General features: G+C 64.4%; 222 protein-coding genes and 2 tRNA genes (2 of these 224 running past the window's edge). 95 read left to right on the forward strand and 129 right to left on the reverse strand.

The window, feature by feature from the left end; genetic code table 11:
* A protein-coding gene (locus ASD80_RS07190) for a transglycosylase domain-containing protein (protein ID WP_056230789.1) crosses the window boundary here: on the reverse strand, positions 1–168 show its start. It extends 2511 nt beyond the left edge of the window; only the first 168 of its 2679 coding nucleotides appear in the window; it begins with the start codon at positions 166–168; the stop codon falls past the left edge of the window.
* Between the two features lie 293 nt (positions 169–461).
* On the opposite strand from ASD80_RS07190, the gene ASD80_RS07195 reads away from it, so the two are divergent.
* The 3 genes from ASD80_RS07195 to ASD80_RS07205 are packed head-to-tail and all read left to right on the forward strand — an operon-like array spanning position 462 to position 1854.
* Positions 462–998 carry a DUF6036 family nucleotidyltransferase gene (locus ASD80_RS07195; RefSeq protein ID WP_056230791.1) on the forward strand — a complete coding sequence of 179 codons (537 nt, stop codon included), beginning with the start codon at positions 462–464 and terminating at the stop codon, positions 996–998.
* On the forward strand, positions 995–1297 hold the full coding sequence (locus ASD80_RS07200; RefSeq protein WP_056230792.1) for a hypothetical protein: 303 nt from the start codon (positions 995–997) through the stop codon (positions 1295–1297). Before ASD80_RS07195 ends, ASD80_RS07200 begins: the two co-directional genes overlap by 4 nt.
* A 5-nt stretch (positions 1298–1302) precedes the next feature.
* Entirely contained in the window at positions 1303–1854 is a 552-nt protein-coding gene (locus ASD80_RS07205; RefSeq protein WP_056230794.1) for a hypothetical protein, read from the forward strand.
* Between the two features lie 138 nt (positions 1855–1992).
* Here ASD80_RS07205 and ASD80_RS07210 read toward each other — a convergent pair whose 3' ends face one another.
* Positions 1993–3015: an LLM class flavin-dependent oxidoreductase gene (locus tag ASD80_RS07210; RefSeq protein ID WP_056230796.1), complete on the reverse strand. Its 1023-nt coding sequence runs from the start codon at positions 3013–3015 to the stop codon at positions 1993–1995.
* A 180-nt stretch (positions 3016–3195) separates the two neighbouring features.
* On the opposite strand from ASD80_RS07210, the gene ASD80_RS07215 reads away from it, so the two are divergent.
* A complete protein-coding gene (locus ASD80_RS07215) occupies positions 3196–3750 on the forward strand; it encodes an AAA family ATPase (RefSeq protein ID WP_056230798.1) in 555 nt (184 codons plus the stop codon).
* Here ASD80_RS07215 and gyrB read toward each other — a convergent pair.
* The 6 genes from gyrB to mutM all read right to left on the reverse strand — a co-directional run bounded on the left by gyrB (position 3747) and on the right by mutM (position 12691).
* Positions 3747–6200: a DNA topoisomerase (ATP-hydrolyzing) subunit B gene (gene gyrB / locus ASD80_RS07220; RefSeq protein ID WP_056230800.1), complete on the reverse strand. Its 2454-nt coding sequence runs from the start codon at positions 6198–6200 to the stop codon at positions 3747–3749. The two genes, ASD80_RS07215 and gyrB, sit on opposite strands and share 4 nt — an antisense overlap.
* A 103-nt stretch (positions 6201–6303) precedes the next feature.
* The gene (gene recF / locus ASD80_RS07225; RefSeq protein ID WP_056230801.1) at positions 6304–7416 is read right to left on the reverse strand and encodes a DNA replication/repair protein RecF; all 1113 of its coding nucleotides are present in this window, start codon (positions 7414–7416) and stop codon (positions 6304–6306) included.
* Between the two features lie 172 nt (positions 7417–7588).
* Entirely contained in the window at positions 7589–8710 is a 1122-nt protein-coding gene (gene dnaN / locus ASD80_RS07230) for a DNA polymerase III subunit beta (protein WP_056230802.1), read from the reverse strand.
* A 260-nt stretch (positions 8711–8970) separates the two neighbouring features.
* On the reverse strand, positions 8971–10425 hold the full coding sequence (gene dnaA / locus ASD80_RS07235; protein WP_056230804.1) for a chromosomal replication initiator protein DnaA: 1455 nt from the start codon (positions 10423–10425) through the stop codon (positions 8971–8973).
* A 916-nt stretch (positions 10426–11341) separates the two neighbouring features.
* Positions 11342–11608: a 30S ribosomal protein S20 gene (gene rpsT, locus ASD80_RS07240; protein ID WP_056230805.1), complete on the reverse strand. Its 267-nt coding sequence runs from the start codon at positions 11606–11608 to the stop codon at positions 11342–11344.
* A gap of 195 nt (positions 11609–11803) precedes the next feature.
* Complete coding sequence (gene mutM, locus ASD80_RS07245) at positions 11804–12691, reverse strand: bifunctional DNA-formamidopyrimidine glycosylase/DNA-(apurinic or apyrimidinic site) lyase (protein ID WP_056230807.1); 888 nt, start codon at positions 12689–12691, stop codon at positions 11804–11806.
* A gap of 75 nt (positions 12692–12766) precedes the next feature.
* On the opposite strand from mutM, the gene ubiE reads away from it, so the two are divergent.
* The 6 genes from ubiE to ASD80_RS07275 all read left to right on the forward strand — a co-directional run bounded on the left by ubiE (position 12767) and on the right by ASD80_RS07275 (position 17536).
* Positions 12767–13549, forward strand: a complete 783-nt coding sequence (gene ubiE, locus ASD80_RS07250) for a bifunctional demethylmenaquinone methyltransferase/2-methoxy-6-polyprenyl-1,4-benzoquinol methylase UbiE (protein WP_413813366.1) — start codon at positions 12767–12769, stop codon at positions 13547–13549.
* 71 nt (positions 13550–13620) lie between these two features.
* The gene (locus ASD80_RS07255; protein ID WP_056230809.1) at positions 13621–14037 is read left to right on the forward strand and encodes an endonuclease domain-containing protein; all 417 of its coding nucleotides are present in this window, start codon (positions 13621–13623) and stop codon (positions 14035–14037) included.
* Entirely contained in the window at positions 14034–15590 is a 1557-nt protein-coding gene (gene ubiB / locus ASD80_RS07260; RefSeq protein WP_056230811.1) for a 2-polyprenylphenol 6-hydroxylase, read from the forward strand. Before ASD80_RS07255 ends, ubiB begins: the two co-directional genes overlap by 4 nt.
* An 81-nt stretch (positions 15591–15671) precedes the next feature.
* A complete protein-coding gene (gene dut / locus ASD80_RS07265; protein ID WP_056230813.1) occupies positions 15672–16130 on the forward strand; it encodes a dUTP diphosphatase in 459 nt (152 codons plus the stop codon).
* Positions 16111–16830 (forward strand): DUF2259 domain-containing protein, encoded by a 720-nt coding sequence (locus ASD80_RS07270; RefSeq protein WP_162247332.1) that lies wholly within the window; start codon positions 16111–16113, stop codon positions 16828–16830. Before dut ends, ASD80_RS07270 begins: the two co-directional genes overlap by 20 nt.
* Positions 16820–17536: a HesA/MoeB/ThiF family protein gene (locus tag ASD80_RS07275; protein ID WP_056230816.1), complete on the forward strand. Its 717-nt coding sequence runs from the start codon at positions 16820–16822 to the stop codon at positions 17534–17536. The genes ASD80_RS07270 and ASD80_RS07275 overlap by 11 nt, the downstream gene beginning before the upstream one ends.
* A gap of 134 nt (positions 17537–17670) precedes the next feature.
* Here ASD80_RS07275 and fabB read toward each other — a convergent pair whose 3' ends face one another.
* Positions 17671–18897, reverse strand: a complete 1227-nt coding sequence (gene fabB, locus ASD80_RS07280; protein ID WP_056230818.1) for a beta-ketoacyl-ACP synthase I — start codon at positions 18895–18897, stop codon at positions 17671–17673.
* 87 nt (positions 18898–18984) lie between these two features.
* Positions 18985–19515 carry a 3-hydroxyacyl-[acyl-carrier-protein] dehydratase FabA gene (gene fabA, locus ASD80_RS07285; RefSeq protein ID WP_056230819.1) on the reverse strand — a complete coding sequence of 177 codons (531 nt, stop codon included), beginning with the start codon at positions 19513–19515 and terminating at the stop codon, positions 18985–18987.
* A gap of 214 nt (positions 19516–19729) precedes the next feature.
* Between fabA and irrA the strand changes: the two genes are divergently transcribed.
* The 5 genes from irrA (at position 19730) to ASD80_RS07310 (ending at position 23129) form a co-directional block, all read left to right on the forward strand.
* Positions 19730–20146, forward strand: a complete 417-nt coding sequence (gene irrA, locus ASD80_RS07290) for an iron response transcriptional regulator IrrA (RefSeq protein ID WP_056231338.1) — start codon at positions 19730–19732, stop codon at positions 20144–20146.
* A gap of 118 nt (positions 20147–20264) precedes the next feature.
* The gene (locus tag ASD80_RS07295) at positions 20265–21101 is read left to right on the forward strand and encodes an arylamine N-acetyltransferase family protein (protein ID WP_056230821.1); all 837 of its coding nucleotides are present in this window, start codon (positions 20265–20267) and stop codon (positions 21099–21101) included.
* A 2-nt stretch (positions 21102–21103) separates the two neighbouring features.
* Complete coding sequence (locus ASD80_RS07300; RefSeq protein WP_056230822.1) at positions 21104–21703, forward strand: YdeI/OmpD-associated family protein; 600 nt, start codon at positions 21104–21106, stop codon at positions 21701–21703.
* Positions 21700–22239: a DUF1697 domain-containing protein gene (locus ASD80_RS07305; RefSeq protein WP_056230824.1), complete on the forward strand. Its 540-nt coding sequence runs from the start codon at positions 21700–21702 to the stop codon at positions 22237–22239. Before ASD80_RS07300 ends, ASD80_RS07305 begins: the two co-directional genes overlap by 4 nt.
* Entirely contained in the window at positions 22236–23129 is an 894-nt protein-coding gene (locus ASD80_RS07310) for a ribokinase (RefSeq protein ID WP_056230826.1), read from the forward strand. Before ASD80_RS07305 ends, ASD80_RS07310 begins: the two co-directional genes overlap by 4 nt.
* A 189-nt stretch (positions 23130–23318) precedes the next feature.
* On the opposite strand, the gene ASD80_RS07315 is transcribed toward ASD80_RS07310, so the two are convergent.
* The 5 genes from ASD80_RS07315 to ASD80_RS07335 form a co-directional block, all read right to left on the reverse strand.
* Positions 23319–24206 (reverse strand): GntR family transcriptional regulator, encoded by an 888-nt coding sequence (locus tag ASD80_RS07315; RefSeq protein WP_056230828.1) that lies wholly within the window; start codon positions 24204–24206, stop codon positions 23319–23321.
* Positions 24207–24257: 51 nt separating this feature from the next.
* Positions 24258–25268, reverse strand: a complete 1011-nt coding sequence (locus ASD80_RS07320; RefSeq protein WP_056231341.1) for a zinc-binding alcohol dehydrogenase family protein — start codon at positions 25266–25268, stop codon at positions 24258–24260.
* Positions 25269–25336: 68 nt separating this feature from the next.
* Positions 25337–26260: a sugar ABC transporter substrate-binding protein gene (locus ASD80_RS07325; protein ID WP_056230830.1), complete on the reverse strand. Its 924-nt coding sequence runs from the start codon at positions 26258–26260 to the stop codon at positions 25337–25339.
* 78 nt (positions 26261–26338) lie between these two features.
* Positions 26339–27088, reverse strand: a complete 750-nt coding sequence (locus ASD80_RS07330) for an ATP-binding cassette domain-containing protein (RefSeq protein ID WP_056230832.1) — start codon at positions 27086–27088, stop codon at positions 26339–26341.
* Positions 27085–28119 carry an ABC transporter permease gene (locus tag ASD80_RS07335; RefSeq protein WP_244488957.1) on the reverse strand — a complete coding sequence of 345 codons (1035 nt, stop codon included), beginning with the start codon at positions 28117–28119 and terminating at the stop codon, positions 27085–27087. Before ASD80_RS07335 ends, ASD80_RS07330 begins: the two co-directional genes overlap by 4 nt.
* A gap of 341 nt (positions 28120–28460) precedes the next feature.
* Between ASD80_RS07335 and ASD80_RS07340 the strand changes: the two genes are divergently transcribed.
* Positions 28461–29447: a LacI family DNA-binding transcriptional regulator gene (locus ASD80_RS07340; RefSeq protein WP_056230834.1), complete on the forward strand. Its 987-nt coding sequence runs from the start codon at positions 28461–28463 to the stop codon at positions 29445–29447.
* A gap of 45 nt (positions 29448–29492) precedes the next feature.
* On the opposite strand, the gene ASD80_RS07345 is transcribed toward ASD80_RS07340, so the two are convergent.
* Entirely contained in the window at positions 29493–30515 is a 1023-nt protein-coding gene (locus tag ASD80_RS07345) for an ABC transporter permease (protein ID WP_244488958.1), read from the reverse strand.
* Positions 30512–31252: an ATP-binding cassette domain-containing protein gene (locus tag ASD80_RS07350; RefSeq protein ID WP_056230835.1), complete on the reverse strand. Its 741-nt coding sequence runs from the start codon at positions 31250–31252 to the stop codon at positions 30512–30514. The genes ASD80_RS07345 and ASD80_RS07350 overlap by 4 nt, the downstream gene beginning before the upstream one ends.
* Before the next feature lie 311 nt (positions 31253–31563).
* Here ASD80_RS07350 and ASD80_RS07355 point away from each other — a divergent pair, with 311 nt between their 5' ends.
* From ASD80_RS07355 to ASD80_RS07400, 10 genes are all read left to right on the forward strand, one after another.
* Entirely contained in the window at positions 31564–32553 is a 990-nt protein-coding gene (locus ASD80_RS07355) for a sugar-binding protein (RefSeq protein ID WP_056230837.1), read from the forward strand.
* 102 nt (positions 32554–32655) lie between these two features.
* Positions 32656–33630, forward strand: a complete 975-nt coding sequence (locus ASD80_RS07360) for an NAD-dependent epimerase/dehydratase family protein (protein ID WP_056230839.1) — start codon at positions 32656–32658, stop codon at positions 33628–33630.
* A 160-nt stretch (positions 33631–33790) separates the two neighbouring features.
* Complete coding sequence (locus tag ASD80_RS07365; RefSeq protein ID WP_056230841.1) at positions 33791–34738, forward strand: sugar-binding protein; 948 nt, start codon at positions 33791–33793, stop codon at positions 34736–34738.
* A gap of 113 nt (positions 34739–34851) precedes the next feature.
* On the forward strand, positions 34852–36363 hold the full coding sequence (locus tag ASD80_RS07370) for a sugar ABC transporter ATP-binding protein (RefSeq protein WP_056230843.1): 1512 nt from the start codon (positions 34852–34854) through the stop codon (positions 36361–36363).
* Positions 36364–36371: 8 nt separating this feature from the next.
* A complete protein-coding gene (locus ASD80_RS07375) occupies positions 36372–37370 on the forward strand; it encodes an ABC transporter permease (RefSeq protein WP_056230845.1) in 999 nt (332 codons plus the stop codon).
* A 271-nt stretch (positions 37371–37641) separates the two neighbouring features.
* Positions 37642–38274: a tyrosine-type recombinase/integrase gene (locus tag ASD80_RS07380; protein WP_056230847.1), complete on the forward strand. Its 633-nt coding sequence runs from the start codon at positions 37642–37644 to the stop codon at positions 38272–38274.
* Positions 38275–38612: 338 nt separating this feature from the next.
* Positions 38613–38891, forward strand: coding sequence for a YtcA family lipoprotein (locus ASD80_RS07385; RefSeq protein ID WP_082555128.1), 279 nt, complete (start codon positions 38613–38615; stop codon positions 38889–38891).
* The gene (gene mdtN / locus ASD80_RS07390) at positions 38891–39937 is read left to right on the forward strand and encodes a multidrug transporter subunit MdtN (RefSeq protein ID WP_056230850.1); all 1047 of its coding nucleotides are present in this window, start codon (positions 38891–38893) and stop codon (positions 39935–39937) included. The genes ASD80_RS07385 and mdtN overlap by 1 nt, the downstream gene beginning before the upstream one ends.
* On the forward strand, positions 39918–41906 hold the full coding sequence (locus ASD80_RS07395; RefSeq protein ID WP_056230852.1) for an FUSC family protein: 1989 nt from the start codon (positions 39918–39920) through the stop codon (positions 41904–41906). Before mdtN ends, ASD80_RS07395 begins: the two co-directional genes overlap by 20 nt.
* On the forward strand, positions 41906–43426 hold the full coding sequence (locus ASD80_RS07400) for a TolC family protein (RefSeq protein WP_082555129.1): 1521 nt from the start codon (positions 41906–41908) through the stop codon (positions 43424–43426). The genes ASD80_RS07395 and ASD80_RS07400 overlap by 1 nt, the downstream gene beginning before the upstream one ends.
* 185 nt (positions 43427–43611) lie before the next feature.
* Here ASD80_RS07400 and infC read toward each other — a convergent pair whose 3' ends face one another.
* Positions 43612–44148, reverse strand: a complete 537-nt coding sequence (gene infC, locus ASD80_RS07405) for a translation initiation factor IF-3 (protein WP_200950262.1) — start codon at positions 44146–44148, stop codon at positions 43612–43614.
* Positions 44149–44330: 182 nt separating this feature from the next.
* Here infC and ASD80_RS07410 point away from each other — a divergent pair, with 182 nt between their 5' ends.
* Complete coding sequence (locus ASD80_RS07410) at positions 44331–45107, forward strand: alpha/beta hydrolase (RefSeq protein WP_056230855.1); 777 nt, start codon at positions 44331–44333, stop codon at positions 45105–45107.
* A gap of 161 nt (positions 45108–45268) precedes the next feature.
* Here ASD80_RS07410 and ASD80_RS07415 read toward each other — a convergent pair whose 3' ends face one another.
* The 4 genes from ASD80_RS07415 to ASD80_RS07430 all read right to left on the reverse strand — a co-directional run bounded on the left by ASD80_RS07415 (position 45269) and on the right by ASD80_RS07430 (position 48733).
* Positions 45269–45913, reverse strand: a complete 645-nt coding sequence (locus ASD80_RS07415; protein ID WP_056230857.1) for a GNAT family N-acetyltransferase — start codon at positions 45911–45913, stop codon at positions 45269–45271.
* Positions 45906–46781, reverse strand: coding sequence for an NAD-dependent epimerase/dehydratase family protein (locus tag ASD80_RS07420; RefSeq protein ID WP_056230858.1), 876 nt, complete (start codon positions 46779–46781; stop codon positions 45906–45908). Before ASD80_RS07420 ends, ASD80_RS07415 begins: the two co-directional genes overlap by 8 nt.
* Positions 46781–47917 carry a tRNA epoxyqueuosine(34) reductase QueG gene (queG, locus tag ASD80_RS07425; protein WP_056230859.1) on the reverse strand — a complete coding sequence of 379 codons (1137 nt, stop codon included), beginning with the start codon at positions 47915–47917 and terminating at the stop codon, positions 46781–46783. Before queG ends, ASD80_RS07420 begins: the two co-directional genes overlap by 1 nt.
* 138 nt (positions 47918–48055) lie before the next feature.
* Positions 48056–48733 carry a glutathione S-transferase family protein gene (locus tag ASD80_RS07430; RefSeq protein WP_056230860.1) on the reverse strand — a complete coding sequence of 226 codons (678 nt, stop codon included), beginning with the start codon at positions 48731–48733 and terminating at the stop codon, positions 48056–48058.
* Positions 48734–48835: 102 nt separating this feature from the next.
* On the opposite strand from ASD80_RS07430, the gene ASD80_RS07435 reads away from it, so the two are divergent.
* Complete coding sequence (locus ASD80_RS07435) at positions 48836–49648, forward strand: undecaprenyl-diphosphate phosphatase (protein ID WP_056230862.1); 813 nt, start codon at positions 48836–48838, stop codon at positions 49646–49648.
* A gap of 143 nt (positions 49649–49791) precedes the next feature.
* On the opposite strand, the gene ASD80_RS07440 is transcribed toward ASD80_RS07435, so the two are convergent.
* From ASD80_RS07440 to ASD80_RS07465, 6 genes are all read right to left on the reverse strand, one after another.
* Entirely contained in the window at positions 49792–50415 is a 624-nt protein-coding gene (locus ASD80_RS07440) for a LolA family protein (protein ID WP_056230864.1), read from the reverse strand.
* Positions 50416–50496: 81 nt separating this feature from the next.
* Positions 50497–50829 carry an ArsR/SmtB family transcription factor gene (locus ASD80_RS07445; protein WP_056230866.1) on the reverse strand — a complete coding sequence of 111 codons (333 nt, stop codon included), beginning with the start codon at positions 50827–50829 and terminating at the stop codon, positions 50497–50499.
* Entirely contained in the window at positions 50829–51473 is a 645-nt protein-coding gene (locus ASD80_RS07450) for an SRPBCC family protein (protein ID WP_056230869.1), read from the reverse strand. Before ASD80_RS07450 ends, ASD80_RS07445 begins: the two co-directional genes overlap by 1 nt.
* Before the next feature lie 104 nt (positions 51474–51577).
* Complete coding sequence (locus tag ASD80_RS07455; protein ID WP_082555130.1) at positions 51578–54286, reverse strand: FtsK/SpoIIIE family DNA translocase; 2709 nt, start codon at positions 54284–54286, stop codon at positions 51578–51580.
* Positions 54287–54649: 363 nt separating this feature from the next.
* The gene (locus tag ASD80_RS07460; protein WP_056230871.1) at positions 54650–56011 is read right to left on the reverse strand and encodes an ammonium transporter; all 1362 of its coding nucleotides are present in this window, start codon (positions 56009–56011) and stop codon (positions 54650–54652) included.
* A gap of 18 nt (positions 56012–56029) precedes the next feature.
* The gene (locus ASD80_RS07465) at positions 56030–56368 is read right to left on the reverse strand and encodes a P-II family nitrogen regulator (RefSeq protein WP_056230873.1); all 339 of its coding nucleotides are present in this window, start codon (positions 56366–56368) and stop codon (positions 56030–56032) included.
* Positions 56369–56626: 258 nt separating this feature from the next.
* Between ASD80_RS07465 and ASD80_RS07470 the strand changes: the two genes are divergently transcribed.
* Complete coding sequence (locus tag ASD80_RS07470; protein ID WP_056230875.1) at positions 56627–57844, forward strand: FAD-dependent monooxygenase; 1218 nt, start codon at positions 56627–56629, stop codon at positions 57842–57844.
* 1 nt (position 57845) lies between these two features.
* Entirely contained in the window at positions 57846–58055 is a 210-nt protein-coding gene (locus tag ASD80_RS07475; protein WP_056230877.1) for a KTSC domain-containing protein, read from the forward strand.
* Here the strand turns inward: ASD80_RS07475 and ASD80_RS07480 are convergent.
* From ASD80_RS07480 to ASD80_RS07490, 3 genes are read right to left on the reverse strand one after another with little or no spacing between them, the layout of a single operon-like run.
* Complete coding sequence (locus ASD80_RS07480) at positions 58052–58294, reverse strand: Trm112 family protein (protein WP_056230879.1); 243 nt, start codon at positions 58292–58294, stop codon at positions 58052–58054. The genes ASD80_RS07475 and ASD80_RS07480 overlap by 4 nt on opposite strands.
* A 2-nt stretch (positions 58295–58296) precedes the next feature.
* A complete protein-coding gene (locus tag ASD80_RS07485) occupies positions 58297–58965 on the reverse strand; it encodes an LON peptidase substrate-binding domain-containing protein (RefSeq protein ID WP_056230881.1) in 669 nt (222 codons plus the stop codon).
* Positions 58966–58976: 11 nt separating this feature from the next.
* Positions 58977–59927 (reverse strand): thioredoxin family protein, encoded by a 951-nt coding sequence (locus ASD80_RS07490; protein ID WP_056230882.1) that lies wholly within the window; start codon positions 59925–59927, stop codon positions 58977–58979.
* A gap of 205 nt (positions 59928–60132) precedes the next feature.
* On the opposite strand from ASD80_RS07490, the gene ASD80_RS07495 reads away from it, so the two are divergent.
* Positions 60133–60207 (forward strand) — tRNA-Gly (locus tag ASD80_RS07495).
* A 205-nt stretch (positions 60208–60412) separates the two neighbouring features.
* Here the strand turns inward: ASD80_RS07495 and ASD80_RS07500 are convergent.
* From ASD80_RS07500 to ASD80_RS07525, 6 genes are all read right to left on the reverse strand, one after another.
* Complete coding sequence (locus ASD80_RS07500; RefSeq protein WP_056230885.1) at positions 60413–61864, reverse strand: aldehyde dehydrogenase; 1452 nt, start codon at positions 61862–61864, stop codon at positions 60413–60415.
* 190 nt (positions 61865–62054) lie between these two features.
* Positions 62055–62768 (reverse strand): ABC transporter ATP-binding protein, encoded by a 714-nt coding sequence (locus ASD80_RS07505; protein ID WP_056230886.1) that lies wholly within the window; start codon positions 62766–62768, stop codon positions 62055–62057.
* Positions 62761–63486: an ABC transporter ATP-binding protein gene (locus ASD80_RS07510; RefSeq protein ID WP_056230888.1), complete on the reverse strand. Its 726-nt coding sequence runs from the start codon at positions 63484–63486 to the stop codon at positions 62761–62763. Before ASD80_RS07510 ends, ASD80_RS07505 begins: the two co-directional genes overlap by 8 nt.
* On the reverse strand, positions 63483–64400 hold the full coding sequence (locus ASD80_RS07515) for a branched-chain amino acid ABC transporter permease (RefSeq protein WP_413813367.1): 918 nt from the start codon (positions 64398–64400) through the stop codon (positions 63483–63485). Before ASD80_RS07515 ends, ASD80_RS07510 begins: the two co-directional genes overlap by 4 nt.
* A complete protein-coding gene (locus ASD80_RS07520) occupies positions 64400–65272 on the reverse strand; it encodes a branched-chain amino acid ABC transporter permease (protein WP_056230891.1) in 873 nt (290 codons plus the stop codon). Before ASD80_RS07520 ends, ASD80_RS07515 begins: the two co-directional genes overlap by 1 nt.
* Positions 65273–65502: 230 nt before the next feature.
* Positions 65503–66735 carry an amino acid ABC transporter substrate-binding protein gene (locus tag ASD80_RS07525; protein ID WP_056230893.1) on the reverse strand — a complete coding sequence of 411 codons (1233 nt, stop codon included), beginning with the start codon at positions 66733–66735 and terminating at the stop codon, positions 65503–65505.
* Positions 66736–66905: 170 nt separating this feature from the next.
* Between ASD80_RS07525 and ASD80_RS07530 the strand changes: the two genes are divergently transcribed.
* Complete coding sequence (locus ASD80_RS07530; RefSeq protein WP_056230894.1) at positions 66906–67799, forward strand: AraC family transcriptional regulator; 894 nt, start codon at positions 66906–66908, stop codon at positions 67797–67799.
* 201 nt (positions 67800–68000) lie between these two features.
* Here ASD80_RS07530 and ASD80_RS07535 read toward each other — a convergent pair whose 3' ends face one another.
* The 9 genes from ASD80_RS07535 to ASD80_RS07575 all read right to left on the reverse strand — a co-directional run bounded on the left by ASD80_RS07535 (position 68001) and on the right by ASD80_RS07575 (position 76713).
* Positions 68001–68930: an aldo/keto reductase gene (locus ASD80_RS07535; protein WP_056230896.1), complete on the reverse strand. Its 930-nt coding sequence runs from the start codon at positions 68928–68930 to the stop codon at positions 68001–68003.
* 185 nt (positions 68931–69115) lie between these two features.
* Entirely contained in the window at positions 69116–70222 is a 1107-nt protein-coding gene (locus tag ASD80_RS07540) for an NAD(P)-binding domain-containing protein (protein ID WP_056230898.1), read from the reverse strand.
* A gap of 182 nt (positions 70223–70404) precedes the next feature.
* Positions 70405–72651: an ATP-binding cassette domain-containing protein gene (locus tag ASD80_RS07545; protein ID WP_056230900.1), complete on the reverse strand. Its 2247-nt coding sequence runs from the start codon at positions 72649–72651 to the stop codon at positions 70405–70407.
* Positions 72652–72864: 213 nt separating this feature from the next.
* The gene (locus ASD80_RS07550; protein WP_056230903.1) at positions 72865–73323 is read right to left on the reverse strand and encodes a hypothetical protein; all 459 of its coding nucleotides are present in this window, start codon (positions 73321–73323) and stop codon (positions 72865–72867) included.
* A 10-nt stretch (positions 73324–73333) separates the two neighbouring features.
* Positions 73334–73723, reverse strand: a complete 390-nt coding sequence (locus ASD80_RS07555; protein WP_056230905.1) for a VOC family protein — start codon at positions 73721–73723, stop codon at positions 73334–73336.
* 35 nt (positions 73724–73758) lie between these two features.
* Complete coding sequence (locus tag ASD80_RS07560) at positions 73759–74181, reverse strand: SRPBCC family protein (RefSeq protein WP_056230907.1); 423 nt, start codon at positions 74179–74181, stop codon at positions 73759–73761.
* Positions 74178–74501 carry an ArsR/SmtB family transcription factor gene (locus tag ASD80_RS07565; RefSeq protein ID WP_056230909.1) on the reverse strand — a complete coding sequence of 108 codons (324 nt, stop codon included), beginning with the start codon at positions 74499–74501 and terminating at the stop codon, positions 74178–74180. Before ASD80_RS07565 ends, ASD80_RS07560 begins: the two co-directional genes overlap by 4 nt.
* Positions 74502–74832: 331 nt before the next feature.
* Complete coding sequence (locus ASD80_RS07570) at positions 74833–75588, reverse strand: ABC transporter permease (protein ID WP_056230911.1); 756 nt, start codon at positions 75586–75588, stop codon at positions 74833–74835.
* Positions 75589–75756: 168 nt separating this feature from the next.
* On the reverse strand, positions 75757–76713 hold the full coding sequence (locus tag ASD80_RS07575) for an ATP-binding cassette domain-containing protein (protein WP_056230912.1): 957 nt from the start codon (positions 76711–76713) through the stop codon (positions 75757–75759).
* Between the two features lie 172 nt (positions 76714–76885).
* Here ASD80_RS07575 and ASD80_RS07580 point away from each other — a divergent pair, with 172 nt between their 5' ends.
* The gene (locus ASD80_RS07580; protein WP_056230914.1) at positions 76886–77662 is read left to right on the forward strand and encodes a TetR/AcrR family transcriptional regulator; all 777 of its coding nucleotides are present in this window, start codon (positions 76886–76888) and stop codon (positions 77660–77662) included.
* Between the two features lie 150 nt (positions 77663–77812).
* Here the strand turns inward: ASD80_RS07580 and ASD80_RS07585 are convergent, their stop codons facing one another.
* The 6 genes from ASD80_RS07585 to ASD80_RS07610 form a co-directional block, all read right to left on the reverse strand.
* Positions 77813–78874 (reverse strand): ABC transporter ATP-binding protein, encoded by a 1062-nt coding sequence (locus ASD80_RS07585; protein ID WP_056230915.1) that lies wholly within the window; start codon positions 78872–78874, stop codon positions 77813–77815.
* Positions 78875–78883: 9 nt separating this feature from the next.
* Positions 78884–79969, reverse strand: coding sequence for a Gfo/Idh/MocA family protein (locus ASD80_RS07590; RefSeq protein WP_056230917.1), 1086 nt, complete (start codon positions 79967–79969; stop codon positions 78884–78886).
* Entirely contained in the window at positions 79966–80985 is a 1020-nt protein-coding gene (locus ASD80_RS07595; RefSeq protein ID WP_056230919.1) for a Gfo/Idh/MocA family protein, read from the reverse strand. Before ASD80_RS07595 ends, ASD80_RS07590 begins: the two co-directional genes overlap by 4 nt.
* 84 nt (positions 80986–81069) lie before the next feature.
* Entirely contained in the window at positions 81070–81843 is a 774-nt protein-coding gene (locus ASD80_RS07600; protein WP_244488967.1) for a carbohydrate ABC transporter permease, read from the reverse strand.
* Positions 81844–81946: 103 nt separating this feature from the next.
* Positions 81947–82894, reverse strand: coding sequence for a carbohydrate ABC transporter permease (locus ASD80_RS07605; RefSeq protein WP_082555131.1), 948 nt, complete (start codon positions 82892–82894; stop codon positions 81947–81949).
* Between the two features lie 3 nt (positions 82895–82897).
* A complete protein-coding gene (locus ASD80_RS07610; protein WP_056230922.1) occupies positions 82898–84187 on the reverse strand; it encodes an ABC transporter substrate-binding protein in 1290 nt (429 codons plus the stop codon).
* 467 nt (positions 84188–84654) lie between these two features.
* On the opposite strand from ASD80_RS07610, the gene ASD80_RS07615 reads away from it, so the two are divergent.
* Positions 84655–85578 carry a LysR family transcriptional regulator gene (locus tag ASD80_RS07615; protein WP_056230924.1) on the forward strand — a complete coding sequence of 308 codons (924 nt, stop codon included), beginning with the start codon at positions 84655–84657 and terminating at the stop codon, positions 85576–85578.
* A gap of 139 nt (positions 85579–85717) precedes the next feature.
* Here ASD80_RS07615 and ASD80_RS07620 read toward each other — a convergent pair whose 3' ends face one another.
* From ASD80_RS07620 to ASD80_RS07635, 4 genes are read right to left on the reverse strand one after another with little or no spacing between them, the layout of a single operon-like run.
* Positions 85718–86407, reverse strand: coding sequence for a TetR/AcrR family transcriptional regulator (locus ASD80_RS07620; protein WP_056230925.1), 690 nt, complete (start codon positions 86405–86407; stop codon positions 85718–85720).
* Positions 86358–87881, reverse strand: a complete 1524-nt coding sequence (locus tag ASD80_RS07625; RefSeq protein ID WP_056230927.1) for a tripartite tricarboxylate transporter permease — start codon at positions 87879–87881, stop codon at positions 86358–86360. The genes ASD80_RS07620 and ASD80_RS07625 overlap by 50 nt, the downstream gene beginning before the upstream one ends.
* A gap of 14 nt (positions 87882–87895) precedes the next feature.
* Positions 87896–88438, reverse strand: coding sequence for a tripartite tricarboxylate transporter TctB family protein (locus ASD80_RS07630; RefSeq protein WP_056230929.1), 543 nt, complete (start codon positions 88436–88438; stop codon positions 87896–87898).
* Positions 88439–88498: 60 nt separating this feature from the next.
* Positions 88499–89536, reverse strand: coding sequence for a Bug family tripartite tricarboxylate transporter substrate binding protein (locus ASD80_RS07635; RefSeq protein ID WP_056230931.1), 1038 nt, complete (start codon positions 89534–89536; stop codon positions 88499–88501).
* 217 nt (positions 89537–89753) lie between these two features.
* Here ASD80_RS07635 and ASD80_RS07640 point away from each other — a divergent pair, with 217 nt between their 5' ends.
* The 4 genes from ASD80_RS07640 to ASD80_RS07655 all read left to right on the forward strand — a co-directional run bounded on the left by ASD80_RS07640 (position 89754) and on the right by ASD80_RS07655 (position 94079).
* Positions 89754–90494, forward strand: a complete 741-nt coding sequence (locus ASD80_RS07640; protein ID WP_056230934.1) for a sulfite exporter TauE/SafE family protein — start codon at positions 89754–89756, stop codon at positions 90492–90494.
* Between the two features lie 255 nt (positions 90495–90749).
* Entirely contained in the window at positions 90750–91901 is a 1152-nt protein-coding gene (locus ASD80_RS07645) for a Gfo/Idh/MocA family protein (RefSeq protein ID WP_056230935.1), read from the forward strand.
* Positions 91902–92085: 184 nt separating this feature from the next.
* Positions 92086–93258 (forward strand): dihydrodipicolinate synthase family protein, encoded by a 1173-nt coding sequence (locus ASD80_RS07650; protein WP_056230937.1) that lies wholly within the window; start codon positions 92086–92088, stop codon positions 93256–93258.
* Entirely contained in the window at positions 93255–94079 is an 825-nt protein-coding gene (locus tag ASD80_RS07655) for a sugar phosphate isomerase/epimerase family protein (protein ID WP_056230938.1), read from the forward strand. Before ASD80_RS07650 ends, ASD80_RS07655 begins: the two co-directional genes overlap by 4 nt.
* On the opposite strand, the gene ASD80_RS07660 is transcribed toward ASD80_RS07655, so the two are convergent.
* The 5 genes from ASD80_RS07660 to ASD80_RS07680 all read right to left on the reverse strand — a co-directional run bounded on the left by ASD80_RS07660 (position 94076) and on the right by ASD80_RS07680 (position 100750).
* Positions 94076–94459 (reverse strand): hypothetical protein, encoded by a 384-nt coding sequence (locus ASD80_RS07660; RefSeq protein WP_056230940.1) that lies wholly within the window; start codon positions 94457–94459, stop codon positions 94076–94078. The genes ASD80_RS07655 and ASD80_RS07660 overlap by 4 nt on opposite strands.
* 108 nt (positions 94460–94567) lie before the next feature.
* Positions 94568–95761, reverse strand: a complete 1194-nt coding sequence (locus tag ASD80_RS07665) for a class I SAM-dependent RNA methyltransferase (RefSeq protein ID WP_056230942.1) — start codon at positions 95759–95761, stop codon at positions 94568–94570.
* A 141-nt stretch (positions 95762–95902) separates the two neighbouring features.
* Positions 95903–98776 (reverse strand): FAD-binding and (Fe-S)-binding domain-containing protein, encoded by a 2874-nt coding sequence (locus tag ASD80_RS07670; protein ID WP_082555133.1) that lies wholly within the window; start codon positions 98774–98776, stop codon positions 95903–95905.
* Between the two features lie 90 nt (positions 98777–98866).
* The gene (locus ASD80_RS07675) at positions 98867–99601 is read right to left on the reverse strand and encodes a PadR family transcriptional regulator (RefSeq protein ID WP_082555134.1); all 735 of its coding nucleotides are present in this window, start codon (positions 99599–99601) and stop codon (positions 98867–98869) included.
* Between the two features lie 162 nt (positions 99602–99763).
* Positions 99764–100750 (reverse strand): complex I NDUFA9 subunit family protein, encoded by a 987-nt coding sequence (locus ASD80_RS07680; protein WP_156460369.1) that lies wholly within the window; start codon positions 100748–100750, stop codon positions 99764–99766.
* Positions 100751–100894: 144 nt separating this feature from the next.
* Here ASD80_RS07680 and ASD80_RS07685 point away from each other — a divergent pair, with 144 nt between their 5' ends.
* The 5 genes from ASD80_RS07685 to ASD80_RS07705 all read left to right on the forward strand — a co-directional run bounded on the left by ASD80_RS07685 (position 100895) and on the right by ASD80_RS07705 (position 104423).
* Positions 100895–101257, forward strand: a complete 363-nt coding sequence (locus ASD80_RS07685) for a GFA family protein (protein ID WP_056230944.1) — start codon at positions 100895–100897, stop codon at positions 101255–101257.
* Positions 101258–101314: 57 nt separating this feature from the next.
* Positions 101315–101399: transfer RNA gene (locus ASD80_RS07690), tRNA-Leu, on the forward strand.
* A 396-nt stretch (positions 101400–101795) separates the two neighbouring features.
* On the forward strand, positions 101796–103052 hold the full coding sequence (gene metK, locus ASD80_RS07695; protein ID WP_056230948.1) for a methionine adenosyltransferase: 1257 nt from the start codon (positions 101796–101798) through the stop codon (positions 103050–103052).
* 166 nt (positions 103053–103218) lie between these two features.
* Positions 103219–103929, forward strand: coding sequence for a tRNA (guanosine(46)-N7)-methyltransferase TrmB (gene trmB, locus ASD80_RS07700; protein ID WP_056230951.1), 711 nt, complete (start codon positions 103219–103221; stop codon positions 103927–103929).
* 110 nt (positions 103930–104039) lie between these two features.
* Positions 104040–104423, forward strand: a complete 384-nt coding sequence (locus ASD80_RS07705) for a winged helix-turn-helix transcriptional regulator (protein WP_156460370.1) — start codon at positions 104040–104042, stop codon at positions 104421–104423.
* Between the two features lie 45 nt (positions 104424–104468).
* On the opposite strand, the gene ASD80_RS07710 is transcribed toward ASD80_RS07705, so the two are convergent.
* Positions 104469–104768, reverse strand: a complete 300-nt coding sequence (locus ASD80_RS07710; RefSeq protein WP_056230954.1) for a hypothetical protein — start codon at positions 104766–104768, stop codon at positions 104469–104471.
* Between the two features lie 258 nt (positions 104769–105026).
* Here ASD80_RS07710 and ASD80_RS07715 point away from each other — a divergent pair, with 258 nt between their 5' ends.
* The 5 genes from ASD80_RS07715 (at position 105027) to infB (ending at position 111714) form a co-directional block, all read left to right on the forward strand.
* A complete protein-coding gene (locus ASD80_RS07715) occupies positions 105027–105692 on the forward strand; it encodes an FAD-binding oxidoreductase (protein ID WP_056230956.1) in 666 nt (221 codons plus the stop codon).
* 248 nt (positions 105693–105940) lie between these two features.
* On the forward strand, positions 105941–106555 hold the full coding sequence (gene rimP, locus ASD80_RS07720; protein WP_056230958.1) for a ribosome maturation factor RimP: 615 nt from the start codon (positions 105941–105943) through the stop codon (positions 106553–106555).
* Positions 106556–108154, forward strand: a complete 1599-nt coding sequence (gene nusA / locus ASD80_RS07725) for a transcription termination factor NusA (protein WP_056230959.1) — start codon at positions 106556–106558, stop codon at positions 108152–108154.
* 28 nt (positions 108155–108182) lie between these two features.
* The gene (locus ASD80_RS07730) at positions 108183–108884 is read left to right on the forward strand and encodes an RNA-binding protein (protein ID WP_056230961.1); all 702 of its coding nucleotides are present in this window, start codon (positions 108183–108185) and stop codon (positions 108882–108884) included.
* Entirely contained in the window at positions 108877–111714 is a 2838-nt protein-coding gene (gene infB, locus ASD80_RS07735) for a translation initiation factor IF-2 (protein ID WP_056230963.1), read from the forward strand. Before ASD80_RS07730 ends, infB begins: the two co-directional genes overlap by 8 nt.
* A 337-nt stretch (positions 111715–112051) precedes the next feature.
* Here infB and ASD80_RS07740 read toward each other — a convergent pair whose 3' ends face one another.
* The 5 genes from ASD80_RS07740 to ASD80_RS07760 all read right to left on the reverse strand — a co-directional run bounded on the left by ASD80_RS07740 (position 112052) and on the right by ASD80_RS07760 (position 118026).
* Positions 112052–112681 (reverse strand): L,D-transpeptidase, encoded by a 630-nt coding sequence (locus tag ASD80_RS07740; protein WP_056231365.1) that lies wholly within the window; start codon positions 112679–112681, stop codon positions 112052–112054.
* Between the two features lie 244 nt (positions 112682–112925).
* Positions 112926–115070, reverse strand: a complete 2145-nt coding sequence (pnp, locus tag ASD80_RS07745) for a polyribonucleotide nucleotidyltransferase (protein WP_056230964.1) — start codon at positions 115068–115070, stop codon at positions 112926–112928.
* A gap of 478 nt (positions 115071–115548) precedes the next feature.
* Positions 115549–115818 carry a 30S ribosomal protein S15 gene (gene rpsO, locus ASD80_RS07750; protein WP_056230966.1) on the reverse strand — a complete coding sequence of 90 codons (270 nt, stop codon included), beginning with the start codon at positions 115816–115818 and terminating at the stop codon, positions 115549–115551.
* 133 nt (positions 115819–115951) lie between these two features.
* A complete protein-coding gene (locus ASD80_RS07755) occupies positions 115952–117664 on the reverse strand; it encodes a sensor histidine kinase (protein WP_082555135.1) in 1713 nt (570 codons plus the stop codon).
* A gap of 170 nt (positions 117665–117834) precedes the next feature.
* Positions 117835–118026, reverse strand: a complete 192-nt coding sequence (locus tag ASD80_RS07760) for a hypothetical protein (RefSeq protein ID WP_056230970.1) — start codon at positions 118024–118026, stop codon at positions 117835–117837.
* Positions 118027–118219: 193 nt separating this feature from the next.
* Between ASD80_RS07760 and miaB the strand changes: the two genes are divergently transcribed.
* Entirely contained in the window at positions 118220–119608 is a 1389-nt protein-coding gene (gene miaB / locus ASD80_RS07765) for a tRNA (N6-isopentenyl adenosine(37)-C2)-methylthiotransferase MiaB (RefSeq protein ID WP_056230972.1), read from the forward strand.
* On the opposite strand, the gene ASD80_RS07770 is transcribed toward miaB, so the two are convergent.
* Together ASD80_RS07770 and ASD80_RS07775 are read right to left on the reverse strand one after the other, a co-directional pair.
* Positions 119605–120012, reverse strand: a complete 408-nt coding sequence (locus ASD80_RS07770; RefSeq protein WP_056230974.1) for a type II toxin-antitoxin system VapC family toxin — start codon at positions 120010–120012, stop codon at positions 119605–119607. The two genes, miaB and ASD80_RS07770, sit on opposite strands and share 4 nt — an antisense overlap.
* Positions 120009–120245 carry an AbrB/MazE/SpoVT family DNA-binding domain-containing protein gene (locus ASD80_RS07775; protein WP_056230975.1) on the reverse strand — a complete coding sequence of 79 codons (237 nt, stop codon included), beginning with the start codon at positions 120243–120245 and terminating at the stop codon, positions 120009–120011. Before ASD80_RS07775 ends, ASD80_RS07770 begins: the two co-directional genes overlap by 4 nt.
* A gap of 201 nt (positions 120246–120446) precedes the next feature.
* Here ASD80_RS07775 and ASD80_RS07780 point away from each other — a divergent pair, with 201 nt between their 5' ends.
* The 3 genes from ASD80_RS07780 to ASD80_RS07790 all read left to right on the forward strand — a co-directional run bounded on the left by ASD80_RS07780 (position 120447) and on the right by ASD80_RS07790 (position 123238).
* A complete protein-coding gene (locus ASD80_RS07780; RefSeq protein ID WP_244488960.1) occupies positions 120447–121505 on the forward strand; it encodes a PhoH family protein in 1059 nt (352 codons plus the stop codon).
* A 155-nt stretch (positions 121506–121660) separates the two neighbouring features.
* Entirely contained in the window at positions 121661–122137 is a 477-nt protein-coding gene (ybeY, locus tag ASD80_RS07785) for an rRNA maturation RNase YbeY (RefSeq protein ID WP_056230979.1), read from the forward strand.
* Between the two features lie 75 nt (positions 122138–122212).
* A complete protein-coding gene (locus ASD80_RS07790; protein ID WP_244488961.1) occupies positions 122213–123238 on the forward strand; it encodes a hemolysin family protein in 1026 nt (341 codons plus the stop codon).
* Positions 123239–123472: 234 nt separating this feature from the next.
* Here the strand turns inward: ASD80_RS07790 and ASD80_RS07795 are convergent, their stop codons facing one another.
* The 13 genes from ASD80_RS07795 to ASD80_RS07855 form a co-directional block, all read right to left on the reverse strand.
* Complete coding sequence (locus ASD80_RS07795; protein ID WP_056230982.1) at positions 123473–124039, reverse strand: NifU family protein; 567 nt, start codon at positions 124037–124039, stop codon at positions 123473–123475.
* Between the two features lie 153 nt (positions 124040–124192).
* Positions 124193–124525: a hypothetical protein gene (locus ASD80_RS07800; RefSeq protein WP_056230984.1), complete on the reverse strand. Its 333-nt coding sequence runs from the start codon at positions 124523–124525 to the stop codon at positions 124193–124195.
* Between the two features lie 16 nt (positions 124526–124541).
* On the reverse strand, positions 124542–125015 hold the full coding sequence (locus ASD80_RS07805) for a universal stress protein (protein WP_056230985.1): 474 nt from the start codon (positions 125013–125015) through the stop codon (positions 124542–124544).
* Between the two features lie 19 nt (positions 125016–125034).
* Complete coding sequence (gene trpS, locus ASD80_RS07810) at positions 125035–126066, reverse strand: tryptophan--tRNA ligase (protein ID WP_056231368.1); 1032 nt, start codon at positions 126064–126066, stop codon at positions 125035–125037.
* Between the two features lie 68 nt (positions 126067–126134).
* Positions 126135–127697, reverse strand: a complete 1563-nt coding sequence (gene murJ, locus ASD80_RS07815) for a murein biosynthesis integral membrane protein MurJ (protein ID WP_056230987.1) — start codon at positions 127695–127697, stop codon at positions 126135–126137.
* 192 nt (positions 127698–127889) lie between these two features.
* Positions 127890–130682 (reverse strand): [protein-PII] uridylyltransferase, encoded by a 2793-nt coding sequence (locus tag ASD80_RS07820; protein WP_056230990.1) that lies wholly within the window; start codon positions 130680–130682, stop codon positions 127890–127892.
* The gene (mutS, locus tag ASD80_RS07825) at positions 130663–133368 is read right to left on the reverse strand and encodes a DNA mismatch repair protein MutS (RefSeq protein ID WP_056230992.1); all 2706 of its coding nucleotides are present in this window, start codon (positions 133366–133368) and stop codon (positions 130663–130665) included. The genes ASD80_RS07820 and mutS overlap by 20 nt, the downstream gene beginning before the upstream one ends.
* Positions 133369–133498: 130 nt before the next feature.
* Positions 133499–134314 carry a DUF2189 domain-containing protein gene (locus tag ASD80_RS07830; protein WP_056230994.1) on the reverse strand — a complete coding sequence of 272 codons (816 nt, stop codon included), beginning with the start codon at positions 134312–134314 and terminating at the stop codon, positions 133499–133501.
* Between the two features lie 142 nt (positions 134315–134456).
* Entirely contained in the window at positions 134457–135728 is a 1272-nt protein-coding gene (locus tag ASD80_RS07835) for an O-acetylhomoserine aminocarboxypropyltransferase/cysteine synthase family protein (RefSeq protein WP_056230997.1), read from the reverse strand.
* A gap of 117 nt (positions 135729–135845) precedes the next feature.
* Positions 135846–137468: a glycoside hydrolase family 43 protein gene (locus ASD80_RS07840; protein WP_056231000.1), complete on the reverse strand. Its 1623-nt coding sequence runs from the start codon at positions 137466–137468 to the stop codon at positions 135846–135848.
* 165 nt (positions 137469–137633) lie between these two features.
* Positions 137634–138941: a xylose isomerase gene (gene xylA, locus ASD80_RS07845; protein ID WP_056231003.1), complete on the reverse strand. Its 1308-nt coding sequence runs from the start codon at positions 138939–138941 to the stop codon at positions 137634–137636.
* The gene (xylB, locus tag ASD80_RS07850) at positions 138938–140401 is read right to left on the reverse strand and encodes a xylulokinase (protein WP_056231005.1); all 1464 of its coding nucleotides are present in this window, start codon (positions 140399–140401) and stop codon (positions 138938–138940) included. Before xylB ends, xylA begins: the two co-directional genes overlap by 4 nt.
* 91 nt (positions 140402–140492) lie before the next feature.
* Complete coding sequence (locus tag ASD80_RS07855) at positions 140493–141536, reverse strand: LacI family DNA-binding transcriptional regulator (RefSeq protein ID WP_244488962.1); 1044 nt, start codon at positions 141534–141536, stop codon at positions 140493–140495.
* A 118-nt stretch (positions 141537–141654) separates the two neighbouring features.
* On the opposite strand from ASD80_RS07855, the gene ASD80_RS07860 reads away from it, so the two are divergent.
* From ASD80_RS07860 to ASD80_RS07870, 3 genes are all read left to right on the forward strand, one after another.
* Positions 141655–142665, forward strand: coding sequence for an aldose epimerase family protein (locus ASD80_RS07860; protein ID WP_056231008.1), 1011 nt, complete (start codon positions 141655–141657; stop codon positions 142663–142665).
* A gap of 78 nt (positions 142666–142743) precedes the next feature.
* The gene (locus ASD80_RS07865; RefSeq protein ID WP_056231012.1) at positions 142744–143859 is read left to right on the forward strand and encodes an epoxide hydrolase family protein; all 1116 of its coding nucleotides are present in this window, start codon (positions 142744–142746) and stop codon (positions 143857–143859) included.
* Positions 143860–143922: 63 nt separating this feature from the next.
* The gene (locus ASD80_RS07870) at positions 143923–144642 is read left to right on the forward strand and encodes a helix-turn-helix transcriptional regulator (RefSeq protein WP_056231015.1); all 720 of its coding nucleotides are present in this window, start codon (positions 143923–143925) and stop codon (positions 144640–144642) included.
* Here ASD80_RS07870 and ASD80_RS07875 read toward each other — a convergent pair.
* Positions 144639–146048 carry a helix-turn-helix domain-containing protein gene (locus ASD80_RS07875; RefSeq protein WP_056231018.1) on the reverse strand — a complete coding sequence of 470 codons (1410 nt, stop codon included), beginning with the start codon at positions 146046–146048 and terminating at the stop codon, positions 144639–144641. The two genes, ASD80_RS07870 and ASD80_RS07875, sit on opposite strands and share 4 nt — an antisense overlap.
* Positions 146049–146201: 153 nt before the next feature.
* Between ASD80_RS07875 and ASD80_RS07880 the strand changes: the two genes are divergently transcribed.
* Entirely contained in the window at positions 146202–146429 is a 228-nt protein-coding gene (locus ASD80_RS07880) for a hypothetical protein (RefSeq protein ID WP_056231020.1), read from the forward strand.
* A gap of 251 nt (positions 146430–146680) precedes the next feature.
* Complete coding sequence (gene aceA, locus ASD80_RS07885) at positions 146681–147964, forward strand: isocitrate lyase (RefSeq protein WP_056231023.1); 1284 nt, start codon at positions 146681–146683, stop codon at positions 147962–147964.
* A 25-nt stretch (positions 147965–147989) separates the two neighbouring features.
* Here aceA and ASD80_RS07890 read toward each other — a convergent pair whose 3' ends face one another.
* Positions 147990–148622, reverse strand: a complete 633-nt coding sequence (locus tag ASD80_RS07890) for a DUF1294 domain-containing protein (protein ID WP_056231027.1) — start codon at positions 148620–148622, stop codon at positions 147990–147992.
* 136 nt (positions 148623–148758) lie between these two features.
* On the opposite strand from ASD80_RS07890, the gene cfa reads away from it, so the two are divergent.
* Entirely contained in the window at positions 148759–149877 is a 1119-nt protein-coding gene (gene cfa, locus ASD80_RS07895) for a cyclopropane fatty acyl phospholipid synthase (protein ID WP_056231028.1), read from the forward strand.
* Positions 149878–149928: 51 nt separating this feature from the next.
* Here cfa and ASD80_RS07900 read toward each other — a convergent pair whose 3' ends face one another.
* Entirely contained in the window at positions 149929–151452 is a 1524-nt protein-coding gene (locus ASD80_RS07900; protein ID WP_056231031.1) for a YifB family Mg chelatase-like AAA ATPase, read from the reverse strand.
* 181 nt (positions 151453–151633) lie between these two features.
* On the opposite strand from ASD80_RS07900, the gene ASD80_RS07905 reads away from it, so the two are divergent.
* Positions 151634–152473 (forward strand): GH25 family lysozyme, encoded by an 840-nt coding sequence (locus ASD80_RS07905; protein WP_056231033.1) that lies wholly within the window; start codon positions 151634–151636, stop codon positions 152471–152473.
* An 87-nt stretch (positions 152474–152560) separates the two neighbouring features.
* Positions 152561–152692 (forward strand): hypothetical protein, encoded by a 132-nt coding sequence (locus ASD80_RS19175; RefSeq protein WP_274532315.1) that lies wholly within the window; start codon positions 152561–152563, stop codon positions 152690–152692.
* 97 nt (positions 152693–152789) lie between these two features.
* Here ASD80_RS19175 and ASD80_RS07910 read toward each other — a convergent pair whose 3' ends face one another.
* From ASD80_RS07910 to rsmI, 5 genes are all read right to left on the reverse strand, one after another.
* Positions 152790–153425, reverse strand: coding sequence for a MarC family protein (locus ASD80_RS07910; RefSeq protein ID WP_056231036.1), 636 nt, complete (start codon positions 153423–153425; stop codon positions 152790–152792).
* Positions 153426–153514: 89 nt separating this feature from the next.
* Positions 153515–153895 (reverse strand): hypothetical protein, encoded by a 381-nt coding sequence (locus ASD80_RS07915; RefSeq protein ID WP_056231039.1) that lies wholly within the window; start codon positions 153893–153895, stop codon positions 153515–153517.
* On the reverse strand, positions 153895–154845 hold the full coding sequence (gene gshB / locus ASD80_RS07920) for a glutathione synthase (RefSeq protein WP_056231041.1): 951 nt from the start codon (positions 154843–154845) through the stop codon (positions 153895–153897). Before gshB ends, ASD80_RS07915 begins: the two co-directional genes overlap by 1 nt.
* A 7-nt stretch (positions 154846–154852) precedes the next feature.
* Complete coding sequence (locus tag ASD80_RS07925; protein WP_056231374.1) at positions 154853–155242, reverse strand: YraN family protein; 390 nt, start codon at positions 155240–155242, stop codon at positions 154853–154855.
* Entirely contained in the window at positions 155211–156098 is an 888-nt protein-coding gene (gene rsmI, locus ASD80_RS07930; protein WP_056231044.1) for a 16S rRNA (cytidine(1402)-2'-O)-methyltransferase, read from the reverse strand. The genes ASD80_RS07925 and rsmI overlap by 32 nt, the downstream gene beginning before the upstream one ends.
* 75 nt (positions 156099–156173) lie before the next feature.
* Between rsmI and ASD80_RS07935 the strand changes: the two genes are divergently transcribed.
* Both ASD80_RS07935 and ASD80_RS07940 read left to right on the forward strand, forming a co-directional pair.
* Complete coding sequence (locus tag ASD80_RS07935) at positions 156174–157388, forward strand: penicillin-binding protein activator (RefSeq protein WP_056231047.1); 1215 nt, start codon at positions 156174–156176, stop codon at positions 157386–157388.
* A gap of 46 nt (positions 157389–157434) precedes the next feature.
* A complete protein-coding gene (locus tag ASD80_RS07940) occupies positions 157435–158241 on the forward strand; it encodes an MBL fold metallo-hydrolase (protein ID WP_056231051.1) in 807 nt (268 codons plus the stop codon).
* 192 nt (positions 158242–158433) lie between these two features.
* Here the strand turns inward: ASD80_RS07940 and hemW are convergent, their stop codons facing one another.
* The 3 genes from hemW to rph all read right to left on the reverse strand — a co-directional run bounded on the left by hemW (position 158434) and on the right by rph (position 161332).
* Entirely contained in the window at positions 158434–159588 is a 1155-nt protein-coding gene (gene hemW, locus ASD80_RS07945) for a radical SAM family heme chaperone HemW (RefSeq protein ID WP_056231052.1), read from the reverse strand.
* Positions 159589–159741: 153 nt separating this feature from the next.
* Positions 159742–160386: a non-canonical purine NTP pyrophosphatase gene (locus ASD80_RS07950; RefSeq protein ID WP_056231055.1), complete on the reverse strand. Its 645-nt coding sequence runs from the start codon at positions 160384–160386 to the stop codon at positions 159742–159744.
* Between the two features lie 229 nt (positions 160387–160615).
* On the reverse strand, positions 160616–161332 hold the full coding sequence (gene rph / locus ASD80_RS07955; RefSeq protein ID WP_056231058.1) for a ribonuclease PH: 717 nt from the start codon (positions 161330–161332) through the stop codon (positions 160616–160618).
* 141 nt (positions 161333–161473) lie between these two features.
* Here rph and hrcA point away from each other — a divergent pair, with 141 nt between their 5' ends.
* Positions 161474–162550, forward strand: coding sequence for a heat-inducible transcriptional repressor HrcA (gene hrcA, locus ASD80_RS07960; RefSeq protein WP_056231061.1), 1077 nt, complete (start codon positions 161474–161476; stop codon positions 162548–162550).
* 75 nt (positions 162551–162625) lie between these two features.
* Positions 162626–163201: a nucleotide exchange factor GrpE gene (grpE, locus tag ASD80_RS07965; protein ID WP_056231376.1), complete on the forward strand. Its 576-nt coding sequence runs from the start codon at positions 162626–162628 to the stop codon at positions 163199–163201.
* 268 nt (positions 163202–163469) lie between these two features.
* Here the strand turns inward: grpE and pncA are convergent, their stop codons facing one another.
* Together pncA and pabB are read right to left on the reverse strand one after the other, a co-directional pair.
* A complete protein-coding gene (gene pncA / locus ASD80_RS07970; protein WP_082555140.1) occupies positions 163470–164126 on the reverse strand; it encodes a bifunctional nicotinamidase/pyrazinamidase in 657 nt (218 codons plus the stop codon).
* Positions 164099–165877, reverse strand: a complete 1779-nt coding sequence (gene pabB, locus ASD80_RS07975; protein WP_056231068.1) for an aminodeoxychorismate synthase component I — start codon at positions 165875–165877, stop codon at positions 164099–164101. Before pabB ends, pncA begins: the two co-directional genes overlap by 28 nt.
* A 279-nt stretch (positions 165878–166156) precedes the next feature.
* On the opposite strand from pabB, the gene ASD80_RS07980 reads away from it, so the two are divergent.
* The 8 genes from ASD80_RS07980 to ASD80_RS08015 all read left to right on the forward strand — a co-directional run bounded on the left by ASD80_RS07980 (position 166157) and on the right by ASD80_RS08015 (position 174158).
* Positions 166157–166489 (forward strand): hypothetical protein, encoded by a 333-nt coding sequence (locus ASD80_RS07980; RefSeq protein ID WP_056231071.1) that lies wholly within the window; start codon positions 166157–166159, stop codon positions 166487–166489.
* 86 nt (positions 166490–166575) lie between these two features.
* A complete protein-coding gene (locus ASD80_RS07985; protein ID WP_056231074.1) occupies positions 166576–166908 on the forward strand; it encodes a hypothetical protein in 333 nt (110 codons plus the stop codon).
* A gap of 216 nt (positions 166909–167124) precedes the next feature.
* The gene (dnaK, locus tag ASD80_RS07990) at positions 167125–169038 is read left to right on the forward strand and encodes a molecular chaperone DnaK (protein WP_056231077.1); all 1914 of its coding nucleotides are present in this window, start codon (positions 167125–167127) and stop codon (positions 169036–169038) included.
* Between the two features lie 360 nt (positions 169039–169398).
* Positions 169399–170484, forward strand: coding sequence for an alpha/beta hydrolase (locus ASD80_RS07995; protein WP_056231080.1), 1086 nt, complete (start codon positions 169399–169401; stop codon positions 170482–170484).
* A 162-nt stretch (positions 170485–170646) separates the two neighbouring features.
* Positions 170647–171780, forward strand: a complete 1134-nt coding sequence (dnaJ, locus tag ASD80_RS08000; protein WP_056231083.1) for a molecular chaperone DnaJ — start codon at positions 170647–170649, stop codon at positions 171778–171780.
* Positions 171781–171935: 155 nt separating this feature from the next.
* Positions 171936–172481 (forward strand): NADPH-dependent FMN reductase, encoded by a 546-nt coding sequence (locus ASD80_RS08005; RefSeq protein WP_162247333.1) that lies wholly within the window; start codon positions 171936–171938, stop codon positions 172479–172481.
* 208 nt (positions 172482–172689) lie between these two features.
* Positions 172690–173388, forward strand: coding sequence for an orotidine-5'-phosphate decarboxylase (gene pyrF / locus ASD80_RS08010; protein ID WP_056231088.1), 699 nt, complete (start codon positions 172690–172692; stop codon positions 173386–173388).
* The gene (locus ASD80_RS08015) at positions 173385–174158 is read left to right on the forward strand and encodes a TIM barrel protein (RefSeq protein ID WP_056231092.1); all 774 of its coding nucleotides are present in this window, start codon (positions 173385–173387) and stop codon (positions 174156–174158) included. The genes pyrF and ASD80_RS08015 overlap by 4 nt, the downstream gene beginning before the upstream one ends.
* 90 nt (positions 174159–174248) lie before the next feature.
* On the opposite strand, the gene ASD80_RS08020 is transcribed toward ASD80_RS08015, so the two are convergent.
* Positions 174249–175253 (reverse strand): adenosine kinase, encoded by a 1005-nt coding sequence (locus ASD80_RS08020; protein WP_056231095.1) that lies wholly within the window; start codon positions 175251–175253, stop codon positions 174249–174251.
* Positions 175254–175331: 78 nt separating this feature from the next.
* A complete protein-coding gene (locus tag ASD80_RS08025; RefSeq protein ID WP_056231097.1) occupies positions 175332–175895 on the reverse strand; it encodes a TetR/AcrR family transcriptional regulator in 564 nt (187 codons plus the stop codon).
* Positions 175896–175955: 60 nt separating this feature from the next.
* On the opposite strand from ASD80_RS08025, the gene ASD80_RS08030 reads away from it, so the two are divergent.
* Positions 175956–176402, forward strand: coding sequence for a DUF2214 family protein (locus ASD80_RS08030; protein ID WP_056231100.1), 447 nt, complete (start codon positions 175956–175958; stop codon positions 176400–176402).
* A 131-nt stretch (positions 176403–176533) separates the two neighbouring features.
* On the opposite strand, the gene nth is transcribed toward ASD80_RS08030, so the two are convergent.
* The gene (gene nth, locus ASD80_RS08035; RefSeq protein ID WP_056231102.1) at positions 176534–177208 is read right to left on the reverse strand and encodes an endonuclease III; all 675 of its coding nucleotides are present in this window, start codon (positions 177206–177208) and stop codon (positions 176534–176536) included.
* Positions 177209–177262: 54 nt separating this feature from the next.
* Here nth and ASD80_RS08040 point away from each other — a divergent pair, with 54 nt between their 5' ends.
* Positions 177263–177742, forward strand: a complete 480-nt coding sequence (locus ASD80_RS08040; RefSeq protein ID WP_056231105.1) for a DUF2244 domain-containing protein — start codon at positions 177263–177265, stop codon at positions 177740–177742.
* Positions 177743–177819: 77 nt separating this feature from the next.
* Complete coding sequence (locus tag ASD80_RS08045; protein ID WP_244488963.1) at positions 177820–178689, forward strand: bifunctional helix-turn-helix domain-containing protein/methylated-DNA--[protein]-cysteine S-methyltransferase; 870 nt, start codon at positions 177820–177822, stop codon at positions 178687–178689.
* A gap of 182 nt (positions 178690–178871) precedes the next feature.
* Here ASD80_RS08045 and ASD80_RS08050 read toward each other — a convergent pair whose 3' ends face one another.
* Genes ASD80_RS08050 through dapB form a run of 3 tightly spaced genes read right to left on the reverse strand, consistent with a single transcriptional unit; the run spans position 178872 to position 180766 of the window.
* Positions 178872–179486: a 2,3-bisphosphoglycerate-dependent phosphoglycerate mutase gene (locus ASD80_RS08050; RefSeq protein WP_056231110.1), complete on the reverse strand. Its 615-nt coding sequence runs from the start codon at positions 179484–179486 to the stop codon at positions 178872–178874.
* A 3-nt stretch (positions 179487–179489) separates the two neighbouring features.
* Positions 179490–179936, reverse strand: a complete 447-nt coding sequence (locus ASD80_RS08055; RefSeq protein ID WP_056231113.1) for an EVE domain-containing protein — start codon at positions 179934–179936, stop codon at positions 179490–179492.
* 2 nt (positions 179937–179938) lie between these two features.
* Positions 179939–180766: a 4-hydroxy-tetrahydrodipicolinate reductase gene (gene dapB / locus ASD80_RS08060; RefSeq protein WP_056231116.1), complete on the reverse strand. Its 828-nt coding sequence runs from the start codon at positions 180764–180766 to the stop codon at positions 179939–179941.
* 118 nt (positions 180767–180884) lie between these two features.
* Between dapB and ASD80_RS08065 the strand changes: the two genes are divergently transcribed.
* Positions 180885–181235, forward strand: a complete 351-nt coding sequence (locus ASD80_RS08065; protein WP_056231119.1) for a VOC family protein — start codon at positions 180885–180887, stop codon at positions 181233–181235.
* A 184-nt stretch (positions 181236–181419) separates the two neighbouring features.
* Here the strand turns inward: ASD80_RS08065 and coaA are convergent, their stop codons facing one another.
* The 7 genes from coaA to hisB form a co-directional block, all read right to left on the reverse strand.
* Positions 181420–182370 (reverse strand): type I pantothenate kinase, encoded by a 951-nt coding sequence (gene coaA, locus ASD80_RS08070; RefSeq protein WP_056231122.1) that lies wholly within the window; start codon positions 182368–182370, stop codon positions 181420–181422.
* On the reverse strand, positions 182370–182687 hold the full coding sequence (locus ASD80_RS08075) for a phosphoribosyl-ATP diphosphatase (protein ID WP_056231125.1): 318 nt from the start codon (positions 182685–182687) through the stop codon (positions 182370–182372). Before ASD80_RS08075 ends, coaA begins: the two co-directional genes overlap by 1 nt.
* 149 nt (positions 182688–182836) lie before the next feature.
* Complete coding sequence (hisF, locus tag ASD80_RS08080) at positions 182837–183640, reverse strand: imidazole glycerol phosphate synthase subunit HisF (RefSeq protein ID WP_056231128.1); 804 nt, start codon at positions 183638–183640, stop codon at positions 182837–182839.
* Positions 183637–184368 (reverse strand): 1-(5-phosphoribosyl)-5-[(5-phosphoribosylamino)methylideneamino]imidazole-4-carboxamide isomerase, encoded by a 732-nt coding sequence (gene hisA / locus ASD80_RS08085; RefSeq protein ID WP_056231379.1) that lies wholly within the window; start codon positions 184366–184368, stop codon positions 183637–183639. Before hisA ends, hisF begins: the two co-directional genes overlap by 4 nt.
* A complete protein-coding gene (gene hisH / locus ASD80_RS08090; protein WP_056231131.1) occupies positions 184365–185012 on the reverse strand; it encodes an imidazole glycerol phosphate synthase subunit HisH in 648 nt (215 codons plus the stop codon). The genes hisA and hisH overlap by 4 nt, the downstream gene beginning before the upstream one ends.
* Positions 185009–185356, reverse strand: a complete 348-nt coding sequence (locus tag ASD80_RS08095) for a DUF2628 domain-containing protein (protein WP_056231135.1) — start codon at positions 185354–185356, stop codon at positions 185009–185011. The genes hisH and ASD80_RS08095 overlap by 4 nt, the downstream gene beginning before the upstream one ends.
* A 136-nt stretch (positions 185357–185492) precedes the next feature.
* Entirely contained in the window at positions 185493–186080 is a 588-nt protein-coding gene (gene hisB / locus ASD80_RS08100; RefSeq protein ID WP_056231139.1) for an imidazoleglycerol-phosphate dehydratase HisB, read from the reverse strand.
* A gap of 134 nt (positions 186081–186214) precedes the next feature.
* Here hisB and hslV point away from each other — a divergent pair, with 134 nt between their 5' ends.
* The 3 genes from hslV to hslU are packed head-to-tail and all read left to right on the forward strand — an operon-like array spanning position 186215 to position 188599.
* Complete coding sequence (gene hslV / locus ASD80_RS08105) at positions 186215–186775, forward strand: ATP-dependent protease subunit HslV (protein WP_056231142.1); 561 nt, start codon at positions 186215–186217, stop codon at positions 186773–186775.
* Complete coding sequence (locus ASD80_RS08110) at positions 186772–187284, forward strand: GNAT family N-acetyltransferase (RefSeq protein ID WP_056231144.1); 513 nt, start codon at positions 186772–186774, stop codon at positions 187282–187284. Before hslV ends, ASD80_RS08110 begins: the two co-directional genes overlap by 4 nt.
* 4 nt (positions 187285–187288) lie before the next feature.
* Positions 187289–188599 (forward strand): ATP-dependent protease ATPase subunit HslU, encoded by a 1311-nt coding sequence (gene hslU / locus ASD80_RS08115; protein ID WP_056231147.1) that lies wholly within the window; start codon positions 187289–187291, stop codon positions 188597–188599.
* A gap of 142 nt (positions 188600–188741) precedes the next feature.
* Here the strand turns inward: hslU and ASD80_RS08120 are convergent, their stop codons facing one another.
* From ASD80_RS08120 to ASD80_RS08130, 3 genes are read right to left on the reverse strand one after another with little or no spacing between them, the layout of a single operon-like run.
* Positions 188742–189110 (reverse strand): helix-turn-helix domain-containing protein, encoded by a 369-nt coding sequence (locus ASD80_RS08120; RefSeq protein ID WP_056231149.1) that lies wholly within the window; start codon positions 189108–189110, stop codon positions 188742–188744.
* Positions 189111–189120: 10 nt separating this feature from the next.
* Positions 189121–189705: a Smr/MutS family protein gene (locus ASD80_RS08125; RefSeq protein ID WP_056231151.1), complete on the reverse strand. Its 585-nt coding sequence runs from the start codon at positions 189703–189705 to the stop codon at positions 189121–189123.
* Positions 189706–189735: 30 nt separating this feature from the next.
* Complete coding sequence (locus tag ASD80_RS08130; protein ID WP_056231157.1) at positions 189736–190449, reverse strand: Tim44/TimA family putative adaptor protein; 714 nt, start codon at positions 190447–190449, stop codon at positions 189736–189738.
* Positions 190450–190613: 164 nt separating this feature from the next.
* Between ASD80_RS08130 and ASD80_RS08135 the strand changes: the two genes are divergently transcribed.
* Positions 190614–191063, forward strand: coding sequence for an FxsA family protein (locus tag ASD80_RS08135; RefSeq protein WP_056231160.1), 450 nt, complete (start codon positions 190614–190616; stop codon positions 191061–191063).
* Between the two features lie 88 nt (positions 191064–191151).
* Entirely contained in the window at positions 191152–191679 is a 528-nt protein-coding gene (gene secB, locus ASD80_RS08140) for a protein-export chaperone SecB (RefSeq protein ID WP_056231163.1), read from the forward strand.
* 136 nt (positions 191680–191815) lie between these two features.
* Here the strand turns inward: secB and dnaQ are convergent, their stop codons facing one another.
* The 4 genes from dnaQ to ASD80_RS08160 are packed head-to-tail and all read right to left on the reverse strand — an operon-like array spanning position 191816 to position 194557.
* A complete protein-coding gene (gene dnaQ / locus ASD80_RS08145; RefSeq protein ID WP_056231165.1) occupies positions 191816–192532 on the reverse strand; it encodes a DNA polymerase III subunit epsilon in 717 nt (238 codons plus the stop codon).
* On the reverse strand, positions 192529–193125 hold the full coding sequence (coaE, locus tag ASD80_RS08150; RefSeq protein WP_056231169.1) for a dephospho-CoA kinase: 597 nt from the start codon (positions 193123–193125) through the stop codon (positions 192529–192531). Before coaE ends, dnaQ begins: the two co-directional genes overlap by 4 nt.
* A gap of 2 nt (positions 193126–193127) precedes the next feature.
* Positions 193128–193958, reverse strand: coding sequence for a shikimate dehydrogenase (locus ASD80_RS08155; RefSeq protein WP_056231172.1), 831 nt, complete (start codon positions 193956–193958; stop codon positions 193128–193130).
* Positions 193955–194557 (reverse strand): Maf family protein, encoded by a 603-nt coding sequence (locus ASD80_RS08160; protein WP_156460379.1) that lies wholly within the window; start codon positions 194555–194557, stop codon positions 193955–193957. The genes ASD80_RS08155 and ASD80_RS08160 overlap by 4 nt, the downstream gene beginning before the upstream one ends.
* A 432-nt stretch (positions 194558–194989) precedes the next feature.
* Here ASD80_RS08160 and hemE point away from each other — a divergent pair, with 432 nt between their 5' ends.
* The 8 genes from hemE to ASD80_RS08200 all read left to right on the forward strand — a co-directional run bounded on the left by hemE (position 194990) and on the right by ASD80_RS08200 (position 203646).
* Entirely contained in the window at positions 194990–196018 is a 1029-nt protein-coding gene (gene hemE, locus ASD80_RS08165) for a uroporphyrinogen decarboxylase (RefSeq protein WP_056231174.1), read from the forward strand.
* 29 nt (positions 196019–196047) lie between these two features.
* On the forward strand, positions 196048–196476 hold the full coding sequence (gene hemJ, locus ASD80_RS08170) for a protoporphyrinogen oxidase HemJ (RefSeq protein ID WP_056231177.1): 429 nt from the start codon (positions 196048–196050) through the stop codon (positions 196474–196476).
* Positions 196477–196769: 293 nt separating this feature from the next.
* A complete protein-coding gene (gene rho, locus ASD80_RS08175) occupies positions 196770–198035 on the forward strand; it encodes a transcription termination factor Rho (protein ID WP_056231179.1) in 1266 nt (421 codons plus the stop codon).
* Positions 198036–198047: 12 nt separating this feature from the next.
* Positions 198048–199340, forward strand: a complete 1293-nt coding sequence (gene mnmE, locus ASD80_RS08180; protein ID WP_413813368.1) for a tRNA uridine-5-carboxymethylaminomethyl(34) synthesis GTPase MnmE — start codon at positions 198048–198050, stop codon at positions 199338–199340.
* A gap of 83 nt (positions 199341–199423) precedes the next feature.
* Positions 199424–201286 carry a tRNA uridine-5-carboxymethylaminomethyl(34) synthesis enzyme MnmG gene (mnmG, locus tag ASD80_RS08185; RefSeq protein WP_056231184.1) on the forward strand — a complete coding sequence of 621 codons (1863 nt, stop codon included), beginning with the start codon at positions 199424–199426 and terminating at the stop codon, positions 201284–201286.
* The gene (rsmG, locus tag ASD80_RS08190; protein ID WP_056231186.1) at positions 201286–201933 is read left to right on the forward strand and encodes a 16S rRNA (guanine(527)-N(7))-methyltransferase RsmG; all 648 of its coding nucleotides are present in this window, start codon (positions 201286–201288) and stop codon (positions 201931–201933) included. Before mnmG ends, rsmG begins: the two co-directional genes overlap by 1 nt.
* A 27-nt stretch (positions 201934–201960) precedes the next feature.
* Positions 201961–202761, forward strand: coding sequence for a ParA family protein (locus ASD80_RS08195; protein WP_056231189.1), 801 nt, complete (start codon positions 201961–201963; stop codon positions 202759–202761).
* A gap of 9 nt (positions 202762–202770) precedes the next feature.
* Positions 202771–203646, forward strand: a complete 876-nt coding sequence (locus ASD80_RS08200) for a ParB/RepB/Spo0J family partition protein (RefSeq protein ID WP_056231191.1) — start codon at positions 202771–202773, stop codon at positions 203644–203646.
* 144 nt (positions 203647–203790) lie between these two features.
* Here the strand turns inward: ASD80_RS08200 and holA are convergent, their stop codons facing one another.
* The 3 genes from holA to leuS are packed head-to-tail and all read right to left on the reverse strand — an operon-like array spanning position 203791 to position 207924.
* A complete protein-coding gene (holA, locus tag ASD80_RS08205) occupies positions 203791–204813 on the reverse strand; it encodes a DNA polymerase III subunit delta (protein WP_056231194.1) in 1023 nt (340 codons plus the stop codon).
* Positions 204813–205319 carry an LPS assembly lipoprotein LptE gene (gene lptE, locus ASD80_RS08210; RefSeq protein ID WP_082555143.1) on the reverse strand — a complete coding sequence of 169 codons (507 nt, stop codon included), beginning with the start codon at positions 205317–205319 and terminating at the stop codon, positions 204813–204815. Before lptE ends, holA begins: the two co-directional genes overlap by 1 nt.
* Positions 205306–207924: a leucine--tRNA ligase gene (gene leuS, locus ASD80_RS08215; protein ID WP_056231199.1), complete on the reverse strand. Its 2619-nt coding sequence runs from the start codon at positions 207922–207924 to the stop codon at positions 205306–205308. Before leuS ends, lptE begins: the two co-directional genes overlap by 14 nt.
* Positions 207925–208054: 130 nt before the next feature.
* On the opposite strand from leuS, the gene ASD80_RS08220 reads away from it, so the two are divergent.
* From ASD80_RS08220 to ASD80_RS08240, 5 genes are all read left to right on the forward strand, one after another.
* Positions 208055–208753 (forward strand): YggS family pyridoxal phosphate-dependent enzyme, encoded by a 699-nt coding sequence (locus ASD80_RS08220; protein WP_056231202.1) that lies wholly within the window; start codon positions 208055–208057, stop codon positions 208751–208753.
* Between the two features lie 66 nt (positions 208754–208819).
* Positions 208820–210319, forward strand: coding sequence for a caspase family protein (locus tag ASD80_RS08225; RefSeq protein ID WP_162247334.1), 1500 nt, complete (start codon positions 208820–208822; stop codon positions 210317–210319).
* A gap of 231 nt (positions 210320–210550) precedes the next feature.
* Entirely contained in the window at positions 210551–211234 is a 684-nt protein-coding gene (locus ASD80_RS08230; protein WP_056231207.1) for a response regulator transcription factor, read from the forward strand.
* A 279-nt stretch (positions 211235–211513) separates the two neighbouring features.
* Positions 211514–211981 (forward strand): Crp/Fnr family transcriptional regulator, encoded by a 468-nt coding sequence (locus ASD80_RS08235; protein WP_056231210.1) that lies wholly within the window; start codon positions 211514–211516, stop codon positions 211979–211981.
* An 85-nt stretch (positions 211982–212066) separates the two neighbouring features.
* Positions 212067–212696, forward strand: coding sequence for a DUF930 domain-containing protein (locus tag ASD80_RS08240; protein ID WP_056231213.1), 630 nt, complete (start codon positions 212067–212069; stop codon positions 212694–212696).
* Here the strand turns inward: ASD80_RS08240 and ASD80_RS08245 are convergent.
* From ASD80_RS08245 to rimM, 4 genes are all read right to left on the reverse strand, one after another.
* Positions 212693–213505, reverse strand: a complete 813-nt coding sequence (locus ASD80_RS08245; RefSeq protein WP_056231216.1) for an exodeoxyribonuclease III — start codon at positions 213503–213505, stop codon at positions 212693–212695. The genes ASD80_RS08240 and ASD80_RS08245 overlap by 4 nt on opposite strands.
* Positions 213506–214157: 652 nt before the next feature.
* Complete coding sequence (rplS, locus tag ASD80_RS08250; RefSeq protein ID WP_056231219.1) at positions 214158–214709, reverse strand: 50S ribosomal protein L19; 552 nt, start codon at positions 214707–214709, stop codon at positions 214158–214160.
* Between the two features lie 170 nt (positions 214710–214879).
* Positions 214880–215569 (reverse strand): tRNA (guanosine(37)-N1)-methyltransferase TrmD, encoded by a 690-nt coding sequence (gene trmD / locus ASD80_RS08255; RefSeq protein ID WP_056231221.1) that lies wholly within the window; start codon positions 215567–215569, stop codon positions 214880–214882.
* Positions 215566–216099, reverse strand: coding sequence for a ribosome maturation factor RimM (gene rimM / locus ASD80_RS08260; protein ID WP_056231224.1), 534 nt, complete (start codon positions 216097–216099; stop codon positions 215566–215568). The genes trmD and rimM overlap by 4 nt, the downstream gene beginning before the upstream one ends.
* A gap of 115 nt (positions 216100–216214) precedes the next feature.
* Between rimM and ASD80_RS08265 the strand changes: the two genes are divergently transcribed.
* On the forward strand, positions 216215–216514 hold the full coding sequence (locus ASD80_RS08265; RefSeq protein WP_056231227.1) for a hypothetical protein: 300 nt from the start codon (positions 216215–216217) through the stop codon (positions 216512–216514).
* Positions 216515–216532: 18 nt separating this feature from the next.
* On the opposite strand, the gene ASD80_RS08270 is transcribed toward ASD80_RS08265, so the two are convergent.
* The 7 genes from ASD80_RS08270 to htpX form a co-directional block, all read right to left on the reverse strand.
* Positions 216533–216961, reverse strand: coding sequence for a metallopeptidase family protein (locus tag ASD80_RS08270; protein ID WP_056231230.1), 429 nt, complete (start codon positions 216959–216961; stop codon positions 216533–216535).
* On the reverse strand, positions 216952–218358 hold the full coding sequence (leuC, locus tag ASD80_RS08275; RefSeq protein ID WP_056231234.1) for a 3-isopropylmalate dehydratase large subunit: 1407 nt from the start codon (positions 218356–218358) through the stop codon (positions 216952–216954). The genes ASD80_RS08270 and leuC overlap by 10 nt, the downstream gene beginning before the upstream one ends.
* Before the next feature lie 92 nt (positions 218359–218450).
* Positions 218451–219791, reverse strand: a complete 1341-nt coding sequence (locus ASD80_RS08280; protein ID WP_056231237.1) for a lipopolysaccharide biosynthesis protein — start codon at positions 219789–219791, stop codon at positions 218451–218453.
* A 313-nt stretch (positions 219792–220104) separates the two neighbouring features.
* Positions 220105–221691 (reverse strand): bifunctional phosphoribosylaminoimidazolecarboxamide formyltransferase/IMP cyclohydrolase, encoded by a 1587-nt coding sequence (gene purH, locus ASD80_RS08285; protein ID WP_056231239.1) that lies wholly within the window; start codon positions 221689–221691, stop codon positions 220105–220107.
* Positions 221692–221918: 227 nt separating this feature from the next.
* Positions 221919–223514 carry a heparinase II/III family protein gene (locus ASD80_RS08290; RefSeq protein WP_056231242.1) on the reverse strand — a complete coding sequence of 532 codons (1596 nt, stop codon included), beginning with the start codon at positions 223512–223514 and terminating at the stop codon, positions 221919–221921.
* 112 nt (positions 223515–223626) lie between these two features.
* The gene (locus ASD80_RS08295; RefSeq protein ID WP_056231244.1) at positions 223627–224928 is read right to left on the reverse strand and encodes an RsmB/NOP family class I SAM-dependent RNA methyltransferase; all 1302 of its coding nucleotides are present in this window, start codon (positions 224926–224928) and stop codon (positions 223627–223629) included.
* Between the two features lie 8 nt (positions 224929–224936).
* Positions 224937–225518: the 3' portion of a zinc metalloprotease HtpX gene (htpX, locus tag ASD80_RS08300; protein WP_056231247.1), read on the reverse strand. Its footprint extends 402 nt past the window's final position; 582 of the gene's 984 nt are visible here — the last part of the coding sequence; its start codon lies beyond the right edge, outside the window; it ends in the stop codon at positions 224937–224939.

A 225518-nucleotide genomic window follows, 5' to 3' on the forward strand; every position in this document is an offset into this window, starting at 1 on the left:
GCCGCCATTGCCGCCGGCCGGACGCTCGTCGGCCACCGAAAAACCCATGGACTGGCCCAGCGTGGGTTCCACGCGCCCTGCCTTGCCACCGCCGGACGCGGCCTGGGGCTTGCCGCCCCTGGCCTTGTGATTGCCAACGCGGTCATCGGCGGAAATGCGAAAATCCATCAAGCGGACCCTGAAACTGGTGCCTTTGCCCGCTTCTACCCTGTTCGCGCCGGATGGGAAACAAGAGGTTAGCGATAGGTTAAGGCCGATCTGACCGGCTCATGGGCTGGCTATTGGGCGCGGCATCCCGGCCGCGGCGCTTCCCACGCGATCACATCCCGGTTTTCCGGGGCAATTGTGGCCGGTTTATGTGGGGTTTTGCGGGTTAGCCCCACGGTGTTGCGGGGCTGTCACAGCATTTCAAACCGGCGGTCACGTGGTTATGATAGCGTCTGCCGCATGGATTTCGCCCGATGAACATTGATCAGCTCAAGCATGTGCTGCGCGCCGCCGCCGGCATTACCGGCCAGGACATCTTCGTCGTCGTCGGCAGCCAGGCCGTGCTGTTACAATATCCGCGACTGCCGGACGTTATGGTCATGTCGGCGGAGATCGACATGTTTCCCCTGAACCAGCCGGAACTCGCGGACCTTATTGACGGCACGATAGGCAGCGACTCGGTCTTTCACGAGACCTTCGGCTATCATGCCGATGGCGTCGGCCCGACCACCGCGCGCCTGCCGCAGTCCTGGCGCGAACGCGCTATAGTGCTGCCCGCCTCGGCGGCGACGGGAGGGGCGAGTGCAGTGGCCCCCGACATCCATGACCTGGCCGTCGCCAAGCTCCTGGCCGGTCGCCCGAAAGACCTCGACTGGATAGCCGCCGGATTGGCGGCAGGTCTGATGACGCGCAATGGCGTGGCCGGGCTCCTGCCGCAAGCCGACGCCACGCAAGCGGAAGTAGACCTGGCGCTGGCCCGCCTGCAGCGATTGGGCGGAGCCTCCCCATGAACGCGCACTATCGGCGGCTATTGCTCGAACAGGTTTTCGACCTGCTCGACGGTCCACGCCGGAGCGAGATCATAGGCCGCGCGCACAATCTTATCGCACTCTGGCGCAGCACCCCGCACATGGCCCCCTATTACGCGGATCGCTGGCAGTACCTGCTGACCCTGCCGGTGGAGCAAGCCCGCGCCATCGTGCTGGGCGACACGGACGAAGGCGACATGCTGCGTCATTGCATGCCGTTCGCCGGTGTCGTCGACAACAAACAAAGGCAGGCGGTCCGCCGCATGGCCCGGAGCATTTAACGGTATTGCGCGCTCGGAGACTTGTCCTGGCAGCCGCTGCGTGGCTGGTCTGCCTCGTTGCCCCACCCGCCCTGGCGCAGGAGCAGGCGCTGCTCGACCGCGCGCTCGATCGTGCCATCGCCACGTTCGAGGCGGCGCTGCCCCGTCTCGGCGCTACCGAAATGGGTGTCGATGTGGCCGCCTATCGCGACGCGCTGACCTTGCAGCGTTTCGCCTCGACCCATTGGGGCGGCACGGTCACGGTCGATCTCAGCATCAGAGAAACGCCCACCGGCTCCTGCGCCCGCTTTGCTGCCTTCGTGCGCATTCCGCCTGAAAATGGCGCCGTGCGCCTCGTGCTCTGCCCGCAATTCTTCTCGCCCGGCGCCGATGCGCTGCGCGAGCTTACCCTGCTGCATGAAATGGTGCATGTCGTCGCCGGACCCGACGAATGCCAGGCCATGGCCTTCGCCGCACGGGTGGAGCAGACTGCAAGAGGTCGCTTCACCCCGGTCGACGCCTATTGGCAGACCAGCGGATGTGACGGGTCGCGATACCGGCTGCCGGATTTAAAATAGCCGGCATCCATATCCCCCCGCCGGCGCTTCCCACGGACTTGATCCGCGGGTCGCTCTCAACATGGCACAAGCGGCGAAAGACCCCCGGATCAAGTCCGGGGGAAGCGTTGTGGGTGGGAGAGTTCCGGGGCCCGACGCCTACCGCCAGCCCAGTTCGGGCGCCACCAGCTTGAGAATGCTCTCGATGACATGGGCGTTGTAGTCCACGCCTAGCTGATTGGGCACGGTCAGCAGCAGCGTATCGGCTTCGGCGATGGCCTCGTCGGCCGCCAGCTCCTTGATCAGCTGCTCGGGTTCGGCGGCATAGCCGCGACCGAACACGGCGCGCTTTTCCGGCTCGATATAGCCGAAACTGTCCTCTTCGCGCCCGCCGCCGCCGAAATAGGCGCGGTCCATGTCATTGACCAGCGCGAAGATCGAACGGCTGACCGAGACGCGCGGGGTATGGGCATGGCCGGCCTCCTTCCAGGCCGCCCTATATGCCCGGATCTGCTCGGCCTGCTGGATATGGAAGGGCTTGCCGCTTTCGTCGAATTTGAGCGTCGAGCTCTGCAGGTGCATGCCCAGCTTTGCCGCCCAGACGGCGGTCGCGTCGGTGGCCGCGCCCCACCAGATGCGCTCGCGCAGGCCTTCGGAATGCGGTTCAAGCCGCAGCATCCCGGGCGGATTGGGGAACATGGGCCGGGGATTGGGCTGGGCGAAGCCATGGCCCTTGAGCACTTCGAGCAGCACTTCGGTCTGGCTGCGCGCCATGTCGGCATCGGTCTGGCCGTCCTGCGGGGCATAGCCGAAATAGCGATAGCCATCGATCACCTGCTCGGGCGAACCGCGGCTGATGCCCAGTTGCAGCCTGCCGCCGGCGATCAGGTCGGCGGCGCCGGCATCCTCGGCCATGTAGAGCGGGTTTTCGTAGCGCATGTCGATGACGGCAGTGCCGATCTCGATCTTGCTGGTTTTCGCGCCGATGGCCGCCAGCAGCGGAAAGGGCGAAGCCAGTTGCCGGGCAAAGTGATGCACGCGGAAATAGGCGCCATCGGCCCCCAGTTCCTCGGCCGCCACGGCCAGGTCGATCGATTGCAGCAGCGCATCGCTGGCCGACCGCGTCTGCGACTGCGGCGAGGGCGACCAATGCCCGAAGGAGAGAAATCCGATCTTTTTCATGGGATGGCCCGGGTATGAGTGCCGACGCGGCGCGTCGTTGTAACTCATTAGCTAGGTCGCCATTGGCTCGCAACCAAGCCGTTTCGCAGAACGCATTGTTCAGCCGGACGAACCGATCCAGACCCTCGTCCCGTCTTGCATCGGCAATCGCGGCCACGTAGGAGGTCCGGGGGGGGGGACATGCGACTGGCAATCACGGGGAGCCATGGGACGGGCAAGACGACCCTGCTCGACGACTTCGCCGCGGCGCGTCCGAGCTATGAGCCGGTGCCCGAGCCCTATTGGCTGCTCGCCCAGCAGGGCACGCCATTCGCCGACGGGCCGACGAGTGCCGATCTCGAAGATCAGTTGGCGCAGAGCTGCGCGCTGATCCTGTCCACCACAGCGCAGCGGCAGGTGATCTTCGATCGTTGCCCGCTCGACTTCATCGCCTATCTGGACGTGGTCAGTGCGCGCGAGGGCTTCGAATGGACGCCGCATGGCAAGCTGCTGGGCCGGATCGAAACGGCACTCGCCACCATCGATCTGCTGGTTTTCCTGCCGCTCTCGCAGCCCGACGAAATCACCGTGCCGATCGAGTTTCCCAAATTGCGGGCCCGCACCGACAGGCGGCTCAAGGCCATCCTGCGTGATGACGATCTGGGCCTGCTGGAAGCAGGCCCCCGCATATTGGAGCTGTCCGGCACACGCGACCAGCGCCTCGATCGTCTCCTGGCCGAGGTCGGCGCGCCCTAGACGTCCAGGTTGCTCACGCTCAGGGCATTGTCCTGGATGAAGTCGCGGCGGGGCTCCACCAGATCGCCCATCAGTGCGGTGAAGATCTGGTCGGCCTCGTCGGTTTGGTCGATCTCGACCTTGAGCAGGGTGCGCGCATTGGGGTCGAGCGTGGTTTCCCAGAGCTGGGAGGCGTTCATTTCGCCCAGGCCCTTGTAGCGCTGCAGCGACACGCCCTTGCGGCCGGCATCGGTCACCGCCTTGAACAGGCTCGACGGCCCGAAGATATTGATCGTCTCGCCCTTGCGGGTCAGCGTCGGCACGCCGCCATAAATCTCGTCCAGCCGCTCGGCCAGTTGGCGCAGCTTGCGCGCATCGGCGCTTTGCAGCAGCGGCTTGTCGAGCTGGTGGGTCTCGGCAACGCCGCGCACAGTACGCGAAAAGGCCAGGCCCTCCTCATCGGTGATGACGCCGGACCAGCCGCGTTCCAGCTCGTCGGAAATGCGGTCGAGCCGGTTGGCGATGCGCTCCATGGTGCCGCCGATACGGCTTGGATCGGCCAGGCCATCGGGATCGAGGCCGCCGACGATCGCCGCCTGTTCGACCAGGCTCCGGTTGTAGCGCGTGTTGAGATTGTTGATGGCCTGCACGATGCTGCGCGCCTGCTGTACGATGCCGAGCAGGTCGGAACCGGCATGCTCGATGCCGTCGCGCGTCTTGAGCACGGCTTCGTCCAGCCCCGCCTCGATCAGGTAGTCATCCAGCGCGTCCTCGTCCTTGAGATACTGCTCGGAACGGCCGCGCATGGCTTTGTAGAGCGGCGGCTGGGCGATGTAGATGTGGCCGCGCTCGATCAGCTCGGGCGTCTGGCGATAGAAGAAGGTCAGCAGCAACGTGCGGATATGGGCGCCGTCCACGTCGGCGTCGGTCATGATGATGATCTTGTGGTAGCGCAGCTTGTCGGCGTTGAATTCCTCGCGACCGATGCCGGTGCCCAAAGCCGTGATCAGCGTGCCGACCTGTTCGGAGCTGATCATGCGGTCGAAGCGCGCGCGCTCGACATTGAGGATTTTGCCGCGCAAAGGCAGCACCGCCTGGTTGGAACGGTCGCGCCCCTGCTTGGCCGAGCCACCGGCCGAGTCGCCCTCGACGATGAAGATTTCGGACTTGGCCGGGTCGCGTTCCTGGCAATCGGCGAGCTTGCCGGGCAGCGAGGAGATTTCGAGCGCCCCCTTGCGGCGGGTCAGCTCGCGCGCCTTGCGGGCGGCTTCGCGGGCGGCGGCGGCCTCGGCCACCTTGCCGACGATGATCCTCGCCTCGGCCGGGTGTTCCTCGAACCACTGGCCGAGCTTGTCGTTGACGATATTCTCGACCACCGGCCGCACTTCGGAGGAGACCAGCTTGTCCTTGGTCTGCGAGCTGAATTTGGGGTCCGGCACCTTGACCGAGAGCACGCAGGTCAGCCCTTCGCGCGTGTCGTCGCCGGTCAGGCTCACCTTTTCCTTCTTGGAAATGCCCGAGCTTTCGGCATAGCCGACCACCTGGCGCGTCAGCGCGCCGCGCAACCCGGCCAGATGGGTGCCGCCGTCGCGCTGCGGGATGTTATTGGTGAAGCACAAGACGTTCTCGTGGTAGCTGTCATTCCACTGCAAGGCCACTTCGACGGTGATGCCGTCCTTCTCGCTGATCATGGTGATCGGCTTGTCGACCACCGCGGCCTTGGACTTGTCGAGATAGCGCACAAAGGCTTCAAGACCGCCTTCGTAATGCAGTTCGGCCTCGACCGGCTCGGGATGGCGCAGGTCGCGCAGGATGATGCGGACGCCCGAATTGAGGAAAGCCAGCTCGCGCAGGCGATGCTCCAGCGTCTTGAAATCGAACTCGACCATGGTGAAGGTGTCGGTCGATGGCAGGAAGCTCACCGCCGTACCCGAACGGCCCTCATAAGTGCCGGGCTGCTTGTCCTGCACATATTCGCCGACCTGCTTGAGCGGATAGACGGCATCGCCATGCGAGAACTCCATCTCGTGGATTTCGCCGTCGCGGTTGATGCGCAGCTTGAGCCAGACCGAGAGCGCGTTGACCACCGAGACGCCAACGCCATGCAGCCCGCCCGAGACCTTGTAGGAATTCTGATCGAACTTGCCGCCGGCATGGAGCTGGGTCATGATGACCTCGGCTGCCGAAACGCCTTCCTCGGCATGGATGCCGGTCGGAATGCCGCGACCATTGTCCAGTACCGTTACCGAGCCATCGGCATTGAGCGTCACCGTCACCAGGTCGGCATGGCCCGCCAGCGCCTCGTCGATGGCATTGTCCACCACCTCGTAGACCATGTGATGCAGGCCCGAGCCGTCATCCGTATCGCCGATATACATGCCGGGGCGCTTGCGCACCGCGTCGAGCCCTTTCAGCACCTTGATGCTGTCGGCGCCATATTCGTTCGGGACGGGATTTTCGCTATCGGTCATGGGGTCCGAATCAGTCTTTTTCGTGTGGGTCTCGTTCTAGCGGAACGGGGGTATATCCCCAAGCAAAATGGGCTTTTGCGGGGCGTTTGCGGGGGATTGCGGGTTACCCCTTCGACACCCGCCCATCGCGCACTGTCACCATCTGCGCGCGGCCACCCAGAGCCTCGAACAGCAGCCGGTCGGTGCCGGTCAAAAAGCATTGCGTCCCCAGCCCGTCGAGCGCCGAAAACAGCGCCCGGCGACGGTCGGGATCGAGATGGGCGGCGATTTCGTCGAGCAGCAGGAAGGGCGTGATGGCGGTCCTGAGCTTCACCAGCCGCGCATGCGCCAGGATCAGCCCGATGAGCAGCGCCTTCTGTTCCCCGGTCGAGCCCAGGGCGGCCGGCATGGCCTTCTGGGCATAGGTCACTTCGAGGTCCACTCTGTGTGGTCCTGATATGGTGCGTCCGGCCGCCCGATCAACCCCGCGCGCGGCCCGCCACAGGGCGATCAGCGCGGCTTCGAGCGCCGCTGACGAGGCCGGCTCGGCGCCGTCCCCCAAGAGCGGCGTCAGCGCCAGATGGGCGGCTGGAAAACTCTCGTCATCAAGACTCTGCTCGATCAGCGCCTGCAGATGCGCCAGGCTGTCCTTGCGCGCCAGATGGATCGAGGCGCCCAGCTCGGCCATCTGGCTTTCAATGGCGTCGAGCCAGGCCGGATCGCCATTGTCCTCCAGAAGCCGATTCCGCTGCCGCATGGCCTTGTCGTAGTCGCCGACCGATGCCGAATGGGATGGGATCAGCGTCGTTACCAGCCGGTCGAGGAAGCGCCGCCGGTCGCCGGCCGGGCCCGAGAACAGCCCATCCATGGAAGGGGTCAGCCACAGCACGCGCAGATAGTCGCTCATCGCCTCGATGGAGCGCGCATTGGCGCCATTGATCCGCACCCGCCGCCCGCCATCCGGTGTTGCCCCGGTGCCGATATCGGCAGGCCCGTCATCGGTTTCCACCGTCGCCGCCACCGCCCAGCCGATATCGCTGCCATGGGCCTGCAGGGTCTCGAAGCTCGCCCCGCGCAGGCCGCGACCGGGCGACAGCACGGAGATGGCTTCAAGCAGGTTGGTCTTGCCGGCGCCGTTGGGCCCGGTGAGCACGACATGGCGGGAATCGAGGTCAAGCGCCGCCGCGGCATAATTGCGGAAAGCGGTGAGGCGGATGCGGGAGAGGTGGCGGGTCATGCAAGCACAGCGCCTTTGAAAGGCCCCCTCACCCGCCGCTTCGCGGCGACCTCTCCCCCCAGGGAGAGGTGAAGGCGGGCTCCCGTCGCGCAGCGACGCCTCTCCCTCTGGGGGAGAGGTCGGCCCGCAGGGCCGGGTGAGGGGGCCTTCACTTGGAAAAAGAAGCCGCCGATCAAACCCGCATCGGCATCAGCACATAGAGCGCCCGCGTTTCGCCATCGTCGCGCACCAGCGTCGGCGAGCCGGCATCGTTGAACATGAAGACGGCGTTATCGCTGCGGATCTGGCCGATAATGTCGAGCAGGTAGCGGGCGTTGAAGCCGATCTCGAAGCCGTCCGTATCGAAATCCACCGCCAGTTCCTCGCTGGCCGTGCCATGATCCGGATTGGTCACCGACAGTTCGAGCAGGCCGTTGCTGGCCTGGAGCTTCACCGCCTTGCCGCCGCGATCCGAAGCGATGGTCGAGACGCGGTCGACCGCGGTGGCGAAGCTCGCCCGGTCGACATTCATCTGCTTGTCGTTGTTCTTGGGCGTCACCCGGTCGTAATCGGGGAAGGTGCCCTCGATGAGCTTGCTGAGCAAAACCACCGAGCCCACGGTAAAGCGGATCTTGGTGTCGCTGACTTCCACCGCAACGTCGCCTTCGGCGCCATCGAGCAGCTTCTGGACTTCGCCCACGGTCTTCTTGGGTACGATGATGCCGGGCATGCCCTTGGCGCCGGCGGGCGCCTCGATCTCGGCGCGGGCCATGCGGTGGCCGTCGGTGGCCACGGCGCGCAGAACCGTGCCGGCATTGCTCACGTCGACAGTGTGGAAATAGATGCCGTTGAGATAGTAGCGCGTTTCTTCATTGGAGATGGCGAACTGGGTCCGCTCGATCAATTCGCGCAGGGCCGAGGCCGGCAGGGTGAAGTCATGGCCGAAGCTGCCGGATTTGAGATCGGGGAAGCTGTCGGGGCTCAAACAGGCCAGGTTGAAGCGCGAGCGGCCGGAGGTGAGCACCATGTTCTCACCGCCATCGGTTTCCAGCCGCACTTCGGCGCCATCGCTGAGCTTGCGCACGATTTCGTAGAGCGTATGGGCCGGAACCGTGGTGGTGCCCGCCGTGGACACCATGGCCGGCACGCTTTCGGTCACCTCGATATCGAGGTCGGTGGCCCGGAGTTCGACCTTGTCGTCGCTGGCCTTGAACAGCACGTTGGCCAGGATGGGGTAGGTATTGCGCCGCTCCACCACCCGATGCACATGGCCCAGCGACTTGAGCAGATGATTGCGTTCGAGCGTGACTTTCATTCGGCTATATCCCTGGCACTGCGCGGCTGCGTCTGGGGCAACGAAAAAACCCCGGCTGACCGGGGTTGGACATTTGCAATTTGTGAATGGATTAGCAAGGGCAGGTGGCGGGGATTTCCCATGTTCTGCTTCCCCGACCTCGTGGTTCGAGGCTCGTGAAGAACTCGCACCTCACCATGAGGTCTCCGAGGGCGCAGCGCTCCCAGTAGCCTCATGGTGAGGCGGGAGCGCAGCGACCCTCGAACCACGAGGCGTGACGCCTACTCCTCCAGCATGCGCTTGAGCAGTTCGATTTCCTGGGCCAGTTCCACGTCGTCCTTGATCATCTGCTCGACCTTGCGGACCGAGTGGAGGACCGTCGTGTGGTCACGGCCGCCGAAGCGCCGGCCGATTTCGGGCAGCGAGCGGCTGGTCAGCGCCTTGGCGAGGAACATGGCGATCTGGCGCGGGCGCACCACGTCGCGCGAGCGGCGGGCCGACAGCAATTCGTTGCGCGGCACCTTGTAGTGGCGCGAGACGATCTTGAGGATGTCCTCGATGCGGACGCGGCGGGCTTCGCGCGAGCGGATCAGGTCGCCCAGGGTCTTTTCGGCCAGCGGCACGGTGATGAGTTCGCCGGTGAGCTGATTGGCGGCCACCAGCCGGTTGACGGCGCCATCGAGGTCGCGGCCATGGCTCACCACGGCGCGGGCGACATAGTCGATCACCGGCGCCGGGAAATGCATGCCATAGCGGGCGGCCGACTGCTCGGCGCGGCGCTGCACGATGGCCTTGCGCAGGTCGAGGTCGAAGCCGGAAATCGGCACGACGAGACCGCCGGAGAGGCGCGACCGAATCCGCTCGTCCAGCATTTCGAGATCGCGCGGCGGCGCGTCACCGGCCACCACGACCTGCTTGGCGCCGGTCAGCAGCGTGCCCAGCGTATGGCCGAATTCGGTGGCCGACTTGCCCTGCAGGAACTGCATGTCGTCGATCAGCAGCAGGTCGACCCGGCGCAGCCAGTCCTTGAAGCCGAGCGCCGACTGGCGCTGCACGGCGGCAATGAAATGGTACATGAAGTGGTCGGCCGTCAGGTAGACGATGTTCTTGGCCGGATCGGCCTGCTGCACCTGGTGGGCGATGGCGTTGAGCAAATGCGATTTGCCCAGGCCGACGGTGGAATGGATATAGACCGGGTTGAAGCTCACCGTATTGTTGGTGACGGCCTGGGCGATCTGCTTGGCGACGCCAAGGGCCATTTCGTTGGCCGAGCCGGGTACGAAGCTGTCGAAGGTCATGCGCGGGTCGATGGCGCTGCCGGCCAGGGCGTCGCCCTTGGCGGCGGAATTGTCGCGCACCAGGCGCGGCTGGTGTACCGGAGCCGGGGCGGCGGTCACCGAGGGGGCGGCGGCTTGGCTGGGCGAGGCAGGTTCGGCCTGGGGCTGGGCCAGGCGGGGGCGGGCCTGGCCGTTGACGCGCAGGGTGACCTGAATGCGGGCCACCTCTTCGGCATCCTGCCGGAAGGCTTCCAGGATACGGTCGGCATAGTTGGACTGGACCCAGGAGCAAAGGAACCGCGTCGGCGCCGACAGATGCACCACGTCCTCGACCATTTCCTCGAGCTCGAGGCGGGCGAACCAGGAGGTAAACACATCCTCGCCGACGCCGGCCTTGAGACGGGCGCGCACCCGGTTCCAGAGTTCGCGCTGACCTTCGGAAGTGTCGGAGGTGGTCATGACAGGTTTTTCGCCTTGTGTGGTCGGAAGGGAGGAGGAGGGATTGGCCTGGACCCAATCATCTCTTCCCGCGGTTACCTGTCGCATCATCGTGAAGTGCCCCATTTCTGTTCGATCCGTCCGGCCCGCAAAGCGCGTACGGCTGTCTGCCCTGTTCGCCATGCCCCCCGGACTCTGCGGTCCATCGGCCACGGCTTCGCCACCACGCCCGATTGAGACGGGCGCATTTTTCTGTCCGGTGGAAAGCCACCGGCTTCAAACTCGTTCCTTGTCGTGAACCCGGCCTATCGGCCGAAGGCTTTACTGAAATCCGCCGATCCTGATCGGACCGGAAGCCAAACTCGCCGCCAACACAACCCTTACCGGAATGAAACGCCTACCGCATCGCTGCCGAGAAGCTGAAAACCAACGCCCCGAAAAATGACCCCACCAGTCGCTGCCGGACACTCGTTTCTGGTGTCCATTTTCGCGCTGGCCAGATTACTGTAGAGGGACGATTTTGGAGCTGCAACCGTGGAATCTGCAAAATGAGGGCTTGACTCCGAGGATGTCATTTTCGGTTGCCCGGCCCCGCCAAAGTCCCTCAAACCAAGGGCCTGTGACTCAACGCAGATTCCAAACCTTAGCCCTCATCACGCAGTAAAAATATTATTTCGGCGCTGGCCGGACTTTACCGTAAAACGCCGTCCGGCAATGGCCGAAAGAACCAGCGACAAGCCGCTAAGCGACTGAAAATCCTGATAAAACGTCCATTTCCCTCATTGGGGCCCCCTTGTCACCCGGCTGTCACGCCGATGACACAGAGCGGTCAATTCGGAAAATCCTTGCCCGTCTACCATACAAAGAAAAGGGCTCCCTGGGGAGCCCGAAATCCTTGGCCGGGGCCGCGCTGGAAAGATACCGCGGCAGAACCAGATCAGACGCTGAGCGCCTTGACCCGGTGGTTGAGGCGGCTGACCTTGCGGGCGGCCAGGTTGGCATGGACGATGCCCTTGGTCGCGGCGCGGTTGATCTCGGGTTCGGCAGCCTTGAGGGCTTCCATGGCGACCTTGTGATCGCCGGCCACGATGGCTTCCTCGACCTTGCGGATGAAGGTGCGCACGCGCGAACGACGCGACTTGTTGACCGCGGTGCGGGCTTCGATCTTGCGGGTAGCCTTCTTGGCTGACGGCGTATTGGCCATAACGGTCCTCTTGGCGTCCAACCGGCCGTTTGCACGCTTATCGCGCAGCAGTCGTCCGGCATGAAATGAAATCGGCGGCTTTCGACTGCCGCCAAGTTGGCCGGTCTATAGGGGAAAGGCGGGGGAGCGTCAACTGGATTCAGGGCTCCTTGCCTCGCCCCTCAGAGGAGAAGTCGGCGGCGAAGCCGACGGGTGCTAGACCGCCTGCTGGCACACCGGGCAGAAAAACGTCGAGCGACCCGATTGCACGATCCTTTGCACCACCCCGGTACAGAGCGGCGTCGGGCAGGGTTCGCCTTCGCGGTCATAGACGGCAAAGCGGTGCTGGAAATAGCCCGAGCCACCCTCGGCATTGCGGAAGTCCCGCAGCGTCGAGCCGCCCACCTCGATGGCTTCCACCAGCACCTGCCGCACCGCATGGGCCAGGTCGTCCAGCGCCGGCTTGGGCGCACCCTTGGCCGTCACCAGGGTCCCCGCCAATATTGTGGGCAGGATATGGGCGCGGTGCAGGGCCTCGGCCACATAGATATTGCCCAGCCCCGCCACCACGCGCTGGTCGAGCAGAGCGGCCTTGATCGGCGCCTTCTTGCCCTTGAAGGCCACGGCCATTTCGCCGGCATTGAAATCATTGCCCAGCGGCTCGGGCCCCAGATCCCTGAGATAAGGGCTGTCTGCCACATCATCGTAGAGATCGATGAAGCCGAAGCGGCGCGGATCGGCATAGATCAAATGGCTCCTGCCGTGTTCGGGATGGGAAATGTCCCACACCATATGGTCGTGTTTCGGCTCCGTCCCCGGCTCGTAATAGCGCGGCGGCTTGTCGATGCCGTGTTCGGCAAAACGCCACGAGCCGGTCATGCCCAGATGGCTCAGCACGGTCCTGCCGTTGGAGAGCTGGATCAGCAGATATTTGGCCCGCCGCCCCACCGAGACCACGGCTTGCCCTTCCAGCGCCTGGGCCAGCCCCGCGGGAAAAGCAAAGCGCAAATCCTTGCGGTTGAGCGTCACCTTGTCGATGGTCGCGCCCACCAGCCAGGGTTCGAGGCCACGGCGGACGGTTTCGACCTCGGGCAGTTCGGGCATTTCTTATCCTTTTACCTGTGCGGCTTTGTGCCATGGGCAATCTGGAAGGTCTTATATATGGTGCGCGCCATTCAAATTGTATCGAGCAACGCCATGACTGACGCGACAGAAACCACCCATTTCGGCGAACAGACCGTGGCCATGGACGACAAGCAGGGCCTGGTCAACAAGGTCTTCCACGACGTGGCGGATCGCTACGACCTGATGAACGACCTGATGAGCGCCGGCATCCACCGCATCTGGAAGGATGGCCTGGTCAACGAGCTGGCCCCGCCCAGGACCGGCGCGCGGCCATACCGGGTGCTCGACATGGCCGGCGGCACCGGCGATATCGCCGAGCGCATCATCAATGCTTCGGTCGGCTATGCCGAAGTGGTGGTTTCCGACATCAATGCCGACATGCTGCGCGTCGGCGCCGAGCGGGCAAAGACCTGGCGCTACCCGGCGCAGGCCGGTTTCGTCGAGGCCAATGCCGAGGAACTGCCCTTCGAGGACAACAGTTTCGACGCCTATACGATCGCCTTCGGCATTCGCAACGTGCCGCGCATCCAGAAAGCGCTGAACGAGGCCCATCGCGTGCTGAAACGCGGCGGCCGCATCCTCGTGCTCGAATTTTCCCAGGTCGACGTGCCCGGCTTCGACGCGGTCTACAAGCTCTATTCCGACCGCGTCATCCCGCCCATGGGCAGGCTGGTGACCGGCGATGCCCAGCCCTACCAGTATTTCGTGGAATCGATCCGCAAATTCCCCAACCCGCAGGCCTTTTCGGCCATGCTGACCACGGCGGGCTTCAAGCGGGTGAAGCACACTTCCTTCACCGGCAACATCGCCACGCTGTTTTCGGGGTGGAAGATTTGATGGGGCGGAGCCCGTCCTTACCTCTCCCTTTGGGGGAGAGGTCGCCGCGCAGCGGCGGGTGAGGGGGCCTTATGAGCGTCCTCAAGACGAAATTTGCGGCCAGAAGCGCCAGGACTTTGCGCCAGAACTCCACCGACGCCGAGCGCAAGCTGTGGTCGGTGCAGCGGGATCGCCAATTGCTCGGATTCAAGTTCGTCCGCCAGCAGGCGGTGGGGCCCTATATCGCGGACTTCGCCTGCCGCGAGGCAGACCTGATCGTCGAGCTCGATGGCGGCCAGCATGCCGGGTCCAACAGGGACGAGCAACGGACCGGGGCCCTCGCCCAACACGGCCATCAGGTCATCCGCTTCTGGAACAACGATGTCCTGACCAATGTCGAAGGCGCGCTCCTGCTGATTGCCGAACACTTGAACAAGGCCCCCTCACCCGGCCTTCGCTTTGCGAAGTCCGACCTCTCCCCCAAAGGGAGAGGTAAGGAAGAAAAATGATCCTCTCCGCCTATTTCCGCCTGTTCCGGGCCGGCTATGTCCTGGCCCGTGAAGGTGCTCTTTCCATTCCCGGCGAATTGCCCCCCGCTTTGGCGCCCCTGCGCGTCGGCATCTGGCTGGGTCGGCTGGTGGAACGACCCAGCGTGCGCAGGACCGGCCATGTGGAACGCCTCAACAAGGCGCTCAACCGCCTCGGCCCGACCTATGTCAAGTTCGGCCAGACGCTGGCGACCCGCCCCGATGTGGTCGGCCCGCAGATCGCCAATGATCTCAGTGGCCTGCAGGACAAGATGGAGCCGTTCGACCCGGCTTTGGTCCCCGCCATCCTGACCGCCGCGCTCGGCGACAAGGCCGGTGAACTCACCGAGCTGTCCCCACCTGTCGCCGCCGCCTCCATCGCCCAGGTCCACAAGGCCCGGCTGAAACCTGCCGATGGCCTGCCGAAAACCGTTGCCGTGAAAATCCTCCGCCCCGGTGTCGAAGCCCGGTTCATGGCCGATATCGAGAGCTTCTATGCCGCGGCGCGCCTCGCCGAAGGCTGGGTGAAATCCACCCGCCGGCTGCGCCCCACCGAGGTCGTCGAAACCCTCGACCGCTCGGCCCGGCTCGAACTCGACCTGCGGCTCGAAGCCGCCGCCATTTCCGAAATGGTCGAGAATATCAAGGACGATACCGGCTTCGTCATCCCCACCGTGAGCTGGGACCATGTCGCCCAGAACGTGCTGACCACGAGTTGGGTCGAGGGCATCCCCATTCGCGAGCATGCGGCGCTCGATGCGGCCGGGATCGACCGCAAGGCGCTGGCCGCCAAGCTGCTGCAGGGCTTCCTGCGCCATGCCATCCGCGACGGCTTCTTCCATGCCGACATGCACCCGGGCAATCTCTTCGCCGATCCGAAGACCGGCGACGTCATCGCCGTCGATTTCGGCATTATGGGCCGCATCAACCGCAAGGAACGGCGCTTCCTCGCCGATATCCTCTACGGCTTCATCACCCGCAATTATCGCCTGGTGGCCGAGCGGCATTTCGATATCGGCTATGTGCCCAAGGACCAGTCGGTCGATGACTTTGCCCTGGCCATCCGCTCCATCGGCGAGCCGCTGCATGGCCGCACGGCTTCCGACATTTCCATGGCCAAGGTGCTGGGCCAGCTCTTTGCCATCACCGATCTCTTTTCCATGCAGACCCGTCCCGAGCTGGTGCTGCTGCAAAAGTCCATGGTGCTGGTGGAAGGCGTCGCCCGCGCGCTCGATCCCGATCTCGATATCTGGACCGTGGCCGAGCCGGTGGTCGGCGACTGGCTGCGCAAGGAAGCCGGGCCCCTGGGCCGCATCGAAGACCTCAAGGAGCATTTCAAGGTCATCGCAGAAGCCGCCGGCCGCCTGCCGGTCATTGCCGCGCAGGCCGAACTGGCTTTGGCCGACTACCATGCCGGCAAGCTGACGCCGCGCCGCGACGGCCTGCTGCGCTGGGCCCTGCTGGGGCTGATCGGGGTGACCGGGCTGGCCATGCTGGCTTTGCTCTATCGGCTGGTTACCATGCCGTCGTGGTAAGCCGCTTGCCGATTCAAGGACTTAACCCTAGATTGCCCGCCGCAATATTTAAATCCGTGCAGCGGTGGAGCGTCGCTACCGATGAACGATCCTGTTTCGATCGACCTGGTCTGGCTCGCCCATGGCCAAGGCCTGCCGTTGCCGCGCCAGCAGACGCCGGGTGCTGCCGGGCTCGACCTTGCCGCGGCGCTGGCGCCCGACCTGGTGGTGGAAATCGCCCCCGGCGCCGTGGCGATGATCCCCACCGGTCTCACAATCGCCCTGCCGCCCGGTTATGAAGCCCAGATTCGCCCCCGCTCGGGCCTCGCCGCCAGGCACGGCATCACCGTGCTCAATTCCCCCGGTACGGTCGATGCGGACTATCGCGGCGAGATCAAGGTGCTGCTGATCAACCACGGCACAGCGCCCTTTGCGGTGCGCCGGGGCGAGCGCATCGCGCAGATGGTGGTGGCGCCGGTCAGCCGGGTCATATTCGAGGAACGGGAGGCGCTCGATGCAACCGAACGCGGCGAGGGTGGGCATGGCTCGACGGGGCGCTAGTGTTTTCGCCATGCTGGCGCTGCTGGCCACCCCCGCTTTGGCCGGCGACCGGGCGCTGGTCGATATCATCGGCTATTCCGAGAGCGGGCAATATTTCGCCTTCGAGGAATTCGGCATCCAGGACGGCTCGGGCTTTGCCTATTCGAGCATCTATGTCGTCGATCTCAGCACCGATTCCTGGGTGGTCGGCACCCCGATCCGCGAGCAGGCCGATGACGAGGGCGTCACACTTGCCCAGATTCGGGCCGAGGCGCAGGTGCAGGCGGCTGCCGATATCGCGGGCTTCGGCATCGACGTGCCGGCCGAGTTCGCCGCCCTGATCGGCGACGGCGCGCCCGGCGCCGACGGACAGAGCCTGCGTTTCGGCGCGCCCGGCTACAATCCCGGCGACGTCACCGGCGACTATGAGTTGCGCCTGCGCAGCTTTCCCACCACGGCGGCCGCGCCCTGCGCCGATTGGTTCTCGGTCGAGCCGCTGGGCTACGAACTTATGATCGCCAATATGGGCAGCGCGCGGCTGATCCACCGCGATGGCGCCCTGCCCCGGTCGCGCGGCTGCCCGGTGACCTATCGTCTCTATGGCGTGGTATTGCCCTTCAGTGCCGGCTCGATCAGCGATGCGGTGGCGCTGGTCTCGGTCTATCCGGGGGGCTTCGAAGGCCCCGACCGGCGCTTCATCGCGGTGCCGCTTGGCCTCTGACCCGCTCTCACCCGAGGAAACCCGCCGCTACGCCCGGCACCTGGTGCTCAAGGGCATGGGCGGGGCGGGCCAGCAGGCGCTGAAGCAGGCTCGCGTGCTGGTCGTGGGTGCCGGCGGGCTCGGCAGCCCGGTCATCGCCTATCTCGCCGGCGCCGGCATCGGTACGCTGGGCATCGTGGACCACGACATGGTCTCGCTCAGCAATCTGCACCGCCAGGTGATCCACACCACCATCGGCGACAGCAAGGCCGAAAGCGCCGGGCGCTTCGCCCACGCGCTCAACCCGCATGTGGCCGTAGCGATCCACACCGACCGCCTCGACATCACCAATGCCACGGCCGTCCTCACCGGCTACCACCTGGTCATCGATGGCACCGACAATCTCGGCACCCGCCGCATCGTCGCCGCCACGTGCGAAGCCCTCGGTCTGCCGCTGGTCTCGGGCGCCGTCTCCATGTTCGACGGCCAGGTCACCGTCTTCGCCCCCAGCGGCCCGCGTTTTGCCGACCTCTACCCCGCCGAGGCCGACGACACTGACCTGCCCTCCTGCGAAGCCACAGGCATATTGGGCCCGCTCACCGGCGTCATCGGCACGCTGATGGCCATGGAAGCCATCAAGCTCATCGCCGGCATCGGCGAGCCGCTGGTGGGGAGAGTGCTGACTTATGACGGCAAGGGCGGGCGGTTTTCGGAGTTTTCGTATTGAAGTGCCACGCCCTCGTGGTTCGAGGGTCGCTGCGCTCCCGCCTCACCATGAGGGCTACTCCTGGCTCGGTGCTCCAGTAGCCCTCATGGTGAGGTGCGAGCTCTTCGCGAGCCTCGAACCACGAGGGCGTGCCCCTACGCATCCGGATGCTTGAACACCAGCGCCGCATTGGTCCCGCCGAAGCCGAACGAATTGCTCAGCACCACGCCCAAATCCACGTCATCCCGGCGCTGCCGCAGGATCGGCATGTCCTCGAAAGCCGGGTCCAGCACCTCGATATTGGCGCTTTCGGCGATGAAGCGGTGCTTCATCATCAGGATGGAATAGATCGATTCATGCACGCCCGTCGCGCCCTGGCTATGGCCGGTCAGCGACTTGGTGGCCGAGATGGGCGGGCATTTGTCCTCGTTGCCGAACAGGGCGCGGATGGCCTCGATCTCGCGCAGGTCGCCCACCGGGGTCGAGGTGGCATGCGGGTTGATGTAGTCGACCTTCTGTTTGACATTCTTCAGCGCCATGCGCATGCAGCGCTCGGCGCCCTCGCCCGAGGGCGCAACCATGTCGAGCCCGTCGGAGGTCGCGCCATAGCCGACCAGCTCGGCCCAGATTTTCGCACCGCGCGCCTTGGCATGCTCGTATTCTTCCAGCACCAGCACGCCGGCGCCGCCCGAAATGACGAAGCCGTCGCGCGCCGCGTCATAGCAGCGGCTGGCCTTTGCCGGGGTGGCGTTGAAGTCTGAACTCATGGCGCCCATGGCGTCGAACAGGTCGGACAGCGTCCAGTCCAGGTCCTCGTGGCCGCCGGCGAAGACGATGTCCTGCTTGCCCAGCATGATCTGTTCCATGGCATTGCCGATGCAATGCTTGGACGTCGCACAGGCGGCGGTGATGGTATAGTTGATGCCCTTGATGCCGAAGGGCGTCGCCAGCGTCGCCGAAGCCGTGGATCCCATGGCCTTGGGCACGGCCAGCGGCCCGATGCGCTTGGGGCTCATGTTCTTGCGGGTGATGTCGGCGGCCTCGACGATGGTGCGCGTGGAAGCGCCGCCCGAACCCATGACGATGCCCGTCATCGGGTTGGAAATGTCGCTCTCTTCCAGCCCGGCATCGGCAATGGCCTGCTGCATGGCCAGGTAGTTCCACGCGGCGCCCTTGCCCATGAAGCGGGTGACGCGGCGGTCGAGAATCTCGAACGGATCGAGGCCCGGATCGCCCTTGACCTGGCTGCGGAAACCCAGCTCGGCATAATCGGGGGCGGCGACAATACCCGGCTTGGCGGCGCGCAGGCTTGCGGTCACCTCGTCCAGCGAATTGCCGATCGAGGAAATGATACCCATGCCGGTTACGACAACTCGTCTCATCGTGTCCTCGCTCTGTCGTCTTGCTCGGGCGCCCTTGGGGCCGGCGCCTCATTATAGGGTTCGGATCGGCGCAGCTTTAAGGCCGTTTCAGGCGACCTGTTCGGCCTTCATCTGGGCATCGGTAAACAGGCCAACGCGCAGGTTGGCTGCTTCATAGATGACCTTTCCGTCGGCCTTGACCCAGCCATCGGCGATGCCCAGGGTCAAGCGACCCTTCATCACGCGCTTGAGGTCGATGCCATATTCGACCAGTTTGACGTCATTGGTCACCTGGCCGGTGAACTTGATCTCGCCGCCCAAGGCGCGGCCCTTGCCTGGCTGGCCGATCCAGCCGAGGAAAAAGCCGGTCATCTGCCAGACGGCGTCGAGCCCCAGGCAGCCGGGCATGACCGGGTCGCCGATGAAATGGCATTTGAAGAACCACAGGTCCGGATTGACATCGAGCTCGGCCCGCACCTGGCCTTTGCCATAGGCGCCGCCGGTCTCGTCGATCTGCGTGATGCGATCGAACATCAGCATCGGCGGCGCGGGCAGGCGCGCGTCGCCCTGTCCGGGCAATTCGCCGCGCCCATGGGCCAGCAGTTCTTCTTTCCCAAATGCGTGCTGCCGTTCGGCCATGCCTGAAACCCCGGTTAACCTTCAGTTTTGTCTCGTATAGACGCGCGGGAAGGGGGTCAAGTCGGCGGGTCTTGGCCATTGTGGGCAATGGCCGGGCCTGCGGTGCCCCAGCCGCTTGTGTGAATTTCCTGCCATAGTTATAAGGAAGCCAGCAATTCCGGCCCTTCCGACGTTCAAGGACCCAATGACCGATCGTACCCAGACCGCCCGTTCCATGCCTTCGCGCAAGCCCTGCCTGACCGCGGTCCTGCGCATGGCCGGTCTTCGCCCGACCCGTCAGCGCGTGGCGCTTGCCGAGCTGCTGTTCGGCGGTCCGCACCGCCATGTCAGCGCCGAGCAGCTGCATGGCGAGGCCGCCGATGCCCGCGTCAACGTCTCGCTGGCCACTATCTACAACACGCTGCACCAGTTCCACGAAGCCGGGCTCCTGCGCGAAGTGGCCGTCGACGCATCGCGCTCCTATTTCGATACCGATACGTCCGACCATCATCACTTCTACGTGGAAGACGAGCAGCGGATGATCGACATCCCCGCGTCCTCGGTCGAATTCGCCAGCCTGCCCGAAGCGCCCAAGGGCATGAAGGTCAGTCATGTCGACGTGGTCATCCGCGTGCGCCGGGCCCAGGCGTAGGGCGCCATCCCCGCCTGTCCAGCCCCTCTTGCGGGCTAAATCGCCATCCGTGCCGGTGACAGGGGCGGCCGCATCGACCATATTGCGGGCCGGACGTAACCAGCGGCAAGGGTGGCCAATGAGCCAAAAGGTCAATCTCAACGCCTATTTCGAGCGAATCGGCTTTGCCGGATCGATTGCCCCGACCTTGGCGACTCTCGAACTCATTCATGCCTTGCACCCGGCGGCGATCCCCTTTGAAAATCTCAATCCGCTGCTGGGCCTGCCGGTCAATCTCGACCTGCCGAGCCTTGAGAAAAAGCTGCTCGCCGACCGGCGTGGCGGCTATTGCTACGAGCATAACCTGCTGCTGATGGCGATGCTGGCCGATCTCGACTTCACCGTGCGGGGCCTGGCCGCGCGCGTGCTGTGGACCGATCCCACGGCCATCGACCGGCCGCCGACGCATATGCTGCTGGCCGTCGAAATCGGGGGCGCCACCTATATTGCCGATACCGGCTTTGGCGGGCTGACGCTGACCGCCCCGCTGCGGCTGAGGGCCGATAGCGAACAGGCCACGCCGCACGAGACCTTCCGCCTCACCGGCGGCGAGCCGGCCTGGACGCTCGAGGCCCGGATCGGGGCGGACTGGCGGCCGCTCTACAGTTTCGACACCACCGAACAAAGCCTCGATGACTACGCCGCGAGCAACCTCACGCTCTCGACCGACCCGGCTTCCCCGTTCACCCGCGAGCTGCGCGTGGCGCTGTCGCCCAGTGGCAGGCGGCTCGCCCTGCGCAACAACCGCTTCACCACCCATAGTGCCGGCGAGCCCTCCGAAAGCCGGCTGCTGACCAGCGTTGCCGAAATGCGCGAGGTGCTTTCTGGCCCCTTCGGCATCCAGTTGCCGCCAGCCGACCTGCTCGATCCCCGGCTCGAAGCCATCCTGGCCGAAGCCGGCGCGGCCGAGGTCTAGCCATGGCCCCGGTCTTCGTCGATCCGGCCAAGGTCCGGGAGTTTGCCAGCAAGGACGCCTTCTACGACTGGCTGGCGGAAAACCACGACAAGGAAGACGAGGTCTGGATTCGCATCTTCAAGAAGGCCAGCGGCAGGCCGACCATCACCCCGGTCGAAGCGATCGATGTCGTGTTGTGCTGGGGCTGGATCGACGCGATCAAGAAGGGCTGGGACGATGAGAGCTTCGTGCAGCGCTATACCCATCGCAAGCCCAAAAGCGCCTGGAGCGACGTCAACAAGGCCAATGTCGCCCGCCTGATCGAAGAAGGCAAAATGACCGGGCACGGTCTCAGCCATGTCGATCTCGCCAAGGCCGACGGCCGCTGGGACGCCTCCTACCGGACCACGATGGACCCGCCCCCGGACCTGCTGGCGGCGATCGAAGCCAGCCCGGCCGCCCTCGAATTCTACCGCACCCTGACCGCCCAGAACCGCTTCTCCCTGATCTTCCGCGTCATCAACCTCAAGACCCCGGCCGCTCGCGCCCGGAAAATCGCCGGCTTCGTCGACATGCTGGAAAAGGGCGAGACCATCTATCCGCAGAAGACCAAGGCGCCATGACCACCTGGTTCGCCTTCCTGCGCGGCATCAATCTGGGCAAGCGACAGGTCAGGATGGCCGAGCTCAAGGCCTGCCTCGAAGCGGCCGGCTTTTCCGACATCAAGACCGTGGTGGCCAGCGGCAATGTCCGCCTTGCCGCCGAAGGCGATGCCGGGGCGATCAAGGCGAAGCTGGAAAAGGCCATCGCGGCGCAGTTCGGCTTCACGGTCGGGGTGGTGCTGCGCTCGGAGACCGAGCTGCGCGCCATGCTCGAAAAGCACCCTTTCGGCAACCTCGACCCCAAGGCCGACTGCCATCGCCATGTGCTGATGTTCGACCAGGAGCTGCCCACCGGCATCACCATTGCCGACCAGCCCGGCCATACCGAAATTCTGCGCATCGACAGGCGCGACATCTACATTGCCGGTTACCGCCAGCCCAACGGGCGCTATACCGAAGGTGTCGAGGCGGTGCTGAAGCCCCTCTATGCCAGGCTCGGCAAAGGTGTGCTCGATACGGCGCGCAACTGGAACACGATAGAAAAGATGCTCGCATGATCACCGTCTTCGGCTCTACCAATCTCGACCAGATCGGCACCGTCAGCCGCCTGCCCAAGCCGGGCGAAACGGTGGCCGGCGGCACCTTCTCGATGGCGGCCGGCGGCAAGGGCGCCAATCAGGCGCTGGCGGCGCGGCGCGCCGGGGCGCCGGTGCGCCACGTCTCTGGCGTCGGCAAAGACAGCTTCGCCGATCTCGCCCTCGCCCTGCTCAAGGCCGATGGCGTCGATCTCTCGGCCGTGAAAGTGGTCGACGGCGCCACCGGCATCGCCATGATCTTCGTCGACAGCCATGGCGAGAACGTCATCGCCATCCTGCCCGGCGCCAATGGCGCCATGACCGAAGCCGATGCCGATGCCGCGCTCAAGGGCGTCAACGGCGGCGTCATGCTGGTGCAGCAGGAAATCCCCCAGGCGGCGACCGAGCGGGCGCTGGACCTCGCGCGGGCCCAGGGCATCACCGCCATCCTCAATACCGCGCCCTTCCTCGACAGCACCGCTGCCATCGCCCCCAAGGCCGCCATCCTGATCGCCAACGAAACCGAATTCGCCCTGCTATCCGGCCGTGGCATCGACCAGCTCGACGCCGCCATGGGCGACTGGGCACAACAGCACCGCCAGACCGTCATCGTGACGCTGGGCGGCGACGGCGCCCGCGCCGTCACCGCGGAGGGCCAGCGCATCGCCGTACCCGCCCTGCCGGTCAAGCCCATCGACACGGTCGGCGCCGGCGACACCTTCTGCGGCTACCTCGCCGCCGGCCTCGACGCGGGCCTCGATCTCGAAGCCGCCATGGCCCGCGCGGCCGTCGCCGCAAGCCTGGCATGTCTCAAGCCGGGAGCGCAGCCGGCGATACCGATGGCGGATGAGGTTGCGGCGCATCTGGGATAGGGCAACCGGCGCTTGGTCAGATACGGTGCAGCGACCAGTTTGGGGTGGGAAACAGACAGTCCGCTTTCGTTCAGCCTTTTGACAAAACGGACGCGGAGAGTGGGGTGCCGCGGGACAGAAGCAACCTGGTCTTCCGGCCCAAGCGCCTGAATACGCAGCCCTTACGGACTTCTGGCGCTCAGACCTAGCCTAGCGCCCGAACGATCGCAGCATGGTTGCTCTGGCTGAAGTCAGATGGCGGTTGCAGACAGCCTTAACCTGATCTCGGTCGCGGCTGAATAGCGCGGCGATGTAGGCCAAATGCTCGCTGATGGCGATCTCGTTGCGACGTCGTTCGTCGCGCTTGTTCCACTGGTAGTGGTAGTGGAATATGAAGGTGATGACGTCGTAGAAATCGTCAATGAACCGGTTGGGAACCGCCGAGTTCACCATGCGGTGGAAACGGTTATCCAGATCCGAGAAATCGTGGAACCGATCGTCGATCGCGCCGAGCAGGTCATGATGCTCGCGCTCGATGGCCCGAAGGCGTGCCCAGACTGGCGCGGATGGGGACAGTTCGGCCAGGGCGAGCGCCGACCGGGTCTCGAACATCTCGCGGATTTCGAACAGTTCGATGGCGAAGTCTTCGGTGAAGCCCTTGAATAGCCATCCGGCATTGGGGCGCTTCTCGATCAGGCCAAAGCGCTGGAAGCGATTGAGGAACTCGCGGATCCCCGTGGTGGCGACGCCAAAAACGCGCGCCAGTTCGAGCTCGTTGATGAGCGTGCCGGGCTTCGCGTCACCGCGCAGCATCCACTCCATGAACTGGCGCTCGACCTGGTCGGACGTGGAGGTGGTTTCGGCATCGGAAAAGCGAGCCGAGCCCGGCGGCATGCTGGCGATGATACGGCTGCGACCTTCGCCAGCAAGGAAGCCGCGTGCCGCCATCTCGACCACCACTTTGCGGACAGTCGTCCGGCTGACATTCAGGACGCGGCTTAGATCGTTCTCGGGGGGTAGCGCCATGCCGATGCTGGATGCAGCCAGCAGGTCCAGCATCGCATTGAATGCCGCCTTATAGACTGTATCGCTTTTCATGTACCACCTATGTAGCCTGGCTTACCTCTGTCGACCGTCGCCGAAGCACTCTCAAAGCTCGATGATTGCCTTGATAAGGCCATGCTTCTGCACCGCCCAGCGCGGTAAGTCTTCGACGGCATCTGCAAGCGCCGTGCGATGCGTGATCAGGGCATCGATGGGAATGGCGCCCTCCCTGATCGCGCTGATCACAGCGGAGAAGTCCTCCGTCATGGCGTTCCGGCTACCCAGCAGAGACATCTCCCGGCGATGGAATTCTGCGTCGGTGAAGCTGATGTCGCCCTTGACCACGCTGACCAGCACATAGGTACCGCCATGCGCGACGGCGCCGAAGCCGGCCTGGATGGATTCCGCGTTGCCCGTCGCGTCGAATACAATGTCGAAGCCGTCGCCGCCCGTGAGTTCGGCGATCCGGGCTGCACTGCCGCTGTCTGCGACGACGGTGGCGACATGGCCAAGAATGGTTGTAGCTGCCGTTAGGCGCTCGGGGTCGCGATCCATCACGGTCAGCGAGGCTCCGGCGCGCGCCGCGAACAGGGCCGCGCCCAGCCCGATCGGTCCGGCGCCAACCACGAGCACGCGGTCACCCGTCCTGGCTCGCGAACGGCGCACGGCGTGTGCGCCAATGGCGAGGAATTCAACGGTCGCACAGGCATCCAGACTCAGGCCCTCGGCGCGGATCAGGTTGCCCTCAGGCAGGGAAAGCAGCTCTGTCATGCCGCCATCGCGGTGAACGCCCAGCACTTCAATGCGCGTGCAGCAATTGGGTTTGCCGCGCCGGCAGGCAATGCAGTGGCCGCAGGACAGGTATGGATTGACCACGGCAACATCGCCGACGGCGAAGTTCGAGCCCTCCTCGGTCTCGATGACTTCCACGGCCAGCTCATGGCCCATGACGCGGGGGTAGTTCAGAAAGGGGTGTTTGCCTTCAAAGATATGATAGTCGGTGCCGCAGATGCCGACACGGCGCGGGCGGACCAGGATTTCGCCCGGCAGGCGCACCGGCGACGGCCGGCCGACGAGGCGCAAGCTACCGGGCTCGCTGCATTCGAGTGCATCGATGACGTTCATAGTGCATGTCCTGAATTGGGGAACAGGGGGCGGAGACAGGCCGCGCCCCCTGCAATTGGCTACTGGAAGTCGGCGACGTTCTCGGCGGTGACGAGGCCGGCGCCGGTATCGACCAGCAGTTCAACCGTTTCACCGCGGATGGCGCGGACCAGCGTATCGACGCCGAGTTCACCCATCTTGGCCGGGTACTGGGCGACGGTGGCGTCTTCCTGGCCCGAGACGATCTTGTCGATCTCGCCGCAGCAGGCGTCAAAGCCCACCAGCACAATGGCATCATTGGCGATACCGGCATTTTCGATTGCCTGGCTGGCGCCGACGGCCGGCGGGCCACAGGCCGCATAGATGGCCTTGAGGTCCGGATTGGCAGTCAACAGGTCTTCCGCAGCGGAGACGCCAAGTTCCTGTGTGCAGTTGGTGCTGTTCTTGCCGACAATCTGCACATCAGGGCCGCCGGCCAGTCCCTTGAGCATCCCCGTGACACGGTCATCGAGCGCGGGTACGCCAGGCACGCCTTCGAGAATGCCGAGCGTATCGCCATCTTTCAGGACGGTCTTGAGGTATTCGCCAGCCAGCTTGCCCGCATTGTAGTTGTCGGTAGTGGCGAGCGCTGCCTTTCCCATCCAGTCAGGAATGTCATTGTCCATCAGGACAATCTTGATGCCGGCCTCGATGGCGCGGTCGAGCGCCGGCGCCACGGTCGGATCGACCGGCGTGATGGCAATGCCCTGCACGCCCTGGGTGACCATGGACTCGATCAGGGCGATCTGCCCTTCGATATCGGTGCCTGAGGCCCCCTGGCCGTAGATGATCTCGACGTCGGGATGGGCGGTGGCATAGGCTTTGGCGGCTTCTTCCATGGTGGAGTAGAATTCCACGGGGAACTTAGTGATGAAGCCGATCTTGACGGGGTCTGCCGATAGGGCGGGACCGGCGGACGCCAAGGCAAGCGCCATCGCTCCCACGATGATTGGTCGTAGTTTCATGTCTTCCTCCGATGAATGGGACCGGCTCCGGCGGAGCCTCCCGCTATCGGCGCCCCTCCCGGAACGCCGAATTTCGTGTCACGCCCCGACGATCATCGAGACGAGCTCCTGTTGATTGGTTTTGCTGGGGATGATCTCGCCCACCTTGCGGCCCTGTCGCAGCACGATGGCGCGGCTGGCCAGCTCGGTTACATGTTCCATGTTGTGGGTGATCAGGATCACCGCGTTGCCCTCGGCCCGGAGCTGGGCGACCAGATCGAGCACCTTGCGCGCTTCGCGCAGCCCCAGCGCTGCGGTGGGTTCGTCGAGGATCACCACCTTGCGGGCAAACACGCTGGCGCGCGCGACCGCGACAGCCTGCCGCTGGCCGCCCGACATCAGCGCCACCGTGGCCTCCTTGCTGGGCAGGATGACTTTGAGCCTATCGAGCACGCGGGCAGTTTCCGCCTCCATGCGCCGGGAGTTGAGGAAGCGCAGCCCCAGCGGCAGCCAGGACGGCCCGGCAATCTCGCGCCCGGCATAGAAATTCTGGGCCGGCGTCAAATTGTCGAACAGCGCCAGGTCCTGGTACACCGTCTCGATGCCTGCGGCGCGGGCGTCCACAGGCGAGCGGATGGACGTGGCGATACCATCGATGGTGATCTGGCCTTCGTCGATCTGGTGGACGCCGCTGATGCACTTGATCAGCGTCGATTTTCCGGCGCCATTGTCGCCGAGCAGCGCCAGCACTTCGCCGCGCCGGGCCTGCAGGCTGATGTCGTTGAGCGCCAGCACCGGGCCGAAGCGCTTGGTGGCATTGGTGATGCTGAGGACGATGTCGCTATTCATTGCAGCCTCGCAGCGCGAAGGGTCCGCACGCGTCCCTCGAGATAGGTCCGAAGCACATCGGCCTCGACGGCCAGCACGATGACGATGCCGATTGCAATGAGCTGGAAGAAGATGTCGACGTTGAGCAGGTTGAGCGCATTGCGGATGACACCAATCATCACTGCGCCGATCAGCGCGTGCCCGATATGGCCGCGGCCGCCGAGGAAGCTGGCGCCGCCGATGATCACCGCCGCGATGGTGTCGAGTTCGAGCAGGTTGCCGAATAGCGGCGAGCCGGCATCGGTGCGACCCGCCAGCAGCACGGCGCCAATACCCGCGCACAGCCCGGCAATGACATAGGTTGAGATCAGGACGGCACGGGTGGGAATGCCCATGCGGACGGCCGCCTCGGGCCTGCCGCCAACGGCGTAAATCCAGCGCCCCCAGACCATGGTCCTGGCCATCACGATGAGGAGCAAGGCAACGCCTGCGACCACGAAGAACGAAGCGGGGATGCCCAGGACAGCGCCGCCGCCAAGGAACCGGATCGCGTCGGGCATCCCGGGAATGGCGCGGCCGTCGGCCAGTTCCAGCGCCGTGCCCTTGGCGATGCTGAGTGTCGCCAGCGTAATCACGAAGGGGTGCGGCAGGCGCCCGAAGACGTAGACCATGCCGTTGATGGCGCCCACTGCCGCGCCGCTTGCCAGCATGGTCAGGATGGTCAGGATGGTTGAGCCGGTCGCCTGGTAGACCAACGCTCCGGTGACCGTGGCCAGCGCCAGGTTGGAACCGACCGAGAGATCGATGCCGCGGGTCAGGATCACCAGGTGCTGCCCCATGGCTACGATCGCGATCACGGCCGTCTGGGCCAGGATGTTGGACAGGTTGCGCGGCGTCAGGAAGTGGGGGGAGGCCAGGCTGAGCAGCACGAAAAGCACGACCAGAATGGCAATGGGCCCGACGCTCAGCAGGTTCAGCCAAAGCGAAAGCGCGCCCGTGGATTCGCGATTTCTCGCCGCCTTGGCCGGCTTGATCTCCTCGGTACTCGTCACAAAACAGACCCTCAGTTCATTCGGTCTTTTATGGGTAAAGCGCAAATGCGTTTGCTGGCAATCTGTTTTTTATGAATAATAAAACCTGATGATATTATTAAATAGGGCTTCCCCCGCGGCCGGGCAGGTGTATCCTGTGTGCGAAAAGCTTTGGAAAACCGGCTCTTGTGTGCTTCTAGGCAAGGTCTCCCTGTGCGGGCTGTGGTGACGCCCATCCATACGCAAGCTATGGTCATATCAATGATTTCGCGGCCTGACCGGGTGACTCGCGATCTGACGGATTTGAAGAGGCCTCCAGCGTGACGACTTCCAAGCGACGCTCTCCGACCGGGCGACCCACCATGATGGACGTCGCGGCGGCCGCTGGCGTGTCCCAGGCGACGGTGTCGCTGGTCCTCAGCGGTGGCAAAAGCGGCCGGCTGGCCGATGAGACGCGCAGGCGGGTCGTCGAGGCGGCGCAGACCCTGGGTTATAAATTCGTTCGCCGTAACCAGCGGGCTGCGCCAGGCGGGCAGTCCACCATCATCTTTATCGCCGACGAAACCATTACCGATCCCTGGATGTCGCTGGCCTTCGAGGGCGCGCGCGACAAGGCGCTCGAGGTCGGCATCAACATGCTGATGGGGGTGAGTCATGCCGATGCCGATGTCGAAACCAACATTCTGGCCGGACTGGGCAATGTGTCCATTCTTGGCCTGATCTACGGGACCATCCTGACGCGTGCCGTGCAGCTTCCGCAGGCTTTGACCAAGCATCGGCTGGTAACGGTCAACTGCTACAACGAGGATAACGCGTTCCATTCGGTGCTGCCTGGCGATGTGCTGGGCGGCCGCACCGCCACCCAGCATCTGCTGTCCAGGGGCCGCAAGCGCATCGGTTTCATCAACGGACAGCAGGGCCTCGACAATACGCGCGACCGGCTCAAGGGCTACAAGCAGGCCCTGTCCAGCAATGACGTGCCCTTTGACCCGGCGCTGGTGCGCCCCGGCAACTGGGAGCCCTCATCCGGCTACCACATGACGCACGAACTCATGCGGCTCGATAACCCGCCTGACGGCATATTCTGCGCCAACGACATGATGGCCGTCGGCTGCTATGACGCATTGCGCGAACTGGGGCACAAGGTGCCCGACGATGTTGCCGTGATCGGTTTCGACGATCGTGACATTGCCCAATACATGCATCCGCCACTGAGCACGTTCGTGCTGCCGCTCTATGAAATGGGCCAGATCGCCGTGGAGCTGCTGCTCGACGATGCGGGTGGCCTGCATTCCTCGCCGAGCCGGATCAAGGTGGAGTGCGAGCTGGTCGAACGGCAGTCGACATAGGCCGGGCCGTTCGGTCGCCCCGCCGCAATGCGACGGGGCGATGGCTCAGTCTGATGACCGGGCGCTGCGGAACCGGTCGAATGCGACGGCAATGACGATGAACGACCCCACGAAGGCCCCCTGCCAGAACGTGCTGATGCCCAGCAGGATCAGGCTGTTGCGGATGACTTCGATCAGCAGCGCGCCGACGATGGCGCCGAAGGCGGTGCCGACGCCACCGGCGAGGTTTGCGCCGCCGATAACCGCCGCGGCGATGACTGACAGCTCCATGGCCTGGCCCAGATTGGTGGTGACGCCGCCGAGCCAGCCGACTTCCAGTACGCCCGTGATCCCGGCCATCAGCGCCGAGAACATATAGACCGAGACCTTGAGACGCATCACCGGGATACCCGTCAGCTTGGCCGCCTGTTCATTGCCCCCCATGGCGAACAGATGCTGGCCCCAGCGCGTCCATTTGAACAGGAAGCCGGTGATGCCGGCGAGCACACCAAGCACGATCAGCGGATTGGGCAGGCCCAGCGTCGCGCCCCCGCCAAGCGCCAGCAGCATGGCCGTATCCGGCCCGAACTCGTAGATCATCTTGTTGTCGGACAGCACCATGCCCAACGAGCGCACCACAGACAGCCCGCCAAGTGTTACCACGAAGGGCGGCATGCCCGCATAGGCGATGAGAATGCCATTGGCGAGGCCGACCAGCATGGCCGCAAGCAGGGCGGCGGGCACGCCGATCCAGATCGGCATGCCCGACGACATCAGCACTGCCACCACCATGGCCGACAGCACCACGGTCGAGCCGACCGAAAGGTCGATGCCGCCAGAGGCGATGACTGCGGTCATGCCCAGAGCGATGATGCCCACAAAGGCGAAGTTGCGCGACACGTTAAAGAGGTTCCGATCCGTCGCGAATGTATCGGTGAGCAGCGATAGCGCGATGCAGGCGAGCAGGGCCGCCACGAAGACCCAGAATGTCTGGTGGCTGGTGATGCGCGACAGCAGGCTGCGATACTCGGACCGGTCGATGACCTCGGAAAGCGTATTGGACGACATGGTCTTGTTCTCCGGGCTCATGCCAGTTCGATGGCGCCAGTGATGAGGCCAGTGACCTCCTCGGGCGAGGAATCGGCGGCGCGCTTGCTGGCGACCAGCCTGCCGCGCCGCAGCACGGCGATCCTGTCGGCCACCTGGAAAACGTCGGGCATGCGGTGGCTGATCAACACGACGGCAATGCCATGGTCGCTGAGTTGGCGGATGAGATTGAGCACCTCGGCCACCTGCCGTACGGAAATGGCCGCGGTCGGTTCATCCATCAGCACGATCCGCGCGTCGCTGAGCAGGGTGCGGGCGATGGCAACGGCCTGGCGCTGCCCCCCGGACATGCGCTTGACCAGATCGCGTGGCCGCGTCTCGGATTTGAGGCGCTTGAACAGCTCCCCGGCACGCACGCGCATGCCGGCATAATCGAGCACGCGGAACGGGCCGAACTGGCGCGTCAGCTCTCGACCCAGGAAGACGTTGGAGGCTGCCGATAGATTGTTGCAGATCGCCAGGTCCTGGTAGACCACCTCGATGCCAGCCCGCTGCGCATCGATCGGCCTATGGAAGTTCGCCCGCGTTCCCCCGATGTGAATTTCGCCCGATGTCGGGGCGAAATTTCCCGCGATGACTTTGACCAGGGTGGATTTGCCGGCGCCGTTGTCTCCCATCAGGCCGACGACCTCGCCTGGCTCGATAGATAGAGAGACGTCGGTCAGCGCGTGAATCGCCCCGAAATGTTTACTAATATTATCCAGTCGCAATGCGCTCATGCGCCTCCCCTTCGTTTGCGCTACGGCTGTTTTCGGGGAGTATCCCCAGAAAACGCCAACTCTGGTTGAATTTCAGCAATTGCCGGTGCCGAGACCATTCTCGGCTTCACGTTGAAGATTCAATCTTGACCTTCTTGCCATTTCAATGATGATATTATCACATAATATCAGCTTCGCTACTGGGAATGACGCCCTGTGCGGTCCGGTCACCGGAAAGCTGAAGTCATGCTGCTGGAAAATTTCCGGAGCGACAGGAGGGGAATGTCGGGCCGCAAGGGTCCGCCGTCACTCGCAACAAGGGAGGACTAAGTATGAAGTACGTAAGTCAGACAGCTGCGGCTGTCGCTATCGTGGCCGTCGCGGCTGCGGGCGCGCACGGGCAGGACAAGAAGACGCTCGCCATCGTGGTAAAGGGCCTGGACAACCCTTTCTTCGAGCAGATCAACCTGGGCTGCCAGGATTGGGCTGCCAACAATCCCGATTCCGAATATGAGTGCCTCTATACCGGGCCTGCCTCGAGCGCCGATGAAGCCGGTCAGGTTCAGCTCGTCGATGACCTGATCACGCGCGGCGTCGCGGCAATCGCCATCTCGCCATCCAATGCCCCTGCCATGGCCAACAGGCTCAAGGAAATTGCGCCTGAAATTCCGGTGATGACCGTCGATGCCGATCTGTCCGAGGCAGACCGCGCCCTGCGCGCCACCTTCCTAGGCACCGACAACTACCTCATGGGCGTCATGATGGCCGAACAGGCCCAGCGCCTGAAGCCCGAAGGCGGTAGCGTCTGCCTGCAGCTCGGCAATGTGGCGGCCGACAATATCAACGCCCGTGCTGCCGGCTTCCGCGACACCATCGCCGGCGCCAAGGGCACCGATCGCCTGGCCGATACCAATGGCTGGAGCGAAATCGAGGGTTGCCCGGTCTTTACCAATGACCAGATCGACCTGGCCAACCAGCAGATGGCCGACGTGTTCACGTCCAATCCGGATCTCGACGCTTTCATCCTGATTGGCGGCTGGGCCCAGTTCGCGCCGCAGGCCTATGCCCAGGTGACGGACCAGGTCATGGACCGGCTTAACAGCAATGAACTCATCATCATTGCCGGCGACACCCTGCCGCCGCAGGTGCAGGCCTTCAACGAGGGCCGCAGCCACGCCCAGATCGGCCAGCGCCCGTTCGAAATGGGCCAGAAGGCCCCGGACGTGATGATCCAGCTGATCAACGGCGAGGCGGTCGAAGACCCGCTCTATACCGGTCTCGACGTCTGCACCCGCGAAGAACCCGGCTTCTGCGCTCCATAAGTTCTGTCCTCCAAAGCAACGGCATGGCGCTCAGGTGCCATGCCGACCTTGGGGCGCGCCTCCCGCCTGGGCATCGGCCCGGCATGCAAAGGGTCTGTTGAGTTGAAGCTTCTCGTTACCGGCATAACCGGCAAGGTCGGGTCCAATTTCCTGCCTGCATTCCTGGCCGAGGGGCGCTTTACCGGTTGGTCCATTCGGGCCATCTGCAATGTCAGAACTCTCGATCATCCCGCGGTCGAAGTGGTGCGCGCCTCACTTTCCGATGCAGCGGCGGTGCGGGCGGCGATGGAGGGCGTGACCCATGTCCTGCACATGGCCGGCGTCAAGGAATCGCCTGACCTGGCGATCGATGTCGGCGTGAAGGGCATGTTCAACCTGCTCGAAGCGTTCCGGACATCGCCGACGGCCCAGCAATTCATGCTCATTGGCGGCGACTGCTCGGTCGGCCACATCTTCCACGACTATGGCGCGCCGATCACCGAAGTCTCGCCGCGTCGCGCCTATCCCGGCTGCTATGCGCTGACCAAGGTGATCGAGGAGGTCATGCTGGAGCAGTATCGCATCCAGTACGGCATTAATGGTTGCTGCCTGCGCGCACCGTGGATCATGGAGAAGGACGACTTCCGCCATGTGCTGAGCTTTCGCAGCCAGTTCGGCGGTCCATCCTGGCACGAATTCTTCAGCACCGCCGAGGTTGAGCGTCTGGCCCAACTCGATGCGGTGCCCCTGCTCTGGGACGCCACCGGCCTGCCGCTCAGGCGCAACTTCATCCATGTCAGCGACCTGGTCCGGGCGATCCTGGCGGCGCTCGACAATCCGGCGGCGGCAGGCGAGCTCTTCAATATCGCCATGACCGAGCCGGTCGACTACGCGCGGGCGGCAGCGCATCTGCAAGCCTCGCGTGGCGTGCAGGTGGTCGAAGTCGCCACCCCCTATTTCAGCAACTGGCTGGACAACGCCAAGGCCGGGCACCTGCTCGGCTGGCGGCCGCTGGTCGATCTCGAACAGCTCATCGAGCGCGCCTGGACCTATGTCCGCGCTGCCGATGATCCACGCATCGTCTGGTACCCGGGATAGGGGGCAGGCGTGACCCATACAATCGCAACGGAGTGCATCAAAGGCTCCGGAGTCCGAAGGGCGGCGAGGGGTATGGACTGACCGGTGGCAATGGGTGCCGCCGGATATGAGGAAAACGTCGCCCGGCACGGTCAGACCTGTCGGCGATTGGAGGAACAAAATGAACTGGAAACTTGCCGTATCGACGGCCGCACTGGCCACCTTGATTGCAGGTCCCGCTTTCGCGCAGGACAAGCCGCAGCTCGCCTTCGTCGTCAATGCCGCTTCCGATTTCTGGAAGCTGGCCGAAGCCGGCGTCGCCAAGGCGCAGTCAGAACTGCCGGGCTATGACCTGCAGTTCCGCTACCCCGCCCAGGGCACGGCGGCGCTGCAGAACTCGCTGATGGACGACCTTGTCGCCGCCGGCACCGATGCCATCATGATCTCATCGGCCGATCCCAAGAACTCCATCGACGCCTTCAACCGCATCGCTGCACAGGTCCCGCTGTTCACCACCGACAGTGATGCCCCGGCCAGCAACCGCATTGCCTATCTGGGCTCGTCCAACACCCTCGCCGGCGTGCAGGCGGGCGAGATCGCCGTGAAGGCGCTGCCCGATGGGGCCAAGTGCATGGGCTTTGTCGGTTTCCTCGGGGCCGACAATGCCATCGAGCGCATCGCCGGCTTCCGCCAGGCCGTCGAAGGCTCGGGCATCGAACTGGTCGATGTGCGCGGTGACGATGTGGATTTCGCGCGCGCCCGCTCCAATGTCGATGACGTGCTGGCCGCCAATCCGGAAATCAACTGCATGGTCGGGTTCTATTCCTACAACCCGCCCAAGATCTACGAAGCACTTCAGGCAGCCGGAAAGCTCGGCCAGGTCACGGTCATCGGCTTCGACGAGGATCCGGTCACCCTGGGCGCCGTGCGCGAGCGCAGCTTTGCCGGTACCGTCGTGCAGGACCCCTACCAGTGGGGTTATCAGGGCATGCACCTGATGGCCAAGTATCTGGAGGGCGACAAGTCGGATGTGCCTGATGACGGCCTGATCATCGTGCCGACCAAGATCATCGACGCGTCCAATGTCGATGCCTTCGAGGCTGAACTCAAGGGGCGCATCGGCGGGTGATCCTCCCAGCCGACGCAGCCGCACCGGGTCCTCTTCCTGGGTCCGGTGCGGACCGCCACTGTTGCCCCCGAGGCGGCGCCAAGGTGCCGTCCTCGTCGTTGTTAGGTGCCTGCATGACGTCGCCATCCCCCTCGGCCCCGCTGCTGGTGCTCGAGAACATCTCCAAGGCCTATCCCGGCGTCGTGGCGCTCTCGGACGTCACCCTGACTGTGCGGGCCAGTGAAGTGCTGGGCCTGATCGGGGAGAATGGCGCCGGCAAGTCGACGCTGATGAAAATCCTGGGCGGCGTCATCGAACCGAGCTCGGGCCGCATTGTCATCGACAATGTCGAATATGGCCGGCTCGATGTCACAGGGTCCCAGGCGGCAGGCATTGCCTTCGTGCATCAGGAACTCAACGTCTTCGACAATCTCGACGTCGCCGCAAACATGTTCCTGGGCCGCGAGAAACGCCGCGGGCCGCTTCGGCTGCTCGATCTTGAGGGTATGCGCGACGCGGCGCGACCGCTGCTGGCGCGTGTCGGTGCGACGTTCGGGCCCGATGCCCGGGTGATCGACCTGTCGCTGGCAGAACGGCAACTGCTCGAAATCGCCAAGGCGCTCTCCATCGACGCCCGGGTCGTCATCATGGATGAGCCGACATCGTCGCTGACCCTGTCTGAGACGCGGACGTTGATGAAGGTCATCGCCGATCTCAAGGATCAGGGCATCGCCGTCATCTACATTTCCCACCGACTGAGCGAGATCGAAACCTGCGCAGACCGCGTCTTCGCCCTGCGCGATGGCCGGGTGGCGGGGGAGCTGGCCCGTCACGAAATCGGCCACGACGCCATGATCCGCCTGATGATCGGGCGGGACCTCAAGGCGCTCTACACCGCGCCCGCTGTCCCGCCGGGCGATGTCATCCTGTCCCTCAAGGGGGTCAGGACACAGGCGCGGCCGCTGGCGCTGGCCGATCTCGAGATCCGCGCCGGCGAGCTTGTCGGTGTCGCCGGACTGGTCGGGGCCGGTCGCACCGAGCTGGCCGAGGCCATCTTCGGCATCAGCCCCGTCATTGAGGGCGACATACGGCTGGATGGTCAAGCCTTTCGCGCCCGCACGCCCCGCGAGGCTATCGACGCCGGCCTTTACCTTGTGCCCGAGGACCGCAAGCGAACCGGCCTGCTGCTGGAAAGCGCCATCAGTGAAAACATCGTCCTGGCCGACCTGCAGTCGGTGGCGTGGCGCGGTCTGGTCTCGCTGCCGCGCATCCTGAGGCGCGCGACCGAGCAACGCGACAGGCTTGGCATCAAGGCCGCCGACCTGTCGAGGGTCGCCGCAGAACTGTCCGGCGGCAACCAGCAGAAGGTGGTGCTGGGCAAGTGGCTGTCCATGCGCCCCCGGCTGATCATTTTCGACGAGCCGACACGCGGCGTCGATGTCGGCGCCAAGTCGGAAATCTACCAGCTCCTGCGGGCCCTCGCCGAGGCCGGCGTCGGCGTCATGATGATTTCCAGCGATATGGAGGAGGTGATCGGCGTCTCCGACCGCATCGTGGTTTTGCGCGAGGGCCGGATTGCCGGGTCACTTCCGCGGGCAGAATTTACAGAACAGAGCGTGCTCAGGCTCGCCGTGGGGGCGAATTAGGAAAGCTTATGCAGAAAAAAGACATGGGGCTGGCCGTCCTGATCATTATCGTGGGTGCCATCGTCTATCTCAGGAACCCGCTGTTCCTGTCGCCCATCAACCTGGGAAACACCGCCAATCTCATCGGGCTGTTCGGCCTGTTCGCCATCGGGCAGGGCTTCGTCATCATGACTGGTGGCATCGATCTGTCCGTGGGCTCGATGATCGCGCTGCTCGGGGTGATCTTCGTCGACTTGGTGGGCAAGTTCGGTGTGCCATGGCCGCTCGCCATCCTCATCACCATCGGCGTCGGCACCCTGCTGGGCCTGGCGCATGGGTTGCTGATCACCAGGCTGAAGATGCAGCCCTTCGTGGTAACCCTGTGTGGCCTGTTGATCTATCGTGGGGTCGCGCGCGGCTACACCGGGGAGGCCACGGCAGGGTTTCCGTTCGGCGCCAGCTACCCGGAACTCGAATGGCTGACCATCGGCCGATCATTCGGCATTCCGCACTCCTTCCTCGCCATGCTCATCATCGGGGCGGTCTGCTGGGTGGTGCTGCACCGTTCGGTGTTCGGGCGGCATCTCTATGCCGTGGGCAAGAACGAGGACGCGGCCCGCTATTCCGGCATCCGCACGGGCCTCGTCATCACCGCCGCCTATGTGATCTGCGCGATCCTCACGTCCATCGCAGCCATCTACTTCGCCATGTTCACCAAGTCGGTGCAGCCATCCTCGCATGGCAATTTCTACGAGCTCTACGCCATCGCTGCCGCCGTGCTGGGCGGCTTTTCCCTGCGCGGTGGCGAAGGATCGATCATCGGCGTGGTGCTCGGGGCGGTGCTCCTGCAGGAGTTGCAGAACCTGGTCAACCTGCTGGGCATTCCCTCGTCGCTGAACTTCGCCGTCATGGGCGGGGTCATTCTGGCCGGTGTGCTGGCGGACCAGCAGTTCAACCGCTACCGCGCCCGGCGACGGGCCAAGCGGGCGATGGAGGCGCTCCCTTCGGGAACTCCTAGTGCCGGCTAGGATTGCGGCCAGAACGGTTAGCCGACCAAGATCTACGACAGCACGACCCAGCTGTCCGGCAGCCGCCGAAAACGAAGCGCGTATTGACGAATTCGCGCACCAGTTCGAACATTGGCATGTGCCAGATGTAGATGCCAATGATGACCCGCGCGGTGGCAGGTTTTTGGGATTTCAAGATCAGAACTGAACGACCGCAATGGGGTCGATCTGCCGCTGATAAGCCTGCCATATTCGTTCTCTTCATGGCCGCTTCGGCCAGAGGAGAAATGTGATGGGTATCTCACAGTACGACCCTGCTGCTGCAGGAAGACCTGCTTGGAATGCCGGTAGGCAGGTTGGCGCCAAACGTGCATTGAAGGTCAGACAAATCTGGTCAATTCGCTTCTTCCTTGACCGAGAGGGAAGGATGAGGGACCGAGCACTTTTTGACTTGGCTATCGACAGCAAGCTTCGAGGCTGCGATCTGGTGAAGATCAAGATCGGCACGCTCGTGGCGGGACCTGCCATTCGAACTCGGTCGATGGTAATCCAGCAGAAGACAGGCAGACCCGTCCAATTCGAGATCACCGCTGACACAAGGGCCAGCCTGCTTGCTTGGCTTGAGCGACGCGGAGGGACGGTCGATGACTACGCCTTTCCAAGCCGTGTAGTGCACGATGGTCATCTGAGCACCCGTCAATACGCCAGGCTGGTGGACGAGTGGGTCACTGCAATCGGGCTGACGCCTGAGGAGTATGGCACCCATTCGCTGCGCCGTACAAAGGCGTCGCTCATTTACAAAGCCACAGGCAACCTTCGGGCCATCCAGATACTTCTTGGCCATAGCAAGATCGAGAACACAGTTCGTTACCTTGGCGTGGATGTCGACGACGCTTTGTCGTTGTCAGAGGCAACCGAAATCTGAGCAAGCGACTTCGCCGGCAGCCGGTTGTGCTTCGTCGGCGAAGCGCCCCCATTCCGGCCGTTCAGTACCCGTCTAAGCTTTCCTAAAAGCTGCCATCCCTTACACTCGTGCCCCACGGCTGAAACGGGGTGGCTAGCAGAAGGGCCGGTTTTGGGGCGACCTGGTTAGAAGGCGGACAGTTCTCCTTCTAGAAAGGTCAAGTCCAAAAATTTGAGGCGTTTTCAGTTGGCGCACGGTGGCGGCGTGGTCTGGGCACATTGTCGCTGACTTGATACCTGCGGCCCTTTGGTAGTAGACGAAACCTTTGCCCCCTTGGGCATTGCGATCTTGGTGGCGTCATGAAACTGCGGCTCGCTGGCTTGAAAATAGCAGCTTTTCTCCCGTTTCTTGCGGCGTGTTCACCGGCGGGCGGCGCACCTTCCGTGCCTCTCTTTGGCTCGTTCTTCCCGGCATGGATCATTTGTGCCGTCGGCGGTCTGCTCATCGCTGTCGTTCTGCGCACTATTCTCATCGCCGTGCGGCTCGATGAGCATCTGCCGGCCCCGCCATTAGTCTATCTGTGTCTGGCGGTGAGCTGTGGCATTCTTTTCTGGCTGATCTGGGCGGGAGCGCTGTGATGCGGGCGATAGTGGGCAAAGCCATCGGCTACGCGGTTTTCGCTCTGACGGCCGTTCTGATCTATTTCGCATGGAGCGCCGGAGCCTCCAGCCCCCGTTCTGATGTCGCCGAGATCGAGGCACCCGTCGTTCAGATTTCTCCAACTGTGCCGGGCCGCGTGATTTCCATTTGGGTCGAGAATAATCAGGCCGTCAACGCAGGCGATGTCCTGTTTCAGGTTGACCCTGAACCCTACCAACTTCGTCTCGACCAGGCCCAGGCCGAATTACGCGCTGCCGAGTCGGAACTGGCACAGGGCGGGCGCAATATCGCCACAGCCCAATCCAATGCAGATGTCGCACAAAAGCAGATCGAGCGCGCCCAGTTCAACTCCGACCTCGCCAAGCAGACGCTGGATCGGCTCGAACCGCTGCTGGAGCGCGGTTTCGTGACGGCGCAGCAGGTGGATCAGGCGCGTACGGCCTATAATGACGCCTTGGTCAGCCTCGATCAGGCATTGCAGTCGTCACAGGGGGCGACCCAGGTTATCGGCACGCTCGACACGCGGCAGGCGCAAGTCGATACGGCCAAAGCAACGGTTGCCCTGATGCAGCGCGATCTCGACAACACGATTGTGCGCGCGCCATTCGACGGTCTGGTCACGGGCCTGCTCATGCCGCCGGGTGAATATGTGGTCACCGGGCAGACCCTTTTCTCCCTGATCGACACATCTGGCTGGGAAGCGGTGGCGTTTTTCCGTGAAACCGAATTGCTCAATATCGCCGTCGGGGACACAGCCGAGGTGTTCGTCATGACCGATTCCCGTCAACCGGTGTCCGGAACGGTGGCGGCCATTGGTTGGGGTGTGCGTTCGGCCGATGCCGCCAATCTCCTGGGCCTGCCGATTGTCTCCAATTCGCTCAACTGGGTGAAGGTGGCCAAGCGCTTCCCGGTCTATGTGCATCTGCATGAGCCGCCGGCCGACCTGATGCGTGTCGGCGCATCTGCAATGGTAGTAATCATGGGCGGGGTGGCCGAAGCGAACCATGCCGGCGACACGCACTAATCCAGGTTTCTTCGGCATCGTGCTGGAAGAACTGCGTCCATTCGACGGGCGGCTGGGAGCCGCCCTGCGCATGGCGCTCTGCTGCATTCTGGTCGTGGCTTTCGCAATGAGCCAGCATGTGCCGGAAGCGGCTGTGTCCTGTTATCTCATTTTCTTTGCCAGCCGGGACAATGCCGCCAGCGGCATCCTGATTGCCATCGCGCTGATCATAGGTGTGTCCATTGGCGTCCTGCTCGGATTGGTATTCCTGCAACTGGCAGCCGATGAACCTGCGCTCCGCCTTGCCCTTATGGGGCTCTTCACCTTTGGCGGCATGTATTTTTCAGTCGCGACCAGGGCCGGACCGATCGCTGCCACAGTGGGGTTTGTCTTCGCCTTCGTGATGACGCTGAATGATTTCGTGCCCATCCCCGAGCTCTTGTCGCGTGGCATCAGCTGGATGTGGGTCGTGGTATTCGTTCCCATGGCGGTTCTCATCCTGGTCAATGCTTTGATAGGGCCCAATCCGGCCCGGCTGGTCCGCAATCGGCTGGCGCTGCGATTGCGCACCGCTGCTGCTCTTTTTCGAGGGGAGGCAGATGCTCGAGCAGAAGCGCAACACCTGCTTGGAGAGGACGCCAAGGCGCTCGCGGCCCCAGCAGGTCTTGCGGCTATCTTTGGCTATCACTCGAAGGATGATGCCAAACGGCTGACCACACTAATGCCCATGGCGCAGGACCTGCTCGTGCAAGCGCTTGTGGCGCCACAGGACCAGCTGTTGTCACAGGCTCTTGGCGATTTGGCTGATCGTGTGGAATCCGGCAGACACGATGGACCTCGCCAGCGTGTTGCAGCACTTTCAAATATGACAAGGCCGATGGCGGAGCAGGCCGAGCGCATGGCGGACATATGGGCTGGACGAAAGCCCGTGCCGGAGCCCGAAAAGGCCGAACAGCCGCCCCGCGACACCTTTTCCAATCCCGCTTATGGCCAGTTCGCTCTCAAATCGCTGCTGGCCGTGCTGATTACATATACGATCTACACCGCTGGCGGCTGGTTCGAAATCCATACGGCAATGATCACCTGCTTCTATGTGGCGCTGGGCACGACCGGGGAGACGTTGCACAAGGCGGGCCTGCGCATTCTCGGCTGCCTGATCGGCGCGGCTATGGGAATTGGCAGCATTGCGTTTCTCATGCCGCATATGACCGATATCGGCCAGTTGCTGGTTCTGGTGGGCATCGGCAGTTTCATCGCCGCCTGGGTGGCGCAAGGGTCGAGCTTCATTCAATATATGGGCTGGCAGATGGCGCTGGCCTTCTTCCTGTGTGTGCTGCAAGGCTTCGGACCATCATTCGACATCGATGTCGCCACCAATCGCATCGTAGGCATTCTTATCGGCAATGTGGTGGTGACGATCGTCTTCCTCTGGCTTTGGCCAAACAGCGTGGCAGTGCTCACTGCGGGTCATCTGGCAAAAGCGGTTGAAGGGCTAGGCAATGCTATACGCTCCAGGGCAAACGGCCTTGCGCCCGTTGGGGCCGAACTGAAGGAAGCCCGCAGGCTTTCGCGCGTTTCCGCCTTCGAGCCGGGCCGGCTGCGGGCAACATCCCCGCTCTTGCCGCATGCCGAAGCGATCATGACCACCATTGGCGCGGTGGAACACAGCATTGCGCGGCTTCGCCTGTTGCAACAGAGGCCGCGTTATCTTTTCGGAGCGCCCATCTGTGTGAAAGCAGCAACGCTTGCCCAGCAAGCGTCGGCGGGCAGGTTTCTAGATGTAGCAGGCTGGTCTATTCTGGCGCCTGACAAAGAGGCGAAAGCCATGCTTCTAGACGCTTTCACACAATCGAAGGAAACGCTGGTACGGCTTCAGACCGTCCTGGCGAAAAGTCCAAAACGAGCTGCCTGGCGGCGTGATCTTGAACAGACTGCGGACGCTCACCGCGAATTGATCGACGAATTTTCCCGGGCGCTGGAGACATTGTGATGGCCCAGAAGTGTATTTTCAGCGCCTTAGGTATGACGGTGCTGGCTCTGGCGCTGGCCGCATGTTCCACCTCTGCCATGAAGCTGGCTCCAGCGAACGCAAACACGCCCTATCGCGGCGAGGCAGGTGGAGCCGCCGCAACGCCCGGCAATGCCGACTTCGGCGTGACGCCAGACCCAAGCATGCCGATCACCATCGCCGCGCCACGGCTGGATGCCAACCGCACCTATGACCTGCCGGAACTTATCAACATCGCCCAGCTTTCCAATCCGGCCACGCAGGCCGCCTGGCAGAGGGCGCGGGAAGCGGCAGCGGCCGCAGGCATTGCCGAGGCCGCCTATCTTCCCATTATCAGCGCCGATGTGCTGGCCGGGTATGCTGTCACCTCAAACACGGTTCCCGGGATCAACACAGCGCTCGTCTCGGTGCCTGATGGCACAATGACGGCCTCGGGGATGCAGGCCGTGCCAGCGGTAGCCGTCAAATGGCTGCTCTTTGATTTCGGCGCGCGAGATGCCGCGCTGGCGACGGCACAGCAATTGTCGTTTGCCGCCAATGTGGGCTTCAACGGCACCCATCAGAAGCTGATCTACGACGTCAGTAACGCCTATTTTCAGTACAGCGCGGCACGGGCTCAGTCGCGCATCGATCGCGCGGCGCTCGACAACGCTCGCGTCGTTTTGGAGGCTGCCGAGGCTAGGCTGACACAGGGTATCGCCACCACGATGGAGGTGGCGCAGGCCAAGCAGCAGGTAGCACAGGCCGAGTTCGACCTGACCGGGGCCACCGGCCGCGAGCGCAGCAATTATTCCGTATTGCTCGGCACCATGGGCATTGCCCCCACAATCACCATCAAGGTGCAGGACATTGCTGGCAAACCCTTACCCCGTCAGGTTCCTGCCAATCTGGACCAGATGATCGTTACTTCGCTGCAGCGACGCCCTGACGTCCAGGCCGCCTTTGCGCAAGTCAAAGCTGCCGAGCAGGGGATCGTGGCAGCGCGCGCCGAATTCCTGCCGAAAATTGCCTTGACCGGCACTGCCAACGGCACGTTCGGATCCTATTCGCTCAGCGATACACGCTTCGGCACAACCACGACGCTGGATGTGAGCCAGCCCAATGCGGCTGTGCTCGTTGGCGTCACAATGCCGATTTTCGACGGCGGCATGCGCGATGCAAGGATGGAGGCTGCAACCGCTGTCGCCAACGCCTCCCAACAGGATTTTGCACGGCTGCAAAGCACCGCAGCTCAGGAAATCGTGGTGGCCTACGATGTGCTGCGCACCAGTCTCTCCGCGAACCAGGCTGCGTCGGAACTCGTCAACGCGGCGCGCACCAATTACGAAGCGGCACTCGACTATTACAAGAATGGCCTTGGCACGCTTTCCGATATCAGCGTGACCCAGAACGGGCTTCTCAAGGCGCAGTACGCCCAGGCTCAAGCGCGAAGCGATGCTTTCGTCGCCGCTGCGACCTTGGCCTTTGCCACGGGCACACTCACGAACGCCCGAGGCCAGTAATAATCAATGGACTGTCGGGGCCGCAAAAGCCAACGTGTGCTAGCAAGGTCCTATTTTCTCGATGTCTGCTTATGAGAGAACTTGCGCCGCCTCCATATGTCCTAGTTGGGGTCGAGAGCCGTCGCTTCGCCTCAAACAAAAAGCGGGCCTCCGGGCCCGCTTTTCTCATTCCAGTCCGGCCACCCTTACTTGGGCGCCAGCACCATGACCATCTGGCGGCCTTCCGAGCGCGGCTGGCTTTCCACCTTGGCGACGGCGTCGAACTGGTCCTTCACCTTGACGAGCAGCATCATGCCCAGTTCCTGGTGCGCCATTTCGCGGCCACGGAAGCGCATGGTGACCTTGACGCGGTCGCCATCGTCGAGGAAGCGTTCCACCGCCTTCATCTTGGTCTCGTAGTCATGCGTGTCGATATTCGGACGCAGCTGGACTTCCTTGACCTCGATCACCTTCTGCTTCTTGCGGGCCTCGGCGGCTTTCTTCTGCGCGGCATACTTGAAGCGCCCGAGGTCCAGCATCTTGGCGACCGGCGGGACGGCGTTGGGAGAGATCAGAACGAGGTCCAGCCCCTGTTCCTGGGCTTCCGCGAGGGCGGCGCGGGTATTGACGATCCCGCGATTCTCGCCTTCAGCATCGATGAGCTGAACATCGGCGCTGGTGATATCTTCATTGGAGAGCGGCCCATCTTTCTGGGGCGCGACGGGTCTCATGGGACGACGAATGGCAAAGGATCCTTGCGTTGTTAAGCCTTGTGGTGAAATCGCGCATAAAATCGTGTTACGCGGACCATAAGTCAACTGGCAAAGCGCCAGAAAATCCGGCCTGTTGCGCCATTGAAACGCCGGAAACGCCGCGTCGATGCCCGCTTGGCTAACGCTTCGTATCCACCTTACCGGAAAGTGCCATGACCATATCACCTCTCGAGAGCTTCCGCATCCCCGTGGGCAGCGGTGCCGCGGCGCGCGACATTGCCGTCGAGCGGCGCGGCGGCAAGGCCCCCGGCATTTTCTGGCTGGGCGGCTTTCGCTCGGACATGATGGGCGGCAAGGCCATGGCGCTCGACGCGCTGGGGGCCGAGCGGGGCCTCGCGGTCACCCGCTTCGATTATTCCGGCCATGGCATTTCGGGCGGCGACTTCAATGACGGCACCATCAGCCGCTGGCTGGAGGAAGCCGAGGCGGTGCTGGCCACCACCAGCGGGGCCCAGATCATCGTCGGCTCGTCGATGGGCGGCTGGCTGGCTCTGCTGCTGGCCCGCGCCCTGCTGGCCCGCGGCAGCCAGGCCCACGCCATCGTGCTCATCGCCCCGGCTCCCGACATGACCCATGACCTGATGCTGCCCGACTTCACCCCGGAAGAGCACGAATCGCTGCAGAATAACGGCTATGTCGACCAGCCCAGCCAATATTCCGACACGCCCTACCGCATCACCCGCGCCCTGATCGAGGATGGCGCCAAGCACCTGCTGTTCGGCGGCGTCATCGAAACCGGCTGCCCTGTCACCATCCTGCAGGGCGGCGCCGACCCCGACGTGCCGCCGGCCCACGCCATCAGGCTGGTCACCCACATCCTGCACGACCCGGTAACCCTGACCCTGATCCCCGATGGCGACCACCGCCTGAGCCGGGGCGAGGATCTGGCACGGCTCAAGGATGCGGTAATGCGGCTGGTGGAGTGGTAGTTAGCGCCTCCACCACCGGCCCCACCTCCCCCTTGCGGGGAGGGATCAAGGGTGGGGGTGGTTTAGCCCCGATATCCGGGCCAACCGACACCCCCTCCCAACCTCCCCCGTCAAGGGGGAGGCCCATATGCGAGAACCCTCCCCTCAATGGGGCGAAGAAATTACCCCCGCGCCATCAGCTTCGTCCGTTGCACCCCATCCGCATCGAAGTTCTCCGGGCTCAACCAACGCTCATATTCCGCCCTTAGCGCCGGCCATTCCCCGTCGATGATCGAGAACCACGCCGTATCGCGGTTCTCGCCCTTGACGATGCGATCCTGCCGGAACAGCCCCTCATACTGGAAACCGAAGCGCCGAGCGGCGGCCTTGGAGCCCTCGTTGCGATCATTGCATTTCCATTCGAAACGCCGGTAACCCAGGTCGTCGAAGGCGTGGCGCGCGAACAGGAACAGCGCTTCGGTAGCGATTCGTGTGCGCGCCAGTTCCGGGCCCCAATAAACCCCGCCGATCTCGATGGAGGCATGTTCGGGGAAAATGCGCATCCAGCCCTGCTGGCCCAGCGCGCGGCCCGTCGCCTTGTCGATCACCGCCACATAGCGATCCGGTCCGGCATTGGCCTCGTCGATGCGCCGTTCCACCTCGGCCACGCTTTGCGGGGCATGGCTGAACAGCCAGCGATAGCGCTCGGGCACCGAGGCGGCAAAGATGTCGGCGGCGTGCCGGCGCGCCAGCGGCTCGAGTTGCGCATAGCGCCCTTCGAGCACGATGCGCTCAGGCGCGGATTTGGCAGGCCGTGGTTCAGTCATGGCTTTCGATCTCGTGAATGGCGGCCAGCCCTTCCCGATAGGTGGGATAGAGCAGTTCGATCCCCAGAGCCCGCTTGATGGCGGCGTTGGAGACCCGCTTGTTGTCGGCATAGAAACTGCGCTGCATCGGCGTGAATTCGGCCTGCTCGTAGGGCACTTCCGGCGGCGGTTGCACCCCCATGAGGCCGGCGGCATGGCTCACCAGATCCTGCGGCGGCGCCGGTTCGTCATCGGCGAGGTTGAAGGTGCCCTCCAGCCGCGCCGCGGCCGCCAGGGCCGTCACCCTTCCGATATCCTCGACATGGATGCGATTGAACACCTGCCCCGGCTTGACCACCCGCCGCGCCGTGCCGTCACGGAGCTTGTCGAAGGTCGAGCGGCCCGGTCCATAGATGCCGGCCAGCCGCAATATGGCCAGCTTCACGCCGCGCGCCCGCGCATAATCGCGCCAGGCCTGCTCGGCCAGCACGCGGCGGTCGCTGCGCGCGTTGCGCGGCACCAGCAGAGCCGACTCGTCGATCCAGGCGCCGCCGAAATCCCCATAGACGCCAACCGTGGAATAATAGCAGAGCCATTGCAGGTTCTGTGCCGCATCGAGATCGGCGCGATGATGCAGCAGTGCCGGATCGCCATCGGCGCCGGGGGCAATGGAGAATACGACATGGCTGGCCTGGCGCAGGCTCGGGCCCAAAGTGGCGCCCGGCGCGGTGCCATCGAAAACTTGCGCATCGACCCCCTCATCGGCTAACCGATCCGCCTTGCTTTTTGTCGTAACGCTACCCGAAACGTTGACAGTACGTGAACCAATTCGCAGCTGCGTCAACGCGGCCAGGGACGAAAAACCCAGCCCGAAAAAGAAGGCGTTCATCAGATATCCCCGCTCCACTCGGCTGCCACCGAGCTATCGCTTTCCCGCGCCAGATAGGCAAGGCTGAGTGCTTCGGCCCGCTCCGGTGCCAGCCGCCGCAGCGCCCAGATGGCCGCGCCGCGGATGACGGATTCCTCGGCATCCAGCCGCGCCTCGACCAATGAAACAAGGCTTGCATCGTCCGAATTGCCGATGGCAATCAGCACGTTACGCAGGAACCGCGCCAGCCCGATCCGCTTGATGGGCGAGCCGGCAAACAGCGTGCGAAACCCGGCATCGTCAAGCTGAACGAGGTCCGCCAAAGCCGGCCGTTCCAGCTCCACCCGCGCCCGCAGCTTCGCCTCGCGGCTGACCGAGGCGAACTTGTTCCAGGGGCAGACCGCCAGGCAATCATCGCACCCATAGATGCGATTGCCCATCGGCGCCCGAAACTCCAATGGAATCTGATCCTTATGCTCGACCGTCAGGTAAGCGAGGCATTTGCGCGCATCGAGCTGGAAGGGCGCCGGGAAGGCATTGGTGGGGCAGATATCGAGGCACCGCGTGCAGGAGCCGCAGCTTTCCTCATGCGGTCTATCCCCCGGCAGCTCGGCCGAGGTTAGAATAGCGCCCAGGAACAGCCAGGAGCCGAAGTCGCGGCTCACCAGCACGGTATGTTTGCCCTGCCAGCCGAGCCCCGCCGCCTCGGCCAGCGGTTTTTCCATCAGCGGCGCGGTATCGACGAACACTTTCACCTCGGCGCCCGAGCGGCGCGCGAGCAGCCCCGCAATGTCCTTGAGCTTGCCCTTGATGATCTCGTGATAATCCCGGTTGCGCGCATAGACCGAGATGGTGCCGAGCGATCTCTCGCCGAGAATGGCCAGCGGATCGCTCTCCGGCCCATAATTGATCCCGAGCACAATCACCGACTTCGCCTCGGGCCACATGCCCCGCGGAGAGCCCCGGCGCGCAGCGGTTTCCGCCATCCAGTCCATATCGCCATGCCAGCCCGCCGCCAGCGCGGCATTGAGCTTGTCCGGCAGGTCCGGCCGCGCATCGGCCGGCGCAATGCCGAAGCTGTCAAAGCCCAGCGCAGCGGCGCGCTCGCGCAGTTCGGCGACGAGCTTTTCGGTATTGGAAATCCCAGATTTGGCCACGGGGCTGGTCCCACCACTGCGCGTCACCCTCGGGCTTGACCCGAGGGCACTGTACTTACCAGACGCGCAGCAAAGTGCAGAGCCCTCGGGTCAAGCCCGAGGGTGACGGCTGATGGATGAGACAACATCAGGTGCCACTCAAAAGTCGAGGTCTGCATAGCCCTTTTGCGGGGGCATGGCCACCACACGGTCGTTGAGCAGCGTCCGAAACGCCGGTCGCGACTTGATGCGGGAATACCAGTCGCGGGTTTCGCCGGCCTTGCCCCAGTCGATATCGCCGAGATAGTCGAGGGTCGACAGGTGCGCCGCCAGCGCGAAATCGGCGAGGGTCAGCGTATCGCCGGCCAGCCAGGAGCGGTTGGCGAAGAGCCAGTTGAAATAGAGCATATGCTCGTTGAGATTGGCCTTGGCCACCCGCAGCACGGCGGGGTCCGGCGTCGCGCCCTTGTGGTCGCGCTTGACGATCTTTTCTTCCAGCACATAGCGGGTGACTTCGTCGCTGAGCTTGACGATGACCCATTCGATCATCCGCCACATCTCGGCGCGCGGCCCCGGTTCGGCCGGAATCAGGCCCTCGACCGAGGTCGGGGTATAGAGGTCTTCCACCGTGTGGATGGTCGCCAGCACGCCGACAATGGGTTGGTCGCCATCGCCGATCAGGATGGGCAGGGTGGCGGCGGGGTTGATCTCCAGCAGTTCCGGCTCGCGCAGCCAGGGCTTGATCTCCTCCATGTCCAGCGGCACGCCATATTCGGCGCACATCAGGCGGATGAGCCGCGAGGACGGATCGAGAGGGTGATGGATGAGGCTCGGCATCTGGACGCTCGTCTCTTTTTGAGGCCGCTGCTTGGCTGACATCGCGAACAGCGCTAGAGCTTGCCAGCTTTGCAGGCCCGCTGGACTGAATTAGGGGATCAAATGAACGCCGATCAAGGTCTTTTTGTGCCGCTGATCCTCGGAATTCTCGAAGGGCTTACCGAATTCCTTCCGGTCAGTTCCACCGGCCACCTGCTGCTGGCCGGCCATTTCTTCGGGCTGACGCAACCGGCCACCTTCATCGTGCTCATCCAACTCGGGGCGATCCTGGCCGTGATCACGGTCTATTTCGCCAGGCTGGGCATGCTGATCCGCGATGCGCTGACCGGCAAGGCCTATGCCTGGCAGTTCGCGCTGGCGGTCGTCCTGGCCTGCCTGCCGGCAGTGGCGGCTGGCGTGCTGCTGCGCGATTTCATCCAGGGTGACCTGTGGGAATCGGCGGCGCTGATTTGCTGGACGCTGCTGGTCGGCGGGGTGATCCTGCTGATCGTCGACCGCCTGAAGCTCACGCCCAAATATGACGATATCTACCAGTTTCCCTGGCATCTGGCGCTGATCGTGGGCCTGTTCCAGATGCTGAGCCTGGTGCCCGGCGTGTCGCGCTCGGGCTCGACCGTGGTCGGTGCCATGCTGTTCGGCGCCTCCAAGCGGGCGGCGGCGGAATTCACCTTCTTCATCGCCCTGCCGATCATGATCGGCGCCTTCGGCTACGATCTCTACAAGAGCCGCGACATGATCGACACCAGCCTCGCGCTCAGCGTCGGCGTGGGCTTTGCCGCGGCCTTCATCATCGGCGCGCTGGTGGTGCGGTACCTGCTCGGCTTCGTCAGCAAATACGGTTTTGCCCCCTTCGCCTGGTGGCGCATCCTGGTGGGCGGGGCGGGGCTGATCGCGATCTATTTCTTCGGGCAGTAGCCCTCTCACCTCTCCCTTGGGGGGAGAGGTCGGCGGCGAAGCCGACGGGTGAGGGGGCCTTCCCAAGCTCCACGCCCAGTAAAGGCCCCCTCACCCGACCCGAAGACGGGTCGACCTCTCCCCCGAAGGGAGAGGTAAGAAGTCTACTGTTCCATCGGCTTGTAGGTCGCCGGGATGGAGAAGAACGCCCGCGGGATTTCGACGTTCTTTTCCACGTCATAGAGCGAGAAGGTCAGTTCGGCCCCACTGGGCTCGACCAGGCTCCACTGGGCCAGTTCCAGCGTATCGGTATCGAAGATCAGCGACACCTGCACCGTGCCGGCCACGGTCTCGTCGATGACGGTGATGGACATATAGCCATCCGACGAGGTCACATCGACCACATTGGCATTGAGCAGGTTGATCTGGTCGCCCAGGAACTGCCGCAGCGGAATGGAGTCCTGGGGATAGGCGTAGTAGGTCTCGTCGCGCCGGTTGAGCACATAGAAGCCGCGGCCGACCGAGACGATTTCCTCGCGGCTGGGCGGGGCATAGCGGAAGGCGATCTTGTCGGGGCGTTCGAGGAAGAACGTGCCCTCGGTGCGGCCGCCATTGGTGTCGATCTGCAGGAACCGGCCGACCATGGTGCGGATGGCCGAATTGTGGGTGCCGATATCGACGATGAGCTGCTGCTCTTCGGGCGTCAGAGCCCGGTCAAGCGCCCAGGCGGGAACGCTCAGCGCAAAGGCGGCGGAAAGGCCGAGCAGCAAGGCATCGCGGCGAATCATGGAGGAGGTCCCTGGCTGACAATTGGTTCTAGGCTAGCCTAGAAAGCAATTACGGCAACAGGTGGTTCCGTCCCGGCATGGTTAGAGCTCGCCGCGCGCCTTCTTGCCGCGGGCGATTTCGGTGGCCAGCGCGTCGAGCCTGACCGGCCAGAACACCCGGAACCGCTCCAGCCAGTCGTCGAGGTCGCGCAGGGGCGTGGCGTCGAGAGCATAGACCCGGCGCGTGCCTTCGGGCCGCACCTGGGCGAAGCCTGCATCGCGCAAGACCTTCAGATGCTGGCTGACGCCGGCCTGGGAAATACCGAATTCGGCCGATATGACCGCGACCACCTCGCCGGAGCTATGCTCACGCTCGGCGAGGAGTTCGAGAATGCGGCGGCGGACGGGATCGCCCAGGACGTCGAAAGCGTGCATCAGTTTTCCGGGGCGGCCTCGCCCATATAGAATTTTATCGTGGTTTCGGCCGCTTCCAGCGCGTGCGCGCGGTCGGCGCCGGCAGCGATATCCGCCTTGCCCCAATCATCGCCGGTCGAGCGCACGAGATTTTTGTATTCGTCGGTCCCATACCATTCGGCCGCGGCTTCGGGCGGCATTTCGAAGCTGGGATCGGCCAGGTAGCGCGCCAGCCCCATGAAGCTCAAATCCCAGCCGATGCCAACCGCACCGGGGCCAAACCGGTCCCAATGCGGGCTGATATGGGCGATGTGTTCGAGCTCGAGCCGCGTACCACCTGCCTCTTGCGTCAGCCTGAGATTGACCCACGAGGTCGCGCCGGCAAATTCCCAGGTCAGCGCCACCTTCTTTTCCGGCTCGCATTCGAGCACGGTGCCGCCGGCATTGCCTTCCACCTGATAGCGCCCGCCGAGTTTCAGCTCGCCGCTGACCGGGGCAAACCAGCGCTTGATTCGCTCGGGCCGGGTCAAAGCATCCCACAGGTCGGCCGGCGTGGTATCATAGACGCGGGAGGCATAAACGGCCTTGGCCGGCTGGCCGTCTTTTTCCAGGTTATGCACTTCGCGGGTCATGGCGCCGAGATGGGCGGCGAGGTCAAAGGCCATGGGGGAGCTCCTTATTTCAGTTATTACTTATATAAGCTCAAACTGAAATAGAGTCGAGTCCGACGTCTTCCACAAGGTGGGTGGGGCGTCTCCAGCGCCCCTCCTCAATACCCGTCCGCGTTATTGCCCACCAGAATCTCGCGCTTGCCGGCATGGTTGGCCTGGCTGATCACCCCTTCGCGCTCCATGCGCTCGATCAGGGTCGCCGCCTTGTTATAACCGACGCCGAGGCGCCGCTGCACATAGGAGGTGGAGGCCTTTTTGTCGCTGAGCACGATATGGACGGCCTTGTCATAGAGCTCGTCGCCCGAGCCGCCATTGGAGGTTTCCCCGAAGGCTTCCTCGCCAAAGCTGCCGCCTTCCTCGTCTTCCTCGGTGATGGAATCGAGGTAGTCCGGCGCGCCCTGGCTCTTGAGGTGGTTGACCACGGCCTCGACTTCGCTATCGGCAACGAAGGGACCATGCAGGCGCTTGGTGCGGCCGCCCGAGGCCATGTAGAGCATGTCGCCATTGCCCAGCAGCTGCTCGGCACCCTGTTCGCCCAGAATGGTGCGCGAGTCGATCTTACTCGTCACCATGAAGGAGATGCGCGTCGGGAAGTTGGCCTTGATCGTGCCGGTGATGACGTCGACCGAGGGGCGCTGGGTGGCGGTGATGATGTGGATGCCGGCGGCACGCGCCATCTGCGCCAGGCGCTGGATGGCGCCTTCGATATCCTTGCCGGCCACCATCATCAGGTCGGCCATTTCATCGACGATGACCACGATATAGGGCAACGGCTCGAGATCGAATTCTTCCGACTCGAAGATGGCTTCGCCGGTTTCGCGGTCGAAGCCGGTCTGCACCGTGCGGGTGATGACCTCGCCCTTGGCGCGCGATTCGGAGACGCGCTGGTTGAAGCCGTCGATATTGCGGACGCCGATCTTGCTCATCTTGCGATAGCGGTCTTCCATCTCGCGCACCGCCCATTTGAGCGCCACCACCGCCTTTTGCGGGTCGGTGACGACGGGGGTCAGCAGGTGCGGGATGCCGTCATAGATGCTCAGCTCCAGCATCTTGGGATCGATCATGATCATGCGGCACTGCTCGGGCGTCATCTGATAGAGCAGGCTGAGAATGAAGGTATTGATGCCCACCGACTTGCCCGAGCCGGTGGTGCCGGCGATGAGCAGGTGGGGCATGCGCGCCAGGTCGGCGATGACGGGCTCGCCGCCGATGGTCTTGCCCAGGCAGATGGGCAGCTTGCCCTTCATCTTCTCGAAATCGGACGAAGCCAGCATTTCGCGGAAATAGACGGTTTCGCGGTTCTGGTTGGGCAATTCGATGCCGATGGCATTGCGGCCGGGCACCACGGCGACGCGGGCGGAGATGGCGCTCATCGAGCGGGCGATATCGTCGGCCAGCGAGATGACGCGAGAAGACTTGATGCCGGGCGCGGGCTCAAGTTCGAACAGGGTGACGACCGGACCGGGACGGACATTGATGATGTCGCCCTTGACGCCGAAATCCTCCAGCACGCCTTCGAGCTGGCGGGCCATTTCCTCCAGCCGCTCCGGTGCATGCTCGGGCGACGGGCCCAGATGCCTGGGCTCGGACAGCAGGCTCAGCGGCGGCAGCTCGAAGCCACCGGGCTCGTCGAGGAACGATGCCTGGGCTTCGCGCATCATGCGCTGGCCCGGTGCCGGACGCGGCGCCGGCGCCGCAACGCGCGGCTTGGCCGGGTCGACCGGATGGAAGCGCGAATCGCCGCGCTGCTGGTGGCTCGCGGCCGGGACCGATGGGACATCGGGCACGAAGGCAATGTCGTCCCCGGCCTCGTCGGGATAGTCGAGTTCGGTATCGTCATAGCTCGGACGCGCATTGATGCGCGGCGAGATTTCGGGCTCGAAGCCGGGTTCGGCGGGCGCATGAATACGGCGCGGGGCGACCGACGGCTCGCGGCGTTCGCCTGATGGCGCTGGGCCGTCGAGGCTCGGCTCGACATCCTCGTCACGCCAGCTTGCGGCGTCGGCGGCCCGGCGCTCGGCATGACTGGCGCGAGCGCGGCGGAAGGCGGTGCGCAGGGAATAGCCGGTATGGACCAGGGCGCCGAGCACGATATCGACCACCGGATTGGTTTCGGGCTCTTCATCCTCGACCGGGGCGGCGGCGCCCTTGCGGCCGGGGGCTGTTGGCGCGACCTTGCGCGGGCCTGATGGCATGGAGGTGCCCAGCCCCATGGCGATCCAGAAGGCTGCCAGGGCCGGGATGGCGATGATGATGGCAAAGAGCACCGACGTCACCGCCTGGGGGGCTTCGCCGGTCACGAGGGCCGCCAGGGTGGCGAAGCCATTGCCGAGCAGGCCGCCAAGGCCGGTGGGCAATGGCCAGGTAGCGGGCATGGCGACGAAGGACAACACGCCCGCGCCCAGCACGGTCGCAGCGATCCAGGCGAGGCTGCGCAGGCCCATATGGGTGGGCATGCGGCGGCGGGCAAAGGCCCAGCCCCACAGCGCCGGCGGCACCAGCAGCGCCAGCGCGGCCAGCCCGAGCACCTGGAAGAGGGCGTCGGCTATGACGGCGCCGGGAAAGCCCAGCCAGTTGGCCGCCGGCTTTGCCGTGGCGTAGGAGAAGCTCGGATCGTCCACCGACCAGGAGGCCAGTGCCACGAGGCACACCGCCACCAGGGCAAGCAGCACCAGGCCGACCAACCGCACGGGAATGCGAATCGCCAAGGCCGGAGGCGGCACCGGCGCTGCCCTCGAGGCACCGCTGCGCGAACGCTGCGGCACGGAGCGGATTTCATCGAGCACTGGCGAGGGAGAACTGGGCATGGGCGAACTCAATACTTGCCCGGCTGAGACCGGGGCCACTATGCCGCCAGATTAACGAGATCGGGTTAACCCAAGGCTAACCATGGGAATTTGGGGCTCCCACTCACCGAACCCACCCTCCCCCTTGAGGGGAGGGAGACGACTGAAATTCAGCCACACAAAGAAACGGCCCGCCTCCGGGGAGACGGGCCAGGCAGGTCGCGGGTCGCGAGGGAGAGCGGCCGGCGAGACATTGATCGTGGGGTGCGGCCCATGCAGTTTTGCGAGTGGGAAGCCTCTGTGGCGGGCCAAGAGGGCACGAGCCGCACGCCACGATCAATCGGGAGAACCGGACGGCGGCAGACCGCCGCCCGGAGATCGGCGCTAGTTGTAGGCGCGCTCGCCGTGGCTCGACAGGTCGAGGCCATCGCTTTCGGAGGATTCGGAGACACGGGCGCCGCCGAAGATCGCCTTGACGATGAGCATGGCAACCAGGGCCACGACACCCGACCAGACGATGGCGATGCCGACGGCGGTGAGCTGGATCATGAACTGGCCGCCGATGGAGTAGGCAGCAGCGTCGCCCAGCGGGTAGCCGCCGAGGCCGGGCGCGGCAACGATGGCGGTGCCCAGGGCGCCGACAATACCGCCGACGCCATGGATGCCGAACACGTCGAGGCTATCGTCATACTTCAGCCATGGCTTGAGGTTCACCACCGCCCACAGGCAGACGATACCGGCAATGGCGCCCAGCACGATGGCGCCGCCCACGCCGGCAAAGCCGGCAGCGGGAGTGATGGCGACGAGGCCGGCAACGGCACCCGAGACAGCACCGAGGGCCGAAGCATGGCCGCGGGTGATCTTTTCACCGATGACCCAGGCCAGCGCCGCGGCGGCCGGAGCCAGCACGGTGTTGATGAGGGCGACGGCGGTCAGCGCGTTGGCTTCGAGATTGGAGCCGGCATTGAAGCCGAACCAGCCGAACCACAGCAGGCCCGCACCGACATAGGTCCAGACCAGGTTATGGGGCGCGATCGGCTCCTTCATGTAGCCCAGGCGCGGGCCAAGCACGATGGCGGCGACGAGTGCAGCCACACCGGAATTGATGTGAACCACGGTACCGCCGGCAAAATCGTAGGCGCCGAGGCCGAACAGCAGGCCCGGGCCCGACCAGACCATGTGGGCGATCGGCAGGTAGGAGAAGGTGAACCAGATGGCCAGGAAGGTCAGCAGCGCGCCGAACTTCATGCGCTCTGCGATGCCGCCGACGATGAGGGTCGAGGTGATGCAGGCGAAGGTGAGCTGGAAGGTCACGAAGACCAGTTCGGGCAATTCGAACCCGGCCGAGAAAGTGGCGGCGCGGCTATCGAGCGTCACGCCCGAGAGGAAGAATTTGGAGAAGTCACCGATGAAGGCGGACAGGCCGCCTTCGGTCGGGCCGGCAAAGGCCAGCGAATAGCCATAGGCCACCCAGAGGATCGAGATCATCGAGAAGCCGAGGAACACCTGGGTCAGCACGCTGAGAATGTTCTTGGCGCGGACGAGGCCGCCGTAGAACAGGGCGAGGCCCGGAATGGTCATGACGATGACGACCATGGTCGATACCAGCATCCAGGCCACGTCGCCCTTGTCGACGATGGCGGCGGCTTCTTCAACGACGGGCGCGGCAGCGTCCTGGGCGAATGCCGGCAGGGCCAGCAGCAGGGAGGCCAGTGCGGCGCTTCCCAGTATCTTTGACGTCTTCATTGTTATCTCCCGATGACGCTAGAGGGCAGCCGCGCCGGTTTCCCCGGTGCGGATACGGGTGACGGCGAGCAGATCGAGCACGAAAATCTTGCCATCGCCGATCCGGCCCGTCTGGGCGCTGTCACGGATGGCGGAGCTGACGGCATCGGCGAGCGCGTCGTCGACGGCGATTTCGACCTTGAGCTTGGGCAGGAAGTGGACGGCGTATTCCGTGCCGCGATAAATCTCGGAATGCCCCTTCTGGCGGCCATAACCCTTCACCTCGGTCACGGTCATGCCGTGAACATCGAGCGAGTTGAGAGCCTGGCGAACCTCTTCGAGGCGTGATGGCTTGATAATTGCGATCACCAGTTTCATGTGAGCCCCTTTGCGCTTGGCGCTGTCTGGAATGGCCACCTAGACTCAAAAGCCGTGCCAACTTGCCTGCGGCCAAAAATTATCCGCAAATTCAAAGCATTAGAGATTCGGCAAATCGCCACTGACAGACGCCATCGCAAAGACGCACAAGATTTGTGCAAACCGAAAGTCGTCTGAACGAAATTTGGGCAGCGCCGCGGCGATCAGCGCGCTTGCGCGAAACGGCGGCAGGGCCACAATGGGGCCAAGGAGACTCCGATGAGCGAACAGAGCTTTGACGTGCTGATCGTGGGCGGCGGGCCGGTGGGGCTGACGCTGGCCTTGGCGCTGGTGCAGTCGGCGCGCGGCATCCGTGTCGGGCTGGTGGACCGGCGGCCGCTCTCGGTGCCGCGCGACGCCCGCGCCTCGGCCATTGCCGCCGGCGTGCGCCGGGTCTTCGAGGCCCTGGGCGTGTGGTCCGCCATGCAGGCCGCCTCGCAGCCGATCACGGCGATGCGGATCACCGATTCGGGAGATGGCGACATTTCCCGCCCGCTGTTCCTCACCTTCGATGGCGATATCGCGTCGGGCGAGGCCTTCGCCCATATGGTGCCCAACAGCGTCAGCGGACAGGTGCTGCTCGACGCCGTCAATGACAGGATTTCGGTCATCGCCCCCGCTATTGTCACCGGCTACAGCGCCGACGCTGGCGCCGCCCGGCTGGCGCTGGAGGATGGACGGACCCTCACCGCGCCGCTGCTGGTGGCGGCCGATGGCGGACAATCGACCTTACGCGGCATGGCTGGCATCGGTGTCATCGCGCATGACTATCGGCAGACCGGGCTGGTCACCACGATTGGCCATGAATTGCCGCATGACGGCGTGGCGTATGAGCATTTTCGCCCGGCTGGTCCGTTTGCCAGCCTGCCTTTGCCCGGCAATCGCTCGTCCCTGGTCTGGACCGAGAGCAGCGAGACGGCGCCGCGATTCCTCGCCATGGAGCCGGCGGCGCTGGCCGGCGAAATCGAGGCGGTGATGGGCTCCACCCTGGGCACGGTCACGGTCGAGGAAAAGCTGATGGGCTTTCCGCTGCGCCTGCAGATCGCGCGCGATTTCGTCGCGCCGCGGCTGGCGCTGGTGGGCGACGCCGCCCATGTGGTCCACCCCATTGCCGGGCAGGGCCTCAATCTGGGCCTCAAAGACGTGGCGGCCCTGGCCGAAGTGGTCATCGAGGCGATCCGCCTCGGGCTCGACCATGGCGGCGACGACGTGCTCGGCCGCTACCAGGCCTGGCGCCGGCTCGACACGGCGAGCATGGCCGCCATGACCGACGGGCTCAATCGCCTGTTCTCCAACGATGTCGCCCCGGTGCGGGCCCTGCGCGATTTCGGGCTGGGCCTGGTCGATCGGGCCGGCCCGATCAAATCGGCGCTGATCCGCACCGCCTCGGGCGTCGCGCCCAGCGGTCCACGCCTGCTCAGCGGGTTGCCAATCTGAAATGGTCCGCTTCGACTCCAGCGCGATCGGGCGGGCGGAGTACGACGCGGAGGAGCGTCTGCTGCACTTGTGGTTCACCGGCGACGACAAGCCCTATGGCTATCGCGATGTGCCCGAAGAGGTGTTCGACGAATTATGCGCGGCAGACTCGCAGGGCCGCTATTTCGCAGCCCATATCCGCGACCGCTATGAGGTGGTGCCGCCGCCCTAGGCGTCGCCCTTGAGCTCGGGCAATTGCCTGATGGCCTCCGGCTCGACGCTGCGGGCCTCGTCGAGACTCAGTAGCGGCACGCCATTAACGATGGGGAAAGCCAGCCGCGCGGCGATGGAGATCAGCTCGGTCCTGTCGGCAGAAAGCGTCAGGCGGGTCTTGGTCAGCGGGCAGACCAGCATTTCGAGCGTCTTTACATCGAAGACATGGCGCGGATTGATGGCAGGGGGCTCCACCATGACTAGTTCAGCGGCGCCGCGCCGCCGCTGCCGCCGCGGGCGATTTCGTATTCGGTCATGGCGATCAGGGTTTCGGCGCGCTGCTCCAGCGTCGGCGCCTCCAGCAATACTTGCTTTTCGGCCGGGCCATAAGGGCCGACCATGCAACAGAAATTGACCAGGTCCGCCGTGCCGGTACGCTCGATCTCGTCCCAGTTGAGCTCGATGCTGGCGAATTCGGCATAGTCGCGCATCATCTTGACGAAGCGCTCGCGGTTCACCGCGTCTTCGCCGAAATCGCGGGTAAAGTCGGTCGAAAAATCCTCGGCCGCGATGACGCCCTGCCGATAGGGCGTCATGACCGTGAGTTCATGGGCAAGGCGGAAGCGGGTGACGCCTTCAAGAATGATGAAGTAACGCCCTTCGCCGCTTTCCTCGAAGTGGGTCAGCCGGCCCAGGCACCCGATGGCCTGCAGCGGGCTCCTGCCCTTGGGACTTTCCTCGCTGGTATCCTCGGGCTGGATCAGCCCGACCAGCCGGTCGCCGCGCAGGGCCGCATCCACCAGCTCGATATAGCGCGGCTCGAAAATATTGAGCGGTCGATGCGAGAAGGGCAGCAGCAGCGCCCCGCTCAGCGGAAAGAGCGGGACGGATTTGGGCAGGTCGGCCGGCGAAGCGGGGCGCTTGGGCATGATCGTGCCTCTTACGAGAACAGGGCCGCCGAGAGCAGACGGCGGCCTTTGGTGGTCGCGGCATCCTTCGGCCCCCAGGCGTCGAAGAATTCCAGCAGTTTCTTGCGCGCGCCATCCTCGTTCCAGCTGCGGTCGCGCTTGAAGATGGCGACCAAGGCTTCGGCGGCCTCGATATGCTTGCCCTCGGCATTGAGCGCCAAGGCGAGATCGAACCGGGCCTGGTGGTCATCGGGATTGGCGGCCACAGCGGCTTCGAGCGAAGCGGTTTCGCTGAGATTGGCGGCTTCACCTAGCAGGCGGATGGAATTGGCGAGGCTGGTATAGGCGTCGCCCTTGCGCTCGGCCTCGGGCACCATGTCGAGCGTGGCCTGGGCCTGCTCGGTCTCGTTGGCGGCCAGATAGACCTTGGTGAGTCCGATGAGCGAGGCGGCATGATCGGGCTGGTGCTGCAGCACCATGCCGAAGATTTGCGCGGCACGGCCGAGATCGCCGGTCGTGAAGGCCTCCTCGGCAGCAGCGACCGCTTCGGTGATCTGGGCTTCCATCGAGCCCTCGGCGGGCTGGGGCGCCGGCGCACCGGCGATCACCTTTTCGGCAAAGCGCCGCACTTCACCCTCGGGCATGGCGCCCATGAAACCATCGACCGGGCGGCCGCCGGAAAAGGCGAAGACCGCCGGGATCGACTGCACGCCGAGCTGGCCGGCAATCTGGGGATGCTCGTCGATATTGATCTTGATCAGCCGGATCGCGCCGGCCTTCTCGTTGACCACCTTTTCAAGCGTCGGCGTAAGTTGCCGGCAGGGGCCGCACCAGGGCGCCCAGAAATCGACCAGCACCGGCTGCTCGAGCGAGGCATCGATCACGTCGGCCTTGAAGGCAGAATCGGAGGATTCGCGGATCAGCGCGCCGGCCGGAGGAGTGGACTGGGGGGCAGCGGCGACGCCGTTGAACGGAGTGGACATGGGGTAAACAAGGCCCTTCAGACAAGGCGGAACAGGATATTCGCGGCCCTTCTTGCGCCCGCGAACGGTGATGTGACAAGCCCCTCGATCCACAAGGCGACGACAAGATGACGGTCGCGCCAAATTGTGGGTTGCAATAGGCGTTTCGATTGGGCATATAGGCGCGCGTCGCCGGACTGCCAAGGCAGCACGAAGACAACGGAGCGCGGGTGTAGCTCAGGGGTAGAGCATAACCTTGCCAAGGTTAGGGTCGTGGGTTCGAATCCCATCGCCCGCTCCAAATCTCCCTCACCGGAGAAACGATCAAAGGGCCAGACGCAAGTCTGGCCCTTCGTTTTTGGTTTCCCCGCTGGACCAAGTGGCCTGCCGGAATGTCCCGCTTAAACTTCCATACCCGCCGAACGCCCCCCAATCGTCATCATCCGGCTTGTCCGGGCAATGGATCACCCGGACAAGCCGGGTGATGACGAAGAGTGGGATTCCCCTCAGATCGGGTAGTGGATCGGGCCGTCCTGCACGGTGATCCAGCGCAGTTCGGTGAATTCGGCAATGCCCGCCTTGCCGCCGAAGCGGCCATAGCCCGACGCCTTGACGCCGCCGAAGGGCATTTGCGCTTCGTCGTGCACGGTGGGGCCGTTGACGTGGCAGATGCCCGATTCGATGCGCGCGGCGACGCCCATGGCGCGGGTGACGTCGCGGCCGAACACGGCGGCGGAGAGGCCGTATTCGGTGTCGTTGGCGACGCGCACGGCTTCGTCCACGCTGCCGGTGCGGATCACCGCCACGACGGGGCCAAAGGATTCGTCGCGATAGAGCTTCATGCCCGACGTGACGCCATCGACCACCGTCGCCTGCATGATCGTGCCGTCGATACCGCCACCGGCCACGACCCTGGCGCCCTTGGCCACGGCGTCCTTGATCAGCGCATCGATGCGCTGGGCGGCGGAAAGGTCGACGAGGCAGCCAAGCGGCGTGTTGCCCTGGCGCGGATCGCCGGCCTTGAGCGAGGCGGCCTTGGCAGCGAGGGCGGCGACGAACTGGTCGGCGATCTTTTCGTCGACCACGATGCGCTCGGTCGACATGCAGATCTGGCCCTGGTTCATATAGGCGCCGAAGGCGGCCGCGGCGACGGCCTGGTCCAGATCGGCATCGTCGAGCACGACGAAGGGGGCCTTGCCGCCCAGTTCCAGCAGAGCCGGCTTGAGGTTGCGGGCCGCGACTTCGGCAATGTGGCGGCCGACGCGGGTCGAGCCGGTGAAATTGACCCGGCGCACCGCCTTGTGGCCGATCAGTGCCTCGACCAGCTCGGGCGCGTCCTCGGGGGCATTGGACACCACGTTGAGCACGCCGGGCGGCAGGCCGGCCTCGAACAGCGCATCGGCGATGAGGCGATGGGTGCGCGGGCAAATCTCGCTGGACTTGAAGACCACAGTATTGCCGCAGGCCAGCGGCGTGGCGAGCGAGCGCACGCCGAGGATGACCGGCGCATTCCACGGCGCGATGGAGAGCACCACGCCGGCCGCCTGGCGCACACCATAGGCCGTCGAGCCGGGGCGATTGCTCGGGATGATCTCGCCGGTGATCTGGGTGGTCAGCGAGGCCGCCTCGCGCAGCATTTCGGCGGCCAGCATGACATTGAAGCCGGCCCAGCCGGCAGTGGCGCCGGTTTCGGCGCCCATGGCGGCGATGAAATCGGGCGTGCGCGCGTCGAGCCGGTCGGCCGCCGCGAGCAGGATTTTGCGGCGGGCGGCGGGGGCGGTCCTGCTCCAGCCGGGGAAGGCGGCGGCGGCGGCATCGGCAGCGCGCAAAGCGTCGTCGATGGTGGCCGCGGCGGCGCGGGTGGCGAGTTCCCCGGTCATGGGATTGTTGCGCTCGAAGGTGCCGCCGCCGGTGGCTTCAGATTCCTCGTTATTGATGAGCAGGCCGAGATCGGTCATGGGGACACTCCGTTGATAGATAGCGTGGCTGGGCACATATCCGCCACGCCCACCGCGCGGCTCCTCCCCCTTGACGGGGGAGGCTGGGAGGGGGTGTGGGGAGCCACGATATCGGGGCCAAACATCCCCCCGCCCTTGATCCCTCCCCGCAAGGGGGAGGGAGAGGGCTGGGACAATTGTGGTCGGATAGTCATGCCACCTCTCCCAAAAAAGCCCGCTGCACCGCGGCGTCGCCGCGCAGGGCATCTGATGTGCCTGATCCGGTGATGCGGCCGGCTTCCATGAGATAGCCGCGATGGGCGATGGCAAGGCTGGCCTTGACGTTCTGCTCCACCACCAAAAGGGCAATGCCGGTCTGGCCGATGCGGCCGAGGGCGGCGAAAAGCTCTGTGGTGACGATAGGCGCGAGGCCGAGGCTCGGTTCGTCCAGCATCAGCAGGCGCGGGCAGCTCATCAGAGCGCGGCCGATGGCCAGCATCTGCTGCTCGCCGCCCGACATGGTGCGGGCAACCTGCTGCTGCCGTTCAGCCAAGCGTGGAAAGAGGTCGAGCACGAGGGCACGTTGGCGGGCTTCGTGCGGGCGGGCATGGCTGACATAGGCGCCGAGTTCGAGATTTTCCGCGACGGTGAGGTCGCCGAAAATGCCGCGGCCTTCGGGCACCAGGGCAATGCCTGATGCGAGATATTTGTGAGCCGGCAGGCCGGTGAGGTCGGCGCCATCGAGGGTGATGGCGGCGCCTTGGGCGGGGCGGACGAGGCCGGCCATGGCCTTGAGCAGGCTGGACTTGCCGGCGCCATTGGCCCCGAGCACGACCACGGTTTCGCCTTCGGCCACATCGAGCGAGACCCCGTCGAGCGCCAGATGCTTGCCGTAATGCAGGGAAAGGGGGCCGGCGCTAAGCATGCTCGTCTCCCAGATAGGCGCGGATCACTTCGCGGTCGGCCAGCACTTCGGATGTGGGGCCATCGGCGATTTTCGTGCCGGCATTCATCACCACGCAGCGGGAGCAGAGGGCTCTGATAGCGTCCATGACGTGCTCGACCAGGAGGATGGTAATGCCGCGCTGGCGCAGGCTGGTGATGAGGTCGATGCCGGCCCGCAATTCGGTGGGATTGAGGCCGGCCAGCCATTCGTCGAGCAGCAGGAGCTGCGGATCGGATGCCAAAGCGCGGGCCAGCTCCATGCGCTTGAGGTCGATATAGGTGAGGCTGTCGGCCGGCTGGGATGCGCGACCGGAAAGGCCCACATCGGCCAGCAGGGCTTCGATCTGCGCTTCGGCCTGCTGGCCCCAGAGCGGGGATTTGCGGAAGGCGAGGGCGGCGAGGACGTTTTCACCAACGCTCAGCGAGGGCAGAGCGCGGACGAGCTGGAAGGTGCGGGCGACACCGCGATGGGCGATACGCTCTGGCGGAAGCGTGCCGATGGCGTCGCCGGAGAGCGTGATGGAGCCATCGGACAAGGGCAGATAGCCCGAAATCAGGTTGAGCGCGGTGGTCTTGCCCGAGCCGTTGGGGCCGAGCAGGCCCACGGTTTCGCCCATGGCCAGATCGAAGGTGAGGCCATTGACGGCAGTGAGGCCGCCGAAGCGCTTGGTGACGTTGTGGAGGGACAGCAGCGTCATGGCCGTGCCTCGCGGCGGGTGAGGCGGGACCAGAGGGAGTCCCCGGCCGCCAGCACGCCATTGGGCAGCACGAAGACGATGGCGATGAACAAGAGGCCCAGGATGATGGAATAGTGGTTGGGGAAATTCGCGCTCAGCCATTCGAACAGCAGGAACAGCGGCACGGCGCCGAGCAACGGGCCGAACAGGCGATTTGGACCGCCCAGCAGGGCCATGATGACGACGAGGAAGCTGGTGGTCGGATTGAACACGATGGACGGCTCGATATAGGTCCAGCGTGGCGCCTGGATGGCGCCGGCCAAGGTCATGATGACGCAGGAAATGGAGAACAGCGTCAGCTTGGTGCGGGTGATGCGGATGCCCAGATGACTGGCCACCACCGGATCGTCGCCGATGACGCGCAGCGCCAGGCCGATGCGCGCGCGGCTGACCCAGAAGGCGATGGCCAGCGTCGCGGCCAGCAAAGCCAGCAATTGCCAGTAGATGTGCTCTGGCCCCAGCGGCAGGAAGACATAGCGACCCAGGGTCCGGGTGACGTTGACCTCGTAATAGGTCACGAGCTGGCGCACCAGTTCGGTCAGCCCGAACGTGAAGATGACGAAATAGATGCCGGCGAGGCGGAGCGTAGCCAGGCCGACGATAAGGGCGACGACGAGGCCGACAAACGCTGCGACGAGCAGCACCAGCGGATAGGGCAGCATATCGGCCAGTACGGCGACGGTGTAGGCGCCGAGGCCGAAAAAGGCGACGGTGGCCAGCGAGATGTAGCGGGTGGGACCGGAAAACATGGCCCAGGCGGTGGCGAGCACGCCATAGCCGAGAATGCCGATGCCAAGGCCGAGCGGATAGGGGCCGGCAAAGGCGGGCACCAAGGCCAGCGCGGCCAGTGCGGCGAGAGCGAAGACCAGTTTCATCATCGCGCGGCCCTTCCGAACAGACCCTGCGGCCGCACCACGAGCACGGTGAGGAAGATGAGGTAGGTGGCGGCCAGCGTCAGGCCGGGATCGATGAAGCTGGCGACCAGCGTTTCGACCAGGCCGAGGATGAGCCCGGCGGCCAGCGCGCCCATGAGATTGCCGACGCCGCCCATGATGACCACGATCAGCGCCTTCATGGTGAAGATGACGCCCATGGTGGCCGAGAAGGTGAGATACATCGAGACCACGACGCCCCCCGCCGCCGCCAGCGCGCCGCCAATGGCAAAGGCGAAGCGGGCGACGCTGTCGACATTGATGCCGACCAAAGGCGCCGAGGCGGGATTGGCGGCGACGGCGCGGATGACGGTGCCGAAGCGGGTGCGGGTCAGCACCAGCCACAGGCCGAGCCCGAAGACCACGGCCAGCACGAAGGCGAGCAACCTGTTGGCAGCGACGGTGGTGCCCAGTATGTCGACCGGCACGGCGAGGAAACTGTAGCTCATGAAACCCGAGCCGAAGAGCACCAGCGCCACGCCCTGGATGACGAAGAGCAGCCCGAACGTGGCAAGGATGGAATCGCCTTCCAGCCGCCCGCGGTCCCGCGACCGTCGCGCCAGCGGCTGCAGCATGACGGCGTAGATCAGCCAGCTCAGCGCAAAGCCGGCGGGAATGACGATGAGCATGCCGAGCAGCGGATTTATGCCGAGCGCGGTGAACAGCACATAGGCGCCGAAGCTGGCAGCGATGATGATGTCGCCATAGGCCAGGTTCATGATGCGTGCGACGCCATATTGCAGGGTCAGGCCCATGGCCACGAGGGCATAGGTGCCCCCGAGGACGAGGCCGGTCAGAATGGCGCTGAAGAGCATAAGGGCGCTCCGGTGGGTTGGATGGTCTTGGGGGGCTCCCCTCCCAACCTCCCCCTGACAGGGGGAGGAGCTTTATCGAATGCGACTGCCGGCCCCTCTTCACCTCTCCCTTGGGGGAGAGGTCGACCGTCAGGTCGGGTGAGGGGGCCTTTACTGGTCGTCGAGCGAGGGGAAGGCCCCCTCACCCGCCGGCTTCGCCGCCGACCTCTCCCCCAAAGGGAGAGGTAAGACTATGCAGCGACCCACACCGGCTTCGGCACGACCGGATCGCGTGATCCGTCCCGTTCCGTGTGGGCCAGGCCGACGAATTTGCCGCCCTGCCACTGGCCGACCGTCCACAGGCTCCGCAACTGGTTGTCGACCAGCTTCACCTTGCCGATGACCGTATCGAATTCGCCACTCGACAGCTCCGCCGTGATGGCCTCGCGGTCGATATCGCCGACCCGCTCGATGGCCTGTTGCAGCATTTCCAGGCTCGCATAGGTGATGGCACTGGCCCAGCTATCGGGCGCCTGGCCGTTGAGCGCGGTGTGGCGCTCGAAATAGGCGGCGAGCTTTTCGCTGTCGGGGTCGATGCCGCCCACGCCCATGACACCGTCATGGTTGGGCCCGGCAATGCCGGGATAGATCGGGAAGGCGGTGCCGACGCCGAGATAAAAGACCTTGGGGCTGAAATTGGCCACCACCGACTGCTGGGTCAGCGCGAAGGTATCGGGCGGATAGGAGAAGGCGACGAACGTATCGACGCCGAGCCCCGAAACCTCGTTGATGATGGGTGCGAAGTCCGACGTACCGAGCGGATAGGTCTTGTCATAGACCAGCTCGAACCCGGCTTCGGTGAAGGAGGGCGTGGCCGCCTTGGAGAGGTCGATGCCGAAGCCGTCGGCCACCGAGGCGATGGCGACCTTGTTGTTGATGGTGCCGGCTTCACGCTGCTTGACCAGCAACTGCACCAGCGCATTGGCATAGTCATGCCCACCGCCCAGCAGCCAGAAGCTGTGCTTCCAGCGCTTGACCAGGTCGGGCGCCATGTCGGTGACGGCGGTGGCGCCAAGCTGGGGGTAGCCGAAGCGGTCGAACGTGGGGCCGGAGGCCAGGTTGGGGCCGGTGCCCCAGCTCGGCAGGATGAAATCAGCATTGTCCTGGGTGGCGAGGCGCTCGACGGCGCGCACCAGTTCCTCGGAGCTGGAACGGTCGTCATATTCGACCACTTCGAGCGGCAGGGGGACGCCGAGCTTGCTGAGTTCAAGGCCGCCGGCCTTGTTCACGTCATCCACCCAGAGCAGGTAATTCGGAATGGTCGAAATGCCGGCGCCGGCGGCGTTGGCGCCGGTCTTGGGCACGGCGTAGCCGATGCGGATGGCGGTGCGGTCCTGTGCGAGGACCGGCAGGCCGGAAAGGGCCGTGGCCAGGGCGCTGACGCCCATGCCCTGCAAGACGGTTCTGCGGCTAATCGTGGTCATAGCTTGCTCTCCTCCATGCCCGTCGCTGCGGGCGCTCCCAGATGCGGTCCGGCTTTGCTCCGGTCCCGTCCTTGCCGAGCATGGTAGGGCGGAGCCTGAGTGGATAAAATGGACATTACGGAAAGATAAATGTACTTTTGCGGTGACTTTACCCCCATGACAGGACCGTCATGACCGAACAGAACCTGCGCCCCCTGCCCGGCCCCGGCCTGCTGCAGGATGTGGAAGTGGCCGACATTGGCGGCGCGCTATCGGCGAGCGAATGGGATTTTTCGGCACCGCGGGCGCGGCTGGGGGCGCATGGTTTCGTGCTGGCCTCGGGCAGCGGTTTGGTGCGGCTGGAGAGCGGCGCGACCAGCATCGAGGCGCCCAGCGTGATCTGGCTGCCCAGCGGCATGGGCGCCAGCGTGCGGCTGGAAGCGGGCGCGCGCGGCGTGACCATGACCGTGTCGGATGCGGCCTTGGGCCGGGTGGTGCCGGCCAGCTCCATCGCCGGCCCCTTGCGCCAGGCCATCGACCGGCCGCTGGTCGGCATGCGCCTCGAAGCCGGAGCGGCGCGGGCGACGATCCGCGACCTCGAGGAGATCAGGCGCGAGACGCTGGAGGACTTGCCGGGCATGCGCGAGGCGATCATGAGCCGGCTGTGCCTGGTGCTCATCGCCTTCTGGCGGCTGGGCGAGGTGGCGGCTCAGCCCCAGGCGGCGCCGCGTGTGCTGGTGCAGAATTTCATGCAATTGGTGGAGCTCAATGCCCGCGCGCAATGGCGCGTGGCCGACTATGCGCGGACCATGGGCATTTCCACCGACCGGCTGACCTCGGCCATCCGCCGCGCCACCGGCCAATCGCCGCTGGAGCTGGTGCATGGACGGCTGCTTGAGGATGCCGAGAGCCTGCTGGAACGCTCGGCCTTGCAGGTGCGCGAAATCGCCGATGCGCTGGGCTTTCGTGACGCCGGCTATTTCAACCGGTTCTTCACCCGGCTCAAGGGGATTTCGCCGGGGCGCTATCGGCAGCGGGTGCAGCGGCGGGCCAGCCCGGACGGGTCCTATGCGGCCTGGCCGTGAGGCGTCGAGCTCATAAGCCGGTCGCCCCTCTCCCCTTGTGGGAGAGGGTGCAATTTCCTCGTTCAGAGGAAATTGCGGGTGAGGGGGTCTGCGTCATCCCATGCTTTCAATTCCGAAGGACAACTCGGTGCCCCCTCATCCGCCCTTCGGGCACCTTCTCCCACGAGGGGAGAAGGGAAGGGCCGATGGTGCGGCGTCCGCTTACGGCAGAGTATGCCCAGCCGCGCGGAACAGGCGGTACCATTCCTCGCGGGTCAGGGTCACGTCGGAGCCGGCGGCGGAATCCTTCACTCGCCCCGGATTGGTGGTGCCGAGCACGACCTGGATATGGGCCGGATGCCTCACGATCCAGGCCACGGCAATGCCTGTTGGCGTGACGCCATACTGAGCCGCCAGCGCATCGATGGCGTCGTTCAGTTCCGCATAATTCTCGCGATCGCCGAGGAAGACGCCGTCGAAGAAGACCTTCTGGAAGGGCGACCAGGCCTGCAGCATCATGTTGTTCAGCCGCGAATAGTCGAGCAGGCCATTGTCGCGCGATACCGACTGTTCGAGCCCGGCCATATTGGCGGCGACACCCTGGGCGAAGAGCGGCGCATGGGTGATGGAGAGCTGCACCTGATTGGCGGCCAGCGGCTGTTTCACCGCCGTTTTCAGCAGTTCGATCTGCCCCGGCGTGTGGTTGGAAACGCCGAAATGGCGCACCTTGCCGGCGGCCACCAGCTGCTCGAAGGCCTCGGCCACCTCCTCCGGCTCGACCAAAGTGTCGGGGCGGTGGAGCAGCAGCAGGTCGAGATAATCGGTGCGCAGGGCGGCCAGCGATTCATCGACACTGGTGAGGATGTGCTCTTTCGAGAAATCGAACCAGCCCTTGCGAATGCCGACCTTGGACTGGATGACGATGGCCTCGCGTTCGGCCGGGGTGAGGCGCACCGCCTCGCCGAAGCGCTGCTCGCAGCGATGGCGCTCGCCGCCATAGATATCGGCATGGTCGAAGACATTGATGCCGGCATCGCGCGCCGTGCCGAACAGCGTGGCGATCTCGGCATCGCTCATCTTGGCAATGCGCATCAGGCCGAGAACGACGCTGGAGACGGCAGTTTCGGTGTCGGGGAGCGTGTAGGTTTTCATGGGCTTGGCCTTTCTGCGATTCTTGGCGGGAGGATACGCCCACTAGCGGGGCCAACCCACCCCCACCCTTGATCCCCCCAAGGAGAGAAACGATGGGTTCGGTCCGTGTTCCAATCGATCCGCAAAGGCCGGCCAGGCTTCCCTCCCCCTTGTGGGGAGGGAGTGAGGGTGGGGGTATGCTTCCACTAACGCGACGCCTTCACCCCCAGAAACTCCACCAATTCCCGCGTCGCCGCAGCCCCCGCCCGGTTCGCCCCGATGGTGGAGGCCGATGGGCCATAGCCCACCAGGTGCACGCGCGGATCGCGCGCCACCTGCGTCGCCAGCCGGCCGGTCATGGTGATGCCGCCGCTTGCTTCCCGCAACTGCAGCGGGGCGAGATGATCGAGCGCCGAGCGGAAGCCGGTGCACCAGAGGATCACGTCGACATCCAGACTATGGCCATCGGCCCAGCGCACGCCGGATGGCGTGATTTCGGAAAACATCTCCTGGCGCTCCAGCACGCCGCGCTCGCGCATGGCCTCGATGGCCGGCGTCATGGGCAGGCCGGTGACCGAAACCACCGAATTGGGCGGCAGGCCGGCCCGGACGCGGTCTTCCACCAGCTTGACGGCGGCACGGCCCGCCTCCTGGTCGAAGGGCCCCTCGCGGAAGCGCGGCGGCGTGCGGGTGACCCAGGTGGTTGATGTCACCCGCGAAATCTGGTCGAGCAGCTGGATGGCGGAAATGCCGCCGCCCACTACCAGCACATGCTGGCCAGCAAAGTCCTCCGCGGCCCGGAATTGCTGCGTATGGAGCTGACGGCCACGAAAACTGTCGCGGCCGGGATAGTCGGGAATATAGGGCTTTTCCCAGGTGCCGGTGGCGTTGATGATCCCCCGCGCCGAGAACAGGCCGCGATCGCTCTCGACGCGCAGGCGCTCGCCCCGATCGCAGACGACGTTCACCGTGGCGGGGCGCAGCACATCGAGGCCGAAGCGTTCCTCATAGGCGGCGAAATAGTGCGGCACCGCCACCGAGGCCATGACGCTGTCATCACCCCCGGCGCTGTCGGCAAAGCTCAGGCCCGGCAGGTCATGCACGCGATTGACGGTGGAAAGCGTCAGCGAAGGCCAGCGATATTGCCACGCCCCACCCGGCTGCGGCGCCCGGTCGAGCACGAGGAAATCGCGGCCCGGCACAAGGCCGAGCTGTTTCAGGTGATAAGCCGAGGACAGCCCCGCCTGCCCGGCGCCGATAACGACGATATCGAGCTTGAGCGCGGTGCGGGCGGTGGGGGATGGGTCCGGCATGGTGCGGAAGATGTAGGGGGTGGCGATGGTCGGGGCAAGCGCTTGGCGGGCCGCAAGTACGGAGCGGCACCTCCCCCTTGACGGGGGAGGCTGGGAGGGGGTGTGGGTTGGCCCGAATATCCGGGCTAAACATCCCCCACCCTTGATCCCTCCCCGCAAGGGGGAGGGAGACGACTGAAAATTCAGCGTCCTGCCAGATGCTGCCCCGTCAGCGAATGCTTCGCCTTGGCCAAATCCCCCGGCACGCCCTCGAACTGGATCTTGCCGCCATCCTGTCCCGCGCCCGGTCCCAGGTCGATGACCCAATCCGCCCGCGAGATTACATCCAGATTGTGCTCGATGACGATCACGCTCGATCCCGCATCGACCAACCGGTCGAAGAGGCCGATCAGGGTGTCGACGTCGTTCATGTGGAGACCCGTTGTGGGTTCGTCGAGCACATAGATATTGCCCTTCTTGCCCAGTTCGGCCGCCAACTTGAGCCGCTGGCGCTCCCCGCCCGACAGGGTCGACAGCGGCTGGCCCAGCGTCAGGTAGCCCAGCCCGACATCGTCGAGACTTCCGAGAATCTTGGCGATGGCCGGCTCGGTGAAGAAGTCCACCGCCTCGGCAATGCTCATCAGGTAGACGTCGCTGATCGACCTGCCGCGCAGGTGATGCTCCAGCACTTCGGGCAGGAAGCGCTTGCCCTCGCAGGTCTCGCAAGTGGTGATCATGGGATCGAGATGCGCCAGGTCGGTATAGATCACGCCCAGCCCGTTACAATCGGGGCAGGCGCCCTTGGAATTGGCCGAGAACAGGGCGGCGTCGACGCCATTCGCCTTGGCGAAGGCCTTGCGCACATTGTCGAGGATGCCGGTATAGGTGGCGGTATTGGAGCGGCGCGAGCCGCGCGCCAGGTTCTGGTCGATGATGATCGTATCGGGGTAGGCCTGGGGCAGGCAGCCCTGGATGAGGCTGGATTTGCCCGAGCCGGCAACGCCGGAAACCGCTGTCAGCACGCCGCGGGGAATGGAGACCGAAACGTCCTTGAGATTGTTGAGCCGGGCGTGCTCGATCCTCAATGCGCCATCGGCTTTCCGAACCTTGTCCTTGATCGACTGGTGCTTGCTTATGTGGTTGCCGGTCAGCGTGCCCGAGGTCAACAGGCCCGCATAGTCGCCCTCATAGACCACCTCGCCGCCCTTGCTGCCGGCGAAGGGCCCCATATCCACCACATGGTCGGCAATGGCGATCATGTCGGGCTTGTGCTCGACGATGAGTACCGTATTGCCCTTGTCGCGCAATTGCTGCATCAGGCCGGCCAGCCGCCCCACATCATGGGGGTGCAGACCCACCGAGGGCTCGTCGAAGACATAGGTGATGTCGGTCAGCGAGCTGCCGAGATGGCGTACCATCTTGACGCGCTGGCTTTCACCTCCTGACAGCGTCGAGCTTTCACGGTCGAGGCTGAGATAGCCGAGGCCAATGGTGACGAGGTTTTCCAGCCGCAGTGCCAAAGCCTCCAGCATGGGGCCGACCTGTGGCGCTTCGATGCCGCGCACGAAGACCGCCAGTTCGCTGACCTGCATGGCCGAAAGCTCGGCAATGTTGCGGCCATTGACCTTGCTGTTCAGCGCCTGCTGGTTGAGGCGGGTGCCGTGGCAGGCGGGGCAAGTGGCGCGGGTGAAAATCTTCTCGTATTCGCGCAAGACATGTGGCTGCAGGCTTTCGGGATCCTTGGAGCCCAGCCCCTTCTTGAGCTTGGCGACCACGCCCTCATAGGTCAGCCCGATCTTGCCGACCTTGATCTTGCGGCCGTCATCGAGATTGAGCAGGTTTTCCCGCTCTTCGGCGCTGTATTTGCTGATCGGCTTGTCCATGTCGAACAGGCCGGAATTCTTGTAGATTTCCCAATACCAGGTATCGACCGCAAAATCCTTGGGCAGCAGGGCACCCTGATTGAGCGACTTGGACTCGTCGATCACCGCCGCCATGTCCATGGCCGCGACCTGGCCGATGCCCTCACAATCGGGGCACATGCCGCGCGGGTCGTTGTAGGAATAGAGGCTGGGCGGGCCCAGCTTCGGCTCGCCCAGGCGCGAAAACAGCACGCGCAGCATCTGCGCTGCATCGGTCACCGTCGCCACGGTCGAGCGCGAATTGCCGCCCAGCCTCTGCTGGTCGACGATGATCGCCGCCGAGATGTTTTCCAGCTGGTCGGCATCGGGCTGGCCATAGCGCGGCATGAATTGCTGCACGAAGCTGGGATAGGTCTCGTTGATCAGCCGCTGGCTTTCCGCCGCGATGGTGCCGAAGACCAGCGACGACTTGCCCGAGCCGGAAACCCCGGTGAAGACGCTGATCTTGCGCTTGGGAATGTCGAGTGAGACATTCTTGAGATTGTTCTCGCGGGCGCCGCGAATGATGATCGAGCCGTAATCGGGCATGTGTTTCTGTTCCTGTCGTTTCGCGGATGAATGGACCACGATTTCTCAGTCGACTCCCTCCCCCTTGAGGGGAGGGATCAAGGGTGGGGGTGCCGAGGCCGCCGCAAACGCGATAGGTGCAGAACTCCGACACCCGCTGACATCCGATAGCCAAGCCCACTGACATGACGCGTCAGCAGGCCCGATTTCGACAGTATGGATGTTTTCCGGAGCCTAGCCGACTGCCTTTTCCAGCAGCGCGCCGATGGCCTTCTTCTCGGCCGGGCCCAGCTTGAGCAGGGCAAAGGAGGTCGGCCACATATTGCCGTCGTCGAGCTTCGCCCCGGTGTTGAAGCCCAATGAAGCGTAGCGCTCCTTGAATTTTACACCGGGGGTGAAAAAGCACACCGCCTTGCCGTCCGCCCCCGCCCAGGCCGGCATGCCATACCAGGTCTTGGGCATCAGGCTCGGCGCATACTGCTTGACCAGGGCATGCAATCCCTCGGCCAGCTCCTTGTCCAACCCCTCCATCTCGGCGACCTTGGCCAGCAGGTCGGCTTCGCCATCCACCTGCTTGCCGCCCTTGCGGCGGGCGGCCTTTTCCGCCTTTTCCTCGGCGACCTTGTCCTTCATCGCCTCGACTTCGTCGTCGGAGAAGGACTGGCTGGATTTTGTGGTCTTGCGCGTGGCCATGGCCGGCTCCCTACCAGTTCAGTTGGGTGAGCTGGATGATATTGCCGCAGCCATCGTCGAGCTGGGCGATGGTCGAGGCGGTGACGTCGGTAGGCTCCATGCGCAGCGTCACGCCCTTGGCCTTGATGGCATCGCAATCGGCCTTCACGTCGTCGGTGAAGAACTGGATAGCCGGCTGGCCCTGCTGGAAAGTGGCTTGCTGATAGGCCTTGCCCGCCGGATTGGCGTTGGAGGCCAGTTGCAGCTCGACACCCTCGGGGTCCTCGGCCGGAACGACGGTCAGCCAGCGATAGCCGCCATTGCCGAAATCGTTTTTCTTGGTGAAGCCCAGCACGTCGGTATAGAAGGCCAGCGCCTTGTCCTGGTCGTCGACATAGATGGTCGTTACCTTGATCTTCATCGTCATACTCCTTGTTACAATTGCAGCGCGGCCCCTCAATCGAGGTCGGCCACGACTTTCTCCAATGCGGCCATGAACTGCTTCCACGATGCCCTCGCGCCCCTGAAGGCCAGGTCCTGATCCGGGCGGAAACCGGTCTGTTCCATGCGGATAACGGTTCCCGCCGGCGTCGGCTCCAGGGTGAAGGTCACGACGCTTTCCAGCCCGAAGGCCTCCCAGCTGTAGGACAACGTCCTGTTGGGCTCGACATGAAGCACTTCGCAATCGACCACCACGCTCACATCGGGCCTGGGCTGGTTGCGGAAGGTGAATTTCCGGCCCTTGACCGGCGTGAAATCGGATTTCATCAGCCACTCCTCGATCAGGTGCTGTTGCGTCAGGGCGCGCCAGATCTTCTCGGGCGGCGCGGCAACCTCGCGTTCGATGACGACGGTGCGGATGGGCGGCGTTTCGGTCATTGGTCCATCCTGTCGAGCAGGTTTTCGAGGTCATTGAACCGGCCCTCCCAGAAGCCGGTCATTTCGCTGGTCCAGTCGACCAGCGGCGCCAGCGCCCCCGGCAGGGCGCTGTAATGGGTCTGCCGGCCGGCATGGCGATCGCGCACCAATCCGGCCTGTTTCAGCACCCCCAGATGGCGCGACACCACCGGCTGGGATACCCCGGCCCCGGCCGTCAGCGCCCCCACCGTGACCTCGCCTTCCCGGCACAGCCGCTCGAAAATGGCGCGGCGCGTCGGGTCGGCAAGCGTGCGGAAGATGACGTCGGGAGCGGTCGACATTGGGAAGAACCCATACCTTTCTGGCTATGGGTTAACGTATAGCTGGAGGGGTATGAGTGAGTCAAGGGGGTGTTCGGAGACAAAGAACATCATGCCAGGAGCCGGGCCCACCCTCCCCCTTGAGGGCAAGCTATCGCATATGAATTGCCACAACCACCGGGCGGCACCTCCCCCTTGACGGGGGAGGCTGGGAGGGGGTGTCGGGAGCCACGATATATATCGGGGCCAAACGCCCCCCACCCTTGATCCCTCCCCGCAAGGGGGAGGGTGTCGACTGAGATAGCCGTGGTCTCTCAAATTCCAAATGCGATGGCCCTCAGGGGAGAGGTGATTAAAGCGAAGCCTTGCGCACCTGGCTGACGCCCACGGCGAGCCCGACCAGCGCCACGACCACCGCCACCAGCGCCCCATAGAGCACCGGCATGGCGACAATCTCGCCGATGAACAGAACCCGTTCGGCCTCCACCAGATAGGTCAGCGGATTGAAACGGCTGGCGGCATAGAGCCAGTCGGGCGCATTGGTCATCGGCAGCAGCACGCCGCCCAGCAGCATCATCGGCAAGGCCACCGAATGGCTGACGAGGTAGAACAGGCTCCCGTCATGCTTGCTGGCAATGGCCAGAGCATAGGAGAGCGAGGCCACGCCCACGCCGAAAACCATCAGCATGGCCAGCCCCAGCAGCATATGCAGGGGATGCAGCACCAGCCCGAAGGGCGTGGCGACGACGATGAGGATCAGCGCCTGCACCAGCAGCGGCGCCAGCTCCTTGAGGGCGCGGCCGACCAGAACCGCGGGCCGGCTCATCGGCGTGGCGAGGAAGCGTTCGAAGCTGCCGCTCATCAGTTCCTCGGTCAGCGCCCAGCCGCAGGAGACGGTGGTGAACAGCACCAGCATCACCACCATGCCGGGCACGAACCATTGCAGCGGCGAAGCGCCATCGGGCCCGCCGACATTACCCAGCAGCGGCACGAACAGCGCCAGATAGAGCAACGGCTGCACCAGCCCGAAGATGATGTAGTACCAGGAGCGGAGCGTGGGGCCGATTTCGCGACGGAAAGAAATGGCAGTGTCTGAGATGAAGGACATTTTCTTGATCCTTGTTGATTGGGAGCCGCTTCTCATCTCTCCCTTGGGGGGAGAGGTCGGCGGCGAAGCCGACGGGTGAGGGGGCCTTTTCTCGGCTCGGTGCTTGAGAAAGGCCCCCTCACCCGACCCAAGAGGGTCGACCTCTCCCCCGAAGGGAGAGGTGAAGCATCACGCCGCCGCCTCCCTGAGCGAACGTCCCGTCAGCCCCAGAAACACATCATCCAGCGTCGGCCGCACCACGCGGGCGCTGATCGCCTCGATGCCGGACTGATGCAGCCGGCGGATGAATTCGGGCAATACGGCCTCGCCATCGCGCAGCGTTACCGCCACGTCGCGGCCCTCGACCTTGGTTTCGCGCGCCTCGGGCAGGTTCCGGGCGATTTCGGCGGCGTTCGCGGTCTGGTCCTCGCAGAGCACGCTGACATGGATGGTGTCGCCGGCCAGGTCGGCCTTGAGCCGGGCCGGCGTATCGTCGGCAATCATCACGCCATTGTCCATCACCATGACCCGCTCGGCCATGGTGTCGGCCTCGTCGAGATAGTGGGTGGTGAGGAAAATGGTCATGCCGCTGGCCTGCCTGAGGCGGGTGATGTGATCCCACAGATTGGCCCGGCTATGCGGGTCGAGCCCGGTAGACGGCTCGTCGAGAAACAGGATGGGCGGGGTATGCATCAGCCCCAAGGCCACATCGAGCCGCCGCTTCTGCCCGCCCGAGAGCGAGGCACAGGCACGGTCGGCCAGGCCATCGAGTTCCAGCATGCCGAGCAATTCGTCGGCGCGCTTTCTTGCCGCCGTCGTGCTCATGCGCTGGGCCTGGCCCTGCGTCACCAGCTCGTCACGCACCCGGTGATAGGGGCCCGAGCCGGTCCCCTGCCCGACATAGCCGATCTTGCGGCGCACCGCGGCCGGGTCGGCGACGACATCGTGGCCGCCGACGCTGGCGCTGCCGGACGTCAGCGGCAGGAGCGTCGTCAGCAGGCGCACCGAGGTCGACTTTCCGGCGCCGTTGGGCCCAAGAAAGGCCACGAGTTCCCCCTCGGCCACATCGAGGCTGAGGCCGCGCACGGCTTCCACCGGGCCTGTCTTGGTCTTGAAGGTGCGGGTCAGGTCTCTGGCATGGATCATGAGCGTTCCCTTTCGTGTCCGGGCACACTGATCCGGCCCTGCTGACATGACGCGGCAGCAGGCGGATTTTCGACAGCGGGCTCGACTTTTGCGCCTCGGAGCCCTATAACTCCGTACGCTGCACAAGGTTTAGCATAATCTCGTACAGTGTAAAGAGTTATTTGGAGGCCAGATGGCCGAGGATATTGCCGGACGCGGCGACCCGATCAAAACCCTGCAACTGATGTGGGGGCGGGTCGATGCGCCCAAGCGCGGCCCGAAATCGCGGGTGGCAGTGGCCGACCTGGTGCGGGCGGCAGTGCGTCTCGCCGATGCCGAGGGGATCGATGCGGTCTCGACCCGCCGCGTGGCCGAGGCGGTCGGCATTTCGCCGATGAGCTTTTACACCCACATCCCCGACAAGGCCGTGCTGGTGGACCTGATGCTGGATGCGGTGTCCGGGCCGGCCGAGGGCGACAATCGGGAAGCGCCGGTTTTTACCCCGGCGGACTGGCGGGCCAATGTCGCCTTCGTGGCGCGTGAATATCGCGCCTTCTACCTGCGTCATCCCTGGGCGCTGCAGGTGGCGACGCACCGGCCGGTGCTCGGCCCCAACACCATGCGCGCCTATGAATATTTTCTCGGCGCCTTCGACAATCTCGGCCTGAGCGAAGTGGAAATGGACATGTCGGTGACCATGGTGGCCAACTATGTCTACGGTGCCGTGCGCGACGTGGCCCGCGCCCGCATGGTCAAGGACCTGACGGGCATGAGCGACGACGAATGGTGGTACACGATCGCGCCCTTCCTCGAAACGCTGGACTATTCCCCCTACCCCGTCGCCGCCCGCATCGGCCCCGTCGTCGGCGAACTGTATGGCCTGGGCGACCCCGACCGCGCCTTCGACTTCGGCCTGGAACGGATCCTGGACGGGCTGGCCGTGATGGTAGACAGCAAGACTGCGCGCTGAGTACCGTCGCGCAGCAGAGCACTCGCTCACCCACCCAGCGCCTCGGCCCCTCCTCCCGCAAGGGGAGAAGGTGAAAGAGCCGCAGACCCAAAGGGATCGACAGCTTCGGCAGAGGTAGACTCCCCCATCGGGCACTCCGATGGCCGGAGCTCAGCCCGCCTGGATCACATTGCCTTCGGCATCGAACAAATGGATGCGGGCCGGGTCGATATGGGTGGCGACGGTTGACCCCAGGTCCACCGGCCGCTGGCCTTCGAGCACGATGTTGATCGGCTGGCCGTCGGTCGTGGTGGCATAGACCACCGTCTGGCCGCCGAGGTTTTCCACGAGATCGACCCGTATGTCGGCCAGCTTGATGCCGCTGCCTTCGGCCAGGGTGATGTGCTCGGGGCGGACGCCCATGGTGGCGACGCCCGTCACCGCGCGCTTGACGTCGATGGTGTTGCCGGCGACCTTGAGCCCGGTGCCATCGGCGCTGGCGGTGAGGAAGTTCATCTTGGGCGAGCCGATGAAGCCGGCGACGAACAGGTTCTTCGGATTGTTGTAGAGCTCGAGCGGCGCACCGGCCTGCTCGATGACGCCGGAGCGCAGCACCACGATCTTGTCGGCCATGGTCATGGCTTCCACCTGGTCGTGAGTGACGTAGATCATGGTATTGCCGAGGTCGTTATGCAGCTTGGCGATCTCGACGCGCATCTGCACCCGCAGCTCGGCGTCGAGGTTGCTGAGCGGTTCGTCGAACAGGAAAATCCGCGGCTCGCGCACGATGGCGCGGCCGATGGCGACGCGCTGGCGCTGGCCGCCGGAGAGCTGCTTGGGCTTGCGCTGCAACAGCGGCACGATCTGCAGGATTTCGGCGGCGCGCTGCACGCGCTCCTTGATCTCGGGTTTGGGCGTCTTGGCGGTTTCCAGCCCGAAGGCCAGGTTCTGGTAGACATTCATATGCGGGTAGAGCGCGTAGCTCTGGAACACCATGGCGATGCCGCGCCGCGCCGCCGGTATGTCGTTCATGCGTTCGCCATCGATCAGCAGGTCGCCGCCGGTAATCGGCTCAAGGCCGGCGATCATGCGCAGCAAGGTGGACTTGCCGCAGCCCGAGGGGCCGACAAAGACGGTGAACTCACCCGGATCGATGGTGAGATCGATGCCGTGGATCACTTCGATATCACCATAGGCCTTGACGAGTTGCCGGAGCTGGATGGGTGTCGACATGGAACTCTCCTAAGCCGCCCGGAACTGGGCCGGAACCCAGCTTTCGTAGAGCGGATGGCCGGGGCCGATGGGCAGGACGACATCCTCGTTGGTTGCCGACGAATGGTAGAAGGCGGTGACCAGTTCGAGCGAACGGCGCGAATCCGCTGATGTCACCGGCAGCGGGCCGGCGCCGACAAGCGCGTCGTGGAAGCGGGCCATCTGCGTCTGGAACCGGGACGGCACATGCCGCCAGTCCTTCAGCAAAGCATCGATCTTCGCGGCGGTCTCGGGATTGCGCGGCTGGATTTTCCAGGGCTTTTCGCCCGGATTATAGGCCGCGTGATCGCTTTCGAAAGTGACATTCTCGAAGGCGAGGCGGATGCGGGTGGTGTCGTCGGCCGAGCCGAGCGTGGCGGTGAGGCTGGCCAGAGCGCCATTCTTCATCACCAGCGAGGCCGAGATGGTGTCTTCCACCTCGATCGGATTGACGCGGGTGGCGACGCGCCCGAAGACGCGGTCGATATCGCCCATGAGATAGGTGAACAGGTCATGCGGGTGGATGGCATGGCCCATCAGCACGCCGCCCAGTTCGGTGGCCCACTTGCCGCGCCAGGGCACCGCATAATAGGGCGCGTCGCGCCGCCACAGCGTTTCCACCGTTCCCATGAAGGGTTTTCCGGCAATGCCGGCATCGATGATGGCCTTGGCTTGCTCGATGCCATTGCCGAAGCGGTACTGGAACACCGGCATCAGCATGCCCTTGCTCCGCTTTTCCTCTTCCATCACCGCATCGACCTGGGCGAGCGAGCCCACCAGCGGCTTTTCGCAGATGACATGCTTGCCGGCCTTGAGCGCCGCCATGACCATGGGGTAGTGCAGCCCCGGCGGGGTGCAGATATCGATCACGTCGATATCGTCCATGCCCAGCACGTCCTCGAAGCTGGTGATGCGGCGCTCGACGCCGAATTCGTCGGCGACGGCGGCCATGCGCTCGACATTGAGGTCACAGAGCGCCAGCACCTTGAACTGGCCTTCATTGGGCAGGTAGCCCTCCACGATATGGCTGCGCCCGATGCCGCAACCGACGACGGCGACGTTGAAAATACGGCTCATTGCGCCCACTCCGTGCCGCGTTCGGCCAGTTGCTGGGCCGTCAGCGCCAGCTTCATGGCGTTGAAGCACCGCTCCTGCGGCATGGCCGTTTCGGTGCGGTTGCGCACGTCGTCGAGGAACAGCCGGCCGAACGGCCGCTCGACCTTGGAACAGTCGACATGGCGCGGACCTTCATGATTGACGATGAACAGGTGGTTCTCGCCCGGCCTTCCGGCAATATCGATATATTTGCGCAGCTCGATATAGCCCTCGGTGCCCAATATAGTCAGGCGCCCGTCGCCCCAGGTCGGCAGGCCCGACGGGGTGAACCAGTCGACGCGGATATAGCCCGAGGTGTCGGCCGTCCGCAGATGCACGTCGCCCACATCCTGCAGGCCCGGCCGGTCCGGATTGCCGCGATTGGCGACGCTGGCCGACACCACTTCGGCATCCATGGCATTGGAAAAGAACAGATACTGCTCGAACTGGTGGCTGGCGATATCGCAGAGGATGCCGCCATAGCGCTGGCGATCGAAGAACCAGTCCGGTCGCTGGTTGTTGCGGATGGCATGGGGCCCGAGGCCCACCGTATTGACCACCTTGCCGATGGCGCCCTGGGCGATCAGGTTGCCGGCTTCCACCGTGGCGCGGACCTCGAAATGCTCGGAATAGAGCACCGAATAGATGCGGCCGGTTTCCGCCTGCACTTTGCGCAGCTCGTCGAGCTGGGCAAAGGTGGTCATGCCCGGCTTGTCGGTCAGCACATCCTTGCCGTGGCGCATGGCGGCGAGCGAGATGGCGGCGCGATCGGCCGGAATGGCCGAGGTCAGCACCACGGCGATATCGGGATCTTCGAGGATCGCCCTGGGATCGCCGACGCGCTTGGCCTCGGGGTATTTCGCCCCGAAGGCCGCGGCGAGATCGTCCTCCACGGCGTGGAAGGCAGTGAGCTGCGCGCCGGCATCCTTCAGGCAATCGACCTGGCCGTAGATATGGCTGTGGTTGATGCCGATGGCGGCAAATTTGATATCGGTCATGAAGAAACAATCCGGTCTACAAGGTCGGCAGTCAATCTTCCCTCCCCTCAAGGGGGAGGGGGCGATGACCCAAGGCGTTCTGCTTCACCGCTTCATCCCCGTCGTGGCGATGCCCTCGATGAGCAACCGCTGGAAGAACAGGAAGAACAGGAAGATCGGCACGAGGCTGAGCACGCTCATGGCGAACAGGCCGCCATAGTCGCTCTCGCCGGTTGAGTCGGTGAAGGTGCGCAGGCCCAGCATCACCGTGTAGGACTTCATCTCGCTGAGATAGATCAGCGGCCCGAAGAAATCGTCCCAGGTCCAGATGAAGGTGAAGATCGCCGCCGTGGCCAGTACCGGCATGGAAAGCGGCATGATGATCTTCCAGTAGATGCGCCAGGGCGAGCACCCGTCCATCTGCGCCGCCTCATCCAGTTCCTTGGGCAGGCCGCGGAAGAACTGCACCATGAGGAAGATGAAGAAGCCGTCGGCAGCGAGGAACTTCGGGACCACCAGCGGCAGGAAGGTGTTCACCCAGCCTAGCTGGCGGAACAGCACATATTGGGGGATGAGCGTCACCTGGTAGGGCAGCATCAGGGTCATCAGCATCATGGCGAACCAGAAGCTCTTGAACTTGAACTCCAGCCGGGCAAAGGCAAAGGCCGCCATCGAGCAGGCCAGCACATTGCCCACCACGGACAGGCCCGAAATGATGAAACTGTTGAGATAGAACGTGGCAAAGCTGGTGCGCAGGCCGTTCCAGCCGCGGATATAGGCGTCGATGCTCCACGACGAGGGGATGATGCTGGCCGAGGTGAAAATCTCGTTTTCGGGCCGGAACGACGCAGCCATCAGCCACAGCAGCGGATAGAGCATCAGCAGCGAAGCGGCGATCAGCGCCACATGCGTCAGAATACCGATCAGGCGCTTGCGCCCCGGCGACTCGGTGCCGGTCACCACCGTCAGCTTGGCGGGGACATCACTCATCGTAGTGTACCCAGTATTTGGAGGAGAGGAAGGAGATGGCGGTGAAGATGCCCACCAGCGCCAGCAACACCCAGGCCAGCGCCGAGGCGTAGCCCATGCGGAAGAAGGCGAAGGCCTCCTGGTACAGATAGAGCGTGTAGAACAGCGTCGAGTTGATCGGGTTGCCGGTGCCGCCCGAGATGATGAAGGCGGGCGTGAAGCTCTTGAAGGCCTCGATGGTCTGGATGATGGCGTTGAAGAACACCACCGGGGTCAGCAGCGGCAGGGTGATCTTGACGAACTGGCGCCACCTGCTGGCCCCGTCGAGACTGGCCGCTTCATACATGTCCTGCGGAATCTGCCGCAGGCCGGCAAGGAAAATGATCATCGGCGAGCCGAACTGCCAGATGCTGAGAATGATCAGCGTCCACAGCGAAGTCTTGGGGTTGGAGATCCAGCTCGGCCCGGCAATGTCGAACACCGCCAGCAGCTTGTTGACCAGGCCGTCACCCGCAAAGATTTGCCGCCACAGGATGGCGATGGCGACCGAGGCGCCGAGCAGGCTCGGCAGGTAGAACAGGGCGCGATAGAGCGGCAGGCCCCTGATGCCGCGATTGAGCAGCATGGCCACCATCAGCGCAAAGGCCAGCTTGAGCGGCACCGAGAAAATGACGAAGAACATGGTCACCCGCATCGAGGCCCAGAATTTGGGGTCGTTGGTGAACATGCGCATGTAGTTGGACGCGCCGACCCAGTCGGGCGATGTCAGCAGGTCGAAATCGGTGAAGCTCAGATAGAGCGACGTCACCATCGGCCCGATGGTGAGGCCGAGGAAGCCGATCAACCAGGGCAGCAGGAACAGGTAGCCGGGGGCGTCGTTCTGCCAGATGCGTGACCAGACTGTCGGAGTGGCCACGCGCTCCCTTGTCGGAGCGGCCGATTCAAGAGAGCGCGTGGTCATGGTTTAGGCCCGGCTGAGGATATCGTTGGCGCCGCTGATCAACTCGCGACCAGCTTCTTCCGGCGTCTTGGCACCGAAGCCGACTTCCTGACCCAGGGTACGGATCAGCGAGGCGTCGATTTCACCGGCGGCGGCCGGCGGAGACGGCGGCAGTGCACCGAGCAGGTCACCCAGATTGGCCACGAAATTGAGCGCAATCTGGCTCTGGCTATCCAGGGTCGGCGCAACGATGTCACGCGTTGCCGCGATACAGGGCACGCCGCGTTCGACGCCAAGGATCTTGGCGGCTTCCGGGTCGGAGATGAAGAAGTTGAGGAACTCGGCCGCTGCTTCCTTCTTGGCGGAGCTGCCGCCAACCGAGAAGAACATCGACGGCTTGCGGTAGTGGCCGCCACCGGCGCCGGGCGCGATGCGCGGGTAGCCGATCATGCCCAGCGTGTCCTGCATGATGGCCTGGTAGCCGACGAGCTGGTTGGAGTTGGACGGCATGATGGCCGACTTGCCCTGGACCAGCATGGTGGTTTCCACCGCACCAGTATCGATCGCCTGGTCTTCGGCCGAGACGCAGACGCCAGCGTCGCGCAGCTTGCTCCACAGGGTGTACCACTCGATGGCATCGTCTTCGTCGTAGCCGAGCTTGCCATCGGCGGTGTAGAGGGCCTTGCCGCGCTGGCGCAGCCAGTTATCCAGCATCGGCTCGGTGTAGGAACCGTCCGAAATCACCTTCATGCCACCACGGATATTGGCACTGTTGAAGGCCTCGCCCATGGTCATGATGTCATCATAGGTCCAGGCATTGGTCGGCGCCTCTATGCCAACCTCTTCGAAGGCCGGCAGGTTGACCAGCGAGGCCACCGAGTTGGCGCCCAGGGAGATGCCATAGAGCTTGCCATCGACCTTGCCGCCTTCGAGCTGGTCGGCGTCGAAATCGGCGAGCTGCAGGGCGCCGCCGACAAATTCGTCAAGCGGCGCAATGGCGTTGCGCTTGGCGTATTCGACGATATAGCGGTAATCCATCTGGATGATGTCGGGGGCATTGCCACCGGCGGTCTGGGTCGCCAGCTTGGGCCAGTAGTCGTTCCAGGCGAGGAACTCGCCTTCGACGTCGGTGCCCTTGGCGGCCTTGTAGAGGTCGGTCACGCCATAGGTGAGATCGGCACGAGCCTGGCCGCCCCAGAAAATAAGGCGAAGGCTGTCGGCCTGGGCCCAGGCCGGCATGACACCGGCAGCGCCAGCGGCGACGAGCGCGGACGTGCCCATCAGGAACTGGCGGCGATCGATACGAGTAGTCATCAGGTTTTTCCTCCCATGAAACTGTGGCCGCTCCGGCATCCGGAACGGAAGGTGACCCGCAGCCTCCCCGCTGCTAAATCACCAATCGGTTACATCGTCTGCTGCAGCGTCGGCAATGGTCACCAATGCTGCGGTATCGCGCTTTTTGCCGGAATCTCCTTACGCAAATTGCACAAATAACCGACTGGTTACGACATAGCACACCCTTTTGCGGCAAGGCAATCACTTGTATGGAAGATGCGGAAAGCTGGTAAATCCAGCTCGGGGGTATATCCGGCCCCCGGACAAATCGCCCCGGTTTCCCGCTGTTTCAGGCCGCCTCCACCCTTGGGACGCACCCTGCTTCCTTGACCGCCCTGGCAGCCGCTTCCTGTCTTGCTAGCGTCAGACTGGCGCAGTCTCGACCAAAAGAAAAATACGAAATATCCTGTCCGATATAGATTTTTTCTATGTCGTGGAGCGATAGTATGGACAAGCTGCTCAACCAGTTCCTGGCCGTGGCCGAGGCGGGCACGATCAGCGCCGCGGCGACGGCCCTGTTCGTCACCCAGCCGACGCTGACCTTCAACATGCGCAAGCTGGAGGAAAATCTCGGTGTGCCGTTGCTGATCCGTACGCCGCGCGGGGTGGAGCTCACCGAATATGGCGAGACGCTCTACCAGAACGGGCGGCTGATGCGCCGGCTCTATGACAATACGCTCAACGCCATTGCCCATCAGCAGGGCCGGACCGAACAGGGCCTGCGCATCGGCTCGGGCTATTCGTGGTGGACCCTGTTCATTCGCGACATGGTGCTCGACTATACGCAAAGCTACCCCAATGCCCGCATCCATGTGAGCCTGGGCAACCAGCTTCGCTGCATGGACCAGTTGCTCAGCGGCGATATTTCACTTTTTGTTGCGCATGAGATCGAGGGGCTGAGCCGCAGCACCGGGGCACGGCTCATTCCGCTCACCCGCGTCGGCCAGGGTTATTTCGTGCGCGAGGGGCATCCGCTGCTCAGCCGCCCGCGCTCCATTGCCGAAGTGGAGGCCTATCCTGCGGTGACCAGTTCCCTGCCCGAGATCCGCCATCAGCGCTTCTTCGAGGCGTGGAGCCGCACCACCAGCGGCAGTGCCCCGTTCGACCAGGGCAAATATGCCTTCGCCTCCAATTCCCTGGCCGCCTGCCTCGACTATGTCGAGCGCACCGATGCGGTGATCAGCCATACCGAGGTGATGGAGGACGAATTCATCCGCCGCGGGCTGCGGCGCATCAGCGTCACCGAACCGACGCGGCAGAGCCTCATCGGCATCTATGTGCTGCAGGAACGCGCCGAAGAGCCGCGGGTATTGGAACTGATCGAGCGGCTGAAGGAGAAAGCCAGCGCGGTCTTGCCGCCGCTGGAATAGCTTGCCACGCCCTCGTGGTTCGAGGCTCGTAAGAACTCGCACCTCACCATGAGGGCTACTCTTGGCTCGATGTCCCAGTAGCCCTCATGGTGAGGCGGGAGCGCAGCGACCCTCGAACCACCAGGGCGTGGCAACATGCTCAATCCGACCGCGTCCGCAGATAATCCAGCACCATCTGCACCGCCTGCGCCTCGCGCTCCTGCACCATGTCGATGCCACTCAAATCCCGCGCGAAGATCACCGACAGCGTCGCCATGTTGGAGACATAGAAAAACCCCAGGGCGGCGATGGAGATATAGAGCTGCACCGGATCGACGTCGCGACGGAAAATCTTCAGCTCCGCCCCGCGCTCGACAATGGTCCTGATCTGCCCGACCAGCGGGGAATGCAGCGCCTGGATATCGGGCAGGGTCTTCAAAAACCGCGCATTCTCGATGTTTTCCGTGCCGAGCAGGCGCGGGAACCACGGATTGGCCAGGAAGTGGCGGAAGGTGAAGCGCACCAGCCGATCCATGGCATCGACCGGCCCGTACTGGTCCAGCGACAGCGCCCGCTCGCCGCGGCGGATTTCCTCATAGGCGTCGAGCAGCACCGCCCGGTAGAGGTCTTCCTTGTTGCCGAAGTAGTGGTAGAGCAGCCGCTTGTTGGCGCCCGCCAAAGCCGCGATGGCATCCACCCGCGCGCCCTCGAAGCCGCGCTCGGCGAATTCGGCCCGGCCGGCGACGAGGATCGCCGCCTTGGTCTTGATCGAATTGCGCGCCCGCTTGGCCGGAGCCGCCTCAGCTTTGGGCTGGGGCGGCGCTGCCGCGGGTGAAGAGGGCTCTGACACGCTTGGATACCGCCGGGATGGACATCAGGATGGTGAAGACGATGATGAGGCAGATAACAGCACTGATCGGACGGGTAAAGAACGGGCTGGGATCGCCATTGGTCAGCAGCAGGCCACGCCGCAGGTTGAGATCCAGCAGGTCGCCCAGGATGATGCCCAGCACCAGCGGGGCCATGGGATATTTCATTTCGCGCAGGATGAAGCCGACAATGCCGAAGCCAACCATGACATAGACGTCGAACATGCGCTGGGTGATGGCGAAGGAGCCGACCACGCAGAGCACATAGACCACGGCCATCAGCCGTTCGCGCGGCACGGCCAGCACGGTCAGCAGCGGCCTGGTCAGCGTCAGGCCGAACACCAGGATGGCCAGCGTCGAGAACAGCAGGACCGCGACGATCTGGTAGAGCACTTCGGGGCTCTCGGTCATCAGCAGCGGACCGGGCCGGATGCCGTGGATGAACATGGCGGCGATCAGCACGGCGGCAGCGGCCGAGCCGGGCAGCGCCAGGGTCAGGGTCGGGATCATGGCGCCCGGTACCACGGCCGAATTGCCGGTTTCGGCGGCGATCAGCCCCTCCTGGCTGCCCTTGCCGAACAGGTGCGCCTCCTTGCTGGAGCGCTTGGCGGCAGCGTAGGAGGCCCAGGCACCCACATCCTCGCCGACCCCCGGCACGATGCCGACAAAGGTGCCGATAACGCCCGAGCGCAAGGTGGTCTTCCAGTATTTGAGGATTTCGCTGAGCTTGGGGATGACGCGGTCGCCCGACGAGACGATGCGGGCATGGGCGGTACGCTTCATGACGCCGAGGATTTCGGCGAGACCGAAGGCGCCCACCATGGCCGGGATCAGGTCGATACCGCCCCCCAGGCCGGGAATGCCAAAGGTGAAGCGCTGATAGGCATGCAGCGTTTCCATGCCCACCATGGCCACCATCAGGCCCAATATGCCGGCGATGTAGCCTTTGAGCGGGTCATCCATGGCGGTGAGCTGGCCGGAAATGACCACGCCGAACAAAGCCAGCCAGAAGAATTCATAGGTGCCGAATTTCAGCGCTGCCTCGGCCAGCAGCGGTGCGATCAGCGCCAGGGCAACGATGCCGATGACAGTGCCCAGCGCCGAGGAGGTGGTTGCCAGCCCCATGGCGAGGCCCGCCTTGCCCTGCAGGGCCAGCGGATGGCCATCGAGCGTCGTCGCGGCGCTGGCCGGCGTGCCGGGAATGGCCAGCAGGATGGCGGTGCGGCTACCGCCATAGATGGCGCCCGAATAGATGCACATCAGGCACAGGATCGCCTGGTCCGGCGCCATCTTGTAGGTCAGGGTGACCAGCAGGGCGACGCCCATGGTCGCCGTCAGCCCCGGCAGCGCGCCGATGACGATGCCGAGCAGGGTCGCCCAGGCGATGTTGAACAGCGATAGCGGCGTCAGGAAATGGGCGATGCCGCCCAGCAGCATTCCGAGTCCGTCCAGCATGGCTCAGGCTCCGCTCATGGCAGGCGCACCAGGAAGGCGCGTTCGAAGACGAGGGTGACGATGGCTCCGGTGGCCACGGCAAGCCCGAAGGCCCAGGGCAGCGACTGCAGCAGGCTGCGGCGAGGCTCGGCCAGCCAGGTCTCGAACACCAGGATGAAGGCAAAGACGAACAGGCCGGTGGCCAGCCAGAAGGGCAGCAGGCCGACCAGGCCGAGCGTATAGGCGAGGCACAGCACGAGCACGATGCCGGCGCGCCCGGCCGCGCCGGAGGTGATGGCGGCGCCCAGGTCGGTCCAGCCGCCTGGTGCCGGCAGGCGCAGCGAGCGCACGGCCAGGACCACCCCACAGATGAGCAGCGCCGCGCTCAGCAGGCCGGGCACCAGGCCCGGGACGGTGAAGGAATGAATGCGGCGCGCTTCCAGCCGGTCCATGGTCCAGGAGCCGTAAAGCATTGCCGTCGCGAGCACGATGAAGAAAATGGCGGCGAGCAGGTCGGCCCGGATCATCGCCGGACTGTGCCCCTCGCCTTGCAGGTCGGGTTCGGCTGGTGTGGTCATGCAGGAATCCTTGGCGAGTCGGCCCGGCGAATTGCGCCGCCGGGCCGGTCTTGTGGTCTCTTACTTCCCGACTTCCGTCCGGGTCTCGCAGTCGATGCCGATGGTGGAGGGGTCGTTGACCGCCTCGCCACGCGCCACCGACGAACAGGCTTCCAGGATCGCCACCGGCATGGCCAGCGCGCGGGCCTCGGGGCCATAGGAGGGGGCGAAGACCGCACCGAAGGTTTCGGCATAGGTCTTGAGCTCGGGCGAGTTCATCACCTTGTCGGCCCAGATCGCGTCGACCGTGGCCAGCACTTCGGGCGGCGCATCGGACGGGATGAAGATGCCGAAATAGTCGGGAGCCAGTTCCATGTCCGGCAGCCAGTCGGTGATCGGCGGGATCGGATCGACGCCATCCAGCACCAGCGGCTGGTTGGACAAGACGGCCAGGGCCTTGAGGCGCCCGCCACGGATCAGCTCGGTCTGTTCCACCGCAAGCTGGGTGGTGACCATGGCTTCGCCCGAAGCGGTGGCGATCGCGGCGGGGCCGCCGCCATCATAGGTGATCATGTTGTACTCGAAGCCATCGGCGGCGTCGGAAAGCGCGGCGATGGCCGTGCCGCCCGACGAGGTGATGCCGGCGGTGGCGACGGTGATCTCGCCGCCGCGCGTCTTGAGCGCTTCGAGCAACTGGCCGAAATCGGTGAACTCGCTGCCGGCCGGCACGCTGACCACGGGGACGTTGGCCACCGAGAGATAGATGTGCCAGTCGTCGATATCGGTGTCGGCCAGCAGGCCCGAGACGTGGTAGGTGGCATTGTTGGCGATGGCGTTGGCCGTCCAGGTATAGCCGTCATGCGGGGCATTCAGCACTTCCTGGGTGCCGATGGCGCCCGAGGCGCCCGGCTGGTTGACCACAACCACATCCACGCCCAGGGCTTCGCCCAGGATCGGCGCCGTGACGCGGGTCACCTGGTCGGTCGAGCCGCCGGCGCCCCAGGGTACGATCAGGTTGATCGGCCGGTCGGGCTTCCACTCCTGCGCGGCGGCCAAAGATGTGCCCAGCAACAGCGCCGATGCGCCGCCAGCCAGGACAAACAGCAGTCGTCTGTTCATCGTGTTCCTCCCTTGGTGCGCGGTGCCCGGATGTTTCCAGTGCCCGCCACGGCCAGACTGGGGGCCGTTTTCGGCAGAGTCAACCACGAAGTAACTATCCAGTTATCCGCAAACGTTTTCGGTGCTGGAAAATTTTGCTGCTATTGCCGCTAGATAGCCATTGCGCTGGCGCGCCAATCGCCGCAACCTGAACCGATAGTGGATTTGGGGTACGGGTTTGGAACTGCAATCGATCATCATCATGACCCTGGCCCTGGCGGCGGGGGCCATCGTCAAGGGTGCCACCGGCATGGGCCTGCCGCTGGTCGCGCTGCCGGTGCTGACTGCGGCTTTCGGCCTGCAGCATGCGGTCGGCCTGATGGTCATTCCGCTCATCGTCACCAATGCCTGGCAGGTCTGGCGCTTCCGGCGCGAGGCCGGGTCGGACCGGTTGGCCTTCATGCCGTGGTTCCTGGCCGGGGGCGTCGTCGGTATCGGCGTGGGCACCTGGGCGCTGACCACCCTGCCCGAGCGCGTCCTGGTGCTGGCGCTGGGCGCGATGCTGCTGGGCTATATCGGGCTGCGCCTCGTTACCCCGCAATGGTCTCTCGGCCTGAAGCTGGCCCGGCGTCTCGGGCCGCTGGCCGGCCTGGGCGGCGGTACGCTGCAGGGGGCGACCGGGATTTCCGCGCCCATCGGGGTGACCTTCATTCACGCCATGAAACTCGACCGAGATGCCCATGTCTTCACCGTCTCGGCCATGTTCCTGACCTTTGCGGTGGTGCAACTGCCGGCGCTGTGGGCGGCCGGGGTCATGCGGCCCGAATGGATGCTGCAGGGCGTGCTGGCGCTGGTCCCCATCCTCGCCTTCATGCCGCTGGGCCACTGGATCAGCGGCAAGCTCAGCCGCACCGCCTTCGACCGCATGATCCTGGTCTTCCTGGGCCTGATCGGGCTGAAGATGGTGCTGGGGGTCTGAGGGGCACTGGCCTCTCAATCGTCTCCCTCCCCCTTGCGGGGAGGGATCAAGGGTGGGGGTGTTTAGCCCCGATATCGGGGCTAAACCACACCCCCTCCCAACCTCCCCCGTCAAGGGGGAGGAGCCGCCCAGTGGGCGCTGCAACCTCGACCCGTCATTTAAAGGTCTTCCACCAATCCCGCTTGACGCCACCCCGCATCGCGTATAGCTAAGTAACTAATCAGTTACACGCGAAAGCGGCACGGGAGGTTTCAAATGGCAGACAGGCGGCTCGGACTCATCATGCACGGCGTCACCGGGCGCATGGGCTACAATCAGCATCTGGTCCGCTCGATCCTGGCCATCCGCGACCAGGGCGGCGTGGTGCTGTCCAATGGCGATCGCCTCGTGGTCGATCCGATCATCGTCGGGCGCGATGCCGACAAGATCGAGCGCCTGGCCAAAAAGCACAATATCGCGCGCTGGAGTTCCGACCTCGACGCCGCCCTCGCCAATCCCGAGGACACGGTATTCTTCGATGCCGGCACCACCTTGATGCGCGCCAGCCTGCTGGAAAAGGCCCTGGCCGCCGGCAAGCACGTCTATTGCGAAAAGCCGACCTCGGATTCCCTCGATATCGCGCTCAACCTGGCCAAGACCGCCCGCGCGTCCGGCCTCAAGCATGGCGTGGTGCAGGACAAGCTGTTCCTGCCGGGCCTGCTGAAACTGAAAATGCTCCGCGATTCGGGCTTCTTCGGCAAAATCCTCTCGGTGCGCGGCGAGTTCGGCTATTGGGTGTTCGAGGGCGACTGGCAGCCGGCGCAGCGCCCGAGCTGGAATTACCGCAAGAATGACGGCGGCGGCATCATCCTCGATATGCTGTGCCACTGGCGCTACGTGCTCGACAATCTGTTCGGGGAAGTGCAGGCCGTATCGTGCCTGGGCGCCACCCATATCCCCGAGCGCGTCGACGAAAAGGGCAACCGCTTCAAGGCTGATACGGACGATGCGGCCTATGCCACGTTCCAGCTCGAAGGCGGCGTCGTCGCCCAGATCAATTCAAGCTGGGTCACCCGCGTTCGCCGCGACGATCTCGTCACCTTCCATGTCGACGGCACCCATGGCTCGGCCGTGGCGGGCCTCCACAAATGCTGGAGCCAGCATCGCGTCAACACGCCCAAGCCGGTGTGGAATCCCGACCAGCCGCAGACCATGAACTTCTTCAACGACTGGGAAGAGGTGCCGGACAACTGGCCGGTCCAGAACGGCTTCAAGGCGCAGTGGGAAATGTTCCTGCGGCACGTCGCCGAGGACGCGCCGTGGGAATACGGCCTCGAAGCCGGCGCCAAGGGCGTGCAGCTGGCCGAACTGGGCCTCAAGAGCTGGGCAGAACGCCGCTGGCTCGACGTGCCGAAGCTGGAATTCTAGTCGCGTGGGGCACATGCCCCACCCCACCCACGATGTCACCCCGGCCTTGAGCCGGGGCCCATCCTGAGATTGTGCCGCCGCAAGGTGGACCGAACGACCACCTTGCGGTCGTTTCTCGATCTCGAGATGGATCCCGGCTCAAGGCCGGGATGACACCGAGTTTGTTGAGACCTCGGAGGCCAAGATGACCACCATAAACCTGCCCAATCCCGACCGGACCATCACCCCCTACACCCTCACCGGCACCCCGATCCCCTTCATCCGCCACAAGGCCTCGGACTTCTCCCGCATCGCCTATGCCGCCGCCCACGTCGTGGCCGACCCGCTGGCCAGCAACGACCCCTGGCTCACCCCCGCCATCGACTGGGACACCACCCTCAAATTCCGCCATCGCCTGTGGGATCTCGGGCTCGGCGTGGCCGAGGCCATGGACACCGCCCAGCGCGGCATGGGCCTCACCTGGACCGAGGCGCAGGAGCTGATCCGCCGGGCTCAGGCCGAAGCCCGCACCCGCGATGACAGCCTCATTGCCTATGGCGCCGGCACCGACCACCTGGCCCCCGGCCCCGATGTCACCATCGACCAGATCATCAAGGCTTACGAAGAACAGGTTGGCTTCGTCGAGGCCCAGGGCGGCCGCGTCATTCTCATGGCCAGCCGCGCCCTCGCCGCAGCGGCCAAGTCACCCGACGATTACGCCAAGGTCTATGGCCGCATCCTCTCCCAGGTGAAGCAGCCGGTCATCATGCACTGGCTGGGCGAAATGTTCGACCCGGCTCTGGCCGGCTATTGGGGCCACGCCGATCACGACAAGGCCATGGATGTCTGCCTCGACGTCATCGCCGCCAATGCGGACAAGGTCGACGGCATCAAGATTTCCCTGCTCTCGGCCGAAAAGGAAATCGCCATGCGACGGCGGCTGCCGGCTTCGGTGAAAATGTATACCGGCGACGACTTCAACTATGCCGAACTGATCGCGGGCGACGACCAGGGTTATTCGCATGCCCTGCTCGGCATTTTCGACGCCATCGCCCCGGCCGCCTCGGCGGGTCTCGCGGCACTCGGCAAGGGCAACAATAACGAGTTCTTCGACCTGCTCGAACCCACCGTGCCGCTCAGCCGCCACATCTTCGCGGCGCCGACCCGCTTCTACAAAACGGGCGTGGTGTTCCTCGCCTATCTCAACGGATTGCAGGATCACTTCCAGATGGTGGGCGGGCAGCAATCGACCCGCTCGATCCAGCACCTCAGCGAGCTGTTCCGCCTCGCGGATAAAGCACGTGTCCTGAGTGACCCCGAATTGGCCGTTTCGCGCATGAATGCGGTGCTCAACGTTAACAGTGTGCTAACCAAATGACCCAACGCGCTATCTCGCTGAACCTCGCCACCACCCGTCAGGTCTGGGGCTTCGCCGAAGCCGTGGACGGGTGCCTGCGGGCCGGAATCACGGCCATTTCGCCCTGGCGCGACCAGATCGCTGCCATCGGCCTCGATGAGGCGGCCCGCATCGTCAAGGCCAATGGGCTACAGGTCACCGGCGTCTGCCGCGGCGGCATGTTCCCTGCCGAAACCGCTGCGGGACGGCAAGCGCAGATCGATGATAACCTGCGCGCCATCGACGAAGCCGCCGCGCTCAATGCCGATTGCCTGGTGCTGGTGGTGGGCGGATTACCGGGCAGTTCCAAGGACTTGCCCGGCGCGCGGCAGATGGTGACCGACGGCATCGCCGCCATGCTGCCGCATGCCCGCGCCTCGGGGATAAAGATCGCCATCGAGCCGCTGCACCCCATGTATGCCGCCGACCGCGCCTGCGTGAACACCATCGACCAGGCGCTCGACATCTGCGAAACGCTGGGCGAAACGGTCGGCGTCGCCGTCGACGTCTACCATGTCTGGTGGGACCCGCGGCTGGCGCAATCCATTGATCGTGCTGGCAGAATGAAGCGTATCTTCGCCCACCATATCTGCGACTGGCTGGTGCCGACCAAGGACATGCTGCTCGATCGCGGCATGATGGGCGACGGCGTCATCGATCTGCCCGCCATCCGGAAAATGGTCGAGGATGCGGGCTTTTACGGCCCACAGGAGGTCGAGATTTTCAGCCAGGACAATTGGTGGAAACGCGATGGCGACGAGGTTCTCGCCACCATCAAGGAGCGCGTCGCGACCGTGTGCTAGGCGCGCGTATAGGTCAGCGTCTGGCAGAAGATGCCGCCGCGGCAACCCTGGATGTCGATCGTGTCGGGGCTGGTCATGGTCACCGTGGCCTCGGCACTGATGCCACCGGCTTCCAGCTCACCCTTCCACTGATTGGGCGCTACCTGCTCGGCCTGCATCACCTGCTTGCCGACAAAGGCCAGGTTTTCCTCGGTGGCCGATCTTCCCTCGAGATTGGTCAGAACACCGCACAAGGCCGTGCCATCGCCGCAGAGCGAGAAATCGAACGAGGTGCCATAGCTGTCAACGAAAGTGCCGTCCGGCGTGGCGGTGGCGGCAAAGACAGGAATGGCAGTCGCGGCGCAGAGCGCGCCAATGGCAAGAATCTTCTGAATACGCATGGGTATCTCCACGCGACTACACCCGCCCCAGGCCGCCGCTATTTCATGATTGATCAATGGCCAACGCAAACCGCTCGGAAGAGTTGCGCTGACCGCGTCAATCGTGACTTAGCGCCGAAATGTGGCAGTAATTTCGATATGGGTGGATTGGGTGAACTGATCCACCGCCACGAGGTCGCTCATGGCATAGCCGCCGGCGATGAGAATGGCCGCGTCGCGGGCGAAGGTCCTGCTATCGCAGGCGACCATAACCACGGTCCTGACCTTGGAAACGGCCAGTTCCCGGACCTGCGCCTCGGCCCCGGCTCGCGGCGGATCGAGCACCACCGCCTCATAGGGCAGCTCGAACCGGGTCAGGGGATCGCGAAACAGGTCGCGCGCCTTGGCCGTCATTTCCCGCAGCCCCTTGGTGAAGCGCCGCGCCTTGTCGAGCGCGGCAATGCTGGCCTTGTCACTGTCGGCGGCAAAGACCGGGCGCTGTTCGGCCAGCCGCAGGGCGAAGGGGCCGACGCCGCAGAACAGGTCGGCCACGGTCTTCGCCTTGCCCACGGCAGCAAGCACATAGTCCGCCAGGGCGTTTTCGGCCGCTTCCGTCGCCTGCAGGAAACTGCCGATCGGCAGTTCCACCCTGGCTTTGCCCATCGCCACAATCGGCGGCTGGGCCTGCAACACCATTTCGCCGTTCAGCGCCAGCCGCGCCAGCCGGAACCGGGCAACCAGCGGCGCGACGCGATCGACGCGGGCTTGCTTTCTCTCGGTGCGGATGGCGACATCGAGGCCAACAAGCGTAGCGGTAAAACTCACATCGGCCTCGCCCACCGCCTGCATCACCGCGCGGGCAATGTCCGGTGCCCTGGCCAAAGCCGGCGCCAGGATGGGGCAGGCGTCGAGATCATGCACTTCATGGCTGCGCAGCCGCATATAGCCGGCGCCTTCCTGTCGCGCATGGAGGGTTGCCCGCCGCCGCCCCGCCCCCGAAGCATCGATGAAGCGGGACACCTTGGCGTCGATCCCGGCAAATTGCAGCGGCGTTTCCACCAGGCCGATCTTGAAGGCCTCGTAGCTGGCCCGATCCATGTGCTGGAGCTGGCAGCCGCCACAGGCGCCGAAATGCGGGCAGAACGGCTCGATGCGATTGCGTGCCGGGGTCACCACGCGCAGCAATGTGCCGCGATCGCCTTCGGCTTCGATTTCGACGGTCTCCCCCGGCAGCGCCAGGGGTACGAAGACCTTGCGGCCCTTGACCTCGGCGACACCCTCGCCCTTGTGGCCGAGGCTGGAAATGGTGGCGGTTGTTGTCATGGATGTCCGGGGCCTGCTGGGGTTCGGTAGCTGCCACGGACGTTGGGAGCAAGCACCATCCATCCCACGCACCGCCCGGCTCCTCCCCCACCCTTGATCCCTCCCCGCAAGGGGGAGGGAGACGACTGTGAAGCCGGCTGCTTACCGGCTCGCCCATTCCAGCAGGCTCGCCAGCCCCACGAAGGGTACCCCGGCATGCTCGCTCAATCCCGAGGCGCAGGTCGAGACCGTCGAAACCCCCAGCGTGCATCCCTCCGGAATATCTGCTTTGGCGAACCGCGTTGCGTGCTTGTTCAACTCGGGGAAGAACAGGCCCTTGTCGCCGGCATAGCCGCAGCAGGTGACCGAGGAGAGTACCGCGACCTGGTGGGCGCAGGCGCGGGCGAGGGCTTCGGTCATCGGCTGTTCGGCGAGACGCTGGGCCGAGCAATTGTGATGCACGGCCACGACGGGGAGCTTCTGGCTGATGGTGAGCCGGGGCAGGACGTGGCTCAGCAGGAATTGCGCGGAATCCAGCACCGGGGCATCGCCGGGGAATTCACGCAGATGCTTGGCACAGGTCGAAGCGTCGGTGACGACAGAGAGGCGGCCGGCATCGGAAAGGGCCGAGAGTTCACGCTTGAGGTCGCCGCCCACAGCGGCGGCCTGTTCGGGAAAACCCTTGGACTGGAAGGGCTGGCCGCAGCATTGGCCGTTGAGGTGGTCGGGCACGATGACGTCGAAACCGGCCCGCTCCAGCAAAGCCAGCATGGCATCGGGTACGGCAAGCAGGTTGTACGCGCTTTTCGGCGCGCCGAACATGCGGGTGGCGCAAGAGGGGAAATAGACGATGGATGGGCGCCCGGTCTGGCTATTTTTAGCGCTGGGTGCGCCCGGACCGTGGCGCAGGGTGCGGGAGACACGCGGCACGCGGGTACCGGTCAACCGCCGCGCCGTATCGGAAATGGCTTCCACCGCCGGGGCGGGGATGATGGTCCGGGCTGCATCGGCCAGGGCGACGCCGCCGCGCATCATGGTTTCCACCGCGCCGCGATGATCGGCGGCAAAGCCGGCCACGGAACGGGCCGTGGCGCCCCGCCTCTGCCCGCGCTGGCCTGTTATCATCGTGCCGGTCTCAATGCCGACCGGGCAACGGAGCGAGCAGAGATTGCAGGCGGCGCAGGTATCGAGCCCGGCATATTGGAAGTCATCGTCGAGGCGCTTGAGGCGATCAGGGTCTTCGCCGCTGGCGCGCAGGCGTTCGCGCTCGCGGGTGACGGCGATGCGCTGGCGCGGCGACAGGGTCATCTGGTGGCTGGGGCAGGCCGGTTCGCAGAAACCGCATTCGATGCAGAGATCGACCAGTTCGTCGGCCAACGGCATGAGTTTCAGATGCTTGATATGCACCTTGTCATCCGGGTTGAGCAGCACGCCCGGATTGAGCAGCCCCTCGGGATCGAAGAGGTGTTTTATGCGGTGCATCAGCGCATAGGCCTTGGACCCCCATTCGGCCTCGACAAAGGGGGCGATGGCGCGGCCGGTGCCGTGCTCGGCCTTGAGCGAGCCGCCATATTGCACCGAGACGAGGTCGCTCAGGGCCTTGGAGAAGGCGTCGAACTTTTCGGCCGAGCCGGGCTTGGAAAAGTCGTCGCCCATCTGGAAATGCAGGTTCCCCGCCAAAGCGTGGCCGAAGATCACCGCATCCTCATAGCCGTGTGCGTCAAGCATGGCGCGCAGGTCGACGACGAAATCGGCCAGCCGCTCGATGGGCGCGGCGACGTCCTCGGTCAGCATGATGCTGCCCTTGGGGCGGGCGGCGCCGGCCGAGGCGAAGAAGCCCTTGCGGATATCCCAGAGCGCATGGCTACGGGCTTCGTCGCTGGAAAAATCGACCTGGGTGGCGCCGTGGCGCGTCAGCAACTCCACCGCTTTGGCAACTTCCACCTCGAGCGCCGCTGCATCGGGCGCGGTGACGTCGATCAGCACGGCCGGAGAATTTTCGGTGAGCCAGGGCAATAGCGACGCCATCGGCCCCAGATGCTCCACCGTGGCCAGCGCGCGGCGCTCGATATATTCGGCCGCCGTGACGCCTGTCGTCACCTGCACGCCGCCATTGGCCATTTCGATGATCGCCCGCCCCGCCGATTGCGGATCGGGGAACGGTACCAGGGCCGTCGATTTGAACGGATGCTCGGGCACGGTGTTATAGGTCACCTCGGAAACGAAGCCGAGCGTGCCTTCCGAACCCACCATCAGGTGGATGAGGATATCGAGCGGGTCGTGATAATCGACCAAGGCATTGAGCGAATAGCCGACAGTGTTCTTGATGCGGTATTTGTGCCGGATCAGCGCCACCAGCTCGGCATCGCCCATGACGTCGTGGTGCAGCCGATGCAGGCCCTCCAGCATCGCCGCATGGCTGATGCGGAACGCGTCACGGCTGGCCGCATCGCCCGAATCGAGCATGGTGCCATCGGTCAGCACGATGCGCAGCCGCGCCATGGTGTGGTAGGTATTCTGCGCCACGCCGCAGCACATGCCGGACGAGTTGTTGTTGACCACGCCGCCGATCTTGCAGGTGGCCTGGCTCGCCGGGTCCGGCCCGATCTTGCGGTCGAAGGGCTTCAATGCCCGGTTGGCATTGGCGACGATGATGGCGGGGCCCAGCGTGATCTGTTCGGCGCCGGGATGGATGTCGAGCTTGCGCCAGCCATCGCCCAGCACCGCCAGCACGCCATCGGTCACGGCCTGGCCGGACAACGAGGTTCCCGCCGCCCGGAAAGTGATGGGCAGGGCCTCGGCCCGCGCCGCCGCCATCACCGCGCGTACCTCGTCCTCGGAATTGATGAAGACCACTACCGCCGGGATCAGCCGGTAGGAGCTGGCATCGCCGCTCCAGGCATAGGTCATCAATGGATCGGTGTGGATGGCGCCGCGCACCCGACCCTTGAGGCGGGCGGCGACGCGCTCCCCGGCGGCCTGGCGATCGGGCGCGGAGGGCTGGACGGAATCGGGGATGATGGTGGCTTGCTGCATGGCCAAGCACTAACATGTTAGTGCTTGGCTGCGAAGAGCCTTGTCAGCGATAATGCGGAAAAGAAGGCGGCGGCCCGCCGCCTCCAGGGTTCAGATATCGACGTCGTCGTCGCCCAGTGCTTCAATTTCGGTAGCGGCGCGCTTGAGGATATCCGCAGCGTGGCGCTGCTGATCTTCATTGCCCTTGCGCGCCTTCTTGATGGCGGCCTTGAGCGCGCGGCGGGCGTCGTTGAGCTCGGGCACCACGTCGCGGAGGTCGCGGTCCGCATCATCGGGGCGCGGAGCCCAGCCGGGACCGTGGCCGCGATGGGGCGGGCGGTTGCCGAAATCGGGGCCGTCCTCGCGGCCGAACGGCCAGTCGGCCTTGGCGAATTCGCGGAAGCGGTTCATCTGCTCACCCGCCTTGGCGAGGAAAGCCAAGGTCGATTCGATGGACTCCCGGTTATCGGCCAGATGGCTCCGGCCCTCGTCGGTGATGGTATAGAGCTTCTTGTTGCCATCGGCCTCCGAAGTCACGAAACCGGCCTCTTCGAGGAAGGTCAGCGCCGGATAGACGATGCCGGGGCTGGGCGTATAGAAGCCGGCCGATTTTTCCTCGACCGCCTTGATCAGGTCATAGCCGTGGCGCGGCTGCTGCTCGATCAGGTAGAGCGCGACCAGCCGCAGGTCGCCCGAGGCCAGCATGCGCCCGACACGCAGATTGCCGGCCATATTGCCCCAGCCTTCGCCGCTTTCGACGCCCGCGGCAAAGCGCCCCCAGCCGCGACGCGCCATGGCTTCCATGCGGCGCCAGTTGGGTTCGCCATTTCTCCAATATCCACTCATGATGGGTCTCCGATATATCTTACGTTACATTGGTGTGGCATATCGGTGCCGCTTGTGGCGGTTTCAAGATATATCTTACGATTGTTTTGTCTGCGTCCGACGGGCAACAAAAATCCCGCCCGGCTGTGCCGAACGGGACAATATTGCGACGCTGTTGAAACCCTAGAGGATCGGCGCGGGAGCGTTGTCCCGGTCGAACTGGCCGTGCTTGCGATAGCGATACATATAGGTGGGCAGGATGGCGTCCATCGCCGTCGGCGTGATGCCGAAGGCGGCAAAAGTCCGCTTGTCCTTGATCGCCGCGTCGGAGACGACATTATCGACGCCGAGCAGCTCGACCTGGTCGCCGGTCAGCAAGGGCGGAAATGGCAGGATGGCGAAAGGCAGCGCCAGCAGCTTGGCCAGACCGGCCGGCAGTGGCAGCGTGGGGCGGTTGCGGGCGGCTTCGCGCTGCACGCGGGCGAGCAGCGCCTTGTGGGTCTCGACCTGCGGCCCGCCCAGCTCATAGATGCGCCCGGTCTTGACCCGGCTTTCGGCGGCCCGGACAAAGGCCTCGGCCACGTCGCCGACATAAGCGGGCTGGAAGCGGCTATCGCCCGATATCAGCGGCAGCACCGGCAGCAGGCGCGCCAGCGCGCCCATCAGGTTGAAGAAGCCATCGTCCTGCCCGAACAGGATGGAGGGGCGCATGATGACGGCATTGGGAAAAGCCTTGAGCACGGCGGCTTCGCCGGCCAGCTTGCTGGCGGCATAGGCGCTGACACCGGCGGCCAGGTCGGCCCCCAGCGCCGACATATGCACCAGTGTCGAGACGCCGGCGGCCCTGGCGGCCTCGGCCACATGGGCCGCGCCATCGACATGCACCGCCTCAAAGGTCTGCGCGCCGCGCGAAAAGCCGACGCCGGCCAGGTTGATGACGATATCGACGCCTTCAACGGCGCGGCGGACCGAGGCGGCATTGCGCACATTGGCCTGGATCGGCTGGATTTGCCCGACGCTGCCGAACATCTTGGTATGCCCGGCAAGGTCGGGCCGGCGCACGGCGACGCGAATGCGATGGCCGTTCCTGGCCAGCAATTGCACGATCTGGGTGCCGACAAAGCCCGAACCGCCGAAAATGGTGACGAGTTTGGGTTCGATTCTGTCCATCATGGGCTCCGGCAACAGGCGTCGTTCGTTTCCGCTTCTATCCCAAGGCCGCCGCCGCTGTCGAGGGCCGGCCGCGGGAATCGGCTTGACACACGCCAGCAAAAGTTCTTGTTTCGTTCCAGTCAATCAAAAGGAGGGCGATCCATGCCTGAAAGCAAGACCTATCACGGCCAATGCCATTGCGGCGCGGTGCAATATGATGTGACCACCGATCTCGGCTCGATGGGCGACTGCAACTGTTCACGCTGCCGACGCCTGGGCTGGGTGCTGCAATCGGCACCGGCCAGCCAGTTCACGCTCACCAGCGGCGCGGACAACCTCACGACCTATCAGTTCAACACCGAAAATATCGACCATCTGTTCTGCAAGACCTGCGGCGTGGAATCCTTCGCGCGCGGCCATGATGGCAAGGGCGCCGAGACGGTGATGGTCAATGTCAACTGCCTCGAGCCGCCGGTGGCGGTGGACCGCAACGCCATCAAGCACTGGGACGGCGCAAACTGGTGAGACCGGCAACAAACCCGGTTGACATCGCCCGGCGCTCACCCTAGTTACACCGCGCTTGCCCAGATGGCGGAATTGGTAGACGCGCACGGTTCAGGTCCGTGTACCGCAAGGTGTGGAGGTTCGAGTCCTCTTCTGGGCACCAAGTTTTGGGACCCCGGTCACGACAGATGTTGTGGCCGGGTTTTGGTTTTTGGTCTTGCTGGCGGCCCCGCGTTTCCCCAACCAGATGTCATCCCATCCTTGAGCCGGGATCCATCCTGAGATCCGCACCACAACCGCAAGGTGGATCACGTTTTCCATCGAGCACGCTCACCCATCTCAGGATGGGTCCCCGCTTTCGCGGAGATGACTGTGGTTGGGGGAAGCCGTGGCATTCCCTTCCCACCGGCGAGCACGCGCACCAAACCATGCTTCAAAACGGTGCGTGAAGGCATAAAGCTTTCTTTATATCCCGCTTGACCGCGGCGGCTCGGAGTGTCACAAACACCCCGGAATGGCTCATTTTGAGCGTTTTTTGACAGATTCAGGGGATTTTCGGTTGGCGCGGTCTTCTTATCTCTTCACTTCCGAGTCGGTTTCCGAGGGGCATCCGGACAAGGTTTGCGACCGGATTTCCGATGAAATCGTCGACCTGGTATTCCGGGAGGCCAAGAAGGCAGGCATGGATGCCAGCCAAGTGCGCATTGCCTGTGAGACGCTGGCCACTACCAATCGCGTGATCATCGCCGGCGAAGTGCGCGTGCCCGAAACCCTGCTCAAGAAGGGCAAGGACGGCAAGGTGCTACTCGACAAGTCCGGCGCACCGGTGGTCAATCCTTCCAAGTTCAAGTCGGCGGCGCGCAAGGCCATCCGCAGCATCGGCTACGAGCAGGCGGGCTTCCACTGGAAGACGGCCAAGATCGACGTGCTGCTGCATGGCCAGTCGGCCGATATCGCGCAGGGCGTCGACGAAGCGGGCAACAAGGATGTGGGCGCGGGCGACCAGGGCATCATGTTCGGCTATGCCAGCCGCGAGACCCCCGAACTGCTGCCGGCGCCGATCTACTACGCCCACAAGATTCTCGAGACCCTGACCACGGCGCGCAAAGCCAATCACGGCCCGGCGGGCAAGCTGGGGCCCGATGCCAAGAGCCAGGTCACGGTACGCTACGAAGAGGGCAAGCCGGTGGGCGTGACCCAGATCGTGCTATCGACCCAGCACCTGGACGAAACGCTGACCTCTTCCGATGTGCGCGCCATCGTCGAGCCCTATATCCGCGAAGCGCTGCCGGAAGGCTGGATCGATGCCAGGACGGTCTGGCACATCAATCCGACCGGGAAATTCGTGGTCGGCGGCCCCGACGGCGATGCGGGCCTGACCGGCCGCAAGATCATCGTCGATACCTATGGCGGTGCGGCCCCGCATGGCGGCGGCGCCTTTTCAGGCAAGGATCCGACCAAGGTCGACCGCTCGGCAGCCTATGCGGCGCGCTATCTCGCCAAGAACGTGGTCGCCGCGGGCCTGGCCGATCGCGCCACGATCCAGCTCAGCTATGCCATCGGCGTGGCGCAGCCGCTGTCGATCTATGTCGACCTGCATGGCACCGGCAAGGTCGAGGAATCAGTGGTGGAAACGGCTCTGGGCAAGGTAATGGACCTGACGCCGCGCGGCATCCGCACCCATCTCGACCTCAACAAGCCCATCTATGCCAAGACCAGCGCCTATGGCCATTTCGGCCGCAAGGCCGGCCGCGACGGCAGTTTCTCCTGGGAAAAGACCGACCTGGTCGGGGCGCTCAAGGCTGCGGTGAAGTAGGCGTAAGGCTGTTCCCACCCACAATCGCCTCCCCCGGACTTGATCCGGGGGTCTTTCGTCGCGTGTGCCGTGCTGATAGTGACCCGCGGATCAAGTCCGCGGGAGGCGCCGGTGGGGATTGGCTATCGTGCCCCATTATCCGACGCGTTTATCGAGCGCTGCAGCCATGACCAAGCCAGACCATCAACTCCCCAAGACCCGTTCGGGGGAGCCGCGCGCCTTTTTCGGGCGGCGGTCGGGCAAGAAACTGCATGGCGGGCAGCAGGCGGTGTTCGACGCCACCCTGCCCGCGCTGGAAATCGAGCTGACTGGCAAGCTCGATCCGCGCGATCTGTTTCCCGATGCGGAACGCATCATCATCGAGATCGGCTATGGCGGCGGCGAGCACCTGGCGCTGGAGGCCGGGCGGCATCCCGACACCGGCTATATCGGCTGCGAGGTGTTTACCGGCGGCATCGGCAAGATGGTACAGACCATCGCCGCGGAGGGCCTGAGCAATATCCGCCTCTTTACCGACGATGCGCTCAAGCTGCTGCTGGAGCTGCCCGATGCCTCGGTGGATGAAATCTATCTGCTCTATCCCGACCCCTGGCCCAAGACGCGCCATCACAAGCGGCGGTTTGTCTCACCGACCACACTAGGCGAGCTGGCGCGGGTAATCCGGCCGGGCGGGCAGTTCCACTTTGCCAGCGATATCGAGGATTATGCCGATTGGACCCTGGCCCATATCGTGCGGGCACCGAGCTTCCGGTTTGCGCCGGAAAAGCCGGGCGATTGGCACCAGCCCTATCCCGGCTGGCAGGCGACGCGCTATGAGCAGAAAGCGCGCCGTGAAGGGCGCCTAGTGAGCTTTTATTTCAGCTTCACACGGGTTTAGTCACCCACTTTGATCGCTGTCATGTCAAAGTTTAATGGCCGCCTGCACTGGTAGCGTCACAATCGCGCCCCATATGCGAACCTCGACCCAAAATGTTTTCGAGGCGCGCCATGTCCAGTTTGTCCAAGTCCAACCGGCACGAAAACGATGTGCTGATGGTCAGACCCGGCAAGTGGACGCTGACTATTGTCACCATGTTGCGCACCGAAACCCTGCGCTTCAACGAGCTGAAACGGGCGGGTGGCATTTCCCAGAAGACGCTGACGCTGACCCTGCGCGAGCTGGAGCGTGACGGCTTCATTACCCGCACGATGTTTGCGACCATTCCGCCCCGCGTCGACTATTCGCTGACCGAGCTGGGCCATGAATTGCTGGAGCTGGCCGACAGTATGCGGATGTTCGCGGATCGCAATCGTGAACAGATTCTGGCGGCCCGCAACCGCTTCGACCTGACGGGCGGCGATCCGGCCATCCGGCTCATGCACGCCCAATAGGCTACGGGCGCCGCCGGTGAACCGGCGGCGCCGTGGGCAGAACGCCTAGAGCTGAACCTGCTCAAGCGAGCCGGGCTTGAAGAACTGCATGGTCTGGCTGCCGTCTTCGAGCGTGACATAGGCGCGAATCAGGCCGCTCCAGTCTTCGACGGCGGTGGCGTTGACGCCCTTCTGCTGCAGCTGGCTGAGAACCGAATCAGCGATGAATGCACGCATCTCGGTCGAGCCGCCGCCAAAGACGGTGTCGATGTTGGTTTCAACAGGTGCCGGAGCCGCGAAGGCGGGAACGGCAGCGCCACCCAGCGAGGCGGCGGCGACGAGAGCGATAATGGTGTTCTTGATCATTTCGGTGTTCCTTTCGTTTGAACACAGCGGAAATGATCCTGCCCGACTGTCCCCGCAAGACGCGATATCAGCTATTCGGGCCCTTGAAGTCCGATCGAACATCGCGAGAGTTTTGCCAGGGATATCAAGGCGTTTGCGAGAACCCCGGTTTCTCGGAGGCTACCATGTAGCTGGCGAGCGACCCCAGGCGCCGCGGGCGTTCGAGTGGGGCGGAACCATTGCGGCGGCACCGCGTCTAACAGGCACAAGGAGATCGCCATGCCCACGCGCGTCCAGATTCTGAAGACCGAGATGGTCACCCACAATGTCCGTCACTATCGCGTCGAAAAGCCGAAGAATTTTCATTTCGGCCCCGGACAGGCCACCGAAGTCAGCATCGACAAGCCGGACTGGGGGGACAAGAAGCGGCCCTTCACCTTCACCTCGCTGATGGACGAGCCCACGTTGGAATTCACCATCAAGAGCTATCGCGATCATCCGGGCGTCACCAATGCGCTCTGGGGCTGCGAAGCGGGCGATCACCTGCTGTTGCGCGATGTGTGGGGCACGATCCAGTACAAGGGACCCGGCACGTTCATTGCCGGCGGTGCCGGGGTGACGCCCTTCATCGCCATCTTGCGCAACCTCAATACCAAGGGCGGATTGAAGGGCAATCGGCTGATCGTTTCCAACAGAGAAGAGAAGGACATCATCCTGCGCGACGAATTCGAGGCGATGGACGGGCTCGAGACGCTGTGGACGGTGACCGATGATCCCAAGTCGGGCATGCTGCAGGAGCGGATCGATACGGCATTCCTCAAGAAGCATATCGCCGACTTCAACCAGCACTTCTATCTCTGCGGGCCGGACGCCATGGTGGCGGACCTGCGGGCAGCGCTGGAGGAGCTGGGCGCCGATGTGGCCAGCGTGACCTGGGAGAAATAGGGACACGCCCTCGTGGTTCGAGGCGCTGAAGAAGCGCACCTCACCATGAGGGCTACTGATACATCTTAGCTAGAAGTAGTCCTCATGGTGAGGCGGGAGCGCAGCGACCCTCGAACCATGAGGGCGTGGCACCGCTGCGGCTACCCTTGCCACATCCGGCCAACGGCGCTATATAGGCGCCAACATCTCAGCAAGTTTGCAGAGTGGGAGCCGCCCGGCCCCGCTCTTTTTTATTACCGAAGGGGCCGATGAGCTTCGATCTCACCGAAAAACGCTACATCAAGGAAACGGGCCTGGAAGCCCGGGTTTCCCGTATCGTCGAGCCGGTGGCCAATGGCCTGGGCTTTTCCCTGGTGCGGGTGAAGATCACCCAGGAAAACGGCATGACGCTGCAGATCATGGCCGAGGACGAAAACGGGCGCTTCACCATCGTCAATTGCGAGACGCTGAGCAAAGACCTCTCGCCGGTGCTTGACGTGGAAGATCCGATCGACCGCGAATATCACCTCGAAGTCTCCTCGCCCGGCATCGACCGGCCGCTGGTGCGTCGGCGTGACTTCGAAAGCTATATCGGCCATGAGGCCAAGATCGAACTGGCCGACATGATCAATGGCCGCAAGCGCTTCCGCGGCTTCATCAAGGGCGTGGACGACGAGGCGGTGACCATTACCCTGCCCGACGCGCCCGGCGGCACCGACCCCGACCATCGCCTGCTGTTCAGCACCCTGGCGGAAGCCAAGCTGGTGATGACCGATGCGCTGATGGAAAAGGCGCGGCTGGACCAGGAAGCCCACCCCATCGACGACGAAGACACCGAAACCGTCGAATACGACGATACTGAAGACTCCCAGGAGATCCACTAAATGGCCGTTAGCGCGAACCGCCTTGAGCTGTTGCAGATCGCAGATGCCGTTGCCCGCGAAAAGTCGATCGACCGCATGGTCGTGATCGAGGCCATGCAGGACGCCATGGAAAAGGCCGCCAAGGGCCGCTACGGCGCCGAGACCGAGATCAAGGTCGAGATCAACCCGCGCTCGGGCGAAACGCGTATGTGGCGCCTCCTGGAAATCGTCGAGGACGTGGAAGAGCCCAGCCGCCAGATCGAGCTCAAGCATGCCCAGGCCAAGTCCGCCGAAGCCAAGGTCGGCGACTTCCTGACCGAGCCGCTGCCGCCGATGGAATTCGGGCGTATCGCCGCGCAGTCGGCCAAGCAGGTCATTGTGCAGAAGGTGCGCGATGCCGAGCGTGAGCGCATGTATGACGAATATTTCAACCGTATCGGCGAGATCGTCAACGGCACGGTCAAGCGCGTCGAATATGGCAATGTGATTGTCGACCTGGGTCGTGGCGAAGCCATTATCCGCCGTGACGAGCTGATCCCGCGCGAAATGTTCCGCTATGGCGACCGCGTCCGCGCCTATGTCTATGACGTGCGCCGCGAACAGCGTGGCCCGCAAATCTTCCTCAGCCGCACCCATCCGCAGTTCATGGCCAAGCTGTTCATGCAGGAAGTGCCTGAAATCTACGATGGCGTGATCACCATCCGCTCGATTGCCCGCGATCCGGGCTCGCGCGCCAAGATCGCCGTGACCTCCTCGGACAGCTCTATCGATCCGGTCGGCGCCTGCGTCGGTATGCGTGGTAGCCGCGTGCAGGCCGTGGTCGGCGAGCTGCAGGGCGAAAAGATCGACATCATTCCGTGGACCGATTCGATTGCCGACCTCGTGGTCAGCGCATTGCAGCCGGCCGACGTGGCCAAGGTGGTGCTGGACGAGCAGGCCGAGCGCATCGAGGTGGTGGTGCCCGACGAGCAGCTTTCGCTCGCCATCGGCCGTCGCGGCCAGAATGTGCGCCTCGCATCGCAGTTGATCGGCTGGGATATCGACATCCTGACCGAGCAGGAAGAGAGCGAACGCCGGCAGAAGGAATTCACCGAGCGGTCGAGCCTGTTCATGGCTGCCCTTGACGTTGACGAGATGGTTGCCCAACTACTGGCTTCGGAAGGTTTTTCCTCGGTTGAGGAACTGGCCTATATCGACGCCAATGAAATCGCGTCGATCGACGGGTTCGATGAAGAAACCGCCGGCGAAATCCAGAACCGCGCTGCCGAATACCTGGCGGCCATCGACAAGGCCCATGACGAAGAGCGCAAGGCGCTCGGCGTCGAGGACGAGCTTTACGAGATTGCCGGCCTGACGGCGGCGATGCTGGTGGCCCTGGGCAAGGAAGACATCAAGACGGTGGAAGACTTTGCCGGCTGCGCCGCGGACGACCTGATCGGCTGGAGCGAGCGCAAGGACGGCGAAACCAAGCGTTTCGAGGGCACGTTCAAGGATTTCCCTGTGAGCCGCGAGGAAGCTGAAGACATGATCCTGCAGGCCCGCATCAAGGCCGGCTGGATCAACGAAGAAGACCTGCCGCCGGTCGAAGGCGACGAGTATACCGAAGAGGCTTCGGCCTAAGGGCCGAATCCCGGCGAGGGCACCAGAGATGGCCCGGCGCGAAGAAACGACTCGCATATGCGCGCTGACACGGGCTGAAAAGCCCGTGGCGGAGCTGATCCGTTTCGTGCTCGGGCCCGACGGTGTTTTGGTGCCCGATACCGAGGCCAAGGCCGAGGGCCGCGGCGTGTGGATCAGCCTCAGCCGCGATGCGGTGGCCGAGGCGGTCAGGAAGAAGGTGTTCGCGCGCAGCCTCAAGAGCGAGGTTCGCCTGCCGGACGACCTGCCGGGACTGACCCAGGTCAGGCTGGAACAGCGGTATCTCAATGCGCTGGGCATGGCGCGCAAGGCCGGGCAACTGACCTTTGGCGCCACCAAGGTCCGCAGCCTGATCGAGACGGGCAACCTGATTGCCCTGATCACCGCTACCGACGCCGCCGAAGACGGGCGCAGCAAGATGGTCGGGCCGCTCAAGGCGCTGCATTACGCGGCGGCAGAAGAAGAAATAGACGGCTTCGAAGTGCCCCATTTCGAATTGCTCTCCTCAGAGCAAATGGGTTTGGCACTCGGGCTCGAAAATGTGATACATGCTGCCCTCACGAGAGGGGCGGCAGCCCAAGCGGCAGTGGAAAAGGCCCGTAGACTGGCCCTTTACACCGCCAAACCGACGGAAAAGGACACCGACCGCCTTGCGGTTGACGGTGACCTTTTGCCCGAGGCCACCGACGAAAGACGCGAGATACATGGCTGATAACGACGACAAGCGCACCGACGACACTGGCGCGAAGAAGACGCTGACATTGAAGGGCGGCCCAGGCCTGGGCAACCGTCCGGGCATGTCGCGCGGTCCTTCGCGCTCGACGGTTGTCGTCGAGAAGCGCACGCGCCTGGTTCCCAAGCCCAATGCTCCGAGTGCTCCGCATCGGCCGCAGCCCGGTGCCCCGACACAGGGTCAGCGTCCCGCTGCCGGCCGTCCGGCGCCCGCGCCCCGCGCCCCGCTCGGGCTGAGTGCCGCCGAAGCCGAAGCGCGCCGTCAGGCGCTGGCTTTGGCCGGCGCCCGCCAGGCCGAGGACAAGGAACGTTTCGCTGCCGAAGAAGCGCGCCGCATGGAAGACGATGCGCGCCGCCGTCAGATTCGCGAAGAGGCCGAGCGCGCTGAAGAGGAACGCCGCCAAGCCGAAGGCGGAACGCCCGACCCCGTCGTCAATGCAGCACCCGAACCTGCCGCGCCGCAGGCCGCGCCCGCTGCCGATCCACAGCCCGAAACGCCCTATACCCCGGCATCGCAGCGCAATCCCGGTCCGTCCAGCGTGCGCGTGGTTGCCGGCCGTCCCGGGCAACCGCCGCGTCCGACCCGTCCGGCCGGCGAACGCCCGAGCGGCAATACCCGCCCCGAAAGCGAACGCGGCGCCAATGCACTGATCCGTCCGGGCACCGCCGGTGCGCGCCCCGGTGCGCCCGGCGCCCGTCCTTCGGGCACAGCCGGCCGTCCGGCCGGCGAACGTCGTCCGCCCGGCTCGGGCATGGCGCCGATCGGCAATGTGCCGCCGGCACCGCCCAGCGAAGCCGATGGCCGCAAGGTCCGCACCGGTGCGCCGCAGGTTCGTCCGACGACCGAGGCCGAACTCGAAAATGCACGGCGCGCGTCAAGGGCAGCGCCGGAGCGGCCGACGCGCCGTGCCGGCGACGACGCCAATGCCCGCGGCCGCCTGACGGTGACCAATGCCGGCGCCGAGAGCGATCGCGATCGCGGTCCTTCGCTCGCCGCCATGCGCCGCCGCCGCGACAAGAAGATGGGCCGCAACCAGCAGGATGCGCCCAAGCTCAGCCGTGAGGTGACCATTCCCGAAGCCATCACGGTGCAGGAACTGGCCAACCGCATGGCCGAACGCTCCGTCACCGTCATCAAGATGCTGATGCAGCAGGGCCAGATGGCCACGATCAACGATGTGCTCGATGCCGATACGGCCGAGTTGATCGCCACCGAGCTGGGCCACACGGTCAAGCGCGTGTCGGAAGCCGATGTCGAAGAGGGGCTGTTCGATATCGCCTCGGACGACAAGGCCGAGGATCTGACCGATCGTGCGCCGGTGGTGACCATCATGGGTCACGTCGACCACGGCAAGACCAGCCTGCTCGACGCGATCCGCGAGGCCAATGTGGTGTCGGGTGAAGCCGGCGGCATTACCCAGCATATCGGCGCCTATCAGGTCGAAAGGAACGGCAGCAAGATCACCTTCCTCGATACGCCGGGCCACGAAGCGTTCACCGCCATGCGCGCCCGCGGCGCCCAGGCAACGGACATTGCCGTGCTGGTGGTGGCGGCCGATGACGGCGTGATGCCGCAGACGATCGAATCCATCAAGCATGCCAAGGCGGCCGGGGTTCCGATCATCGTGGCCATCAACAAGATGGACAAGCCGGAAGCCAACCCGACCCGCGTCCGCACCGAGCTGCTACAGCACGAAGTGTTCGTGGAATCGATGGGCGGCGACGTGCTGGACGTGGAAGTTTCGGCCAAGACGCAGGCCGGTCTCGACAAACTGCTCGAAACCATCCTGCTGCAGGCCGAAGTGCTTGAGCTCAAAGTGGCCCGCGACGGGCGCGCCGAAGGCCTGGTCATCGAAGCCAAGCTCGATCGCGGCCGCGGTGCGGTGGCGACGGTGCTGGTGCAGCGCGGGACGCTGGCCATCGGCGACATCCTGGTTGCCGGCACCGAATTTGCCCGCGTGCGCGCCCTGATCAACGACAAGGGCGAGCAGGTCAAGGAAGCCGGCCCCTCCATTCCGGTGGAAGTGCTGGGCTTTACCGGCGTGCCGTCAGCGGGCGACCGCTTCTCCGTTGTGGAAACAGAGGCACGGGCCCGCGAAGTCACCGAATATCGCCAGCGCGCCATCCGTGAAAAGACGGCCGGCGGCGGCGCCACCAGCCTCGAGCAGATGATGAATCAGCTCAAGGTGGCCGGCATCGCCAAGTTCCCGCTGATCATCAAGGGCGACGTGCAGGGGTCGGTCGAAGCCATCGTGGCGTCGCTCAACAAGCTCTCGACCGACGAAGTGTCGGCGCAAATCCTGATGAGCGCGGTGGGCGGCATTACCGAATCCGATGTCACGCTGGCCTCGGCTTCGAACGCCATCGTCATCGGCTTCAACGTCCGCGCCAACAAGCAGGCCACGGACCTGGCCACCCGCGACGGCATCGAAATCCGCTACTACAACATCATCTACGACCTCGTGGATGACGTGAAGAACGCCATGAGCGGGCTGCTCAAGCCCGAGCGGCGCGAGACCTTCATCGGCAATGCGGAAATCCTCGAAGTCTTCCAGATCACCAAGGTCGGCAAGGTCGCCGGCTGCCGGGTCACCGAAGGCATCGTTGAACGCGGTGCCGGCGTGCGCCTCATCCGCGACAACGTCGTCATCCACGAAGGCAAGCTCAAAACGCTCAAGCGCTTCAAGGACGAGGTCAAGGAAGTCCAGACCGGCCAGGAATGCGGCATGGCCTTCGAGAATTACGAAGACATGCGCCAGGGCGACGTCATCGAATGCTTCCGCGTCGAAACGGTGCAGCGCACGCTGTAAGGCTTCGGACCGTGGATGGAAAAGGGCGCGGTGCAGACCGCGCCCTTTTTCGTTGGGCAGATCACATAGCTCCCACCCACAGTCGCTTCCCGCGGACTTGATCCGCGGGTCACTCTCCGTTCGGTATGCGTGACGAAAGACCCGCGGATCAAGTCCGCGGGAAGCGACTGTGGTCGGGGGAAGGCGCCAGTATCCAGCAAAAAGCCCGCCCCTGTTCGGGAGCGGGCCTTCTCATTTCATCTCCGGGCCTTTGTCGCGGCAGCAGGAAACTTTGCTTCGGTGACTACGGATTCCGAAACAAGGCGCCCCGCTGCCGCGGCAGCGACCCGGCAGAGGGTCAGGCGTTGATCACCACGACCTTGGCGCCCACCGGCACGCGGGCATAGAGATCGATGATGTCCTGGTTCATCAGGCGGATGCAGCCCGAGGAGACATTGGTGCCGATAGTGTAAGGCTCAGTGGTGCCGTGCAGGCGGAACAGCGTGTCGGCGCCGTTCTTGTAGAGATAGAGCGCGCGCGGGCCGAGCGGATTGGTCGGGCCGCCCTCCATGCCGCCGGCATAGGGGCCATAGCGGTCGGGCTCGCGGGCGATCATCGAGCGGGTCGGCGTCCAGCGCGGCCACTGGGCCTTGCGGCCAATGGTGGCGGTGCCGCGGAAGACCAGCGATTCGTCCTTGCCCACGCCGATGCCATAGCGGAGCGCGCGGCCCCCCTCGAGCACCAGGTAGAGGAAGTGCTGGGGTGTATCGATAACGATCGTGCCCGGCCGCTCATTGGTCATATAGGGCACTTCCTGGCGCCACCATTGAGGATCGACACGGCGCAGGTCCATGGCGGCGACTGGGTGCGGTTCACCGAGCACGGCGCCATACATGCGCTGGTAATAGGGGTCGATCATCGGCTCCTGCACAACCGGGGTGCGGGTGGAGGAGCAGGCGGCGAGAGCGACGGCGGGCAGGCCGATCATGAACAGGCGGCGAGACAGCAAGGCAGTTCCCTGGGTAAGCGGTGACGCAATTTATCTTGGTCGGCCAGTGGGTAAGCCGTGGCCGGGAGGTTCGCTAGTGCAGGAAAGCCTCACTCGCCCAACGGGCAGCCCAGGATAGGGTTCCTCTCCGCAATGTGATGATCCGGGTGTGTTGCAAGCCCGCAACACAATAGAAAAGGCCCGGATCGCTCCGGGCCTTCGCAGCATATCTGCCGATATCGACTTATTCGGCCGCGGCTTCCTCGCCCCTGGCGATTTCCTTGCCGGTGGCCTGGTCGACGACCTTCATGGACAGTCGCACCTTGCCGCGCTCGTCGAAGCCCAGGAGCTTCACCCAGACCTTGTCGCCTTCCTTGACGACATCGGTGGTCTTGGCAACGCGCTCGGCGGCGAGCTGGCTGATATGCACCAGGCCGTCCTTGGCGCCGAAGAAGTTCACGAAGGCGCCGAAATCGGCGGTCTTGACGACGGTGCCCTGATAGATGGCGCCCACTTCGGCTTCGTCGGTGATCGACTTGATCCACTTGATGGCGGCTTCGATCTGCGAACCGTCCGACGAGGCGATCTTGATGGTGCCGTCGTCGTCGATGTTGATCTTGGCGCCAGTCTTTTCGACGATCTCGCGGATCACCTTGCCGCCGGTGCCGATCACTTCACGGATCTTGTCGGTCGGGATCTTCATGGTCTCGATGCGCGGGGCGAATTCACCCACTTCCGAACGGGACGCGGTGATGGCCTTGGCCATTTCGCCCAGGATGTGGACGCGGCCGCCCTTGGCCTGCTCGAGGGCGATCTTCATGATCTCCTCGGTAATGCCGGCGATCTTGATGTCCATCTGCAGGCTGGTGACACCGGCTTCGGTGCCGGCCACCTTGAAGTCCATGTCGCCGAGGTGATCTTCGTCGCCGAGAATGTCGCTGAGAACAGCAAACTTCTCGCCTTCCAGGATCAGGCCCATGGCGATACCGGCGACCGGACGCGCCAGCGGCACGCCGGCATCCATCAGCGCCAGCGAAGTGCCGCAGACGGTGGCCATCGAGGAGGAGCCGTTGGATTCGGTGATCTCGGACACGATGCGGATCGTGTAGGGGAACTCCTCGACCGACGGACGGATCGGATTGATGGCGCGCCAGGCGAGCTTGCCATGGCCGATTTCGCGGCGGCCCGGGGACCCCATGCGGCCAGCTTCACCCACCGAATAGGGAGGGAAGTTGTAATGCAGCAGGAAGTTCTGCTTCTGGGTGCCTTCGAGCGAGTCGATATACTGCTCGTCTTCGCCGGTGCCGAGGGTGGCAACGACCAGCGCCTGGGTTTCGCCGCGGGTGAACAGGGCCGAACCATGGGTGCGGGGCAGGACGCCGACTTCGGATACGATCGGGCGGACGGTCTTGAGATCGCGACCGTCGATGCGCAGGCCGGTATCGAGCACATTCCAGCGCACGATCTTGGCCTGCAGGTTGTGGATCACTTCGCCGAGGTCTTCGGCGGAGACTTCACCGGCCTCGACCTTGGCAGCAAAGGCTTCCTTGACGGCCTTCTTGGCGGCGTCGACGGCAGCGTAGCGCTGGGCCTTGTCGGTGATCTTGTAGGCGGCGCGCAGGTCCTTTTCGGCAACCTTGAGCACATCGGCTTCGAGAGCCGAATAGTCCGGGGCCTGGAAGTCGCGGGGTTCCTTGGCAGCCAGTTCGGCCAGCTTGATGATGGCCTGGATGACCTTGCGGCTTTCGGCATGGCCGAACATCACGGCGCCGAGCATGACTTCTTCGCTCAGTTCCTTGGCTTCCGACTCCACCATCAGCACGGCGTCTTCGGTGCCGGCCATGACGAGATCGAGCTTGGACTCGCTGCGACGATCAACGGCGAGGTTCAGCACATATTCGCCATCGACATAACCGACGCGGGCAGCGCCGATCGGGCCCATGAAGGGGACGCCCGAAATGGTCAGGGCAGCCGAGGCGGCGACCATGGCCAGCACGTCGGGATTGTTTTCCATGTCATGCTGCAGAACGGTTACGACCACCTGGGTCTCGTTCTTATAGCCTTCGGGGAAGAGCGGGCGGATCGGGCGGTCGATCAGGCGCGAGGTCAGCGTCTCGTTCTCGGTCGGACGGCCTTCGCGCTTGAAATAGCCACCCGGAATTTTGCCGGCGGCGAAGTATTTTTCCTGGTAGTTGACGGTCAGCGGGAAGAAGTCCTGGCCCGGCTTGGCCGACTTGGCGCTGACGACGGTGGCGAGCAGCACGGTCTCGCCCAGGGTGGCGAGCACGGCGCCATCGGCCTGGCGGGCCATCTTGCCGGTCTCGAGCGTCAGGGGCTGGCCGCCCCAGTTGAGCTCGACCTTATGGTAGTCAAAATTGATCGTGGACATATCTAGTCTTTCCATTCTGCCGGTGAGCGGTAACGCGGGGCGTAGGACAATCCCGCGAACTCGTCCGGTGCGCCCGCACCTGGCTCTGCACCCCATGTGCAGTCCAAGCTCAAAATCAGGCGCTGTTTACGTCTGGCGGTGACGAAACATGGGCAAGACAACAAGCAGCTCCCACACTTGAAGTCTGGGTGCCTCACGGGATCAAAACCAAGCAGATGATTTTGCGAGCGTGAGGCGAAGGAGCGGCCAATAATCCTGCCATGCTCCGGCAATCGCCGGTCTACGCTTCCAGCACCTTGATCTTCACGTGAGAGCGGCCTGCAAAGCCCGGTTTTCTGCGCTTCCGGTGCTCACGTACCAATGTACGCTCCGCTCCGGTTCTCGAAAACCGACCTTTTCGGCTCGCCCTGACGTGATCTCAAGGCGCCGGCGACAGATGCGGAAATGAATCCCCGCATCCGCAATTCGGTTGCGCGCTTTAGCGGCGCAGGCCGAGCTTTTCGATCAGGGTCTTGTAACGGCTGTCGTCGACCTTCTTGACGTAGTCAAGCAGGCGGCGACGGGTCGAAACAAGCTTCAGCAGGCCGCGGCGGGAATGATTGTCCTTGCCATGGCCCTTGAAGTGTTCGGTGAGGTTGGCAATGCGTTCCGACAGGATGGCAACCTGGACTTCCGGCGAACCGGTATCGTTCGGCTTGGTTGCGTATTCCTGGATCAGTTCGGTCTTGCGCTCAGCAGTAATCGACATCGGGCATATCCTTTACAAAGGAGGATCGGGTCGCCCCGGCCGGGATGTCGTCCAGGCGGGGCCGTGAATGCGCCGGACCCGCGGGCCCGAGGCTGGCGTCCCTATAGTGCAAACAGCGCCGCAATACCAGAATTTATTCGGCCGGCGACTCTTCGGTCGGCACCGGCACGGCCGTCGGGTCGAGGGCGCTGAGCGGAATGAGAAACCGCCACTCCATGCCGTCGTCGTGGCAACGCCGCTCCACTTCGGCACCCAGCGAGCGGCCGACCATGGATTGCAGGACGGTGGTGCCGAAACCGACACGGTCGGTTGAAGTGGCGAGCTGCGGCACGGTCTCACGCCAGTTGAAGTCCAGCCGGTGATCGACAATGCGCCAGCGCACTTTCAGCGTGCCACGCTCACCGGCGAAAGCCCCGTATTTGACGGCATTGGTCGATAGTTCGTGCACCGCCATGCCCATGATCTGGGCCGCCTGCACGTTGAGCCGCACCACGGGTCCGGCCACGTCGACCCGCGCCGCGTCGGGCGGGCTGAACGGGGTGATCTGGCTTTCCACCAATTCCCCGAGCAGCACGCCGGCCACGCCATGGGCCAGCAGCAGGTCGGTAGAGCGGGCCAGGCCGAGAATGCGCCGCTCGAAACCCTGCACATAGCTGTCGACATCGTCGGCGCCGCGGGCGGTCTGTTTGGCCATGGCGGCAATGACGGTCATCTGGTTCTTGGAGCGATGCGCCAGTTCGCGCATCAGGAAGCGCACTTCGTTTTCGGCCGCCTGGCGCGTGGCCGAGGCCGCGGCCAGAGCGACGGACACTTCGGCGATTTCGGCAACCGGATAGGCCCTGGGCGTCACGGCCTCGCCCCGGCCGAGTGCCTGGGCCTCGCGGCGCAGGCCGCGCACCGACCGGGCGACGCGCTGGGAAATCAGCAATGCCGCGCCGGTGGCGAACAGGGCGATCAGGGCGCCCCAGGCCGCCAGCCAGAGCCGGCTGTCATCAAGCGGCCGGCCCACGATATCGGCCGAAGCCCAGGCCACGACGCGCCACCCCGAGAGCGGCGCCCGGCGCTCAGCCGTCACCACGGTCTTGCCATTGAACAATTCGCGCCGCCACTGATCGGGGGCAGCGTCGGGTACGGGATGGCGTACCGGCAGCGTCGTGCCCGGTTCCAGTTCCGCCTCCGGAGTGGCGGCGATCACCACATTGCCGTTATCCACCAGCGCGGCGTGCCAACCGGCGGGCAATTGCCGCGCCTGCAGGGCGGGGGTCAGCCTCGCCGCCTCCTGCGTCAGGCCGAGCAGGGCCACGCCGGACGGCTGGCGGGGCAGGGCCACCAGGACATTGAACAGGGCCCGCCCGGTTACCTTGCCGATGAACAGGTTGGAAACCGCTACGCCGGCATCGAGCGCCCGCAAGGCCGAGGCCGGATCGGATGTCTGCCCCGTCGAGGTGCCAAAGGGCATGTCGGTATTGAGTATGACCACCAGGTCGTCATCGAGCGCGATCAGGTCGGCGCCCATCTGTTCGAGCGCCACCACGGCCCTCTGGCGGAAATCGGCCAGCCTGCCGCTATGCAGCAATTCGGAAGTGGACAGCACCCGCAACGTGGTGAGCATCCCGCCCACCTCATTGTCCACGGCCTGGGTCATGGCCTCGACCGTCGCGGTGGTCAGCGCCCGGATCGTCTGCTCCTGCGCATCATTGTTGCGATTGAGCAGCACCAGCGATACCGCCAGCGCCGGGATCAGAATGACCAGCATCAGGGCGACAAGATAGAGCACGACAGGCCAGGGCCGCCGGCCAATAGCCGGTGCGGCCCTCTCCGCCTTGTCTCGCGTCGCCCCCACCATGCCGCGCTTTCCGCGGCCGCAATCGCACTCTGCCGTTCAGCCGCAGCCAACCATAGCGCCAGACCCCTTCCCCCCGATAGCGGCGGCAGCAGTCTTTGTGCAAATGTTTGACAAGGCTGGCAGAAATGCCACGTCCGGGTTTGCCCGCACCTCGCCGCGCGGGATGGCGATCAGTATTTGGCGCTGGAATCGCTAGCCGGAAAGCTCTCGTCCACGGCCTCGTCCTGCTCATCCCATGCAACGGGCTTATCGGCCTGTGCATCCTTGCCGGCATTGCGCACCTGCACCGGCGCATCCTTGGGGCCGGGCTTCTTGCCGTGCTTCATGGCGGCGGCCTTGTCGGTCTTGTGGGTCTGGGTCATGTGAAAACTCCCTTGCTTGCTACAGAAACCCCGCCGCGTGCCGCAAGGTTGCAGGCTCTGAGTCTGGCGCAGCCATTCGGGCCCCGGCCTTCGCCGGGGCAGGCTCCGCCTCATGGCCTTTCTCGGCTTGAAAGGCTCCGATGGAGCCTTTCAGCGACTATGCCGCACACCTCGAAGTCTGGTAAGAGCGGGCATGATCGAGACGCGCGCCAATTCCAAGAAGCTGTTCATCAAGACCTATGGGTGCCAGATGAACGTCTATGACAGCGACCGCATGATGGATGCGCTGGCGCCGCACGGCTACGAGACCACGCTCGACATGGCGCAGGCCGACCTGGTGCTGCTCAATACCTGCCATATCCGCGAGAAGGCTTCCGAGAAGGTATTTTCCGAGCTCGGGCGGCTGAGGGAATTGCAGGATGAGCGCCGGGCGCTTGGCGGCGACATGATGATCGGCGTGGCCGGCTGCGTGGCGCAGGCCGAGGGCGAGGAAATCGCCCGCCGCGCCCCTGTCGTCGACATGGTCTTCGGGCCGCAGGCCTATCACCGGCTGCCGGACATGCTGGCACGGGCCGAAGCCCAAAGACACCTGCATCCGAGCCTGAAACGGGCCGTTGTAGACACCGACTTCCCCGAGGAAGACAAGTTCGAGCACCTGCCGGCGGCGAAGAAGGAAGTCACCATCAAGCGCGGGTTGACCGCATTCCTCACCGTGCAGGAAGGTTGTGACAAGTTCTGCAGCTTCTGCGTGGTGCCCTATACGCGCGGCGCCGAAGTCAGCCGGCCGGTGGCGCAGGTCATTGCCGAAGCGCGCGGGCTGGTCGAGGCCGGGGTGAAGGAAATCACGCTGCTCGGACAAAACGTCAACGCCTATCACGGCGTGGACGACAAAGGTCGCACAGTGGGGCTGGGCGCGCTGGCCTATCTCCTGGCCGAAATTGGCGGGCTCGAGCGCCTGCGCTATACGACCAGCCATCCGCGCGACATGGACGATGCGCTGATGGCCGCGCATCGCGACCTCGATATTCTGATGCCCTATCTGCACCTGCCGGTGCAATCAGGGAGCGACAGCATCCTCAAGGCGATGAACCGGCGCCATACGGCGGCCGAATATCTCGATGTCATCGAGCGCATCAAGACGGTGCGGCCGGACATGGCACTGTCGGGCGATTTCATCGTCGGTTTCCCCGGCGAGACCGACCAGGATTTCGAGGACACGCTCAAGATTATCGCCGATGTCGGCTATGCCTCGGCCTATTCGTTCAAATACTCCACCCGTCCCGGCACGCCGGGCGCCACCCTGGGCGACCAGGTTGCCGAAGAGGTCAAGACCGAGCGCCTCCACCGCCTGCAGGAACTGGTCAATACCCAGACCACGGCGTTCCACCAGAGCTGCGTCGGCAAGACATTGCCGGTGCTGATCGAGCGACCGGGAAGACAGGCCGGGCAGGTGGGCGGGCGCTCGCCCTATCTGCAGGCCGTGCACCTGGAGGGGAGTGCCGAGCTGATCGGGGCGATCCACCCAGTGGAGATCATCGGGACGAGCACGAACTCGCTGGTGGGGCGCCTGAAGGCGGCTTAGTCGCGGGCAGGCGCGATAACCTCGATGTCGGAAAAGTATGTCTGATACTTCCTGGCGTCGCGCGTCAGCAGCGGCAGTTGAGCGGTCGCCGCGTGGGCCCCGACAAAGAAGTCGGCCAGGATGCTCGATCGTGCCCCGCCTGCCCTGCGATATTGCGTAAACGCTTTGCCGGCGAGAAACAGAGCCGGGGCAGGGAGGTAGTGCATTTCGATGCCGGCGCCGGCGAGAAAAGCGTTCAGCTCTTCAATCCGGTCAAATCCGACCGAGAGCTCGGCGTAGATGATTTCGTTTATGAGCAGTGGCCCGCGAAGCGCGGCAAGTTCCAGTTTCTGCTGCGACCAGTCCGCCCAGTTCGGATCGTCGGTGGCCACGTCAATAAGAACACTGGTATCGACCAGCGTCACGGCTCGCCACGCAGCATCGCCATGATCTCGTCCGTGCTGAGGTCTGTTTTTGCGCTGCCCCGCAATTTGGCAAACCTGCTCGGCCGTGCCTGCGCCCCGTCTGCCCGGCTCAGAACGATCTCACCCTTGTCATTGCGGCGGAATTCCACCCGCGTACCGGCCTCGATGCCGAGGAGGTCGCGCACGGGCTTGGGGATCGTGACCTGACCCTTGCTGGTGACTGCTGCACTCATGGTGCTCTCCTAAGGTAAGGAATGCTGTTCTGAAGGTATTACTTTCTGGTGGTCTCTTCAAGCCACCTCGCTCTTGCCGTTGCCGCCTGCCGTCACAATATTGCTACAGACAGCGGACCCAAATCATCCTAGCCTCGTTGTCGTCATCGCGGCGCGCCCGCGCCGCCCCCTTATGGGAGCCACACCAGTTTGAGCAGGCATTTGTCACCGACCGCAGACAACGCACTCGCATCGCAACTCGAACTCGCTTTTGAAGACAATCGCCTCGCTGCCCAGCTCTATGGCGATTTCGACCAGAACCTGGCGCTGATCGAACAGCGACTCAAGGTTTCGGCCACCCCCCGCGGCAATCACGTCCTGCTCAAAGGCGCGGCCTCTTCGGTCGACCAGTCCCGCCGGGTGCTGGAATCGCTCTATGGCTCGCTGGAGGAAGGCCGCAGCATCGACATTTCCGATGTCGACGGCGTCATCCGCATGATCGAGACCGAGGACAGCCAGCTCACCCTGCCGACGCTGGAGCGCAAGGGCAAGGTGCGCATGGCCCAGATCGCCACGCGCAAATCCACCATCGTCGCCCGCACCCCGGCGCAGGACGCCTATATGCGCGCCATGGAGCGGAGCGAATTGGTGTTCGGCATCGGCCCGGCCGGCACCGGCAAGACCTATCTGGCGGTGGCCCACGCCGCCTCGCTGCTAGAACGTGGCGATATCAACCGCATCATCCTCTCCCGCCCGGCCGTGGAAGCCGGCGAACGCCTTGGCTTTCTGCCCGGCGACATGAAGGAGAAGGTGGATCCCTATCTGCGCCCGCTCTATGACGCGCTCTACGACATGATGAAGCCGGAAAATGTCGAGCGCTGCATCACGTCGGGCATTATCGAAGTGGCGCCGCTGGCCTTCATGCGCGGCCGGACCCTGGCCAACGCCGTGGTCATCCTCGACGAGGCGCAGAATACCACCTCGATGCAGATGAAGATGTTCCTCACCCGCCTGGGCGAAAATTCCAAGATGATCGTCACTGGCGATCCAACCCAGGTCGACCTGCCGCGCGGCGAGAAATCGGGGCTGGTGGAAGCCGTCCATCTACTCGACGGCGTCGAAGGCGTGCATATTTCCCGCTTCAACGACAAGGATGTGGTGCGCCACGCCCTGGTCGGCCGCATCGTACGGGCCTACGAGGCCGATACGGCCAAGCGACTTGCGCAGAAGGATAGTGAAGGGCTGGCGCGGACATTGGGGACCTTGCCACCGGGAGCCTGAGCCTGATGGTGCCACGCCCTCGTGGTTCGAGGGTCGCTACGCTCCCGCCTCAGGGCTGATGGGAGTGCTGGGTTTACGGTAGCCCTCATGGTGAGGTGCGAGTTCTTCACGAGCCTCGAACCACGAGGGCGTGGCACGAAGCAATGAACGGTTTGATGCCTCCTACGCCACCCATCGACATCGCCATCATCCGCAACGATGACGCTTGGCCCGAAAATCTCGATCCCCTGGCCGAGCGCGCCGTGCTGGCAGCGCTCAGCCTTGCCAAACCCAAGGTGAAGGGGGCGGCGGAGCTGTCCATTCTTCTCACCAATGACGAAGAGCAGCACGAGCTCAACAAGCAGTGGCGGGGCAAGGACAGTTCCACCAATGTCCTGAGCTTCCCGCAGATCGAGCCGTTCGGGCCGGTTGTCGGCCTGTTGGGTGACATTACCCTGGCGCGCGAAACCCTGATCCGCGAGGCGGACGAACAGGGTGTCACATTCGAGGCGCATTTCACCCATCTCGTGGTGCATGGATTTCTGCATATTTTAGGGTATGATCACCTGACCGACGCGGAGGCTCTTCACATGGAGGGCCTCGAAACCCAGATATTGGCAAGCCTTGGGGTCGCCGACCCCTATGCCGATTAGGGCCGGCACGACAATGAGCCGGGCGACACCCCCGTTTCGAGGACAGATAAGCCGCATGTTTGGCGGCGAGAGACCATGAACGACAGCGACAGTCTGGGCCAAGCGCCCGCCAATCCCGAGCCCCCCTCTAGTCCCGCCTCCGTACCAGCACGGGGGCCATCGATCTGGAACCGCATCAAGGCCATGCTGGCCCGCGGCACGGTTTCATTGCGCGACGACCTGCAGGTTGCGCTCGACGAGCAGGGGAGCGCCGAAACCGGCGACTTCTCCGAGAGCGAGCGCACGATCCTGCAAAACGTGCTCAAGCTCTCCAATGTGTCGGTTGCCGACGTGATGGTGGAGCGCAGCGATATCCAGGCCATCGAATCCGATGTCAACCTGGGCACGCTGCTGGCGAAGTTCCGCCAGGTCGGCCATTCGCGCCTGCCGGTCTATGACGACAATCTCGACAACATCCTCGGCTTCATTCACGTCAAGGACGCGCTGGGCAAAATCACCGAGCCGGTGACCGACCCGGCAAAAGACGTACCGGTCAAGCTGGTCTCGACCGTGCTCAGGCAGAAGATCGTCAAGCTCGACCTGGTGCGCGACGCCATGTTCGTGCCCACCTTCATGCCGGTGGGAGATCTGCTGCAATCGATGCGCGCCAGCCGCGTCCACATGGCCATCGTGGTCGACGAATATGGCGGCACCGATGGCCTTGTCACTATCGAGGACCTGCTCGAAGCCGTGGTCGGCGAGATCGAGGACGAGCATGACGAGCTGGCTGCTTCGCTGATCCGCAAGGTTGGTGCCGATACCTATATCGCCGATGCCCGCGCCGAGCTGAGCGACGTGCGAACCCTGATCGGGCCCGATTTCGACCCCGGCGAATATGCCGAGGACGTGGAGACCATCGGCGGGCTGGTATTCGACCTGGCCGGGCATGTGCCCAAGCGCGGCGAGCGGGTGACGCGGCTCGACGGCTTCGAATTCGAAATTCTTGCCGCCGACAGTCGCCGCATCAAGCGGCTGCGCATCCGTCGCAAGCGGGACGGCGATGTCGAGCCATTGGCCATCACCGACCAGCGGACATCGGCGGAGAAGGCGGCGGCTGAGTAGGGTTTCTCTACGATCCTGGTGTTTCCGGCCCCGTGTCTCCCACCCACCAGGCCTCCCGCGGACCTGATCCGCGGGTCATTCTCCCCACGGCACCAGTGACGAGGGACCCCCGGACCAAGTCCGGGGGAGGCGATTGTGAATGGGCGAGTTCGTGCCCGCCAATGACCGACCCCAAAAAACTAAGGGTCCGGAGATTGCTCTCCAGACCCTTGGCTTGCTGCTGAACCTTGCGGCCTAAACCTGCTGCACAGCCTCGACGCCCGGCACGAAGTGGCGGAGCAGGTTCTCGATGCCGCTCTTGAGCGTGGCGGTCGAGGAGGGGCAGCCCGAGCAGGCGCCCTGCATATGCAGGAACACGGTGCCTTCCTTGAAGCCCTTGAAGGTGATGTCGCCGCCATCCATGGCCACGGCCGGACGAACGCGGGTGGCCAGCAATTCCTTGATGACTTCCACGGTCTCGCTGTCTTCTTCCTCGAAGAATTCATCGACCTCGTCGAAATTGGCGACTTCGATGCCGCCCTCGACGATGACAGGCTTGCCGGAGAGGAAGTGGTCCATGATGACGCCGAGAATGGCCGGCTTGATATGGGCCCAGTTGGTGTCGTCCTTGGTCACCGAAATGAAATCGGAACCGAGAAAGACACCGGTGACGCCGGAAATCGAGAACAGGCCCTGCGCCAGCGGAGAATTGGATGACGCCTCGACGCTGCGGAAATCGCGCGGTTCACCCACCAGCACATCGCGCCCCGGCAGGAATTTGAGGGTCGCCGGATTGGGCGTGGCTTCGGTCTGGATGAACATGTTGGCGCCTGCGATTTTGCGATTAGAACGCTTCTAAAATAGACTTTTGCAGTCAGGATGCAAGGGCTTCGAGCCGTCTCGAAGGGCAAATCGCTCTGCGCCCTGATTCGAGGCGAAAGGCCATGAGCGCCATGCCCGAATGGCCGGGCGCTGCTAGGCGGAGCCGAGCGCTATTTCCAGGTAACGCCGGGTCAGGTGTTCGCAGCCGGCCATGCGGGTTTCAATGGACGCCCTGTGTCGCGCGGCCATGCGCGCCAGGATTGCGGCAAATAGCGATTGGGCCCTGGCAATATCGTCCTGGCTATCGCCGTCCCAGTCGGCCAGGGCGTCCTTCTCGCGGGACAATTCGTCCAGCGCGTCGACAATGTCGGAGACATCGGCAGCGTCCAACCGCATTGCCACGAGGTCAAGCTGGGCCTCGGTTGGCGAGGTCCACGGACTATCGCGGTTGATCTCTGCTATGATGCGCCTGAAACGCGCTGGCATCGGTTCCGATCCTGGGTCAGCAGATCGCAATGATCTCTTCGTCACTCATGCGGCCCGGCACGATGGTCAGCGGAATCGGCAGCGCATTGGCGCGGTTGGCGAAGTGCATCACCAGGGGGCCGGGGCCCTCATTCGAGGTGGAGGCCGCCAGCGCCAGGATGGCGATGTCGCGGTCCTGGTCGATCACGCGCTCGATTTCCTCGGCGGCATTGCCCTCGCGGATCACCGATTCGCTGCGCACGTCACCGATGTCGCGGATGCGGGCGAGGCGGGCGTCGAGATTGCGCTCGGCCTCTTCGACGGCTTCAGCGCGCAGCACGTCCTCGACCCCGAGGCCGATGAATTCGGGCTTCTGCACCACGCTCATCAAGACCACGGTGCCACCGGTGCGCTTGACGCGGTAGGCCGCGAAGGTAAGCGCGCGCTCGCATTCGGGCGTTTCGTCGATGACGACGAGGAATTTTCGCTTGTATTCGGTCTGTGAAACCACGGCCGCTCCAGGGTTCGCGTTAGCGGATAAAGCCGACGATAGAGCGGACGTCCACCATTGTCGCCTCCGCAACGGCACGCGCCCGTTCGGCGCCATCGCGCAGGACGGCGTCGATGGTGGTGGTGTCCTCGATCAGCCGGTGCATTTCGCCGGCCATGGGCGCCAGCTGCGCCACGGCCAGATCGGCCAAGGCCGGCTTGAAGGCCCCCCAGCCCTTGCCGCCGAATTCGGCGATGACCTGCTCCTTGGTCCGGTCGCTGAGCGCCGCATAGATGCCGACCAGATTGTCGGCCTCGGCACGGCCCTTGAGCCCATCCACCGTTTCGGGCAGCGGCTCGGGATCGGTGGTCGCCTTCTTGATCTTTTTGGCGATGGCATCGGCATTGTCGAGCAGCGAAATGCGCGACTGATCGGACGGATCCGACTTGCTCATCTTTTTCGTGCCGTCGCGCAGGCTCATGATGCGGGTGGCGGGGCCGGCGATCAGCGGCTCGGTGATCGGGAAGAAATCCTCGTTCAGCCCCTGATCGGCAATCGATTTGGCATAGTCGTTGTTGAACTTGGCGGCGATATCGCGCGTCAGTTCGAGATGTTGCTTCTGATCGTCGCCGACCGGCACATGGGTCGCTTTGTAGGCCAGGATGTCGGCCGCCATCAGCGATGGATAGGCCAGCAGCCCCAGGGAAACGTTTTCCGAGTTCTTGCCGGCCTTGTCCTTGAACTGGGTCATCCGGTTCATCCAGCCGATGCGGGCGATACAGTTGAACACCCAGGCCAGCTCGGCATGCTGCATGACCTGCGACTGGTTGAAGACGATCGCCTTTTTGGGGTCGATACCGGCCGCGATATAGGCCGCGGCCACTTCGCGGGTGGCGCGGCGCAGGTCGTCCGGATCCTGCCAGACCGTGATGGCATGCATGTCGACGACGCAATAGATGCAGTCATGGGTATCCTGCAGCGGCACGAAACGCCTGATGGCGCCGAGATAATTGCCAAGATGCAGGTCGCCCGAGGGCTGGATGCCGGAAAAGACACGGGGAGTGAAGGTCATGGAACGGGCCTGTGAGACGGTATTGCCGAACACTTATATCCGATGGCTTGCGATGTCATCCCGGCGGACTAGCCCCGCCGCCCCATCCGACGGAGCAGCAGGCCCAGTTTCTGGGCGCCGGTGATGTGGACCAGCGTGAAATAGAGCACCATGCCGAAGCCGACCAGTACGGCCAGCAGGCCCGCCTGCTGCCAGAGCGGGACGCCGCTGGCGAACCAGGCCGCGCCACGCCAGGCGAGCAAAGAGAGGGCGCCGCCCATGACGATGCTGATGGCGATGATCAGCCCATGCTTGATCCACTCCGCCCTGGTCAGAGCAAAATGGCCGCGCCGTGCCAGGAACAGCGCCAGCAGCAGGGCATTGAGCCAGGCCGAGGCCGAGGTGGCGATAGCAATGCCGACATGGACCAGGCTGGGGAACAGCAGCAGCGACAGAGCGATATTGGTCACCACCGAGATGGCGGCGAAAAAGGTCGGCGTGAGCGTGTCCTCGCGGGCGAAATAGCCCGGCTGCAGCACGCGGATCAGCACATAGGCGGGCAGGCCGGTGGCAAAGGCGATCAGCGCTTGCGCCGTCTGGGTGGTGGCCAGCGCGTCGAAGGCGCCACGCTCGAACAGCACGCGCACGATGGGCTCGGCCATGGCGATGAGGGCCGTCGCGGCGGGCATGGACAGCAGCATGGCGACCAGCAGCGACTGGTCCTGGGTGGCGCGTGCCTCGGCATCGCGGCCGCCCCCGAGATGGCGGGAGAGTTCGGGCAGCAGCACCGTGCCGATGGCGATGCCGATAATGCCGAGCGGCAGCTGATAGAGCCGGTCGGCATAATTGAGGATGGCAATGGCATTGTCGGCGCCCGAGGCGATGATGGTGCCGACGAAGATATTGATCTGGGTGATGCCGCCGGTGAGGATGGCCGGCACGGCCAATATCCAGAAGCGGCGCACTTCCGGATCGAGCCGGGGCAGGCGGAGCGTGGGTACGAAATCGGCGCGGCGGATGGCGCCGTAGACCAGCGCCAGTTGCGCCAGCCCGCCGGCCATGGTGGCCATGCCGACCCAGGTGGCGGCGCCTGCCGGATCCTGCGCCCAGAAGGTCACCAGCGGGATCAGGGCGGCGATATTGACCAGGTTGAGCAGCACCGGCGCGAAGGCGGCGGCGAAGAAGCGGCCCAATGAATTGAGGATGGCGCCATAGGCGGCCATCAGCGACATGCAGGCGAGATAGGGGAACATGATCCGCGTCAGCAGGACGGTGAGATCGAATTTTTCGGGATCGTCAACAAAGCCGGGGACGAAGGCGACCATGATCTGCGGCATGAAGATTTCGGCGAGGATGGTCACGCCCACCAGCATGGCGACGAGCCAGGCCATGATGCGCGAGGCCAGCTCGAGCGCCGCATCGCGGCCGTCACGCTCCAGCGCGCCGGAAAACAGCGGTACGAAAGCGGTGTTGAAGGCGCCCTCGGCGAAGAGGCGCCGGAACAGGTTGGGAAAGCGGAAGGCCGCAAAAAAGGCGTCTGCCGCCGGCCCGGTGCCGAGCACCGCCGCCATCAGCGCATCGCGGACAAAACCGGCGACGCGGGAGACGAGGGTGAGGCCGCCGACGGAGAGGAAATTGCGGTAGAGGCTCATGGTGCGATGGCCGAAGGCGTAGTGCTTGCACACCCTCCCCCTTGAGGGGAGGGTAGCGCAGCTCGGCCGATCAGGCCTAGCGAAGCTGGGGAGGGGGTAATCCTGTGGGTCACGGAAGGACCCCCTCCCTCGATCCCTCCCCTCAAGGGGGAGGGAGGCGATGGGGCCGTGGGCTCAAGGGCCATATCGGCCCTACCCATTGGCCACCTTCTCGCCCCGCGGATGGAACACCCCCATCAGCGCGTCGTGGATTTTGCGCTGGCGCGGCTTGGAGATGATCTTCTGGCCGGTGAGGTCGGTGATGTAGAAGACGTCCACCGCCTTTTCGCCATAGGTGCCGATATGGGCCGAGCCGATGGTGAGGTTGAGGTCGGAAATCTGGTGGGTCAGCGAATGCAAGAGGCCCATGCGGTCGAGGCCGGACACCTCGATGACGGTGAATTTTTCCGACAGCGCATTGGAAACCGTGACCTGCGAGGGCAGGGCGAAGGGCCGCAGCCGCTTGTTGTGGCGGCTTTCCTTGCCCAGATCGATGAGGATTTGCCTTTTGCCCTGCAGCAATTGCTTGACCGTATCGATGATGCGGGTGGCGCGGACCTTCTCATCCTCATCGCTAGTAAAGGAGCGGCGCAGCCGGAACGTATCGAGGGCGTGGCCGTCGCGGGTGGAAAATATCTGCGCCCCGATGATGGAGGCGTCCTGCATGGTGCAGGCGCCGGCAATCAGCGACAGCAGGCGCGGATGGTCGGGCGTATAGAACGAAACTTCAGTAATGCCCTCGAAGGCCTTGACCCGGATGGAGCCGGCAAACCCCTCGCCACCCATGTCGGCCTGGCGGATCATGCGGGCATGTTCCACCTGCAGTTCCGGCTCGGCGCGCAGCCAGTAATGGTCATAGTGGCGCGCCACATAGGCTTCCACGTCGGCTTGCGGCCAAGCCTCGAGCGCACGGGCCAGGGCGCGGCGGGCATCTTCGATGCGGTCGGACTGGGTGACCTGGCTGTGACCGCCCGACAGCAAGGGTTCGGTGGCGTAGTAGAGGGCGCGCAGCAGGCTGCCCTTCCAGCCCGTCCACACGCCGGGGCCGACGGCGCGGATATCGCATGCGGTGAGGATCATCAGCAAAGCCAGGCGCTGCGGCGACTGCACCACATCGGCAAAGGCCTTGGCGGTTTCGGGATCCTGGATATCGCGCGCCTGGGCGATCTCGCTCATCAGCAGGTGATATTCGATCAGCCAGGAGACGGTGTCGGTCTCGGCGGGGGAGAGGCCGAAGCGCGGGCAGAGCTTGCGGGCGATGCGGGCGCCGGCAATGGAATGATCCTCGGGGCGGCCCTTGGCGATATCGTGCAGGAACAGCGCGACATAGATCAGGCGCGTATCGTTGAGCTGGGGCAGCAGCTCATGAGTCAACGGCAACTGGTCGCGCAGCCCGCCATTGGCAATATCGGCCATGACGCCGACCGAGCGGATAAGGTGCTCGTCCACCGTATAGTGGTGGTACATGTTGAACTGCATCAGCGCGACGATCTTGCCGAAATCGGGCACGAAGCGGCCGAGCACGCCGCTCTCGTTCATCTGGCGCAGGATGCGCTCCACCGAGAGCGGGCTGGTGAGGATGGTCAGGAAGTGTTCGTTGGCCTTGGGGTCATGCCGCAGCGTGTTGTCGATCAGCCGCAGCGAACGGGCGATATGCTTGATGGCGTCGGGATGGAACAGCAATTGCTCGCGCCCGGCGACGAGGAACATGCGGATGAGGTTGACCGGGTCTTTCTCGAACACATCGGGCGCCGCGATATTGAGCCTTCCGGTATCGAGCACGAAATCGGTCTCGCCCTTGATCCTGGACTTGCCCGAGCGGAACGGGGCCAGCACGCGGCCGACTAGATCCATATCCTTGGCGTGGTTGAATTCGAGGCTGGCGCAGATGATGCGGGTAAGGTCGCCCACATCCTTGGCGACGAGGAAATAGCGCTTCATGAAACGCTCGACGCCCAGCATGCCGACGCGCTGGGCATAGCCCATGCGCTCGGCCAGTTCGGGCTGCACGTCGAAGGTCAGCTTTTCCTCGGCGCGGCCGGTGACGAAATGGAGGTGGCAGCGCACCGCCCACAAAAAGTCCTCGGCGCGCGAGAACAGCCGGTATTCGGCGGCCGAGAGCACGCCCTTGCCCACCAGCTCGTGCGATGTCTTGACCTGGTAGAAGTACTTCCCGATCCAGAACAGCGTATTGAGGTCGCGCAACCCGCCCTTGCCGTCCTTGATATTGGGCTCGACCACATAGCGGGTATTGCCCATCAATTTGTGGCGCTCGTCGCGCTCGGCCATCTTGGCGGCGATGAATTCGGGGCCGGTGCGCGGCATGATCTCGGTTTCGAACCGCGTGACGAGCTGGTCGAACAGGCCCTTGTCGCCGGTCAGGAAGCGGGCTTCGAGCGTCGCGGTACGCACCGTCATGTCGGCGCGGGCCATGCGGATGCACTCATCGACCGAACGAACGGCATGGCCGACCTTCTGGCCGAGATCCCAGAGCATGTAGAGCACATATTCGGTAACCTGCTCGCCCCAAGGCGTCTGCTTGTAGGGCAGGATGAACAGCAGATCGATATCGGAGCCCGGCGCCAGCGTGCCGCGGCCATAGCCGCCGACGGCGGAGAGCGCGATGGCTTCGGCGCCGGAGGGATTGTCGACCGGATAGACGCGGCGCGTGGCAAACAGATGCACCGCGGCAATGATCTCGTCCTGGGCATTGGAAAGGTTCTGCGCGCAGCGCGCGCCCTTGCCTGACGCGAGCAGTTCGGCCTCGGCCTGCTTGCGCGCCTCCGCCAGCGTCTTCCTGATATGGGCCAGCACGACGGCGCGGGCCGTGGAAGATTTGGGCGCTTCCTCGCCGATCGCCGCATCGAGCTCGCCGAGAATGACCTCGGCCGGCTTGAGGGAGAAGAGCGGTTTTCGCGGCTTTGCCTCAGCTTCGGCGAGCGTCATCGCGGATTTTCTTCAACTCGTAGAGCGCTTCGATCGCTTGCTTGGGGGTCATCTCGTCGGGACGGACGGCATCGAGCGCAGAATGTACCGGGTCTTTCTCAACGGGCGGTGAAGCCGGCTGATGCGCGAAAAGTGGCAGATCGTCTAGCACGCTGGCCTTCTGGCTGGAAGAGGCGGTGCCGGCCGAGCGCTGCTCCAGCACGGTGAGAACCTGGCGCGCCCGCGCCAGCACCGGCTCGGGCAGGCCAGCCAGCCGCGCCACCTGGATGCCGTAGGATCGATCGGCGGCGCCGGAGCCGACTTCATGCAGGAACACCACCTCGCCCTCCCATTCGCGCACTTTCATGGTGACGTTGGAAACCCGGCTCAGCGTCTTGGCGAGACTGGTCAGCTCATGGAAATGGGTGGCGAAGAGGGCCCGGCAGCCAGTGGTTTCATGCAAAGCTTCGACAGCGGCCCAGGCGATGGAGAGGCCGTCGAACGTCGCGGTGCCGCGGCCGATTTCGTCCAGCACCACCAGAGAGCGCCGCGTGGCGCGATTGAGGATGGCCGCTGTCTCGACCATTTCCACCATGAAGGTCGAGCGGCCATGGGCGATGTCGTCGCTGGCGCCGACGCGGGAGAAGACGCGATCGACCACGCCGATATGGGCCGAGCTGGCCGGCACGAAAGAGCCCATCTGCGCCATGATCGCAATCAACGCATTCTGGCGCAGGAAGGTGGATTTGCCGCCCATATTGGGCCCGGTGACCAGCCAGAGTCGCCCGCCGCCAAGGGCATCGTCGCCCGAGAGATCGGCATCGTTGGCGACGAAGCTCTGGCCCTCGGCCGAGACCATGTCTTCCACCACCGGATGGCGGCCGCCGACAATGGCAAAGGCCAGCGAGTCGTCGATATCGGGCCGGACATAGCTGCGCGTGGCGGCCAGATGCGCCAGGGCGGTGGTGACGTCGAGTTCGGCCAGTGCATCGGCCAGCTCGCGCAGGTCTGCGGTGCGGCTCAATACGTCGTAGCGCAGGCTGGCAAAGACCTTGAGCTCGATTTCCAGTGCCGCCTCATGCGCACGGGCGATGCGGCCTTCGAGGTCGGCCAGTTCGGTGGTGGTGAAGCGCATGGCATTGGCCAGCGTCTGGCGGTGGATGAATGTCTGCCGATGCGGCTCTTCGAGCAACCGCGTGCCGTGCCCCGCCGGCACTTCGACGAAATAGCCGAGCACGCCATTGTGCCGGATTTTCAGCGAGCGGACGTCGGTTTCCTCGATCAACCGGGCCTGCAGGGCGGCGACCACGGCGCGGGTTTCACTGGCCAATGCCCGTTCGTCATCGAGCGCCTGGTCGTAACCCCTGCGGACAAAGCCGCCATCGCGGCTGAACAGCGGCAATTCGTCGTCCAGCGCCAAAGCGAGTTCGGAAGCCAGCGGCAAGGGCGCGGCGGCCAGCGTCTGCGCCAGCCGGGCCAATATAGCAGGGGCGTCCTCGACCCGGCCGAAATGCTGCGCCAGCGCCGCGGCGGCGCTCACCGCCTTGCCGATGGCCGCCAGATCGCGGGGGCCGCCCCGGTCGAGCGCCAGCCGGGTCAGGGCGCGGGCGAGGTCCGGCACGGTCTTGAGATCGGCGCGGAGGCGCCCGGTGAGCAAAGTGTCATTGGCGAGCAGGCCCACCGCATCGAGCCGTTCATTGATGGCGACAGCATCTGCCAAAGGCGACGCCAGCCGCGCCGACAGCAGCCGCGAGCCGGGAGCCGTGACGGTGAGGTCGATCACCTGCCGCAGTGAGCCGCGCTGCTGGCCGCGCTGGGTCTGGTGCAGTTCGAGGCTGGCGCGGGTGGCCTGGTCGATGGCCATGCGGCGCGTGGCGGTATCGGCAACCGGCGCGCGCAGGGCGACGCCGATGCCCTTCTGGCTTTCGCGCACATAGGCCACGACCGCACCCAGGGCCGCCCTTGCGGCGCGGGACAAAGCGGTTGGGTCGAAGCCGCCATCGGGAAAGGCGACGCGCAGGCTTGATATCGCCGCCTCGCTGTCAAAGCTCTCGGCCGGTGCCGCATGGGTGATGGCGGTCCAGGCCGGGGCGAAAAGATGCCGCTCGACCAAAGCCGCACGCGTCGCCTCGGCCAACAGCAGTTCCGCCGGGTCGATACGGGCCAGTTCGTCCTGCAACTGCTCGGCAGAAAGATCGGCGGTAAAGGTCTCGCCGGTCGATACATCGGCCCAGGCCAAAGCAAAATCGGTCTCGCCATGCCGCACCATGGCCAGCGCGGCGAGGAAATTGGAGGCGCGCGCATCGAGGTGATCGTCCTCGGTCAGCGTACCGGCCGTGATCAGACGCACAACGTCGCGCTTCACCACCGATTTGGCGCCGCGTTTCTTGGCCTCCCTGGGGTCTTCCACCTGCTCGCAGATGGCGACGCGGTGGCCCAGCTTGATCAGCTTGTTGAGATAGTCGTTGGCGGCGTGGATGGGCACGCCGCACATCTGGATATCCTCGCCCAGATGCTTGCCGCGCTTGGTGAGCACGATGCCCAAAGCGGCGCTGGCGATCTCGGCATCCTCGAAGAACAGCTCGTAGAAATCGCCCATGCGGTAGAACAGCAGATAGCCGGGATTGACCGCCTTGATCTCGAAATACTGCGCCATCATCGGCGTCAGGGCCGGGGTCTGCGCTTGTTCGATGGGCGGCTGATCCATAAGGGCAAAGGGTCTCGGCGAGGAAGCCGAGACCTTATGGCGTTCGGGGCGGAAATCCAACCTTTGGCGCCTGATTACCCCCACGTTCGAGGCGGCCACCAACCTCTCCCTTCGGGGGAGAGGTGAAAGATTACATCCCTCTGATCACCGAAGCCGGCTCGACCACCTTGCGGTAGAGATGCCAGGTCGCGTGGCCGAAGATGGGGATCACCACCGCGAGACCGACAAACAGCGGCAGTGAGCCGAGGAAGAGGCCGGCGCCGACGATGACACCCCAGGCCAACATCGGCCCCGGATTGGCCATGACGGCACGGAACGAGGTTTCGATGGCGACGAAGGCGCCGACATCGCGATCCAGCAGGAGCGGAAAGGCGATGACCGTGGTGCAGAGCGTCACCAGCGCGAACAGGGCCCCCAGCATGGTGCCGGCAATAAGCAAGGTCATGCCGCCCGGCTCGGTGAGAATCTGGTTCATCAGTTCGCCCAAAGCCTGCGGCGTGGATGAGCCGAAGAGCCCCTCATAAAGCGCCTGCGCCGCTGTCAGCCACAGGGTGAACAGCACCAGCAGCATGACGCCCAGCGCGGCGATGGAGCCGATGGCAGGCGAATGCAGTACTTCGAAGGCATGCGACCAGGAGGTGTCGAGCCCCTGCTCGCGCCGCCGCGAAATCTCGTAGAGCCCCAGGGCCGCGAAGGGACCGACCAGCGCGAAGCCGCCGGCCAGCGGATAGAGCAGGGGCCAGGTGTGATAGCCGTTCATCCACACGGTCAGCACGATGCCGACAATGGGGTAGATCAACACCAGTAGGACATAATGGCTGGGCTTTTCCCAGAAATCGGCGGCGCCACGCGCCAACACCTCGCCGAGATCGGCCAGGGTGATCTGCCTGATCATCGGCATATCCAGTTTGTCGCCGGCGCCGGACATGATGTGCATTTGGGCCATGCTCAACTCTCCTCCGTTTGCTCGGAGGTCGCAGCAACTGCGAGAGCGCATGACCGGCGCGCGACGCAAGGACTGCGACCGCTGATCGGAGAAGATTACGCCCGGCACCGGAGGTTGTCGCCCCCGATGCCGGAAAATGTGATCAAACCCTGGCCAGAGCCTGCTCGATATCGGCGATGATGTCATCGACATGCTCGATGCCGACGGAGATGCGGACGAGGTCTTCCGAGACACCGGCCTTTTTCAACTCTTCGGGCGAGAGCTGGCGATGGGTGGTCGAGGCAGGATGGCAGGCCAGCGACTTGGCGTCGCCGATATTGACCAGTCGCAGGATCATATCGAGCGCATCGATGAAGCGGCCACCCGCTTCTTTGCCACCCTTGATGCCGAAGGAGAGAATGCCCGAGCCGCTTCCCTTAGAGATCTTCTGCGCCACGGCATGATAACGGCTGTCCTTGAGGCCGGCATAGCTGACCCATTCCACCTTGGGATGGGCCTGCAGATATTCGGCCACCTTCTGGGCGTTGCTGCAATGGCGCTCCATACGCAGGCCGAGGGTTTCGAGGCCCTGCAGGATCAGGAAGGCGTTGAAGGGCGAGAGCGCAGCGCCGGTATTGCGCAGCGGCACGACGCGGGCACGCCCGATATAGGCCGCCGGCCCCAGCGCCTCGGTATAGACCACGCCGTGATAGGACGGATCGGGCTCGTTCAGCACCGGAAAGCGCTTGGCATTGGCCTTCCAGTCGAATTTCCCCGAATCGACGATGATGCCGCCGATCGAATTGCCGTGGCCGCCGATATATTTGGTCAGCGCATGCACGATGATGTCAGCACCGAAATCGAAGGCGCGGGTGAGGTAGGGCGTCGCCACCGTATTGTCGACAATGACAGGCACGCCATGGCGATGGGCGATTTCGGCGATGCGCTCAATATCGACAACATTGCCGGCAGGGTTGCCGATGGACTCGAGGAAGACCGCCTTGGTCTTGTCGTCGATGGCCTTTTCAAAGCCCTCATAGTCGTCGTGATGCACCAGCCGCGCTTCGATGCCCTGGCGCGGAAAGGAGTGAACGAACAGGTTATAGGTGCCGCCATAGAGCTGGGAGATCGAGACGATATTGTCGCCGACGCCCGCAATGGTCTGAATGGCATAGGTAATCGCCGCCATGCCCGAGGCGACAGCCAGCGCACCGATGCCGCCTTCCATTTCGGCCACGCGCGCTTCGAGTACCGCCGTGGTCGGGTTCATGATGCGGGTATAGATATTGCCAGCGACCTTCAGATCGAACAGGTCGGCGCCGTGCTGGGTGTCGTCGAACGTGTAGGACGTCGTCTGGTAGATCGGCACGGCAGCGGCCTTGGTCGTAGCTTCCGATTCGTAGCCGTGGTGAAGGGCGATGGATTCGAGTTTCATTATGGACTCCCTGTTCACTCGTGAGCGCCAGAATCCTTGGTTACCCCGCAAATGACAAGGCACAGGGAAGGCAGATCGTCCTCCCCCGCGCCCATTTGTTGGAATGAAAAGCCCCTTTTAGCCGATAGCGTCGATCTCGTAGCGGTCGGACGGATCGTGCGCCGGCCGATAGACGAAATAGTCGAAGTTGGCCGGGCTGGCCGTGCCGTTGAGATCGTGCGCCGCCATGCCGACAAAGGCGCCGGTGAAGCTGCCATGGGCCTGGTGGCCACCGCATTCGTCCGACAGGATCGAAGCATCCAGGACCGGCCCGATGGCCTGCAGATCATGGCCTTCCAGCGCGTAGAAGAATTGCAGCTTGCGGCCGCGAATGGTCAGCGCCAGCTTCACCTTGCCCTCGTTCGGAATCTGCACCGGCTCGGCCGGGAAACGCAGATTGCCGTCGGGCCAGGAAATTTCCGAACTCATCAGCAGCAATTCGCGCTGCCCGTCGGCATGGGCCGTCACGGCGAGATAGAAGAAGTTGTAGCGGCTGTAATAGGCCGTCAGGCCGGCCATGGTGCGCTCGTCGGTGGCTTTGAAATCGACCACGGTCTCGGCATCATAGGAGAAATGGGTCTGCCGGCGAGCCACCAGCGCCTGCTCGAACCACGAGCCGATCGATTCCCGCCCGAACAGCCGCAGCTTGCCGCTATCGGTGGAGAAAATCCGCTCAGTTTCCGGCGTGCGCAGCCATTGGAAGTCGATGGGTAGGCCACTTTCGAATGTATAGCGCCGTTCAGCCCAGTATCCGGCCTCGTCGCGGGTTCCGGGCACCTCGACATGCAGCGACGGCACCGGACCATTCTTCACATAGAGCCAGCCATCATCGCCCCAGTAGGCCTCCTGGATCGCGGTTTCACGGCCCAGCACACAGCGGCGCTCCTGGGTGGTGGGGCGGCCGGTGAGGTGGACGAGGTAGGTCTTGCCTTCGGGCGTCTCGACAATGTCACCGTGGCCGGCGCGCTGCAAGGCTGCCAGCGGGGCATCCTTGCTGGTCAGGATGTGCTTGTCCGGATGGGTCTCGTAGGGCCCATCGAGGTTGCGCGAGCGGGCGAAGGTGCAGGCGTGGTCATAGGCCGTGCCGCCTTCGGCCGTCAGCAGGTAATACCAGCCGTTCCGCTTGTAGAGATGCGGACCCTCGACCAGCTTGAGGTCGGTGCCTTGATAGATGTTCTTGATCGGGCCGACCAGCTTGCCGGCGTTGGGATCGAATTCCTGCAGGGCGATGCCGGCGAATTTGAGCGGGCGGGTGCGGTGGTCCCAGATCATATTGACGAACCACTTGCGGCCGTCATCGTCGTGGAACAGGCTGGGATCGAAGCCGGAGCTGTTGGTGTAGACCGGGTCGGACCAGGGGCCTTCGATCCTGTCGGCCCAGACGATGTAATTATGCGCGTCCTTGAACGAGCCGTCCTTGCGCTTGACGTCGGTATAGACCAGCCAGAATTTTTCCCCGTCATGGGTGAGACAGGGAGCCCAGACGCCACAGCTATCGGGGTCGCCGCGCATGTCGAGCTGCGCTTTGCGGGTCAGCGGGCGGGTCACCAGCTCCCAGTTGGCGAGATCGCGCGAGTGGTGGATCTGCACGCCGGGGAACCACTCGAAGGTCGAGGTGGCGATGTAGTAATCGTCACCGACGCGGAGGATGGACGGATCCGGGTTGAAGCCGGGCAGGATGGGATTTGTGAGCTGGGGCATGATGGGTTCTCGACAGCACGAATGCGACCACTATCACCGCGCGTCACCCTCGGGCTTGACCCGAGGGCTCTGTACTTGAGGTGCGCTTGGCAAGTGAAGGGCCCTCGGGTCAAGCCCGAGGGTGACGGCGGTGGGTGGGTGGGTTTCGGCGCCCACCCCCCAAAATCAAACGAAGCGGTTGATCAGGTTTTCCAGATATTCCTGCTGCCCGGACCTGGGCTGGGGGTTGATGTTGTCGGCATCAACCTTGGCCGCCAGATCAGCGAGCGACAGCTTGCCGCCGAGGATGTCCTTGCCCAGACCCTGGTTCCAGCCGGCATAGCGGGCATCGACAGTCTTGTCATAGGTGCCGTCTTCGATCAGCGCCGCCGCCGCCTTGAGCGAACGGGCCAGCACGTCGAGGCCGCCGATATGGCCATGCAGCAGGTCGGCAGGATCGATGGACTGGCGGCGCACCTTGGCGTCGAAATTCCAGCCGCCCGAATTGAGGCCGCCGGCCTTGAGGATCTGGTAGAAGGCCAAGGTGGTTTCGGGCACCGAATTGGGGAATTGGTCGGTATCCCAGCCCGACTGCAGGTCGTTTCTGTTGGCGTCGACCGAGCCGAGAATGCCCAGCGAGGCGGCCAGAGCTAATTCGTGCTCGAAAGAGTGATTGGCGAGGAAAGCGTGACCGACCTCGATATTGCACTTCACCTTGGTCTCGAGGCCGTACTTTTTGAGGAAGCCGTAAACGGTAGCGACGTCGAAATCATACTGGTGCTTGCTGGGCTCCTGCGGCTTGGGCTCGATCAGGATCTGGCCCTTGAAGCCGATCTTTTCGGCATGCTCGATGACCATATGCAGGAAGCGGCCCATCTGGTCCTGCTCCTGGCCGATCCTGGTGTTGAGCAGGGTTTCGTAGCCCTCGCGGCCGCCCCACAGCACGTAGTTGGCGCCGCCCAGTTCATGGGTCAGCTCCAGCACATTCTTCACCTGGCCGGCGGCATAGGCGAAGACTTCCGGATCGGGATTGGTGGCGGCGCCGGACATGTAGCGGCGGTTGGAGAACAGGTTTGCCGTGCCCCAGAGCAGGCGAGTCCGGCTCTTCTCCATCTTGCGGGCAAAAATTTCGCCGATCTCGCGCACATTGCGATTGCTCTCGGCCAGGGTCGCGCCTTCGGGGGCGATATCGGCGTCGTGGAAGCAGAAGAAGGGGATGTCGAGCAGGTCGAACAGCTCGAAGGCCACATCGGCCTTGAGGCGGGCGCCCTCCATACCCTTGTCATACCAGGGGCGATCGAAAGTACGGCCGCCGAACGGGTCGCCGCCCTCCCAGGCAAAGGTGTGCCAATAGGCGACGCCGGGGCGGATATGGTCCTCCATGCGCTTGCCGAGGACGATTTCGTCCTTGTTGTAGTGGCGATAGGCCAGCGGGTTGGTGCTGTTGGCACCTTCATACTTCACCGGCGAAATGCCCTTGAAAAAATCGGTCAATTACGTGCCTCCTCGATGGCAGGATAGAGTGCGCGATAGCGCGCATATTGGTCGGAATAGGCGGCCGACAGATTTTTGTCGGGCGCGATGACTGTTCGCATGGGCGGCATGGTCATGACCGTCTGCGGGCTGGCCCCTTCGGCAGCGCAGAGGCCGAGCCGTGCGGCGCCGAGCGCGCCGCCGAAATCGCCATCCTCGGGAAGGGCGATTTCCATGTCGAGATTGGTAGCGATCATGCGGAGCCACAGGGCCGATCTGGAGCCACCGCCGACGGCCAGCAGCCGGTCGATTTTCGTGCCTGCATCGGCGAGCACGCGCTGGCTGTCGCGGAAGGCAAAGGTCACGCCCTCCATCACCGCCTGCGCCAGCCTTGCAGTGTCAGTCGAATGCGACAGACCGACGAAGGAACCACGCGCGCCGGCATTGTTATGCGGTGTGCGTTCACCCGACAGATAGGGGAGGAAGATTTCCTCGCCGGGGCCGGTGAATTGCGCCTCGGCGGCGGCGGACAGCTCGGCCTGTTTCTGGCCGGTAATCTTGCTCAGCCAGTTGAGACTGTCGGTGGCCGAGAGGATGACGCCCATCTGGTGCCAGGTATCGGGGATGGCGTGGCAGAAGGCGTGCACGGCGCCCTCGGTATTGGGGCTGAAGCGTTCATTGGAGACGAACAGCACGCCCGACGTGCCGAGCGAGACGAAGCCTTCGCCCGGCCTGATGGCGCCGATGCCGCAGGCGGAGGCGGCATTGTCGCCGGCGCCGCCGGCCACCACGACGAGACCGTCCATGCCCCAGCGCTGCGCCAGTTCACGCTTGAGCGTGCCCGAGCTTTCCGAGCCTTCCACCAGGCGGGGCATATGCGAGCGGGTGAGACCGCTCACCGCCAACAGCTTATCGGACCAGTCGCGCTTGCCGACATCGAGCCACAAGGTGCCGGCGGCGTCCGACATGTCTTCGACATGTTCGCCGGTGAGCAGCAGGCGGATATAGGCCTTGGGCAGCAGAACTTTGGCGATCTTCTCGTAGATTTGCGGCTCATGCTTGCGAACCCAGGCGATCTTGGGCGCGGTGAAGCCGGGCATGGCGATATTGCCGGCGATCTGGCGCAGCGACGGTAGCGCCGCTTCCATTTCCTTGCATTCGGCGGCCGAGCGGCCATCGTTCCAAAGAATGCAGGGGCGGAGGATTTCGTCATCCTTGCCCAAGAGGGTCGCGCCATGCATGTGGCCGGACAGGCCAATGCCGCGCACCGAGGCCAGTTCGGACGGATGGCTCGCCTTGAGCTTGTCCACTGCGGCCAGGGTGGCGGTCCACCAATCGGCCGGATTCTGTTCGGACCAGCCGGGATGGGGCCGCACCGGCTCGACCGAGGCGGCCGAGGCATCGCCCAGCGCCCGGCCATGCTCGTCGATCAGCAGCGCCTTGACGCCCGATGTTCCGATATCGATGCCGAGATAGGTCATGAGGCACGTACCTCATCTATGGCGGTGACTAACATCCTAACGTCCTCCCGGCCCGTTTCGGGCCACGCCGGCTTGATGATTGGCGCGCTTCTTAGCGCAGATTGTCGCGCAGGAAAATCCCGATTTCAATGGGGTCGGTCAGTGCCTGCCCATTGCCGCCCAAAGCCAGGCTGCGTGCCGCGGCAATGGCCTCGCGGATTTCGCCATCGGGGTTCTGGTCCAGCACCACGTCGATGGCGCCAGACCGCAGCCCGCGGCGGGTCGGATCGGTCAGTTCATGGGCGATGACGCGGATGGCCCCGGCGCGGTTCGAGGCTTCCAGCGCCGCGACCAGACCGCCATTGCCGGCACCGAGATTATAGAGGCCGGCAAGATCGCCATGCCGTTCCAGCAGGTCGGTGACGATGGCTTGCGTTTCGCTGCGTTCGTCGTGGCCCTCGATGGGGCCGATGAGCTCTATGGCGGGGAACTCGGCAGCCAGTGCAGCGCGGAAACCGGCCAGCCGGTCGGCATGATCGCGCAAATGCAACGAGCCGGCAATGACGGCCACCTTGCCGCCAGCAGGCAGGAAGCGGCCCATCAGCGATGCCGCAGTGCGGCCGGCGGCTTCATTGTCGATACCGATGAAATGCCGGCGCTGGGTGCCCGGTAGGTCGGAAACCAAAGTCATCACGGCGATGCCGCGCCTTGTGGCGCTATCGACCGCCGCCTGCACCGAGGGCTCCTCGCCGGCGACGATAACGGCGCAATCGCATTGGCGGGCATCGAGCGCGTCGAGGCTATGGGCCAGGGCGTCGGCGTCCAGCGCCCGGATGCGGTGGGTTTCGATATGCATGCGATCGGCCAATGCCGGACCAATCCGGCGGGCCACCGCATCGGCGAGGCTGGCCATGAACTCGTTCGAGCTGTCGGGAATGACGAAGGTGAGCTTGAGATCACGCGCCCGCGCCAGCAGGGACGCGCTGAGGTCGCGCTGGAAGCCGATCTCGGCAATGGCGGCCTCGACCTTTTCGGCGGTGGCGGTACGCACGCCGGGGCGGCCATTGAGCACGCGATCGACGGTGGCCAGCGAAACGCCGGCCGCCCGCGCCACATCATGCACCGTCGCCCGGCGCCGCAACCCGATCTCGTTCACGCAAGCTCCCCTTGTCCTCGGGCGGAGGATCGTCAGGCAGCGCGGAAAGGTCAAGTGCATCGTTGCAGGCAGGCGAGAAAGCAGGCTACACGTTCCGCGCAATTTACGGGGGCGGGTCATGGCCATAGCAGTATCGACGTTCGGGACTTTCGGGGACAAGCGGGTCGACCAGTTCCGCCTCGTCAGCGACACCGGCGTCACGATCGACCTCATTTCCTATGGCGTGGCGGTGCGCGACTGGCGCGTGCCGGTGGCGGGCGGCGAGCGCGGCGTGGTCCTCGGCTTCGATACCTTCGATGCCTATGCCCAGCACAGCCCGCATTTCGGCGCGCTGGCCGGGCGGGTGGCCAACCGCATCAAGGGCGCTTCGTTCGACCTCAACGGCAAGACCTACAAGCTGGCCGCCAATGCCGGCGATTTGCAATTGCATGGCGGCCAGGAAGGCCTGGGCCGGCAGGTGTGGGATGGGCAGGTGGATGACGCCAATAATGCCGTGCGCTTCACCCACTTCTCGCCCGATGGCGCCATGGGCTATCCCGGCAATGTCAATTTCTCGGCGACCTATACTTTGCGCGGCAATCGCCTGCGGCTGGAGCTGAGCGCCACGACCGACCAGCCGACGCCGATCAGCCTGGTGCAGCATCAGTATTTCAACCTGGGCACAGCGGCCGATGTGCTGGATCACACGATCCAGGTCAATTCCTCAGCCTATACCGAACTGGGCAGCGACCTGGCGCCGACTGGGGCTATCCTGCCGTCGCGAGGCACCGCCTACGATCTGCGCCAGCCACGCAGCATGCGCGACGCGGCGGGAAAGCCGGTCGACTACGATATCGGCATGGCGCTCGATACCGGTCGCAGCAATGCCGACCCGATCGCCACCGTGGTCTCACCGGACAAGGATCTGACGCTGAAGCTGTGGAGCGACCGGCCGGGGGTGCAGGTCTATAATGGCGTCTGGACCGATATCCCGGTGCCGGGGCTCGACGGCAAGAGCTATGGCAAGCATGCCGGCTTCTGCCTCGAAGACCAGGCTTTTGCCGATGCGGTGCATAATCCGCATTTCCCCAATGTGATCCATTCGCCCGAACGCCCCTATCGCCACTGGTGCGAGTTCGAGATCGCCTGAGGCTACTGACATTTTCTCCTGACTCCGGCTGTCAGGGCCACCACGCATTGTCTCTCCAGCGACCTTCTGGAGAGACTCATGATCCCGTTCAGCATTTCCGTCCCCGACGCCGACATTGCCGACCTCAAGGCAAGGCTTGCCGCCACGCGCTTCCCGCGCACGCTTGAGGGTGTTGGCTGGAACTACGGCACCGATCACGGATTCCTGCGCCACTTCGTCGACTACTGGGCCAGCCAGTATGACTGGCGCGCCGCCGAGGCCCGGCTCAACAGCTTTCCGCAATTCATCGAGGAGATTGATGGTGAAGCGGTGCATTTCGTCCATGTGCGCGGTCGCGGCAAAACCAACGTGCCGATCCTGCTGACCAATGGCTGGCCGTCCAATTTCGTCGAATTGCTGCCGCTGGTGCCATTGCTGACTCAACCGGTCGATGGCATGGCCTTCGATGTCGTCATCCCCTCGCTGCCCGGCTACGGCTTTTCGGGCCAGCCGACCGGGCCCGGCATGCACCTGACGCGCGTGGCTGCACTCTGGGCCGAGCTCATGACACGGCTCGACTACGGCAAATTCCTGGTGTCGGGCTCCGACATGGGCACCGGCGCGGAGATGGGCCTGGTGCGCGACTTTCCCGAGCGCCTCATCGGTGCGCACTACGTCAACGTCTATTTCGGCTATCCGCGTCCAGATGATCCGACGCCGGAGGAGCGGGCCTATTTCGGCAAGATCGACTATTGGGGGTTTGCCGAGGGCGCCTATGCCATGGTCCAGATGACCAAGCCGGCAACGCTGGCCGTGGGACTCAACGATTCCCCCGCCGGACTCGCCAGCTGGATGCTCGAACATTTCCAGAAAGCGGGCGATACCGGCGGCGACGTGCTCAATGCCTTCGAGCTCGAAGACCTGGCGACGATCATCTCCGTCTATTGGTTTACCCAGACCATCGGCTCCTCTGTGCGGCTCTACAAGGAAGCAGCTGCCGATACGGAATTGCCGAAAAAGGCGAAGAAACACGATGTGCCGCATGCCATAATGCTGCCGCCGGCCGACAATCCGGCGCCGCGCGCCTGGGGTGAGCGGCACCTGTGGAACATTGTGCGCTGGACGGAACTCAGCTCTGGCGGGCATTTCCCGGCTCTCGAAGTCCCTGAGGTCATGGCCCACGACATCCGCGCTTTCCATAGCCAGATCGCGTAGCGACGCCGCACTTGGCCCCAGGCCGGGAATCTGGCATCCAGACCGGACAGGGGAGAACGAACCATGGACAAAACCGAGCGCCTGTTTGCCGTCATGGATGCGCTGCGGCGGCATCGCCGTCCCGTCACGGCGGCGGCCCTGGCAGAAGAACAGGGCGTTTCCGTGCGCACGCTTTATCGCGACGTGCAGACGCTTATCGGGCTGGGCGCGCCCATCGATGGCGAAGCTGGGGTCGGTTACATGCTGAAACCCGGCTTCTTCCTGCCGCCGCTGATGTTCACGCCCGAGGAGCTGGAGGCTCTGGTGCTCGGCGCGCGCTGGGTCGGGGCGCAGCCCGATGACGGATTGGGCGCGGCCGCGAGAAATGCGCTGGGAAAGATCGCCACGGCTTCCCCTGAAGACCTGCGCGATCGCATCAACGATACCGGGCTGTGGCCCGTCGCTGTCTGGGGCGCCAATTCGCGGCAGCCCATGCCGATCCTGGGCCAGGTGCGGCAGGCCATGCGGACGGAAAGGACGCTGCAGATTTCCTACGAGGACGAGCACGGCAATCCGAGCGAGCGCGCCATCTGGCCGGTGCAACTGGCCTATTACGAGGGCAAGCAGGTGATTGCCGCCTGGTGCTGCCTGCGCAAGGCCTTCCGCAATTTCCGCACCGACCGCATTGTCAGCCTGACTGTGACCGACGAGCGCTATGGCAAGCGCCGCGCTGTGCTCGAGCGCGACTGGCGGGACAGCTGGGAATGGGACCGGCGCAATGGCGGGGCCGACCTCAACCGCTAGCTCATCCGCGCGTAGAGGCTTTCCGGCCTGATGTCGTCATCCAGTCTGAAGCGATGATCGGCCGGGGGATGGGCACGCTGGCCGCATTCGAGCCGCGGGCAGATGCGGCAGCCGACGCCAACCGGCACGAGCTGGCTGTCGCCCGTCAGGTCCATGCCGTCGGAATAGATCATGTCGCGTGCATGGTGGATCGAGCAGCCCAGCCCGATGGACATGTAGCGGCGGGGCGCATTGTAGCGATGATCGCCCTTGGCGATGGTGCGGGCGATGCAGAAATAGCGCTGCCCGTCCGGCATCTGGGAAAGCTGGATATTGATCCGCTCGGGGCTGAGGAAGGCCGAATAGACGTTCCAGCGCGGGCAGGCGCCCGAATGGCGCGGGATGTGGATGCCGGACAGCGAGAAGCGCTTGCTGATATTGCCGGCAATATCAGTACGCACCAGATGCAGCGGAATGCCGGAGGCGCCCTTGCGCTGCAAAGTGGTCATGCGGTGGCAGACCTGCTCGAAACTGGCCCCGAAACGGCGGGCGATGCGCTCAATATCGTAGCGATAATCGCGGCAGGCCCGCAGGAATGGCTCATAGGGCATGATGAGCGCGGCGGCGAAATAGGCCGAGAGCACATTGCGCGCCAAAGCCGGTGCATCGCCTTCGGGCAGGGTGGACTCGGCGATGATGGCGGCGATTTCGCTGCCGGCGGCCAATTGGCCGAGCTGGTGGGCGACGAGGAACAGGGCGGACTCACCCGGCAGGATGTCTGAGACCAGCAGGTGGCTGCGCCGCTGGTCGAGCTGGCGGGCAATGCCATGGGGCAGGGAGGCCAGCCGCACCTCCATGCCGAAGACATTGAACAGATAGGTCCGCAACCCGAAGTCGAAATTGTCGCCGGAATGGTCGATATCGGCGCGTATACGCTCGGCCGCTTCCTCCAGCGCCGGGAAGTGGTTGGCGTTTTCCTGCAGGAAATCGGAAATCGCGTCGGTGGCGAGGTGGAAGGGCTCGGCTTCCCCCGCGGCAACCGGTGCTGGACCGGATTTGGCAACGAGCCGATAGCGATCGTAGAGCCTGAGAATGGCGCGGGCCGCCGCTGGATTGGCATGGGCCAGGTCGCGGATTTCGAGATTGGTCACGTCGCTATCGGCAAACAGATCGTCGCCGAAGGCTTCCATCAGGTCACCGACCAGCCTCCCCTCGTCACCATCGACCAGTTCGCCCGGCTCGACACCGAAATGGCCGGCAATGGAGAAGAGCAAAGGCACGGTGACCTTGCGCCTGTTATGCTCGATGAGATTGAGGTAGCTGGCCGAAATGCCCAAAGCCTGGGCCAGGTCGGCCTGGGCGATTTTCTTCTGCCGCCGCAGCCGCTTGATGCGGCCGCCGATCTGCATGTCCCTTACATCACTCATGCCTTCCCCTCCGGCATTTCTTGACAGACTTTACAACCCGGCCGCGGAAACTTGACCACGCCTTTACAGCTTTACTGGCCGTCATGCGCTTATTTCTTGCTTCTTTGCTCCGCTTGTCAAATCTTTACATCAACGAATTGAGGAGACTTTCGGATGAGCCCATCCAGCAGCGAACGCGAGGAATACCTGACCATCATCGCCCCCACCGCCGGCGAGGCCATGGCGCAGTTCAAGGCAAGGCATCTCGACGAGCAGGGCTATGTCATTGCCGGCAAGATCGGCCGGCACCAGTTTTCCCTGGTCGGCGGCGAGGGCAGTACGGAACTGTTCGCCGGCAATGGCATGATCGCCGCGACCTTCAGCCGGAAGGTGGTGGGGTAGGCGCCTTGGCGCGCGTTACCCCTCTCCCCTTGAGGGAGAGGGCGGTTCTTCCGCGTTCAGCAGAAGAACCGGGTGAGGGGTGCTGCGCCATCCCATGCTTCTGAGCGTGGGGAAATTTCCACACCCCTCATCCGCCCTTCGGGCACCTTCTCCCTCAAGGGGAGAAGGGAAGACTGCCCTTTGTCCACGTGAATCACCAAATCCGCCGCTCCACCGGACCGGCGAAGCCATGTCCATGAGGAGGAGACACCATGCTCGACAAACCGATTTTCCCGACGCCCGACTATGCGCCCGACCGCTGGCGCAATATTGCCCGCACCTACAGCCAGGCCGATGTGGCGCGGCTTTCCGGCTCGCTGCCGGTCCGCCATACGCTGGCCGAAAATGGCGCCAAACGCCTGTGGGAATTGCTGCAGAGCGAGGATTTCGTGCCGACTTTGGGCACGTTCACCGGCAACCAGGCCGTGCAGCAGGTCAAGGCCGGGCTCAAGGCGATCTATCTCAGCGGCTGGCAGGTGGCGGCCGACGCCAATACCAGCGGCAACATGTATCCCGACCAGAGCCTTTATCCGGTCGACAGCGTCCCATCGGTGGTCAAGCGCATCAACAAGGCGCTGCAGCGGGCCGACCAGATCCAGACCATGGAACAGGCTGACGGCGTCGCCACGAGCGACCTCGATTTCTTCGTGCCCATCATCGCCGATGCCGAGGCGGGATTTGGCGGGGCGCTCAACGTGTTCGAGCTGATGAAGGCGATGATCGAGGCCGGCGCTGCCGCAGTGCATTTCGAGGACCAGCTCGCCAGCGAGAAGAAATGCGGCCATCTCGGCGGCAAGGTGCTGGTGCCCACCAGCCAGTTCATCCGTACGCTCAACGCGGCGCGGCTGGCCGCCGACGTCATGGGTGTGCCGACGCTGATCATGGCGCGCACCGATGCGGAAGCGGCGCGACTCATCACCTCCGATATCGACCCCTATGATGCGCCTTTCGTCACCGGCGAGCGCACCGCCGAAGGCTTCTACCAGCTCAAGGGCGGCATCGACGCCGCCATTGCCCGCGGCATCGCCTATGCACCCTATGCCGACCTGATCTGGTGCGAGACTTCGAAGCCCGACCTGGCCGAGGCAAAAAAGTTCGCCGAGGCGGTGCGCAAGGTGCATCCCGAACAGATGCTGGCCTATAATTGCTCGCCCAGCTTCAACTGGGCCCGGCATATGGACGAGGCGGCGATGGCGGCGTTCCAGCGCGAAATCGCGGCCATGGGCTACAAATACCAGTTCATCACGCTGGCGGGGTTCCACAATCTCAGCCTCACCACGTTCGAACTGGCTCGGGCCTACAGGCAGGACGGCATGGCCGGCTACAGCCGCCTGCAGCAGGCCGAATTCGCCGCCGAAGCGCATGGCTTCTCGGCGGTGCGGCATCAGCGCGAAGTGGGCACCAGCTATTTCGACGCCGTGTCGCTGGCGGTAAGCGAAGGCAGGAGCGCGACGACGGCGATGGGCGAATCGACCGAGGCGGCCCAGTTCCACTAAGGCGATGGCGCAGCCGGCTGCCCGCTCAGGCGGGCAGCAACGCGCCCAGCCAGCCGAAGGCCAGGCCGGCGAGGAACAGGGTGTGGACCAGCGCGATGGTCCAGGTCGTGGCGACGAAGCGCGGCTTGACCGTCTTGTGGCGATAGACTTCCTGCGCCGCCAGCCCGCCGATAATGCCGAAGGACAGGTCCACGACATGCAGGTTGGTCTCGCTGACCCGGTATTTGCCGGTCAGGGCATAGAGCTTGTCGAAACGATAGAGCAGGGCCGAGCCGGCGCCCATCGCCGCATAGAGCAGGCCGATCCATTCCGGCGTCCTGTCGGTGCCGATGGCCCACAGAATCAGCAGCGTCATCAGCGTGGCAGCGGCGGTGCGCAGGCCGAGCCGGTAGCGCGACATGCCGGCGGGCGACTGCTTGATGTCGCGCAAAGTGGCCGGCTGCGGCGCCGGAATGGCGGTGGTGATGATCACATCAACCGCCGATGGGCGTCCCTTGCGGCCGGTGGCGGTTTCGAACGAGACGCGGTCGCCGATCCGCGGTCGCCCGTCGCCGGCGACCTTGGAAATATGGACGTAATAGTCGCGCCCCGTGTCATCGCGCACGAAGCCGTAGCCGCCCTTGTTATTCCACTGGACCAGTTCGCCCGATCTTCGCATCTTTATCCTGCTGGCACGTCACCATGACCAATATGCGGCGCGGGTTAAGGACGTCTATCCGCCAAATAGCTATTGATCGCCAAACGACGATGGCAGTAACCTCTGGGGCATTGCCGACCAGACATTTGCCGCTGCCATGTCAGAATCCGCCAAACGCTTCGTTACCGGCCAGTTGGACAAGATTGGCGTTGCCGTCAACGGCCCCGATCCGGGAGATCCGCAGGTCCATGATGACCGCCTGTGGGGGCGTTTGCTGCGCGACGGCACGCTGGGGCTGGGCGAAAGCTACATGGAGGGCTGGTGGGATGCGATCGAACTCGACCGGTTCCTGTTTCGCCTGATCAGCGCCAATATCCAGAATGCCTTCCCCAGGGATCTTGCCGTCATGTGGAGCGTGGCCCGCGGGCGGCTGCTCAACCTGCAGCGGCTGCGCGTAACCGAGGTGGGCGAGAAGCACTACGATATCGGCAACGACCTTTATGCCGCCATGCTCGATCCCCGGATGATCTATTCCTGCGGCTACTGGAAAGACGCGACCGACCTCGATGCGGCGCAGGAGGCCAAGCTCGACCTCATCTGCCGCAAGGTGGGGCTCGCGCCGGGCATGCGTATTCTCGATATCGGTTCGGGCTGGGGTGGCTTCCTCAAATTTGCCGCCGAGCGCTATGGCGTTTCGGGGGTGGGTGTCACCGTCAGCAAGGAACAGGCGGCCCTGGCCAATGCGCGGACCGCCGGGTTGCCGGTGGAAACACGGCTGCTCGACTATCAGGCGCTCGACGGCCAGTTCGACCGCATCATCTCCATCGGCATGTTCGAGCATGTCGGCTACAAGAATTACCGGGCCTACTTCGAGAAAGCGGCAAGCCTGCTCGCGCCGGACGGCCTTTTCCTGCTGCACAGCATTGGCGGCCATTCCTCGACCACCCATGGCGACCCCTGGAGCGAAAAGTACATCTTCCCCAATGGCATGCTGCCGTCCATCGCCCAGATCGGCAAGGCCGTGGAGGGCCTGTTCGTGATGGAGGACTGGCACAATTTCGGCGCTGATTATGATCGGACGCTGATGGCCTGGCGGGACAGGTTCGACGCCGCCTGGCCCGGCCTGCATAGCGAGAAATACGACGAGCGGTTCCAGCGCATGTGGCGCTACTATCTCAGTTCCTTCGCCGCCATGTTCCGCGCCCGCAGCATCAGCCTGTGGCAGGTGGTGCTATCGCCCCGCGGCGTCGCTGGCGGCTACCAGAGCATCCGCTGATGTGGATTCACGTGAAACACTTATCCACAGGCTTATGCACAGGGTGCCGGGCTACGTCGCACCAAAATTGAGCCGATAGCTCAGGGCCTCGGCAATGTGCGGCCGACCGACACGCTCCACACCGGCCAGGTCGGCCAGGGTGCGGGCCACCTTGAGCACGCGGTGATAGGCCCGCGCCGAGAGGTTGAAACGCTCGGCCGCCTGCAGCAGCAGCGCCTGGCTTTCCTTGTCGGGATTGACCACAGCCTCGATCAGCGTCGAACCGGCCCCCGCATTGGTGAACACGTCCGGCGCGCCATGCTCGGCAAAGCGTTGCCGTTGCCGCTCTCGGGCCTGCGCGACACGCCGCGCCACGACGGCCGAACTCTCCGCCGCTGCCGAAGGCGTGATCATGTCCGCGGCGGTCACCGCCGGCACGTCGATGCGGATATCGATGCGGTCGAGAAAGGGCCCGGAGACGCGGGATTGATAATCGTCGGCGCAGGCCCTGCCGCGGCGGCAGGTGTGGCCGGGCGTGCCGGCAAGACCGCATTTGCAGGGATTCATCGCGGCGATCAACTGCACGCGGCTCGGATAGCTGACGCGGGCATTGGCGCGGGCAATAACGGTTTCGCCCGCCTCCAGGGGCTGGCGCAGGCTGTCGAGCACGCTGGGGGCGAATTCGGGCAGTTCGTCGAGGAACAGCACGCCGTTATGGGCCAGGCTCACCTCGCCGGGCCGCACCCGCAGCCCGCCACCGACCAGAGCCGCCATCGACGCCGAGTGATGCGGCGCGCGGAAAGGACGACGATCGGACAGCGCGCCGCCGGCAAGTTCGCCGGCGATGGACTGGATCATCGAGATATCGAGCAGTTCGCGCGGGTCGAGCGGCGGCAGGATGGAGGGCAGGCGCGCTGCCAGCATGGATTTGCCGGCGCCCGGCGGCCCCACCATCAGCATATTGTGGCCGCCCGCGGCTGCCACTTCCAGCGCGCGCCGCGCCACCTGCTGCCCGCGCACGTCGCTGAGATCGGGCAGCTCGCCCTGCGGCAGGTATTTGCGCGGAACCGGACGCGCTGCCAATTGGTGCCCGGTCAGGTGATTGGCCAGCGCCAGCAGGCTTTCCGCCGCGATGATATCGAGATCCTCGCCGGCCCAGGCGGCCTCGGCGCCGGAGGGTTCGGCGCAGATGAGGCCCAGATCGCGACCCTGCGCCGCGATGGCGGCCGGCAGGATGCCGCCCACATGGGCCAGCCGTCCATCGAGCCCCAGTTCGCCCAGCGCCAGATAGCCATCGAGCGCGTCCTGCGGAATGGCGCCGATGGCGGCCATGAGGCCGAGCGCGATAGGCAGGTCGTAGTGACTGCCTTCCTTGGGCAGGTCGGCCGGCGCCAGATTGATGGTGATGCGTTTGGGCGGCAGGCCCAGACCGGACGCGACAAGAGCGGCGCGAACACGCTCCCCCGATTCCTTGACCGCCTTGTCGGGCAAGCCGACCAGGATGAATTGCGGAAAGCCGGGCGCGATCTGCACCTGCACATCGACCGGCACGGCCTCGATGCCCTGAAACGCCACTGTCGCTACGCGGGTGACCATCGCCCAATGCCCCTAGCCCCACCGCCAATCTAGCAAAGGTCACCCGCCAGAACAAGAACGTAAAGCGAACGAAATATGGCCTGTTAACCACGCTGCTTGCCACATGGGTAAACCTAATCCGGCGTTAACCGGCCCATGTTGAATCAAAGGCTCTGTTTCGTATTGCGTAGAGTTCTGACCGATGAGCGCCAGAAGGCCTTTCCCCTCGTTTGCCGCGATCGCGAAAGGCGCCCTGTCGGCCCTGCTGGCCGCCGCGTTGGTGGCCTGTTCGTCGGGTGGCGGGCTCTATGGCCCGATCCAGGGCGACAACCGGCCCCATTCGGGCGTGGACCGGGCGCGGACCATGCCGATCCAGGGGATCGACGTGGCGCGCTATCAGGAAAACGTGGATTTCCGCACCGCCTTCCAGAGCGGCATGCATTTCGTGTTCATGAAGGCGACCGAGGGCAAGGATTATCTCGACCCCAATTTCCGCACCAACTGGGTGCGGGCCCGCGAAGCGGGCATGCCGCGGGGCGCCTATCATTTCATGACCTGGTGTTCGCTGGCTTCCGAGCAGGCGGCATGGTTCGTGCAGAACGTGCCCAATGACTTCGACGCGCTGCCGCCGGTGCTCGATCTCGAATGGAACAACCATTCGAGCTGCACCAACAAGCCGAGCCGAGCCGACGCGCTGGAAAAGATCCGCGTCATGCTCGAGGCGATGGAGCGCCATACCGGCAAGCTGCCCATCATCTATACCGACATGACCTTCCACCGCGATGTTCTGGAGGGCGAGTATTTCCCCAATGCCTTCTGGCTGCGCTCCACCGCCGCCGAGCCGCATGAGCGCTATGGCAACCGTGTCTGGACCTTCTGGCAATGGACGCAGACCGGCGTGGTCCGCGGCGTGCGCGGCGAGGTCGACCGCAACGCCTTCTTCGGCAACCAGAATGACTGGATCACCTTCCTGCTGACGGGTTGCGATCCGCGCGCCATCGCCTCGCTGGGGCCGGGTGGGCGGTGCCAATCGGCCAAGTAATCCGGGGACTTGCCACCGAATCGGCGCGGGTCTAGCCTTTGCCCATCATTGATCCGGGCCCGTGGGCCCGCAGCGAGGAGGACTGGCATGGCCAAGGGTCAGATGCGCAGCAACAAGGAAGCCAAGAAGCCTAAAAAGGACAAGCTGGCCGCCGCCAAGCCGGTGACCGGCCTCGGCGCCGGCAGCACCGGCAACACCGGCAACACCGCCAAGAAATAGGCTCGAATTTCGGAATTGAACGGGGCGGCCGGCGCGAGCTGGCCGCTTTGCTTTGTCTGCGCCGAGCCTGCAGCCAGCATGGCCGGGATGAGAAATTTCAGGCGCCGCCCAGCAGACCGCTGGCCTTGACCCCGTCGAAAACGAACTGCACGGCAAGCGCCGCCAGCAGGATGCCAACGACGCGCGATACCACGGCAAGGCCGGTGACGCCGAGCAGGCGCTGGATGGGAATGGCGACCAGCAGGGTCAGCCAGGCCAGGAACAGGATGACCACGACGGCCACCAGCACGGCCCAGAATTCGAGATCGGTCTTGGTGCCGGTCGTGAGCAGGATGACGGCGCTGATGGCGCCGGGACCGGCCAATAGCGGCATGGCCAGCGGAAAGACGGCGATATCGTCGCGCTGGCGGGCCTCGACCTCTTCCTCGTCGGTGGTGCCGGTGCCGCCCGAATGGCGGGCGAACACCATGTCGATGGCGATCAGGAACAGCAACAGCCCACCGGCGGTGCGCAAAGCCGGGATGGTGATGCCGAAGACTTCGAGGATCGGATTGCCCAACACCCCGAACAGCAGGAGAATCACCCCGGCAATAATGACGCCGCGGGTGGCGAAGGCGAAGCGCTCCTTGGCGGTATTGTGCTTGGTCAGCGCCGCGAAGATGAAGGCGATATCGGCCACGCCCACCGTGGCGAACAGGGTCGCGAAAGCGACGAAGAATGTGGTGGTGGGCATGGTGCGAGATCCCCTCTGGCCTTGGCTAGACCTAGCCGGTTCAGGCGCGCTTGCCCAGCCTTGCCGTTATGCGGCTTTGTCGAACGGGGCTAGAGCATCCTGGCGCCGGCGGCCAGGCCGGCCAGCGACAGCATGGCCAGCGCGTCGATCCAGCCGCGAGAACGGATGAGCCAGGCCGGATGCAGCTTGCTGGTGGGCAGGAAGCGCAACAGCCAGACTGCGCCGTAGAGCACCCAGACGGCAAAGAAGGCGACCATGAGCAGGTCGGCCCAGCCGGAGCGGTTGAAGCCGACCATGATGCGGGTCACACCGGCGCCGGCCAGGATGGACAGCAGATAGGCGCCCAGCACAATGGCTGATTTCTGCCAATAGGCGGCGGTCAGGCGCGGATCGACCGGCAGGTTGCGGCGCCAGCGGCGGAACAGGAACCAGCCAACCGCGCCGAGGATCGCCGTGACCAGCAGATACATCAGGCGCGGCGCTTTTCGATGGCGTCCCAGATCATCACGGCAATGTCTGGCCCGCCGAAGCGCTTGATCTCGCGGATACCGGTGGGCGAGGTGACATTGATCTCGGTGAGGTAGTCGCCGATGACGTCGATGCCGACGAAGATCATGCCGCGCTCTTTCAGCGCGGGGGCAATGGTGGCGCAGATTTCCTTTTCGCGGTCGGTCAGCGGCGAGAGCTCCGGACGGCCGCCGACATGCATGTTGCTCCGCGCCTCGCCTTCGGCGGGGATGCGGTTGAGGCCGGCCACCGGCTCGCCGTCGATGATGATGATGCGCTTGTCGCCCTTCCTGACATCCGGCAGGTATTTCTGGATCATGAAGGGTTCGCGGTAGTTGTTCTCGAACAGTTCGAGCAGGCTCACCAGGTTGTGGTCGCCTTCCTGGATGAAGAACACGCCGGCCCCGCCATTGCCGTAGAGCGGCTTGACGATGATGTTGCCGTGCTCCTTGCGGAAATCGTGGATCATCGCCCGGTCGCGCGTCACCAGGGTCGGCGGCATCAGCTCGGGGAAGTCGGTGACGAGGATTTTTTCCGGCGCATTGCGCACGGCGGCGGGCGGATTGACCACCAGGGTTTTCGGATGCAGGCGCTCGAGCAGGTGGGTGAGCGTGATATAGTTCATGTCGAAGGGCGGATCCTGGCGCATATGGACCACGTCCTGGGTCGACAGATCGACCCGGCTTTCCTCGCCGAGGATGAAATGCTCGCCCTTGGGCCTGTCAAACACTTCGATGGGTGCGGCCAGTGCCGAGACGACATTGCCGCGCAGAGCCAGCGTATCGGGCGTGTAATGCAGCAATTCATGGCCGCGCGCCTGGGCTTCCAGCATCATGGCGAAGGTGGAATCGCCGCGCGGATTGATCGATGCGACATGGTCCATCTGGACCGCGACTTTGAGTTTTTTGGCCATTTAGGTCTCAGGAGGAAGCGTCGAAGGCGTTGATGACATGGCGCGGCCATCGGCCGGGTGCAAGGAAAATTACGTCGAAGCGGAGGTTCGTGCCCGCCTCGGCGGGGTGGCGGGCCAGCCAGTATTGCGCGGCGCGGGTAATGCGCGAGCGATTGACCGCTTGCAGCGCCTCGGCTTCGACGGCAGCCTTGCTACGCGCCTTGACCTCGATGAAAACAGTGGTGCCGAAGTGGGTGGCGATGAGATCGATCTCGCCGACCGGCGTTTTGCAGCGGCGCTGCACGACACGGTAGAGCTTGAGGCGCAGGAACCAGGCGGCCAGCGCCTCGCCGCGATGGCCGCCCAGGTAAGCCTCTATGCGGGCTCTACTTTTCGGCTTTGATGGCGAGGGCGGCATCATAGACTTCCTTGCGCTTGAGCCCGAAATTTTTGGTCACTTCGTCGACGGCCGCCCGCAGTGGTTGGTCCTCCATCGCTGCAGTTAGCGCGGCCTGCCAATCGGCGGCATCAGGCGCGGCGGGGGCATCGGCACCGGCCACGACGATGACGGCTTCGCCCTTGGTTTCGGTCCCGGCGAAGGTGGCGGCGAGCTCGGGCAGCGTGCCGCGATGGACGCGTTCGAAGCGTTTGGTGAGTTCCAGCGCCACCGCGGCCTGTCTGCTGCCCCAGAGTTCGGCCATGGCGGCCAGCGTATCGTCGAGCCGCCGGGGGCTTTCGTAGAAGACCATGGTTTCACGTGAATCGCTCAGCGCCTTCAAGGCATTGGCGCGGGCGCCCGCCTTGGGCGGCAGGAAGCCGTGAAAAGCGAAGGCGTCGGTGGGCAGGCCCGCGACAACCAAAGCCGAGAGCAGGGCCGAAGCGCCGGGAATGGGGAAGATTGGCTGGTTCGCCTCGGCCATGGCGCGAATCAAGGGGAAGCCGGGGTCTGATAGCAGCGGGGTGCCGGCATCGGAGATCAGGGCGATAGCCTGGCCGGCGGCGACGCGGGCGACGATGTCGTCGGCCTTGGCGCGCTCATTGTGTTCATGCAGCGCCACGCGGCGAGCCTTGATGCCGTAATGATCGAGCAGGCGGGCCGACATTCTTGTGTCTTCGCAAAGGATTACCGAGGCGGCGGCCAGGGTTTCGAGGGCGCGGATGGTGATGTCGCGCAGGTTGCCGATCGGGGTGGCGACGACATAAAGGCCGGGCGAAAGCGGGGGCGCCGTGAAGGCGGAGCCGGCGATGAAATAGCCTTGCGTGGTGTCGGTCATGCTTTCACGGGGTTGAGAATTGGTTAGCACTTTGCTGCCAATTGTTAACAGACTGCTAGCGTTGAGAGGCCCGACATGCGGAACCTCGGGAAAGTCATAGCACGGGGGCTGGGCGCGGTGGGCGTCTTTGCGCTCGCCGCCTGTTCGCCCATCCAGATCGGCTCGCGCGTGCTCGACTTCGGTGGGGATGCGCCCGCCCAAACCATTCCCGGCCAGCCCGCCATGATGCCATCAGGCCCGGCGCAGAGTTTCGGCCGTGGGCCGGTGCAGGTGGCGCTGCTGCTGCCGCTGACCGGCGATCCGGGACTGGCGCAGGTGGGGCAGTCATTGGCCAATGCCGGCCGGCTGGCCATGAGCTTCATCGAGGCCAATCCCAATATCGCGGAGAACATCACCATCAGCCTGCGCGATACCGGCAGCACGGTGGCCGGGGCCACGGCGGCGGCCAGCGCAGCTTTGGCCGGCGGGGCAAGACTGATCCTGGGGCCGCTCCAGGCCGAAGCGGTGACGGCGGTGGGCGCGGTGGCGCGCTCGAGCGGCGTGCCGGTGATCGGCTTTTCCAACAATCCGACCGCGGCGGGCCCGGGCGTGTACCTCTTGAGCGTCCTGCCCGACATGGAGATGAAGCGCTCGCTCAACTGGGTCAAGCAACAGGGGCGGCGTGGCATTGCCGGGGTGTTCCCCGCCACCGAATTCGGGCAGGCGCAGCAGACCGCGTTCCGCCAGCAGGCCGTCATTGCCGGCTTTGCGCCATCGGCGGTCTATACATTCTCCAATGTCAGCGAGGCCCGGCAGATCATCGACCAGGCGCTGCCACAAATCCAGAAGGGCATGATCGATACGCTCTACCTGCCCGACCGCACGACGGCGCCGAGCTTTGGGGCGCTGCTGGCGCAGGCGGGCATTACCAATGAAATGGTGCAGATCGTCGGCTCGGCCGACTGGGAGGGTGACCCGGTCCTTGCCGGCGCGACCCAGCTCGGCGGCGCCATCTATCCTGCGGTCGATCCGTCCGGTATGGCGGCCATCCGGGCCGACTACCAGCGGCAGTTCGGCACCCAGCCGCATGCGCTGGCGACCATTGCCTATACGGCTGTCATCCTGGCCAATGTGAACACGCTCTCCATGGCGACGCCGCCCTACAATCCGGTGCTGCTGACCAGTGCACAGGGCTTCAATGGCCGCGACGGGGTATTCCGGTTCCTCGGCAATGGCCGCGCGGAATATGCGCTGGTGATCAAGAAGATCGCGCCGGGCGGGCCGCAAATCGTGGAGAGCGCGGGGCTTTAGCTCCCTGCATCGAGGCCGTAAGGTGGGCGCCTAAAGGAGCCCGCTCATGACGAACTGGATCTGCAAGACCTGTGGGGCGCAGCATGCGCCGAGCGCCAATCCGCCTGACCATTGCGCTATCTGTGACGACGAGCGGCAATATGTCGGCGCTGGTGGACAGGAATGGATCGACCGCGATTCCATCACCACCAGCCATGCCAATGACTGGCGCGAGATCGAGCCAGGGCTATCAGGTATCGGGCTGACGCCGACGATCGGCATCGGCCAGCGGGCTTTGCTGGTGCAGACGCCTGACGGCAATGTGTTGTGGGACTGCGTGCCCATGGTCGATGGCAAGACCGTCGACCGGATCAGGGCGCTGGGCGGGCTCACGGCCATCACCTTCTCGCATCCGCATTTCTATACCGGCATGGTGGAGTGGAGCGAAGCGCTGGGCGGCGTGCCGATCAAGCTGCCCGAGGCGGACCTGGACCATGTGATGCGGCCGAGTTCGCTGATCGAGCCGTGGAGCGGGGATGTGCTGGAGGTGCTGCCCGGCGTCACCGTGCATCGGCTGGGCGGGCATTTCACCGGCAGCAGCGTGCTCGAATGGGCCGCGGGTGCCGGCGGCAAGGGGGCGATGCTGGTCGGCGACACGATCCAGGTAACGCCCGACCCGAACTGGGTCAGCTTCATGCGCTCCTATCCCAACATGATCCCGCTGCCGGCACGCGAGGTGCGGCGCATTGCCGACAGGGCGGCGGCTTTGCGCTTCGACCGCATCTATGGCGGCTGGTGGGACCGGGTGGTGCAGGCGAACGGCAAGGATGTCGTGGCGCGGTCGGCCGCGCGGTATGTCAGGGCGTTGGAATAGGGGGCTCTTTTCCTTCTCCCCTTGAGGGTGCTCCCCACGCTTCTGTGGCTCCCCTCTCACCCCAGATGAAGCCTCGACACCCCCTCCCCAGCTCTGCCAAGGCCCTGCGGGCCGGGCGGCGCTACCCTCCCCTCAAGGGGGAGGGTGGGCCAGAGTCGAGGATATCGCGCCCGGCTGACATCAGGTTTGAGGCTAGGCTGCAAGGTCCGCGACCACGGCGTCGAGCACCGGGAACCCTTTGTCGGTCACCCGCAGATTGCCGTTGGGCAGGCTTTCGACGAAGCCGTAGCCCTTGAGGGCCTCGATCTGGGTCCTGGAAATCTGGCGCCCGGAAATGGCGGTGAAACGAGCCGGCGAGATGCCTTCCTTGAGGCGCAGGCCCATGACGAGGAATTCGTCGCCCTGCTCTTCCCAGGTAAGGACATCGTCCACCACCATGCCATGGCCGGAGGCCTTGACCTTTTTCTGCCAGTCGAAGGGCATTTTCTCGGCGGCAGTGGCATGGCGCTGGTTGTTGATCATCAGGCGGCCATGGGCGCCGGGACCGATGCCAGCATATTCACCATAGCGCCAGTAGAGCATGTTGTGCCGCGATTCCTGGCCGGGGCGGGCATGATTGGAAATCTCGTAGGCGGGCAGGCCGGCCGCCGAGGTCAGCTCCTGTGTCAGTTCGTAGAAATCGGCGGCCAGGTCCTCATCAGGCATTTTGAGCTTGCCGGCCTGGTGCAGGTCGAAATAGCGCGTGCCCTGCTCGATGGTGAGCTGGTAGAGGCTGACATGGCCCTGGGCGAGCCACAGACCCTCCTTGAGCTCGTCTTCCCAATCTTCCAGCGTCTGCTTCGGCCTTGCATAGATCAGGTCGAAGCTGGAGCGCTCGAACACACTCTGCGCGATACGTACGGCGGCGATGGCTTCGTCCACCGTGTGGCGGCGGCCCAGCTCGGCGAGCGGACCTTCGCGCAGCGACTGGACGCCGAGCGAAACGCGGTTGACGCCGGCGGCACGATAGCCCTTGAAGCGGTCGACCTCGACGCTGGTCGGATTGGCTTCCAGCGTGATCTCGGCATTGGCATCCATCGTCCAGTGTTTGGCGATGGCATCCAGAATCCGGCCGGTCGATTGCGGATTCATCAGCGACGGGGTGCCGCCGCCGAAAAACACCGACTGCACGACACGGCCCGGCGCCAGTTCGGCTGCCGTGGCGATTTCGCGCTCATAGGCGGCGACATAGTCGATCTCGTCGAAGGGGCCGCGATGAACGTGGGAATTGAAGTCGCAATAAGGGCACTTGGACGCGCAGAACGGCCAGTGCACGTAGACGCCGAAGAGGTCGTTGGGATTGCTCATTGGTGGCACCCGATCTCTGGCTCCCTCCCCCCTTGAGGGGGAGGGTTGGGGTGGGGGGTAGCGCAGTGATCCACTGACGGACCCCCACCCTCGGTCCCTCCCCTCAAGGGGGAGGGAGGCGCAGGAACCAAAGCATCCGATGATATGGATACCCTACCGCTCAATCTGACCCTCCACGAATTTGGCGAAGGAGCGGGCGCGGTGGCTGAGGCCCGGCTGGCCGGGGGACCAGGAATGCTTCATTTCCGGCGGCATCTGGCCGAAGGTGATGTCATAGCCGTCGGGCATGAAGACGGGGTCGTAGCCGTGGCCCTGCTCGCCGCGCGGCGGCCAGACCAGGGTGCCGAAGCATTGGCCATGGTAGATCACATCGCGGCCATCGGGATGGGCGAGGCAGAGCGTGGCGTTGAAATTGGCGCGGCGCTGGCTGGGTGAGGTGGCATTGGCCGCCTGCAAGGCATCTTCGACGCGCTTCATGGCGTGGTTGAAATCACGCGGCACGCCGGCCCAGTCGGCGGTGTAGACGCCGGGATCGCCATTGAGTGCGTCGACGCAAAGACCCGAATCATCGCTCAGCGCCAGCATGCCGGAGGCCTGGGCCGCGGCATGCGCCTTGAGGCGGGCATTTTCGGCAAAGGTGGTGCCAGTTTCCTCGGGCTCGGGCAGGCCGAGTTCGCCGGCCGACACCAGCTCAAGACCATAAGGCTCGAACAGTTCCTGGAATTCCTTGAGCTTGCCGGCGTTATGGGTGGCAAGAACGAGGCGATCGCCTTCGCGGAGACGCGGGATGGCAGTCATTTGGCACCACCTTCCAACGCCCGCCGGATGTCTTGCCAGATGGCGCAGTTGCGCTCGGAAAAGGCCCCCTCATCCGTCTCGGCTGCGCCGTGCCACCTTCTCCCACGAGGGGAGAAGGGTGCCTCCGCGTTTTTGGCACCATCAAGCCCACCCACCGGCTCTCCTTCTCCCCTCGTGGGAGAAGGTGCCCGAAGGGCGGATGAGGGGGCCTTTTTCTTGCCGAAAAACATCATGCGTCCAGCGCCGCCTGTTGCATCAGGGTCAGGTCGCCAATGCCCTGTTCGGCCAGGGCCATGAGGCTGTTCAATTCTTCGCGCGAAAATGGCACCTGCTCGGCCGTGCCCTGGATTTCAACGAATTTGCCCGAACCGGTCATGACGAAATTGGCGTCGGTATGGGCTTCGACATCTTCGAGATAGTCGAGATCGAGCACCGGGGCGCCGCGATAGATGCCGCAGGAAACCGCAGCGACCGAATCGCGCAAGGCCGCGCCCTTGGTCAGCTTGCGTTCGTCCATCCATTTGATGGCGTCGGCCAAGGCCACATAGGCGCCGGTGATCGAGGCGGTGCGGGTGCCGCCATCGGCTTCGAGCACGTCGCAATCCACGGTGACCTGGTTTTCACCCAAAAGCTGCATGTCGACCACGGCGCGGAGCGAGCGGCCGATGAGGCGCTGGATTTCCTGGGTGCGGCCGGTCTGCTTGCCGGCGGTGGCCTCGCGGCGGGTGCGCGAGCCGGTGGCGCGGGGCAGCATGCCATATTCGGCGGTGACCCAGCCCTGGCCCTTGCCGCGCAGCCAGCCGGGCAGGCTGGTCTCGACCGAGGCGGTGACCAGCACCTTGGTATTGCCGAAGCTGACGAGGCAGGAGCCCTCCGCCTTCTGGGCGACATTGCGCTCGATGGTCACATCGCGCATCTGGTTTGGCGCTCGGCCGGAAGGGCGCATCGGGAATCCGTCAGAAAATTGCAGTTAACCGCCTCTTAACCCTCCGTGGCCCGCCTCACAAGCGGCGGCGGCTTGGCGGGAGGCTGCAATGCGCTTAAATGAGAGCGCAGGGTTAAAGCGGACGATTTTATCGAACATCCCATGGTCAGACCGCCCGAAGACTTCCTCAGCGTGCTCAATGCCCGCAGCCAGGACATTTTCAAGAAGATCGTCGAGCGCTATCTGGACACCGGATCGCCGGTGGGTTCGCGCGACCTGTCCCGCATGCTGCAGATGGGGCTGTCGCCGGCCTCGGTGCGCAATGTGATGGCCGATCTCGAGGATCTCGGGCTGATCGCGGCGCCCCATACTTCGGCCGGGCGGGCACCGACGCAGGAGGGCCTGCGGTTTTTCGTCGATGCCATGCTCGAAGTGGGCGCCGTCAACGAAAGCGAGCGCAGCCAGATCGCCAAGTCCATCGAGGGACAGCATCGCGGGCAGGTGGAGGATGTTCTCACCGAGGCCAGCCAGTTGCTGAGCGGGCTGAGCCAGGGCGCCGGCGTGGTGATTGCCAGCAAGGCCGATATCATTTTGCGGCATATCGAATTCGTGCGGCTGGACGCAACGCGGGCCATGGCCATCCTGGTGGGGCAGGACGGGCAGGTGGAAAACCGCATCATGGACATTCCGCCCGGCCTCACCGCCTCGGCGCTGACCCAGGCGGGCAATTACCTGGCACGGCATGTGGTGGGCCGCACCATTGCCGAGGCGCGCAAGGCGCTGGCCGCATTGCGGGCCGAACAGCGCGCCGAGCTGGACGAATTGACGCAGAAGCTGGTGGATGCCGGAATTGCCACGCTGGCGCGGACTTCGCCGGCCAGCCAGCCGACGGTGATCGTGCGGGGACGGGCCAACCTCATCAACGACGCCATGGCGAGCGACGACCTGCTGCGCATGCGGCAATTGTTCGACGAGCTGGAAAGCAAGGATGGACTGCTGGACCTGCTCGGCGACGCCGAAAAGGCCGAGGGGGTGCGCATCTTCATCGGCAGCGAAAACAAGCTGTTTTCGCTGTCGGGCTCGTCGGTGATCCTGAGCCCCTACAAGGATGCCAATGACAAGGTGGTGGGCGTGCTGGGGGTGATCGGACCGACGCGGCTGAACTATGCGCGCATCGTGCCTGTCGTGGACTATACCGCCAATGTGATCAGCGCCATGATGGCGCGGAAGCGACCCTAGGTCGCGCCAGGGTTGAAAAGCCCGGCCATTTGGCCGATATGCGGGACAAATTCAAACTTGCGGAACCGAACAATGATGAGCGACGAGAACGCCGCCCCGGACGAAAACCCTGAAGTCGAGATTCCCGAGCCGGCCATCGATCCCGTGGAAGCACTGCGCGCCGAGAATGCCGAGCTCAAGGACCGGGTGCTGCGCAGCCATGCCGAGATGGAGAACCTGCGCAAGCGCACCGAGCGCGATGTCAACGACACGCGCCTCTATGCCATTGCCGGCTTTGCCCGCGACATGCTCTCGGCCACCGACGCGCTGAGCCGGGCGCTGATGATGCTGCCCGCCGAGGCGCGGGAAAGCGGCGACGCCACCACCAAGAGCCTGATCGAGGGCATCGAGCTGGCCGAGCGCGAAATGCAGCGGCTGCTGGCCAAGCATGGCGTCAAGCCGATCGAGGCCGAGGGGCAGAAATTCGATCCGCACAAGCACCAGGCGATGTTCGAAGTGCCGGACCCGAGCCAGCCGGAAGGGACGGTGGTGCAGGTGGTGCAGGCCGGTTTCGCCATCGGCGAGCGGGTTTTGCGGCCAGCCATGGTCGGCGTCGCCAAGGGCGGCCCGAGCCACGCCCCGGCCGACGAAGCCGTAGACAAGAGCGCCTAGGGGTGTTGCCATTTGGGCATAGCCCTCATGGCCTTCTCACCTAAAATCGCTCCACCGGTGCGATTTTGCCTCAGGCCGGTTCGAAGTTTCACGTGAATCCCCGCGCGAGCGGGGATTTTTCATTTTGGGGGTGGGGCACGCCCTCGTGGTCCGAGGCTCGTGAAGAACTCGCACCTCACCATGAGGGCTGTTGATACACCGCGTTCAAAACAGCCTCATGGTGAGGCGGGAGCGTAGCGACCCTCGAACCACGAGGCCTGGCACTGAACTACCCCAGAATATCCTTGCTCATCATCCGCTCTACACCCGCCTCCGCCATGTCGGCCCAGGCCTTGGCGAGGCTCTCGGCATTGTCGATGGCGCGGGTGGCGTCTTCGATGACCGTCACGTCGAAGCCACCGGCGGCGGCGTCTATGGCGGTCCAGCCGACGCAGAAGTCGGTGGCGAGGCCCACGACATAGAGCCGGTCGACATCGCGCTCGTTGAGATAGCCGGCGAGGCCCGTGAGGGTTTCGCGGTCGGCCTCCTGGAAGCCGGAATAGGAATCGATGAGGCGGTTATAGCCCTTGCGGATGATGAGCTGGCCGTGGGGGATATCGAGATCGGTCGAGAGTTCGGCGCCGTGGGTGTTCCACATGCAGTGGTCGGGCCAGAGGACCTGGCGGCCATAGGGCAGGTCCACCGTCTCGAAAGGGGCTTTGCCCGGATGCTGGCTGGCAAAGGAGATGTGGTCGGCCGGGTGCCAATCCTGGGTGAAGACGACATTGGTGAATTTTCTGGCCAGCGTGTTGATCAGCGACACGATCTCGTCGCCGCCGGAAACGGCCAGGCTCCCGCCGGGCAGGAAATCATATTGCAGGTCGACGACGACGAGCACGTCGCGCGGGGTGATTTCGATCATGGCTGCTTCTCCTCTTTCACCCATTCGGCGCGGATCAGGCCGCGTACGGAATTGCCGAGCCAGATTGCCTCGGCCGATTCCAGATCGTCCAGCGTCAAAACCTGCTCTGCTGCCTTGCCGGTGGCGAGAAGCTCGGCGCGCAAGGTGCCGGGCAGCAGGCCGGAGGACAAAGGCGGGGTGTGCAATGTGCCATCGCGCTGGATGAAGAGATTGGTGATCGAGCCTTCGGTGAGTTCGTCGCGCTCGTTGAGAAAGAGCACTTCATCGACGCCCTGCCTGGCGTGGGCGCGCTGGCGCGGCTCATCGTAGAAAGCCCTGGTGGTGGTCTTGTGCATGAGCCAGAGACTTTGCGAATCGAGTTTTTCCGGGGCGATGGCGAAGCGGAAGAGCGCTGGATTGGGCGGCAGGGGAACCGCGGTCAGGGCCGGCCCGGAAGCGTCAAGCGTCAAGCGGACGCGCATGCGGGGCTCGGGGAAGGCCTGAGATTGCAGCAAAGCGAGGATGGCCGGGCGGTCGAAGGGCAAAGCGAAATAGGCAGCCGAGGCAGCCAGGCGATCGAGGTGCCGGTCGAGCAGGGTGTAGCCCTTCTCGTCCCAGAGCAGGGTTTCGATCAGGGTGATCTGCTGGGCCGGGGCGGTGAAGAATGCCATCTTGAGCAGGGCCTCGCGATACTCGTCCGATGCGACGCTGTCGGCGACGATGCCGCCGCCGATGCCGATCTCGCCATGGCCCGCATTGTCGATGACGGCGGTGCGGATGGCGACATTGAGGGTCAGGTCGCCATTGGGGGCGAAGTGGCCGATGGAGCCGGTATAGACGCCGCGCGGGCCGGCTTCGACGGCATGGATGATTTCCATGGCACGCAGTTTGGGTGCGCCGGTAATGGAACCGCAGGGGAAAAGATTGGCCAGGACATCGGCGGTGGTGACGCCGGGGCGACGGCGGGCCGTGATGCCCGAAGTCATGGTATGGAGCGTCGAGTACGTCTCCACCGTGAAGAGGTCGGTGACCTTGACCGAGCCGATTTCGGCGATGCGGCCGAGATCGTTGCGCAGCAGATCGACGATCATCAGGTTTTCGGCACGGTTCTTTTCGTCACCCGCCAAAGCGGCGCGGCCGACCGCGTCTTCGGCAATGGTCCGGCCGCGCTTGAGCGTGCCCTTCATGGGGCGAGCGGCGAGGGTACCTTCGCGGCTGGAGACGAACAGCTCGGGCGAGCGCGAGAGAATCCACTGGGTTCCGGTATTGATCAGGGCGCCATAGGCGACGGGCTGCTTGGCGACCAGGTCGCGGTAGAGCCCAGCCGGATCGCCTTCGAGCCGGAAACCGGACTTGAAGGTGAGATTGACCTGGTAGGTGTCGCCGGCCGCGATCAGCGCCTTGACCGTATCGAAGGCGGCGCCATAGCTGGTTTCGTCCATGCGGGGGACGATATCGAGGGCGGTGCCGGCGCCGGCCATGGCGGCGAGGCGGGACGCGACCTCGGCGGCACTCAGCCGCTCGGGCGCATCGTAGAGCCCGAGCCAGAGCAGCGGCGTGGGGCCGGGCGGCGGCAGGAATTTGGCCAGCCGTTCCTCGAAGACGAAGCCCAGTTCATAGGCGAGGAAACCGGCGGCATGGAGGCCCGCTTCGGTCGCGGTTTCGAGCTGATGCAGAGCGGCATGAACCCCTTCCGCATCGTGGGCGACGAGAATGTCGCGCGGGGCGGTGAACAGCAGGCTGTCCCCGGCGGGGGTAAGCGTATCGTGGAGCAGGACTGTGCCGGGAGCGAACATGGCCGGTGTTCTAGAGTATTTCAGGTGCAGATTGAAACGGAGAAGTGCTTGGCCTTGCCGCCTCGAGACTATCCGTCTTCGTCATCACCCGGCCTGTCCGCGTGATCCATCTCTCGGAGTACGCCGGGCAATGACGCGGTGGGGAGAGGAGGGCCGCTGAACACAGCCATCGTAACCTGCGCCTCCGGCCGCCCCCATGAACAGGGGTTGGACGGGCCACCCGGCTTTGCCAGATTTCGGCGGTCGGTTCCGGGAGGACCGATCAACTGGGACGCAGTCATGAACACGATCATCAAGGGTGGCGCTGCCGCATTGGTGCTGCTGGGCAGCGCCTTGCCGGTGGCAGCCGAGGACGTCTATTTCACGCTCTACAACGAGAGCAACCGCTCGCTGCACTATTTTTATGCCAGCCCATCCAACTCGTCGAGCTGGGGGCCGGACCTGCTGCGCGGCGGCCATACATTGCGCGCCGGCTATAACGGCACGGTGACCATCGCCGACGATTCCACCGAATGCTACTACGACTTCAAGTTCATCATGGGCGATGGCAGCGAGACGGTGCGCAACGAGATCAATATCTGCGACCTGGGCAGCTATACGATCTACGACTGAGCATCGAACAGCCATTCCCAATTAAGCCCGGCGTGGTATGTAATCCCTTGCTGGCGGTGCATCGCCGCCGGTTTGGGAGAATTTTCATGAGCTTCAATCTTCGGGGTGGCCTTGCCGCCCTGGCGCTGCTGGCCAGCGCCATGCCTGCTGCCGCGCAGACCGTCGAGTTCACGCTGATCAACAACAGCGCGCGGGCCTTGCATTACTTCTATACCTCGCCCAGCAACGACTCCAACTGGGGTTATGACCTGCTCGGCGAGGACGGTACGCTGGAATCGGGCTACCAGGGCACGGTGACCATCGGCGATGGCTCGGACCAGTGCGAATACGACTTCAAGTTCGTGATGGAAGACGAGAGCGAGACGGTGATCAATGCCGTCGATATCTGCTCGCTCAACGAATATACCATCTACGACTGAGCTCGACCCTCGGGCACGATCGGCGCCGCTCCGGCCGGAGTGGCGCCGTTTTGTTTTGCCGCCCGGAAGCGCTTGAAGCCGCCGGGCCACCCCCCTATATAGCCAGCAAGCCCAGCATTGGGCGCATTCCAGTTGCAAGGAACCCGGCCTGATGGCCACGGGACTGCCTCGCGAGAGGGGTTTCACCATGGGTTTGCTGAAAGAGAGGCTAGAGTAATGGCTAAAGTCATCGGTATCGATCTGGGCACCACCAATAGCTGCGTCGCGGTTATGGACGGCACCAATCCAAAGGTCATCGAAAACGCGGAAGGGGCGCGCACCACCCCATCGATGGTCGCCTTCAGTAAGGATGGCGAACGTCTCGTCGGCCAGCCGGCCAAGCGCCAGGCGGTCACCAACCCCGAAAATACCCTGTTTGCCGTCAAGCGCCTGATCGGCCGTCGTTTCGACGACCAGGTCGTGGCCAAGGACAAGAACCTGGTGCCGTTCAAGATCGTCAAGGCCGACAATGGCGATGCGTGGGTCGAGGCATCGGGTGACAAGTATTCGCCGAGCCAGGTCTCGGCCATGATCCTGCAGAAGATGAAGGAAACCGCCGAGAGCTATCTCGGGGAGACCGTCACGCAGGCCGTCATCACCGTTCCGGCCTATTTCAACGATTCCCAGCGCCAGGCCACCAAGGATGCGGGCAAGATTGCCGGCCTTGAAGTGCTGCGCATCATCAACGAGCCCACGGCGGCGGCGCTCGCCTATGGCCTCGACAAGAAGAATACCGGCACTATCGCGGTCTATGACCTGGGCGGCGGCACCTTCGATATCTCCATCCTCGAAATCGGCGATGGCGTGTTCGAGGTGAAGTCGACCAATGGCGACACCTTCCTGGGTGGCGAAGACTTCGACATGCGCCTGGTCGACTACCTGGCGGACGAGTTCAAGAAGGAACAGGGTATCGACCTGCGCGGCGACAAGCTGGCTTTGCAGCGCCTCAAGGAAGCTGCCGAAAAGGCCAAGATCGAGCTGTCGAGCGCCACGCAGACCGAAATCAACCTGCCCTTCATCACCGCCGACGCTTCGGGCCCCAAGCACCTGACGCTCAAGCTCAGCCGTTCCAAGCTGGAATCGCTGGTGGAAGACCTGATCAACCGCACCATCGAGCCCTGCAAGCAGGCGATGAAGGATGCTGGCGTCTCGGCCAGCCAGATCGACGAAGTCGTGCTGGTGGGCGGCATGAGCCGCATGCCCAAGGTGCAGGAAGCAGTCAAGCAGCTGTTCGGCAAGGAGCCGCATAAGGGCGTGAACCCGGACGAAGTCGTGGCGCTCGGCGCGGCCATCCAGGCCGGCGTGCTGCAGGGCGACGTCAAGGACGTGCTGCTGCTCGACGTGACCCCGCTGTCGCTGGGCATCGAAACGCTGGGTGGCGTGTTCACCCGCCTGATCGACCGCAACACCACCATTCCGACCAAGAAGAGCCAGACCTTCTCGACCGCCGAGGACAGCCAGAGCGCGGTGACCATCCGCGTGTTCCAGGGTGAACGCGAAATGGCCGCCAACAACAAGCTCCTGGGCAATTTCGACCTGACCGGCATTCCGCCGGCCCCGCGCGGCGTGCCGCAGATCGAGGTGACCTTCGACATCGACGCCAACGGCATCGTGCAGGTTTCGGCCAAGGACAAGGGCACCGGCAAGGAGCAGCAGATCCGCATCCAGGCTTCGGGCGGCCTGTCGGACGCCGACATCGAGAAGATGGTGCAGGAAGCCGAGCAGAATGCCGAGGCCGACAAGAAGAAGCGCGAGGCCGTCGAAGCCAGGAACCAGGGCGAGAGCCTGATCCACTCGACCGAAAAGTCGCTGGGTGAATATGGCGACAAGGTTTCGGCCGAGGACAAGACGGCTATCGAGACCGCGATTGCCGACCTCAAGGGCGTGCTCGACGGTGAAGATGGCGAGGCCATCAAGGAAAAGACCGACGCGCTGGCCCAGGCCTCGATGAAGCTGGGCGAGGCCATGTACAAGGCCAGCCAGGCGGAAGCCGAAGCCAAGGCCAATGGCACCAGCGACGAAGCCGATGACGACGTCGTCGATGCCGACTTCGAAGAGGTCAAGGACGACGACGACAAGAAGTCGGCCTAAGCGGTTGAAATGAGAACAAAGGGTCCGGCGCAAGCCGGGCCCTTTTTTGTTTTGGGAGCGCAAGTCTCGCAGTCGTCTCCCTCCCCCTTGCGGGGAGGGATCAAGGGTGGGGGTTCCCACGCACCGGATGCGCGGAAAGATATCCCCACCCTGCTCGATCACGGACTTGGCTGACGCTAAGTCCTATCTCGCTTCCCTCCCCTCAAGGGGGAGGGTGGATCCGGTGGCCGGGCATGATCTTTGCAGGTTCCTCGTCATGCGTTTCACGTGAATCCTTGCCCCGAAATGGGCCCAATGGCGCCCAACTCCCTCCCGGTTTTGGCTGTCCAAGGGGCATTCACCCCATTGCGAGGCCGCGCCATGACCGATTCACATCTCCAGCCCGCCAACCAGAACCGGGCGGACGATTCCATCGGCCGGATTGCCGAGCTGATCGGCGGCGATCCGATGAGCCGGATGGATGCCGACATGAAGCATGTGCTGGATGGCCTTGCCGAGATGGGGGCGCGGCCGCTGGAACTGCTGTCGCCCGAAATGGCGCGGCGCCAGCCACGGTCGACCGAAGCGATCAGCGCCATTCTGGGCCGGCAGGGGCGCGAGCGGCCCGAGGATGGAGTCGAGGCGGAGGATATCACCATTACCGGGGCCGAGGGCGACCTGCCGGGGCGGGTCTATCGGCCGCTGGGCCTGCTGAGCCGGCTCAATCCGGTGGTGCTGTATTTCCATGGCGGCGGGTTCGTCACCGGCGATCTGGACAGCCACGACGCATCGGCCCGGGCCATTGCCCGGCGCAGCGGGGCTATCGTCGTGTCGGTGGCCTATCGGCTGGCGCCCGAGCACCAGTTCCCGGCGGCGCATGACGACGCCTGGGCGGCTTGGCGCTGGCTCACCACCGAGATCAAGACGCTAACCGGTGATCCGCAGCGGCTGGCAGTGGCCGGCGAGGATGCCGGCGGGAACCTCGCCGCCAATGTGGCCTTGCGGGCGCGTGACGAGGGCGGCGCGCAACCGGTGCATCAATTGCTGATCCATCCGATTGCCGGCACCAACATGACCACTGCGTCCTATGGCCAGATGTTGCGGGCACGGCCGATCGGGTTGCCGGCGATGCGCTGGCGGTTCCGGCAAATCTTCAGCGAGGAAGCCGAGGCGGGCGACGAGCGCATCAATCTCGTGGCGCGTGGGGATTGGGCCGCTGTGGCGTCGGCCACCCTCATCCTGGCTGAAATCGACCCGCTGCGCTCGGAGGGCGAGGCCTTGGCCGACGCGCTCGAACAGGCGGGCGTGGCGGTCAATTGCTGGACCTATGCGGGTGTGACACAGGGGTTTTTCGGGCTGGGACTCGTCGTCACCAAGGCGCTGTTCGCGCAATCGGATGCGGCTGACGCGCTGGGCAAGGCCTTTGCCCCGGCCCGCCCCAGCCCGGCGCCGAATCACCATCATTGAAGCCACGGGCCGCTCTTGCTATGAGCGGGCCAGTGGTTTTGCCCCGACAAGCAGCTCTCACGACCCCAGACCCCCTTGCGGGGCGTGGGGTCGATTGCCATCTAGGGGCCAGGATATTGGCGGGGCGCGCTTGTCGCGACCGGCCGCATTGGAGAAGGTTTTTTGGCCAAACGGGATTTCTACGAGGTGCTCGGCGTGCAGAAGGGCGCCGACGACGCGGCGCTGAAGAGCGCCTATCGCAAGCTCGCCATGCAGCACCACCCCGACCGCAATCCGGGCAATCACGAGGCGGAAGCCAAGTTCAAGGAAATCAACGAGGCCTATGACACGCTCAAGGACGGCCAGAAGCGGGCCGCCTATGACCGGTTCGGCCATGCCGCCTTCGAGAATGGCGGGCGCCCCGGCGCCGGCGGGTTCGGGCCGGAATTCACCTCGTCCATGTCCGATATCTTCGACGACATCTTCGGCGACTTCATGGGCGGCGGCCAGCGCCGTGGCGGCGGGGGCGCCGCCAAGCTGCGCGGCTCGGACCTGCGCTACAATCTCGAAATCAGCCTCGAAGAAAGCTTCGAGGGGCGCACCGTCGAGATCGACGTGCCGACTTTGGTCGGCTGCACCACCTGCGACGGCTCGGGCGCCAAGCCGGGCACCGGCACCCATACCTGCCGCCAGTGCAACGGCCACGGCAAGGTGCGGGCGGCGCAGGGCTTTTTCACCATCGAGCGCACCTGCCCGGTCTGCCAGGGTCGCGGCCAGATGATGGACCAGCCCTGCACCGATTGCGGCGGCCAGGGCCGTCGGCAGGAAAACCGCAAGCTCAGCGTCGATATTCCCAAGGGTATCGAGGACGGCACCCGCATCCGCCTCGCCAATGAGGGCGAGGCCGGGCTGCGCGGCGGCCCGCCGGGCGATCTCTATATCTTCATCTCCATCCGCCCGCATGACCTGTTCCAGCGCGATGGCGCCGACCTTTATGCGCGCATACCCATCGCCATGACCACTGCGGCCCTGGGCGGCGAATTCGAGGTGCCGACGCTCGATGCGGCGCGGGCCAAGGTCAAGGTCGCGGCCGGCACGCAGCCGGGCCAGCGGGTGCGGCTCAAGGGCAAGGGCATGCCGGTGCTCCGCTCCAAGGATATCGGCGATCTCTATGTGCAACTCGACATCGAGACGCCGCAGGCCCTGAGCCGGCGTCAGCGCGAATTGCTGGAAGAATTCGCCAAGCTCGAAACCGAGGAGAACAGCCCCACCTCGGGCGGCTTCTTCACCAAGCTCAAGAAGATGTTTGAGGCTTGATGGCGTAGAAAAATCGCTCCGGCGGAGCGATTTTAGCCCTCAGGGCCATGAGGGCCATGCCCGAATGGCGCGAACGCTCCGTCTTGGTTCCGGGGCTTGCCCGGGGCGAGGGCGGCGGGCAAGGTTGGCTCGTTGCCAACAAGGACAATCACCCCATGACCACCGCGCTCACGCTTTCCGGCTCCATTCGCCAGGGTTCCCGCAACCGGATGCTGCAGGAGCATGTGGGGCGCAAGCTGGACGCGGCCGGGGTGGCGGTCACCGCCATTTCGCTCGGCGATTTCGACATGCCCATCTTCAACGAAGACCTCGAGCCCGACCATGTGCCGGAAGCCGCCGGGCGGCTGGCCGAGCTGTGGCGGAGCCACGACGCGGTCTTCATCGCCACGCCCGAATATAATGGCGGGCTGCCGCCGCTGCTGGTCAATGCCCTGGCCTGGCTCAGCCGGCAGAAGCCGAGCCCTTTCCGCCACCCGGTCATCGGCATTGGCGGGGTCAGCTCTGGCAAGTACGGCACCATCTGGGCGCTGAGCCATCTGCGCGATTCGCTGAGCAAGGTCGGCGGGCTGGTGGTGCCCGGCCTGCTGGGCATTGGGCCGGACGAGCAGGCGTTCGACGAAAACGGCGATTTCATCGAACCCGCCATCATCCGCAAGGTCGATACGCTGGTGCATGACCTCACCCACATCAAGCGCGGGTAAGCCGGCGCAGGCCGCGCGTGGACGGCGATGGACGACTCAACCGTCATTGCCCCGCTTGTTCGGGCAATCCATGCCTCCGCAGCGCCTGCAAATGGATCATCCGGACAGGCCGGGTGATGACGCCGGAGGGCAAGACAGCGCTCCAGCAGTTGCCCGGCGCCCGATTTTGGTCTAGTGCCAGTCCAATAGCGACATCGGAGGAAGACTCATGACGGGCCAATTGATCGTGGGCCTCGACGTTTCGTCGCGCGCCCGCGCCGAGGACATCGTGGCATTGCTGGGCGACAGCGTCAGCTACTACAAGATCGGTTACCAGTGCTTCTATGGCGCCGACGGCTATGGTCTGGGCAAGGACCTGCTCAAGGCCGGCAAGCAGGTGTTCTTCGATCTCAAGCTGCTCGACATCGACAACACGGTGGAAAAGGGCGTGGCGGCCATCGCCGAAAGCGGCGCCACCATGCTGACCGTGCATGCCTATCCCAAGACCATGCGCGCTGCCGCCAGGGCCGCCGAAGGCTCCGCACTGCAGGTGCTGGGCGTCACGGTGCTCACCTCGATGGACGATGCCGATGTCAAGGAAGCCGGCTATGAGCGGGACGCGGCCGGCCTCGTGGCGCTGCGAGCGCAGCAGGCGCGCGATGCCGGTATAGGCGGGGTGGTGGCGTCGCCGCATGAGGCCGAAATGGTCCGCACCATTATCGGGCCGAAAATGGCGATCGTGACCCCCGGCATCCGCCCGGCGGGCAGCGCCATGGGCGACCAGAAACGCGTGATGGGCCCGGCCGAGGCGCTGGCAGCGGGCGCCAGCCACCTGGTCGTGGCCCGCCCGATCATCGCGGCCGCGGACCCCGCAGCAGCGGCGCGGGCGATTCTCGCCGAGATGAACAGCGGAACGCGGCTGGCATGACCCGCTTTTCCGCCTGTATCGACATGCTGTTCGTGCCGGAAAGCCCCGATCCGGCGGAACGCATCCGCCTCGCCGCGGAAGCGGGTTTCGGGCTCGTCGAGTTCTGGCTGTGGTCCAACAAGGATCTCGACGCCATCGAGGCCACCCTCCGCGAAACCGGCGTGAAGCTGGCCGGCATCGTCGCCGAGCCGTTTGCCGAACTGACGCGCGAAAGCGACCATGAACGGTTTCTCGCCGGCCTGGAAAAAAGTCGCGACGTGGCCTTGCGCCTCGGCGCGCCGGTGCTGATCTGCCAGTCGGGACCGCTGCTTGATGGTATCGAGCGGGCGCGCCAGCACGATGCGCTGGTCACGGCCATGGCGCGCTCGGCCGAGGTGCTGGCGGGATCGGGTGTGCGGCTGGGGCTCGAACCACTCAATGACCGGATCGACCATCCCGGCTATTACCTGACCAGCACTGCCGAAGGGCTCGACATCGTCGATGCGGTCGACCGGCCCGAAATCGGCATCACCTACGACATGTACCATTCCATGGTGATGGGCGAAGACCCCGAGGTGGTGGCGGCAGGGCATATCGACCGCATCGTGCACCTCCACATCGCCGACCATCCCGGCCGCAACCAGCCCGGCAGCGGGCAATTGCCGATCAGCCAGAAGCTCGATTGGCTGCTGGGGCAAGGCTATGCGGGTGCCGTGGGGCTGGAATTCCGGCCGGCGGGAACGACCGCGGACGCGCTGAAGGAGATGCGGGGGAGCCTGGGGCTCCACTAGCCGCTATGGTCGGGGCTAAACATCCCCACCCTTGATCCCTCCCCGCAAGGGGGAGGAAGACGACTGAGACTGCCTGCCGGCAAGGCGGAACTACCCCACCAGCCCATGCTCGGCAGTCAAATCCTGCAAATCAAGCAGCGGCCGGGCCCCGATATGGGAAATCACTTCGCTCGCCGCCAGGCACCCGGTCTTGAGCGCCGATTCCAGCGTCTGGCCCCGCGCCATGCCGAGCAGGAATCCCGAGGCGAAGAGATCGCCGGCACCGGTGGCGTCGACCACCTTGTCGACAGGGAAGGCGGGGACCGAGGTCACTTCGCCGTTGTAGATGGCCATGGCGCCCTCGGCGCCCATGGTGATGGCGGCCAGTTCAGTATCCTTGGCCACCTGGCGCACCGCCTCGCCCAGGTCGTCGGTTTCGTAGAGCGATTTCAGCTCGTGCACATTGGCGAAGACATAGTCGATGGTCTTGGAGCGCATCAGGTCAAGGAATTCGGCGCGGTAGCGATCGACGCAGAACGGATCGGATAGGGTGAAGGCGGCGGCGCGTTCGTTCTTGTGGGCATAATGGGCCGCCAGCACGAAGGCCTTCTTGGCTTCCACCGGATCCCAGAGGAAGCCTTCCATATAGGTGATGGCGGCGGCGCCGATCTCGTCGGGCTTGATATCCTGCTCGGTGAGCTGGTGACAGGCGCCGAGATAGGTGTTCATGGTGCGCTCGCCATCCTCGGAGAGGAAGATCATCGAGCGGGCGGTGAGAGCGCCGTTCTTGAGGCGGGACGTGTTGTAATGCACGCCGATGGCGTCGAGATCGCTTTCGAACACATCGCCCAGCGGATCATCGGCCACCTTGCCGACAAAAGCCGCGCGACCGCCCAAAGAGGCAACGCCCGCCGCGGTATTGGCGGCGCTGCCGCCCGAGATTTGCTGGCGGCCCAGCGGCATCTTGCCATAGAGATCCTCGGCCCGATCGGTATCGATCAGGTGCATGATGCCCTCTTTCATGCCTTCGGCTTCGATGAAGCCCTTTTCCACCGGTGCGATAATGTCGACAATCGCATTGCCGATGGTGAGGACGTCGAAGCGGGTCTGGGTCATCTAGAGAGTCCGGCGCAAGGAAAAGCCGTCAGCCGGTTTAGAGCAAGAGGGAAAGCTCGGCAACCTCGAGACCTCTCTCTAATGCCGGTCGATGATCTGGCTGATCAGTGCCTCGATATCCTCGCCGGCCTGCAGGGCGATCTGGCCATCGAGCAGCAGCACGGCCAGGCCATGCACGCGGGCCCAGGCGGCCAGGGCCGCCACCCGCCCCGTCCGGACATCGCCGCCGCTGACATGGCGGAGCGTGGCAAAGGCGGCATCGGCGGCCATGCGCAGGCCGGGGCGATTGTCGCGCCTGAGCTGGGGCGAGAACATCAGTCGGAACAGGGCGGCATTGCGGAGGGCGAAGAGCACATAGGTCTTGCCCATGACCGAGAGCATGTCGGGCGGATTGGCGTCGGCCACATCCTCCATGGCGCGGGTGAAGCGCTGGAAGCCGGTGACGGCAAGCGCTTCGAGCAAAGCGGCACGATTGTCGAAATGGCGATATGGCGCTGCCGGGGAGACACCCACCGCCCGCGCCAGGTCGCGCAGGCCGAGCCCGGCCTCGCCCTCGCGTTCGAGAATGACCAAGGCCGCTTCGAGCAGGGCATTGCGCAGGTCGCCATGGTGATAGGGGGCGTTCGGCAGGGATGTTGACATTGCTTACTTCTGGGCGGATATATGTGAGCAGTGATAACATGACCCGTCGGGGGCCCGCAAATGGATATCGATCTTGTTCTCGCCAGCGCCCATCACCTCGTGGTGTTCGCCCTGGTCGGCCTGTTCGCTGCCGAATTCGCCATGCTGCGGCCGGGATTGGCCGGGGCGCGCATAGGGCAATTGGCCAAGCTCGACGCGGCCTATGGCGGTGTGGCGGCTCTGGTGATCGTGGTCGGCGTGCTGCGGGTGATTTTCGGCGCCATGGGCTGGGAATATTACGTGGGCAATTATGCCTTCTGGGCCAAGATGGCGGCCTTCCTGGTCATGGGCCTGCTGACCGTGCCGCCGACGCTGGCCATCCGCCGCTGGGCCAAGGCAGGACAGGACCATGTCGTGCCGGCGGACGAGATTGCCGCGAGCCGGCGGTTCATCCACCTGCAGGCAGGTGTTCTGCTGCTGATTCCGATCTTCGCGGCGGCGATGGCGCGGGGGTATGGAGCGAGCTGAGTACCACGCCCTCGTGGTTCGAGGCACTGAAGGAGCACACCTCACCATGAGGGCTGTTGATACACCGAGTTCTCAGTAGCCCTCATGGTGAGGCGGGAGCGCAGCGACCCTCGAACCACGAGGGCGTGGCACTAAGTTCCCTTCGGCAATGGCGTCTTGGGCTCAAACCGGCACCATTCCCGAATCTCGCAGCGCCAGCATTCGGGCTTCCTTGCCTTGCAGACATAGCGCCCATGCAGGATCAGCCAGTGATGGGCATGCAGCATATATTGCGGCGGCACCGCCTTGAGCAGCTTCTGTTCCACTTCGAGCGGCGTCTTGCCGGGGGCGAGGCCGGTGCGGTTGCCGACACGGAACAGGTGGGTATCCACCGCGATGGTGGGCTGCCTGAACCAGATGTTGAGCACCACATTGGCGGTCTTGCGGCCGACGCCGGGCAGGGCCTCGAGCGCTTCGCGAGTATCGGGCACCTCGCCGCCATGCCTGTCGAGGAGGAGCCGGCTCAGCGCGAAGACATTCTTCGCCTTGCCGCGATAGAGCCCGATGGTCTTGACCAGTTCGGTGATCTGCTCCACCCCCAGGGCCACCATTGCCGCAGGGGACGGCGCCAGTTCGAACAGGCGCCTGGTGGCCTTGTTGACCCCGGCATCGGTGGCCTGGGCCGACAGCACCACCGCGACCAGCAGGGTAAAGGCGTTCACATAATCGAGCTCGCCCCTGGGCTCGGGCTCGATGTCGTGGAAGCGGGCGAAGATCGCCTCGACATCAGCTTTGGGAAGGGCCTTCACTTTTTTCGCCGCCGCCATTCTCTCGCCCCTGATTCTGCGCCTATAGTCAGTGGTGAAGAGTCAGCCATGCCAATGCAAGCCACAACAACCACGCCTCTATTCGCCGCCGCGCTGAAGCCGGACCGCTCGCCGCGCATTACCGGCGGCTGGGTGGCCTTCGTGATCGCCGCAGTGGCCACGACACCGCTGGCCGTGCTGGTGCCCGAGGTGTTGCTGCCGGCCGCGGCCGCCTTTGGCATTGGTGGCGCCGGCATGACGGCGCTTTCGGTGCGGCAAGCGCGGCAGCGGCGGCTGGCGCAGCAGGTGACCTTGTGGGCCGACCAGCTCGAAGTGGTCATCGTCGATCGCCAGGGCGCGCGCATGCTGCGCCGGTTCGATCCCAAGACGGTGCGGCTGGTGCTGGATCGCGACGAGAACGAAAAGACCATCGCCATGCGCCTGCGCTCAGGCAAGGACGAGCTGGAGCTGGGCGCCTTCCTCAAGCCGGAAGACCGTTCGAGCTTTGCCCGTGCCTTCGGCACCGCCCTGCGCCGGGCGCGGCAGTCGGCCTGAAGGTGTGTCAAAACCGGGTCGCATCCACGGCCTGCCTTTCATAGATAGACACCCAGATGCGAACCATGGGTGTTCCGATGAACCAGATCACACATATGACAACCGCGACGGACTACGACACCATCCGCGCTGCCATCCAGTATCTCTCGCAGAACGGGCCCGACGTTGCCGATCTCGGCCGCTTCGCCCGCACGCTGGGGATGACCGAGCGGCAGCTGACCGACCTGTTCCGCCGCTGGTGCGGGCTCAGCCCCAAGAGCTTCGCGCAGGCAGTGGCGCTCGATCATGCCAAGAGCCTGTTGCGCGCCAGGGAGAGTGTGCTCGACACCACGTATGAGGTGGGCCTCTCCTCCACCTCGCGGCTGCATGACCTGTTCGTCGCGTACGAAGCCATGCCCCCCGGTATTTTCCGCGCCGGCGGCGAGGGCATCGACATGGTCTGGGGGGCGGCGCCGTCGCCCTTCGGCATGGCGGTGGTGACCGCCACCGAATACGGCATGTCGGGGCTGGGCTTTGCCGATGCGGAGATGAGCGTGGAACAGGCCTTCGCGGACCTGGCCAATCGCTGGCCCAATGCGCGCTTCACCCGCGACGATGCCCGCGTTGCCCCGATGATTGCCCAGGCCTTCGATCCGGCCCGCTGGTCGCCCGACCATCCGGTGCGCGTGGTACTCATCGGCACCGATTTCGAGGTCAAGGTGTGGGAGACTTTGCTCAAGATCCCCTGTGGCCAGGCCACCACCTATCAGAATGTCGCCAACCAGATCGGCCGGCCAACCGCAGCCCGCGCCGTAGGCGCCGCGGTGGGCAAGAACCCGATTTCGTTCGTCGTGCCGTGCCATCGCGTGGTGGGCACGTCAGGCGCACTGACCGGCTATCACTGGGGCGTGCCGCGCAAGCGGGCTATCCTGGGCTGGGAAGCCGGGGTGATCTCGGCCGCGCATTAGTTTCACGTGAATCGCAAGGTCTCATCTGCCCATCAGCGACACCACCCACCGGCCGTCATCCTCGGGCTTGACCCGAGGACACTGCACTTGATGGACTTGCCGCAAGTATAGAGCCCTCGGGTCAAGCCCGAGGGTGACGATCGCGGTTGGGGAAGCGCCGGCTTATGTGGCGAGAGTGGACCCTAGAGCGCCACCCGCTCCACTAGCTTGCCATCAGCCCCAATCTTGTAAACCGTCGGCTCGCCCGTAGCGATTTCGCGCTTCAGAATCTCGTCCGGCGTCAGTCCCTCGATGGCCATGACCAGCGCGCGCAGCGAATTGCCGTGCGCTGCCACCAGCACGGTCTTGCCCGCTTTCAGCAGCGGCAGGATTTCGGCGTCGTAATAGGGCAGGGTGCGGGCTGCGGTGTCCTTCAGCGACTCGCCGCCCGGCGGGGGCACGTCGAAGCTGCGGCGCCAGATCAGCACCTGCTCCTCGCCCCACTTTTCGCGCGCATCGTCCTTGTTGAGGCCGGAAAGATCGCCATAGTCACGCTCGTTGAGCGCGATATTCCTGGTGATGGTGACATTGGCGATTCCCATCTCCTCCAGCATCAGGTCGAGCGTGTGCTGGGCCCGGCGCAAAGCCGAGGTATAGTAGCAATCGGGCACGATACCTCTGGCCTTGAGCGCCTTGCCGGTGCCGCGGGCCTCGTCGATACCCTTCTCGGTCAGGTCCGGATTGCGCCAGCCGGTGAAGAGGTTCTTGAGGTTCCACTCGCTCTGCCCGTGGCGCACGAGGATCAGGGTACCGGTCATTGGCTAGTCTCCGAAATGAAAGTGGTGGCCGACGCCCATGGCCTCGGCAATGCGGGAAAAGTCCGCCGCGCCGGTCTTGAACAGCGACTTGCGGAAATACATGCCCCAGTGACTGGGGTCGGTGACGAAATCGAGCTGCGGCAGCAGCAGATAGATATCGGCTTCCTGCGCGTCGAGATAATGGGCGCGGCGCATCCAGGCCTCGGTGGCGCCCATGATACTGCTGGGTTCGGGTTCGCCGGCGGCGATGGTGCCGATGGCGGTAAAGCGGCGCACCGCATCCTTGCCGCCCAGCGTTTCGGTGGGCGAATAATAGGCAAAGGCATCGCCGGGCCGCAATTGACGGACGGCGCTGTGCCTGCCATGGGCGAACATGACGAAGCCCTGCTGGCGACCCACGCGGACATGCGCCGCTGCCGCCACCCCGATCCAGCAGGCCGGCCCGGCCATGCTCAGAGCCCCAGCACGTCGGTCATGGCATAGAGCCCGGCCGGCTTGCCGGCTGCCCAGAGTGCGGCGCGGGCGGCGCCATTGGCGAAAATGGCCCGGTCCTCGGCACGATGGTTGAGCTCGATGCGCTCGGATGGGCCGGCCAGGATCACCGAGTGATCGCCGACCACCGTGCCGCCGCGCAAAGTGGCAAAGCCGATGGTGCCGGCTTCGCGCGGGCCGGTATGCCCGTCGCGGACCCGCACCGAATGGTCGCGCAAGGCGATGTTGCGGCCGGCGGCAGCGGCTTCGCCGAGCAGCAGGGCCGTGCCGGAGGGCGCATCGACCTTGCGCGCGTGGTGCATTTCGAGGATTTCGATGTCGTATTCGGCCAAGACCACCGCAGCCTTGCGCACGAGATCGGCCAGCACATTGACGCCCATGGAGAAGTTGCCGGATTTGACCACGCGGGCGCCGCTTGCCGCAGCCTGGGCAATGGCAGCGTCATCGGCCTCCGAACAGCCGGTGGTGCCGATGACATGGACGAGGCCGAGCGTTGCCGCCCTGGCGGCGAGGGCAACACTGGCCTGCGGGGCGGTGAAGTCGATAATGGCATCGGCCCCGGCCAAAGCCGCGTCGATATCGTCGGTAATGGCGACGCCCAGCGGACCGATGCCGGCAAACAGGCCGGCATCCTGGCCGATGGCCGGCGTGCCGGGGCGGTCGACGGCGGCATGGAGCTTGGCAACGGCGCCATGCAGCACCAGGCCTGAAAGGGCGGCCACGGCGCGGATATTGGCCGCGCCCATGCGCCCACCGGCGCCCGCCACCACGACCTTGAGTTCCGCCATTCGCGCTCTCCCGATTTCGGCTTGCCCTATAGCAGCGCCGTGCCCAAACGCCAACAGCGCTGCCCCATTGCCGTCAACATGGTAGGGTGGAGCTTGGGCGGAAACCAAGGATGCTGATTTGACCATCACCAACGCGCTGGCCGGTATCGCGGTGGAGGACATTGTCGACGCGCTCGATTTCTACGAGCGCCTGTTCGGTCGCCAGGCCGATGCACGACCGATGAAGGATGTTGCCGAGTGGAAGCTTGCCGGCGGCGGCTGGGTGCAGGTCTTCACCGATGCCGACCGCGCCGGCGCCTCGTCGATGACGCTGGTGGTCGATGACCTCGGGGAGGAGTTGGGCCGGCTGGAGCTGCAGGGCCTGAAGCCGGTTTCCAAGGCAATCGGGGATTTCTTCAAGACCGCGAAATTCAGGGATGGGGACGGCAACCAGGTGATTTTGAGCCAGCCACAGCCGGGAACGTATTAGGCGCTTTTCTTTCCCTCCCCCTTGAGGGGAGGGACGCGAGATAGGACTTAGCTTAGCTAAGTCCGTGGAATCGAGCTGGGTGGGGGTGTCGAGGACCCAACGGGCTCGATCTTTGCGGAGCCCCCGACACCCACCCTTGATCCCTCCCCTCAAGGGGGAGAAAGACGACTGCGGGTTCCGGCTCTCACACCCTTCGCAACTGCACCGTCTCGATCAAATGGCTCTTGCCCTTTTTGAGGATCAAATCGGCCCGTCCCCGCGTCGGCAGCACATTCTCCACCAGGTTGGGCAGGTTGATCGTCCGCCACACCATTCGCCCGAACTCCCCGGCTTCGGCCTGGCTCATTTCGGCGAAGCGGCGGAAGAAGGAGGTCGGGTCTTTGAACGCCGTCTCGCGCAGGCGGAAGAAGCGCTCCATGAACCAGGTTTCGAGATCGTCATTGTCGGCGTCGATATAGACCGAGAAATCCATGAAATCGGACGCGAACAGGATCGGCTTGCCATCGCGCGGCAACTCGCCGGGCTGGAGAATATTGAGGCCCTCGACGATGAGGATGTCCGGCCGGTCGATGGTGACTTCGCTACCGGGCACCACATCATAGACCAGGTGCGAATAGACCGGCGCCTGCACATGGGCCTTGCCCGACTTGATATCGCTGAGGAACTGCACGAAGCGCGGCCGGTCATAGCTTTCGGGAAAGCCCTTGCGCTCCATGATGCCGCGTTCGGCCAGCACCGCATTGGAATGGAGAAACCCGTCGGTGGTGACCAGGTCGACCTTGGGGCTCGACGGCCAGCGCTGCAGCAGGGCCTGGAGAATGCGCGCCGTGGTCGACTTGCCGACCGCCACCGAACCGGCCACGCCGATGATGAAGGGCACTTTCTGGTCGGGCGTATCGAGGAAGCGGGTCGACACGTTATGCAGGCCCTGCACGGCCTCGACATAATAGGACAGCAGCCGCGTCAGCGGCAGGTAGACCTCTTCGGCCTCTTCGAGCGAGATCGGATCGCTCAGCGTGCGCAGGCGCTCGATATCGGCAGCATCGAGCGTCATCGGCTGGCCGTCGCGCAGGGCGCTCCACTGCTTCTTGGTGAAGTGATGATAGGGCGCGAGAACCGGGGGACGCCTGGCCATCAGACCTTGTCCTTTCGCGACGCCTTTTCGGCGAGGCCCGACTGGGCGGTGCGGCTGTCGAGTTCGGCCATCACTTCGGCCAGCGGCACATCGGCGGCGCGCAGCACCACCAGGAGGTGATAGAGCACATCCGCCGATTCCTTGACCAGTTCGGCGCGGTTGCCGGTGACGGCGGCAATCACTGCCTCGGTGGCCTCCTCGCCCAGCTTCTGGGCGCATTTCTCCATGCCGCGGGCGATCAGCTTTGCCGTGTAGCTTTCATCGGGCGAGGCGGCAGCCCGGCTGGCAATGCGGGCTTCGAGGTCGTCGAGGGTCATGGCAGAGAAGTCTCCTCCTGCACGATGTCATCCCGGCCTTGAGCCGGGATCCATCTTGAGATCTCAGGATGGGCCCCGGCTCAAGGCCGGGGTGACACGGTGGTTGGGGATGGCTTAGAGCAAACTTTCACCATTCCGTCACGTTCGACTTAAGCCGTTGCCGGCGTGTCCATCCGCACCGCCACGCCATGGTCGCGCAGATAGGCCTTGGCCTGGGGGATGGTGAAGGTGCCGAAATGGAAGATAGATGCCGCCAGCACGGCGCTGGCATGGCCTTCCTTCACGCCATCGACCAGATCCTGCAGGCTCCCGACGCCGCCCGAGGCGATGACCGGCACTTCCACCGCATCCGCTATGGCGCGGGTCAAAGCGAGGTCGAAGCCAGACTTGGTGCCGTCGCGATCCATCGAGGTGACCAGCAATTCGCCGGCGCCGCGCTCGACCATTCTCGTGGCGAATTCCACCGCATCGAGCCCGGACGGCTTGCGGCCGCCATGGGTGAAGATTTCCCATTCGGAGCGATTATCACCGCCCACACCCTGGTTCAGCCGCTGCTTGGCATCGACCGAGACGACGATGCACTGATTGCCGAATTTGTCGGCCGCGCGCGAGATGAAATCGGGGTCGTTCACCGCCGCCGAATTGATCGCCACCTTGTCGGCCCCGGCCAGCAGGAGCTTGCGGATATCCTCGATGCTCCGGACGCCACCACCCACCGTTACCGGCATGAAGCAGTGTTCGGCCGTGCGCGCCACCACGTCGAAAATGGTGTCGCGGCCCTCATGGCTGGCGGTGATGTCGAGGAAGGTCAGCTCGTCCGCCCCCGCCGCATCATAGGCGATGGCCGCTTCCACCGGATCGCCGGCATCGCGCAGGTCGACGAAGTTCACGCCCTTGACCACACGGCCGCCCATCACATCAAGGCAGGGGATGAGGCGGGTCTTGAGGGTCATGCTGCGGCTTTCAGAAGCGCGAGTGCTTCACGTGAATCAATCCGCCCGTCGTAAAGCGCCCGGCCGGAAATGGCGCCTTCCAGCACCTGATACTCGGGACGCGTCATGCGCTCGATATCGGCCATGGAGGCCAGGCCCCCCGAGGCGATGACCGGGATGGACGTGGTGCGGGCCAGCTCCAGCGTCGAGTCCCAGTTGATGCCGGCCAGCACGCCATCGCGGTCGATATCGGTATAGATGATGGCCGCGACGCCAGCGCCTTCGAAGCGCCTGGCCAGTTCGATGACCGACAGTTCCGACGTCTCGGCCCAGCCTTCCACCGCCACCATCCCTCCACGCGCATCGATGCCGACAGCGACCTGCCCCGGCCACCGGCTTGCGGCTTCCTTGACCAGGGCCGGATCGCGCACCGCCACCGTGCCGAGGATGACGCGGCTGAGGCCCTTGCTCAGCCAGCTCTCGATATGGGCCAGGGTGCGAATGCCGCCGCCGAGCTGCACGGGGAAATTCACCGCCTTGAGGATGGAATCCACTGCCGCGCCATTGACGCTTTCGCCGGCAAAGGCGCCGTTGAGGTCGACGACGTGGAGATACTGGAACCCCTGGTCCTCGAAGCTCTTTGCCTGCGCCGCCGGATCGTCGTTGAACACGGTGGCCTGATCCATGTCGCCCAGCTTGAGGCGCACGCATTGGCCGTCCTTGAGGTCGATGGCAGGAAAGAGGATCACGGCGTCCACCTCAGGAAATTCTCGATCAATTGCAGCCCCAGCGCCTGGCTCTTTTCCGGGTGGAACTGGGTGCCGAACATGTTGTCGCGGCCGACACAGGCGGTGACCGGCGCGCCATAGTCGGTGGTGGCGAGCAGCGTATCGGGGCTTTCGGTCACCAGGTGGTAGGAATGGACGAAATAGGCATGCAGTCCATCCGGACCATCGGCAATGCCCGCGAACAGCGGATGCGGGCGGGTGATGGCAATGGTGTTCCAGCCCATATGCGGAATCTTCAGCGCCGGATCGGAGGGCGCAATCTTTTCCACCGCACCGGGAATCCAGCCAAGACCCGGCGTCACCACCTTCTCCCGGCCCTCGCTGGCCATGAGCTGCATGCCGACGCAGACGCCGAGGAACGGCATGCCGCCGCGAATGACCCGCTCCTCCAGCGCCTCGCCCATGCCTGACACAGCATCGAGCCCGGCCTTGCAATCGGCAAAGGCGCCGACGCCGGGCAGCATGATGCGGTCGGCCTTGCGGACGCGCTCGGGGTCGGCGGTAACCTCGATCGTAATGCCGAGCGGTGTCGCCATGCGCTCGAAGGCCTTCTGGGCCGAGTGCAGATTGCCGGCGCCATAATCGACGATAGCGACGAGGCTCATTGCAAAGCCTCCAGCTGCGCCAGGTCGGCGCTGGGGGCAATGCGCGGACCACGAAAAATCCAGCCGCGCCATTGCAGGGCATGGCGGCGGAGACCGGCGGCAGCGAAGCCGAGCCAGATGGTGGCAAGGAGGTAGAGCAGGCAGGCGGCGTCAGCGCCGATGAAGCGGGACAGCACGACCAGGGCCACGACCTTCAGCAGCCAGGCGACGAGTTCAAGCCAGAGCCCATGCTTCAGCAGGAAAACCGGCGGCAAGACCGCGGCCAGCCACGAGAAAGTCTCGGGCACGACAGCAGGCAGATCGGGCTTGCCGGGCTTGGGATCGAAAATGGCGTAGAGGGTCACAACTCTCTCCATATCCCGATGTCATCCCGGCCTTGAGCCGGGATCCATCTCGAGATCTCAGGATGGGCCCCGGCTCAAGGCCGGGGTGACACCGTGGTTGAGGACGATCTAGTGCAAAAGAGGCGAAAACAAAAGCCTACAGCGTGCCCTTGGTGCTTGGCACCCGATCACCCGCCCGCGGATCGATCTCCACCGCCTCGCGCAGGGCGCGGGCCACGGCCTTGAACATAGACTCGGCCAGATGGTGGTTATTGTCGGTGTAGAAATTCTCGATATGCAGGGTGATCCCGGCATTCATGGCGAAGGCCTGGAAGAATTCGCGGAACAGCTCGGTATCCATCTCGCCGACCTTGTCGCGGCTGAACTCCGCCCGGAAGACGAGGAACGGCCGGCCGGACACATCCAGCGCGGCGCGGGTCAGCGTACCGTCCATGGGCAGGTCGGCGCTGGCATAGCGGCGGATGCCCTTCTTGTCCCCTAGCGCCTGGAGCACAGCCTGGCCAAGGGCGATGCCCACGTCTTCGGCCGTGTGGTGGAAGTCGATGTGGAGGTCCCCCTTGCAGGACACATCCATGTCGATCAGCGAGTGGCGGCTGAGCTGGTCGAGCATGTGATCGAGAAACCCGATGCCGGTCGCCATATTATGCGCGCCAGTGCCATCGAGATTGATCGAGACGGAAATCTCGGTCTCGTTGGTCTTGCGGGCGATGGTTGCTGTGCGCATGGCGGTCTCCGGGCTACGGCGGCTCAACTAGCAGATAGGCACGGTTGCGTGAAGATTGGGTTGAGGGCGCCACGCATTGCATTCCTGCCCGAGGCTCCTAAATATCACGCAACAGTTCTGGAGTACCTCCCCAAATGAGTGACAGTAATTTCCCCGGGTGGCACGGGACGACGATCGTTTCCGTGCGCAAGGGCAACAAGGTCGTGGTGGCTGGCGATGGCCAGGTGTCCATGGGCCAGACGGTGATGAAGCACACCGCCAAGAAGGTCCGGCGGCTGGCCGGTGGCAAGGTGATCGGCGGCTTTGCCGGTTCCACCGCCGACGCCTTCACGCTGTTCGAGCGCCTCGAAACCAAGCTCGAGCAATATCCCGACCAGTTGATGCGGGCCGCGGTGGAACTGGCCAAGGACTGGCGTACCGACCGCTATCTGCGCAAGCTGGAAGCCATGATGATCGTGGCCGACAAGACCGATACGCTGGTGCTGACCGGCACCGGCGACGTGTTGACGCCGGACCATGGCGTTATCGCCATTGGCTCGGGCGGCAATTATGCCCATTCGGCAGCGCTTGCCCTGCATCAGGCGACCGAGCTCGATGCCGAGGATATCGCCCGTCGTGCCATGAAGATCGCCGAGGAAATCTGCGTCTATACCAATGGCAATGTGACGGTCGAAACCATCGAGCTCGACAGGTGAGCTATTCGATCCGTCGGCTGACCGGGAACGATGTCGACGCCTACCGGGCCATCAGGCTCGAAGCGCTGACCGATCACCCCGAATCCTACGGCACCTCGCCCGAAAACTTCGCCATCCGGCCACGGGACGCCCTGGTGGCGATGCTGGACCGCATGGCATTTTTCGGGGTGGTGACGGATGCGGGCGCGCTTGCCGGCATCGTCGCCTATGACCGCGACGACGGCGAACGCGAGACCCATCGCGGCTGGCTGCTGCAGGTCTATGTAAAGCCGGACATGCGCGGCACCGGCGCGTCGCTGGCCTTGCTGGAGGCGGCCGTGGCCCATGCGCGCAAAGAGGTCATCCAGCTCCACCTGATGGTGGGCGCCCACAACGCACCGGCCATCCGGCTCTATGAAAAGGCGGGGTTCACCACCTATGGCACCGACCCCCGCTGCCTTTACGTGAACGGTCGTTACATCGACGAACACATGATGGTGCGCTTCCTCGACGAGGCACCAGGAAAGTAAGCAAATGTCTGAAACCAATTTTTCCCCGCGCGAGATCGTCAGCGAACTCGACCGCAATATCGTGGGCCAGCATGACGCCAAGCGCGCCGTGGCCGTGGCCCTGCGCAATCGCTGGCGCCGGCAGCAGCTCAGCCCCGAACTGCGCCGCGAGGTCAGCCCCAAGAACATCCTGATGATCGGGCCGACCGGCGTCGGCAAGACCGAGATTTCTCGGCGGCTGGCCCGTCTGGCCCAGGCGCCGTTCATCAAGGTGGAAGCCACCAAGTTCACCGAAGTCGGCTATGTCGGCCGCGACGTGGAGCAGATCATCCGTGATCTGGTGGAAGCCGGCATCGCCGTTTTGCGCGACAAGCGCCGCGCCGATGTGCAGGCCCAGGCCCATGCCAATGCCGAAAACCGCGTGCTCGACGCGCTGGTCGGCAATTCGGCAGCGCCCTCGACGCGCGACAGCTTCCGCAAGAAGCTGCGCAACAATGAACTCGACGACAGCGAGATCGAAATCGAGATGACGCCATCGACCGGCACGGGCGGGTTTGAAATCCCCGGCATGCCCAATGGCGGCATCGGCATGATCAACCTTTCCGACATGTTCAAGCAGGCCATGGGCGGGCGCGGGGTGAAGCGCAAGATCAAGGTCAAGGACGCCTATGAGCCGCTGATCGCCGAAGAGGCCGACAAGCTGCTCGACCAGGAACAGCTCAAGGCCGAAGCGATCGAGCTGGTGGAAAACCACGGCATCATCTTCATCGACGAGATCGACAAGGTGGCCCATCGCGAAGGCGGGGCGCAGGGTGGCCCGTCGCGCGAAGGCGTGCAACGGGACCTCTTGCCGCTGATCGAGGGCACCACGGTCTCGACCAAGTATGGTCCGGTCAATACCGACCATATCCTGTTCATCGCCTCGGGCGCCTTCCATGTTTCGAAGCCGAGCGACCTGCTGCCCGAATTGCAGGGCCGTCTGCCGATCCGGGTCGAGCTCAAGGCGCTGACCCGCGAGGATTTCATCCGCATCCTCAACGACACCGATGCCAGCCTCATCAAGCAATATGTGGCGCTGATGGGCACCGAAGGCGTGGTGCTGGACTTCACCCAGGACGCCATCGAGGCCATTGCCGACGCGGCGGTCAAGGTCAACAATTCGGTCGAGAATATCGGCGCGCGGCGGTTGCAGACGGTGATGGAGCGGCTGGTGGAAGACATCAGCTTCGAAGCGCCGGACAAGCAGGGCCAGACCATCCAGATCGACGCGGCGTTTGTGGCGGAGAAGGTGGGTGTACTGGCCGGGGATACGGACCTGAGCAAGTTCGTGCTGTGATCCGATCACGCCACACCCACCGCGCGGCTCCTCCCCCTTGACGGGGGAGGTTGGGAGGGGGTGTCGGTTGGCCCGGATATCGTGGCCAAGCATCCCCCACCCTTGATCCCTCCCCGCAAGGAGGAGGGAGTCGACTGCGCCTTCACCGCTTCCTGCTGCTCCGCCGCACCAGCTCATCGCGCAGGAACCGCAGATCATCCGTATCGAGCTTGCCGATGTCCGATGCCAGCCGGTTGGTCAGCTCGGTGGCTTCTGGCGCAAGGCCGCCGGTATCGATGGTGACCTTGGGGTCGCTCATCTCCGCCAGACGCTGCAATTCCTCGGCTTCGTCCCAGATCACGTTGAAAAACGCGATCATACGGTGCAGCAGGAAGCCGGTGGGGCGGCCGCGCTTGCCGTGTTCCAGCGCCGAAAGATAGGCGCTCGATACATTCAGCGCCGCCGCCATTTCCTTGAGGGAAATGCCGCGCGCCTCACGCAGTTCACGGATTTTTGCGCCAAGCGGCGTCATTGCAGCACCCTCATGCGCGGCGCAGGCGCACATACCACGCCCCCTCCCCGCCATGGCCGCGCGCCGCCACGCTCCAGCCCGAGACCAGCGGCGACAGGCTCGGCTCGCTGAGCCAGATCGGTAGCATGGTGCGCAAGACGCCCCGCTCGGTCATGGCGGCGATATAATCATTGTCGGTCCTGGCGCCCTTGCCGGTGATGACCAGCACAGTGCGGTCGCCGCGGGAGAACCGCGCATGGATGAAGCCATGCAGAGCCGCGCGCGCCTCGTTCTGGGTCATGCCATGCAGGTCGATGCGGCCATCGATCTCGATACGGCCGCGACCCACCTTGCGGCGGATCGCCGGGTCGACCGCCCGGTCCGGCGCCTTGGCTGCGGGCAGGGGCGCCTGATAGGGCGGCAGGAAGGGCCTTTTCGCCGGTTGGCGTCGGGGCGGCGCCTTGGTCACCAGCGGCACAGGCTCCTCCGCCGGTATCGGCAGGGGAACGGCGGTAAATTTCAGCAGGCCCTTGCGCCGCAGCGGATCGACCGTGGAGGCCACGGCCGTCCACAGGTGGAAATCATGCGGCAGGCGCCTGGGATCACGCTTGGACATTGCAATGGGCCGGGTACCTGCCGAATGCGATCAGTCGAGCTGGCTGGTCGTTACGACCTTCCAGTTGGGGTCGCGCGACTTGGGGTTGCGCGCAAAGGTCCATTCGTCGGCAATGGTCTGGACCTGGTCGGCATTGCCGTCCACCAGGTTGCCGTCCTTGTCGCGCGTGGCCGAAACCACCTCGGCATGGAAGCGCACGGTGATCAGGACGTTCTTGCGATCATATTCGGCCTCGGAGATCTCGACCTTGGGCAGGCCGACAAAGGTGAAATCCACGCTCTGGCCGGCGGCCTCGCGCTCGGCAATGGCGCGCTGGAAGCCTTCGAAGACATCCTTTTCCAGGAGGTTCTTCAGCATGGCCCGGTCGCCCGAAGCATAGGCGGTCACGATCATTTCATAGGCCTGCTTGGCGCCGTCGAGGAAGCTCTTGGGGGTAAAGCTCGGATCGGCCTCGACCACGGCTTTGAAGCCGGCGGCCAGTTGCGCGTCGCCATGGGAGAACTGCTCGATTTCGGCCTCGGTCTTGCGGGCGCGGCGTTCGTCATCGAGATCGGGGGCAGCGGTGCCGCGCGGGCGCAGGGGCACCACGGTCTCCTCGGCGGCTTCGGCGGTGGCCGGCTTGCGGCGCTCCAGCGGCGGGCGTTCATTGCCGGTCCTGGTGCCCAGCACCGAGCGCAGGCGGAACAGCACGAAGACCGCCACGGCAATCACGATGAGGGTCGGCAGATCGAAGAATTCATCCATTGCGCAATGCACCTTACCGAAACGCGCCGGAGAAAATCGACGCTACAGCGCTCGTTGAGCGCAACATTGAGGCCTATATATAGGCAAAGCCTCACCCCAAAACCAGTTCACACTGGGGCGAGAACGCGTTTTGCCGCAGTGGCGCAAAGAAGGAAACCCAGACCTTGGCACGATTTTTCGCTCTCGGGCTCATCGCCCTGCCGATCATCGAGATCGCGCTTCTCATCAAGGTGGGGCAGACGATCGGCCTGTTGCCGACACTGGCGCTGATTATCGGCGCCGCCATACTGGGCGGTTTGCTGCTGCGCCAGCAGGGCCTTTCGGTGTTGACCCAGTTGCGCGACAACGTCAATGCCGGCCGCATGCCGGGCCGCACCATCGCCGACGCGATGATGATCGGGGTGGCTTCGCTATTCCTGGTGCTGCCGGGATTTTTGAGCGACGTGGTGGCGCTGGCTTTGCTGTTGCCGCCGGTGCGCGGCTGGATCTATGGCGCCCTGGCCAGCCGGGTGACGGTGGTGGACACGACCACCACCTATCGCCGCCGCGATCCGTCTTCCGGGCGCATCGAAGGCGCCATCGATCTCGACGAGGACGATTACCGCCCCCGCTGAAGCGCTAAGCATGGGTGTCAGCCTTGTCGCCCTTCGGCAAAGATGCTAGCCACGCCGCAACACTTTTGCTCGTTAAGGACACCGGCACATGGCTGACGAAACCCAGGGCGGCGCGGCCCCCAATCCCGCAAACCTGCCCTCGATGAACATGGTGGGCCAGTATATCCGCGACCTCAGCTTCGAAAATCCGGGCGCGCCCGGCTCGATCATGGCCGGCGGCGGCAACCCGGCCTTCAACGTCTCCATTTCGGTCGGCGTCAAGAAGCAGGCCGACGACGTCTATGCGGTGGAGCTGACGCTCAATGCCAAGGCCAACCGCGAAGATGTCGTGCTGTTCAATGTGGAACTGGTCTATGGCGGCGTGTTCCGTCTCAAGAACGTGCCGGAAAACCAGCTCAGCCAGCTTTTGATGATCGAATGCCCGCGGCTGATCTTCCCCTTCGCGCGCCAGGTGCTGGCCTCGACCACCCAGCAGGGCGGTTTCCCGCCGCTGATGATGGAGCCGGTCGATTTCTCCGCCATCTACCGGCAGAACCTGGCCAAGCTGGCCGCCGCCCAGCAGCAGGGCACCTCGCCGCTGACGGCCAATGCCGCCGAGACCGACAAGCCGAACTGAGAAATCCTGTAGTAGCCTCATGGCGAGCTTGTCGAACCATGGGGCGTGGCACGATCCCGTCACGACCTCGTCCTTCGACAGGCTCAGGATGAGGTCTACTGTATAATCCTCAAGCCCCGCCACGCGCGGGGCTTTTTCATTCCGCGGCGACGCCGTTTTCCGGCGCGTAGCGGGCCCAGATGGACTCGGCGCCCAATGTGGCTACCAGCTTGTCATGGGCGGCAATCTCGCTGGGCGAAATACGCGGCGGCAGCGCCACCGGCCGGGGCAGGGCAATGGCCCTTGTGGCGATGGCGTCGGCGCCCGAAATGCTGACCTCGGCGATCAAGGCCAGGCTCACCTGCTTGCCGCCGATCAGCTCCAGATACACTTCGGCCAGGATTTCGCTGTCGAGCAAGGCGCCATGCAGGGTACGGCGGGAATTGTCGATGCCGTAATGCTTGCACAGCGCATCGAGGCTGACACGGGCGCCCGGATGCTTGTCGCGCGCCAGCATCACCGTATCGATGACGTCATTGCCCAGCGGGCGCTGGCCGGCCCGCTCCAGTTCGGCATTGAGAAAGCCCATATCGAAGGGCGCATTGTGGATGACCAACCGCGCATCGCCGAGGAAATCGCGGAAATCCTGCGCCACCGCCTCGAACAGCGGCTTGTCGGCCAGGAATTCGTCGCTCAGCCCATGCACGCGGAAGGCTTCTTCCGGCATGGAACGCTGCGGATTGATATAGACGTGGTAGTGCCGGCCGGAGGGAATGTGGTTGATCAGCTCGACGCAGCCGATTTCGACCAGCCGATCGCCCATGGCGGGCGACAGGCCGGTGGTTTCGGTATCGAGCACAATCTCGCGATTCATTCTTCTGGCCCTTGGGCTCGGAGCTTTGCCACCAAGGCGGCGACCTGGTCGACCGTCTCTTCGAGCGGCAGTCCGGTGTCGAACAGATAGTCGGCCCGCGCCTTCTTGTCGGCTTGGGGCGTCTGCCGGGCAAGGATGGTTTCGAGCTTTCCACTAGTCATTCCCGGCCGTGCCAGCGCCCGCTGCCGCTGGATGGCCTCATCGACCCAGGTGACGCCAATGGCATCGAAGCCGTAATCGAAGCCGCTTTCAAACAGCAGCGGCACTTCCACCACGGCCAGCGCATGGCCCTGCGCCTCGGCCTCGTCCATGAAGCGGGCAATGCGGGCGCGCACCAGGGGATGGACCACGGCTTCGAGCCGTTTGAACCCCGAGGGATCGGCCGCAAGCCGTTGCGACAGCAGGCTTCTATCGATTCTGCCGGCAGTGGAAACTCCGGGGAAAAGTGCTTCCACCGGCGCCACGGCCTCACCCTCATAGAGTTCGGCCACGGCCTCATCGGCGGAAAAGACCGGCACACCGAGATCGGCAAAGGCCCCCAGCACGGTGGATTTTCCCGTAGCGATGGAGCCGGTCATGCCGATGCGCCACATGCTCAATGCCCCAATGTCGCTTCGATCCGGGCGCGCAATTGCGGCGTTACCGCCGGCCGGACCCCAAACCAGGCCTCGAAGCCCGGCACGGCCTGATGCAGCAGCATGCCCAGGCCGTCGACGGTCCGGAAGCCATGGGCCGCCGCCTCGGCCAAGAGGGGCGTCTGCAGCGGCACATAGACGATATCGGTCACCAGCGTCTGCTTGGGCAGCAGGGAAAAGTCGAGCCAGTCGAAGCGGCTGCCGTGCATGCCGATGGAGGTGGTGTTGATGACAATGCCGGTGCGCGGCGCCAATTCAGCGAAAGCCTCGAAGCCATGCGCCTCGAAGGGCCCCTCGATCTCCTCGACCAGCGCCTGGGCATTGGCCAGGGTGCGGTTGAGGATATGCACCTTGCCGCCATTGCGCCGTTGCAGCGCCACCAGCACGGCCCGTGCGGCGCCGCCGGCGCCGATGACCATGGCGTCATCGGGCCCGTCGGACCAGCCGGGCATGGCGGCATCGAGATTGCCGAGAAAGCCGAGATAGTCGGTATTGCTGCCGAAAACCTTGCCGTCCCGGACGACCAGCGTATTCACCGCGCCGATCTTTCGCGCCAGCGGATCGACCTCGTCGCAAAGGGCGAAAACCGCTTCCTTGTGCGGAATGGTGACATTGCCGCCGGCGAACTCACCCTGGCGCAGGCGCTTGAAAAAACCCGGCAGTTCGGCGGGCGCCACATCGATCGCCTCATAGCTGCCATCGATGCCGTGTTCGGCCAGCCAGGTGCCGTGGATGAGCGGGGAGCGCGAATGGTTGATCGGGTGGCCGATGACGAAGGCTTTGGTGGTCACTTGAGGGTCTCGGGGGCAACGGCGCGCAAAGCGGCGAGGAGGGGCAGCAGCGGCAGGCCCAGAATAGTGAAATAGTCGCCCGAAACCGTCTCGAACAGGCGGATGGAGGGACCTTCGAGGCGATAGCCGCCTACCGAAGCAAAGGCGGCATCGCCTTCGCGATCCAGCACGTCGTCGCGTTCTTCGGACGTGAAATCGCGCAGGGTCAGCTCGGCCGTCTCGACGCCGGACCACAGCAGCACATCGTCCCGCACCAGCGCCACCGCAGCATGCAGGCGATGGGTCTTGCCGCGCAGATAGTCGAGCTGGGCGGCGGCTTCGGCGCGATTGGCCGGCTTGTGCAAAAGCGTCGGCCCCAGGCTCAGCGTCTGGTCGGCGCCGATAACAATGGCGCCGGCATTGGTCGCGGCAATGGCGGCAGCCTTCTTCTCGGCCAGCACCAGGGCGACATCCCTGCCATTGCCACCGCCATCGAGCGCCGCCTCTTCCAGCAGGCGTTCGTCGATATGGGCCGGCTGGCAGGAAAAGGCGAGACCGGCCTGTTCCAGCAGGGCTTTGCGCGTGGCACTCTGGCTGGCAAGGATCAGCATGGGGACGATGTTTTCCACACTGTCATCCCCAGCTCAAGCCCGACCTGTGACTATGACTCATGGTTTTGGCCGCGCCTCCGACTTGTTCGACCTGGTTACCGAAACATTAACATTTGGACTCCGCACCCGTCTGGCGGCGGGCTCTGGATAGGTCTGGGGATAACCCGCCGGTGGACAATGCGGGCCACCAACCGGTTTTGCACAGCGGGGTGCGAATCATTGACTCGGGAGTCGCCGCGTTAAGGCTTGATTAACCATTGAGGCGGCGGCACGGCCGGAATGGTCCACAGGCGATGTTAACACCGGGTTAACCATAGGCCTGCGCCTTTGTGCCGCCATGCGGGCGATTGTGGATGGCGTTGAATTAGCCCAAAACACCGCCATGATAATACTGATACGAAGTCAGAAAGACTCTTTAGGGATTTTGAAGGGAAGGGTGACGTGACCCACAAGCCCCTGCTCGCCACCGTGCTTGGCCAGCGCCAGGAACGGCCACCGATCTGGATCATGCGCCAGGCGGGCCGCTATCTGCCCGAATATCGCGCGATCCGGACCAAGGCGAAGAATTTCCTCGAGCTCTGCTATACGCCGGATCTGGCCACCGAAGTCACGCTGCAGCCCTTGCGGCGCTTCGATCTCGATGCGGCCATTCTGTTTTCCGACATTCTGGTCATTCCCGATGCCCTGGGCCAGTCCGTGCGCTTCGAAGCCGGCGAGGGGCCGGTCCTTGACCCGGTGAGCGTCGAAAGCATCGCCGGGCTGGGAAAGGAGAGGAATGCGCTGGACCATCTGGCGCCAGTCCTCGAGGCGGTGCGGCGGCTGCGGGCGGCCTTGGCACCCGAAAAGACCCTGATCGGCTTCTGCGGCTCTCCCTGGACCGTGGCGACCTATATGATCGGCGGTCGCGGTTCGTCCGACCAGGCCGCGGCGCGGCTGTTTGCCTTGCGCCATCCGCAAGCCTTTGCCGATTTGATGGACCTGCTGGTGCAGACCAGCATTGCTTATCTGGTGGCGCAGTTCGATGCCGGCGCCGATATGGTCCAAGTGTTCGAAAGCTGGGCGCTCAATCTCGACGATGTGGCTTTCGCCGAGCGGGTGATCGAACCCAATCGCCGGATCGTCGAGGGCGTGCGGGCAAAAGTGCCCAATGCGCCGATCATTGGCTTTCCGCGCGGCGCTGCCGGCAACCTGGCGCGCTATGCCGCCCAGACAGGGGTCAACGCGCTGGGGCTCGATTATGCTACGCCGCTCGACTTTGCGGCAAAGCACCTGCCGTTATCGCTGCCCGTGCAGGGCAATCTCGACCCGCTGCGCCTGGTGGCCGGCGGCGCCCAGCTCGATGAACGGGTCGACTCCATCATTGCCGCTTTTGCCGCACGGCCCCATATCTTCAACCTGGGCCACGGCATCGTGCCGGAAACCCCGATCGAACATGTCGAACGGCTGGTCGAGCGGGTCAAACGCGGTTAGCACAACCGAGCTGTTGAGGAGTTCGAAAAGTGTATGAATGGGTCAAGGCGCTGCATGTCATCTCCGTCATCGCCTGGATGGCGGGGATGATGTATCTGCCGCGCCTCTTCGTCTATCACGCCCAGTCCGCCGTCGGCTCGGAAAAGTCCGAGACCTTCAAGGTCATGGAGCGCAAGCTCTATCGCGGCATCATCACCCCGGCCATGATCGCCACCTGGATTTTCGGGCTGTGGCTGGCCTTCGGCTTCGGCATCGTCGATTTTTCCATGGGCTGGATGTGGCTCAAGGCGGCAATGGTCCTGATCCTATCAGGCGTGCATGGCTGGTATGGCGGATTGTTGCGCAAGTTCCAGAACGACCAGAATAGTCGGCCGCACACGTTCTACCGCGCCATCAACGAAATCCCCTTCGTCATCGCCGTGGTCATCGTCATCGCGGTGATCGTCAAGCCGTTCTGAGGAGGTCCTGAACCAACCACAGCGTCATTCCCGCCTGTGCGGGAATGACGTTGCAGACGGGGTTGGGATATTTATGCGGGAAGCTACCTTGCCATTCGGGCATAGCCGGGAAGTTTCACGTGAATCCCATCCCCTGCGACGGTTTCGTTCTTGAAACTGCCGCAAGATCGCGCTACATGCCTTGCCAACGCATCCCAATCATAGCTGACCGGCCCCGGTCGCTGCGCGGTGCCTACCCCTCCCAGATTTATCGCCTTCGACGATTACCGTTTCCCAATAGGGTCTCCCGCTACATGCAGAATATGAAGCTCAGCGAGCTCAAGGCCAAATCCCCGGCCGAACTCCTGGTGTTCGCTGAAGAACACGAGGTCGAGAACGCCTCGACCATGCGCAAACAGGAATTGATGTTTGCCATCCTCAAGGAGCTTGCCGCACAGGAAGTCGACATTACCGGCGAAGGCGTCGTCGAAGTCCTCCCCGACGGTTTCGGTTTCCTGCGCTCCCCGGACGCCAACTACCTTCCGGGCCCCGACGACATTTATGTCAGCCCGTCCCAGATACGCCGCTTCGGTCTGCGGACCGGCGATACGGTTGAAGGCCAGATAAGGTCTCCCAAGGATGGCGAGCGCTATTTCGCGCTGCTGAAGGTCAATACCATCAATTTCGAAGATCCCGAGGCGGTGCGCCACAAGGTCAACTTCGACAACCTCACCCCGCTTTATCCGGAAGAACGGCTCCGCATGGAGCTGCCCGATCCGACCATCAAGGATCGCTCCGCCCGCCTGCTCGATCTCGTTGCGCCGCTCGGCAAGGGCCAGCGCGCTTTGATTGTTGCGCCGCCGCGTACCGGTAAGACTGTACTGTTGCAGAATATTGCACAATCGATCGCTACCAATCACCCCGAATGTTATCTCATCGTGCTGCTGATCGACGAGCGGCCCGAGGAAGTGACGGACATGCAGCGCTCGGTGCGCGGCGAAGTCATTTCCTCGACCTTCGACGAGCCGGCCAGCCGCCACGTCCAGGTCGCCGAAATGGTGATCGAAAAGGCCAAGCGCCTGGTCGAGCACAAGCGCGACGTGGTCATCCTGCTCGATTCCATCACCCGCCTCGGCCGCGCCTACAACACCGTGGTTCCGAGCTCCGGCAAGGTTCTCACGGGCGGCGTCGACGCCAATGCGCTGCAGCGGCCGAAGCGCTTCTTCGGCGCCGCGCGCAATATCGAGGATGGCGGTTCGCTGACCATCATTTCCACGGCGCTGATCGATACCGGCTCGCGCATGGACGAAGTGATCTTCGAAGAGTTCAAGGGTACCGGTAACTCGGAAATCATCCTTGACCGCAAGGTCGCCGACAAGCGCATCTTCCCGGCGCTCGACATCACCAAGTCGGGCACCCGCAAGGAAGAACTGCTGGTCGAAGCCGACATTCTCAAGAAGATGTATGTGCTGCGCCGCATCCTCAACCCGATGGGGACGATCGACGCCATGGAATTCCTGGTCGACAAGGTTCGCCAGACCAAGACGAATTCCGACTTCTTCGATTCGATGAATACCTAAGCGCCGCGCATAATCATGCGGACGGGCGATACAATCGTGGCGCTGTCCTCCGGGGCACCGCCATCCGGTGTGGCGGTCATCCGCCTCTCCGGGCCCGATGTGTCGGACATTCTCCTCGATATTGCTGGCTCCATCCCCGAGCCGCGGCGCCTGACGTTGCGGCCCATCGGCCGCGATTCTCTGCTCGATCGGGGCCTTGTCGCCTGGTTCCCGGCGCCGCACAGTTTTACCGGCGAGGACTGCGCCGAATTGCAGGTGCATGGCTCGCCCGCCGGCGTTCGTGCCATCATCAAGCTCATCACCTCAAAGGGTGCGCGCCTGGCCGAGGCCGGCGAATTTACCCGCCGCGCCTTTGAAAACGGCAAGCTCGATCTGGTCGAAATCGAAGGTCTCGGCGACCTGCTGGAGGCCGAAACCGAGAACCAGCGCCGCCAGGCCCTGGCCCGGTTCGAAGGTGGCCTGAGCCAACGCATCGATAGCTGGCGCGACCAGTTGCTCGACCTGCGGGCCGAAATCGAAGCCCGGCTCGACTTTTCCGACGAAGGCGACGTGGCCGACGCCCTGCCCGCCAGCTTCGGCGACAGCATCGCCGCCCTGCGCGCCGATATCGGCACCGCCCTGGCCTCGCTGGAGCATGGCCGCATCATCCGCGAAGGCATCCGTGTCGCCCTGGCCGGTCCACCCAATGCCGGAAAATCCAGCCTGCTCAATGCCTTGGCCAAATCCGACATTGCCATCGTCACCGACGAAGCCGGCACCACGCGCGATGTGCGCGAAGTCCCGCTCGATATCGGTGGCCAGCTCTATATCCTGCTGGACCTGGCCGGCCTGCGTGACACCGACAGCAAGGCTGAAGCCGAAGGCGTCCGCCGCGCCCGCCAGGCCATTGAGCAGGCCGATATCGTCCTGTGGCTGCACGCGCCGGATATTGCCGATGCCATGGCCGGGCAAGGCGACCGGATCATCAGGGTCGGCACCAAGCGCGATCTGGGTGCGGTGCCCGGCATGGATGTCGAGGTCTCCGCCCAATCGGGCGCTGGCCTTGCCGACCTCTTGCAGCGCATCGAGGCCATCGGCGAGACATTGTCCACCGGCGAGCCCGCCGTGCTGAGCCGCGAGCGGGATCGTCTGGCACTGGAAAGCGCCACCGAAGCCCTGAACGCGGCCGCACGGCAACTGGCCGTGCCCGAACTGGCTGCCGAAAGCCTGCGCATCGCCTCACAATCGCTTGAGCGACTGTTGGGGCGCCTGGATGCCGAGCGTGTGCTGGACCGACTGTTTGCCAGCTTCTGCATCGGCAAATGATTCACGTGAAACACGCCCACCACGTGCCCGGAATTGATTCACGTGAAACATTGGCCTATTGAGACGGCCTTCGGAGACAGGTCATGAGCGACTATGCCGTTATCGTCGTTGGAGGTGGTCACGCCGGCTGTGAAGCCGCGGCCGCTTCGGCACGCCTGGGCGCTCCGACGGCGCTGGTGACGCACAAATTCGCCACCATCGGCGAGATGAGCTGCAATCCCGCCATTGGCGGCCTGGGCAAGGGCCATCTGGTGCGCGAGATCGATGCGCTGGATGGTCTGATGGGTCGCGTTGCCGACGCGGCCGGCATCCAGTTCCGCGTGCTCAACCGCCGCAAAGGCCCCGCGGTACGCGGTCCCCGCGCCCAGGCCGACCGCAAGCTCTATCGCCAGGCCATGCAGGCCGCCATCACCGCGCAGCCCAATCTCGACGTGATCGAGGGCGAGGTCGACGATATCGAAGTGAGCAATGGTGCAGTCAGCGGTGTCGTGCTGCTCGATGGCCGCCGCATCGGCACCAAGGCCGTGGTACTGACCACCGGCACCTTCCTGCGCGGGTTGATTCATCGCGGCGAGGAAACCACGCCGGCAGGGCGCTTGGGGGAAAAGCCGGTGCTGGGGCTCTCCACGCGCCTCGAAAATCTCGGGCTGCAACTCGGCCGCCTCAAGACCGGCACCCCGGCACGGCTCGATGGCACCAGCATCGATTACGCCCGGCTCGAAGCGCAGCCGGGCGACGATGTGCCCGAACCATTCTCCGCCCTGACCGCGGCCATCACCACGCCGCAGGTTTCCTGCCACATTACGCGCACGACTGCCGAGACGCATCGGATCATCTCGGAAAACCTGCATCGCTCGGCCATGTATGGCGGCCGCATCCAGAGCCGCGGGCCGCGCTATTGCCCGTCTATCGAGGACAAGGTGGTGCGCTTCGCCGATCGCGACAGCCACCAGATTTTCCTTGAGCCGGAAGGGCTTGACGACAGGACGGTCTATCCCAACGGCGTTTCCACCTCGCTGCCGGCCGAGGTGCAGGAAGCCTTTCTGCGCACCATGCCGGGGCTGGAAAATGTACTTATCATCCGGCCGGGCTATGCCATCGAATATGACCATGTCGATCCGCGCGAGCTGCGGCCGACCCTCGAAGTGAAGCGCCAGCCTGGGCTATATCTGGCCGGGCAGATCAATGGCACGACCGGCTATGAAGAGGCCGGGGCGCAGGGCCTGCTGGCCGGCGCCAATGCTGCCCTCGCCGCTGCCGGCAGCGACCCGCTGATCCTGTCGCGGACCGAAAGCTATCTTGGCGTCATGGTGGACGACCTGGTGACGCGCGGCGTGTCCGAACCCTACCGCATGTTCACCTCGCGCGCCGAATTCCGCTTGCATCTGCGCGCCGACAATGCCGATCAGCGCTTGACGCCGCTGGGGGTGGAAAGGGGCCTGGTCGGGGGCGAACGCCGCGAATTGTTTGCCGGCAAGGCTGCGGCGCTCACCCATGGCCGCATCCTGCTGAACAGCCTTACCGCCTCGCCCAATGCGGCGCGCAAGGCTGGCATTGCCGTCAATGAAGATGGCAAGCTGCGCTCGGCCTTCGACCTGTTGTCCTACCCCGACGTGACAGCGGCCGACACCGGCCGACTCTGGCCGGAAGTACTTGAAATCGCTCCGGAAATTATCGATCAATTGGTTGTCGATGCGCAATATGCGGTTTATCTCGACCGCCAGCGCAGTGATATCGACGCGGTGCGTCGTGACGAGCAGAAGCCGATCCCCGATCATCTCGATTATGCGGCGATTCCCGGCCTGTCGATGGAGCTGCGCCAGAAGCTGCAGCAATATCGGCCGCAGACCATCGCCCAGGCACTGGCCATGGATGGCATGACGCCGGCTGCGGTGACGCTGCTGCTCGCCGTTATCCGGCGCGGCGATCTGCGTCAGGCCGGCTGATGGCGGCCAGCGACGTCATTGCCCCTTATGCCGCGCAGTTCACCCGGCCACTTGCCGATGTCGTGGCCGATCTGGAATCCTATGCTCAGCTTCTCAGAAAGTGGCAGGCGGTACAGAATCTTGTTTCACGTGAAACACTGGATGCTGTCTGGTCCCGGCATTTTGCCGACAGTTTGCAGGTGCTGCCCCTGCTGAAGCCGGGCGATCATGCCTTTCTCGATCTGGGCAGCGGTGGTGGCCTGCCGGCTTTGCCGCTGGCCATTGCGCTCAAGAGCCCGAATCACCATTTCACTCTTATCGAGCCCAATGGGCGGAAGGTCAGTTTCCTGCGCACGGTGGCGCGGGAATTGGGGCTTGTCGTTGCCGTGGAAGGCCGGCGCAGCGACCAGATTGATTCACGTGAAACACCGCCGCCTGATGTCATAACCTCCCGCGCGCTGGCCGGCCTGCCGGTGCTTTGCGGCTGGATGGAACCGTTTTTCGCCCCGAAAACACGCGCCATCCTGCATAAGGGCAGGGAACATGTTGAAGAACTGGCGGAAGCGGTTCCGCAATGGGACTTTAACGTGGTAGTAACCAGGAGTGACACCGATGCAGAAGGTGTTCTGCTCACGCTTACAGATTTGTGTGCGAAAACAGTGAGTTAGTTAGCGGCGAACGAGCTGGAGGCCATTGTGGCGCCCCGTATCCTGACATTGGCGAACCAGAAGGGCGGTGTGGGCAAGACCACGACCGCCATCAATCTTGCGACTGCCTTGGCCGCCATCGGCGAGCGCGTGCTGATCGTCGATCTCGATCCGCAGGGCAATGCTTCGACCGGGCTGGGCATTTCGCGTACCGACCGCGACGTCTCGTCCTATGACCTGCTGGTGGGTGAAGCCAGCGTGGCGCAGGCGGCGATCATGACCAGCGTGCCCAATGTGGCCATCGTGCCCTCGACCATGGACCTGCTGGGCGTGGAACTGACCATTGCCGGTCAGGCCGACCGCGCCTTCAAGCTGCGCAATGCCTTCAGGCAGCTGGGCGACCTGACCATCAACGAGCGGCCGGTGAGCTATATCCTCATCGACTGCCCACCTTCGCTGAATCTGCTGACCGTCAATTCACTGGTCGCCGCCGATGCGGTGCTGGTGCCGCTGCAATGCGAGTTCTTTGCGCTGGAAGGCTTGAGCCAACTGCTTCAAACCATTGAGCAAATCCGCTCGACGCTCAATCCGCGCCTGTCCATCCAGGGCGTGGTGATGACCATGTTCGATAAGCGCAATAACCTTTCCGAGCAGGTCTTGCAGGACGTGCGTCAGGAGATGGGCAACCTCGTCTATGACACCGTCATCCCGCGCAATGTGCGGCTCAGCGAGGCGCCGTCCTATGGCAAGCCGGCTTTGCTTTACGACCTAAAATGTGCCGGCAGCCAGGCCTATCTGCGGCTGGCAACCGAAGTGATCCGCCGCGAGCGGCAGCTCAATGCGGCATAGGAGCCCGACATGAACGACAAACCCACACGTCTCGGTCGCGGGCTCGCGGCGCTGATTGGCGATATGGCCACCGTCGAGGGCGCCCGCGTCACCGAATCGGGCGGGGTGAAGCGCCTGCCGGTCGAATTCATCATCGCCAATCGGGCCAATCCGCGCCGCAGCTTCGATCCCGACCAGCTTGAAGAGCTGACCAACTCCATACGTGAAAAGGGCGTGATGCAGCCCCTCCTGGTGCGGCCCAGCGAAGATCCCAATATTTTCGAGCTGATCGCCGGCGAACGTCGCTGGCGCGCCGCCCAGAAGGCGGGCCTGCATGATGTGCCGGTCATCGTGCGCGAAGTGGGCGACAAGGAAGCGCTCGAGCTTGCCATTATCGAGAATGTGCAGCGCGCCGATCTCAATCCGCTTGAAGAAGCAATGGGTTATGGCCAGCTTATCGAGCAGTTCGATTATACCCAGCAGGATTTGGCCCAGGTGATCGGCAAGAGCCGCTCGCATGTCGCCAACACCTTGCGCCTGCTGCGCCTGCCCGAAGATGTGCGCGGCATGGTGGCCAGCGGCACATTGACGGCCGGTCATGCCCGCACGCTGATCACCGCCGAGGACCCGGCCAGCCTGGCGCGGCAGATCGTCGCCGGCGGGCTTTCGGTGCGCGAGGCCGAAGCGTTGAGCCAGCAGCGCGATGTCGCGGGCACCAGGAAGCCCAGCGCGGCCCAGGGGCCGCGCGATCCCGATACGGTGGCGCTGGAGCGCCGCCTGTCGGACGCATTGGGTCTTTCGGTGTCGCTGGCGCATAGCGAGCGCGGCGGCAAGCTCGAAATCCGCTACAAGACGCTGGAACAGCTCGACGGCATCTGCCTCAGGCTGACCGGGTCTACGAACTAGGGACCGCGCGGGCTCTACCCACCACCGTCATCACCCGGCTTGTCCGGGTGATCCGTGTTAGCGCCTGCCGTGTCATGGGATTGCCCGGACAGGCCGGGCAATGACCACGGTTGGGGACTGAACGTTTCACGTGAAACGCCGACTTCAATGCGCCGCGGCCATCATGCAGATGGCCAGCAGGGCGCGGCGCAGGCCGGCTTCGGCCAGAGCCGGGCGCCGCCGGCTATCGGCGGTGGTTTGCAGGATGCGGTCACTGGCGGCGGCCAAAGCCGCATCCGACCACAGGCGCAATTGCTGTTCTAAAGCCGAGATGCGCGAAAAATGCGGCTTTGGCCGCAAGCCCTCCAGCACCATGCGCGGCGTCTTGCCGGCATCCACCTCGGTCCGCCAGCGGCGCAGATTGGCGAAATGGATGGTGCACATGGCCAGGAGGCGCTGCGGATCGACCGCCGATGACAAAGCGCGGTTCAGCGCCAGTTCCAGCTTTTCGGCGTGGCCGCCGCCGGTGGCGTCGAGAATGGCGTCGATGGCCAGCATGCCATTGTCGGCGCAGAGCAGCAGCACGTCCTCGCGCGTCAGGGTCTTGCTGGAAGCCGCGTAAAGGCAGAGTTTTTCCAGCTCGCGGCGGGTGATTTCGCGGTCATTGCCGAGGATTTCGCGCAAAGTGGCGACCACATCGGCATCGATGCGGATGCCGTTCTGGTTGAAGGTCTCGCGAATCAGCGCCTGCAATGTCTCGTCGCTATCGGGATAGCAGGGCAAAGCGCGGCCGAGCTTTGTCGCCTCCACCAAAGCCCGCAGCGCATCCCTGGGCGTGAGGTTGCCCGCTTCGAGCACGATGGCGGCGCCGGCCGGATCGTCACGCAGCTCGGTCAGCGTCATGACCAGCGATTTGCCGGCGCCGCGCACGCGGATGATGCGCTTGCCGCCGAACAGCGACATGGTACGGGCTTCCACCGCCAGAATGGAGGGGTCGGCATCCACTTCGGCGCCGTCGAGCGTGACCACGCTGGCCGCTTCCGGGTCCTCGCCGCTCAATTGGCGGATCAGGCGCTGTGCGGTCTCCCGTACCAGGCCGGCATCGGGGCCATAGGCGAGGAAAATGCCTTCGGTTAGGTCGGGGCGCGCCAGGAAGCGGGCGACTTCATGCGCCTTGAGCGCCGTCATCAGCGGCTGAGCGAGGCCAGCATGGCCAGCCGCAGCGATTCGGCGGCGGCCCTGGCAGCCCGCTCGGCGGCTTCGCCGCGGGCGGCCGTATCGGCCAGAACCTGGCCGCTGGTGGTATATTCGGCGCTGGCGGTCCGGGTGAAGGTCATCGGTGCGGCGTCAGTGCCGTCTCGCCGGACGATGACGAGCGTGGCGGTGACGGTCATTCGCGCCAGCTTGTTGGGATTGGTCGTCGCCGAAAGGCCGACAACCCGCGATGACGAGCTCGCCGATACGCTCGCCAGCGGTGCCGTGGCCGCGTCCGACGTGCCGAACCGCAGTGCCAGCTCCTGGGAGATGACCTGGGCCAGCCGCGAACCCGGCTTGGCAAAGGCCAGGTTCAGCATGGGCTGGCTGGCCACGGCGCCGCTATAGACCGGCGAGAAGCTGCAGGCGGCCAGCGCCGCCCCAAGACCCAGCAGCATACCGGCGGCAACGATGCGGCGCAGGGGCTTAGACAACGACATTGACGATCCTGTCCGGGACGATGACGATCTTCTTGGGTGTCTTTCCGTCCAGAATGCGGACAATCTCGTCCATTGACAAGACCAGCTTCTCCACCTCCGCGGCGGGCATGCCTTTGGCCACGGTGATTTCGCCGCGACGCTTGCCGTTGACCTGGATGGGCAGGGTCACCGTGTCGTCCACCAGCAGGGCCGGATCGACCTCGGGCCAGGGCGCATCGGTCACCAGCCCCGGCTTGCCCAGGGCCTGCCAGCAGGTTTCGGCCAGATGCGGCATCATCGGCGCGATCAACTGGATCAGACGCTCCACGCCCTCCTGCAGGGCGCCGATCCGCGCCGCCGGGGCGGCGGAAGCCAGCCCGGCGGCGCGCACAAGTGCATTGGTCAGCTCATAAATCTGCGCCACGGCGCGGTTGAAGCGCAGCCCCTCGATATCGCCGCCCACCGTATGGACCGCACGATGCACCGCCTTGCGCAGGGCCTTGGCCTCATCATCACCGGAACTGTGAACAATGTCCGAAGACTGTTTCACCAGATCGATGGTTTCACCCACCAGCCGCCAGACGCGCTGCTGGAAGCGGCTGGCGCCTTCGACACCGGCCTCGGTCCATTGCACGTCGCGCTCCGGCGGGGAGTCCGACAGCATGAACCAGCGCGCCGTATCGGCGCCATAACTGGCGACGATCTCGTCGGGATCGACCACGTTCTTCTTGGATTTGCTCATCTTTTCGATCGAGCCGATGGCGATCGGCTCGTTCGAGCGAATGTGGCGGGCCAGGCGCTGCTCGCCATTGGCCTCGATCACCACTTCGGCCGGGGCGACCCATTCGCCGCGCGGCGACTTGTAGGTCTCGTGGGTCACCATGCCCTGGGTGAACAGGCCCTTGAATGGTTCATCCAGCCCCACATGGCCGGTCGCCTTCATGGCGCGGGTGAAGAAGCGCGAATAGAGCAGGTGCAGAATGGCGTGCTCGACGCCGCCGATATACTGATCCACCGGCAGCCAGCGGTCGGCAATGGCGGGAATGGTCGGCGTATCAGCGTCGGGCGCGGTGAAGCGAGCAAAATACCACGAGGAATCGACGAATGTGTCCATGGTGTCGGTTTCGCGCCGGGCCGCGCCGCCGCATTGCGGGCAGTTGACATGCTTCCAGCTCGGATGGTGATCGAGCGCATTGCCGGGCTTGTCGAAGGTGACGTCGGTCGGCAGCACCACCGGCAGGTCCTTCTTGGGCACCGGAATGGTGCCGCAGACCTCGCAATGGATGATCGGGATCGGTGCGCCCCAATAGCGCTGGCGCGACAGGCCCCAGTCGCGCAGGCGATAATTGACTTCCACCGTGCCCTGGGGCCGGCCGAGGACGCTGCGGGTGGCGAAATGGGCGGCAATGGCCTTCTTGGCCTCGTCCACGGTCAAGCCGTCGAGGAAGCCGGAATTGTAGATCACGCCGGGGTCCGTCGCCGCCTCGTCGGCAATGGCGAAGCTGGAGGCATCGGCTCCCTCGGGCAAAACCACGGGCACCACCGGCAGGTCATATTTGCGGGCGAAATCCAGGTCGCGCTGGTCATGCGCCGGGCAGCCGAAAATGGCGCCGGTGCCATAGTCCATCAGCACGAAATTGGCGACATAGACGGGCAGGGTCTGCCCCTCGATCACCGGATGCTTGACGCGCAAACCGGTGAACAGGCCCAGTTTCTCGCCTTTTTCCAGCGTTTCGGTGGCGGTGCCATGGCGGTGGCATTCGGCGACGAATTCGGCCAGTTCCGCATTGCCCGCGGCCAGTTCCGTCGTCAGGGGATGGTCGGGCGACAGCGCGATGAAGGATGCGCCGAAAATGGTGTCCGGCCGCGTGGTGAACACCTCGATGCTGGTCGCGGTCGTGGCGTCATCAGCCAGCAGTTCGAACAGCAGGCGCAGGCCTTCGGACCTGCCGATCCAGTTGCGCTGCATGACGCGCACCTTTTCCGGCCATTCTGTCAGCCCGTCCAGCGCCTCCAGCAGCTCTTCGGCATAGTCCGAGATCTTGAAGAACCACTGGGTCAGCTCGCGCTGTTCCACCACGGCGCCCGAGCGCCAGCCGCGCCCGTCGATGACCTGCTCATTGGCCAGCACGGTCATGTCCACCGGGTCCCAGTTGACCTTGGATTTCTTGCGGGTGACCAGGCCTGCCGCCAGCATGTCGATGAACATAGCCTGCTGGTGCCGATAATAGTCCGGCTCGCAGGTGGCGATCTCGCGGGTCCAGTCGATGGCCAGGCCCATGGACTTGAGCTGGGCCTTCATGGCCTCGATATTCTGGCGGGTCCAGATGCCCGGATTCATGCCGCGTTCGATAGCGGCATTTTCCGCGGGCAGGCCGAAGGCATCCCAACCCATGGGATGGAGCACATTGCGGCCCTTGGCGCGGTAGTAGCGCGCCACCACGTCGCCCATGGAATAATTGCGCACATGGCCCATATGGATGCGGCCCGAGGGATAGGGGAACATCTCGAGGACGTAATAGGGCTCGCGCTTGTCGTCATTGGAGCTGACAAAGCTGCGGGCGTCGTCCCACACCTTTTGCCATTTGGGTTCCATTTCGCGCGGATTGTAGCGTTCGCCGCTCACTGAACTCGTCCTCGGGGTCATATTCGCAGGCGCCGGGTAAAGTCCGGCACGGCTTGCGTTTAGGGGGGATTTTGGCTACCGGACCATCACCAGAAATCCCCTTCAAGGTCAACAGGAACAGGGCGAAAGCATGGATGCAGGTGCTGCCGGCAACCTCGCCGCTATCAGGGAACGCATCGCGCGCGCCCAAGACCGCTTCGGCGCTCCGCCCGAACGGGTGGAACTGGTGGCCGTGTCCAAGACCTTTCCAGCCGACGCGATCGCGCCGTTCCTGGCTGCTGGGCAGCGCGTGTTCGGCGAAAACCGCGTGCAGGAGGCCAAGGACAAGTGGCCCGGCCTGCGGGCAGGCTATCCCGATATCACGCTGCATCTCATCGGGCCGTTGCAGACCAACAAGGCGCGCGAGGCGGTGGCGCTGTTCGATGTCATCGAGACGGTGGATCGCGACAAACTTGCCGGCGTGCTGGCGGCCGAAATGGTGCGGGCTGGGCGGCGCCTGCCCTGTTTCGTACAGGTCAATATCGGGCTCGAAGCGCAGAAGGCCGGCATCGCTCCGGCCGAAACCGTGGCGTTCGTCCAGCGCTGCCGCGATGTGCACGGCCTCGATATCGTCGGCCTCATGTGCATCCCGCCCGATGGCGTCCCCCCCGGCCCCTATTTCGCCCACCTCGCCACCTTGGCCCGCGACGCCGGCGTCAGCGGCCTGTCCATGGGCATGAGCGGCGATTTCGAAGTGGGTATCGCCATGGGCGCGACGCATGTGCGGGTCGGATCGGCGCTGTTTGGCACGCGCCCCAAAGATGTTCCGGCGGACCGCCAAGACATATGACAGAATTGCAAGCTTGTCGTTTCGCGACAGTTGCTGGCATGCTAATCTTCCGCGGGGGAGATCGGCTTGAAAACACTGGTCCTGTGCCTTTTGCTGTGGTTCGCGACGGCCGGGAACGCGTTTTCCGCCAAAGTTGCTCTGGTTATCGGCAACTCGGCCTATGCCAACGTCAGTTCCCTTTCCAATCCAAGCAATGATGCGGCGGATCTCGGCGCCGCGCTGGAACGCATTGGCTTTGACGTCACGCTGGCGCGCGATCTCGACTATGACGGCATGCGCGCGGCTTTGCAGGATTTTTCGGTAACGTCGGATGGCGCCGAGATGGCCCTGGTATACTTCGCCGGCCACGGCATCGAGATCGACCGGCAGAACTACCTGGTCCCCGTCGATGCAAAGCTGCTTACCGACCATGCCGTGCGCTTCGAGGCGATTCCCATCGATCTGGTGGAAGCGGCCGTCGCCGGCGCCACCGAATTGCGCATGGTGCTGATCGATGCCTGCCGCAACAACCCGTTCGCGGCCCGCCTCGGCATCGAAACGCGCGCGCTGGCACGCGGCCTGGGTGACATAGAGCCGGCCGGCGGTACGCTGGTCGCCTATGCGGCAAAAGCCGGCACCGTGGCGCTGGATGGTGCCGGGCGCAATTCGCCTTTCGCCAAAGGACTGCTGCGCTATATCGAGCAGCCGGGACTCGAAATCAGCCTGTTGTTTCGCCGCGTCCGCGACGCCGTCATGGCCGAAACCGACAACCGGCAGGAGCCTTTTGTCTATGGCTCGCTTCCGGGCGACGAGATTTTCCTCGTGCCCACGTCGCAGGTCGCGGTCCTCACTCCGGACGCCGTCCAGCCGGTGCAATCCGATGCCAGAATAGCGGACGAACTCGCCTGGCGCGCCATTGCCGAGAGCGGCGACGCCGCGGCGCTGCAGGAATTCCTGTTTGCCTATCCGGACAGCCCCTATGTGCGCGAAGCCATCAACCGCTTGCGCGCATTGGTCGCCAATGCTCCGGCCCTTTCGCCGCCCCCGCCCGCTCCTGCAGCGCCGTTGAGCGACCGCGAGATCATCCTCAAGACGCAGCAGTTTCTGGCAGCGGCCCAATGCGATCCGGGTCCGGTGGACGGGCAGTGGGGTCCCAGGAGCCGCTCGGCACTAGCCAACTTTGCCCGCACGGCCGCCATGGCGCTGGGCAGGCTGGAGCCGGACAGGACGATCCTGGCGGCGTTGGAGAGCAAGAGCGGCGTGGTCTGTGCCAAAGCCGTGGCCAGCGTCTGTTACCTTGCCTCGGTCACGGTCAATCTTCGAACAGGTCTCAACCGCGACTGGGACCTGGAACCCGGCAATGCGGTAAAGCCCGACATCCGGATCAGTGAATTGACCACGGGGGCCCAGGCCGATTGCGCCAACAGCTTTCAGTGTGCGTTGCGCTTCACCGCGCCGGAAAGCGGGGCGCGGTTGTCCATCGTCGATACCGATATCGACGCCGCCGATCCCATCGGCAGCGGCACCTGCCTCCCCGGCAGGATTTGTCAGCTTGGCCTCGCCCGCGTCTCCATGAACCGTTGCTAGGGGGAGGCCCGGATGGGCGGCGCCGGGCGGTGGCGCGCGACAAACTTGCCGTTCCGTCATTGAGCGCCGGTCATTTGCGACGAATTTGGTCGGGTCGCCCGATGAACTGCAACCTCCCGCCGCTTTTCTTCGTTGCTCATGCCTGTAACGCCGTTGTGATTGGCTGGCCAAAAACCGGTCGCAATATTGTGACCCTTGGCGGGGGCCGACGCGAAAAGACCGGAGAAAACAATGAACAAGCGACGCATCCTGCTGGTGGACGACGACGCTGATCTGCGCCAGACGCTGGTTGACCAGCTCGAGAGCTTCAATGAGTTCGACATCATGCAGGCGGCGACGGCCAATGATGCGCTCAAGGCCACGCGCGAAAACAATATCGACCTGATGATTCTCGATGTCGGCCTGCCCGACATGGATGGGCGCGAAGCGGTCAAGGTCTTGCGCAGCGAGGGCTATAAAAGCCCGATCCTGATGTTGACCGGGCATGACAGCGACGCCGACCAGATCCGGGGCCTCGATTCGGGCGCCAATGACTATCTCACCAAGCCGTTCCGCTTTCCCGTGCTGCTGGCCCGCATCAATTCCGCCTTGCGCCAGCACGACCAGAGCGAGGACGTGGTCTTCACCATCGGCCAATACAGCTTCCAGCCCTCGGCCAAGATTCTGGAGGCCAATGACGGCGGCAAGGTGCGGCTGACCGACAAGGAAACCTCCATCCTCAAATATCTCTATCGCCAGGGCCCCAAGACCATCACCCGCGATGTGCTGCTCAAGGAGGTCTGGGGCTACAATAACCGCGTTACCACCCATACGCTGGAAACCCATATCTACCGCCTGCGCCAGAAGATCGAGCGCGACCCCTCCAATGCGCGCCTGCTGGTGACCGAAGAGGGCGGTTATCGCCTGGTGCCGTAGGGCCACGGGAGCACTGCCCACCCTCGCGCCTTGCAGTTTATCGTCATCACCCGGCTTGTCCGGGTGATCCATCCATCGGCATGCGCGGAGCGATGGATTGCCCGGACAAGCCGGGCAATGACGGTGAAAAGGTGAATTGTCGAACGCGACGGCCCTCCGGGCGGCGCGGGGACAAACCCGGTGGACCATAGCAAAATCGGGTACAAATGCGCGGAAAATGCCCTATAGGTTGAAGCGGCTTCGCTCCGGCGGGGCCGTTGGCGCATCCGGATTGGGCATATGATCAGGGACGATGCGGCCGAGGCACTGGCCCGGGCCGAATTCTTCGATATCTGCGACGACGAGCAGCGGCGCATGCTGGCCTTTGCCGGCGATGTCAGGCATTTCGATCCCGATGCGGTGCTGTACCAGGCCGGCGACCTGCCGCAGGGCGCGTTCGTGCTGCTCGAAGGCACGCTCAAGGCCAAGCCGGAAGGGCCGGGGGCCGGCAAGCCCTATGCGATTTCCGAGCCGGGCAGCGTGGTGTCGGCCATGGCGCTGATCCTCAGCAAGCCCCGCCCCGTGACCATTACCGCCGTTACCGACACGCGAACCCTGTTCGTGCCGCGCACCGCCTTCCTCAAGCTGGTGCAGCAGTCGCCCGAGCTGGCGCAGCGCGCCGTGGCGCGGGTCGAGCGCGAGCTAGGCAATTATCTGGGCGCGCTCGAGCCGGCGCACCGCAAGATGAAGGCGGGCGAGGGCGGCTGACCGACCCGCAAAAGGGCGCAAAGCCATGCCAGTGACGGCCCCGTCAGTACGCGCGCACCCTCTCGATATGCCTCACCCCGCCGACATGACGGTTCGCTGGACCCTGCCGGTATCGGTCGTGCTGCATGGCGGGCTGCTGGCGGCACTGCTGGTCGTGGCGGTGCCGCGCACCTTGGAGCGGCCGGCGCAGCGGGTGATTTCGGTCGAACTGATCCGCCCATCGCCCCCGCCAGTCATTGCGGGTGCCGAACCGGCGCCAGAGCCGGTCGCACCGGTCGAAGCGCCGCCGCCTGTGCCCACAGCCAGCGCTGACGATGGCATGACCGCCGCGACCGATTTCTATGCCGGCGGCATCCTGGCCGACCCCGCCAATGTCGAGGTCCGCAAGAATTTTCCGCTGCTGGCCAGCAGCGAGCAGGTCATCCAGCTCTGCAACATGGAAGCGCTGGAGCAATTGCGGCTGGCGGACCCGGCGGTCCCCGCCGATGCGCTGGTCGGCTATGCCTTCGATGCCATCACTGTCGCCGGCACCATGCTCGACGCGCCCGATGGCGCCGTGCGCAGTGGCGGACGCTGGTTCCATTTCCGCTACCACTGCGCCGTGACGGCCGACATGGCCGGGGTCAGCGCCTTCGAATATGCGCTGGGCGATCCGGTGCCGCCCGAGCAGTGGGAGGAACATTTCCTCAATGCGAATGACGACTGGCTGGACTAGACCCCTGCAAAGCGGGCGATCACCGGCACATGGTCGCTGGGCTGCTTGGCGTAGCCGCGGAAGGCCTTGACGATCTCGGTGCCGGTGCAGTGTTCGGCGACGTCTGCCGTGGCCCAGATATGGTCGAGCCGCCGCCCCTTGTTGGCCAGCTCCCAATTGGCACTGCGATAGCTCCACCACGAATAGAGTTTTTCGGTCTCCGGCACATGCTTGCGCACCAGGTCGGTCCAGCCATGGCCGCCATTGAGGATGGCGTTGAGCGCCTCGGTCTCGACCGGGGTGTGGCTGACGATCTTGAGCAGTTGCTTGTGGCTCCACACGTCGTTTTCATGCGGGGCGATGTTGAAATCGCCGGCGATGAGATGGCCGCGCTGGAAGATGGGATCGGTGAACCAGCTCGTCAGCTCGCTGAGGAAGCCCAGCTTGTGCTTGAACTTGGGATTGATCTCGGGGTCCGGTTCGTCACCGCCGGCCGGGATGTAGAAATCATGCAGCGTGACCGGGCCATGGCCGAAATCGGTCAGCGCCGAGATGTGGCGCGATTCGGGGATTTCGCAGAACACGCGGGATGAGACATCGGTCAGCGGGAACTTCGAGACGATGGCGACGCCGTGATAGCCCTTCTGCCCATGCACGGCCATGTGGGGATAGCCGGCCTCGATGAAGGCATTGCGCGGAAACTGGTCGTCCAGGCACTTGATCTCCTGGAACATGATCACGTCGGGCGCATGCTGGGCGATGAAGTCCAGCACCATGGGCAGGCGCAGCCGGATGGAATTGATGTTCCAGGTGACGATGGAGACGGGCATTTTTGGGCCTTTGGGTCAGAGGCTTCCCTTATTGCGAAGGGACGGGAGTCTCACAAGCCGAAAATGGCCAGATGTCGGACGTGCCGAAATTGCCGCCCGGCTTGCGCTTGCGGTTTCACGGGAGATGGGCGGCCTTTGGACCAAGAACTGTCGACATGGAACGGACCAAGGCCGCCCATCACGATCCGCTTTTGCGCGAGGTATGGTTCAGGCGGGACCAATCTTGCAGGCCCGGCTGCCGTATTCCCCCTCACTGGACAGGCGCCCCCATCCCACGGCCTCCCCGCCCGGCCCTGCGTCGGGGCCGCGTGATGGCGGGAACGGGCAGGAGTATGCCGGAGGATTTTGGAGAGGGATAAAATGGATAAGTCGGTCGTCGTAAGCACCGCCCATCAAGGGGAGTGAGGCGCAAGCTCAGGGAGCGGTGTTCATCGCCTCCCTCCCCCTTGTGGGGAGGGATTGAGGGAGGGGGTCGTTTTGCTGGCCACAGGATTACCCCCTCCCTAGCTCCGCTAGGGCCTATCGGCCCAGCTTCGCTGCCCTCCCTCAAGGGGGAGGGTAGGCAGGAGCCGACAGATAGGCGAGGTGCCTCCCTGGCAACAAAAAACCCGGCCTTGCGACCGGGTTCTTCAATTCGGCGATGCGCCAAAGCCTATTCGGCCTTGGGAGCCTCTTCGGCAGCAGCAGCCTGTTCGGCGGCGGCTGCAGCGGCTGCGGCTTCCGCATCCTTGGCGGCCTGCTCGACGGCAAAAGCCTCGGCGGCAGCGATCTTTTCGGCTTCACGCGCCTCGCGCGCAGCCTGGGCGGCGGTGCGCTCGCCGGCTTCGATCTTCTTGGTGCGCGAATTGGTCGATTCGAAAATACGGGCCGATTTGCCGCGACGATCGCGCAGGTAATACAGCTTGGCGCGACGGACCTTACCGCGCTTGAGGACTTCGACCGAAGCCACATTGGGCGAGTAGTAGGGGAACACGCGCTCGACGCCTTCGCCATACGAAATCTTGCGCACGGTGAAGCTGGCGGTGATGCCGCCGCCATTGAGGGCGATCACGACGCCTTCATAGGCCTGCAGGCGTTCCTTGTCGCCTTCACGGATCTTGACCCACACCTTGATGGTGTCGCCATGGGTGAAGTCGGGCAGTTCGCGCTTGGCGGCGAGAGCAGCAACCTGCTCGGCCTCAAGCTGTTCGATGATATTAGCCATGTCGATTCCGTTCTGAATCTTTTCAAAGGAGCGTTTATCGAGCACAAGCGGCTCGTCGCCCGGTCTTGGTTGGTAACGGAGGTTTTTCGTCTTTTTATTGGTGCGAGCCAGGTCCGATCAGCCTGACATCGCAGTAGTGGCGCGGCTATAGGGGAAAAATGCCCAAGAGTCTAGGGCCTGTCGCGGAGCAGGTCGGGCCGTCGTACGGCGGTCAGGGTCTTGCTCTGCTCGGCCCGCCATCTGGCGATTTTCCCATGGTCGCCCGAGGTCAGTACGGCGGGTATGTCCAGGCCCTCGAAGCTTTGCGGCCTGGTATATTGCGGATATTCCAGCAATCCGTTCTCGAAGCTCTCGTCGGCATGGCTGTCCGGCCCGCCGAGCACGCCGGGAATGAGCCGCACCACGGCCTCCAGCAGCACCATGGCGGCGACTTCCCCGCCGGCCAGCACATAGTCGCCGATGGAGATTTCTTCCAGTTGGCGGCCATCGATGACGCGCTGGTCCACGCCCTCGAAGCGGCCGCAGACGATGACGGCGCCAGGTCCCAGCGCCAGTTGGCGGGCGCGGGCCTGGGTCAGCGGCGTACCGCGCGGCGACATCAGGATGCGCGGGCGCGGATCGCCCTCGGGCGACACCGTGTCGATGGCCCTGGCCAGGATATCGGGCTTGAGCACCATGCCGGCGCCGCCGCCCGAAGGGGTGTCGTCCACGGTGCGGTGCCGGTCGGTGGCAAAGTCGCGCAGTTGCGTCGCCTGGAGCCACCATAGGCCGTCGGCCATGCCGCGGCCCAGTACCGAAGCGCCCAGCGGGCCGGGAAACAGCTCGGGAAACAGCGTGATGATGGCGGCAGAAAAGCTCAATCGGGCTCTTCCTCGCCTTCGGGGGCATCCAGTGGCACGACGACAGTGAGGAAGCCGCCGGCAATGTCGATCGCCGGCACCACGGCCTTGGTGAAGGGATAGAGATAGGTGTCGCCGCTTTGCGGATCGCGCACTTCGATGAGGTCGCCGGCGCCGAAATTGGGCATGGCCGAGACCTTGCCGATGACCACGCCGCTATCGAGCCGGGCATCGAGCCCGATCAGGTCGGCATGGTAGAAATCGTCCTCGTCCTCGGGCTCGGGCAGCCTGCTGCGATCGACGAAGAGGCTGACGCCATTGAGCTGCTCGGCCGCCGTGCGGTCGGAAATGCCCTTGATGTGAGCGATGACCACATTCTTCTGCAGGCGCACCTTGGTCAGGGTGACGGTAAGACCGGGCCGGTCGGTATCGAGCGGACCGTAGCTGCCGATGGCCTCGGGATCCTGGGTGTGGGTGGCGATGCGCACCTGGCCCTTGATGCCATGAGCGGCGCCGATCTGGCCAAGAAATATCTGGTTGGGCTTGTTCATGCTGGCTCCGGCGGCTGTGCAAGCGTCTTAGCAGGCGCCGCGCGGCTTGGGAATTGTTGCGGAACCAAGCGGGGGAGGCGGCAATTGTCCCAGCGAAAGCGCAAGGAGGCACATCATGGCCAGAACTCTCACCGACCGCGACGATATTCGCCAATGGGCCGAAGCCCGTGGCGGCAATCCGATGCTGATGGATACGCCCGACGGCACCGGCATCCGCACGCTGCTGCAACTGACTTTCGGTCAGCATGCCATCAATACCGACGGCAATGAAGGCCCCGACCGGATCGGCGGCTTTCACCTGGTGAGCTGGGAGGAATGGTTCGCCGCGCTGGACGAGGGCGGGCTGGCGGTGCGCGTTTCCGATGATCCAGCGGGCGGCAACGAAGCCGAATTCGAGTTCGTGCCGCGGGATTAGAACCTGCCGCTCATTCCGTTACTCCGCATCCGCCGCCGCCTCGATGGCTTCCATGTCCTCGTCGGAAAAGCCGAAATGGTGGCCCAGTTCGTGGATGAGCACATGGGTCACGACTTCGCCCAACGTATTGTCGTCGTTCTCGGCCCAGTAATCGAGGATGGCGCGGCGATAGAGGAAGACGGTGTTGGGGAGCTGCCCGGTCTGCGGCATGGCGCCGTCCTCGGTCATGCCGATGCCGGAGAACAGGCCCATCAGTTCGAACGGGCTCTCCATGCCGAAGCCTTCAAGCACGTCGTCCTCGGCAAATTCGGCGACCGAACAGGTGACATCGGCCGCCAGCGACCCGAAGGGCTCGGGCAATTGCTTCAGCGCGGCCGTGGCCAGAGCTTCGATGTCATCGAGGGTGGGCGCGAAACGCGCCCCCCAATCGGCGTCGTCTACTGCCACTCGCGGATATCGACGAAATGGCCGGCAATTGCCGCGGCGGTGGCCATGGCGGGCGACACCAGATGGGTGCGACCCTTGAAGCCCTGGCGGCCTTCGAAATTGCGGTTGCTGGTCGAGGCGCAGCGTTCCTGCGGCTTGAGCTTGTCCGGGTTCATGGCCAGGCACATCGAGCAGCCGGGCTCGCGCCATTCGAAGCCTGCATCCTTGAAGATCTTGTCCAGACCCTCGGCCTCGGCCTGATCCTTGACCAGGCCCGAACCCGGCACCACCATGGCATTGACGCCGGCAGCGACCTTGCGGCCGCCGATGACGGCGGCGGCGGCGCGCAGGTCCTCGATACGGCCATTGGTGCAGGAGCCGACGAAGACGCGCTCGACGGAGATGTCGGTGATCCTGGTGCCGGGCTTGAGCCCCATATAGTCGAGAGCCCGCCACTTGCTGGCGCGCTTGTTCTCGTCCTCGATATCGTCGGGGTTGGGCACGATGCCGGTCACCGAGATCACATCCTCGGGCGAGGAGCCCCAGGAGACGATCGGCGGCAGCTTGGCGGCGTCGAGGATCACGACCTTGTCATAGACCGCGCCTTCGTCCGTATAGAGCGTCTTCCAGTAATCGAGCGCCATGTCCCAGGCCTTGCCGGTCGGCGCGCGGTTGCGGCCCTTCACGTAGTTGAAGGTGGTCTCGTCGGGGGCGATCAGGCCGGCGCGGGCGCCGCCTTCGATGGTCATGTTGCAGACCGTCATGCGGCCTTCCATCGACAGCGAGCGGATGGCTTCGCCAGCGAATTCGATGACGTGACCATTGCCGCCGGCCGTGCCGATCTCGCCGATGATGGCGAGGATGATGTCCTTGGCGGTGACGTGGGGCGGTAGTTGCCCGTCGACCCGCACCAGCATGTTCTTGGCCTTCTGCTGGATCAGCGTCTGGGTGGCCAGCACGTGTTCGACTTCGGACGTGCCGATGCCGTGGGCCAGCGCGCCAAAGGCGCCATGCGTGGATGTGTGGCTGTCGCCGCAGACGATGGTCATGCCGGGCAGGGTGAAACCCTGCTCGGGGCCGACGATGTGCACGATGCCCTGGCGCTTGTCGAAGGGGTCGAAATATTCGATGCCGAAGTCTCTGGTGTTCTCGGCCAGAGCGGCGATCTGGATCGCGCTTTCGGGGTCCGGGTTGGGCAGCGAACGGTCGGTGGTGGGCACGTTGTGATCGACCACGGCCAGGGTGCGCTCGGGGTGGCGCACCTTGCGGTTGTTCATGCGCAGGCCTTCGAAAGCCTGCGGGCTCGTGACTTCGTGGACGAGGTGGCGATCGATATAGAGCAGCGAGGTTCCATCCTCGTTGTTCTGGACCAGATGGTCGTCCCAGATCTTGTCGTAGAGCGTGCGGGCCTTGGTCATAGCGGTCTTCCGGCAGGAAAAGTTTGGAGTGGTTCTAAGCCGGGAAGGGCTTGGCGGTCAAGCAGAACCGTACTCATGGGTACGGTTAGCGGTCAGCCGGTCCGGCGGATCGAAAATGCGCCGAGCAGGCTGGTGTCGAGCCCGATGCGCAGCCGGCACCAGAGCGCGATGGCGAGCTGGGCAATGATGCGCGCACCCATATTGGCGGCGGCGGCGCCGACAATGCCGAAGGCCGGGATGGCGGCGATCTGCACCAAAAAGCCCAGCCCCATGATGATGCCGAAAATGACGACATAGGCGCGTTCGTGGCCGGTCATCATCATGACGATCTTGGAGGGTCCGGTGGCCGCGTCGAACAGCAGGCCAAGGGCCAGCAGAACCAGCACCAGCGTCCCTTCGGCATAGGCGGGGCCGAAGAAGCTCAGAATCCACTCGCCCCAACCGACGAAGATGGCAAAGATCACCAGCGAAAACAGGAAGCCGGCACCAGCCGCCAGCGCCGTGATGGCCTGGGCCTGGCGCATCTGGCGGGCATGATAGTGCTGCGCCACCATGGGCGCGATCACCAGCTCGATGGCGAAGGTGAACAGCGTCATCAGCCCGGCGGTACGGAAGGCGTTGAAATAGACACCCGAGCTTTCGAGATCGAGCATCAGGCCGACCAGGATCACATCGGCATTGAGCGCGGCGGTTTCGATCAACGCGCCCAGCATCAGCCAGCGGCTGATGCCGCCCCAGCGGGTCCAATAGGCCTTGAGCGCGCCAATGCCGGGGCCGAGCACATAGCCGGCCCGCATGGCCTGCCAGAATTGCAGGGCCAGCATGCCGGACAGCAGTACCGCGGACAGCACCAGCGCATCGGGGCCGCTGAGCACGATGCCGGCGGCGAAGAGGCCTATCACCGCAGCCGGCAAGGCCAGCCGCCACAGGATGTCGCGCGGCACCAAGGCGGTCCAGAGCGAGCCCTGGGCGCGCAGGGCCGAGGAATTGTATTCGGCCAGCGCCATGGGCAGCACGAGGAAGGCGGCGGCGTAGAAGTGGTTGGCAGTATCGTCAAGGGTGACGAATTGCAGCGTCACGAAGACGATGGCGGCAAAGCCCAGACTTGCCGTGAGGCCGACGAGAATGGTCAGCATCGAGCCGGAGCGGGCGGCGGCGATGGCGGCGTCCCGTTGCCCGGCCACGGTTTCCTGCGGCCAGAGGCGGAGGATGGCCATGGGCTGGCCCACGCCGACGGCAATGGCCAGCACGGTGGCAATGGCCAGTCCGAAGGCGAAATGGCCGTATTCGTCCGGGCTCATGGTGCGCGAGAGCGCGACATAGGTGAGATAGGTGAGGCCGGCCGTCGCCACCTTGATGCCGAGCGAGCCGACCGACCGCCAAAGGCCGGTATGCAGCAATGCCGACAGATCGGATGGTATGCGCAGACGCATGCAACGCCTCGATATGACGGCTGCACCGCCGCGACAAGGGCAATCTGGCACGCCAGTCTTAGGAAGGTCTTACCTGTGGCCGCGCCGCATATTACGGATTGGTAAGATATCTCTCCCTCGCAATGGGCATTGCGGACTTCTCCGCCCTTGATGGGCCAAGCTTTATCGTCATTGCCCGGCTTGTCCGGGTCATCCATGGCTTGCGCGTGTGCTGAAAGATGGATCACCCGGACAAGCCGGGTGATGACGCAGGAGGGGAAGGTCGGTGAAGGCCCGAACGACCTCTCCCCGAAGGGAGAGGGGTGCAGAAAGATCAGTGCCGGAAATGGCGCATGCCGGTCATCACCATGGCGATGCCGGCGGCATCGGCGGCGGCGATGACTTCGTCGTCGCGCATGGAGCCGCCCGGCTGGATCACTGCCGTCGCGCCGGCCGCGACAAGGGCTTCCAATCCATCGGCAAAGGGGAAGAAGGCGTCGGATGCCGCGACCGAACCCTGGGTCAGCGCGCCTTCGATGCCGGCAGCCCTGGCGGCGTCGATGGACTTGCGGTGGGCGGTGAGGGCGGAATCGACCCTCGACATCTGCCCGGCGCCGATGCCGGCGGTGGCGCCCGCCTTCACATAGACGATGGCGTTGGACTTGACGTGCTTGGCCACTTTGGCGGCAAGGCGCAGGTCGGCCATTTCGGCCGGCGTCGGCTGGCGCTTGGTGACAACCTTGAGCTCGCAATCGTCGACATTGCGGTTGTCGCGGCCCTGGACCAGCAGGCCACCGGCCACCGACTTTACCACGAGGCCATCGGCCTTCGGGTCGGCGATGCCGCCGGTCAGCAGCAGGCGAAGATTCTTCTTGGCGGCGATGATGTCCTGGGCCTCCTGGGTGGCCGAGGGGGCCACGATCACCTCGGTAAAGACCTTGACGATCTCGGTGGCGGTCGCCGCGTCGATCTCGCGGTTGGTGGCGACGATGCCGCCAAAGGCCGAGACCGGATCGGTACGCAGGGCATTCTGATAGGCGGTCAGCAGATCTGCGGCCACGGCGACGCCGCAGGGATTGGCATGCTTGATGATGGCGACGGCCGCGACCTGGGCAGGGTCGAATTCGCTGACCAGTTCGAAGGCGGCGTCGGTGTCGTTGATGTTGTTGTAGCTCAGGGTCTTGCCCTGGACCTGGGTGGCGGTGGCGACGCCGCGACGGTCCTCGCCATTGGCGTAGAAGCCGGCCCATTGGTGGGGGTTTTCACCATAGCGCATGACCTCGCGCAGGCTGCCGGCAAAGCTGCGATACGGAATTTCCGGATAGTCGATCGCCTTGGCGAACCAGGTGGAAATGGCGCTGTCATAGGCGGCGGTGCGGGCATAGGCCTTGGCGGCCAGCTTCTGGCGCAAAGTGAAGGGCACGCCGCCGGTTTCGGCGATGGCGGCGAGGATCGCGGGATAGTCGGCGGGGTCGACGACCACGGTCACATAGGCGTGGTTCTTGGCGGCGGAGCGGACCATGGCCGGGCCGCCAATGTCGATATTCTCAATGATATCGTCATAGGAAGCGCCCGAGGCGACAGTCTTTTCGAACGGGTAGAGGTTGACCGCGACGAGGTCGATGGCGCCGATGTCGTGCTCTTCCATCGAGGCGGCGTGATCGGCTTTATCGCGAACGGCCAGAAGCCCGCCATGCACCTTGGGGTGGAGGGTCTTGACCCGGCCATCCATCATTTCAGGGAAGCCGGTGAGGTCGGCGATCTCGCGGACCGGGAGCCCGGCATCGCTGATCAGCTTGTGGGTGCCGCCGGTGGAGACCAGTTCCACGCCGGCGGCGGAAAGACCTCGGGCGAAGTCGGCCATGCCGGACTTGTCGAATACCGAAAGCAGCGCCCGCCCGACCTTGACCGTCTTGCTCATGAGGATGTGTCGCCCTGTGATGTGATTTGCGCGGTGGCTAGCACGAAGCGGGGGTGGTGCCAATCGGCTATCTCGGTCCGCGATGCTGCAGTCGACACCCTCCCCCTTGCGGGAGGGATCAAGGGTGGGGGATGGTTGGCCCGGATTCCAACACCCCTCCCAACTTCCCCCGTCGAGGGGGAGGTGCCACGCTGTGGTTGCGGGCACCTCTATGCCACCGCAGAGGCTCAGCCCTGCTCCAGCGTAAAAATCCACGCCACTTCAGCGTCGGCGGCGACGTCGGCCTCCAGCACCAGTTGTCGTGTCTTGTGGAAGCCGAGATAGGCCGATTGGCGCACGCTTTCCTCTTCGCGGAACTGGGCGCCTTCCCAGAGGAAGCTCCAGACCGCACCATTGGGCAGCACCAGCCGGACGATGCCTTCGCCGCGGTTGCGGCGCACCATGATGCCGGGTGCAAGATGGAAGCGAAGAGCAAGCAAGCCTGCAGGCATGCCTGCGCCAATCATGCGATCCTGCCCGACCAGGGTGGTGCCGCCCGAGAGCAGCGTCAGGCGCCGTTCGAGGGTGACGCCGAATCGGCGGGCATAGCCGTCGGTCGACAGCGTCAGCAGGTGGTCGGCGGCGTCCAGCGCGATGGCCGGCGTGCCGCCGGTGGCATCCTCGGCGTCGATGGTGGGGCCGGAATGGGCCACGCCCTGGCGGAACAGGGCCTTGCTGTCGGGCAGGTCCGAGGGGGCCGGGCCGCAGGAGCCCAGGATCAGTTCGCTGCCATGGGAGAATTCGAAGGCCAGGGCGCTGGCATGAAGCTCGCCGGCCAGCCCCGGCGCGGGCACGAGTCCCGAATCGGCGATGACCACGGCATCGCCATCGCGCAAAATGCCGTAGCCGCCCAGCAGCATGGAGCGCTGCCGCCGACCGGGACCATTGGCCTGGATGGCGATCAGCACGTCATGGGGCAGGTGGCCGCAGCCGTTGAAATAGGCCGGCTCGCCGCTCGACAGGGTCAGCGCGTCGAGGCTTTCATGCATGCGGTCGATCTGGGCGCCCAGCTCGTTGCCGGCCTCGGACTTCACCCCGGCGGCGATGCGGCGAATGCTGACGAGATCGACCAGCAGTTGCAGTTGCAGGCGCGGATTGCGCGCATTGTGGAAGCCCCCGGCATCGAGCTGGCTGGCCAGCAGGGCATTGAGCTGTTCGACCCGGCGCGGCACGTCGGTCCGGTCGTCCTGCTCGCAATGCTCGGCCCCGATCAAGGCGATGGCGGCGAAGAGGGCATCGGTGGGGTCGCTGGCCAGGGGTCCGCGTATCTTGAGGCTCTGGATCTGCGCGCCCAGCACGCGCTGCACCGTGCGGGCCTCGGGCGGAGTGGCGCCATCGAGCAGCAGCGGCAGGTGGCGCAGCCAGTTGAGCACGCGCTGCGCGGTGAGGGCCGGGGCCCAGGTATCGTGCTGGAACTGGCCCTCGCGGCCAATCCAGTCGAGCACCAGCATGCGGGCAAAGCGGCGCTCGCCGGGGTCGCGCACATCGCGGAAGTGGCGGAGCCAGGAAAAGCCGTGCAGGTTGAGCCACCAGTCGAGGTGGTCGACGTCGAGGCTGAAGGGCGAAGCGCCACCGGTTTCGATGAGCTTGGAGGCGAGCAGGTAGCGGCCGGCCATCATGTCGCGCACCGCTTCGCGATCGGCCGGGCGGAATTCGGGCAGTTCGCCGGCAAAGGCATCGTCGGCCAGCCCGCGCCAGGTCCAGCGCAGGATGGGCAAAGTCACCACCGTATCGGCGAAGCCCAAGGCGAAACGGCGCAGGACATGGAGCAGCGGCGGCGCCATCAGCACACCTGCTCCCGCCGTGCGGCATCCGCCAGCGTTGCCTCGTCACTGCCTCTCAACGACCCACTACCTTGCCTGGCACCGCCCCAGCAGGCGCCATCATCTTGTTTTTTCAACGGCGGCGGAAGCGCGCCACGAAGAACCCGTCCATACCGCCCCCGCGCCCGCCCGGCGCCATGCCCGGATGGGTCCGCACCAGGCCGCGCGGTGTCACGGCGCTTTCGAGCCCCGGCAACTCGGCCGGTGTCACCGGCCAGAGGTCCAGCCCCGGCAGGGCATCGAGCGCCCAATCGACCTGACCTTCGCCTTCGGCGGGCTCAAGCGAACAGACGCAATAGACGAGCACGCCGCCCGCATCAAGGCAGCGGAAGGCGTTGGTGAGCAGGGCGCGTTGCAGCCGTACCCGTCCGGCCACATCGCCGGTGGAGCGATGCCAGATCACTTCGGGATGGCGGCGGAAGGTGCCGGTGGCCGAACAGGGGGCGTCGAGCAGCACGCCGTCATAGGGCGCTGATGGGGCATAGTTGCCGGCATCGGCGACCACGGTTTCGGCGGTGTAGTCGAGCCGGGCCAGGTTTTCCTTGAGCCGTTCCATGCGGGTGGCGTCGCTGTCGAGCGCGGTGACGGCATAGCCCACCTTGGCCAGTTGCGCGGTTTTGCCGCCGGGGGCGGCGCAGAGATCGAGCACACGGCCGCCGGCTTTGGCGCCCAGCAGGCGGGCCGGAATGGCCGAAGCGGCGTCCTGCACCCACCACAGACCCTCGGCAAAGCCGGGCAGGGCTTCCACCGGGCGGTCGCGCTGGTCGATACGCACGGTGTCGGCCATGACCGGCTCGGCGCCGAGGGAGGCGACCAGGTCGGCATCGTCGCTCTTAAGCGTCAGATCGAGCGGAGCACCGGCCAGCAAGGCGGTCGAGAAGGCGTCGATGGCCGCTTCGCCATAGGCGTCGAGCCAGGTATCGCCGAAGGTGTCGGGAATGAGCAGATCGTCGCTCAGCATGCCGAATTTGGCGGAATTGGCCTGCGCGTTGCGCAGCACGGCATTCATCAGGCCGCTCAAATGACGCGCCTTGGGGTCGCGCTTGGTGGCTTCGACGGCGAGGAACAGCGCAGAATGAGCGCCGAGATCGGGCAGGAAGACCAGTTGCGCCAGCGACAGGCGCAATACGGCTTCGAAACTGCCGGATTTGCCGGGCATGCCCTTGTCGAGCAGGGCATGGAGAATGAAGTTGAGTTGCCCCTGCCGGCGCAGGGCGGTGGTGATCAGCCGGTTGGCCAGCGCCCGGTCGCGGCCATCGGCCAGCTCGGTCGCGGTCAGGGGCGAGAAATTATCGCCAGCCAGGACGGATTTCAGCCGCTGTGCGGCAACGAGGCGGAGCTTGAGCCCCGCCGGATCAGGTTTGTTCTGCGCCACGCTAGTTCTTATCCCCAGGGACCGCGTTGTCCGCCATCCTCGTCGGTCCGTCCGACGGTCGGCACGCGCCAGCCGCCGCCGATATCGCGTCCGGTCGAAACCGGCTGAGGGCGGGGCTGAGGCCTGCGGCCCTTATCGTCCACCTGCATGCTGGCTGCAAGCTTGCGCAAGGCCTCGATGCGATTGGCCGTGTCCGGGTGGGTCGAAAACAGGTTGTCCATGCGCTGACCGGAGAGGGGATTGATGATGTACATATGGGCCATGGCCGGATTGCGCTCGGCGGCGACATTGACCTGTCGGCCGGCAAGGCCGGCGATTTTCTGCAGCGCCGAGGCGAGGGCCAGCGGATCACCGGATATTTCGGCGCCGTCGCGATCGGCCTCGTATTCGCGGGTGCGGCTCACCGCCATCTGCACCAGCATGGCGGCGACGGGGGCGAGGAAGACCATCAGCAGCGCGCCGATGCCGCCCAGCGGATTGTCGCGGTTATTGCCGCCGCCAAAGAACAGGCCGAACTGCGCCAGGGCCGAAATGGCGCCGGCAAAGGTAGCGGTGATGGTCATGGTGAGGGTGTCGCGGCTGCGGATATG

The organism is Devosia sp. Root635 (genome assembly GCF_001427605.1).
GTDB lineage: Bacteria > Pseudomonadota > Alphaproteobacteria > Rhizobiales > Devosiaceae > Devosia.

Bases quoted from the DNA above. Each gene is read 5' to 3' on its own strand.
- ASD80_RS07195 (WP_056230791.1), top strand. From the start codon at position 462: ATGAACATTGATCAGCTCAAGCATGTGCTGCGCGCCGCCGCCGGCATT.
- ASD80_RS07200 (WP_056230792.1), top strand. From the start codon at position 995: ATGAACGCGCACTATCGGCGGCTATTGCTCGAACAGGTTTTCGACCTG.
- ASD80_RS07210 (WP_056230796.1), bottom strand. From the start codon at position 3,015: ATGAAAAAGATCGGATTTCTCTCCTTCGGGCATTGGTCGCCCTCGCCG.
- ASD80_RS07215 (WP_056230798.1), top strand. From the start codon at position 3,196: ATGCGACTGGCAATCACGGGGAGCCATGGGACGGGCAAGACGACCCTG.
- gyrB (WP_056230800.1), bottom strand. From the start codon at position 6,200: ATGACCGATAGCGAAAATCCCGTCCCGAACGAATATGGCGCCGACAGC.
- recF (WP_056230801.1), bottom strand. From the start codon at position 7,416: ATGACCCGCCACCTCTCCCGCATCCGCCTCACCGCTTTCCGCAATTAT.
- dnaN (WP_056230802.1), bottom strand. From the start codon at position 8,710: ATGAAAGTCACGCTCGAACGCAATCATCTGCTCAAGTCGCTGGGCCAT.
- dnaA (WP_056230804.1), bottom strand. From the start codon at position 10,425: ATGACCACCTCCGACACTTCCGAAGGTCAGCGCGAACTCTGGAACCGG.
- rpsT (WP_056230805.1), bottom strand. From the start codon at position 11,608: ATGGCCAATACGCCGTCAGCCAAGAAGGCTACCCGCAAGATCGAAGCC.
- mutM (WP_056230807.1), bottom strand. From the start codon at position 12,691: ATGCCCGAACTGCCCGAGGTCGAAACCGTCCGCCGTGGCCTCGAACCC.
- ASD80_RS07255 (WP_056230809.1), top strand. From the start codon at position 13,621: ATGAGCGTCCTCAAGACGAAATTTGCGGCCAGAAGCGCCAGGACTTTG.
- ubiB (WP_056230811.1), top strand. From the start codon at position 14,034: ATGATCCTCTCCGCCTATTTCCGCCTGTTCCGGGCCGGCTATGTCCTG.
- dut (WP_056230813.1), top strand. From the start codon at position 15,672: ATGAACGATCCTGTTTCGATCGACCTGGTCTGGCTCGCCCATGGCCAA.
- ASD80_RS07270 (WP_162247332.1), top strand. From the start codon at position 16,111: ATGGCTCGACGGGGCGCTAGTGTTTTCGCCATGCTGGCGCTGCTGGCC.
- fabB (WP_056230818.1), bottom strand. From the start codon at position 18,897: ATGAGACGAGTTGTCGTAACCGGCATGGGTATCATTTCCTCGATCGGC.
- fabA (WP_056230819.1), bottom strand. From the start codon at position 19,515: ATGGCCGAACGGCAGCACGCATTTGGGAAAGAAGAACTGCTGGCCCAT.
- irrA (WP_056231338.1), top strand. From the start codon at position 19,730: ATGCCTTCGCGCAAGCCCTGCCTGACCGCGGTCCTGCGCATGGCCGGT.
- ASD80_RS07295 (WP_056230821.1), top strand. From the start codon at position 20,265: ATGAGCCAAAAGGTCAATCTCAACGCCTATTTCGAGCGAATCGGCTTT.
- ASD80_RS07300 (WP_056230822.1), top strand. From the start codon at position 21,104: ATGGCCCCGGTCTTCGTCGATCCGGCCAAGGTCCGGGAGTTTGCCAGC.
- ASD80_RS07305 (WP_056230824.1), top strand. From the start codon at position 21,700: ATGACCACCTGGTTCGCCTTCCTGCGCGGCATCAATCTGGGCAAGCGA.
- ASD80_RS07310 (WP_056230826.1), top strand. From the start codon at position 22,236: ATGATCACCGTCTTCGGCTCTACCAATCTCGACCAGATCGGCACCGTC.
- ASD80_RS07315 (WP_056230828.1), bottom strand. From the start codon at position 24,206: ATGAAAAGCGATACAGTCTATAAGGCGGCATTCAATGCGATGCTGGAC.
- ASD80_RS07325 (WP_056230830.1), bottom strand. From the start codon at position 26,260: ATGAAACTACGACCAATCATCGTGGGAGCGATGGCGCTTGCCTTGGCG.
- ASD80_RS07330 (WP_056230832.1), bottom strand. From the start codon at position 27,088: ATGAATAGCGACATCGTCCTCAGCATCACCAATGCCACCAAGCGCTTC.
- ASD80_RS07340 (WP_056230834.1), top strand. From the start codon at position 28,461: ATGATGGACGTCGCGGCGGCCGCTGGCGTGTCCCAGGCGACGGTGTCG.
- ASD80_RS07345 (WP_244488958.1), bottom strand. From the start codon at position 30,515: ATGAGCCCGGAGAACAAGACCATGTCGTCCAATACGCTTTCCGAGGTC.
- ASD80_RS07350 (WP_056230835.1), bottom strand. From the start codon at position 31,252: ATGAGCGCATTGCGACTGGATAATATTAGTAAACATTTCGGGGCGATT.
- ASD80_RS07355 (WP_056230837.1), top strand. From the start codon at position 31,564: ATGAAGTACGTAAGTCAGACAGCTGCGGCTGTCGCTATCGTGGCCGTC.
- ASD80_RS07365 (WP_056230841.1), top strand. From the start codon at position 33,791: ATGAACTGGAAACTTGCCGTATCGACGGCCGCACTGGCCACCTTGATT.
- ASD80_RS07370 (WP_056230843.1), top strand. From the start codon at position 34,852: ATGACGTCGCCATCCCCCTCGGCCCCGCTGCTGGTGCTCGAGAACATC.
- ASD80_RS07375 (WP_056230845.1), top strand. From the start codon at position 36,372: ATGCAGAAAAAAGACATGGGGCTGGCCGTCCTGATCATTATCGTGGGT.
- ASD80_RS07380 (WP_056230847.1), top strand. From the start codon at position 37,642: ATGGGTATCTCACAGTACGACCCTGCTGCTGCAGGAAGACCTGCTTGG.
- ASD80_RS07385 (WP_082555128.1), top strand. From the start codon at position 38,613: ATGAAACTGCGGCTCGCTGGCTTGAAAATAGCAGCTTTTCTCCCGTTT.
- mdtN (WP_056230850.1), top strand. From the start codon at position 38,891: ATGCGGGCGATAGTGGGCAAAGCCATCGGCTACGCGGTTTTCGCTCTG.
- ASD80_RS07395 (WP_056230852.1), top strand. From the start codon at position 39,918: ATGCCGGCGACACGCACTAATCCAGGTTTCTTCGGCATCGTGCTGGAA.
- ASD80_RS07400 (WP_082555129.1), top strand. From the start codon at position 41,906: ATGGCCCAGAAGTGTATTTTCAGCGCCTTAGGTATGACGGTGCTGGCT.
- ASD80_RS07410 (WP_056230855.1), top strand. From the start codon at position 44,331: ATGACCATATCACCTCTCGAGAGCTTCCGCATCCCCGTGGGCAGCGGT.
- ASD80_RS07415 (WP_056230857.1), bottom strand. From the start codon at position 45,913: ATGACTGAACCACGGCCTGCCAAATCCGCGCCTGAGCGCATCGTGCTC.
- ASD80_RS07420 (WP_056230858.1), bottom strand. From the start codon at position 46,781: ATGAACGCCTTCTTTTTCGGGCTGGGTTTTTCGTCCCTGGCCGCGTTG.
- ASD80_RS07430 (WP_056230860.1), bottom strand. From the start codon at position 48,733: ATGCCGAGCCTCATCCATCACCCTCTCGATCCGTCCTCGCGGCTCATC.
- ASD80_RS07435 (WP_056230862.1), top strand. From the start codon at position 48,836: ATGAACGCCGATCAAGGTCTTTTTGTGCCGCTGATCCTCGGAATTCTC.
- ASD80_RS07440 (WP_056230864.1), bottom strand. From the start codon at position 50,415: ATGATTCGCCGCGATGCCTTGCTGCTCGGCCTTTCCGCCGCCTTTGCG.
- ASD80_RS07445 (WP_056230866.1), bottom strand. From the start codon at position 50,829: ATGCACGCTTTCGACGTCCTGGGCGATCCCGTCCGCCGCCGCATTCTC.
- ASD80_RS07450 (WP_056230869.1), bottom strand. From the start codon at position 51,473: ATGGCCTTTGACCTCGCCGCCCATCTCGGCGCCATGACCCGCGAAGTG.
- ASD80_RS07455 (WP_082555130.1), bottom strand. From the start codon at position 54,286: ATGCCCAGTTCTCCCTCGCCAGTGCTCGATGAAATCCGCTCCGTGCCG.
- ASD80_RS07460 (WP_056230871.1), bottom strand. From the start codon at position 56,011: ATGAAGACGTCAAAGATACTGGGAAGCGCCGCACTGGCCTCCCTGCTG.
- ASD80_RS07465 (WP_056230873.1), bottom strand. From the start codon at position 56,368: ATGAAACTGGTGATCGCAATTATCAAGCCATCACGCCTCGAAGAGGTT.
- ASD80_RS07470 (WP_056230875.1), top strand. From the start codon at position 56,627: ATGAGCGAACAGAGCTTTGACGTGCTGATCGTGGGCGGCGGGCCGGTG.
- ASD80_RS07475 (WP_056230877.1), top strand. From the start codon at position 57,846: ATGGTCCGCTTCGACTCCAGCGCGATCGGGCGGGCGGAGTACGACGCG.
- ASD80_RS07480 (WP_056230879.1), bottom strand. From the start codon at position 58,294: ATGGTGGAGCCCCCTGCCATCAATCCGCGCCATGTCTTCGATGTAAAG.
- ASD80_RS07485 (WP_056230881.1), bottom strand. From the start codon at position 58,965: ATGCCCAAGCGCCCCGCTTCGCCGGCCGACCTGCCCAAATCCGTCCCG.
- ASD80_RS07490 (WP_056230882.1), bottom strand. From the start codon at position 59,927: ATGTCCACTCCGTTCAACGGCGTCGCCGCTGCCCCCCAGTCCACTCCT.
- ASD80_RS07500 (WP_056230885.1), bottom strand. From the start codon at position 61,864: ATGACCGATCTCGGCCTGCTCATCAATAACGAGGAATCTGAAGCCACC.
- ASD80_RS07505 (WP_056230886.1), bottom strand. From the start codon at position 62,768: ATGCTTAGCGCCGGCCCCCTTTCCCTGCATTACGGCAAGCATCTGGCG.
- ASD80_RS07510 (WP_056230888.1), bottom strand. From the start codon at position 63,486: ATGACGCTGCTGTCCCTCCACAACGTCACCAAGCGCTTCGGCGGCCTC.
- ASD80_RS07515 (WP_413813367.1), bottom strand. From the start codon at position 64,400: ATGAAACTGGTCTTCGCTCTCGCCGCACTGGCCGCGCTGGCCTTGGTG.
- ASD80_RS07520 (WP_056230891.1), bottom strand. From the start codon at position 65,272: ATGCTCTTCAGCGCCATTCTGACCGGCCTCGTCCTCGGGGGCACCTAT.
- ASD80_RS07525 (WP_056230893.1), bottom strand. From the start codon at position 66,735: ATGACCACGATTAGCCGCAGAACCGTCTTGCAGGGCATGGGCGTCAGC.
- ASD80_RS07530 (WP_056230894.1), top strand. From the start codon at position 66,906: ATGACCGAACAGAACCTGCGCCCCCTGCCCGGCCCCGGCCTGCTGCAG.
- ASD80_RS07535 (WP_056230896.1), bottom strand. From the start codon at position 68,930: ATGAAAACCTACACGCTCCCCGACACCGAAACTGCCGTCTCCAGCGTC.
- ASD80_RS07540 (WP_056230898.1), bottom strand. From the start codon at position 70,222: ATGCCGGACCCATCCCCCACCGCCCGCACCGCGCTCAAGCTCGATATC.
- ASD80_RS07545 (WP_056230900.1), bottom strand. From the start codon at position 72,651: ATGCCCGATTACGGCTCGATCATCATTCGCGGCGCCCGCGAGAACAAT.
- ASD80_RS07550 (WP_056230903.1), bottom strand. From the start codon at position 73,323: ATGGCCACGCGCAAGACCACAAAATCCAGCCAGTCCTTCTCCGACGAC.
- ASD80_RS07555 (WP_056230905.1), bottom strand. From the start codon at position 73,723: ATGAAGATCAAGGTAACGACCATCTATGTCGACGACCAGGACAAGGCG.
- ASD80_RS07560 (WP_056230907.1), bottom strand. From the start codon at position 74,181: ATGACCGAAACGCCGCCCATCCGCACCGTCGTCATCGAACGCGAGGTT.
- ASD80_RS07565 (WP_056230909.1), bottom strand. From the start codon at position 74,501: ATGTCGACCGCTCCCGACGTCATCTTCCGCACGCTTGCCGACCCGACG.
- ASD80_RS07570 (WP_056230911.1), bottom strand. From the start codon at position 75,588: ATGTCCTTCATCTCAGACACTGCCATTTCTTTCCGTCGCGAAATCGGC.
- ASD80_RS07575 (WP_056230912.1), bottom strand. From the start codon at position 76,713: ATGATCCATGCCAGAGACCTGACCCGCACCTTCAAGACCAAGACAGGC.
- ASD80_RS07580 (WP_056230914.1), top strand. From the start codon at position 76,886: ATGGCCGAGGATATTGCCGGACGCGGCGACCCGATCAAAACCCTGCAA.
- ASD80_RS07585 (WP_056230915.1), bottom strand. From the start codon at position 78,874: ATGTCGACACCCATCCAGCTCCGGCAACTCGTCAAGGCCTATGGTGAT.
- ASD80_RS07590 (WP_056230917.1), bottom strand. From the start codon at position 79,969: ATGAGCCGTATTTTCAACGTCGCCGTCGTCGGTTGCGGCATCGGGCGC.
- ASD80_RS07595 (WP_056230919.1), bottom strand. From the start codon at position 80,985: ATGACCGATATCAAATTTGCCGCCATCGGCATCAACCACAGCCATATC.
- ASD80_RS07600 (WP_244488967.1), bottom strand. From the start codon at position 81,843: ATGCTCTATCCGCTGCTGTGGCTGATGGCTGCGTCGTTCCGGCCCGAA.
- ASD80_RS07605 (WP_082555131.1), bottom strand. From the start codon at position 82,894: ATGACCACGCGCTCTCTTGAATCGGCCGCTCCGACAAGGGAGCGCGTG.
- ASD80_RS07610 (WP_056230922.1), bottom strand. From the start codon at position 84,187: ATGACTACTCGTATCGATCGCCGCCAGTTCCTGATGGGCACGTCCGCG.
- ASD80_RS07615 (WP_056230924.1), top strand. From the start codon at position 84,655: ATGGACAAGCTGCTCAACCAGTTCCTGGCCGTGGCCGAGGCGGGCACG.
- ASD80_RS07625 (WP_056230927.1), bottom strand. From the start codon at position 87,881: ATGCTGGACGGACTCGGAATGCTGCTGGGCGGCATCGCCCATTTCCTG.
- ASD80_RS07630 (WP_056230929.1), bottom strand. From the start codon at position 88,438: ATGACCACACCAGCCGAACCCGACCTGCAAGGCGAGGGGCACAGTCCG.
- ASD80_RS07635 (WP_056230931.1), bottom strand. From the start codon at position 89,536: ATGAACAGACGACTGCTGTTTGTCCTGGCTGGCGGCGCATCGGCGCTG.
- ASD80_RS07645 (WP_056230935.1), top strand. From the start codon at position 90,750: ATGGCAGACAGGCGGCTCGGACTCATCATGCACGGCGTCACCGGGCGC.
- ASD80_RS07650 (WP_056230937.1), top strand. From the start codon at position 92,086: ATGACCACCATAAACCTGCCCAATCCCGACCGGACCATCACCCCCTAC.
- ASD80_RS07655 (WP_056230938.1), top strand. From the start codon at position 93,255: ATGACCCAACGCGCTATCTCGCTGAACCTCGCCACCACCCGTCAGGTC.
- ASD80_RS07660 (WP_056230940.1), bottom strand. From the start codon at position 94,459: ATGCGTATTCAGAAGATTCTTGCCATTGGCGCGCTCTGCGCCGCGACT.
- ASD80_RS07665 (WP_056230942.1), bottom strand. From the start codon at position 95,761: ATGACAACAACCGCCACCATTTCCAGCCTCGGCCACAAGGGCGAGGGT.
- ASD80_RS07670 (WP_082555133.1), bottom strand. From the start codon at position 98,776: ATGCAGCAAGCCACCATCATCCCCGATTCCGTCCAGCCCTCCGCGCCC.
- ASD80_RS07675 (WP_082555134.1), bottom strand. From the start codon at position 99,601: ATGAGTGGATATTGGAGAAATGGCGAACCCAACTGGCGCCGCATGGAA.
- ASD80_RS07680 (WP_156460369.1), bottom strand. From the start codon at position 100,750: ATGGACAGAATCGAACCCAAACTCGTCACCATTTTCGGCGGTTCGGGC.
- ASD80_RS07685 (WP_056230944.1), top strand. From the start codon at position 100,895: ATGCCTGAAAGCAAGACCTATCACGGCCAATGCCATTGCGGCGCGGTG.
- trmB (WP_056230951.1), top strand. From the start codon at position 103,219: ATGACCAAGCCAGACCATCAACTCCCCAAGACCCGTTCGGGGGAGCCG.
- ASD80_RS07705 (WP_156460370.1), top strand. From the start codon at position 104,040: ATGTCCAGTTTGTCCAAGTCCAACCGGCACGAAAACGATGTGCTGATG.
- ASD80_RS07710 (WP_056230954.1), bottom strand. From the start codon at position 104,768: ATGATCAAGAACACCATTATCGCTCTCGTCGCCGCCGCCTCGCTGGGT.
- ASD80_RS07715 (WP_056230956.1), top strand. From the start codon at position 105,027: ATGCCCACGCGCGTCCAGATTCTGAAGACCGAGATGGTCACCCACAAT.
- rimP (WP_056230958.1), top strand. From the start codon at position 105,941: ATGAGCTTCGATCTCACCGAAAAACGCTACATCAAGGAAACGGGCCTG.
- nusA (WP_056230959.1), top strand. From the start codon at position 106,556: ATGGCCGTTAGCGCGAACCGCCTTGAGCTGTTGCAGATCGCAGATGCC.
- ASD80_RS07730 (WP_056230961.1), top strand. From the start codon at position 108,183: ATGGCCCGGCGCGAAGAAACGACTCGCATATGCGCGCTGACACGGGCT.
- infB (WP_056230963.1), top strand. From the start codon at position 108,877: ATGGCTGATAACGACGACAAGCGCACCGACGACACTGGCGCGAAGAAG.
- ASD80_RS07740 (WP_056231365.1), bottom strand. From the start codon at position 112,681: ATGATCGGCCTGCCCGCCGTCGCTCTCGCCGCCTGCTCCTCCACCCGC.
- pnp (WP_056230964.1), bottom strand. From the start codon at position 115,070: ATGTCCACGATCAATTTTGACTACCATAAGGTCGAGCTCAACTGGGGC.
- rpsO (WP_056230966.1), bottom strand. From the start codon at position 115,818: ATGTCGATTACTGCTGAGCGCAAGACCGAACTGATCCAGGAATACGCA.
- ASD80_RS07755 (WP_082555135.1), bottom strand. From the start codon at position 117,664: ATGGTGGGGGCGACGCGAGACAAGGCGGAGAGGGCCGCACCGGCTATT.
- ASD80_RS07760 (WP_056230970.1), bottom strand. From the start codon at position 118,026: ATGACCCAGACCCACAAGACCGACAAGGCCGCCGCCATGAAGCACGGC.
- miaB (WP_056230972.1), top strand. From the start codon at position 118,220: ATGATCGAGACGCGCGCCAATTCCAAGAAGCTGTTCATCAAGACCTAT.
- ASD80_RS07775 (WP_056230975.1), bottom strand. From the start codon at position 120,245: ATGAGTGCAGCAGTCACCAGCAAGGGTCAGGTCACGATCCCCAAGCCC.
- ybeY (WP_056230979.1), top strand. From the start codon at position 121,661: ATGCCTCCTACGCCACCCATCGACATCGCCATCATCCGCAACGATGAC.
- ASD80_RS07790 (WP_244488961.1), top strand. From the start codon at position 122,213: ATGAACGACAGCGACAGTCTGGGCCAAGCGCCCGCCAATCCCGAGCCC.
- ASD80_RS07795 (WP_056230982.1), bottom strand. From the start codon at position 124,039: ATGTTCATCCAGACCGAAGCCACGCCCAATCCGGCGACCCTCAAATTC.
- ASD80_RS07800 (WP_056230984.1), bottom strand. From the start codon at position 124,525: ATGCCAGCGCGTTTCAGGCGCATCATAGCAGAGATCAACCGCGATAGT.
- trpS (WP_056231368.1), bottom strand. From the start codon at position 126,066: ATGACCTTCACTCCCCGTGTCTTTTCCGGCATCCAGCCCTCGGGCGAC.
- murJ (WP_056230987.1), bottom strand. From the start codon at position 127,697: ATGAGCCTCTACCGCAATTTCCTCTCCGTCGGCGGCCTCACCCTCGTC.
- ASD80_RS07820 (WP_056230990.1), bottom strand. From the start codon at position 130,682: ATGACGCTCGCCGAAGCTGAGGCAAAGCCGCGAAAACCGCTCTTCTCC.
- mutS (WP_056230992.1), bottom strand. From the start codon at position 133,368: ATGGATCAGCCGCCCATCGAACAAGCGCAGACCCCGGCCCTGACGCCG.
- ASD80_RS07830 (WP_056230994.1), bottom strand. From the start codon at position 134,314: ATGGCCCAAATGCACATCATGTCCGGCGCCGGCGACAAACTGGATATG.
- ASD80_RS07835 (WP_056230997.1), bottom strand. From the start codon at position 135,728: ATGAAACTCGAATCCATCGCCCTTCACCACGGCTACGAATCGGAAGCT.
- ASD80_RS07840 (WP_056231000.1), bottom strand. From the start codon at position 137,468: ATGCCCCAGCTCACAAATCCCATCCTGCCCGGCTTCAACCCGGATCCG.
- xylB (WP_056231005.1), bottom strand. From the start codon at position 140,401: ATGACCTATCTCGGCATCGATATCGGAACATCGGGCGTCAAGGCGCTG.
- ASD80_RS07860 (WP_056231008.1), top strand. From the start codon at position 141,655: ATGGCCATAGCAGTATCGACGTTCGGGACTTTCGGGGACAAGCGGGTC.
- ASD80_RS07865 (WP_056231012.1), top strand. From the start codon at position 142,744: ATGATCCCGTTCAGCATTTCCGTCCCCGACGCCGACATTGCCGACCTC.
- ASD80_RS07870 (WP_056231015.1), top strand. From the start codon at position 143,923: ATGGACAAAACCGAGCGCCTGTTTGCCGTCATGGATGCGCTGCGGCGG.
- ASD80_RS07875 (WP_056231018.1), bottom strand. From the start codon at position 146,048: ATGAGTGATGTAAGGGACATGCAGATCGGCGGCCGCATCAAGCGGCTG.
- ASD80_RS07880 (WP_056231020.1), top strand. From the start codon at position 146,202: ATGAGCCCATCCAGCAGCGAACGCGAGGAATACCTGACCATCATCGCC.
- aceA (WP_056231023.1), top strand. From the start codon at position 146,681: ATGCTCGACAAACCGATTTTCCCGACGCCCGACTATGCGCCCGACCGC.
- ASD80_RS07890 (WP_056231027.1), bottom strand. From the start codon at position 148,622: ATGCGAAGATCGGGCGAACTGGTCCAGTGGAATAACAAGGGCGGCTAC.
- cfa (WP_056231028.1), top strand. From the start codon at position 148,759: ATGTCAGAATCCGCCAAACGCTTCGTTACCGGCCAGTTGGACAAGATT.
- ASD80_RS07900 (WP_056231031.1), bottom strand. From the start codon at position 151,452: ATGGTCACCCGCGTAGCGACAGTGGCGTTTCAGGGCATCGAGGCCGTG.
- ASD80_RS07905 (WP_056231033.1), top strand. From the start codon at position 151,634: ATGAGCGCCAGAAGGCCTTTCCCCTCGTTTGCCGCGATCGCGAAAGGC.
- ASD80_RS19175 (WP_274532315.1), top strand. From the start codon at position 152,561: ATGGCCAAGGGTCAGATGCGCAGCAACAAGGAAGCCAAGAAGCCTAAA.
- ASD80_RS07910 (WP_056231036.1), bottom strand. From the start codon at position 153,425: ATGCCCACCACCACATTCTTCGTCGCTTTCGCGACCCTGTTCGCCACG.
- ASD80_RS07915 (WP_056231039.1), bottom strand. From the start codon at position 153,895: ATGTATCTGCTGGTCACGGCGATCCTCGGCGCGGTTGGCTGGTTCCTG.
- gshB (WP_056231041.1), bottom strand. From the start codon at position 154,845: ATGGCCAAAAAACTCAAAGTCGCGGTCCAGATGGACCATGTCGCATCG.
- ASD80_RS07925 (WP_056231374.1), bottom strand. From the start codon at position 155,242: ATGCCGCCCTCGCCATCAAAGCCGAAAAGTAGAGCCCGCATAGAGGCT.
- rsmI (WP_056231044.1), bottom strand. From the start codon at position 156,098: ATGACCGACACCACGCAAGGCTATTTCATCGCCGGCTCCGCCTTCACG.
- ASD80_RS07935 (WP_056231047.1), top strand. From the start codon at position 156,174: ATGCGGAACCTCGGGAAAGTCATAGCACGGGGGCTGGGCGCGGTGGGC.
- ASD80_RS07940 (WP_056231051.1), top strand. From the start codon at position 157,435: ATGACGAACTGGATCTGCAAGACCTGTGGGGCGCAGCATGCGCCGAGC.
- hemW (WP_056231052.1), bottom strand. From the start codon at position 159,588: ATGAGCAATCCCAACGACCTCTTCGGCGTCTACGTGCACTGGCCGTTC.
- ASD80_RS07950 (WP_056231055.1), bottom strand. From the start codon at position 160,386: ATGACTGCCATCCCGCGTCTCCGCGAAGGCGATCGCCTCGTTCTTGCC.
- rph (WP_056231058.1), bottom strand. From the start codon at position 161,332: ATGCGCCCTTCCGGCCGAGCGCCAAACCAGATGCGCGATGTGACCATC.
- hrcA (WP_056231061.1), top strand. From the start codon at position 161,474: ATGGTCAGACCGCCCGAAGACTTCCTCAGCGTGCTCAATGCCCGCAGC.
- grpE (WP_056231376.1), top strand. From the start codon at position 162,626: ATGAGCGACGAGAACGCCGCCCCGGACGAAAACCCTGAAGTCGAGATT.
- pncA (WP_082555140.1), bottom strand. From the start codon at position 164,126: ATGGGTGAAAGAGGAGAAGCAGCCATGATCGAAATCACCCCGCGCGAC.
- pabB (WP_056231068.1), bottom strand. From the start codon at position 165,877: ATGTTCGCTCCCGGCACAGTCCTGCTCCACGATACGCTTACCCCCGCC.
- ASD80_RS07980 (WP_056231071.1), top strand. From the start codon at position 166,157: ATGAACACGATCATCAAGGGTGGCGCTGCCGCATTGGTGCTGCTGGGC.
- ASD80_RS07985 (WP_056231074.1), top strand. From the start codon at position 166,576: ATGAGCTTCAATCTTCGGGGTGGCCTTGCCGCCCTGGCGCTGCTGGCC.
- dnaK (WP_056231077.1), top strand. From the start codon at position 167,125: ATGGCTAAAGTCATCGGTATCGATCTGGGCACCACCAATAGCTGCGTC.
- ASD80_RS07995 (WP_056231080.1), top strand. From the start codon at position 169,399: ATGACCGATTCACATCTCCAGCCCGCCAACCAGAACCGGGCGGACGAT.
- ASD80_RS08005 (WP_162247333.1), top strand. From the start codon at position 171,936: ATGACCACCGCGCTCACGCTTTCCGGCTCCATTCGCCAGGGTTCCCGC.
- pyrF (WP_056231088.1), top strand. From the start codon at position 172,690: ATGACGGGCCAATTGATCGTGGGCCTCGACGTTTCGTCGCGCGCCCGC.
- ASD80_RS08015 (WP_056231092.1), top strand. From the start codon at position 173,385: ATGACCCGCTTTTCCGCCTGTATCGACATGCTGTTCGTGCCGGAAAGC.
- ASD80_RS08020 (WP_056231095.1), bottom strand. From the start codon at position 175,253: ATGACCCAGACCCGCTTCGACGTCCTCACCATCGGCAATGCGATTGTC.
- ASD80_RS08025 (WP_056231097.1), bottom strand. From the start codon at position 175,895: ATGTCAACATCCCTGCCGAACGCCCCCTATCACCATGGCGACCTGCGC.
- ASD80_RS08030 (WP_056231100.1), top strand. From the start codon at position 175,956: ATGGATATCGATCTTGTTCTCGCCAGCGCCCATCACCTCGTGGTGTTC.
- nth (WP_056231102.1), bottom strand. From the start codon at position 177,208: ATGGCGGCGGCGAAAAAAGTGAAGGCCCTTCCCAAAGCTGATGTCGAG.
- ASD80_RS08040 (WP_056231105.1), top strand. From the start codon at position 177,263: ATGCAAGCCACAACAACCACGCCTCTATTCGCCGCCGCGCTGAAGCCG.
- ASD80_RS08045 (WP_244488963.1), top strand. From the start codon at position 177,820: ATGAACCAGATCACACATATGACAACCGCGACGGACTACGACACCATC.
- ASD80_RS08050 (WP_056231110.1), bottom strand. From the start codon at position 179,486: ATGACCGGTACCCTGATCCTCGTGCGCCACGGGCAGAGCGAGTGGAAC.
- ASD80_RS08055 (WP_056231113.1), bottom strand. From the start codon at position 179,936: ATGGCCGGGCCGGCCTGCTGGATCGGGGTGGCGGCAGCGGCGCATGTC.
- dapB (WP_056231116.1), bottom strand. From the start codon at position 180,766: ATGGCGGAACTCAAGGTCGTGGTGGCGGGCGCCGGTGGGCGCATGGGC.
- coaA (WP_056231122.1), bottom strand. From the start codon at position 182,370: ATGGCCAGGCGTCCCCCGGTTCTCGCGCCCTATCATCACTTCACCAAG.
- ASD80_RS08075 (WP_056231125.1), bottom strand. From the start codon at position 182,687: ATGACCCTCGACGACCTCGAAGCCCGCATTGCCAGCCGGGCTGCCGCC.
- hisF (WP_056231128.1), bottom strand. From the start codon at position 183,640: ATGACCCTCAAGACCCGCCTCATCCCCTGCCTTGATGTGATGGGCGGC.
- hisH (WP_056231131.1), bottom strand. From the start codon at position 185,012: ATGAGCCTCGTCGCTATCGTCGATTATGGCGCCGGCAATCTGCACTCG.
- hisB (WP_056231139.1), bottom strand. From the start codon at position 186,080: ATGCGCACAGCAACCATCGCCCGCAAGACCAACGAGACCGAGATTTCC.
- hslV (WP_056231142.1), top strand. From the start codon at position 186,215: ATGAGTGACAGTAATTTCCCCGGGTGGCACGGGACGACGATCGTTTCC.
- hslU (WP_056231147.1), top strand. From the start codon at position 187,289: ATGTCTGAAACCAATTTTTCCCCGCGCGAGATCGTCAGCGAACTCGAC.
- ASD80_RS08120 (WP_056231149.1), bottom strand. From the start codon at position 189,110: ATGACGCCGCTTGGCGCAAAAATCCGTGAACTGCGTGAGGCGCGCGGC.
- ASD80_RS08125 (WP_056231151.1), bottom strand. From the start codon at position 189,705: ATGTCCAAGCGTGATCCCAGGCGCCTGCCGCATGATTTCCACCTGTGG.
- ASD80_RS08130 (WP_056231157.1), bottom strand. From the start codon at position 190,449: ATGGATGAATTCTTCGATCTGCCGACCCTCATCGTGATTGCCGTGGCG.
- secB (WP_056231163.1), top strand. From the start codon at position 191,152: ATGGCTGACGAAACCCAGGGCGGCGCGGCCCCCAATCCCGCAAACCTG.
- dnaQ (WP_056231165.1), bottom strand. From the start codon at position 192,532: ATGAATCGCGAGATTGTGCTCGATACCGAAACCACCGGCCTGTCGCCC.
- coaE (WP_056231169.1), bottom strand. From the start codon at position 193,125: ATGTGGCGCATCGGCATGACCGGCTCCATCGCTACGGGAAAATCCACC.
- rho (WP_056231179.1), top strand. From the start codon at position 196,770: ATGCAGAATATGAAGCTCAGCGAGCTCAAGGCCAAATCCCCGGCCGAA.
- mnmG (WP_056231184.1), top strand. From the start codon at position 199,424: ATGAGCGACTATGCCGTTATCGTCGTTGGAGGTGGTCACGCCGGCTGT.
- rsmG (WP_056231186.1), top strand. From the start codon at position 201,286: ATGGCGGCCAGCGACGTCATTGCCCCTTATGCCGCGCAGTTCACCCGG.
- ASD80_RS08200 (WP_056231191.1), top strand. From the start codon at position 202,771: ATGAACGACAAACCCACACGTCTCGGTCGCGGGCTCGCGGCGCTGATT.
- holA (WP_056231194.1), bottom strand. From the start codon at position 204,813: ATGACGGCGCTCAAGGCGCATGAAGTCGCCCGCTTCCTGGCGCGCCCC.
- lptE (WP_082555143.1), bottom strand. From the start codon at position 205,319: ATGTCGTTGTCTAAGCCCCTGCGCCGCATCGTTGCCGCCGGTATGCTG.
- ASD80_RS08220 (WP_056231202.1), top strand. From the start codon at position 208,055: ATGGATGCAGGTGCTGCCGGCAACCTCGCCGCTATCAGGGAACGCATC.
- ASD80_RS08230 (WP_056231207.1), top strand. From the start codon at position 210,551: ATGAACAAGCGACGCATCCTGCTGGTGGACGACGACGCTGATCTGCGC.
- ASD80_RS08235 (WP_056231210.1), top strand. From the start codon at position 211,514: ATGATCAGGGACGATGCGGCCGAGGCACTGGCCCGGGCCGAATTCTTC.
- ASD80_RS08240 (WP_056231213.1), top strand. From the start codon at position 212,067: ATGACGGTTCGCTGGACCCTGCCGGTATCGGTCGTGCTGCATGGCGGG.
- ASD80_RS08245 (WP_056231216.1), bottom strand. From the start codon at position 213,505: ATGCCCGTCTCCATCGTCACCTGGAACATCAATTCCATCCGGCTGCGC.
- rplS (WP_056231219.1), bottom strand. From the start codon at position 214,709: ATGGCTAATATCATCGAACAGCTTGAGGCCGAGCAGGTTGCTGCTCTC.
- rimM (WP_056231224.1), bottom strand. From the start codon at position 216,099: ATGAACAAGCCCAACCAGATATTTCTTGGCCAGATCGGCGCCGCTCAT.
- ASD80_RS08265 (WP_056231227.1), top strand. From the start codon at position 216,215: ATGGCCAGAACTCTCACCGACCGCGACGATATTCGCCAATGGGCCGAA.
- leuC (WP_056231234.1), bottom strand. From the start codon at position 218,358: ATGACCAAGGCCCGCACGCTCTACGACAAGATCTGGGACGACCATCTG.
- ASD80_RS08280 (WP_056231237.1), bottom strand. From the start codon at position 219,791: ATGCGTCTGCGCATACCATCCGATCTGTCGGCATTGCTGCATACCGGC.
- purH (WP_056231239.1), bottom strand. From the start codon at position 221,691: ATGAGCAAGACGGTCAAGGTCGGGCGGGCGCTGCTTTCGGTATTCGAC.
- ASD80_RS08290 (WP_056231242.1), bottom strand. From the start codon at position 223,514: ATGGCGCCGCCGCTGCTCCATGTCCTGCGCCGTTTCGCCTTGGGCTTC.